Below are 227,535 nucleotides of genomic sequence, written 5' to 3'. Positions count from 1 at the left end.
CCTGTTCGTTGTCCGATGCCGAGTTGGAGCAGCAACTGTTCCCGCCGGCCCCGGCGGTTGCCAGCGAGAAGCGGCCTTTACCCGATTGGGCATGGGTGCATGCCGAACTGCGCCGCCCCGGGGTGACCCTGGCGCTGCTCTGGCAGGAGTACCGCCTGAGCCAGCCGCAGGGCTTTCAGTACAGCTGGTTCTGTGAGCATTACCGAGCCTGGCAGGGCAAGTTGGACGTGGTGATGCGTCAGGAGCACCGCGTCGGCGAGAAGCTGTTCGTCGACTATGCCGGCCAGACGGTGCCGGTTATCGATCGCCACAGCGGCGAGATCCGCCAGGCGCAGGTGTTCATCGCAGTGCTCGGCGCGTCCAGCTACACCTTCGCCGAAGCCACCTGGTCGCAGCAGCTGCCGGACTGGCTAGGCTCCCATGCCCGCTGCTTTGCCTTCCTCGGCGGCGTGCCGGAGATCGTGGTGCCGGACAACCTGCGCAGCGCGGTAAGCAAGGCCCATCGTTACGAGCCGGACATCAACCCCAGCTACCGCGACCTGGCCGAGCACTACGGAGTGGCGGTGGTGCCGGCGCGGGCACGCAAACCGCGCGACAAGGCCAAGGCCGAAGTCGGCGTGCAGGTGGTCGAGCGTTGGATCCTCGCGGCCCTGCGCAACCGTCAGTTCTTCTCCTTGGACGAACTCAACAGCGCCATCTCCGTGTTGCTGGAGCGGCTCAACCAACGCCCGTTCAAGAAGCTGCCGGGCTCGCGCCAGACGGCCTTCGACAGCCTGGATCGTCCGGCGCTGCGCCCCTGCCGGTGCAACCCTACGTCTACGCCGAGTGGAAGAAGGCGCGGGTGCACATCGACTACCACGTCGAGGTCGATGGGCATTACTACTCGGTGCCGTATCAACTGGTGAAGAAGCAGCTGGAGGTGCGCCTGACGGCGCGCACCGTCGAGTGTTTCCACGCCAACCAGCGAGTGGCCAGCCACCTGCGCTCAATGCACAAGGGCAGGCACAGCACGCAGGCCGAGCACATGCCCAAGAGCCATCGCGAGCATGCCGAGTGGACGCCGCAGCGGCTGATCCGCTGGGCCGAGCAGACCGGGCCGAACACCGCCGGCGTGATCCGGCACATCCTCGAACGGCGCATCCATCCGCAGCAGGGCTACCGGGCCTGCCTGGGCATCCTGCGCCTGGGCAAGACTCATGGCGAAGTGCGCTTGGAGCTGGCCTGCCGACGCGCCCTCAGCCTCGGCGCGTGCAGCTACAAGAGCCTCGAATCGATCCTGTGCCAGGGCCTGGAAAGCCTGCCGCTGGCTCAAGCCAACCTGCCGCTGCTGCCGGACGACCACGCCAACCTGCGCGGCCCCGGCTACTACCACTGAACCCAAGGAAACTCACCATGCTGCCCCATCCGACCCTGGACAAGCTGCAAACCCTGCGCCTGCACGGCATGCTCAAGGCGCTGAACGAACAACTGAAAACCCCGGACATCGACAGCCTGAGCTTCGAGGAACGCCTCGGCCTGCTGGTCGACCGCGAGCTGACTGAACGCGACGATAAGCGCCTGAGCAGCCGCCTGCGCCAGGCCCGGCTCAAGCACAACGCCTGCCTCGAAGACATCGACTACCGCAGCCCGCGCGGGCTGGATAAGGCGCTGATCCTGCAACTGAGCGGCGGCCAGTGGCTACGCGACGGCCTCAACCTGATCATCGGCGGCCCCACCGGCGTGGGCAAAACCTGGCTGGCCTGCGCCCTGGCCCACCAGGCCTGCCGGGACGGCTACAGCGTGCGCTACCTGCGTCTGCCGCGCCTACTGGAAGAGTTGGGCTTGGCCCATGGCGACGGGCGCTTCGCCAAGCTGATGAGCAGCTACGCCAAGACCGACCTGCTGATCCTCGACGACTGGGGCCTGGCGCCGTTCACCGCCGAACAGCGCCGCGACATGCTGGAGCTACTGGACGACCGCTACGGCCAGCGCTCGACCCTCGTGACCAGCCAAATGCCCGTGGACAACTGGCACGAACTGATCGGCGATCCAACCCTGGCCGATGCCATCCTCGACCGCCTGGTGCACAACGCTTATCGGATCAATCTGAAGGGTGAATCAATGCGCAAACGGACGCAGAAATTGACGACGCCAGCCAACCCAGACTAACAATGCCACCCCTGCGTCGCTGCGCTCCGACTGCCCGGCCGGATGGCCGTGGAACAGGTGGCCAGATGGCCCTGGAATGCCTGGCCAGATGAGAGCGGACTGGGTGGCCGGATGGCGTGGAATCCGCAGTGATGACGCGTTTGATGGCTTGCCCGCCGACTTGCGGTGCTGCAGCGGCCATTCTCTGCTCTGAGGCATTTGCCAGAAAGCACGGTTTGAGCACCGAGATTCAAATTCGTGCGCAAGCGATGACGACTGACTACAGCGCAGCCTTTGCTGCCAAGGATATGCGCGAGTTGGTTGGTGCCAGCATGGCAAAGTCCGCTGCCTATCAAGTCTATGAAAAGGCAGGTGTCGGAACCGAAGACATTCAGGTCATCGAGCTGCACGACTGCTTCGCCCATAACGAACTCATCACCTACGAGGCACTCGGTCTTTGCGCAGAAGGCGAAGCGGAGAGGTTCGTCGAGGACGGCGATAACACCTACGGAGGGCAATACGTCACCAACCCTTCGGGAGGTCTTCTCTCCAAGGGGCATCCACTCGGCGCCACCGGACTGGCGCAGTGCTTTGAACTGGTAGAGCAGCTTCGCGGTGTGGCAGGCGCCCGTCAGGTGGAGGGCGCTCGCTTTGCTCTTCAGCACAATCTCGGATTGGGCGGAGCGTGCGTTGTGAGCCTCTTCGAGCGGGTCGGCGCAAGTGTGGCGTGATCGATCGAAATTGGATCGGCCAGACCTATGTGCGATCACAGCCCCATTCATGTTGATAGCGACTTTGCCCGTGCGGCTGGCCTGCCTGACGTCATCGGGCACGGAACGCTCAGCATGGCCTGGCTCGGCATGTTGCTCACGCAGTGGGTTCCTCTGTCTTGGATTCAGAAACCGGATGTCCGCTTCAGTGGCATCTGCGGGCTTGCAACCGTGGCGACTTGCTCTGGGGGAGCCCGCGTCGATGCCTACGGCGTGCATCTAGCGCCGAAAGCGGTGGATCAGCGCAGCGAAGAAAAACTCGTTGGTGAGGCACTGATTGCCAAGCCTCAATCACTCGAAAAAGGTGAAGCATGAGCAACGCACTGCAAGGAAAAGTGGCACTTATTACCGGCTCTGGCCGTGGCATTGGCCGGGCTGTCGCCCTGAAGTTCGCCTCTCAAGGGGCTCGGGTGGTCATCAACGATCTGGATGCCGAAGTCGCAGACAGCGTTGTTCAGGAGATCATCGCGCTGGGTGGTGAAGCCGTCAGTTGCAACGGCAGTGTCACTGCCGAAGGGTTTGCCGAGCGCTTTATCAAGACAGCGGTCGACTGCTTTGGTGGCCTCGACATCATCGTTAACAACGCGGGTTACACCTGGGACAACGTCATTCAGAAGATGAGTGACGAGCAGTGGCACGACATCATCGATTGCCACCTGACTGCGCCGTTCAAGATCCTTCGTGCTGCCCAGCCCGTGATCCGTGAATCGGTCAAATCGGAGTCTGCTCGAGGCGAGCGGGTACTCCGGCGCGTCATCAACATCTCCTCCCTGGCTGGTGTGTTTGGGAACGCTGGCCAAATCAATTACTCCGCAGGCAAGGCCGGCATCATCGGCATGACCCAGGCGCTGGCCAAGGAGTGGGGACGACTCAACACGACCGTCAACTGTGTCGCCTTCGGTTTGATTCAGACGCGTCTCACCGTGAAGGCCTCCGATAACCAGACCATGAATATCGATGGCCGGGAAATCAAAGTGGGTATCAGCGACGAGATTGCGGCTGCTTCCAAGCACATCATTCCCCTGGGCCGCTTCGGCACCACTGAAGAGGCTGCGGGGGCCGTCTACCTGTTCGCCATCCCGGAAGCCGACTATGTGAGCGGCCAGACCCTTGTCTGCGCTGGCGGTATCACTGGCGTTTAACCTCCCGAGGATTCAAAGATGCAGAATGGACATAGCCATCATCCCTGGATGACTGAGGAGCTATCGGCGACTCGTGAGCAGGCTCGCCGCTTCGCAGAGAAAGAGGTGGCGCCTCGGGTAGAGTCCTGGAGAGAGGTAGGCCACAGCGACCCACAGGTATGGAAACAACTCGCCGACCTCGGGCTGCTACTCCCTGAGCTGCCGGAAGAGTATGGCGGCTCTGGCGGCTCGCTGGCCTACCAGTTGGTGGTGCAGGAAGAGCTGGCGCGCGTTGAGGCGGGGCTCGGCATCGTGACGGTGCACTCCATTGCCGCACACTACATCTTGAACTACGGCACAGATGAGCAGAAGCAGCGCTGGCTCCCTCGTTTGGCCAGCGGAGAGCTGCTGGCCGCTATCGCCATGTCCGAGCCTGGAGCAGGAAGCGATCTGCAAGGCGTTCGGACGCGAGCAACACGAGAGGGTGAGGAGTACGTGATCAATGGCTCCAAGATTTTCATATCTGGCGGTTACAACGCCGGGTTGATCATCGTGGTCTGCAAGACCGATCTGACCCAGGGAGCCAAAGGCATCTCGTTGATCGTTGTCGAAACGAAGGCGCTGGCAGGTTTCAAGGTGGGCCGGTTGCTCAACAAGATCGGACTAAAGGCCTCCGATACGGCGGAGCTGTTCTTCGATGAAGTCCGGGTTCCGGCGGGTAATCTCCTAGGCGGTGTGGAGGGCCGTGGTTTCTATCAACTGATGCAGGAGCTGCCATTTGAACGGATGCAAATTGCTGCGGGAGCCGTTGCGGTGGTGGAGCGTGCGGTAGAGCTCACGGTTCAATACACCAAGGAGCGCAAAGCTTTTGGCCAAAGCATTTTCGACTTCCAGAACACTCGGATGAAACTGGCGGAATGCAAGACCTTAGCTCAGGTCATGCGCAGTTACATGAACGACTGCACCCAGCAACTGGTCGACGGCAAACTCAGCGTAGAAGCGGCTTGTATGGCCAAATGGTGGTGCACCGAGCAGCAATGCAAAGTGCTGGATGAGTGTTTGCAGTTCTTCGGTGGCTACGGCTTCATGCATGAACAGCCGATAGCCAGGTTCTATGCCGATTCTCGTGCGCAGAAAATCTATGGCGGGGCCAACGAAGTGATGAAGGAAGTGATCGCCAAATCGCTGTAAGCAGAGGCTGAGCCCTTCCCTCGCTTTAGAGGTGCCCTTTAGTCCAGTGCCAGGGCCTTCATCCAGATCTCACGGGCATTCACCTGGTAGGCAGTCATTCGCTCAATGAGCTGCTGCCGCTTTGCGCTGTTGAACATCTCATCTGGCAGCAATGGATCCAGGATGATCATGCGGATCACTCGACGCCCTTCAATCAGCGTATGCGCGGCAGCCTGCTCCAAGCTCATCGAGAGCAGTTGCCGTTCACTGGCTTCAAGGCGCTTCAGGCAATCGTCGTAGGATTGATCCAGTGCCTGGGTATCCCAGAGCGCCCATACAGCTCGCTCATCTCCTTGCGCAAGGCCAGTCACTCCTAGGACGGTGGCGGTCGGCGCAAGGCCCAGCAACATCAGCTCTTGCCTAACCTGCTGGACGCCGCCCTGGATATTGTCGGGGCGCACGCTCAGGCCATTAGGCAGTGACTTGAAACCACGTAGCTCCAGTGCTTTGGCATGGCGCTTCAGCGCAGCGCGGTCGGTACGCGATAAGTCCGAATCAAGCACGCCTACCCAATCACCTCTCCATGGGGCCATTTGCCGCTCCTTGTGGAGCCAGTTGCGGACATCCTGAAACAGGCTGTGCCCTGCTGGGTTCCAGGCATAGCAACCTCTGGATGGGGCGGTGACTTTGCCTTGTTGAACCAAACGCGTGAGAGCCACGCGCAGAGTCTGCTCTCCGATCCCCACAAAGCTGCCAGCTCGGCACAGCGCCGCTACAGGAAGCTCATGCGCTTCGTGTGAGGACAAAAGATCGAGGACGAGCTCATTAGCCGTAATGCTATCACTCAAAATATTGCTCTCTCATACGCTATTTGTATTTCAATGTAATATTACAAGAATTTGCGTACTGTTTGTCCTTATGAAACATGCCTTGCCTGGAGACCTGTATGAGCGATCAGCTCGTGATCACCGAAACTCATGAGAACGTGTGCACCATTATCCTCAACCGCCCAGAGCGGCGGAATGCTGTGGATCGAAAAACGGCGGATGCGCTGCGAGAGGCCTTTGAGCATTTCGAGTCTGATGCCAATTTGCGGGTAGCGGTGCTTTACGGCGCGGGGGGGAATTTTTGTGCCGGTGCCGATCTGAAAGCCATGAGCTCTCCTGATACTCGCAATGAGGTTGATGAGGTCGGTGCAGGCCCAGGGCCAATGGGGCCAACGCGTATGCATCTGAGCAAGCCGGTGATCGCGGCTGTATCAGGTTATGCAGTTGCTGGGGGGCTAGAGCTCGCTGCCTGGTGTGACATGCGAGTCATAGAGGAATCGGCAATCTTCGGCGTCTTCTGTCGCCGTTGGGGTGTCCCACTAATCGACGGTGGCACTGTTCGTTTACCTCGTCTCATTGGGCACGGACGAGCCATGGATCTCATTCTTACGGGGCGCCCGGTGGACGCCCAGGAAGCGCTGGCGATTGGTCTAGCCAATCGAGTCGTCGCGGACGGCCAAGCGCGTGAGGCGGCCGAGGCCCTGGCAAAAGAGATCGCCGCGTTCCCCCAGCAGTGCCTGGTTGCGGATCGCCAGTCTGCACATCGCCAATGGGATATTCCGCTGACCGACGCGCTTCGCGAAGAGGGGGCAGGCGGCTACCCAATCGTTTTCAAAGAAGCCATTCAAGGCGCAGGTCGCTTCTCTGAAGGAGCAGGGCGCCACGGCAGCTTCAAGAACTGAAATGCCTCATCGAACTGAATCGGAGGGAACAACAATGACAACAAGTTACCTTGATTTGATCAATCGCGGTGCACAGCACCATCGAGACAGAACGGCGATTGTGTTTGGTGATGCCACGTTGACCTTCACTGAGGTGGACGAGCTGAGCAGCCAGCTTGCACATGCATTGGCCTCGCTGGGAGCCAACAGAGGTTCCACTGTCGCACTGCTCATGAACAATGGGCTTTACAGCGTGCCGATGGATTTTGCGTGCGTGAAGGGCGGTATCAACAGGGTTCCGATCAACTCCCGGCTGTCACTTTCCGAGCATGTCCGAATGCTGATGGACACACACTGCCAGACCCTGGTATTCGCTCCTGATCTGATTGAGCGCGCCACCGCTCTGCAAGAGCAGATTCCCGGACTCGTCACTCATGGCTTGGGTGTTTCCATGGAGGGCGGCGTTGACCTTCTTGATGAGGCAAGTCGGCATAGCAAGAAATGCCCGAAAGTTGGCGTTCAGCCAACGGACTATGCAGTGACCCTTTTTACTTCCGGTACCACGGGAACTCTAAAAGCCGCTCAGCACACCCAGGCATCCTATGCGGCAGTTTGCCAGAATATCTTTCAGAATTTCATCGACATTGCCCCTGATGACTCAATGCTACATGCGGCCTCCCTGATTCATGCGAGCGGAGTATTTGTCCTGCCGTTCTGGCTGCGTGGCGCTCGTACTGTGATCATGCCTGGCTTCGACCCGCAGGCTTACTTGCAGCTCATCCAGAAGGAAAAAATCACGTCGGTGAACATGGTGCCGACCATGCTGCAAATGCTCTTGGATCACCCGTCTTTCCAGGGCGCGGATCTATCGTCGCTGCGTCACATCATCTACGGCGCCTCTCCGATGCCTCGACCAGTCATAGAGAAGGCCATTTCGCTGCTTGGGCAGCATCGGTTCTGGCAATACTTCGGACAGACCGAATTTCCCCTGGCGATTGCTGCCTTGCGACCTGAGGATCATGTACCCGAGCTGCTTGGTGCATGTGGTCGACCCTCGATAGATGTTGAAATTCGTTTGGTCGATGAGGCCGGGAATGATGTTCCTGACGGCAAAGAGGGGGAAATTGCCGTGCGTGGCCCCTCGATGATGGCCGGTTACTTCAATGCGCCCGCTCTTAACCAGGAGATGTTCTTCGGTGAAGGTTGGCTGCGTACTCGAGACGTGGGCATCTTCGATGAGCGAGGCTTTCTGCATCTTAAAGACCGCACCTCGGACATGATCATCTCCGGTGGCTACAACGTGTATCCGCGAGAGGTGGAGGACGTCCTTCTCGCTCACCCTGCAGTGGCGGAATGTGCTGTGGTAGGGCTAAAGGATCCCAAGTGGGTTGAAGTCGTAACGGCTGTTGTCGTGCTCAAACCGGGTCAAGTGAGCACGGAGTCTGAGCTGATCAACTTTGTCGCCGCCCAAGTGGCCTCCTACAAGAAGCCTCAGAAGGTCATCTTCGTCTCAGCGCTACCGAAGACGCTAATTGGCAAGATCAATCGGCGTATGCTCCGAGAGGAGCTAGCAGCTTCCTAGGGAAGGTCTGAAATAGGCCACCATTTCTGGCCGACTTCGGGCGCTATCGATTTTGAAAGAGTCCATCTGATCAGAAAATGCTCAGATTACCCGCTTGTTTCTCCGTCTCTGACCTCCGCACGCAGCCTGCGGAGGTCATTTTCCACATTACAGACGCACCTCTCCTGCACCCACCAACAAATATCGGCGTGCCATCCACAGGTTCGACAGAGCGAATAACGTCACCATCTGGACGGTGTTCTTCGCCAAGCCACGAAACCGCACCTTGGTGTAACCAAACTGGCGCTTGATCACCCGGAACGGGTGCTCAACCTTCGAGCGGGTCTGCGCTTTGGCTTTCTCGAGGCTGCGGTATGCCTTGTACAGTGCGCTTTTCTTGCCGTGCTTTTCGTACGTGCTGCGCCGAGCCGCGATCTGCCAGATTACCTGGCGCCCCTTATGCTCCTCGCGCTTCTCGACGCCCGTATAACCAGCGTCAGCCGCCACCATGTTCTCTTCGCCATGCAGCAGCTTGTCCACCTGGGTGACGTCCGCAACATTGGCGGCTGTGACATGGACGTGGTGCACCAACCCCGACTCCACATCGACCCCGATATGCGCCTTGGCACCGAAGTAGTACTGGTTGCCTTTCTTGGTCTGGTGCATTTCGGGGTCGCGCTTGCCTTCCTTGTTCTTGGTCGAACTGGGTGCATGAATCAGCGTGGCATCGACGATGGTGCCTTGACGCAAGGACAGGCCACGGTCGCCCAGGTAGCCATTGATGACACCGAGAATGCCGGCAGCCAGGTCATGCTTCTCCAGCAGTCGACGGAAATTGAGGATGGTCGTTTCGTCCGGGATACGCTCCAGGCTCAAGCCTGCGAATTGGCGCAGGATGGTCGTTTCATACAGGGCCTCTTCCATTGCAGGATCGCTGTAGCCGAACCAGTTTTGCATCAGGTGTACCCGCAGCATGGCCATCAACGGGTAGGCCGGCCGACCGCCTTCACCTTTGGGATAATGCGGCTCGATCAATGCCACCAACCCCTTCCATTCCAGGGCACAACCTGATCCATCTCGATCAGGAACAGCTCCTTGCGGGTCTGCTTACGTTTACCGGCGTATTCGGCGTCAGCGAAGGTCATCTGCTTCATTGAGAAACTCGGGCAACGGGATTGGCCTATTTCACCAGAAACGGGAGGTCTTCTTCAGACTTTCCCTAGGGATTGTACAGTCGTCGAGCGAAGGTCAGGCGACATGTGTTGAGCGGGTGGCGATCCTTTCTTACCAACCAAAGATTGGTCATGCTGCAAAAGCGGATTTTCCATTGATTGTGAGATTGACGGCGAGTTTTTGGCAGACTATCTAGCTATCGAATCATCTCACCAAAGAATCCCCTCTCTGCTATGGAAGGCAAGTGTCATGTCGTTTCGCTCGATTGCGGCTTTCATTATTTCGTCCCTGACAGTCTTGTGCGCGCCAGTCAATGCGAGTGAATGGCGTGTCGAAAACCTGCAGGCCTATATCGGCGACTACAACGCCGACGGGCAGGTCGATATCTATCTCAAGGCAGTGGATATCAGCGTACCCGGAGTACCCAGTCCCACTATCGAGAAGGCGCCATTCAGAAGCCGCATGCTCTTGCGTGAGGGTACCGGTTATATCGCCATTTATAAATTCGACGATGTTCGGCTCGCCAATACTGAATGGCAGCCCGCGCCTTATAAATTCGAGACAGTCGATGTCGATGGTGATCAATTACTCGATCTGATCATGCAGCCCAATGAGTCCAGCGGCGAGTTGCTGGTAGTCAGTGCCATCGAATCCAAACAAAGCATTATCTATCAAGGCACCGGACAGTCCATGGGTGCGGATATTGCTGCCAGCTCCGGAGCGAAGATCGAATTTCTCGGCATGAGCCGCAGCGGTAAATTGTCCATACGCATTACTCATCCGTTGCATGGAACCAGTACTCTGCTAGTTGATAGCAATACCGCTAGCAGTTCTACGCTTCTGGCCGCCAAGTCCTCAGCCAGCGCGAACATTGGTGAAGCCCCTGAAAATCATAAAGCTCTCAACCTGGCGTTACCCGAGGTCGGCGTAGGGCTGGGTGGCGACGCTCAGTACAGCTTTCCCATCGCTGTACCGGCTGGCATCAATGGCATGCAGCCCGCACTATCGGTGACTTACGTCGGTCTCGGAAGAAATGGTGTGCTGGGCCGCGGCTGGGAACTGGCAGGCCTGTCCAGCATTCAGCGTTGTGCTTCTACCATCGTTCAGGACGGTGCCAATGTCCCTGTGGCTCTGGCAGCGACAGACAAACTCTGTCTGGATGGCATGCACCTGAAGTTGGTATCTGGGCAATATCTGCAAGCGGGTAGCGTTTATCGAACCGAGCTGGATGGTTTCAATCGGATAACGTTGAAGGGCTCGGCCAATGCTCTGACCTTCGAGGTAAAAACCAAAGCTGGCGAAACCTTGCAGTATGGCGGCGGTGACGCGACGATCAGCAGCAAGGGCAAGGTCACCGAACATATCTGGGCGATAAAGTCCAGAACCGATGGTTTTGGCAATGCTGTGCAATACCGCTATGAGTCAGGCGCTAGCTCCGTCATCCCGACGCAAATCAGTTATTCCGATATCGTCGTGAATTTCGTTTATCAGGGCCAGCCTTACAACCTTCGCCAGTATCGCGGCGGCGGTTACAGTGAAACAGGTAAGGTCATCTCAGCGCTGGAAGTGCGCGCGGCAGGCACGCAGGCGATGCGTTATCAACTGAACTACAACTCGGCACTGGATAACCCGCTCTATAGCGTTCTTTCCAGCATACAAGCCTGCCGCTGGGGGAGTGAGGGTAAAGCCTGCCAGCAATCGGTTGCTTTCAGTTACCTGGCGCAAGCACTGCAATGGATGCCCAGCCTAAAAATCGCCCAGGATTTCTACGTGACTCGCACCATGGGGCCGAGTTTTGTGCCGGTGGACTGGGATGGTGATGGCGCAAAAGAATTTGCACGTACCTATTTTTCTATGGCCAAGAAGGTCGCGCGTATCGCTCTGATCAAATCGAATGGCTCCACTCTGACCGAGCAAGTGCTATTTGAGGGCAATCAATTTCCTGTTTCGCTAGGCCGTTTCGATTTCGATGGCGACGGTACCGAAGAACTCTATTACTTCAAGATAATCGCCTCGTCGAATAATAATGCAGTTAAGACACTGCGCTGGTTCGCGCTGACCAAAAATGGCGAGGTTCCCATTGGCGATGCCTGGCAAACCGATGGTAATGGTGTTATCACCAGTTATGCGCCGGGATTGTTCACGATTTCAATGATTTCAGGCAGCACCCTCGACGCCAATAATGATGGTAAAGATGATTTGTTGTTGCCGGTGAACGGCCAATGGAGCGTATTTTTAAATAGCGGTAATACGCAAACGCCGACCTTTACCAAGGTGAACTGGTTGCCGGGGTTCACTCTGGCACGATACCCCTGGTTGGTGCCCTTGGGGCTTGACCCGTCCGGCGGGGTGCAACTGATCACCCAGAAAGCCGGGGTGCTGCATGGTGCGGTATTGAAGAATGGTGTCGCACTCAGTGACAGCTCGCTGGTTTCGATGGGCGTCAACGCGGATCGTGCGGTCAGCGCCGATGTTAACGGCGATGGGCTGCTCGACTACGTGGTACAAGGGGCGAATACCACCTTGTCGGTATTGTTGAATACCGGTGCTTCGCCTTCCGGCTCGATGTTCCAGCGGGTAGACACGCCGTACTCGTCTGCCGAAGTGCTACCGTTCTATAGAATTCGCAGTGCTGCGGCAGACTATCCGGCCAAAGCACTGGATCACGATGGTGATGGCGCTCAGGAGATCATTTACCCCGGCCAGGACGCCCTGTTTTATTTGCTGCGTTTTACCGGTGCGACCTTTGAAAAGGTCGCGACCGGCATTCCAGTAAGCCGAGCGTTCTATTCCGATGTTTCCAAGCTCACCCCCTCTTGTCAGAAACAGGTCAATGAGTCCCGAGCCTTGATTGCCGATCATCGTCGGCGGGGTAACACGGCGACGGCCGACGCTTTGGAATTCCTGTTTTACGTAGGTACAGCCATCACCTGTGCCTACAACTATGAAGGCGTCAAGATCGACCCATTCGAGATGTTTCCCGCTGACTACACCGGCAAGGGCGTGGATGAAGTGCTTTTGGGAACACCGGTGGTCGAGGTTTCATATGGTACGACCAGGCTGGCCGGTCAGCAGTGGCAACATTTTGCGCAGGTTCGGCAGTATCCCGAACTACTCAGCAAAGTGGATAACGGGGCTGGCAACACTGTTGAAATCAACTATGGAAAACTGAACGACACCGCCATTCATACGCCGGCCACCAATGTTGCATTCCCCAATATGGCTGTGCGTTCGCCCAAACCTGTGGTCAGCAAACTGCTGATGGCCAATGGTGTGGGTGGCCAGACCATCCATGAATACAAATATCGCGGTGCACGCCTGAACCGATTGGGGCGTGGTTTTCTTGGCTTTGCTTCGATCGAAGCGAAAGATCTGGCTCGTAGCCAAACAAGAACTCGCACCCTGCGTCAGGACTTCCCGTTCATTGGTGCCGTTAGCAAGGATGAAACCCAGCAGGGCAGCCAGCTAATTTCACGCACTACACAGCAGTGGGAAAAGCTCGAACCAATTACGGGAAAAACCTATTACCCCTACGTTGCAGTCAGCACGCAGGAGCAATTTGAGGGTGGGGCGGTGGTGGCCGCCAGCCAGTCTACGCAAACGCTCGACGTTTACGGCAATGCTCAAAGCACCATTACACGTACGGCGGCGACCGTTGCAGGGCTAAGCACGCCTCTGCATACCGTTTCCAAGACGCGTAAGTTCAGCAACGATGAAAGCCAATGGCTGCTGGGCTTCGTGACGAGTGAAACCACACAAAGCAGCAGTGGCGGACAAAGTCGTTCGCGTACTCACACCTATACCGCCGTACCCGGGACGCTCGCTGTTGCCAGCGAAGTACGCTATGCCGGGGCTGGGGCCGTGCAGCTTTCGGTCAGTTATGGGCGTGATTCCGCCGGCCGTATCCTAAGCACCACTGAGACGACTGCTGGGCAGGAAGCACGAACCTCCAAACAGAGTGCATTCCAGGGGCCTTGGCCGACCTCGCAACAGAATGCCCTTGGGCATACGCAATCCACCACTTACGACCGTGTTACCGGCAACCCATTGACGGTAACGGACGCCAATGGGCTCATAACCACCTACAGCTACGACGCCTTTGGGCGTGAAACCCAGGTTAGCCGACCAGGTGGCGCCACCGAGCTAACGACCTACAGCCTATGTGGCGGGGCTGTGTCCTGCCCTGCCGGGGCGGTTGCTGCCATAAGAAAACGCACCGTTTCCGGCTCCGGTTTACAAGGTGCCCCAGAGCAATGGATCTATCTGGATCAGCTCGCTCGTGCAGTGCGCGAGCGTCACCAGGGATACGACGGCGGCTGGATCAATACCGACAGCCAATTCGACGGCCTGGGGCGTTTGATCAAACAGAGTGAGCCCTACAGTGGCACTACGCCGAACTATCTGCTGTCGACCTGGGATAACCGTGACCGACCTTTGACCCGGCAGCTCAGTGGCGGTGCAGCGCTGTCATTCAGTTACGGTTCGCGAACGGAAGGCGGTACCTGGCGGCAGTACACCCTGACCTATGAGGCAGGTGGCACCCAGAGTCGTACTGAGCGACGGGAAAGCAATGCCCTGGGGCAGTTGGCAGTCAGTGTCAATGCTGTGGGCAGCTCAGTCGCCACCAATGTTCGTTACCTCTACGACCCTGATGGCAACCTGGCTGCAACCCGCGTCAACGGAGCGCAAGCGACCGACGTGCTCATGACCTATGACGTGGCCGGTAACCGCATCTCGCTTCAGGATCCGAACAGTGGCCTGCAGACCATGAGCGTCGATGGGTTTGGCCAGATCGGCGAGGTGACCGCCAGCGATGGCAGCAAGATCCGCCAGCGCTACGACCGCTTGGGGCGTATGGTTCGCCGCTTGGATATCAATCCACAAGGGGTGACGGTCGATGAATCCATTTGGACATACGACGGTGACCCGAATGCCATTGGCTCCCTGAGCGGGATGGGTAAAGCCAATCAGAGCTTTATGCAGGTCTATGGATACGACAGTCTGGCCCGTTTGTCCCAGCGCCAAACCGATATCAAAGCCAATGGCCTGAGCCGCAGCTACACCGATACCTATAGCTACGACAGCTTCAATCGCCCCGTGCAGCTACTGGATGCCTCGGGTCTGCGTTTGCAGTACCGCTATAACGGTCATGGCTATGCCAGTGGTGAAAGCGATCTGGTCAGCGGGCAGTCCTTACGTACCATCAACAGCCAGAACGAACTGGGCCAGGTCACTCAGGTCACTTATGGCAATGGTGTAGTGAGTAAATACACCTATAAGCCCGGTGCTGGTTGGCTAACAGGCCTGCAAAGTACGGGCGCTTCCGGCTCACTGCAGAACCTGACCTACACCTACGGGCAGAACGGTGTACTGCTCGCTCGTGAGGATGCCCGAGGTTACAAAGAGGTATTCACCTACGACCCGCTGCAACGCTTGTTGAGCAGCACCCGAACCCTTGGAGGGCAGACACTCAAGGACGTCTATGCCTACGACGGCCTTGGTAATCTGCTGCAGAACCCGCGCAATAGCTCCTTGCAGTACGGTCAGTACGACAGTGCTGGGCAAACTACCTGTGCGAATGTCGGGGTCAGTAAGCCTGGGCCTCACGCTGTGTTACGCAGCTCGGCTGGTAGTTATTGCTATGACGCAAGGGGCAATCAGATCAGCGGCCCTGGCCGTCAGATCACCTATAGCCTGTACGACAAACCCTTGAAAATCATCGCGGGAGGTGATGTCAGCGAGTTCCAATACGACCCGCAGCGCAAGCGCTTCTTCCAGCAGAATGGCACCAGCACCACCTTCTATCTCGACGAAGGGCAGTTCGAGGAGGTGCTACAAGGCGGTTCTCTTGTGCAAAACCGCTATGTCGGCGACTACCTGCAATATCAGCGGAATCTTGCTGATGGCAAAGGCCGTTTCATCTACCAGCTAAGGGATCAACTGGGTTCGATCGACACCGTCGTCAATGCAAGCGGCACCCTCATCGAGCGCATGGCCTATGCCCCCTTCGGTGGCGTGCGGGGAGGGGACTGGTCAAATACCCCAGCTCTGATGCAAACCTCGAAGCGCGGCTTTACCGGCCACGAGCATCTGCCGGCCAGTGCGCTTATTCATATGAATGGCCGGATCTACGATCCAGGGTTGGGTCGTTTCCTGAGTGCCGATATCGTCTATCAGGACACGGCCAATGGGCAGGCGTTCAATCGGTATTCGTATGGATTTAACTCGCCGTTCAGTGGGGTGGATCCGACGGGGTATGCACAAGAGAGCATCAATGGAGGATTCTGGCGCGGGGTGGGAGGTGTGATCGGTAAAATATGGACATTGCCTAACACGATTACTGGACTTGCGTATGGAGGGATTGGCTATGTATTAGGAAATCTGGGTTACGCTATTGATTTGATAGATAATCGACCGACATGGAGCGTGGGAAACAATGCCATACAGTTTCATGATAATCCGCTCACGCTTTCCAGAACTGCGATTACGATTGGCAATACAATTTCTTATGGAAGAGGTATCGCTCCAGTCGACTATAATGCTTATGGAGACCGCAGTGTTCAGGTAGGGTTACATGAAAAAGCGCACACTCTTCAATATCAGGCGCTTGGACTGATGTTCTTACCCGCCTACTTAATTAGCGGCGGCTTTTCTGGGCCGACTGGAAATCCATTTGAGAGTGCTGCTCAAAACTACGCGAAGGGTGCGGGAGGTTGGTCGCCATGGTAAGAGTATTATTATTGCTATTTTTTCTTGCGATTCTTTCCGGGTGTGACCGATATTCGGGGCCACTTTTGCAGAATGGTTTTCCATTCGACGTAGAAGTGACCGTTATGTATGAAGATGGGTCAGAGTATTCTGAGGTCTGGCCACCATGTCGACGGGTTTTTATAGATGCCTCTGAAGTCGGTCTGTTAGGGATGGAAAGGAAAGACACTAGTGTTGATGAAATTCTTGTCAAGCACAAAGGTGATGTCGCTCTCCACTTCGATAAGGAGCAGATGGAGTCATTAGTGGCGCAAGCGAAGAAAAAGAATGGAATTTTGATCTGGCAATTCGATGCTGCTGGAATCAGTTTCATTAAGGCATCTGATGATAAGTGTCCAGCTAATCCAGACAAGCGCTGATTCATATGCACAAAAGTGAAAAGGTAACTGTGAAAAGGCGACACCCATTAGGGAAACTCTGAATTTAACTTCCAGAATCTGGTGAAATAGTCGGCCTGGCAGCCCCTGGATGATAGCCCGATAAAGCACATGAGCTTCGCGGACGCCGAGTACGCTGGCAAGCGCAAGCAGACCCGCCGGGAATTATTCCTGATCGAGATGGATCAGGTGGTTCCTTGGAAGGGCCTGGTGGCGCTGATCTAGCCGAGGGGGCTTCAGGGACAGACCACGATTTTGTGGGTAGTCCTGTCCACTATCGTTCACCGTTGCTGTTGAGGGCGCTGGTGGGTCAGAGGAACCTTGGCCAATTCAGTCTGCGTCTATGCCGCGACCATCATGATCGCACACCTTGAGGCCCTCCTTGAAAATGAGGTAGACCCCTGCCCAGGGATCAAGTGATGTTTTTTATGCCACGTGTATTATGTTGACAGTGATAACAATCCCAACATGGTAGGTGGGTGGGCATGAGCATAATTGATAAATTGAAGTTCAATACCGTTTATTATCGAGCAATCAAGATTTCAGTTGTTTCAATTGTAAGTGGGGTGGTTTTCTTTCCAATCATCTGGCTGGGGATTTGGCTAGAGATAGACTGGGTTAGAAGTGGAGGGACGATTTTATTTGCAATCTCTTTTACAGTGGCATTTGTTAGTTGCTTATTCTTGTTGTTGTATGTGCTCTACTTTGCATTGAAAGAAATATTTGATTTTAAATAAATGTAACTGCGGGCAAGCAGGTGAAATGAAGAAGAAACTTATAAGATTCTTTTTGGTGGTTTGTCCCTGAGGAATCCCCACAAAAATCCCATTTTTATCAATGGGATAGCTTGAAGAAGCCTGCATGAGTCGGGCAGTTTGGTAGTCGCCAAACAAACCAACCCCCGAGACTCATGCAGGCAGTACGATTCTTACACAAGGCATTTTCCCAAGCACTCCCCACGATCCACAGCAAGCGGCTGAACGCCTTGATGAGCAGCGTCAGTGCCTTGCTGCATGGGCATCGCCTGACCCTGACCGACCTTGGCAGGGCCATGCCCAGCGAGGCTTACACCAAGCATTCGATCAAGCGCGTGGATCGCCTGCTTGGCAACGCTCACCTGCAATACGAACGCACGCTGTTCTACTGGAAAATGCTGACTGCGCTGATTGGCTCCCTGCGTCATCCATTGATCCTGGTGGATTGGTCGCCGATCAATGCGGCCTCTGACCTTTACTTGCTGCGAGCTTCAATCCCGCTGGCTGGTCGAGCGTTTCCTGTGTACGAGAGCGTGCATGACCGTGAAGGCTGCCCTCAGCGTCAGAGACAACTGCTCGATGCACTGGAAGCCATGCTTCCCAACCAATGCGTGCCGATCTTGGTAACGGATGCCGGATTTCGCCGCCCCTGGTTCCAGGCTGTCGAAGCCAAGGGGTGGTATTACGTGGGACGCGTCCGCAATCGTGATCTTTATCGCGACGAGCAAGGTCAATGGCAGCCGATCAAGCAGCTCTACCAGCAGACGACATCTCGTGCGCGGTCACTCGGCCAAGTCGAGATGACGCGCAGTGCACCGCACAAAGTTGCGTTGTACGGCATTCACCAACCGCCCAAGGGCAGAAAACATCGACGCGTGACGGGCAGCATCGCACGCAGCAAGCTCAGCCGGCAGAATGCGCGTCGTGAACAGGAGCCCTGGCTGCTCGCCAGCAACCTGCCACAAGCCAACTGGACGGCACGTCAAGTCGTGGGTATCTACCGAAAACGGATGCAGATTGAGGAAGGTTTTCGGGATGTGAAAAGCCTACGTTTCGGCTTTGCTTTCGACCTACACCGGACGCGCTGCCCACGGCGTATCGAGATCCTACTGCTGATCGCAGCACTGGCGTGTTACGTGCTGTACTTGGCTGGCCTCCAGGCTCACATGACAGGCAAGTCGCGCCGCTTTCAGAGCAACAGCGTCAGGCATAAAACCGTACTGTCGCTCTGGCGTATCGGTCTTGAATACCTCAGGCGCTCGGCCAGCGATTTATCCTACTCGGCACTCACAAAGATGGAGCTATTGCTGCGTGACGAGGTGCACCGGCAAGCTCGGGCGCTGGAGTAGATTTGTGGGGATTCCTCAGGGTTTGTCCTGTTTCGCTATTTTTATCGTTTCTCTGTTATTGTATGCTCTCGGCACTGAAAATAATGGGCTCTGAAGTTTTGAGTGTGGCGGTATTTTGGGCTTTTAGTATGAGCTGGCTGTTTTCTCCGAAAAATAATATGTTTCTTGGTTTGAAGAATTTATATTGGTTTGACTGGCTTGCCGCTATTGTGTTTTCAGTGGTGATGGCGGACTCTTTCATGCAAAATTTTTATCAAGGCGCGGCAATATTCTTGTGTTTGCTATTCCTTACCGTGACTTTTGCATTACGGGTACGGTGTCGGTCGAAAAAAAGGAGGCACGTTAAGTTCTGAGTGTGAAAGAAATGGGGCGATTATCTATTGTCTTTTTCAAACTTCTTCCAGCTTGAAAAGCTGTCGCCTTTTCGTAGGTGAAGCCGATTGTTATAGCTTTACGACGCGGCCGCTACCAACTTCCCTTCCACCTTCTTTAATAACAAAGCTCGCTCCTACTTTAAGCGGAGAATAATCGACTTGCTCATAAGGCAAGCGGACTGTAACGAGAACCTCCACGCCAAACTCTGGCGCAACACTGCACCCCATGAACAGCACACCCAGGTACTCATCCCTGGGGCGACCATCAACAACAATATGAGGTCGATACAGTCCATTCCTCAAGTCTGGCGGATGCTCCCTGCCTCCGTTGCCCGGCGAGGTAAATGTAATTGCCAGATCCATGGTACCTACTCTCTCTCAGCTATAACGCCCCAATAACAGGAGCCGAACCGAGAACGCAGTGTAGCGCGAAAAATGGGCGCAGCCCATGCGCGAAACGAAGTGAAGGTTTGGTTTTCTATTGATTGGTTTGTTAAGTATTTTAGTCGCCGATGCGGCTCCATGACTCAAACGGTATATTATGGTTTTGCATGAACTCATATAGGTTGGCCGCCTTGTCATTACTGAATTTTTCTCCAAGGAGGTTGAGGATATTTCCGTTACCTCCAATTGCCTCTTTAAATCTTGGAATATCTTGTTTTTTTATTGTCCAATACCACTCATATTCCGAACAACCAAAGGCACCTTCAACACCGCCACCCAAGTCTTGCCCCTCAAAAACTAGATTCCCATTCTCTTTAATTTCAGCACCGAGGAATCTATAGCCTTCAGCATTCCGCTCCTCTCTTAGGATGATCTTCTTTTTCATAAACAGATTAAACATGCCAGGTTCCTGTGACACTTAACGATAAGCTAAGTGGCTGCAAGCCACCACTAAACTCAAAATAACTACCGTCAACACACTAGCCAGTTTTAATCAAGATCGCCACAGGTTTGCAGTCCGCCTTAAGCGCCTTGTGATGTGCGCACTTATTACTTATCCAAAATAACGTCAAAACCGCCATAAATAATGCGCTTACCATCAAATGGCATTGGGTTGTTTTCAGGATTAATTCGAGGGTCATCCATTATTCGCTGCCAAGCAGAATCTCGGATTTCTTTTGAGGGCCAAACAACCCATGAGAACACTACTGTTTCATTGTCTTGAGCTTTAACAGCCATTGGAAATGAAGTTACTTCACCATCTGGTACTTCACTTCCCCACGTTTCCACAACATTTAACGCGCCAAAATCTTTGAACATTTCGGCTGCTATTTTGATGTGTGTAATGTACTGCTCTTTATTCGCTGTTGGGACAGCGGCTACAAAACCATCGACGTATGACATAAATAAACTCCTCTCAGTGGAGTTATAACCATAGCCCAGCGACGCAAGAGCACATAACAGTGATTAGATAGTCTTCCGTGCTAATCCATTCGTGAGGAAGGTGGTATAACTCCGGGAAAAGGCAGTCTCAAAGTCAAAAAAATGCCGTCTTTCAATGGCTTAGAAAACGCAACATAGACAAAGGCGTATTCGCTTGACCTCCACATTCCACGCTTTCATGACTACCGGATCGGTATACACAAAGCTACTGGCAGCGTGCAAGGCAGGCGAGAGGCCGTGCCGAGATCAACGAGCGACAAAGGGGCGCAGTGAGCATACGGCATAACGCGAAAGCCCCGATTTTTCTGGCTTTGGGCAACAACGGGCACCCGTCAAAGCGGGTTCAAGATCCCCATCTTCCCGCCATACAGAAAAGCCCCGAACTGCATTGCAGGTCGGGGCTTGGTTTTTCTGCTTTCCCGGAAAGTCCCGGCTTTCGCCAGGAGCCTTCTCGCTTCAGACCTTGTCCAGGTCGGAGGCCTGGTGTCGTTCGGGTACTTGTTCCGATTCGTCGCCCCAGGTGCGGTTGACGCGGCGGCCGCGTTGTACGGCTTCGCGTTTGGCGATTTCTTCGGCCCAGCGCAGTACGTGCGGATATTCGTGAACGGAGAGGAATTCGGCGGCCGAGTAGACGTTGTTGCGCACCAGTTCGCCATACCAGGGCCATACGGCGATATCGGCGATGGTGTAGGTGTCGCCGGCCAGGTAGCGGTTGTCGGCGAGGCGTTGGTTGAGGACGTCCAGTTGGCGCTTGGTTTCCATGGTGAAGCGGTTGATGGCGTATTCGAACTTTTCCGGGGCGTAGACGTAGAAGTGGCCGAAGCCGCCGCCCAGGTAGGGCGCCGAGCCCATCTGCCAGAACAGCCAATTGAGGGTTTCGGTACGGCCTGCCGGATCCTTGGGCAGGAAGGCGCCGAATTTTTCTGCCAGGTAGAGCAGGATCGAGCCGGACTCGAACACGCGGATGGGCGGCGTGGTGCTGCGGTCGAGCAGGGCGGGGATTTTCGAGTTCGGGTTGACGCCGACGAAACCGCTGGAGAACTGGTCGCCCTCGCCGATGCGAATGAGCCAGGCGTCGTATTCGGCGCCGGCGTGGCCCTGGGCAAGCAGTTCTTCCAGCAGGATGGTCACCTTCACGCCGTTGGGGGTGGCCAGGGAGTAGAGCTGCAGCGGGTGCTGGCCGACCGGCAGTTCCTTCTCGTGAGTCGCCCCTGCAACCGGGCGGTTGATCTTGGAGAACTGGCCACCGGATGCTGCCAGGTGTTGCCAGACCTTCGGCGGTACGTAGGTGGATTGGGTCATCGATGCCTCGCTTGTCGAAGTGTGACGGGTGCAGTTGCAGCCAAGGCTATCTGGATTGCGCCCGAAATTTGAATGCATAGCGTGCATTTGGATTATCGGCTTGGATGATAGTGCCTGCCGATGATTGCGTTCGTCAGGTGTCGTGGTGGGTGGCAGGGGGAGGGGGATGTTTCGCCCGTTTGCACGTCGTTGGGATTTTCCGGCGTAGCGAAGCCCCAGTCGCCGTCCAGGTACCAGTCGTCACCGAGCATTTCCACCGGGTGCATGGTGCGATCCGCGCCGTTGCCGCAGGCCAGGTCAGTGGCCGGGCAGTAGCGGTCGCAGCCCCAGCAGACGCGCTCGGGGTGCTTTGGGAGGAGGGGAAATTTCTTGCTCATGGCGCCACCTTGCGGCAGGTCGTGTCGTCAGGCTAAGGGCGTAGGGTTCGACCCATCTTGATCGAGGTCAAGGTGGGTCTGCCTGACGAACATCGAGGTGGCGCTATCGACTCTGCTGTCGAGGCATCAGCCCCGGTAAAGCTTGCGCAGCAGGTGCAGCAGTTGTTCGCGTTCTTCACCATCCAGAGCGCTGGTGGAGTCCTGGTCGCTTTGCGCGGCGATCTGTTTGAGCTCCTTCAACTGGGTTTCCCCGGCCTTGCTGAGGAAGATGCCGTAGGAGCGTTTGTCCGGCTTGCAGCGCAGGCGCATGGCCAGGCCGAGCTTCTCCAGTTTGTTGACCAGCACCACGGCCTGTGGGGGCTCGATGGCCAGGGCACGGGCGAGTTCGGCCTGCATCAGGCCCGGGTGCTGTTCGATGATCATCAGGGCGGTGAACTGCGCGGGGCGCAGGTCGAAGGCTTCCAGGCGGGTGGAGAGGTGCTGGAAGACTTTCATCTGCGCGCGGCGCAGCACGTAGCCGAGGTAGCGTTCGAGCGCCTGGTCGAGAATGGCGGGGTCGGGGATCTTTTCGCTCAGGTCGGGTGTTCTGGCCATAGTGCCTGCGTTGATGAATTTTCCAGTTAAGCAAGTTAATCATTCTGCTGGCTGGGCTGCCATGACGCCAGCATTAATTGCCGCTGGCGTCCTGGCTGGCGTGCTTCTTCAGACGGTAGGCGAACTGCGCGCGGGTCAGGCCGAGCAGGCGTGCGGCGGCGGCCAGGTTGCCTTCAGCCTTGCTCAGGGCGTCGTCGAGCAGGCGCCGTTCCAGACGCTCGATGTCCGGCTCGATCTGCAGTTGCTGCAAGCGTTCGAGCAGGTTGTCCTCGCCGTTTTCCGGGCTTTGCATGCCGCTGGAGAGGGTGCCGCTCTGGCTCAGCGAGTAGAGCTGCGGTGGCAGGGGCTCGTTGTGGAACAGGTGCAGGATGTCGATGGGCCGGCCTTCGTCGCTGGCGATCAGGCCGCGCTCGATCAGGTTCTGCAGTTCGCGCACGTTGCCGGGAAAGTCGTACAGCAGCAGCGCCTTGAGCGCCCGCATGGTCAGCCCGGCAGGTGTGCGCTGGTATTCGCGGCAATAGCGGCTGAGAAAGGCATCCACCAGCAGGGGGATGTCGTCGCGCCGTTCGCGCAGCGGCGGCAGGCTGATGGGGTAGACGTTGAGGCGGTAGAACAGGTCTTCGCGGAAGCGCCCGGCCTGTACTTCCTGGCGCAGGTCGACGTTGGTGGCGGCGACCACACGCACGTCCACCTTGATCGGCTGGCTACCGCCTACGCGCTCCACTTCGCGCTCCTGCAGGGCGCGCAGCAGCTTGCCCTGGCCAGGCAGGCTGAGGCAGGCGATTTCGTCGAGGAACAAGGTGCCGCCATGGGCGCGCTCGAAGCGCCCAGGGCGTGAATGGCTGGCGCCGGTGAAGGCGCCACGCTCGACGCCGAACAGCTCGGCCTCGATCAGGTTCTCCGGGATGGCAGCACAGTTGAGCGCGACGAAGGGCTGTTCGCGCCGAGGGCTGAGGCGGTGCAGCTCGCGGGCGAACAGCTCCTTGCCTGCGCCGGATTCACCGCCGATCAGTACGGTCGCCGGGGTTGGCGCGACGCGCTGCAGGGCGTGGCGGGCGGCTGTGAACGCGGCGCTGGCGCCAATCGGGATCAACTCGCCCGGCTCGCTCGCGCTGCTGTGCAGAGGCGCCGTGGCCTGGCTGGTGGCCGGCGCCGGGGCAGCGTTGGCGTAGAGCAGGGCGAGGTCGGCGCTGACGTCGCCCCATTGCTCGGCGGTCTTGCCGATCACCCGGCACACCTTGTGGCCCATGGCCCGGCACTCCACTTCGCGGAAGATCACCAGGCGCCCGAACAGGCCGCTGACGTAGCCGGTGGCGTAGCCGATCTCGGTCCAGCAGGCCGAGTCCTGGCCAATGCCATAGGCGGCGATGTGTTCGTCCGCTTCGCAGGAGTGATGCCAGAGAAATTCGCCTTCGTAGAGGCCGGTGTCGGCATCGAACTTGAAGTGCAGCGGCTCCACCTTGGTCATGCCTTCGAGGGTGTGCAGGCGCGTGCCAGCGAAGAACACGGCAGTGCGGTCGGCCTGCGGCCAGCGCGTGCGGATCAGGTGCGCGTCGCGCGCGCCGGACTGGTAGCCAGTGCGGGTGAACAGCCCACGCGCGCGTTCCAGGCCGAGGTTGTCGATGAACTCGCGGCGCAGCGCGCCGAACGAGGAACCATGCATCAGCAGCATGCGCTGGTCGTTGAGCCAGATGCGCCCGTCACTGGGGGAGAAGAACAGGCATTCGGCCAGCTCTGCCGTGGTCGGCGACTGATCCTGCTGCAACTGCGAACTGTCGCCGCGCAACGGGCTGGGATCCTTGCCTTGGGCGAAGTCGCTGAACAGGTGCTTGGGCATCTCCATGGTCGCCGCCTCGTTTCATCAAATGATCAATGGATAAAAGGTTAATTAGCATAACTTTGATCATTTGCGTAATTTCAGTTTGGCAAGAAAAGCCCGTCGGCTGCTCGAAAGCTGGACGAAAGTACCGGATTAGAGCCTCCGCATGAGTTTCCTCGGCGAGTGGGCACAGCGCTTGCTCTAGTGCTTGCAAGGCCAGGCTCGCAACCGATATCGCGAGCGGTGCCCTCACAAGTACAAGAACATCGGAGTGCGATATGTCCGCAGTCAAAGAGGCTGGTTTCCTGCGCGAAGAGCAGTGGCGCGAGAAGATTTTCAATGGCGCCTGGGTCACCCCGCTGGGCGGTGTGAACACCGTGCGCGAACCTGCGACCAATACCCCGCTGACCAGTACCGGCCTGGCCAACGCCGAGGACGTGCGCATCGCCTGCGCCGCGGCTAGCAAGGCGCAGCTAGCTTGGCAGGCGCTGGGGCCGCGGGACAAGGCGCTGATCTTCCGCCGTGCCGCTGGTTATGCCGAGACGCATTTTGCCGAGCTGGCGCTGTTCGTGGCGCGGGAAACCGGCGGCAGCATCCTCAAGGGCAGCCATGAGGTGCGTGAAACCATCGTGCTGCTGCATCAGGCAGCCGGGCTGCTGTCGCAGGGCCATGGTCTGGTGCTGCCCAGCGAGGCCGGGCGTCTGTCCTATGCGCGGCGTGTGCCGCATGGCGTGGTCGGGGTGATCTCGCCGTTCAACTTCCCCCTGGTGCTGTCGCTGCGCTCGGTGGCGCCGGCGCTGGCCGCCGGCAATGCGGTGGTGCTCAAGCCCGATCCGCAAACGCCGGTCAGCGGCGGTTTTCTTATCGCGCGCCTGTTCGAGGCTGCCGGGCTGCCGCAGGGCTTGCTGCAGGTATTGCCGGGCCATGCCGAGGCCGGTGTGGCGCTGTGCGAGAACCCGCAGGTGAAGATGATCGCCTTCACCGGTTCCACCGCTGCCGGGCGCAAGGTGGCCGAGACGGCCGGGCGCACGCTGAAGAAGGTGGCGCTGGAGCTGGGCGGCAAGAATTCGCTGATCGTGCTGGAGGACGCCGACCTGGAATTGGCCGCCAGCAACGCCGCCTGGGGCGCCTGGCTGCACCAGGGGCAGATCTGCATGGCCACTGGGCGCATCCTCGCTCACGCCTCGATTGCCGATGAACTGACCCGCCTGCTGGTGGAGAAGGCCCGTGCCATGACGGTGGGCAACGCCGCCCGTGGCGAGGCGCACATTGGCCCGTTGATCAACGAACGCCAGCACGCGCGGGTCTGCCAGATCGTCGAGGCCAGCGTCGCCGCGGGTGCGCGCCTGGAGGTGGGGGGGCCTGCTGACGGCCTGTTCTACAAGCCCAGCGTGCTTTCCGGCGTGCGCCCCGGCATGTCGGCTTTCGACGAGGAAATCTTTGGCCCGGTCGCCTGCGTGGTGGCGTTCGATGACGACGACGAGGCGGTGGAGCTGGCCAACGCCACCGAATACGGCCTGTCCGCAGCGGTGATCTCGCCCTCGGTCGGGCGCGCCATGGCCATCGGCGAGCGCCTGCACTGTGGCCTGCTGCACATCAACGACCAGACCGTGGCCGACGAGTGCATCAACCCCTTCGGCGGGCGCGGCAATTCCGGCAATGGCGGCAGCGTCGGCGGCCCGGCGGACTGGGACGAATACACCCAGTGGCAGTGGGTGACCATCAAGGATACGCCGCCGCGTTATCCCTTCTGAGCCCAAGCCAACAGAACAATAACAAGAGGAAACCAAGATGAATCTGCAAGGCAAGACCCTGGCGGTGACCGGCGTCGCCTCCGGTATCGGCGCCGAGACCGCACGCCTGCTGCGTTTTCACGGCGCGCGGGTGATTGGCCTGGATCGCAGCGAACCGCACATGAGCCTCGACGGCTTCGTCGAGATCGACCTGGAGCACCCGGCCAGCATCGACCAGGCCGTGGCCCAGCTACCGGCGCAGCTCGACGGGCTGTGCAATATCGCCGGCGTACCCGGCACGGCCAACCCGCACCTGCTGGCGCGGGTCAACTACCTCGGCCTGCGTCACCTGACCGAGGCCGTGCTGCCGCGCATCAACGCGGGCGGCAGCATCGTCAACGTCGCCTCGATTCTCGGCGCGCAGTGGCCCGAGCGCCTGGAGCAGCACAAGGCACTGGCGGCCACCGCAGGCTTCGCCGCTGGAGAGGCCTGGCTGGCGGCCAACCCGGTGCCGCCGCAGACCTGCTACCAGTACTTCAAGGAGGCGCTGATCGTCTGGAGCATCACTCAGGCGCAACCCTGGTTCATGGCCCATTCGGTGCGCATGAACAGCGTGGCACCGGGGCCGGTGTTCACGCCGATCCTCGGCGACTTCGTGGCCATGCTCGGTAGCCAGCGCACCGAGGCCGACGCCCACCGCATGAAGCGCCCGGCCTATGCCGACGAGGTGGCGGCGGTGATCGCCTTCCTCTGCGCCGACGAGTCGCGCTGGATCAACGGCATCAACCTGCCGGTCGATGGCGGCCTGGCCTCCACCTATCTCTGAACCCACGAGGTCGTAGCACCCCTGTAACACGGCTGTCTCTGCCGACAGCCGTTGCCTCTGCACAACAAGAACAATGAGGAACGACATGAAGCACACACAAGCGAATACCAGCGTTCGCTCGCTGGCCCTGGCCGTCAGTCTTGCCAGCAGCGTGCCGGCCATGGCGGCGCAGATCGATCTGGGCGACAGCGAGTGGCAACTGCGCTGGGACAACACCCTCAAGTACAGCCAGGCTTGGCGCCTCAACCGTGCCGATGACCGGCTCACCAACGCGCCCACGGCGGGTGGCCTGTTCCCCTCGATCCAGAGCCAGGGCGACAAGAATTTCAGCCGTGGGCTGGTTTCCAATCGCCTCGACATTCTCTCGGAAATGGATCTGAGCCACCGCAACTACGGCCTGCGCCTCAGCGGCGCGGCCTGGTACGACCGCGTCTACAACGAGGACACCGACAGCAGCGAGCAGCCGCACTTCCTGCCCAAGACCCGCGACCTGCACGGGCGCGATGCCGAGCTGCTGGACGCCTTCGTCTATCTGCGCGGTGAGTTGGGCGACACCTCCCAGGGCGTGCTGCGCCTGGGCCGGCACAGCCTGGTCTACGGTGAAAGCCTGTTCTATGGTGGCAACGGTATCGGCGCCGCGCAGGGGCCGACCGACGTGGTCAAGCTGCTCAGCGTGCCGGGCACCCAGTTCAAGGAGATCCTGCGCCCGGTCAACCAGATTTCCGGGCAGTTGCAGATCAACCCGCAGCTCTCGGTGGGGGCCTACTACCAGTTCGAGTGGGAACGCTCCAACCTGCCGGGCGCTGGCAGCTACCTGAGTGACCTCGACGGTATCGGCGACGGCTCCGGTGCGCTGACCGATGTGACCGGCGGGCGCACCCTGCACGCCAGTGACATCGAGGCGAAGAACAGTGGCCAGGGTGGCGTGCAACTGCGCTTCAAGCCCGAGGGCACCGAACTGGAGCTGGGCCTGTATGCCGCCCAGTACCACGACAAGGCGCCCAGCGGCCTGTATGGCTACGTCAACGCTACCGGGGCGTCGCCCGTGCTTTCGTCCTACCGCCAGGTGTTCGCCGAGGACATCAAGACCGTCGGCGCCAGCTTCTCCACCGCCTATGGCGACTTCAACTTCGCCGGTGAGGCCTCGCTGCGCTGGAACGCGCCGCTGGTCAGCAACCTGCAGGTGATCGCACCCGGCCAGGTGGCGGACAACGAAGACGATGCGCGCTATGCCAAGGGCCGTACCGCGCACGTCAACCTGTCGACCATCTACCTGCTGTCGCCGTCGGCGCTGTGGGACGGCGGCTCGATCCTTGCCGAGCTGGCGTGGAACCGCACCTTGAGCGTCACCGACAACCGCGCCGCGCTGGACAGCAACACCACCCGCGATGCCACCGCGCTGCGCGTGCTGGCCGAACCGGCGTACTTCCAGATTGCAGATGGCCTCGACCTGAGCGTACCGATCGGCGTCGGCGTGGTGCTCGACGGGCGTTCCTCGGCGGTGAGCAAGTCCGGCTTCGGCAACAGTCATGCCGGTGACTGGAGCGTGGGCCTCAAGGCCACCTACCTGCAGCGCTGGGAGATGGGCCTGAACTACGTGAACTTCTTCGGCGCCCCGGAGGCCGGGCTGCGCGAGGACGGCAACTTCAGCTACGCGCAATCGCTGGCTGACCGCGATTTCGTCTCGCTGTACGTGAAGACCACTTTCTAAGAACAACAACAGGTGTAATGACCATGCCTAACAAGACACTGATTTCCACCCTCTGCAGCTTGGCCCTGCTCACTGGCAGCCTGGCACACGCGGCAGTCTCTCCCGATCAGGCCGCGCGCCTGAAGACCGACCTCACCCCCATGGGTGCCGAGCGTGCCGGCAATGCCGATGGCAGCATCCCGGCATGGGACGGTGGCTACACCCAGGTACCGGCTGGCTTCAAAAGCGGTGACAAGCGCGCCGACCCCTTCGCCGGTGAAAAACCGCTCTACAGCATCAGCGCCGCCAACATGAGCCAGTACGGCGAGCAACTGGCCGAAGGTACCAAGCTGCTGATGAGCAAGTACCCGGACTATCGCCTGGACGTCTACCCGACCCATCGCAGCGCCGCCGCACCGCAGTGGGTGTATGACAACACCTTCGCCAACGCCACCCGTGCCCAGCTCGACGTGGCCAGCGAGAAGGTCAGCAATGCCTATGGCGGCATCCCATTCCCGATCCCGCAGAACGGCGCCGAGGTGTTGTGGAACTATCGCCTGTCCTGGCAGGGCGGCGACACCATCAGCTCGCCCTTCGACACCTGGCTGATGACCGCCGGCGGCAAGAAGGTGCAGGCCACCCGCGCGCAGTATTCCTATCAGTTTCCCTACTACTTCGAGGAGGGCAATCTGGAGAGCTTCAGCGGCAAGTACCTGCTGGGCAAGCTGTACACCGAGCTGCCGTCGTCCAAGGCCGGCGAAGGGCTGATGACCCACTGGGACCTCGACCCCGCCGCCCGCGCCGCCTGGCAGTACCTGGTGGGCCAGCGCCGCGTGCGCCGCGCGCCGAACATTGCCTACGACACGCCTGACTTCGTCACCTCCGGCGTCGGCCTGTTCGACGAGGCCTTCATGGTGTTCGGCCCGACCGACCGCTACGACCTCAAGTTGGTGGGCAAGAAGGAGCTGCTGGTGCCCTACAACAACAACCGCGCCGCCCTGGCCAAGAGTGATGACCTGGTACAGCCGCGCTTCCTCAACCCGGATCTGGTGCGCTGGGAGAAACACCGCGTATGGGTGGTCGAGGCCACGCTCAAGGCCGGCAAGCGCCATGTGGTGCCGCGCCGCACCTACTACGTGGACGAGGACTCCTGGCAGGTGCTGCTGGTGGACGGCTACGACGCCCAGGGCCGCCTGGGCCGGCAGATGTATAGCCTGACCCTGCTGGCACCAGACATGCCGGCCCTCACCGCGCAGGTGATGTGGGGTAGCTACAACCTCGACACCGGTGCCTACTTCCTCAACTCCTCGAGCAACGACCTGAAGGTGCAGTACCAGAAGATCCCACGGCCTTCTGCCTCCTTCTTCACCCCCGATGCCATGGCCAACTCCAGCATCCGTTGAGTCGAGCAACCGGGGCGGCGTTGCTGCCCCGGCCTTCGAGGAGGTTTCGATGAAAGTCTTAGCGAAAGGGCTCGGCGGGCTCGTCCTGCTGCTGGCCGGTGTTTTCGCCCTGGCCGTGCAAGCGGCCCCCGCCGTGCTGGAGCGCCCGGCGCTGCATAGCGTCAAGGCCGAGCGCAGCGTGATGCTGGGCCTGGCTCGTGCCGGGCAGCGCCTGGTGGCGGTGGGCGAGCGCGGCATCATCCTGCTGTCGGATGACGATGGCACGCACTGGCGTCAGGCCGAGGTGCCGGTCAGCGTCAACCTCACCGCCGTGCAGTTCGTCGATGCCCAGCAGGGCTGGTCGGTTGGCCATCTCGGCGTGGTGCTGCACAGCAGCGATGGCGGCGAAACCTGGCACAAGCAGCTCGATGGCATCCAGGCCGCCAGGCTGATCCTGCAGGCTGCCGAAGCCGCGGGTGATGAAACCGCCATCGCGCAGGCCCAGGCGATGGTCGCCGACGGCCCGGACAAACCCTTTCTCGACCTGTATTTCCAGAACGATCAGGTCGGCTATCTGGTCGGTGCCTACAACCTGATCCTGCGCACCGAGGACGGTGGCCAGAGCTGGCAGAGCTGGATGCAGCACCTGGACAACCCGCAGGGGCTCAACCTCTATGCCATTCGCGCCTGGCGCGGCGACCTCTACATCGCCGGCGAGCGCGGCCTGCTGCTGCGTTCCAGCGATGGCGGCAAGCATTTCGCCGCCTTGCCATCGCCCTACGAGGGCAGCTTCTTCGGCCTGCTTGCCGCCCGGGAGGGGCTGTTGGCTTATGGCCTGCGTGGCAATGCCTGGTGGTCGGCCGATGGCGGCGAGACCTGGCAGGCGTTGGACACCGGCGTGGAATCGGCCCTGGCCGCCGCGCTGGAACTGGTCGACGGGCGCTTGCTGCTGGCCGGGCAGGGCGGGGAGCTGCTGGTCGCACGGCCGGGCAGCCGCAGCGCGCACAGCCTGCCGCTGCGCCTGGCACCGGGCCTGGCCAGTGTCGTCCAGGCCGCTAATGGCAGCCTCGCCAGCGCCGGCCTGAGTGGCGTCGCCACCGAGCAAATCCCTGAACAGTCGGCCCAGCGCTGAGTGATCCCCTGTCTGCGTGGCGGGTGCCACGCCTGAGGAGTGCGTAGTGAAATTCGAGAGTCCTGCCGATGCCGAGCCGACCGTTGCCGCGCATCTGGATACCTTCGATCCGCGTTCGGGCAATGTCGTCGAGCGCGCCATCTTCAATCACCGCCTGCTGGTGATCCTGCTGTGCCTGGCGTTGACCCTGCTGCTCGGCTGGCAGGCACGCGGTATCGGCATCAATGCCAGTTTCGAGAAAACCATCCCCACCCAGCACCCTTACATCGCCAACTTCCTTGCCCAGCGCAGCGAGCTGAGCGGCGTCGGCAACGTGCTGCGCATCGCTGTGGCCACCAAGGAGGGCGACATCTTCAACGCCGCCTACCTCGACACCCTGGCGCGGCTCAACGACGAGCTGTACCTGCTGCCGGGCGTCGACCGGCCCTACATGAAGTCGCTATGGACGCCGACTACGCGCTGGACGGCGGTGACCGAAGAAGGCCTGGACGGCGGTACGGTGATTCCCGATGGCTACGACGGCTCGCCCGCCAGCCTCGACGAGGTGCGCGCCAACGTCGCCCGTTCCGGCGAGATCGGCCAACTGGTGGCCAGTGACATGCATTCGAGCGTGATCTTCCTGCCGCTGCTCGACCGTAACCCGCAGACCGGCGAACCACTGGATTACGCCGCGCTGTCGCTGCAACTGGAAGGCTTGCGCGCCAAGTACCAGGCCGAGGGCGTGAGCATCCACATCACCGGCTTCTCCAAGATCGTCGGCGATCTGCTGGAAGGCCTGGGCCAGGTGGCGCTGTTCTTCGTTATCGCCGTGCTGGTCAGCGTGGCCATGCTGCTGGCCTACACCCGCTGCCTGCGCAGCACCTTCGCCGTGGTCGCCTGCTCGCTGGTGGGTGTGCTCTGGCAGGTGGGCTTGCTGGCGTCGCTGGGCTACGCACTCGATCCCTATTCGATCCTGGTGCCCTTTCTGGTGTTCGCCATCGGCATGAGCCATGGCTCGCAGAAGATGAACGGCATCATGCAGGACATCGGCCGTGGCCTGTCGCGCCTGGTCGCGGCACGCATGACCTTCCGCCGCCTGTTCCTTGCCGGGCTCACCGCATTGATCAGCGATGCGGTGGGTTTTGCCGTGCTCTGGGTGATCGACATTCAGGTCATCCGCGACCTGGCCATCACCGCCAGCATTGGCGTGGCGGTGCTGGTGCTGACCAACCTGGTGCTGCTGCCGGTGCTGCTCAGCTACACCGGGGTCAGCGCCAAGGCCGCGCAGCGCAGCCTGCGCGACCAGCAGGGCGGGCACGAGCGGCATCCGTTGTGGACTGGCCTGTCGCGCTTCGCCACGCCGCGCCGGGCGGTGGCGGCGCTGTTGGTCGGCGCCGCGCTGGCAGTTGGCGGCAAGCTGATCGGCAGCCAGTTGCAGATCGGCGACCTCGACCCTGGTGCGCCGGAGCTGCGCGCCGATTCGCGTTACAACCGCGACGCCGCCTTCATGACCACGCACTATGCCGCCAGCTCGGACATCTTCGTGATCATGGTGCGCACCCCCGAGGATCAGTGCACGCGCTACAACACCCTGGCTGCGGTGGACGAACTGGCCTGGCGCCTGGAGCAATTGCCGGGGGTGGAGGCGACCAACTCCATGGCCAGCCTGAGCAAGATGGCCAGCGCCGGCTACAACGAGGGCAACCTCAAGTGGTACGAGCTGATCCCCAACGAAGGCGCGCTCGGCGCCGTGCAGACCCGCGCACCGCGCGAGCTTTTCAACCAGGGCTGCTCGCTGCTGTCGCTGTACGTCTACCTGGCCGACCACAAGGCGGCGACGCTGGCGCGGGTGGTGGCCGAGAGCGAGGCCTTCATCGCCCAGCAGTCGCTGCCGGAGGTGAAGTTCATGCTCGCCGCCGGCAGTGCCGGCATCGAGGCGGCCACCAATATCGTGGTCGAGAAGGCCATGCACGAGATGCTCTACTGGGTCTACGGCGCGGTGATCCTGCTGTGCTGGATCACCTTCCGCAACTGGCGCGCGGTGCTCGCGGCGATCCTGCCGCTGATGCTCACCTCGGTGCTGGCCGAGGCGTTGATGGTGGCCCTGGGCATGGGGGTGAAGGTGGCCACGCTACCGGTGATCGCCCTTGGCGTGGGCATCGGCATCGACTACGCGCTGTACGTGCTCAGCGTGCTGCTGGCGCGGATGAAGGCCGGCGACAGCCTGGTCGAGGCCTACTACAGCGCGCTGCTGGCCACCGGCAAGGTGGTGCTGCTCACCGGCCTGACCCTGGCCATCGCCGTGGCCACCTGGGTGTTCTCGCCGATCAAGTTCCAGGCCGACATGGGCATCCTGCTGGCCTTCATGTTCCTGGTGAACATGCTCGGCGCGCTGATCCTGCTGCCGGCGCTGGCCTGGTTGCTGTTACCGCGTGGCGGCAAGCAGGTGGCGAGATAGGGCACCTGTCGATCTACCCGTAGCCCGGATGCAATCCGGGAACTGGCTGGCCCGCAAATCCTCGGATTGTATCCGGGCTACGAACACCCGCTTCCGCAGGTGTGATAGGGGGAGTCAAAACAGGCGAGCGCCCAAGCCTCCAGCCACGCCAAACCATTCCCTCTCCCCTCGGGGAGAGGGTTAGGGATAGGGGGCTACACGACGTCTCAATCAATAGGCGCCGTTCCGTGCAGCCGTAGGGTGCGCTGCGCGCACCAGCCCTTACAGATCCACCACCAGGCAAGCACTGCGCGAGCGCGAACAGCAAGGAGTGAACTGGTCGTTGCGAGCCTTTTCCTCCTCGCTGAGAAACAGGTCGCGATGCTCCGGCTGGCCATCCACCACGCGAGTCAGGCAGGTGCCGCAAATGCCCTGGCCGCACGACACCGGAATGTCGAAACCGGCATCCTCCAGTACCTCCAGCGCGGTGCGATCTTCCGGCACGTGCAGCTCCAGACCTGAGCTGGCGATGCGCAGGGTAAAGGCGCCACCGCCGCTCTCAGCCGCCGGCGCGGCGAAGTATTCGCGGTGCAGGCGCTCTTCCGCCCAGCCCTGGGCGCGGGCGGTGTCCAGCACGTAGTCCATGAAGCCATTGGGCCCGCACACATAAAGCTGGCTGCCGGCTGGTTCAGCGGCTAGTAGGGCGGGCAGATCAAGCTTCTGCTCGCTGGCGCCGTCGTCGCAGTGCAGATGCGTGCACGCAGCAAATGGCGCGCTTGCAAGGCGTTCGGCAAAGGCGGCGAGCTTGCCCGAGCGCACGCACTGGTGCAGCGCGAAGTCGGCGCCGAGGGCGTGCAGGCGCCAGGCCATGGACAGCAGCGGCGTGATGCCGATGCCGCCAGCCAGCAGCAGGCTGCGAGGCGCCTGCTCGTCGAGGGCGAACAGATTGCGCGGCGCGCTGATGCTCAGGCGCTGGCCGATACGCAGCAACTCGTGCACGGCTTGCGAGCCGCCGCGCGAGGCCGCGTCACGCAACACCGCGATGCGGTAGCGATGGCGTTCGCGCGGGTCGTTGCACAGCGAATACTGTCGGATCAGCCCGTTGGGCAGGTGCAGGTCGATATGCGCGCCGGCCTCGAAAGGTGGAAGCGGCGTGCCATCGGCCGCCACCAGTTCCAGGCCGAGGATGCCCTCGGCCTCCAGGCGCATGGCGCGGATGATGACCTCGATCATGATGCGCTCCTGGCCAGAATCTGCCCGTCGCCCTGAGCCTGCTCGGCCTTGACCAGACGCTCGATGATGCGCCGCGCCTGCACGCCGCCGGCATCGATATTGAGCTTGAGCAGGTTGCGTTCGGGGTAACGCAGCAGGTTGCGTTGCTGACGTTCGAGCATCTCCAGATCTTCGCTGAAAATCTTGCCCTGGCCCTCGCGGATGCGATCGGTGAGTTCGGCGTCATCCACCTTGAAGCGCCGCGCCATGCCCCAGAAGTACCAGATGGAGGTGTCGTTTTCCGGGGTGATGAAGTCGACCACGATGCTGCTGGCCTTGTACTGATCGGGCGCTTCATAACCGCCATGCCCGGCAATGGCCACGCCCACCTCGATCAGTACGTGGCTAGGCGGGGTGAAGCGGCAGATCTGCCAGCGATCCACCGGCGCGTTCTCGTCCAGGCCATTGGCGCGCAGCGCCGCGCGCCAGAAGGGCGGGGCGGAAATGTTCTCCATGAAGCGGCTGGTGATCACCTCGCTGCCCTCGACGCGGGTATTGACCGGCGCCTCGTCGATTTCCTTCTGGCCGATGCTGCTGGCGTGCACGTAGGTTTCGTGGGTCAGATCCATCAGGTTGTCGACCATCAGGCGGTAGTCGCAGCCGATGTGATATAGGCCGCCGCCATAGGCCCACTCGGGGCTCTCCGCCCATTCCAGATGTGGCAGTTGCGCCGGGTCGGCCAGCGCCTGGTCACCGGGCCAGACCCAGATGAACCCGTAGCGCTCGATCACCGCGAAGCGTTTGATGCAGGGGAAATGCTGCACGCGCTGGTTGGGCATGGCGGCGGTCTTGCCGTCGCAGCCCATGGCCAGGCCGTGGTAACCGCAGACCAGCAGGCCATCCTCGACATAACCCAGCGACAGCGGCGCGCCGCGGTGCGGGCAGAAGTCTTCCAGGGCTACGGCGCGGTTTTCCGGGCCACGGTAGAACACCATCGACTCGCCGCAGATGGTGCGGCCCAGTGGCTTGCTATCGATCTCGTCCGGCGTGCAGGCAACATACCAGGCATTCTTCGGGAACATGACAACCTCCTCGAGGCTATTGTTGTTATTGGATCCAATAGTCTGCTTGAGAGGGTTAAATGGCCAGCGTAAACCTTGTTTATGGATCCATTAATGGGCGTTAATCGCACAAAATGCCGAATTGACCTGGCCATTGGCTGCCGTAGACTGGCGCCATTGGATCCAATAAGGGGAAGTCATGAGCGGACCGGGACAACGGGTGCTGGCGCTGCTGCGACAGATGATCGCTGAAGGCAGCCTGGCGGCGGGCGAGCGCATCGCCGAGATCCCCACGGCCGAGCGCCTGGGCGTATCGCGCATGCCGGTACGCATGGCGTTTCGCGTGCTGGAGCAGGAAGGCCTGCTGATTCGCCATGGCGCGCGCGGCTACGCGGTGCGCCAACTGGGCGAAGAGGAACTGGCCGGCGCGGTGGAAGTGCGCGGTGTGCTGGAAGGACTGGCTGCGCGCCAGGCCGCCGAGCGCGGCGTATCCGAGGCGGTGCGAGCGGTGCTGCTGGAATGCCTGGCGCAGGGCGACCAGTTGTTCGACAAGGGCTACCTGAGCGAAGAAGACCTGACCCGTTACCACGACATCAACCTGCGCTTTCACCAGGCGCTGGTGGAAGCCAGCGGCAACCCGGCCATCGCCACCGCCCTGGCGCGCAACGACCACCTGCCGTTCGCCTCGGTCAGCGCCCTGGCGGTGGATCGCGCCCACCTGGATCGCGAATACCGCCGCTTCAATTTCGCCCACCTGCAACACCACGCTGCAGTCGACGCCGTACTCGCCGGCCAGGGCGCCCGCGCTGAAGGCATCATGCGTGAACACGCCAACGCCACTTTGCGCTACGCCCGGTTGTTCGGCACGGAGGAGGGCGCTAGCAGTGGGCGGACGGTGATACAGCGGGGCGCTCAAAAGGCGGAGTAGCAAGAGCCTCTTCTACAACGGCCTAGCCATCCAACTGCTTCGAGCTGCGTAGCCCGGATGCAATCCGGGAGCCGTGCAGACCTCCTATTCGGTGAGCGCTATGGTGGAAAGCGTTTGAGAGCTGCTGATAAAGCTATGATTTGGAAGGCTTTTCAGTGCCAGGCGTAACGGCATGGTGCGGAGTTAGATGGAACGTTCTACTATCGTGTTAGTACCGCTTTCTATCTAACTACTATTATGACTAGACGCATGGAAAGAATATCCAAATCCCCCAGTGCTTGCAGTAAAGCAGAGCTTAAGACATTTGAACGATTGGTTCTTGCAGGTGGTGAGGTTTCGCAAGAGGGATTGCGCCATCGTATTAAATGTGCAGAAAAACTTATCTTTATAAATGACGATGAGTGTGTTGCTGTTGGGGCGATAAAAAATCCTAATGCAGCATATAAAGCTGGCGTCTTTAAAAAATCTAACGCTGCAGAACAAAACAAATATAGATATGAGCTAGGATGGCTGTATGTCTCCAATGCGGCAAGAGGGAAAGGCTACGGCCGAGCTTTAATGGAGGTGATCAAAGAATTACTCGCTGAAAAACCGTGTTTTGCCACCACGCGGGAAGATAATGCATCTATGCATTACTTATTCAGCCAATTTGGCTTCTCAAGGCTCGGGCAGCCTTACAAAAGCGAGCACGGAGATTACCTCCTGACCCTATATGTAAGGTCATAAAAATTGGTTCAAGCCACCATTCGCTTCGCTTACTTTGGATCGTCTAAAGTCGGATTCTTAGCTAAAAAATAGCTGCTATTAGTCGTGTGTGAATATTGAGGTGATAATGGAAACTCTGCTGCTATTTTTAGCTAATGCATTGGCAAGTGGTGCTATTGGGCACTATGTAGGAAAAGGACTCTCAAAAATAGACAGCAGCCTTCCGAGGCTATTGGGGGAGAGTCAGGATATTGAAAAGGCTTGTGAGGTTATTCGTAGGAATGGACTTGAGTTGGAAATTTTGAAATTTTTCGATGATGTGAAGGAAAAGGTTGATAACTCAAGCAATGGTAACGTGTTGAATTTTAATGGTACTAATGATGGTGGTGTCGTTGCTAATGTTGTTCATGTCAGGACGCTAAAGAGAAGTGTAATAGTGTCAGCTCCTCAAGGAACCGTCTCGTCAAGTGTTAATCATAGAAATTATGCAAAGTACTTGATAGATCGTTATCATGAGTTTAAGGCTGCCGATGTTGGGAGGGAGAACGTTAAGTATCCAGTATTTTATAGTAGTATAAAAAGAGAGTTTGGCGCGAAATGGGATATGGTGCCGCTAGATAGGTTTTATAGTTTGTGCTTTTTTATACAGAATAGAATTGATAAAACGATTCTTGGTAGAAATAGAAAGGCAAAGGGTGTTAAAAATTACTTGCCTTATGAAGAGTACCTCGCGGAACATTGCAGCTAACAAAAAACAGTCAGAAGGCAGTGCCGCACTGCTGAGCCTTGGCTGCCCTTATAAACCATACGGAGGCTCAATGTCATTCCGAGCAGTAGATCCTGATAGCGGAGCAATACAAGAAGCGGATTGGTTTCATGAACGTAGAAAAAAAGTAGGGCTATGTGAGGTCTGTAACTCTGAGATAGAGCTCCGGGCTGAAACTTCTATCGGAACCTCTATCCATTTCTGGCATGGAAAAGGCTCATCTTGTCCAACCATAAAGAAAAATAGGAAGAAATATGAAGACCTTCCGGCGACCCAGGTTGATAAAGAATCAGGGAAAGCTCTGCGTCAAAAGGTAAAAGATAACGCATATTTAATTTATGCTTGCTGCAGTGCAATAGTTGATGGATTAAAATACCCAGAGTTCAAGGAGCTTGTTGCGAAGGCGACTGATAAAGGGATTTGGGATTATAAAGGGTTGGCGCTGAATTATGTGCCATATCTACTTGTGACTTTTCATGATATGTTTTACGCAAAGGGCAGTAAGCTTAGGGATGATCGTTTTTATGTGATTCTTGAACCTGGCATAAATCACCTAGATGATTTGTGGAATCAACCAGGTTTTATCAAGCAGAAAATATGGAAAGTATCGCCGGAAAAGGGCGTTCTAGAAGAGGTGGATATTTTAGATTATTTAGACCCGGAGCCTAATTGGTTTAAAAGTGCGAAGAGATGGTTGAAAATATAGTTTCTAATAACGGTATGCTGTTGAGCTGCCTTTTAGTTCCGCTCCAGGTCAGCGCGTAAATGCGAGTTTTATGCATAGGGGGCATGAATGATCACAACTAACGCTATTCAAAGAACATTTCATATCAAAATCGGCGATTCTACCGGTACATGCTTCACAATTGACGTTAAGAATAAGCAGTATATTGTTACCGCTCGTCATGTTGCGTCCGGCCTTACTGAAGGGTCGAGTATCGAAATATTTCATCAAAACGCATGGAAAAATATGCCGGTGACTGTTGTTGGTCATTGCGCAGGGGAAGTGGATGTATCGGTATTGGCAGCGAATCAACAAATTTCGCCAGTGTATGTGCTTGAGCCAACATCTGCCGGCATGATGTATGGTCAAGATGTGTACTTTTTAGGGTTTCCGTATGGTATGGCTGCTGATGTAGGCCCAATGAATAGAGATTTTCCTATTCCATTTGTAAAGAAGGGGATCGTTTCGTGTATGCTTTTTGAAGAGGGTGTCCAGATATACTATCTTGATGGAATAAATAATCCGGGCTTCTCCGGAGGGCCTGTTATTTTCAAAAAAAGCAATGTTGGCGATTACAAAGTTTGCTCTATTATTTCAGGATATAGATACGCAGAAGAACCTGTGTATCAGAATGGGTACCCTGTTCCGTTAGAACTCAGGGCAAACACGGGCATCGTAATAACCTATGGCATAAAGCACGCCGTCGATTTAATTGAAGCCAATCCAATTGGGTACGAATTGCCGGTATAACGAGGTCGAGCACACGACAAGCGCGTGTCGGCAGCGTTATTTGTAAAAAACGTCGTCATTCGAGTCAATGATGAGTCAATCGAAAAGGATTTACGTCAATGCAGACTGGCGCGCTTTCTCTGAGAGGGTAAAGCGAAGGGATGATTATAAGTGCCTTCAGTGCGGTAGAGGGCCTAGGGATGCCATACTGCAGGTTCATCACGAAATTTACGTGATTGGAAAGGAACCTTGGGAATATGCCCTTAGCGATTGCTTAACCTTGTGCCAGGGGTGCCACGCCAAGGAACACGGGCTTATTGAGCCCGATAGAGGATGGACTCTTCTATCAATCTATGATCTAGGTGGACTTGAGGGCACTTGCGAAAGGAAAGGATGCGGCGCTGAGATTCGGTACGAGCACTTAACCTACCATCCAAAATGGGGTTACATGGTGGTTGGAAGCACATGTATCGAACACCTTACTCGAGAGGATCGGCTTCTGAGTAGTAGTGTCATTCACTTGTATCAGGCAATAAGCAAATTCGTTCATAAGTCCGAATGGGAAAGAGGAATTACGAAGAGTTTTAAGTCATATATTTTTTCTTCTTACAAGCATCATCAGATCCGAATTTACGGAGAAGATCATGCTCATTCTTTCCAGTTTGTGTTCAAAGAAAAAGGAATCAGGTGGCATCGGTATGGTGATTTAATCTCTGTAATAGGGAAAAGTACCCTTGCTGTGAAAGAGTTGGCGTATACCGCGTTGCGAGGAACGCTATCTGATAGTGAAGAAGAAAAGAAAATTTTGCGTAATCTTTACCGAGAGTTGAAGGCGCACACATGACAAGTGTGTCCATCATAACCCGAAACCGCTGCGCGCTTTTCAGCAATTAGGGAAAGTCTGAAGAAGACCTCCCGTTTCTGGTGAAATAGGCCAATCCCGTTGCCCGAGTTTCTCAATGAAGCAAATGACTTTCGCCGACGCCGAATACGCCGGTAAACGTAAGCAGACCCGCAAGGAGCTGTTCCTGATCGAGATGGATCAGGTTGTGCCCTGGAAGGGGTTGGTGGCACTGATCGAGCCGCATTATCCCAAAGGTGAAGGCGGTCGGCCGGCCTACCCGTTGATGGCTATGCTGCGGGTACACCTGATGCAGAACTGGTTCGGCTACAGCGATCCTGCAATGGAAGAGGCCCTGTATGAAACGACCATTCTGCGCCAATTCGCAGGCTTGAGCCTGGAGCGTATCCCGGACGAAACGACCATCCTCAATTTCCGTCGACTGCTGGAGAAGCATGACCTGGCTGTCGGCATTCTCGGTGTCATCAATGGCTACCTGGGCGACCGTGGCCTGTCCTTGCGTCAAGGCACCATCGTCGATGCCACGCTGATTCATGCACCCAGTTCGACCAAGAACAAGGAAGGCAAACGCGATCCCGACATGCACCAGACCAAGAAAGGCAACCAGTACTACTTCGGTGCCAAGGCACATATCGGGGTCGATGTGGAGTCGGGGTTGGTGCACCACGTCCATGTCACAGCCGCCAATGTTGCGGACGTCACCCAGGTGGACAAGCTGCTGCATGGCGAAGAGAACATGGTGGCGGCTGACGCCGGTTATACGGGCGTCGAGAAGCGCGAGGAGCATGAGGGGCGCCAGGTCATCTGGCAGATCGCGGCTCGGCGCAGCACGTACGAAAAGCACGGCAAGAAAAGTGCACTGTACAAGGCATACCGCAGCCTCGAGAAAGCCAAAGCGCAGACCCGCTCGAAGGTTGAGCACCCGTTCCGGGTGATCAAACGCCAGTTTGGTTACACCAAGGTGCGGTTTCGTGGCTTGGCGAAGAACACCGTCCAGATGGTGACGTTATTCGCTCTGTCGAACCTGTGGATGGCACGCCGATATTTGTTGGTGGGTGCAGGAGAGGTGCGTCTGTAATGTGGAAAATGGCCTCCGCAGGTTGATTGCGGAGGTCAGAAACGGAGAAACAAGCGGGTTATCTGAGCATTTTCGATCAGATGGACTCTTTCAAAATCGGCAGTGGCCGAAGTCGGCCAGAAATAGCGGCCTATTTCAGACCTTCCCTAGGCGCAGGGGGAAAGCCTATCCAACCAGCCTTGGCCAAACGCAGGTGTAATTCACAAATTCGTATTAAGTCCGGATGGCCAGCATCAATGGTGAGTGAAAAGGGTTCCTAGCTTTACGTGACATGCCATCCTTGACCGCTTCCGCCCATTTCCCTACGCTGGTGTCGGCGCCTAAGAAACGCTTACCAGAGCGGTATTCCGCACCCGATAGCTTTGCGGCTTTTTTGCGTTCGCGGCTTTGCTTCGTCCGCAGAAAAACTCCGTGCTGTCGGGAGTGGGCTAATACAAGACCCGAAAGGGGAATACGTCCGGCCCGTCTCTGGTGGGTTTCTTAGCTCCCGACTCCAATCAAGCCCTAAGAAAGCTTCCAGAGGTAATGGATATGCCTACTCAATCTACATCTCTCGCGATACCTACCCTTTGCGGCGAAACCTTGATTCCACAGACCTTCACCCGGCACCGTAGGCAACTGCGTGCCCTGCTGATCGAGCAGCAATGCTGGTTTTGCGCAGCGGATCTTGGTCGGCTGATTGGCCAGCCGCATCTGGACGAGCGTGTCATGCGCTCGCTCGATACCGACCAGCTACTCGACGCGGTGGTGCTCAACACCCATGGTCAGCCGGAAACTACGCGCCTCATCAGCGAGTCCGGCATTTACGCCGTGCTGATCCACTACTACCACCCGGAGAATCGCTGTATCCGTCGTTGGATCACCACCGACGTGGTGCCCATGCTGCGTGACGCCCAACAGCCCGGTGAGCGCCGACCCAGGCGCGAAAACCGCCAAGGCTTGTCGCTGCTGCATTGGCAAGGTGATACCTGGATGCCTTACCGGCCTGCATGAGCGGCCGTCCCCTTTGAAAAGGCAGCGGATTTATTTCGGCCTGACAAACAACCAGCCCGCCAATTGGCGGGCCGGTCATTTATAGGCACCTCACCTGCGCTTCACCAGATCGGCAGGGTATAGGTGGCCATCAGGCGTGTCTGGTTTTCGTCGCGGAAGGCGGCGCCGGCGGGGAAGTCGTTGTGGTAGAAGGACTGCCGCACGCGCAGGCCGACGCCGCGCAGCGGGCCGCTCTGGATCACGTAGCCCATCTCCCATTGCGCCTCGCGCTCCTTGCGCTCATCGATGTTGAAGGCAGCCAGTTCGATATTGTCGCCGCGCACGTAGCGCAGGCGTGCGGTCAGGCCGGGGATGCCGGCGGTGGCGAAGTCGTAGTCCCAGATGGCCTGCCACATGCGCTCCCTGGCGTTTAGGTAGTCGGAGCTCATGGTCATTTCGCTGATGCCCATGAGTTCGGTGCCGGAGATGTAGGGCGTGGCGGTGTCGCCGCCCTGGTGGGCGTAACCGAGCGTCCAGCGGTGCCCGCTCAGGGCGTAGGCGAATTGCAGCGACAGGTGGCGGTTGTCCACCTTGCCGGCATCGGCGCTGCCGTTCTCGCCGCTGAAGAAGGCGCGCAGGTCGGTGCTCAGGGTGCCGGGGCCGACCGGAACCTTGTGCAGGGCGCCGAGGTAGCTCTGGTCGTAGAGGTCGGCCACTTCCAGGTAATGAGCCTTGAGCGTCAGTTCCGGGCTCAGGGCGTAGTCGCCGCCGACGAAGGCCATGTGCGAGGTGGTGGCGCGGCCATTGAAACGGCCGTTGGGCGAAGCGACTGTCATGGCCTCGTAGTCGGTGGAGTTGCGCTTGGCGATGCGATCCACGTAGCCGCCGTGCAGGGTCAGGCCGTCGATCTGCGCGGAGGTCAGGTAGCCACCGCGAAAGGTCTGCGGCAGCAGGCGCGACGGGCTGGACAGGGCCGAGGGCAGCGCCAGGTTGAGGTCGCCGGCCTGCAGTAGGGTCTTGTCGAACTTCATCTTGCCGGTCAGGCCCAGGCGCGAGTAGTCGTCAGCGGCACGGCCACTGCTGGGCGATACCGGCAACAGCTCGGTGCCGCTGCGCGATGGCGAGGAGTCGAGCTTGAGGCCCAGCAAGCCGGTGGCGTCCAGGCCGAAACCGAGCGGGCCTTCGGTGAAACCGGACTGGAACTTGAGGATGAAGCCCTGCGCCCATTCGCGTGCCTCGGACTTGGCGCCGTCATCCTGGTAGTCGCGATCCATGTAGTAGTTACGCAGGGTCAGGCTGGCGTGGCTGTCCTCGATGAAGCCTTGTGCCTGTGCACCCGTGGCCAAGGCAACCGTGCTCAGGGCGATGAATCTTGAGAACAGACGCGCGGTGGCACCGATGGAAGCTCTGGACATGCTCGAAATCCTTTCTTGTTGTTGTTTTGCGGGTGGCCGAGAGGCGGCCGTTTTTCGGGAGCATGGGATTGATTAGAGGTCTTATCAAATTGTAGTGGTCGATTACCGCCCATAAAACGCCGCTATCTTTTCTCACTTCATGCCTTGGTATTAATTTATCTACATGTTTTTTAAGGATTTATAAGATTTTTTCGTGGGTTTTTCGTGGGGGTGTCTTTTTAGTTTTCTTTGTTAATCTCTTTCTTGTCGAGGCTGCCAATGCCTCATTGCGACTCCCTTACAAGAACAACAAGAGCGAGGCCCCTCATGACAACCTCATCGAGCCGATCCCGGCTAACCATCGTCATCTGCTTCATCGTCGCCCTGATCGAGGGGCTCGATCTGCAATCGGCTGGCATTGCCGCCGCCGGCATCCGCGCTGCCTTCAATCTGGAGCCGGGGATGATGGGCTGGATGTTCAGTGCCAGTATCATCGGCCTGCTGCCTGGCGCCTTTCTTGGCGGTTATGTCGCCGACCGCATCGGGCGCAAGAAGGTGCTGGTCGCCGCCGTGGTGCTGTTCGGTATCTTCTCCCTGTGGACGGCCTATACCAGCAGCCTGTCCGGCCTGCTGGCGGCGCGCTTTTTCACCGGCTTGGGCCTGGGCGCGGCGCTGCCGAACCTGATCGCGCTGTGCGCGGAAGCCGTGGAGGAACGTCAGCGCAGCACGGCCATCAGCATCATGTATTGCGGCGTACCGCTGGGTGGTGCAGGTGCGGCGGTGATCGGCATGTTGGCCGGAGAGGCCTGGCAGTGGGTGTTCATCGTCGGTGGGGTGGCGCCCTTGGCCATCGCACCGCTGATGCTCTGGCTGCTGCCGGAGTCCTCGGCCTTCAACCGTGAGCAGGGCAATCTCTCGCAGGCACGGCCTTCGACCCTGGAGGCCCTCTGCGGCGAAGGGCGCACGCGCATCACTCTGTCGCTGTGGATCAGTTACTTCTTCACCCTGACTGTGATGTACATGCTGCTCAACTGGCTGCCGTCGCTGCTGTTGGAGTTGGGTTTCAGCAAGCCGCAGGCTGGCCTGGTGCAGATGGCCTTCAATATCGGCGGGGCGCTGGGTTCGCTGCTCGGCGGGGTGCTGCTCGACCGCTTCCAGCGTACTCCGGTGGTGCTGTCGATCTACCTGGGCCTGCTGTTGGCGCTGGCCGGTATCGGCTTGTCCAGCAATCTGGCCAGCATGGTCTCGGCAGGCTTTGCCGCTGGCGTGTTCGTCATGGCGGCGCAACTGGTGCTCTACGCCCTGGCACCGGCCTATTACCCCACTCAGGTGCGCGCCACGGGCGTTGGTGCGGCGGTAGCCATCGGGCGCCTGGGCTCGGTGAGCGGGCCGTTGGCTGCCGGGCACATTCTGGCCGCAGGTGCCGGTACGGCAGGGGTGCTGATGGCGGCTGCACCTGGCCTGTTGGTGGCGGCGCTGGTGGTGGTGGCCATGGGCAGCCGAGAGCGCCGCACCTTGGCTGCGACCTGAGCAGACGGAAGGGCGCCCTGGCGGCGCCCGTGCTCCAAGTGGCCGAGTCATTGATTTTGTTAGCCAGATAACCTTTATCTTCGGTGGCTCACCATTTATTCGGGCGATGATCGAACATTTCGCGAAAATAGTTAATTGACATAACTATATGCTCAGCCTACCTTGAGCACATCTACCCCACACATGCAGGACACCCCAAATGAGCAAGTACGAATCGCGCTGGCAAACCGTCAAGGTCGACGTCGAAGAGGGCATCGGCTGGGTCACCCTCAACCGCCCGGAAAAACGCAACGCCATGAGCCCGACCCTCAACCGCGAGATGGTCGATGTGCTGGAAACCCTGGAGCAGGATGCCGACGTCGGCGTGCTGGTGCTGACCGGCGCAGGCGAGTCCTGGACGGCGGGCATGGATCTCAAGGAATACTTCCGTGAAGTCGACGCCGGCCCGGAAATCCTTCAGGAGAAGATTCGCCGCGAGGCCTCGACCTGGCAGTGGAAGCTGCTGCGCATGTACGCCAAGCCGACCATCGCCATGGTCAACGGCTGGTGCTTCGGCGGTGGCTTCAGCCCGCTGGTAGCCTGCGACCTGGCCATCTGCGCCGACGAAGCGACCTTCGGCCTGTCGGAAATCAACTGGGGCATCCCGCCGGGCAACCTGGTGAGCAAAGCCATGGCCGACACCGTTGGCCATCGTCAGTCGCTGTACTACATCATGACCGGCAAGACCTTCGGCGGGCAGAAAGCCGCCGAGATGGGCCTGGTCAACGAAAGCGTGCCGCTGGCGCAACTGCGCGAGACCACCATCGAACTGGCGCGTAACCTGCTGGAGAAGAACCCGGTGGTGATGCGTGCGGCGAAGATCGGCTTCAAGCGTTGCCGCGAGCTGACCTGGGAGCAGAACGAAGACTACCTGTACGCCAAGCTCGACCAGTCGCGCCTGCTGGACAAGGAAGGTGGTCGCGAGCAGGGCATGAAGCAGTTCCTCGACGACAAGAGCATCAAGCCGGGCCTGCAAGCCTACAAGCGCTGAACTGTGCCAGGGGCGGTCGTGCCCGCCCCTGAATAACAATCACAAGATGGAGCCAGACCATGTTCGATGTGCCTTTGCTGATTGCCGGGCAGTCGCGCCCGGCCACGGGCGGCGCAGTGTTCGAGCGCCGTAGTCCCTTTACCGGCGAGGTCGTCAGCCGCGTCGCCGCCGCGACCCTCGAAGACGCCGATGCTGCCGTCGCTGCCGCGCAGGCCGCTTTCCCGGCGTGGGCCGCGCTGGGGCCGGGCGAGCGCCGTGCGCGCCTGCTGGAGGCTGCCCGTTTGCTGGAGGCCAACCGCGAGCGCTTCATGGCCATGGCTGTGGAGACCGGTGCCACCGCCGACTGGTACGGCTTCAACGTCAAGCTGGCGGCCAACATGCTGCGCGATGCCGCCGGCATGACCACCCAGATCAAGGGCGAGGTGATTCCCTCCGACGTACCGGGCAGCTTCGCCATGGCGCTGCGCCAGCCCTGTGGCGTGGTGCTGGGCATCGCCCCGTGGAACGCGCCGATCATTCTCGGCACCCGCGCCCTGGCCATGCCCCTGGCCTGCGGCAATACCGTGGTGCTCAAGGCGTCGGAAAACAGCCCGGCGGTGCACGCGCTGATCGGCGAGGTGCTGCAGCAGGCCGGCCTCGGCGATGGCGTGGTCAACGTCATCAGCAACGCCCCGGCCGATGCCGCTGCCATCGTCGAGCGCCTGGTGGCCAACCCGGCGGTGCGCCGCGTCAACTTCACCGGCTCCACCCATGTCGGGCGCATCATCGGCCAGCTCGCCGCGAAACACCTGAAACCGGCAGTGCTGGAGCTGGGCGGCAAGGCACCGTTGCTGGTGCTGGATGACGCCGACCTGGATCAGGCCGTGGCCGCCTCGGCTTTCGGTGCCTACTTCAACCAGGGGCAGATCTGCATGTCCACCGAGCGCCTGGTGGTCGACGAGCGCATCGCCGACGACTTCGCCGCGCGCCTGGCTGCCAAGGTCGGCACCCTCACTGCCGGCCTGCCGGGTGAGGCCGTGCTCGGTTCGCTGATCGACGCCGCCGCTGGTGAGCGCATCATGGCCCTGGTGCAGGATGCCGTGGACAAGGGCGCCGTGCTGCTGGCCGGTGGGCAGATCGACGGCAGTGTGATGCAGCCGGTGCTGCTCGACCGCGTGACCCCGGCCATGCGCCTGTACCGCGAGGAGTCCTTCGGCCCGGTGGCGGTGATCCTGCGCGGGGAGGGCGACGAGGAGCTGCTGCGCCTGGCCAACGATTCGGAGTTCGGCCTGTCCTCGGCGATCTTCAGCCGTGACGTGTCGCGTGCGCTTAATCTGGCGCAGCGGGTCGAGTCGGGCATCTGCCACATCAACGGACCGACCGTGCACGACGAGGCGCCGATGCCCTTCGGTGGGGTGAAATCCAGCGGTTACGGCAGCTTCGGCTCCAGCGCGAGCATCGAGCACTTCACCCAGTTGCGTTGGGTGACGATGCAGAACGGCCCGCGCCATTACCCGATTTGAACAATCGGAACAGCCTTGCATAGCTCCAGCCCGTGAGTCTTTGAGCGGGCTGTGAGCGCCCCGAATTGAGTTTGCCGGGAAGCCCCGGCGTCGCGTCGTGCCCGAACCGGCACGACCGGAGGTGATAACAAGTGAACAATGCATCCTCCCAACCGCTCGCTGCCCGCTATCGCCCGGTGGCCCTGGGCTCGCCGGACGTGCACATCGAGGAGCGTACCGGCAACGTCTATCTCAAGGCCCGCGAGCCACTGGCCGAACTGCCGCCACGCCTGCTCGACCGCCTGCTGCACTGGGCCGAGGTGCGCGGCGAGCACACTTTCGTCGCCCGCCGTGGTGGCGATGGCCAGTGGCAGTGCATCAGCTATCGAGACATGCTGGCGCGTGTGCGCTGCATCTCCGCGCACCTGCTCGATCATGACCTGAGCCCCGAGCGCCCGCTGGTGATCCTCTCCGGCAACGACTTGGAGCACCTGCAACTGGCCCTGGCCGCGATGTACATCGGCGTGCCGTACTGCCCGGTGTCGCCGGCCTATGCCACCGTGGCCCGCGACTACGCCAAGCTGCAGCACATCTTCGACCTGCTGCGCCCGGGGCTGGTGATGGCCGCCGATGGCGCCGCCTTCAGCCGTGCCATCGAGGCCGTGGTGCCCGCTGACATGCCCTTGCTGCTGGTACAGGGCGAGGTAGCGGGGCGCCAGGCCCTGCGCTTCGACGAGCTGCTGGCGCCGCGCGAGCTGGCCGCCGCCGATGCTGCATTCGCCCGCACCGGGCCGGACAGCATCGCCAAGTTCCTCTTCACCAGTGGTTCGACCAAGCTGCCCAAGGCGGTGGTCACCACCCAGCGCATGCTCTGCGCCAACCAGCAGATGCTGCTGCAGACCTTCCCGGTATTCGGTGAGGAGCCGCCGGTGCTGGTGGACTGGCTACCGTGGAACCACACCTTCGGCGGCAGCCACAATGTTGGCATCGTGCTGTACAACGGCGGCAGCCTGTACCTCGACGACGGCCGGCCAACGCCGCATTTGTTCGGCGAAACCCTGCGCAACCTCAAGGACATCTCGCCCACCGCCTACCTCACCGTGCCCAAGGGCTGGGAGGAACTGGTGGCCGCGCTGGAGCAGGATGGCGAGCTGCGCGAGCGCTTCTTCGCGCGCATGAAGCTGTTCTTCTTCGCCGGCGCCGGCCTCAGTCAGCCGGTCTGGGATCGCCTGGATCGCGTGGCCGAGCAGCATTGCGGCGAGCGCATCCGCATGATGGCCGGCCTGGGCATGACCGAAACGGCGCCGTCCTGCACCTTCACCACCGGGCCGCTGTCGGTGGCTGGCTATGTCGGCCTGCCGGCGCCCGGTTGCGAGGTCAAGCTGACGCCGGTGGACGGCAAGCTGGAAGCACGCTTCCGTGGCCCGCACGTGATGCCCGGCTACTGGCGCCAGGCCGAACTCAATACCGAGGCCTTCGACGAGGAGGGCTTCTACCGCTCCGGCGATGCCCTGCGTTTCGCCGATGCCGCCAACCCGCACTGGGGCCTGATGTTCGATGGCCGCATCGCCGAGGACTTCAAGCTCAGCACCGGCGTGTTCGTCAGCGTCGGCCCGCTGCGTACCCGCGTCATCCTGCAGGGCGCGCCCTATGTGCAGGACGTGGTGGTCACCGGGCCGGATCGTCAGCGTATCGGCCTACTGGTATTCCCCAGCGTGCCGGCCTGCCGCGCACTGGCTGGTTTGCCGAGTGATGCCAGTGTCGAAGCGGTGCTGGCGGCCGAGCCCGTGCGCCAATGGTTGGCCGGGTTGCTGGAAGAGCTCAACCGCGAAGCCACCGGGCTGGCCTCGCATATCGCCTGGGCCTGCCTGATGAGCGAGGCGCCGAGCCTGGACGCCGGCGAGATCACCGACAAGGGCTCGCTCAACCAGCGCGCCGTGCTCAGCCGCCGTGCCGAGCTGATCGAGCGTCTGTACGCCGACCCGGCTGCGCATTGCGTGCTGGCCCAGGCGCGGCCATGAAGGGCCAGTTCGAGGCCTTCGAGCAGGTCGCGCTGCTGACTGCCGCGCGCACCCCCTGGATCGATTACTGCGGGCCGCTGGCTCAGGTGTCGCCCATCGACCTCGGCATCCATGTCGCCCGCGCCGTGCTGGCACGGGCCGGCATCGATGGCGAGCGGGTCGACAGCGTGCTGGCCGGCAGCATGGCCCAGGCCAGTTTCGACGCCTACATGCTACCCCGGCATATCGGCCTGTACGCCGGCGTGCCGATCGAGGTGCCGGCGCTGGCGGTACAGCGCATCTGCGGCACCGGCCTGGAGCTGCTGCGCCAGGCCGGCAACCAGCTCGAACGCGGCACTGCCAGCCTGGCGCTGTGCGTGGCGGCCGAATCCATGTCGCGCAATCCCATCGCCAGCTACGAGCACCGCGGTGGTTTTCGCCTCGGCGCGCCGGTGGGCTTCAAGGATTTTCTCTGGGAGGCGCTGCTCGACCCTGCCATCGCCCAGACCATGATCGACACCGCGCAGAACCTGGCCCAGCGCTATGGCTTGCGCCGTGAAGAGGTGGACGCCTTCGCCCTGGGCAGCTTCGACAAGGCATTGGCGGCGCAGGCCGAAGGCTGGTTCGACGACGAGATCGCATCAGTGAGCAGTACCCATTTCGAGCTGCCGGGCTATCAGCCTCGCCACCTGAGCCTGCCGCGCAAGGTCACCCAGCTAGATCGCGACAGCCATCCCCGGCAGACCAGTGCCGAGGCCTTGGCGGCGCTGTCGCCGGTCAGCCCCGGTTCGGTGCAGACCGCCGGCAACAGTTGCGCCCTGGTCGATGGCGCTGCAGCCGTGCTGGTGGGCGATGCCCGCAGCGTCCGTTCGCCCTTGGCCTTGCTGCGCGCCAGTGCGGTGGTTGGTGTGCCACCGGAGATCATGGGCATCGGCCCGGCACCGGCGATCCGCTTGCTGCTCGACGGTACCGGGCTGAGCCTGGATGCCATCGACAGCCTGGAAATCAACGAGGCTCAGGGCGCTCAGGTACTGGCCGTGCAGCGCGAGCTGGAGCTGGATCCAGCGCGCCTGAACCGCCATGGCGGCGCCATCGCCCTCGGCCACCCACTGGCCGCCACCGGCTTGCGCCTGGCGCACAGTGTCGCCCGCCAATTGCAGGCGCGCGGCGCTCGCTATGGCATCGCTGCCGCCTGCATCGGTGGCGGGCAGGGGATGGCGCTGCTGTTGGAAAATCCGACCTGTCGGTAATGCACTGCGCCCTCGTTGGCAGGGCTTGTGCGTGGCGCGAGCCAGAATCGCGGATAAATCCGCTCCTGCCGGCCGTGCGACCCGATGCCTGGGGCGCAGGGAAAACCGCTTTTGTAGGAATTCATTCGCGATCATTGCGCGCTCGGTGCCGACAATGATCGCAGGTGAAGCCCTCGGGAGGAGGGGGGCGATGATCCCCCCATGCACTCATTCCACCGCTTCGTAGGGCAGGCCGACATAGTTCTCGGCAATGGTGCGGCGCCCGGCTTCGGAGCCGACGAAGTAATCCAGCTCAGTCTGCTGCATGCGCTGGCTAAAGGCGTCGGTGTCGGGGAAGCGGTGCAGCATCGAGGTCATCCACCAGGAAAAGCGTTCGGCCTTCCAGATGCGCCGCAGGCAGATTTCCGAGTACTTCTCCAGCAACTCCGTGCGGCCTTCCCGGTGCACCTTGAGCAGGATGCGGTACAGCGTGCTGACGTCGCTGGCGGCCAGGTTAAGGCCCTTGGCGCCGGTGGGCGGGACGATGTGCGCAGCGTCGCCGACGAGGAACAGATGGCCGTACTGCATGGGCTCGACCACGAAGCTGCGCAGCGGGGCGATGCTCTTCTCGATGGACGGGCCGGTGACCAGCTTGGCGGCGGTTTGCGTCGGCAGGCGGCGCTTGAGTTCGTCCCAGAAACGCTCATCCGACCAGTCCTCCACCTTCTCCTCGCTGCTGACCTGCACGTAGTAACGGGTGCGGGTCGGCGAGCGCATGCTGCACAGGGCGAAGCCGCGTTCGTGGTTGGCATAGATCAGTTCGTCATGCACTGGCGGGGTGTCGGCCAGCACGCCGAGCCAGCCGAAGGGGTAGACCCGCTCGAACTCCTTGAGCACGCCATCGGGAATGGATTGGCGCGATACGCCATGGAAGCCGTCGCAGCCGGCAATGTGCTGGCAGTCCAGACGGATATGCTGGCCGTCGTGGACGAAGGTGACATAGGGCTGTTGCCCCTTGAGCTCGTGCAACTGGACATCACTGGCGCCATAGAAGCTTGGCGCGGCGCAGGCGCTGCGGGCCTCCATCAGGTCGCGGGTGACTTCGGTCTGGCCGTAGACCATGACCGTCTTGCCGCCGGTCAGGCCACGCAGGTCGATGCGCTCCAGGCGATCATCGAAGGCCAGCTCGAAGCCATCGTGCACCAGGCCTTCGCGATCCATGCGCTGGCTGACGCCGGCTTCGCGCAGCAGGTCGACCATGCCTTGTTCGAGCACGCCGGCACGGATGCGACCGAGCACGTAGTCGGGGCTCTGGCGTTCGATGATGACGTTGTCGATACCGGCCTTGTGCAGCAATTGGCCGAGCAACAGGCCGGACGGACCGGCGCCGATGATTGCAACTTGGGTTTTCATTGTTGTTGTCCCTTGGGGTAACTGCCGCTTGCAAGGCAGGAATACTGGAAGCTGTATTTTTGAGGTATCCAGGCGGCTCATGAAGGCACTATTTGTACTGATACTTGGATATTTCGATGATTTTGCGTGAGGCGGGGATGGGGATTCATGGCCTGGCCGGGGCAGATGTCCGGGCAGGCAACCGAGGCGGTACCTCACCGAGCCATGAGGGGACTGGTAGCCAAGGGCGTTCTGATCTAAACCTTGCGTAGGGTCGTTGCCGTTTCGATGCGTGGTCGTGCGTGAAACGGCAACAGAACCTAGGTCGCATGAATGACGACGACCTCAATGCCCGTCGGCGAGGCTTCGGGGAGGGAGAATCTGCTTGCAGGCACAGGGGCTGCGTTTGTTCGCAGCTCTCAAGCGTGTCGAGAAAATGCCGATAGCCTATTGAATCCATTCGCCAATGCTTTCATGCAGAGGGCGGATTTTCCTTACATGAGAGAAAAACTCCAATGAACATCAAGCAGAAGCTGACCTGGGCATTTGCCGCTATCGCCTGCGTGCCCATCCTCCTGGTGGCCGCGGTGGTCATCTACAATCTGCGCGTGCAGGCACAGGCGGATTTTCTCGACGGCAGCAAGAGGGAGATTCGCCAGGTCGACAACGCCATGGCCATGTTCTTCAAGGGCGTCAGCGAGAACGTCGACTACATCGCCAGCCTGCCGCAGGTGGTGGCGGCACCGACCTTGAAGAACTACTCCTCGGCCGATGCGCCGAGCATGCCGCTGCCACAGACCAATCAGGACATGGAAAGCTTCTTCGATCGCTTCGCCAAGGCCCACCCGACCACGGCCTATCTGTCCTATGGCCGGGTCGATGGCGGCTATGCCATCTGGCCGAGTGACCCAGGCCTGAAGAGCTATGACCCGCGCGTGCGGCCCTGGTACAAGACCGCCATGGCCTCTCCTGGCAAGACGCTGCGCACCGCCGCCTACTACTGGGCGCCGGACGATGCGGTGCTGATCGGCACCGTGCGCACCGTCAACGATGCCCAGGGCAACCTGGCCGGCGTGGTGGGGCTGGACGTGTCGCTCAAGCAGCTTACCGATCTGATCAAGCAGATCAAACTCGGTGAAACCGGCTACCTGATGCTGGTTGAGGACAGTGGCAACGTGCTGGTCGATCCACGCAATGCCGATAACAATTTCAAATCGCTCAACGATCTGGGCGGCGAGTATGCGCGCATGGCCGGCGCCGACGGGCTGCTGGAGGTGGAGCTCGACGGCACAAGCTACATGGCCAATATCTGGACGTCGCCGACCCTCGGCTGGCGCTTCATCGGCCTGATCGAACGCAGCGAGGTGATGGCCAAGGCCAACGCCCTGACCTGGCAGATCGGTGTCATCGTGCTGCTGCTGGCCGTGGTCTTCGCCGTGGTCGGCGCGGTGTTCGCCAAGCTCATCGTCACCCCGATCCGCAGCGTGGCAAACGGCCTGGAGAACATCGCCCAGGGCGAAGGCGATCTGACCCGTAGCCTGGCCGTACAGGGCAAGGACGAAACGGCGCTGCTGGCGCGCTGGTTCAACCAGTTCCTCGGCAGCATTCGACAATTGGTGCAGAACGTCATCGAGGCGTCTGCGGCACTGCGCCATACCTCCGAGGGTTCGACCCGTGTCGCCCATGACATGAACGATGTGGCCGAACGGCAGCGCGGTGCGGTGGAGATGGTTTCCACTGCCTTCAACGAGATGGTCGCCACGGCCAACGAAGTGGCGCGCTCGTGCAGCGAGGCGGCCAACTCCGCCGACAATGGCCAGCGCCAGGTGCATGCCGGGCAGGCGCAGATCGAGGATGCCACCGACAGCGTCACGCGCCTGAGCGACAACCTCAAGCAATCGGCGCTGGCGCTGCAGGCGCTGGAGCAGGACAGCCAGAACATCAACGCCATTCTCGGCACCATTCGCTCCATCGCCGAGCAGACCAACCTGCTGGCGCTCAACGCCGCCATCGAGGCCGCCCGCGCCGGCGACCAGGGCCGTGGTTTCGCCGTGGTGGCCGATGAGGTACGGGCTCTGGCTCAGCGCACGGCCGACTCCACCGGCGAGATCGACAGCCTGTTGGGCGGCCTGGCTCGGCGCACGCAAGAGGTGACCCGGCAGATGCAGAGCAGCCTGGAAATGTCCCAGGCCAGCGTCGAGCGCATCGGCATGGCCAGTCAGAGCTTCGAGCAGATTCGCGGCGCGGTGGATCACATTCGCGACCAGAACACCCAGATCGCCACGGCGGCCGAAGAGCAGCATCAGGTGGCCGAGGACATCAACCGCCACATCGCCCAGATCCAGGAGGATGCGCTGCTGGTGGAAAACCTCGCGCAGTCGGCACACCGCGATTCGCAGGAGCTGGCGCAACTGTCCGAGCAGTTGCATGGCTTGGTGGGGCGCTTCCGCACCTAGAGCCTAACGCCAGACGCACCGCCGAACCCGGGTTCGGCGCTTGCCTTTGCGCTCCTGAGTGTGGCCAGAGTTGCATTTTCCGCTGCAACTCTTTGGCGCTTGCAGGCATCATTGGCCGCGATACCTGCACGTTTCGAGGATTGCCATGACCGGCCAGGTGCCCGTATTCAAACTCTATGGCGAAGAGCGCGCCTGGCCGACGCCGGATCTGATCCATTGCGAGTCGATCGCCGAGCGTAGCCGCCTGCACGGCTGGGAGATCCGTGCCCATCTACACAGCGATCTGCTGCAGGTGCTGTACATCCAGAGTGGCCATGCCGAGGTGGAAATCGACGGTCAGGTGCGGGTACTCGAGCAGGCGGCGGTGCAGGTGGTGCCGGCGCTGTGCGTGCATGCCTTTCGCTTTTCCGAGGACATCCAGGGCCATGTGCTGACCCTGGCACAGCCGTTGGTCGAACATATGGGGGAGGCTCTGGAGCGGCCGCCGCTGAGCCAGGCCGCCTGCTATCCGGCCGAGGGGCATGAAGGTCGCCTGGACGTGCTGTTCGCCACCCTGGCACAGGAGTACGGGCGACACGAGACGGGGCGTGAGTTGATGCTGCAGTCGTTGATCAGCGCGCTACTGGTCTGGCTGGCGCGCCAGGCCCTGGCCGACGAGCGTGCCGAGGCCTTGCCGAGCGACCGCGGGCGCAATCACCTGCGGCGTTTCCAGGCCTTGGTGGAGCAGCACTACCGCGAACATCGCCCGCTGGACTGGTACGCCTCGCAACTGGGCCTTAGCGTGGCGCACCTCAACAGCCTGTGCCGGCGCCTGGCCGGGCAGTCGGGGCTGCAACTGCTGCACCAGCGCCTGCTGCTCGAAGCCAAGCGCAACCTGGTGTACACCTCGATGACCATTGCCCAGGTGGCCGACAGCCTGGGCTTTTCCGAGGCCGCGTATTTTTCGCGCTTCTTCCGCCGTGGTACGGGTTGCACACCCAAGGACTTCCGGAGCCAGCGATGAACTTCGACACCCGTATCAAGTTTCGCCATCTGCTGAGCTTTCTCGAGATCGCCCGCCAGCGCAGCTTCGCCAAGGCCGCCGATGCGTTGGCCGTGAGCCAGCCGGCAATCTCCAAGACGCTCAAGGAGCTGGAAGACATCCTCGACGCCAGCCTGTTCGAGCGCGGCCGCCAGGGTGTGACCCTGACCAGTGCCGGGATCGCCTTCATGCGTTATGCCGGGCCCTGCGTGCAGGCTCTGCGCGACGGGGTGAGCAGCTTGCGCGCTGGCGAGCACGAGGCCGGGCAGGTGCGTGTCGGTGTGCTGTCAACGGTGGAGAGCCTGCTGATGCCCGAGGTGGTGCGGCGCCTGCACGCAGGCCATGAGGCCCTGGTGGTCAGCGTCGCCACCGGGCCTGGGGCCTACCTGCTCGGGCAGTTGCGCGTCGGTGAGCTGGATCTGGTGATCGGCCGCATGACCGACAGCCCGGATATCCAGGGGCTGACCTTCGAGCACCTGTATAGCGAGTCCCTGACCCTGGTGGTGCGCCCCGGCCATCCGCTGCTGGCTATTGGCGAGACGCTGGCGCACCTCGGGGATTACCCCCTGGTTTTGCCGACGCAGGGCACCACCATCCGCAAGCATGCCGATAGCCTGTTCGTGCAGTGTGGCGTGAGTCCTTCGCGGCAGCGCCTGGAAACCCTGTCGCCAGCGCTGAGCCGACGCTACGTGCTGTGCAGCGATGCGTTGTGGGTGGCGCCGCAGGACGCGGTGCGCCTGGACGTGCAGCGTGGTGAACTGGCCGAGCTGCACCTGCCGGTGCGCGAGCCGGGTGGTTCGGTGGGCATCTGCCGTAACGGGGCACTGGGGCTGTCATTGGCTGCCGAGCGCTTCTGCGATGTGTTGCGCGAGGTGGCGCAGGCCTATCGGGAGGGGGATTTTCCATAACCTTTTGGTTATGAATTGGCGGCTTCTTTTCAATGTTCGTGGTGCGCGTTGTGCCAGACACTGTGGCGACAACAACCCATAACAGGAGCGCGCCATGCCTGCCGAGGACAATCGCCGTTTCGTCATTCGCGACCGTAACTGGCACCCCAAAGCCTTCACCCCGGACTACAAGACCTCCATTGCCCGCTCGCCGCGCCAGGCGCTGGTGAGCATCCCGCAGTCGATATCCGAAACCAGCGGTCCGGATTTCTCGCACCTGAAGTTCGCCGAGCACGACAACGACCTGCTGCTCAACTTCAACAACGGTGGCCTGCCCATCGGCGAGCGCATCATCGTTTCCGGCCGAGTGATGGATCAGTACGGCAAACCGATCCCGCATACCCTGGTGGAAATGTGGCAAGCCAATGCCGGTGGTCGCTACCGGCACAAGAACGACCGTTACCTGGCACCGCTCGACCCCAACTTCGGTGGCGTTGGCCGTGCCCTGACCGACAGTGAAGGGCGCTACAGCTTCCGCACCATCAAGCCCGGCCCCTATCCGTGGCGCAATGGCCCCAACGACTGGCGCCCGGCGCACATCCACTTCTCCATCAGCGGCCCGTCGATCGCCACACGGCTGATCACCCAACTGTACTTCGAGGGCGATCCGCTGATTCCGCTGTGCCCCATCGTCAAGTCCATCGCCAACCCGGACGCGGTGCAGACACTGATCGCCAAGCTGGACATGGGCACCGCCAATCCGATGGATTGCCTGGCTTATCGCTTCGATATCGTGCTGCGTGGCCAACGCCGAACCCATTTCGAGAACAAGTAAGGAGGGATGACCATGCCTGTTGAACTACTGCCGGAAACCCCCTCGCAAACCGCCGGCCCCTACGTGCATATCGGCCTGGCCCTGGCCGCCGCCGGCAACCCGACCCGCGAGCAGGAAATCTGGAACCAGATGGCCAGGCCCGACGCGCCGGGCGAACATATCGTGCTGCTCGGTCACGTTTACGATGGCAACGGCCATCTGGTGCGCGATGCCTTTCTCGAACTGTGGCAGGCCGACCATCAGGGCCAGTACGACGAGGATTACGACCCGTCCAAAGCGTTCAATGGTTTCGGCCGCACCGCCACCACCTTCGATGCCGGTAGCGAATGGTTCGCCTACACGGTCAAGCCGGGCGTGGTACACAACGCCGCCGGCGTGCCGATGGCGCCGCACATCAACGTCGCGCTGTTCGCCCGTGGCATCAACATTCACCTCGCCACCCGCTTGTATTTCGAGGACGAAGCCGAGGCCAACGCCAAGGATCCGGTGCTCAACCTGATCGAGCAGCCCGAGCGCCGCGAGACGCTGATCGCCAGGCGCTGCGAAGTGGACGGCAAGCCGGCCTATCGCTTCGATATCCGCATCCAGGGGGAGGGCGAGACGGTCTTCTTCGACTTCTGAGTCGTGCGCCGGTGCGTGCTTCTGCGAGGTACGCGCCGGCCTCTGGATAAGAGTGTGCGCCCGGCGGCGGCGTGCTGCTTCTGGCAAGGCTTTACGATTACCGCACGCTAGTTCGATAATCGCCAGGTGCTGTCCATCCAGACTCGGAGGCCCCATGAGCGAAAATCGCCCGCCCCTTGCCAGCCTGGCGCCGCCACCCTATGTGTCGCCGGCCAAGCGCATCGAAGAGTTCGCCGGTGACCCCAACTTCATGACCTCCCTGGCCCGAGGCCTGGCGGTGATCAATGCCTTTCAGGAGCGTAAACGCCACCTGACCATCGCGCAGATCAGCCATCGCACCGAGATTCCCCGTGCCGCCGTGCGCCGCTGCCTCTATACGCTGATGAAGCTGGGCTACGTGACCACCGACGGGCGCACCTACTCGCTGCTGCCCAAGGTGCTCACCCTGGGTCATGCCTACCTGTCGTCGACACCGCTGGCGGTGTCCGCGCAGCCCTTTCTCGACCGCCTCAGCGAGCAACTGCACGAGGCCTGCAACCTGGCCACGCTGGAAGGCGAGCAGGTGCTGTACCTGGCGCGCTCGGCGATTCCGCAGCGGCTGATCTCGGTAGACCTGAGCGTCGGCAGCCGCCTGCCGGCCTACTGCACGTCCATGGGCCGCATCCTCCTGGCCGCGCTGGACGATGACCAGCTACAAGACTACCTGGCCCATGCCGAACTGCAGCCCAAGACCAGCCGCACCCTGCACAGCCCCGAGGCGTTGTGGGAGTGCCTGCAGCGCGTGCGCCAGCAGGGCTGGTGCATCGTCGACCAGGAACTGGAGCAGGGCCTGCGCTCGCTGGCCGTGCCGGTATATGACTCCGCCGGCCACGTGCTGGCCGCCATGAACATCAGCACCCATGCCAGCCGTGTGCCGGTGGCCGAGCTGGAGAAGCGCTTCCTGCCGCTGATGCTCAGTGCCAGCCGTGAACTGAGCGGGCAGCTCTTTCGTCCTGCCTGATCCGGCAAAATGGGGCGATTATCGAACGCCGTGATATTCGCTGAAGGCCCGATTGCCTAAGCTGGGCAGGCCATCGTTCTGCCAATGTTGCAATCGGTTACGCCTGACTGCTGGGCAGAACGAACAGCAAGCCTGTATCTATGGCATGAGAGTCTGTTCAAAGTCTCGCGAGCTAGAGCCAAACAAGGCGAAAAGACCTGAGGAAGCGGAGTTTACGAGTGGTAAATGAGCATCCGAAGGGCTTTTCAACGCCGTTTGGCCGACGCGCAGCAGGCTTTGAATAGGCTCTGAGCGAGGAGGGCAGCCTTGGCCCGTTAGCACTCGCCATCTTTATAACAATGATAAGAGTGCCGTGAGTTATGGACTGTCATCTGCTCAATGAGAAGAGTCGGCTGTTTGCCAATGCCGATCCTTATGCGGTGTCCGATTACGTCAACCAGCATGTCGGCGCGCATTGCATTCGCCTGCCCAGCAGCGGCCGTCCGGCGGCCAGCCTGAGCCATCGCAGCTTCGGCAGCCTCGACCTGTGCCGCATCAGCTATGGCGGCAGCGTGCGGGTCACCTCGCCGGCGCTGGAAACCATCTACCACCTGCAGGTGCTGTTGCAGGGCCATTGCCTGTGGCGTGGCCATGGCCAGGAGCACTACTTCACCCCTGGCGAGCTGCTGTTGATCAACCCGGACGATCCGGTCGACCTGACCTATTCCGACGACTGCGAGAAGTTCATCGTCAAGCTGCCGGCCCATCTGATCGAGCGGGCCTGCGTCGACAACCACTGGCAGCGCCCTGGCGATGGCGTGCGCTTCGCCTCGCGTCACCAGTTGCAGCAACTCGAGGGCTTCGCCAACCTGCTCGGCCTGGTCTGCGCCGAAGCCGAGAGCGCGCAGTCGCTGCCCTCGGTGCAGGAGCACTACACGCGCATCATCGCCAGCAAGCTGCTGGGGCTGTTGAGCAATAACGTGCAGCGCCAGGAGCTGTCGCAGAGCAGCCCGTCGTTCGAGCGCCTGGTGCAGTTCATCGAGGACAACCTCAAACAGGACATCAGCGTCGAGCAACTGGCCCAGCTCGCGCACATGAGCCCGCGTTCGCTCTATGCCCTGTTCGACAAGCACCTGCAGACCACGCCCAAGCACTACATCCGCCAGCGCAAGCTGGAGCGTGTGCATGCCTGCCTGAAGGACCCGACGGCCAAGGTGCGCAACGTCACCGAGGTGGCGCTGGACTACGGCTTCCTGCACCTGGGGCGCTTCTCCGAGAGCTACAAGAGCGCCTTCGGTGAATTGCCATCGGATACCCTGCGGCGGCGCGAGGGGTAGGCCCCGGATTGCATCCGGGCTACGGGGGTAGGTGTTTGCGGATGGTCCCTCTCCCGCCCTTCGGGCACCCTCTCCCGCAAGCGGGAGAGGGTCATCAGAAGGCCGCATAGCGGCCGTTTATTGGTGCTGCAGAAAACGGATAAAGACCTGCAAGAACTGGATATTGGCCCCGGCAGCGAACCCCTAGCCTTGGCGCCGTTGAAACAATAACAACGGAGCCATGGCCATGACCCTGGGACTCGACTACCTCAACAGCCTGCTTGAAGAAGACAAGGACAAGGGCATCTTCCGCTGCAAGCGGGAGATGTTCACCGATCCGCGCCTGTTCGACCTGGAGATGCAGCACATCTTCGAGGGCAACTGGCTGTATCTGGCCCACGAGAGCCAGATCCCCAACGTCAACGACTACTACACCACCTACATGGGGCGTCAGCCGATCTTCATCGCGCGCAACAAGGACGGTGAACTCAACGCCTTCATCAACGCCTGCAGCCACCGTGGCGCCATGCTCTGCCGCTTCAAGAGCGGCAACAAGGCCAGCTACACCTGCCCGTTCCATGGCTGGACCTTCAACAACAGCGGCAAGCTGCTCAAGGTCAAGGATCCCAAGGACGCCGGCTACCCGGACAGCTTCAACTGCGACGGCTCCCACGACCTGAAGAAGGTCGCCCGCTTCGAGTCCTACCGAGGCTTTTTGTTCGGTAGCCTGCGCGAGGACGTGGCGCCGCTGGAGGACTTCCTCGGCGAGTCGAAGAAGATCATCGACATGGTCTGCGACCAGTCCACCGAGGGTTTGGAAGTGCTGCGCGGCTCCAGTACCTACGTCTACGAGGGCAACTGGAAGCTGCAGGCGGAGAACGGCGCCGACGGCTACCACGTCACCGCCGTGCACTGGAACTACGCCGCCACCCAGCAGCAGCGCAAGCTCAAGGAAGCCGGCGACGACATCCGCGCCATGAGCGCCGGCGGCTGGGGCAAGAAGGGCGGCGGTTTCTACTCCTTCGAGAACGGCCACCTGCTGCTCTGGACGCGCTGGGACAACCCCGAGGATCGCCCGCTGTTCGCCGACCGCGAACGCCTGGCCGCCGAGTTCGGCGAGGCGCGTGCCGACTGGATGATCGGCCACTCGCGCAACCTCTGCCTGTACCCCAACCTGTACCTGATGGATCAGTTCGGCTCGCAGCTACGCATCGCTCGCCCGCTGTCGGTGGACAAGACCGAAGTGACCATCTACTGCATCGCGCCCAAGGGCGAGAGTGCCGAAGCGCGCGCTCGGCGCATCCGCCAATACGAAGACTTCTTCAACGTCTCCGGCATGGCCACGCCGGATGACCTGGAAGAATTCCGCGCCTGCCAGCAGGGCTTCGCCGGTCGCGCCATGGCCTGGAACGACATGTCGCGCGGGGCCAAGCACTGGATCGACGGCGCCGACGACTCGGCCAGGGAGATCGACCTGCAGCCGTTGCTGTCCGGTGCGCGCACCGAGGACGAAGGCCTGTTCGTGCTGCAGCATCACTACTGGCAACAGCAGATGATCGAGGCGGTGAAGAACGAACAGAAACACCTGATCCACGTGGAGGGTGCGTGAATGAGCCTTTCCTATGATGCCGTGCGCGATTTTCTCTACCGCGAGGCGCGCTACCTGGACGACAAGCAGTGGGACCAATGGCTGGAACTGTACGCCCCGGACGCCGAGTTCTGGATGCCGGCCTGGGACGACCGTGACCAGTTGGTGGAGAACCCGCAGACCGAGATCTCGCTGATCTGGTACGGCAACCGCAGCGGCCTGGAGGATCGGGTGTTCCGCATCCGCACCGAGCGTTCCAGTGCCACCATCCCGGATACCCGTACCTCGCACAACATCAACAACATCGAGATAGTCGAGCAGGGCGACGGGGTGGCCAAGGTGCGCTTCAACTGGCACACCCTGAGCTTTCGCTACAAGACCGTCGACCACTTCTACGGCACCAGCTTCTACACCCTCGACACGCGTGGGCCGAACCCGCTGATCAAGGCCAAGAAGGTGGTGCTGAAGAACGACTACGTCAGGCAGATCATCGACGTTTACCACATCTGAATCCGCTGCAGCCTTGCCGGCGGGGCCATTGGCTCCCGCCTCGGGTCGCTGCACGCCAAAAACTGCATAGCGAGGTGCGCCATGAGCCACAAGATCGCACTGAATTTCGAGGACGGGGTCACCCGCTTCATCGACGCCAACCAGGGGGAGACGGTGGCCGATGCCGCCTATCGCCAGGGCATCAACATTCCGCTGGACTGCCGCGACGGTGCCTGCGGTGCCTGCAAGTGCTTCGCCGAGGCGGGGCAGTACGACCTCGGCGAGGAATATATCGAGGATGCCCTGAGCGAGGCCGAAGCCGAGCAGGGCTACGTGCTGACCTGCCAGATGCGCGCCGAGAGCGACTGCGTGATCCGCGTGCCGGCGTCGTCGCAACTGTGCAAGACCCAGCAGGCCAGTTTCGAGGCCGCCATCAGTGCCGTGCGCAAGCTCTCCGACAGCACCATCGCGCTGTCGATCAAGGGCGAGGCGCTCAACCAACTGGCGTTCCTGCCGGGGCAGTACGTCAACCTCAAGGTGCCGGGCAGCGAGCAGACGCGCGCCTACTCCTTCAGCAGCCTGCCGAAGGACGGCGAAGTCAGCTTCCTGATCCGCAACGTGCCGGGCGGGCTGATGAGCAGCTTCCTGACCAACCTGGCCAAGGCCGGCGACAGCATCAGCCTGGCCGGCCCGCTGGGCAGCTTCTACCTGCGCGAGATCAAGCGCCCGCTGCTGTTGCTGGCCGGCGGCACCGGCCTGGCGCCGTTCACCGCGATGCTGGAGAAGATCGCCGCCGAAGGCTGCGCGCACCCGCTGCACCTGATCTACGGGGTGACCCACGACCATGACCTGGTCGAGCTGGACAAGCTGGAAGCCTTCGCCGCGCGCATTCCCGGTTTCACCTTCAGCGCCTGTGTGGCCAGCGAAGGCAGCAGCTACCCGCACAAGGGCTACGTGACCCAGCACATCGAACCCAGGCACCTCAACGATGGCGAGGTGGACATCTACCTGTGCGGCCCGCCGCCGATGGTCGAGGCGGTCAGCGCCTACATCCGCGAGCAGGGCATCGCTCCGGCGAATTTCTACTACGAGAAATTCGCCGCCAGCGCCTAGGTGCGAGCGGGCATTCGTAGCCCGGATGCAATCCGGGAAGGCCCACGCACCAGTCCCGGATTGCATCCGGGCTACAGGCTGAGTCACCCCTCTGCCAATCATGGGAGAGGGGGGAGATAGCGGATACCCCGGATTGAGGTGAGCAAGATGAACAAGCGTTTCCAAGACAAGGTCGCCGTGGTCACCGGCGCCGCCCAGGGCATTGGTCGCCGTGTGGCCGAGCGGCTGTTGGAGGAGGGCGCGCAGGTGGTGGCGGTGGACCGCTCCGAGCTGGTGTTCGAGCTGGCCGAGCGCGAGGCGGTGCTGTGCCTGACCGCCGACCTGGAACAGGCCGACGACTGCCAGCGCGTGATGCAGGCGGCGGTCGAGCGCTTCGGCCGGCTCGACATCCTGATCAACAACGTCGGCGGCACCATCTGGGCCAAGCCGTTCGAGCACTACGAAACGGCGCAGATCGAGGCCGAAGTACGTCGCTCGCTGTTTCCCACCCTGTGGTGCTGCCATGCGGCGCTGCCGCAGATGCTGGCGCAGGGCAGCGGCGCCATCGTCAACGTCTCGTCCATCGCCACCCGTAGCCTCAACCGGGTGCCCTACGGCGCGGCCAAGGGCGGCGTCAACGCACTGACCGCCTGCCTGGCCTTCGAGACCGCCGAGCGCGGCATCCGCGTCAACGCCACCGCCCCCGGCGGTACCGAGGCGCCGCCGCGGCGCATCCCGCGCAACAGCGCCGAGCAGAGCGAGCAGGAGAAGGTCTGGTACCAGCAGATCGTCGACCAGACCGTGCAGAGCAGCCTGATGAAGCGCTACGGCACGCTCGACGAGCAGGTCGGCGCGATCCTCTTCCTCGCCTCGGACGAAGCCTCCTACATCACCGGCGTGACCCTGCCGGTAGGCGGTGGCGACCTGGGCTGAACCAGCTTCCCGGCCGCTGCTACGGCCGTGGAACACAACGCAGTTTCGACAACAAAAACAAGAGAACCGATGCCATGCGACAGATCGACGTTCACGCCGTCATAGACGGTGCCCGCTTCACCCGTTTCCACTGGATGGTCATGGCGCTGTGCGCGCTGTTGCTGATCTTCGATGGGTACGACCTGTTCATCTACGGCGTGGTGCTGCCCTCGATCATGCAGCAGTGGAGCCTGACGCCACTGCAAGCCGGTGCGCTGGGCAGCTACGCGCTGTTCGGCATGATGTTCGGCGCCCTGGCGTTCGGCACCCTGGCCGACCGGATCGGGCGCAAGAAGGGCATCGCCATCTGCTTCGTGCTGTTCTCCTCGGCGACCATCCTCAACGGCTTCGCCAGCAGCCCTAGCGAGTTCGGCATCTTCCGCTTCCTCGCCGGCCTCGGTTGCGGCGGCCTGATGCCCAATGCCGTGGCACTGATGAACGAGTACGCGCCCAAGCGCCTGCGCAGCACGCTGGTGGCGGTGATGTTCAGCGGCTACTCGCTGGGCGGCATGCTCGCTGCCGGGGTGGGCATCTACATGCTGCCGCGCTTCGGCTGGGAGTCGATGTTCTTCGCCGCTGCGGTGCCGCTGCTGCTGTTGCCTCTGATTCTCTGGAAGCTGCCGGAGTCGGTGGGTTTTCTGATGCGCCAGGGCCGTCATGAGCAGGCCCGCGCGATATTGGCCAAGGTCGAGCCGGAGCTGCGTATCGACGCGGCCGATCAGTTGCATATGAACGATGCCAAGGGCCAGGGCGTGGCGGTATTCGAGCTGTTCCGCGAAGGCCGCGCACTGCGCACCTTGTGCCTGTGGCTGGCGTTCTTCTGCTGCCTGCTGATGGTCTACGCACTCAGCTCCTGGCTGCCCAAGCTGATGGCCGGCGCCGGCTACAGCCTGGGTTCGAGCCTGTCGTTCCTGCTGGCGCTGAACTTCGGCGGCATGGCCGGGGCCATCCTCGGTGGCTGGCTGGGCGACCGCTTCAACCTGGGCAAGGTGATGGTGGCGTTCTTCGTCGCCGCCGCCCTGTCCATCAGCCTGCTTGGCTTCAAGAGCCCGACGCCGCTGCTCTACTGCCTGATCTTCATTGCCGGGGCCACCACCATCGGCACGCAGATCCTGCTGTACGCCGGCGCCGCGCAGTTCTACGGCCTGTCGATCCGCTCCACCGGCCTGGGCTGGGCCTCCGGCATCGGCCGCAATGGCGCCATCGTTGGCCCGCTGCTCGGCGGTGCACTAATGGCCATCAACCTGCCGCTGCAACTGAACTTCATCGCCTTCGCCGTACCGGGCGCCATCGCTGCGCTGGCCATGGCGGTGTTCACCCTCAGTGGCCAGCGGCGCCAGGCCGCCGACGCCGCGTTGCTCGCCGCCAAGGCCTGATCCGCACGCCGTGCGCCTGCCCGCTGCCGGGCAGGGCCGGCCGTTCCGACACCGAGCGCCTTCCGCTGCGGAAGGCCACACTGACTTGCGAGGCTGACATGCACGCTTTGCTGCGCGACTGTTCGCTGCCTGCCCTGGTGGCCGGTCTGCTCGCCACCACCATTTCCTACGCCGGGCCGCTGGTGCTGATCTTCCATGCGGCGGAAAGCGCCGGCCTGTCACAGGCGCTGCTGTCGTCCTGGGTCTGGGCCATCTCCATCGGCAGCGGCGTGCTGGGCATGGTGCTCAGCCTGCGCTATCGCACGCCGGTGGTGATCGCCTGGTCGATCCCCGGCAGCGCGCTGCTGGTGGGGGCGCTGCCCACGCTGGGGCTGAACCAGGCCATCGGTGCCTACCTGGTGGCCAACCTGATCCTGCTGCTGATCGCCCTCAGCGGCAGCTTCGACCGCCTGCTGGCGCGCCTGCCGGGCTCCATCGCGGCGGGGTTGCAGGCCGGCATCCTGTTCGCCTTCGGCATCGAGGTGTTCAAGGCGCTGCCCGAGCAGCCGCTGCTGATCGCCAGCATGTTCGTCACCTACCTGCTGCTGCGCCGCTCGGCGCCGCGCTATGCGGTGGCTGGAGTGCTGCTGGTGGGCGCGGCGCTGACCCTGTTCGGTGGGCAACTGCGCAGCGAGGCACTGGTGCTGGAACTGGCCACGCCGCAGTGGATCGCCCCCGAGTTCAGCCTGGCCGCCACCCTCAACCTGGCGCTGCCGCTGGTGCTGGTGGCGCTGACCGGGCAGTTCATGCCGGGCATGGCGGTGCTGCGCAACGCCGGCTACGACACCCCGGCCAGCCCGATCATCGGCGCCAGCGCCATCGGTGGGGCGCTGCTGGCACCCTTCGGCTGCCATGGCCTGAACCTGGCGGCGGTCACGGCCAGCCTGTGCACCGGGCGCGAGGCCCATGAAGACCCACGGCGGCGCTATATCGCCGCACTATCGGGCAGCCTTGCCTACCTGGTGTTCGGCATTGCCGGGGCCACGCTGGTGTCGTTGTTCGCCGCCTTTCCTGCCGCGCTGATCGCCGCCCTGGCCGGGCTGGCGCTGTACGGCGCGTTCAGCGAGGCCCTGGCGCGCAGCCTGAGCGAGCCGCAGGAGCGTGATGCCGGGCTGTTCACCTTTCTGGTGACGGCTTCCGGGGTGACCTTCCTCGGCCTGTCGGCCGCCTTCTGGGGGCTGCTGTTCGGCCTGGCCGCGCACCTGCTGCTGCGGGCAAGGCGGCAAGCGCCAAGTGCCGCGAATGCCCCACGGGCCGCGCCGCTGCGCGAATGAAACGCCGCGTCACCTGACAGGCGCCGTGCGTATCGCTGCGCGCGGCAATGCCTGGTGCGCACAGCGCACCCTACAAGCTGAAACCTCGGCCTTCGTCGGGTGCGCTGCGCGCACCCCATCCAGACCCGATTCATCCTCCCAACCGGCTGCCCCCTGGCTGCCGGGCGGGTTTCTGCAACCACGATAACAACAAGAGCATGATCACCATGAACCACACCCCACGCCTTTGCCTGCTGTCCACCGCCATCGCCGCCTGCCTGCCGAGCCTGAGCCAGGCCGGCGAGGGCGGTTTCATCGAGGACACCACTGCCACCCTCACGGCGCGCAACTATTACTTCAGCCGCGATTTCTCCGACATCGTCGGGCCGAACCAGCAGTCCAAGGCCGAGGAATGGGCGCAGGGCTTCATCCTCAACGTCAAATCCGGCTACACGCCGGGGCCGGTGGGCTTCGGTGTCGATGCCATCGGCCTGCTCGGCATCAAGCTCGACAGCAGCCCGGATCGGGTCAACACCGGCCTGTTGCCCACTCGCGAGAGCGGCAAGGCGGCAGACGACTACAGCCGCCTGGGCGTGGCGGCCAAGGTGCGGGTGTCCAAGACCGAGCTGAAGGTGGGCGAACTGCAACCCAACCTGCCGCTGCTGACCTTCTCCGACATCCGCCTGCTGCCGCCCAGCTATCAGGGCATGAGCCTGGTTTCCAACGAGTTCGCCGGCCTCACCCTGCAGGCGGGCCACCTCAATTCCACCAGCCTGCGCAACGAGGCCGGCGACGACAAGATGCTCGCCATGCTCGGGCACCTGCCGCAGCGCGGCGCGACCAGCGATGCCTTCAACTATGCCGGCGGCGACTATGCCTTCAATACCGCGCGCAGCTCGCTGAGCGCCTGGTACGGCCAGCTCGAGGACATCTACCAGCAGCGTTTCCTCGGCTTCAAGCACAGCGAGCCACTCGGTGCCTGGACGCTGGGCGCCAACCTCGGCTTCTACGGCTCCAGCGAGGATGGCAAGGGCCTGCTCGGCGACATCGACAACCAGGCGCTGTTCGCCCTGCTCTCGGCCAGGCATGGCGGGCATACCCTCTATGTCGGTTACCAGGCGATGTTCGGTGACACGGCCTTTCCCCGCGTGTTCGCCAACGTCACGCCGCTGGGCAACGAGGTGCCCACCTTCGAGTTCGCCTCCGCCGACGAGCGCTCCTGGCAACTGCGCTACGACTACGACTTCGCTGCCATGGGCGTACCGGGGCTGGTGGCCGGGGTGCGCTACATCCGTGGCGACAACGTCGATGTGCAGGCCACCAATCGCGGCGGCCCGCGCTACGAGGGCAAGGACTGGGAACGTGACCTGGACATCGGCTACGTAGTGCAGAGCGGTTCGCTCAAGGGCCTCGGCGTGCGTGTGCGCAACGTCGTCGCGCGCTCCAACTACCGCAGCGATATCGACGAGAACCGGCTGATCCTCAGCTACACCTGGAACCTGCTGTAAGGCGGTGTTGGCACGATCAAACAGGAATTGTTCGATAATCGCCCTATAAGGCGATTATCGGATTGTTCGGCAGAATGCTCCGCCCTAATCTGGGCTCACTCGCCACCTCGGGTCGGTGGCATCTGCAACCTGAAGAGAACTCAACGATGGCCGACATCATCACCCTGCGCGAGGCCATTTCGCGCCATGTCCACGACGGCGATTGCATCGCCCTCGAAGGCTTCACTCATCTGATTCCCACTGCCGCCGCCCATGAGCTGATCCGCCAGGGTAAGAAAGACCTGCACCTGGTGCGCATGACCCCGGATCTGGTCTATGACCTGCTGATCGGTGCCGGCTGCGCGCGCAAGCTGACCTTCTCCTGGGGCGGCAACCCCGGCGTCGGTTCGCTGCACCGCCTGCGCGATGCAGTGGAGAAGCACTGGCCGCACAAGCTGGAAATCAGCGAGCACAGCCACGCGGCCATGGCCAACGCCTACGTGGCCGGTGCCTCCAATCTGCCGTTCGCCGTGCTGCGCGGCTACCAGGGTTCCGATCTGGTCAAGGTCAACCCGGACATCAGGTTCATCGACTGCCCCTTCACCGGCGAGAAGCTGGCGGCGATTCCCAGTGTGCGCCCGGACGTCACCGTGATCCACGCGCAGAAGGCCGACCGCAAGGGCAACGTGCTGATCCAGGGCATCCTCGGCGTGCAGAAGGAAGCCGCCCTGGCCGCCAAGCGTTGCATCGTCACGGTCGAAGAAATCGTCGACGACCTTGAGGCGCCGATGAACGCCTGCGTGCTGCCGACCTGGGCCATCAGCGCCGTCTGCGTGGTACCCGGTGGCGCCCATCCGTCCTACGCCCATGGCTACTACGAGCGTGACAACCGCTTCTACCAGGACTGGGATCCGATTGCCCGCAACCGCGACACCTTCACCGCCTGGATCGACGAATACATCCGCGACACCGAGGATTTTGCGCACTACCAGGCGAAAGTGAAGGGGGAGGCCAAGTGATGAGCGAGTTCAACACCAATGAAATGATGACCGTGGCCGCCGCTCGCCGCCTCGGCAATGGCAGCGTCTGCTTCGTCGGCATCGGCCTGCCGTCCAAGGCCGCCAACCTGGCGCGCCTGACTCATGCGCCGGAAGTGGTGCTGATCTATGAATCTGGCCCGATTGGCGCCAAGCCGAGCGTGCTGCCGCTGTCCATCGGTGACGGCGAACTGGCAGAAACCGCCGACACCGTGGTGCCCACCGGCGAAATCTTCCGCTACTGGCTGCAGGGCGGGCGCATCGACGTCGGCTTCCTCGGCGCCGCCCAGGTCGACAAGTACGGCAACATCAACACCACCGTGATCGGCGACTACCACGCGCCGAAAGTGCGCCTGCCGGGCGCCGGTGGCGCGCCGGAAATCGCAGGCTCGGCGAAGAAGGTGCTGATCATCCTCAAGCAGGGCCATCGCACCTTCGTCGACAAGCTGGCCTTCATCACCTCGGTCGGCCATGGCGAAGGCGGCGATCATCGCAAGCGCCTGGGGCTGCCGGGCGACGGCCCGGTGGCGATCATCACCGACCTGTGCATCATGGAGCCGGAAGCCGGCACCAACGAATTCATCGTCACCTCGCTGCATCCAGGCGTGACCCGCGAGCAGGTGATCGAGAACACCGGCTGGCAGATTCGCTTCGCCGACAACGTGACCACCACCGAGGCGCCGACCGCCGAAGAGCTGGCCGCATTGCGTGACCTGGAAGCGCGCACCGCCGCCGCCCACGGTCAGGCCGGAGGTGAAGAATGAGCCGCGAAGTCTTTATCTGCGACGCCGTGCGCACGCCGATTGGCCGCCTCAATGGCGCGCTGTCGGCGGTGCGTGCCGACGACCTGGCGGCGATTCCGCTCAAGGCGTTGGTCGAGCGCAACCCGCAGGTCGACTGGTCTGCCGTCGATGAGGTGTTCATGGGCTGCGCCAACCAGTCCGGCGAAGACAACCGCAACGTCGCCCGCATGGCGCTGTTGCTGGCCGGCCTGCCGGAAACGGTGCCGGGCGTGACCCTCAATCGCCTGTGCGCCTCGGGCATGGAGGCGGTCGGTGCCGCCTTCCGCGCCATCGCCACGGGTGAGATGGAGCTGGCCATCGCTGCTGGCGTCGAGTCGATGACCCGCGCGCCCTACGTGATGGGCAAGGCCGACAGCGCCTTTGGCCGTGGCCAGAAACTGGAAGACACCACCCTGGGCTGGCGCTTCGTCAACCCGCTGATGAAAGCGCAGTACGGCGTCGACCCGATGCCGGTCACCGGTGACAACGTCGCCGAGGACTATGGCATCAGCCGTGCCGATCAGGATGCCTTCGGCCTGCGCAGCCAACAGCGTGCGGCGGCGGCTCAGGAGAGCGGTTACTATGCCGAGGAAATCGTCCCGGTGGTGATCAAGAGCAAGAAGGGCGAGATCGTCGTCGACCGTGACGAACACCCGCGTGCCGACACCACCGCCGAGGGGCTGGCCAAGCTCAAGCCGGTCAACGGCGAAGGCAAGACCGTCACCGCTGGCAACGCCTCGGGCCTCAACGATGGCGCCTCGGCGATGATCCTGGCCTCGGCTGAAGCCGTGCAGAAGTACGGCTTGAAACCGCGCGCCAAGGTGCTGGGCATGGCCAGCGGCGGCGTGGCCCCGCGCATCATGGGCGTCGGCCCGGTGCCGGCGGTGCGCAAGCTGCTGGCGCGGCTGAACCTGAGCATCGAGCAGTTCGACGTGATCGAGCTGAACGAGGCCTTCGCGGCCCAGGGCCTGGCTGTCACCCGCGATCTCGGCCTGCCGGACGACAGTCCCAAGGTCAACCCGAACGGCGGCGCCATTGCCCTCGGTCACCCGCTGGGCATGAGCGGCAACCGCCTGGTACTGACTGCCGTGCATCACTTGGAGAAGACCGGCGGTAAGCTGGGCCTGGCGACCATGTGCGTGGGTGTGGGGCAGGGGCTGGCGCTGGCCATCGAGCGGGTTTGAGGTTTATTGGTGCGCACAGCGCACCCTACGGTTTGGCATATGACGTGCCTCGTAGGGTGCGCCGTGCGCACCATAGCTTAGGGTGCCCGCCGTGCCAGTTCCTTCTCCCCTCTGGGGAGAGGGGCCGTGCGAGCGCTTGCAGGTTGATGCCACACTAGCCGTACATTTTTCCCAGGAGCGTTTCGCTCGTGAGCAACCAACTCTTCGATGCCTACTTCACCGCGCCGGCCATGCGCGCGATCTTCTGCGATGCGGGGCGGGTGCAGGGCATGCTCGACTTCGAGGCCGCCCTGGCGCGGGCCGAGGCGCGCGTGGGGCTGATCCCCGCCGAGGCCGTGGCGCCCATCGAGGCTGCCTGCAAGGCCGAACTCTACGATTACCCGGCGCTGGCTCAGGCCATCGCCACGGCGGGCAATTCCGCCATCCCGCTGGTCAAGGCACTGGGCAAGCGCATCGCCGCCACTGACCCAGAGGCCGAGCGCTACGTGCACCTCGGCGCCACCAGCCAGGACGCCATGGACAGCGGCCTGGTGCTGCAACTGCGCGCCGCCATCGGTCTGCTGGAAAACGATCTGGCGAAGCTGGCCAATGCCCTGGCGACGCAGGCCGAGCGCCATATCGACACGCCCCTGGCCGGCCGTACCTGGCTGCAACAGGCCACGCCGGTGACCCTCGGCATGAAGCTGGCCGGCGTGCTCGGCGCGGTCACCCGTCATCGCCAGCGCCTGGCCGAACTCAAACCGCGCCTGCTGTGCCTGCAGTTCGGCGGTGCATCTGGCAGCCTGGCGGCGCTGGGCGACGCCGGCTGGGCCGTCAGCGGTGCGCTGGCGCAGGAGCTGCAACTGACCCTGCCCGAGCAGCCCTGGCACACCCAGCGTGATCGCCTGGTGGAATTCGCCAGCCTGCTGGGAATGATCGCCGGCAGCCTGGGCAAGCTGGGCCGCGACCTCAGCCTGTTGATGCAGACCGAGGCCGGCGAAGTTTTCGAGCCATCGGCGCCGGGCAAGGGCGGTTCGTCCACCATGCCGCACAAGCGTAATCCGGTCAGTGCGGCGGTACTGATCGGCGCCGCCACCCGCGCGCCGGGCCTGATGGCGACGATGCTGGCCGCCATGCCGCAAGAGCACGAGCGCAGTCTCGGCCTGTGGCACGCCGAGTGGGAGACCCTGCCGGAGCTATGCTGCCTGGTCTCCGGTGCCTTGCAGCAGGCGCTGGTCGTGGTGCCGGGGCTGGAGGTGGATGCCGCGCGCATGCGCGCCAATCTGGAACTGACCCAGGGCCTGGTGCTGGCCGAGGCGGTAAGCATCGCCCTGGCGCAGAAGATCGGCCGCGATGCGGCTCATCACCTGATCGAACAGTGCTGCAAACAGGCGGTGCGCGAGGGCGCCCACCTGCGTGCCGTGCTCGGCGCCAGCGCCGAGGTCAGCGCACAACTTTCCGCTGCCGAGCTGGATCGCTTGCTCGATGCCGCGCATTACCTGGGCCAGGCCCGCCGTTGGGTCGAGCGGGCCGTCGCCGAACACAAGCAATTTTCGCCTTAGGAGTCACTCATGCCTGCCTTACGTCTCGCCGATGGCGATTTGAACTACCTGCTCGAAGGCCCTGCCGCTGCGCCGGTGCTGGTGCTGTCCAACTCGCTGGGCACCGACCTGCACATGTGGGATGCGCAGATCCCGGCTTTCACCCAGCACTTCCAGGTGCTGCGCTACGACACCCGTGGCCATGGCGACTCGCTGGTGACCGACGGCCCGTACAGCATCGAGCAGAACGGCCGCGACGTGCTGGCCCTGCTCGATGCCCTGGGCATCGCCAAGGCGCATTTCTGCGGCCTGTCCATGGGCGGTCTGATCGGCCAGTGGCTGGGCATCAACGCGCCCGAACGCATCGAGCGCCTGGTGCTATGCAACACCGCCGCCAAGATCGGTACGCCCGAGGTGTGGAACCCGCGCATCGAAACCGTGCTCGCTGGTGGCGCGCAGGCCATGCGCGATTTGCGCGATGCGTCGATCTCGCGCTGGTTCACCGCCGATTTCGCCGAGGCCAACCCAGGCAAGGTCGAGCCCATCGTCGGCATGCTGGCGCAAACCTCGCCCGAAGGCTATGCGGCCAACTGCGCGGCAGTGCGCGATGCCGATTTCCGCGAGCAGCTTGGCAGCATCGTCGCTCCGACGCTGATCGTCTGTGGCAGCGGCGACCCGGTGACCACCCCCGAACATGGCCGCTTCATGCAGGAGCGCATCGCGGGTGCCGAGCTGGTGGAGTTCCACGCCGCGCACCTGTCCAACGTGCAGGCCGGTGATGAATTCAGCCAGCGCGTGCTGGATTTTCTGCGTGCCTGAACCTGCCATGGTGCGCACGGCGCACCCTACGGTTCCACGCACACCGTAGGGTGCGCTATGCGCACCGCTTCTTTTTGGAGTGATGCTATGGACGAGAAACAACGCTACGAAGCCGGCATGCAGGTACGCCGCGCGGTACTGGGCGATGCCCACGTCGACCGCAGTCTGCAGAACCTGACGCCGTTCAACCAAGAGTTCCAGGAGATGATCACCCGGCATGCCTGGGGCGATATCTGGACCCGACCGGGCCTGCCACGCCATACCCGCAGCCTGATCACCATTGCCATGCTGATCGGCATGAACCGAGAGGGCGAGCTCAAGCTGCACCTGCGTGCGGCAAAGAACAATGGGGTGAGCCGCGAAGAGATCAAGGAAGTGATCATGCAGAGCGCCATCTACTGCGGCATCCCGGCGGCCAACGCCACTTTCCACCTGGCCGAAGCGGTATGGGACGAGCTGGGTGTGGAGTCGCTGGAGAAGTGAGAGCATCAAGCGCTTTCAAGCGGCTAACGTCGCTCAATGCGTTGCCTTCATCTGCATTCGGGGGATTTGTGCTTGGCAGTGCGCAATGACATGCACTACTCTCCGGTGACCGGGCTAACGAAGTGGAACAGGCAGGACGCCGACCCCATGCACTTCGTTAGCTCGGTTTTAATTCTCCGCTCGAAGCCCTCCTAATGGAGGGCTTCGTCGTTTCAGCGCGCCACGCTGACCCCTTCCAGGCTGGCGAAGGAAGTGTCCTTGGCGGTGAGCAGGAAGTCACGCATGAAGGGCGCATCGAGCATGTCGGTGCGGATCGCCGCATAGAGCGTGGCGAAGAGGCCTTTCTCTCCCAGACGCTTGGCGCTGACATAGCCACGCGAGCTGTACTCGTGCAGCGCCCAGTTGGGCAGGCCGCACACACCACGACCGCTGGCCACCAGTTGCATCATCATCACCGTCAGCTCGGAGGTGCGTACCTGCGCCGGCTCCACGTCGGCCGGTTCGAGAAAGCGGGTGAAGATATCCAGGCGGTCGCGCTCCACCGGGTAGGTGATCAGGATTTCCGTGAGCAGGTCATGTGGCTGGATGAAGGCCTTGTGTGCCAGGCGATGCTGGTTGGCCACGGCGAGCATGGCCTCGTAGGTGAACAGCGGCACGTAGGTGATGCCGGCCAGCTCTACGGGGTCGGAGGTCACCACCAGGTCGAGGTCGCCACGGGCCAGGGCTGGCAGCGGGGCGAAGGAGAAACCCGAGGCCAGATCCAGCTCCACTTCCGGCCAGGCGTCGCGGAACTGGTCGATGGTCGGCATCAGCCACTGGAAACAGCTATGGCATTCGATGGCCATGTGCAGGCGGCCCGCCGTGCCGCCGGCCAGGCGCGCCAGGTCACGCTCGGCGGCGCGCAGCAAGGGCAGGGTGGCGTCGGCCAGTTGCAGCAGGCGCAGCCCCGCACTGGTGAAGCGCACCGGCTTGGTCTTGCGCACGAAGAGCTGCAGGCCGAGGCGTTCCTCCAGTTCCTTGAACTGGTGCGACAGCGCCGACTGGGTCAGGTGCAGGCGCTCGGCGGCCTCCACCAGGCTGTCGGTTTCGCGCAGGGCATGCAGGGTTTTCAGGTGGCGTAGCTCGAGCATGGCGGGTCTCTGGAAAGGTTTCACTCATCCAATATCGGGGTTGGATGAAAGTGGCTCATACAGCCTACATGAGTAATTTTGTAGATCAAGACGAAAATCTTGAGTTTGTCTCACTCGCTACCGCTGCCGAGAATGGCGCCATCTCGATTGATTCTGGAGTTGCTCGTCATGGCCCTGACCCATTCCCTCGGTTTCCCGCGCATCGGTCGCGACCGCGAACTGAAGAAAGCCCTTGAAGCCCACTGGAAAGGTGAGCTGGACGAAGCCGGCCTGCGCGCTGTCGGCCAGCGCCTGCGTGCCGAGCATTGGCAAGTGCAGAAGAATGCCGGCATCGACCTGCTGCCGGTGGGCGACTTCGCCTGGTATGACCAGGTGCTTGGTCATTCCCTGGCCTTCGGTGTGATCCCCGAGCGCTTCCGTTCGGCCGCTGGCAAGCCGACGCTGGATACCCTGTTCGCCATGGCGCGCGGCGTCAGCAATGACTGCTGTGGCGGCGCCCATGCACAAGAGATGACCAAGTGGTTCGATACCAACTACCACTATCTGGTGCCGGAATTCAGCGCCGATCAGCACTTCGCCCTGAGCTGGGAGCAACTGTTCGAGGAAGTGGCTGAGGCGTATGCCCTCGGTCACAGCGTCAAACCGGTGCTGATCGGCCCGCTGACCTATCTGTGGCTGGGCAAGGAAAAGGGCAGCGACTTCGATCGTCTCGATCTGCTGGAGCGGTTGCTGCCGGTGTATGGCGAGATCTTCCAGCGGTTGGCGGCGCAGGGCGTGGAATGGGTACAGATCGACGAGCCGATCCTGGTGCTGGACTTGCCGCAGGACTGGAAGAACGCCTTCGAGCGCGCCTATAACCTGATCCAGCGCGAGCCGTGCAAGAAGCTGATCGCCACCTATTTCGGCGGCCTGGAAGACAACCTCGGGCTGGCCGCCAACCTACCGGTCGATGGCCTGCATATCGACCTGGTGCGGGCGCCGGAGCAGTACCCGACCATCCTCGACCGTCTGCCGGCTTACAAGGTGTTGTCGCTGGGCCTGGTCAACGGCCGCAACGTCTGGCGCTGCGACCTGGAAAAGGCCCTCGACCTGCTGCGGCACGCTCACGAGCGCCTGGGCGAGCGATTGTGGGTAGCGCCATCCTGCTCGCTGCTGCATAGCCCGGTGGATCTGGCCCGTGAAGACCAGCTCGATGCCGAGCTGAAAAGCTGGCTGGCTTTCGCCGTGCAGAAGTGCCAGGAGGTGGCGCTGCTCGGCAAGGCGCTGGAGACGCCGGAGGCTGCCGAGGTGCAGGCTGCACTGCAGGCGAGCCGCGCGGTGCAGGCCGCACGTAATGCCTCGACGCGCATTCACAAGCCCGAGGTGCAGGCGCGCCTGGCCGCGATTCGTCCGCGTCATACCCAGCGCCAGTCGCCGTTCGCCGAACGCATTGGCAAGCAGCGCGAGCGCCTGCAATTGCCCGTGCTGCCTACCACCAGCATCGGCTCCTTCCCGCAGACCTCGGCCATTCGCCTGGCACGCCAGGCATTCAGGCAAGGCAAGCTGAGCCAGGCCGACTACACCGAGGCCATGCATGCCGAAATCCGCCATGCCGTGCAGGTGCAGGAGCGCCTCGGCCTGGACGTGCTGGTGCATGGCGAGGCCGAGCGTAACGACATGGTCGAGTACTTCGCCGAGCAGCTCGACGGCTACGCCTTCACCCGCTTCGGCTGGGTACAGAGCTACGGTTCGCGCTGCGTCAAGCCGGCACTGATCGTCGGTGACCTGAGCCGGCCCAAGGCCATGACGGTGGAGTGGATCCGGTACGCCCAGGGCCTGACCGACAAGGTAATGAAAGGCATGCTGACCGGCCCCGTGACCATGCTGATGTGGTCGTTCCCGCGCGAGGACGTGTCCCGTGAGGTGCAGGCCAGGCAACTGGCGCTGGCCATTCGCGACGAGGTGCTGGATCTGGAGGCGGCCGGTATCCGGATCATCCAGATCGACGAGGCGGCGTTCCGCGAAGGCCTGCCGCTGCGCCAGGCGGCCTGGCCGCAGTATCTGGACTGGGCCACCGAGGCCTTCCGCCTGTCCGCCAGCGGTGTGCGCGACGAAACGCAGATTCACACCCACATGTGCTACAGCGAATTCAATGACGTGATCGAGTCCATCGCGGCGATGGATGCCGATGTCATCACCATCGAAACCTCGCGTTCGGACATGGAGCTGCTGGAGGCCTTCGAGCGCTTCGCCTACCCCAACGAGATCGGCCCTGGTGTGTACGACATTCACTCACCGCGTGTGCCCGATAGCGCCGAGATGGCCGGGCTGCTGCGCAAGGCGGCGCGGCGCATCCCGCTGGAACGGCTGTGGGTCAATCCCGATTGTGGGCTGAAGACCCGCGCCTGGCCGGAAACCGAAGCGGCGTTGGTGAACATGGTGGCAGCGGCCAGAAAACTGCGTGCCGAGCTGGCCTGATTTTAGGGGCTTCGCGGAATCTCGAGAAAGTCAGTCCGGTGTCAACCAAGCACTCCCCCTAAGATGTGACTCACCATGAAAAAGGCCGCCCGAGTGGGCGGCCCTGTTCGTGGGTGTCGTGGTCAGTTGGTATACACCGGGCCAACCCCCAGCCCCCAGAGGATCACCGAGCTGGCGATCATCGCCACCAGCACCACCAGACCTACCGCCAGCACTGAGCTGGAGAACATGAAACCCTCGTCCTCGGGGATGTTCATGAAGGTGGGGATGCCGACATACAGCAGGTACACCGTGTAGCAGATCGCCACCGTGCCGACGATCATGCCCAGCCACAGGTGCGGGTACAGCGCCGCCAGGCCACCGATGAACAGCGGCGTCGCGGTGTAGGCGGCGAACACCACGCATTGCGTCAGGTTGGGATTGGCGTCGTAGGTGCGCGCCATCCAGTGGATGAAGGCACCCATTACCGCCACGCCGGCGAGCATCGCCAGATAGGACATGAACGCCATGCTCATCGCGCTGGCTTCGGTGAGCATGACGGGTGGTCGGTCGCCGATGGCCCAGCCGACCTGAGTGGTACCAATGAAGGCCGAAATGGCCGGGATGGCTGCAAGCAGCAGTACGTGGGTCAGGTACATGTGGCTGATGCTTTCTTCCTCGCCACGGATTTCCTGCCACTCCTGATCGGGATGGGTGAAGAGCCCCCAGACGTGATGGATCATGCCAAACACCTCCTCTTGTAATGACGGTCGCTCCCATAGCGCCCGGCGCGCATGACCAGCGCCACCGGGTACCCAGGTCGAGTCTATGCGACCTTATGTCGCAGTATAGGATGGGTCTGCAGGGGGCGTAGTGCCTGGCTTTAGAGTGAATCGCTCTCTACAGCTCAGTTGTAATAGCGGGTCAGAATTTCCATGGCCTTGTTGATCGACTGCAGGCGCTGCGTACTGCCGCCTCGATCCGGATGGTGCAGGCTGACCAATTGCCGATAGCGCTGCTTGATCCGGGGCAGGTCGAGCGGCTGGTGATCATCGAGCTCGAACAGTTGCAGGGCGGCGAGCTTTTCCTCGCCACCTTGCATGCGCGTCCAGAAACTGGTCAGCAGGCGTTCGACGTCCTGCTCGTCGGTTTCGCGCAGGTGGCCCATATCCAGGTAGTAGTCGCGCAGCGCATCGCGTTCGCTCAGGGCCGCGTCGCCCGCGTGGTAGGGCAGCAGGCGAATGCACAGCGGACTGATCTCGAGCAGGTGGCTCTGCTGCTGCCAGAGCGTATCGCGCAGGCGGTAGAGGGCGTTGAACAGCAGGAAGTGGGTGCGAAACAGCACCAGCTTGTCGGTCAGCGGCAGGTTGGGCAGGTGGCCACTGTGGCGGGCCTTGAGCTGCTGGATCAGGGCGTATTCGGCCAGGCCGTCTGGCGCGGCCTGGAGCAGTTGCAGCACCTGTTCGGCGAGATCCTGGCTGGGGTCTAGGTCGTCATTCATCGGCCCAGACTAGCATTTCATTGCGGGCGGGGTAGGGGCGCGGCGCCATTGTGCGTAAAATGTCGCGCTTTCGTTCCCACCCCTCGGATTTCGACGCACCATGGGCACCCTTTCGGTCAACCAGAACAAACTGCAGAAGCGCATTCGCCGCCTGGCCGGCGAAGCCATCACCGACTTCAACATGATCGAGGATGGCGACAAGGTAATGGTCTGCCTGTCCGGCGGCAAGGACAGCTACACCATGCTCGACGTGCTGCTGTATCTGCAGAAGGTGGCGCCGATCAAGTTCGAGATCGTCGCGGTGAACATGGATCAGAAGCAGCCGGGCTTCCCCGAGCACGTGCTGCCGGCCTATCTGGAATCCATCGGCGTGGCCTACCACATCATCGAGAAGGACACCTACTCGGTGGTCAAGGAGAAGATCCCCGAGGGCAAGACCACCTGCTCGCTGTGCTCGCGCCTGCGTCGCGGCACCCTGTACACCTACGCCGACGAGATCGGCGCGACCAAGATGGCCCTGGGGCACCACCGCGATGACATCCTGGAAACCTTCTTCCTCAACATGTTCTACGGCGGCACGCTCAAGGCCATGCCGCCCAAGCTGCTGTCCGACGACGGTCGCAACGTGGTGATCCGCCCGCTGGCCTACTGTGCCGAGGCCGATATCGAGGCCTACAGCCAGCTCAAGGAATTCCCCATCATCCCGTGCAACCTCTGTGGCTCGCAGGAAAACCTGCAGCGCCAGGTGGTCAAGGAGATGTTGCAGGAGTGGGAGCGCAAGAGCCCGGGCCGCGTCGAAATCATGTTCCGCGCCCTGCAGAACGTGCACCCCTCGCAACTGGCCGACCGCAACCTGTTCGACTTCAAGAGCCTGAAGATCGACGACAGCGCCACGCCGCGCTTTCTCGATGTGATGAGCCTGTAGGGTGGATCACGCTTTACCGATCCACCGTGCAGCGGATTGGTGGATGTAAAAGGCGCCATCCACCCTACGCCCCACTCACGGGTTCGAGCCACTCGTGGGAGGGGCTTTAGCCGCGACGCTTGCCAGGCCACAAACGCCTGGAGTAAGGTTCGGCCATCGCTTTGGAGAATTCCATGTCCGCCAGCCTCAACCTCCTGTCCATGCTGCAAGCCGGTGCCACGCGCGCCGCGTTGTCGCGTGCGCAGTTGCTCGTGGCTGCAGCGTATTACTTCTTTGGGTATTGGTTTAGCCACAGGCGCGCCTGATACCCCACAGGCGGCCTGAGATGACAGGGTCGCCACCAGAGACGTTTTGCAGAAAACCCCCGGTCGGCAACCCGACCGGGGGTTTTGTTTTTTCCGGCCGAAAACGGCCACAGATCGAGGACTTACAGATGAACCGTTATTACCGCAACTACCGCTACGACTGGCGATTTAGCAGCGTCACCACCGCCCTGACACCTTTGCCACGAACACTCAGCTAGCGCCGCCGCGGCAACGACCGCGCCGGCCAAGGAACCGCCAGATCATGAATGCATCCGTCTCCGCTCAACTCGCTTCCAGCATCACCCCCATTACCCGCCGCAGCGCCCAGCCGCTGCCCAGCCCGGCCGTATTGCGCCAGCGCCTGCCGTTGCCCACCGCACTGGCCGAACGCATCGCCGTCGACCGTGACGCCATCCGCGCCGTGCTCGATGGCACCGATTCGCGCCTGCTGGTGGTGGTCGGCCCCTGTTCCCTGCACGACCGCGCCAGCGCCCTCGAATACGCCGAACGCCTGGCGGAACTGGCGCCGCAGGTGAGCGACCAACTGTTGCTGGTAATGCGTGCCTACGTGGAAAAACCGCGCACCACCGTGGGTTGGAAGGGGCTGCTGTACGACCCGCATCTCGATGGCAGCGGTGACATGGCCGAAGGCCTGCGCCAGTCGCGGCAACTGATGCTGGACATTCTCGAGCGCGGCCTGCCGCTGGCCACCGAGTTGCTGCAACCCATGGCCGCCGGTTACTTCGACGATCTGCTTGGCTGGGCCGCCATCGGTGCGCGTACCAGCGAGTCGCAGGTGCATCGCGAGATGGTCAGTGGCCTGGATCTGCCGGTGGGCTTCAAGAACGGCACCGATGGCAGCGTCGGCATCGCCTGCGACGCCATGCGCTCGGCGGCGCACCCGCACCAGCACTTCGGCATCGACGACCTCGGTCATCCGGCGTTGCTGCACACCGCTGGCAACCCGGACACCCATCTGGTGCTGCGCGGTGGCCACGGCGCACCGAACCATGACGCCGCCAGCGTCGCGGCTGCGCGCGAGGCGTTGCAGCGCCAGGGCATCGCGCCGCGCATCATGGTCGACTGCAGCCACGCCAACAGCGGCAAGGATCCGCTGCGTCAGCCGGCGGTGCTGGAAAGCGTGATCGACCAGCGCCTGGCCGGCGACACGAGTCTGCGCGGGGTGATGCTGGAGAGCCACCTGTTCGAGGGTTGCCAGGCGCTGTCCGGCGAGCTGCGTTACGGCGTCTCGATCACCGATGGCTGCCTGGGCTGGAGTGGCACCGAGCTGGCGCTGCGTCAGGCGGCCGAGCGTTTGCGCTCTTGAGTCTTGCGAGAGGTGAGCATCTGCGTGCAGGCTTCGTCGTCCGTTCCATGAAGGATTCGATTCATGCGTGATTACAAGTGGCTGCACGCGTTCTGCCTCAATCGCTTCGGCTCTGCCAAGGCCCTGGAAGCCATGCTGCCGCAGCCGCGCAGCGAGGCCGAGCTGCGCGCGCTGAGCGATGACCGCTACCTGTCCCTGATCAGCTTGCGCATCTTCCGCGCCGGCCTCAAGCACAGCCTGGTGGACGCCAAGTGGCCGGCGTTCGAGGAGGTGTTCTTCGGCTTCGACCCGGAAAAGGTGGTGCTGATGGGCGCCGAGCGTCTGGAGAACCTGATGCAGGATGCGCGTTTGATCCGTCATCTGGGCAAGCTCAAGAGCGTGCCGCGCAATGCCCAGTTCATCCTCGATGTGCGCCGCGAGAAAGGCAGCTTTGGCGCCCTGATCGCCGACTGGCCGGTGAGCGATATCGTCGGACTGTGGAAGTACCTGGCCAAGCACGGCAACCAGCTCGGCGGGCTGTCGGCGCCGCGCTTTCTGCGCATGGTGGGCAAGGACACCTTCATCCCCACCGATGACATGGTCGCCGCGCTCAAGGCGCAGAACATCATCGACAAGGCGCCGACCAGCCAGAAGGATCTCGCTGCGGTGCAGGCCGCCTTCAACCAGTGGCAGGCCGAGAGTGGCCGGCCGCTGTGTCAGCTATCGGTGATGCTGGCGCATACGGTCAATCACTGAGTCGTTTGCCTGCGTAGCCCGGATGCAATCCGGGGCAGCTCGCGCAAGGGTTACCGGATTGCATCCGGGCTACGGCAGCAGGCCTTCGCGGCCGCGGCGCGCCTCGCGAAACTCGCCTGGCGTCTGTCCGGTCCAGCCCTTGAAGCTGCGGTGGAAGGAGCGCGCCTCGGTGAAGCCCAGGTAGCTGGCGATGTCCTGCACGGCTAGATCGCTGTGCAGCAGATAGTGCTCGGCCAGTTCCTGGCGCAACTCGTCGAGAATCTGCTGGTAGCTGGTGCCGGCCTGTTGCAGGTGGCGTTGCAGGGTGCGCACGGTCATGGCGAACCTTTCCGCCACCCGTTCCTTGCGTGGCAGACCATCCTTGAGCAGCAGGCGCAGGGCGTTCTTCACCCGCTGCGGCAGCGGCTCGTCGTCACCCAGTTCGGCCATCAGTGCCAGGGCATGTTCCTCCAGGGTGCGCAGCAGGTTGGCATCGGCCTGGCGCAGGGGCAGTTCGAGGACGTCCAGCGGCACCAGCAGGGCGTTGCAGGGTTGGCCGAAGCGCACCGGGCAGCCGAACAGTTGCTGGTACTCCTCGAGGGCCGTTGATTCAGGTTGCGGGTGCTCGAACCAGACCGCGTGCGGTGCGCGTTCGCTGTTGCTGAGCCAGCGCGCATACAGCAGCCAGGATGCCAGCACGTTTTCCACCAGGTGTCGGCGCACCTCAGCCTGGGTCTGCTGGCAGCTCCAGATCAGGCGCAGATGGTCGCCGGCCATTTCCAGGCGGCTGCTGCCCATCTCGCCGACCAGCTTCTCGTAAGGCACGATGCGACTCATGGCTTCGCCGAGGGTGGCGCAGTTCATGGTGATGTAGCCGAGTACGCTCCATGACCCAGGCTGCACGAAGCGTGCGGCGTGAAGGCCGAACAGCGGGTCGACGGACTGGGCGAGCAGATGGGCCAGCAGACGTTCATGCTGGCTGCAGGGGATGCGTTGGCTGTGGTCATGGAGCAGGGCAGCGTCGAGCCCGGCCGCGTTCAGCGCCGCCTGGATGTCCAGGTCGAGATGCTGGGCCTGGCGCAGGTAGGTGCTCAGGCTGGCGATGGAGGTGGAGCCTGGGGTGTGCATGTGATCTTGTCGTTGTCGGCTGCCTGCTGCCAGGCATGTGCCGACGAACCCTAGCATGAATGCCTGGGCACGGGCAGCGCAGGATGGGCGGCTACCATCCTGCACTTCGCTCAGCGCAGATCCACCAGCACGATTTCGCTGTCTTCCTCGGCTTCGATGCGGATCGAAGTCTCATCGGCAATGGCCACGCCATCGCGCGCCTTGGCGGCGACGCCGTTGACCGCGAAACGCCCCGTGGCCCCCACCAGATAAGCCTTGTGCCCGGGTTGCAGGCTGTATTCGGCGCTTTGCCCGGCCTCGATCGTGGCAGCCACCAGACGGGCATCGGTGCGGATGGGCAGGGCATCGTTGTCGCCCGCGAAGCCGCTGGCCAGGGTGATGAAGGCGCCGGCGCGATCCCCCTTGGGAAAGGGCTTGGCGCCCCAGGAAGGCGGCAGGCCTGTCTGGGTGGGCTGAATCCAGATCTGGAAGATCCGGGTGGTTTCGTGCTCCAGGTTGTATTCACTGTGGGCGATGCCGCTGCCGGCGCTCATCACCTGCACGTCGCCGGCTTCGGTGCGGCCTTTGTTGCCCAGGTTGTCCTGGTGGGTGATGGCGCCTTCGCGTACATAGGTGATGATCTCCATGTCACGGTGCGGGTGCGGCGGGAAGCCTGATTGCGGGGCGATTTCGTCATCGTTCCAGACGCGTAGGCGGCCCCAGTTCATGCGCTGTGGGTCGTGATAGTCGGCGAAGGAAAAATGATGGCGGGCGTTCAGCCAGCCGTGATGGGCTGCGCCGAGTTGCTCGAACGGACGTACTTCGATCATGGTCAATCCTCTTGGCTTGCCAGGGAGAAGCCCCTTGGCAAGGGGCGATGACGCCATGATGATTTCGCTTGAATCGATTTAATAGAGCAAATTCTGCGCTATAAGAATCTATTGATTCGATATGTTGGTCACTGCAGCGCGCTACGGGGGAATGGCGATGAGCAAACGCAAGGCCTGGTTGATCTTGCATGGCAAGCAGGCGCTGAACGAGGAAGTCAGGGCGGCGGTGCATGGTATGCGCGAGCAGGGCTGGGAGATCGCCGTGCGCCTGACCTGGGAAGCAGGCGATGCCCAGCGGCTGGTCGGCGAAGGCTTGGCGGCCGGCTACCCGATACTGATCGCTGGCGGTGGTGACGGCACCTTGCGCGATGTCACCGAGGCTTTGATCGAGCACGGCGGCCAGGCCAGCCTGGCGCTATTGCCGTTGGGCACCGCCAACGACTTCGCCCGCTCGGCCGGAATAACCCCGACACCCGCCGCGGCACTGGCGCTGCTCGACGTGGAGCCGGTGGCGGTGGATGTCGGCCTGGCCGGGGAGCGCGTGTTCCTCAACATGGCCACCGGTGGTTTCGGCTCCAACGTCACGGCCCATACGTCGGAGGAGCTGAAGAAAGTGCTCGGTGGCGCCGCCTATCTGCTCACCGGGCTCAGCCGTTTTTCCGAGGTGCGCGCAGCGGCCGGGCATTTTCGTGGGCCGGATTTCGAGTGGCAGGGTGAGTTCCTCGCCCTGGGCATCGGCAACGGCCGCCAGGCCGGTGGCGGGCATGTGCTATGCCCGGAGGCTGTGGTCGATGATGGTCTATTGGATGTCTGCATCCTGCCCGCCGCCTCCGATGTGATCGGCACCTTCGGCACGCTGTTGTCCGGTGGCATTCTCGGTTTGCAGAGCGTAGCCATCAGCGCTCGACTACCCTGGCTGGAGGTGGATGCGCCAGAGGGGCTCGACCTCAACCTCGATGGCGAGCCCATGGTCAGCCGTGAGCTGCGTTTCGCCGCCAAGCCGAGTGCACTGAGTTTGCACCTGCCACTGCACTCGCCGTTGCTGCACGCTGGTCAGGCGCAAGGTGCTAAGGCATGATGGCTGGGCGCCAGCGATCTTCAGTCTGCCGGCTGCCTGCCGATATGCCGAAGGCAGGCTCGCAGGTCGCTGAAAAACTGCCTGCGTTGGCAATACTGCGGTAAAGCCGACCTGAAAATGCTCATTTACAGCAGGTAAACTGCGCTTTTTCGGTCGTCTTTGCCTTGTCTTGCCTGCCTCGTCTACGTTTTTCAACGGCCTGCTAGACTCAATAAACACCATGGGAGCGCGTGATGGCCGGCATTCTTGATTCAGTGGATCAACGTACACAGCTAGTCGGTGAAAACCGTCTGGAAATCCTCATGTTCCGTCTGGCCGGGCGTCAGCTCTTCGCGATCAACGTGTTCAAGGTGCAGGAAGTCCTGCAACTGCCCAAGCTGACGCTGATGCCACAGCGCCATCGCTTCGTCTGCGGGGTAGTCAACCTGCGCGGCCACACCCTGCCGGTGATCGACCTGTCCCAGGCCATCGGCATGCGCCCGCTGGTGCCGGACGAGCACAGCACCATCATCGTCACCGAATACAACCGCTCCGTGCAGGCCTTCCTGGTGGGCAGCGTCGACCGCATTCTCAACCTCAACTGGGAATCGATCCAGCCACCGCCCGGTGGTGCCGGGCGTCAGCACTACCTCACCGCCATCACCAAGGTCGACGACCAGATCGTCGAGGTGATCGACGTGGAGAAGGTGCTGGCCGAGATCGTGCCGATGAGCACCAAGGTGTCCGCCGAAAAACTCGCCGACCCCTTGCTGGAGAAGGCTCGTGGCCGCGAAGTGCTGCTGGTGGACGACTCCAGCGTGGCGCTGAGCCAGTTACGCGACACCCTCACTCAGTTGGGCATGCGTCTGCACATGGCCAGCGATGGCCTCAAGGCGCTCAATATGCTCAAGGCCTGGGCCGACAGCGGCGAGCTGATGACCGACAAGCTGCTGATGGTCTTCACCGACGCCGAGATGCCGGAAATGGACGGCTACCGCCTGACCAGCGAAATCCGCAACGACCCGCGCCTCAAGGATCTCTACGTGGTGCTGCACACCTCCCTGTCCGGCAGCTTCAACGAAGCCATGGTGAAGAAGGTCGGCTGCGACGGTTTCCTCTCCAAGTTCCAGCCGGACAAGCTGGTGGATGTGGTGCGCGCCCGTCTCGCCCTCGACGAGCCTGCCTGAGCGCTTGTGATCCCTGCCGGCAATTCGTATAAGGACGTTTTGCCGGCCGAGGGTCTGTTGCCGTTTCGACGCGAGCCGCGTTGCTGCATCAAATTGCGCCATGGCCGGGCGGCGTTCCGCGAGGCGCGGGATGCAGGTAATGGTCGTTCCCTTGCCAAATCCCGCAACGACGCATGGCGCAATTTGCCGCGCAACCCGAAGGGACGGGCCTGTTTTTGCGCGATGCCGCGTTACTCGTCGCTTATTTGGAATGACCAAACTTCGCTCCTCGCGCCTTGCCTCGCGCAAAAACAGGCTCCGTCGCGGCCGTGCGCGAAACGTCAACAGACCCTGGAGAACCCGATCATGTTGAGCCTTTCCGAGTTGTATCGCTATCCGCTCAAGTCCGGGCGGGGCGAGGCATTGCAGCGCAGTGCCGTCGATGGCCTGGGGCTCAATGGCGACCGCCGCTGGATGCTGGTCGAGGCCGCCACCGGCCGTTTCATCACTCAACGCCTGTTGCCGCAGATGAGCCAGCTCTCGGCGCTGTATGACGCGCGCGGCGGCCTGACCCTGAGCGCCGCCGGGCATGGCGAGCTCAGCGTCGCGCTGCCCGACCCCGAGCAGGACCTGCGTGGTGTGACCGTCTGGCAGGACAGCCTGCGCGTACCCGATGCCGGTGACGAGGCTGCCGCCTGGCTCAGCGACCTGCTGGGCCGCCCTTGTCGCCTGGTGCAGGTGCCCGAAGCACGCACCCGCCAGGTGGATACCGCCTATGCTCAGCCGGGCGACCGCGTGGCCTTCGCCGATGGTTTTCCCCTGCTGCTGATCGGCCAGGCCTCGCTGGACGATCTGGCGCAGCGTGTCGGCCGGCCGCTGTCGATGCTGCGCTTTCGCCCCAACCTGGTGGTAACGGGCAGCGAACCTTACGCCGAGGATGGCTGGAAACGCATTCGTATCGGCGCGGTGGAGTTCGAGGTGGCCAAGGGCTGCACCCGTTGCATCCTGACCACGGTCGATCCGCAGAGCGGCGAGCGCAGCGCCGACCGCGAGCCGCTGACCACCCTCAAAACCTACCGCGAGCGTGAAGGTGGCGTGTACTTCGGGCAAAACCTGCTGCCCCGTGGCGTCGGCGAACTGCAGGTGGGCATGCCGGTGGAAGTGCTCGAATAAGGCCTGGCCCCCTTCGCTCCTACAGGATCAGGCGCGCTCCACGCTGGCCGGCGTGCGGCGCATCAGCACCTTGCTGTGGCGCACCGACACCAGCGTGTGGCCCTGGCTGCGCACCATCTCGTAATCGTCCGGCGCCGAGAGGATCAGCAGGTTGGCCGGGCGACCCACTTCCAACCCATAACGATCACCCAACGCCAGCGCACGCGCCGAGTTGTCGGTGATCAGATCCAGGCTGCGCTTGAGGTCTTCGTAGCCGAGCATGTGGCAGATATGCAGGCCGGCTTCGAGGATACGCAGGATGTTGCCGTTGCCCAGCGGGTACCAGGGGTCGACGATGGAGTCCTGGCCGAAGCAGACGTTCATCCCGGCGCGGTCGATCTCCGCCACGCGGGTCAGGCCGCGGCGTTTCGGGTAGCTGTCGAAGCGCCCCTGCAGGTGGATGCTCTCGGTGGGGCAGGAGATGAAGCTGATGCCGCTCATCTTCAGTAGGCGGAACAGTTTGGAGCAGTAGGCGTTGTCGTAGGAACCCATGGCCGTGGTGTGGCTGGCGGTGACCCGCGCGCCCATGCCACGCACGCGGGCTTCTTCGGCCAGCACTTCGAGAAAGCGCGATTGCGGGTCGTCGGTCTCGTCGCAATGCACGTCCACCAGGCAGCCGCTGCGCTCGGCCAGATCCATGAGGAACTTGATCGACGCCACGCCCTGGTCGCGGGTGTTCTCGAAGTGCGGGATGCCGCCGACCACATCAGCGCCCAGTTCGATGGCCTGCTCCATCAGCGCGCGACCATTGGCATAGGACTCGATGCCCTCCTGCGGAAAGGCGACGATCTGCAGGTCGATCAGATGGCGGGTTTCCTCGCGCACTTCGAGCATGGCCTTGAGCGCGGCCAGTGTGGGGTCTGTGACGTCGACATGGGTGCGCACGTGCTGAATACCATGGTCGACCAGCATGTCGATGGTCTTCTTGGCGCGGGTCTTGGTGTCTTCATGGGTGACCAGTGCCTTGCGCTCGGCCCAGCGCTCGATGCCCTCGAACAGCGTGCCGCTCATGTTCCAGGATGGCTCGCCGGCGGTGAGGGTGGCGTCGAGGTGGATGTGCGGCTCGACGAAGGGCGGCACCACCAGGTTGCCGGCGGCGTCCAGGTCGCCCTCGGCCATGGGATGCAGGGCGTGTTGGGCTTCGATGGCGGCGATGCGCTCGCCATTCAGGGTGATGCGGTGCAGGCCATCGCGGCCGCGCAGGCGGGCATTGTGGATGATCATGGAAGTTCCTCTCAGGCAGGCGCCGACAGGCGCCGGATCAACAGCGCGACGCTGATGTTCAGGCGGTCGTGCGGATCGTCGAACGAGCAGCCGCTCAGCGCTTCGATGCGCTGTAGACGGTAGCTCAGGGTATTGCGGTGAACGTTCAGGCGCTGCGCGGCCAGGGCCAGGTTGCCGTTCTCGGCGAACCAGGCTTCTAGGGTCGGCATCAGCACCGGTTGGTGGCGCGAGTCGTCGCCGATCAGCGGGCCGAGCACGCGCTCGACGAAGCGATCGAGCAGGCTGCGATCACGAATCGCGCCGAGCAGTTCCAGCACGCCCAATTCATTGAAACTGCACAGGCCCAGGCGCTCCGGGAAGCGCTGTGCCACGCCCAGGGCCTGGCGTGCCTCGCCCAGGCCCTGAGCGAAACGCGGCGCCGCGCAGCCGGCGCTGCCTAGACCGAGGAACAGACGTAGCGGGCCGAGCTGCGGGCGCAGTTCGTCGAGCAGCATGGTCATGGCCTGGCGATTACGGGCTTCGGCCTGGCCGTCGGGGCAGGGCAGCAGGGCGATCCAGTGACGGCCCTGGCTGACCAGTGGCAGCGCGTCACCGAGTTCGCCGAGGCTCTGTTCCAGGCGCCGTTGCAGCAGTTGCTGACGGCTCTGCAACTGGCGCTCGGCGTCTTCATCCGGCAAGTCGCCGAACAGTTGCTCGCTGCCGTCGAGACGCAACAGCGCCACTTGACGCGGTACGTGCAGCGCCAGTCCCAGGCTGTCGCCGCGTTGCAGCAAAACGTCGAGCGACTGGTAGTCACCGTCCAGCACCTGTTCCAACACATGCTGGCGCGAGCGGCCGAGCTGCTGCGCCTGCACCAGCGCGGTGCCGATGGCCTGGGTGACCACCACCATCTTCAGCGCGTAGGGCTGTTCGATCAGCGGCAGGTTCAGGCGCTCGGCTTCGGCGATGACACTTGGCGGGATGGCTTGGATGAACTCGGCGCCGGTAAGGATGACCATGCCGGCGACCACACGCTCATGACCCTCACGCACCAGGCGCAGCAGGTTGGCTTCGTCGCGCGGGTGGTTGATGCCGGTGACGAAGATCAGCTCGCCGCCCATCACCCAGTCGGCGATGCCTTCGTTCTCGGCCACGTAGGGCCAGCGCACGGCATTATCGCGCCCGGCCTGGCCGGCACGCAGGCGCATGCTGGCCAGATCGGGCAGGGCGAGTACGTCGGCGACGGTCAGGCTCACGCGCCCGCTACCTGCTGACGGCCGACCAGGGCCTTGTTCGCCTCGAACAGCACCACGTAGGCCACGGCAGCCACGGCAATACCCACCAGCGGCGCGACCCAGGGCGAGAAGTAGGCGCTCAGTGAACCGATCAGGTAGGCGCCCAGGCCGACCCAGTTGAACGCCGGCAGGTGTGCCTCGGCCAGTTTCGGATAACGCGCGCGGTGGCCGTAGAAGAAGTCGGCCATGATCACGCCGCCGATTGGCGGGATGATCGAGCCGAGCAGAATCAGGAAGGGAATCAGCATCTCGTACATGCCGCCGATGGCAAGCCCGGTGCCGATACCGGCGCCGACCAGGGTCACGGTCTTGCGCTTGCCGGTGCGCAGCAGGTTGCAGCCGGCGGCGGCGAAGTTGTAGATGGTGTTGTCCTGGGTGGTCCACAGGTTGAGGAACAGCATGATCACGGCGGCCATGGACAGCCCCTGCAGCACCAGCACCTCGACCACGTCCGGCTGCTGATAGACGATGGCGCCGTAGGCGCCGGCAACGATCATCAGGCCGTTGCCGATGAAGAAGCCAAACAGGCTGGCCAGCACCGCGACGCGGCCGCTCCTGGCGAAGCGCGTCCAGTTGGTGGCCTGGGTGGCGCCGCTGACGAAGGTGCCGAACACCAGGGTGATGGCCACGCTCAGGCTCATGCTCTCCTTGGGCTCCACCGCCAGCAGGCCGGCGAGGCCGCCGATATCACGGGTGGCGATCCACAGCGAGACCACCAGCAGCACCAGCATGGCCGGCACGGCGACGCGCGAAAGCAGATCCAGGCCCTTGTAGCCGACGAAGGCGGTGAGGCAGAAGCCGAAGCCGAACAGCACCATCAGCGGGATGGTCAGGCCTTCGGGCAGGCCGAGTATCTTCACCAGCACTATGGCGATGGTCGCCGTGCCCCAGGCGTACCAGCCGATCTGGGTGAAGCCCAGCAGCATGTCGGACAGTTTGCTGCCCACCTCGCCGAAGCAGAAACGGCCCATCAGCACCGAGTTCAGCCCGCTGCGGCAGGCGATCAGGCCCAGTACGGCGGCATACAGGCCGAGCAGCAGGTTACCGATCACTGCGGCCCAGAGCAGGGTGGTGAAGTCGAAGGCCATGCCGATCTTGCCGCCGGCGAACATGGTGGCGGTGAAGAAGGTGAAACCGAACAGCAGGATGGCGGTGGAAAACAGCCCCTTGCGCGCGCCGTTGGGCACCTCGCTCAAGGGGTAATCGCTATCGGGGGTGACGTTGCTCATGGACCTGGCTCCGGTGTGGGTGTTGAAGCCTTGGCGATAGCAGGGGGCGTGCCAGAAATCAGCGCAGCGGCTGGCTTGGCAAGGTTGTCAAAGAGATTTGTGCGAAGCGCACAAAGAAAAGCACTTATGCAGTGCCAGGTCGCTCAAGGTTTGTGAGTGTAGAACAAAAGTGGTGCGCGACGCTGCGGTCGCGCACCAGCTTGCAGCGGATTTTGGTTGGCTGTAGGCGCTGCGCCAACTTGAACACAGTGCAGGTACAACCTGACGCCTTAAACCGAAAAGCTCTGAACGAGCTGCTGGGTAAATTGATACAGAACGTAGATTAGGTTAGCTACAGGTATAACTCGTCGAGTGATGCTCTGACCTTCACCCAAACCATCTGTGGGCGTGCCAGTCGGCACGATGGATTGGTGAGAACCGAGGACGGATCAATGACCCGCCCTAGAAGGCTTAGCTCCAGACAACAAATTGACCATCGGGCAGTATTAGCTCCACTGCCTCCGGTCCGACCCAAGAGTCGCTGTCCAGGAATATCTCTAAGAGTATTCCGTTATGAAGCTCTATATTTATTTTCTCCTCACTCTCATTGATCGACTTTACTTTGCTTCCAGTCAGTTGATTGATATCTCTTGATGAAAATCGATGCCTGTTAAAGATGGAGAGCTTAGATTTGTCTTCAAAGATCATTCCAGCGCTTTCGTCGTCCATATGCAGGGTTATTATTTTTTGACCAATTAGCGAGGTTAGATAGGATTTCATTTAATAACTCCTAGTCGATTGGGTAGTGGCCGCTACTGTTTGGTACGGTTTTCCCTGTTGTAGGGTCGACCCCTTGAGGGCGTGGGCTAGATGAGTTGGTGTATCGCATATATCCATTGGGGTATCCGGGGCTGCTGCCCTTAGGCTGAGTGGCGTTCATTATTCTTAGGGAAGGTCTGAAATAGGCCGCTATTTCTGGCCGACTTCGGCCACTGCCGATTTTGAAAGAGTCCATCTGATCGAAAATGCTCAGATAACCCGCTTGTTTCTCCGTTTCTGACCTCCGCAATCAACCTGCGGAGGCCATTTTCCACATTACAGACGCACCTCTCCTGCACCCACCAACAAATATCGGCGTGCCATCCACAGGTTCGACAGAGCGAATAACGTCACCATCTGGACGGTGTTCTTCGCCAAGCCACGAAACCGCACCTTGGTGTAACCAAACTGGCGTTTGATCACCCGGAACGGGTGCTCAACCTTCGAGCGGGTCTGCGCTTTGGCTTTCTCGAGGCTGCGGTATGCCTTGTACAGTGCACTTTTCTTGCCGTGCTTTTCGTACGTGCTGCGCCGAGCCGCGATCTGCCAGATGACCTGGCGCCCCTCATGCTCCTCGCGCTTCTCGACGCCCGTATAACCGGCGTCAGCCGCCACCATGTTCTCTTCGCCATGCAGCAGCTTGTCCACCTGGGTGACGTCCGCAACATTGGCGGCTGTGACATGGATGTGGTGCACCAACCCCGACTCCACATCGACCCCGATATGTGCCTTGGCACCGAAGTAGTACTGGTTGCCTTTCTTGGTCTGGTGCATTTCGGGGTCGCGTTTGCCTTCCCTGTTCTTGGTCGAACTGGGTGCATGAATCAGCGTGGCATCGACGATGGTGCCTTGACGCAAGGACAGGCCTCGGTCGCCCAGGTAGCCATTGATGACACCAAGAATGCCGGCAGCCAGATCGTTCTTCTCCAGCAGTCGACGGAAATTGAGGATGGTCGTTTCGTCCGGTATACGCTCCAGGCTCAAGCCTGCGAACTGGCGCAGGATCGTCGTCTCGTACAGCGCTTCTTCCATCGCCGGATCGCTGTAGCCGAACCAGTTTTGCATCAAGTGCACACGCAGCATCGCCATCAGCGGGTAGGCAGGACGACCACCTTTCGGGTAGTGCGGCTCAATCAAGGCAAGCAACCCCTTCCACGGCACCACCTGATCCATCTCGATCAGGAACAATTCCTTGCGGGTCTGCTTGCGCTTGCCAGCGTACTCGGCATCGGCGAAGGTCATCTGCTTCATCGGGAAGCTCGGCGAGTAGAACTCGGGCATTCTGCCAAAATCAGGAAGTCTTCTTCAGGGTTTCCTTAGGGCTTTTACTAAGCAGCGCCTCAGTCGACGGTGACTTGCGGCATCGGCGGCATGGTCACGGTCTGCTCGGCGCTGGGGGCCAGCACTTCGGCTTCGCCGTCCACTACCTGCTTGCCGTCCTGGTTGAACACGCGGGTGGCGATGCGCACGCGGTTCTTCGGCAGTTTTTCCAGCACTTCCAGCTTCACGGTGAGGGTGTCGCCGAGCTTCACCGGGCGGGTGAACTTGAGTTGCTGGCCGAGGTAGATGGTGCCCGGGCCGGGCAGGTTGCAGGCGATGGCGGCGCTGATCAGGGCGCCGGTGAACATGCCGTGGGCGATGCGCTCCTTGAACATGGTCTCGGCGGCGAAGGCGGCGTCCAGGTGCACCGGGTTGTTGTCACCGGACACGGCGGCGAAGAGTTGCACGTCGCGTTCCTCCACCTGCTTCTCGAAACTGGCCTGCTGGCCGACTTCGAGGGCCTCGTAGGGGATGTTGGTTACCTGGGTCATGCTTTGCTCCTTTCATCGCTAATAGGGTGTCGGTCGTGGCCCAGTACCTGCTCGAGCCAAGCGACCAAGTGTTCGCTGACCTCGTCACGGTTGAGCTCGTTGAACAGCTCGTGACGGGCCTCGGGGTAGATCTTCAACTGCACGTCACGCACGCCAGCAGCGTTCAGGGCCTCGGCCAGGTGCTGCAGGCGCTGGCCGTCGCTGACCGGGTCGCGGCTGCCGCCGATCACCAGCAGTGGCAGGTCGGCGTCGATCTGCGCCAGGTTGTCCACCGGGGTGATCTGTTGCAGGCCCTCGAGCAGGTCGCACCACAGTTGCGTGGTGCAGACGAAGCCGCATAGCGGGTCGGTCACGTATTTGTCCACTTCTTGCGCATCGCGGCTGAGCCAGTCGAAGGCCGTGCGGTTGGGCTTGAAGGCCTTGTTGAACGAGCCGAAGGAGAGAAAGTCGATGACCTTGCTGCGCCCCTTCGGCCCCAGGCGCCAGCGCTCGAAGCGGGCGATCAGCCGCGCGGCCTTGTACAGCGCCACCGGCTGGTAGTTGGAGCCGGAGAGGACAGCGCCCTGCAGGCTGCAGCTATGGCCCAACAGGTAGGCCATGCCGATGTAGCTGCCCATGCTGTGGCCGAGCAGGAAGATCGGCACCTGTGGATGCTGCTGGCGAATATGATGGTTAAGGGTGGCCAGGTCTTCGACCACCTTGTGCCAGCCATCCTCGTCGGCATAGTGGCCCAGGGTGCCCTGTTCGGCGCTGCGGCCATGGCCGCGCTGGTCATGGGCATAGAGGTCGAAGCCGGCGCTCACCAGGCGCTCGGCCAGGCGCGCATAGCGCAGGCTGTGCTCGGCCATGCCGTGAGCGAGCATGACGATGGCGCGCGGTGGCGTGTCGCCATGCCAGTGGTTGACGTGCAGGTGCACGCCGTCGCGGGTGGCCATGGGGAAGGCAGTGTGGCGCATGGCGAATCCTTGTGCCGGGGACTGGCGGCATTGTGCACGCTGCAGCCGATCCGGCATAGCGGCAAGGTATCGCCCATCCGGTAAAGATCGGTAACGAATCGCTGCGTTTATATCGAGATTCAGGCCATCAATGACGCTTTCGAGCTATAGGCGCAGGGGCTCTGAACTGCTACTTTCCGGGCAGTCAGATCATTTCAGGGGAAGAGGACAACAACAATGCAGCCTGATTTCTGGAACGACAAACGCGCCGCTGGGGTACCCAACGACATCGACCTGTCCAGCTACAAGTCGGTGATCGAGGTGTTCGAGCGTTCCTGCAAGCGCTTCGCCGACCGTCCGGCGTTCAGCAATCTGGGCGTCACACTGAACTATGCCGAGCTGGATCGCCTGTCGGCGGCCTTCGCCGGCTATCTGCAGAAGCACACCGACCTCAAGCCGGGCGACCGCATCGCCGTGCAGATGCCCAACGTGCTGCAGTATCCCATCGCCGTGTTCGGCGCCATGCGTGCCGGGCTGATCGTGGTCAACACCAATCCGCTGTACACCGCCCGCGAGATGCGTCACCAGTTCAAGGACGCCGGCGTGCGTGCGCTGGTGTACCTGAACATGTTCGGCAAGCTGGTGCAGGAGGTGCTGCCGGACACCGAGATCGAGTACCTGATCGAAGCCCGGATGGGTGATCTGCTGCCGAGCCTCAAGGGCTGGTTGGTCAACACCGTGGTGAAGAAGGTCAAGAAGATGGTGCCGGATTACCACCTGCCGCAGGCTGTTCCCTTCAAGCAGGTGCTCAAGCAGGGTCATGGCCAGGCGCTGACGCCGGTCAAGACTGGCCATGACGACATCGCCGTGCTGCAGTACACCGGCGGCACCACCGGGGTGGCCAAGGGCGCCATGCTCACCCACGGCAACCTGGTGGCCAACATGCTGCAGGTCGATGCCTGCCTGTCGCAGCTCGGCGCGGATGGCACGCCGCTGATGAAGCCGGGCCAGGAAATCATGATCGCGCCGCTGCCGCTGTACCACATCTATGCCTTCACCGTGAACTGCATGTGCATGATGGTCAACGGCAACCACAACGTGCTGATCACCAATCCGCGTGATATTCCCGGTTTCGTTAAGGAACTGGGCAAGTGGAAGTTCTCCGCGTTGCTGGGGCTCAACACCCTGTTCGTCGCGCTGATGGACAACCCCGAGTTCAAGAACCTCGACTTCTCTGCCCTCAAGGTCACCAACTCCGGCGGCACCGCGCTGGTCAAGGCCACCGCCGAGCGCTGGAAGCAGATGACCGGCTGCACAGTGGTGGAAGGCTATGGCCTTACCGAGACTTCCCCCGTGGCCAGCACCAATCCCTATGGTGAGAAGGCGCGCCTGGGCACCGTCGGCATTCCGATTCCCGGCACTGCGTTCAAGGTGATCGACGACGACGGCAACGAGCTGCCGCTGGGCGAGCGCGGCGAGCTGTGCATCAAAGGGCCACAGGTGATGAAGGGCTACTGGCAGCGCGAGGAGGCCACCGCTGAGGTGCTCGACGCCGAAGGCTGGTTCAAGACCGGCGATATCGCGGTGATCGACCCGGACGGCTACGTGCGCATCGTCGACCGCAAGAAGGACATGATCATCGTCTCCGGCTTCAACGTGTATCCCAACGAGATCGAGGATGTGGTCATGGCCCACCCGAAGGTGGCCAGTTGCGCGGCCATCGGCGTGCCGGACGAGAAGTCCGGCGAGGTGGTCAAGCTGTTCGTGGTGCCGCGCGAAGGGGGCGTCACCGTGGACGAGCTCAAGGCCTACTGCAAGGAGAACTTCACCGGCTACAAGGTACCCAAGCACATCGTGCTGCGCGATTCCCTGCCGATGACGCCGGTCGGCAAGATCCTGCGTCGCGAGCTGCGCGACATCGCCTGATCGCCCAGGCCCCTCCGTGCAATTCGGAGGGGCTTGCCTCACTTGCTGGTCATTTGTTGTGTTTTGGTAACGGCCAACCGGCCGTGCCAAGCGTCATTCCCGCCTCGACCCCCTCGTCCTATCCATCATTCACCTGCTCGTCTGCGTTGTAATACGCAGGCTAGAGAGCTCTGTCAGGGTTTTAGGTGGATGTGCAGTATGTGACTTTTATTTATGTTCTGGTCATTTTATTGACCGGGAAGGCCATCCTTGGTGCTGGTGAGCCTCTGGTAAAGCTGCTACTCTCGGCGCGCTTCCGGCCTGAGGGGCAGTGGGCTGGTAGGCCAAATACACAACAAATAGCCGCCTGTGCGCGGTGAAGATTAGCTGTTGCTTAGGAGTGGGCTTCCATGACCGAAAATTTCTGGAAGGACAAGTATCCCGTTGGGGTGGCTGCCGAAATCGATCCCGACCAGTACCCGAACATACTCGCGGTGCTGAAGGAGTCCTGCCAACGCTTCGCCGACAAGCCTGCTTTCAGCAACCTGGGCAAGACCCTCACCTACGGCGAGATCTACAAACTCTCCGGTGACTTCGCCGCCTATCTGCAGAAGCACACCGATCTCAAGCCTGGCGACCGCATCGCCGTGCAACTGCCCAACGTGCTGCAGTACCCCATCGTGGTATTCGGTGCCATGCGCGCCGGCCTGGTGGTGGTCAATACCAACCCGCTGTACACCGTGCGGGAAATGGAGCACCAGTTCAACGACTCCGGTGCCAAGGCGCTGATCTGCCTGGCCAACATGGCCCACCTGGCCGAACAGGTGGTGCCCAAGACTGGCGTGAAGACGGTGATCGTCACCGAAGTCGGCGACATGCTGCCGACCTTCAAGCGTCTGTTGGTCAACTTCGTGATCAAGCATGTGAAAAAAATGGTGCCGGCCTACAATCTGCCGCAGGCGGTAAGGCTCAACGACGTTCTGGCCAAGGGTCGTGGCCAGAGCTTCAGCGAAGCCAGCCCGAGCAATGGCGATATCGCCGTGCTGCAATACACCGGCGGCACCACTGGGGTGGCCAAGGGCGCCATGCTCACCCATCGCAACCTGGTGGCCAACATGCTGCAGGTCAAGGAACTGATGGGCGCCAACCTCGATGAAGGCTGCGAGGTGCTGATTGCGCCGTTGCCGCTGTACCACATCTACGCCTTCACCTTCCATTGCATGGCGATGATGCTGATTGGCGGCCACAACATCCTGCTGACCAACCCGCGCGACCTGCCGGCGGTGGTCAAGGATCTGGCCAAGTATCGCTTCACCGGCTTCGTTGGCCTCAACACCCTGTTCGTCGCCCTGTGCAACAACGAGGACTTCCGCAAGTTGGACTTCTCCGCGCTAAAGCTCACCGTCTCCGGCGGCATGGCCCTGCAACTGGCCACCGCCGAGCGTTGGAAGCAAGTCACCGGCTGCGCCATCTGCGAAGGTTTCGGCATGACCGAGACCAGCCCGGTGGCCTCGGTCAACCCGTTCAGCGCCATCCAGCTCGGCACCATCGGCATTCCGGTGCCCTCGACCCAATGCAAGATCATCAGCGACGAGGGCCAGGAGCTACCCATCGGCGAGATCGGCGAGCTGTGCGTGAAGGGCCCACAGGTGATGAAGGGCTACTGGCAGCGCCAGGAAGCCACCGATGAAATCCTCGACGCCGACGGCTGGCTGAAGACCGGCGATATCGGTCTGATCCAGGAAGACGGCTACATGCGCATCGTCGACCGCAAGAAGGACATGATTCTGGTGTCCGGCTTCAACGTCTACCCGAACGAGCTGGAAGACGTGCTGGCGACCCTGCCGGGCGTGCTGCAGTGCGCCGCCATCGGCGTGCCGGACGAGAAGTCCGGTGAGGCGATCAAGGTGTTCGTGGTGGTCAAGCCGGGCGAGAGCCTGACCAAGGAACAGGTGATGGAGCACATGCGCGCCAACCTCACCGGCTACAAGGTGCCCAAGGCCGTGGAGTTTCGCGATGTGCTGCCGACCACCAACGTCGGCAAGATCCTGCGCCGCGAACTGCGCGACGAAGAGCTGAAGAAGCTGGGCAAGAAGTGATTCGAGCCTGCTGATGAAAACGCCACCTCCGGGTGGCGTTTTCATTGGTGCCACCTTTCTCGTAGGGTGCGCTGTGCGCACCGCGTTCTTGCTGGGGCGAATCGGTGCGCACGGTGCACCCTACGGCTCAGCACCATGGGCATGCCGGCAAGTCGTGTTGCCAGGCATGGCATGGTGGACTACTCGCCACGCTCGTGAGGCCGCCCTACAGGCCATGAATGGGGCGGGTGTGGAATTGCCCGCTACCCGGAGCGAAGCGGGCGGCCATGGCCATCAGCACCAGGGTGGCCACGGCCATCGCCAGCCAGCTCAGGCGCAGGTCGGCGGTGTACTGGCGTAGCAGGCCTGCCAGGAATGGAGCCGTGGCGGCGATCAGGTAGCCGCCGCCCTGCACGAAGGCCAGCAGGTCGCCGGTCTGCCTTGGGTCGTCCAGGTGATCCTGGGCCACCACCAGCGACAGCGGGAACAGCGCGCCGATGCCGATGCCCAGCAGCAAACAGATCGGCACCGCCAATTGCAGAGGCGCGAAGATCAGACCCAGCAGGCCAGCCAGCAGCGATAGCAGTACCACGCCCAGCAACACGCGACGATCCGGGTAACGTGGCAGCAGGCTCGATGCCAGCAGACCGGCGAACACCTCGCATAGCGTCAGTGCCGCCAGCAGCAGGCCGCTCGACTGCGCGCTCCAGCCCAGTGCCGTGTAGTAAGGCGGCAGCCAGGCCAGCACCAGGGTATAACCTGCCGTACCGACCCCGAAGAAGCTCATCAGCAGCCAGGCTCTGGGTGAGCGCCAGACGTTCAGGTGAGCCACGTTGCCCGATGCCGCCACAGCTTGTCTCGGTGCGGCGCGTAGCCAGAGCGCGGCCGCCAGCAGAGCGGGCAGTGCCCAGCCAGCCAACGCCCATGACCAGCCCAGCGACTGCGCCAGCCAGGGCGTCAGCGCCGCACCGAAGGCCGCACCGCCCATGATCGCGCAACTGTAGAAGCCGATCAGGCGGCCACTGTCGGCCGCGAAGCGTGACTTGATCAGGCCCGGCAACAAGGCCTGGATGAAGGCGATACCGGCACCGGCCAGCAACGCCGTGGTGATCAAGGTGGTGGCGTCGGGCAGCAGGCCACGCAGCAGACAGGCGACGGCGATCAGCAGCACGCCGAGCAGAATGCCGTTGCCTTCTCCCAGGCGCTCGCGCAACGCCGCGGCGGTCAGGGCGCCGAGCCCCATGATCACCACCGGCAGGCTGGTCAGCAGGCTGGCACCGATATGATCCAGGCCGGTATCGAGCTGGATGCGGTCGAGCAACGGGCCGATGGCGGCCAGCACCGGGCGCAGGTTCAGGCCAAGCAGAACGATGGCGATCAGCAGCAGGCTCTGACGCTTCATGCCTGGGCCTCCTTCGCGCCACGCCAGGCCACCAGCAGCACGCCGCCGACGATGCACAGTGCCGCCAGCAACAGGCTCAGGCTGCCTTGTTCGCCGAGCAGGCCGATGGCGATAGCGGCGCCGGTGATCGCTGCCACCGAACCAATCTGGCTGAGGAATACCGTGCCGGCCAGGTTCTGCAGGATGAAGAACAGCGCGTAGACCGCTGCGAACAGCACCATCTGCGCTGCCAGCAGAGCTACCGCCAGTGTGCTGTCCAGGCGTGGCGAGAAATCTACGCCGAACAGCGTCGTGACGATCAGCAGCAAGGCTCCGCCCAGCAACATGCCGGGCGCCAGCGACAGGGGCGTGGCGCCGCTCGGCCAGTAGCGGGCCCGGTAGATGTTGCCCAGCGCCAGGAACAGCGGCACGCTCAGCGCAGCGAGCACCCACAAGATCGGGCCATCACCGCCATGCAATTTGCCCAACGCCAGTATCAGACTACCCGACAAGCCGATGCAGATGCCCAGCAGGCGGATGCGGCTGAGCCCCTCCATGCGCAGCGCCAGGGCCAGCAGGTAGGTGAACAAGGGCGGGAAGGCCAGGCACATCGAGGCGAAACCAGCCCCGACATGGCCGATGGAGCTGAACAACAGAGCATTCGGCACGGCGATGCTGAGCAGCCCTGACGCCAGGTAATAACGCTGTTGCGGCAGGCTCATGCCGGGCCGCTCGCCGCGCCACCAGGCGAACAGCAACAGCAGCAGACCACCGCCGGACAAGCTCCACAGCAGATAGGCTATCGGCTGCCAGCCGATGCTGCCAGCCACCTTGACCAGATTGCTGGTCAGCCCCATCAGCGTGCCGATGCTGAACAGCAGGGCCAGGGCCAGAAGGGGTCGATTGGGGTTGCCGGACATGCAGATGCCTCCTTGGTGTAGATACGCTACGATGGCAACATTCTTTTTGAAAAGTATCTTGATGGCAAGATAAATTGAGGGCGACATGCAAGACCGCGCACAACTGGCCGCTGAACAGTGGCAACGACAGCGGCCCGACCTGGATGGCTTTTCCATGGCCGTGATCGGGCGTTTGGGTGAGCTCAGCCAGGTGATCAGCCGTGATCACCTGCTGCCGTTCTTCGCCGAATACGGCCTGCAGGCCGGCGAATTCGACCTGCTTGCCACCCTGCGCCGCGCGGGCGAGCCCTATGCCCTGATGCCCACTGCCTTGTACGAGAGCGCGATGATCTCCTCGGGCGGCATGACCAGCCGCATCGACCGCCTGGAAAAGGCCGGGTTGATCGAGCGGCGCAAGCACCCCAGTGACCGCCGTGGCGTGCTGGTGGCGCTGACCCCGGCCGGTTTCGAGCTGATCGACGGCATGCTCGCAGCCCATGTGGCCAACCTGCAGCGCGTGCTCTCAGGATTGACCGCCGACGAGCAGCGTGCGTTGCATGAATTGCAGGGCAAGTTGCTGGCGGGGTTGGCTGAGCGGGAAGGGGAGTAGTTCGATGGCGCACGCGCACTCGTGTGGGAGTGATCTGCGGGTTCAACTGAGCAAGTGCGGCTAGGCGCAGGCATGGCGCCATTGCCTAGGCTAGCGCTTACCGTATTCCTGGAGACCCTGCCCCGTGTCTGCTCAAGCGTCTGCCTCGACTTACACTCAGCGCTTCAACGCTGTGCTCGCCTATATCGATGCCAACCTCGATGGCGATCTGTCGGTCAAGGTGTTGAGTCAGGTGGCGAGCTTTTCGCCCTTTCACTTCCATCGGCAATTCGGCGCGTTCGTTGGCGTACCGGTTTCACGCTATGTGCAACTGATGCGACTGCGGCGCGCTGCCCATGGTCTGGTGGCCCGAGCGGAACTCTCGGTATTGGGCGCTGCACTTCAAGCAGGGTTTGAAAGCCCTGAAGCGTTCAGTAGGGCATTCAGGCGAGCGTTTGGCATGCCGCCCAGCGAATTCAGAAAGGCCCCCAATTGGCAGGTATGGAATACGGTATTCGCCATCCCTCACTTTTCAAGGACTGTCGCCATGCACGTACAAATCGTCGATTTCTCACCCGTCCGCGTCGCCGCATTGGAGCATTGCGGCCCACCTGAGCGGGTCGATGAAAGCGTCAACACCTTCATCCAATGGCGCAAGCAAAGCGGGCAGTCGCCGGTAGCATCGAGCCGCTCCTTCGGCATTCCATACGGCAACCCCGATACCACGCCAGCCGAGGAGTTTCGCTTCGCCATTTGTGGCGAGATTCGAGAGACCGTGGCGGCAAACGAATTCAACATTCGCGAGCTGATCATACCGGGCGGGCGTTATGCCGTGGTTCGGCATATGGGCTCCCCGGATCATATCGGTGAAACGATCTATCCGATCTATCGTGATTGGCTGCCGAACAGCGGCGAAGAGCTGCGCGACCAGCCGTTGTTCTTTGAATACCTGAGCATTTACCCCGAGACGCCCAAGGATCAATGGCAAACGGATATCTATGTGCCGCTGCGTTAGGGGCAATGAGGGCACGTCAGTGTTTGGCTAGGCTGCGTGCAGGCCGAAAGATCGATGGCTCCCACGCTCCGGTGTGGGAGCAGGCCCGTGACGCTCTGCGTCACAGCACGGCACGCCATTGCTTGTGGCGGACGCTGGAGCGTCGAGGCTCCATGCCACTTGTTCAGTTTTCGTTAAGACTCGTTGGCGATACTCCTCTTAATGCAAGCCAGGGAGGGATGCCATGACGCAGTCCGTTGCAATAGCCGTTTCGCGGTGCGGTCGCTGATGTCCGCTGGCGAATTGGCACGCCCACCGAAAGATGACAGTTGATTGACCATGGTCAATCCATTGAGCTGCGAGCGTCTCAGAATTGATCTAGGCCTAATCCGCAAAGGGCAGGAGAGCTGCAATGACTCATGCAAGCGCTGAATCCAGCCGGACGGTGCCTGCGGCAGTTGTCAGGAAACGCCGTTCCTTTCTGTACCAGGCGTTTCTGGCGCTTTTCTTGGGATTTGCTGCGTTGTCGAGCCTGGCTGATGACGACTGTGACGTCCCGATATCGCTGTGGCAATCGCGCGAAGCTGTACGCGAGATGGCCGCTTCACAAGGCTGGCACTTGCGCCGCCTGAAAATCGACGACGGCTGCTATGAGATTAAGGGCACTGATGCTCAGGGGCGCGCCTTCAAGGCCAAACTCGATCCGCAGACCCTGGCCATTGTGAAGTTCAAGTACAAGGATCACGACGGCAAGCATTCTCACCGATCCGCCGAGGCCCCTATGGACGCCTCGCACGCCCATCGTTCAGGCAATCCCCCGCCCGAGTCCATGCCGGCCACGCCGCGCGATCCAATCGATTGATTAAAGGAGAAGTCGATGACCCGTTTCCTAAACACATTGGCTGCGACTTGTGCGCTGGTGGCTGTCCCCGCCCTGTCGCAAGCCAGCTCGGTGACCATTACCACCCAGATGAAAGGCTACGATGGCGAGGGCGCCTATCTGGCTATTTACCTCACCGATGCCAATGGTGCTTATGTCCGCACCTTGTGGGTAGCAGGTGGCAAGGCCAAGTACTACAAGCATCTGTCAGAGTGGAACCGTCTGTCCGCCAGTGATACCTCGCGCTTGGCCGGCGTCACCGGCGCCAGTGTTGGCGCAGGGCGTTCACTGAAAGTGACGGCCGAGCTGGCCGATGCGCTGATCGATGCTGGCTACGAGCTGCGTATCGACGCCGCAGTGGAAGACATGCGTGATAGCCCTTCCGACGTCCGCATACCCTTGACTCGCCAGGAGGCCGGCAAGGCCCATCGAGGCAAACAGTACGTTCAGTCGCTGAGCTACGAGATCGAATAGCCCGTGATCATGGGCTGGAAGGAGCTACACCGCTGGTTGGGTTTGATCGCAGGCAGCCTGGCGGTTGTGTTGGGGCTGACCGGTGCGCTGCTGGCGGTCGATCCTCTGCTGCAAGCCTGGCAGGCGCCAGCAACCGGGAGCGGAACCTCCGTAGGCGAGCTGGCCGAGCACGTGCAGAAGCGCATGCCTGATGTCGAGGAGCTTCGCCGCCTGCCATCCGGCGCCATCGTTGCCTTCGGCTTCGATGGTGAACAGCCGCAAGCAAACTATGTAGATCCGCTCGACGGCCATACCCTGGCCGCCTACGAGCCCTCGACCATGCCGCGCTGGGTGAAGAAGCTGCACCGTTCGCTACTGTTGGGTGATGCGGGGCGCTGGGGGGCGGCTGGCACAGCACTGACCATGGCATTGCTCTCGCTGTCTGGTCTGGTGTTGCTGCTGCGACGCATGGGGGGGTGGCGTCAACTGGCGGGCCCGGTTCGCGGTTCATTTGCGCAGCGCCTGCACGTGCTGGTAGGACGCGTGGCTCTGCCTGTTCTGTGTCTGAGCTCAGTCACCGCTCTCTTCATGAGCGCGACGACGCTGGAGGTGGTGACGCTCGATGCCGGCTCCGAACCAGATGTGGTGTCCGCCGTAGCTGAAAATCAGAACGACCTGCCAGCCTCGCAATCGTCCCTGCTTCTGGCCACGCCCGTGGAGGCCCTGCTCAAGCTGAACTTCCCCCATGCTACGGATCCGGAGGACGTCTGGACGCTGACTACCCACCAGGGGCAAGGCTGGGTTGATCGCTACAGCGGGCAGACGCTAGCCTGGCAAGCCACCACACCGGCGCAGCGCCTGTACGACTGGGCAACGGTGCTGCACACCGGCGAAAGCGCCTGGCCCTGGGCGATTGTCCTGGGGCTGATGGGCGCGAGTGTGCCGCTCTTCTGGATCACCGGTCTGCTGGTTTGGTGGCAGGCACGCTGCGAGGCTGTCCGTATCACTGATAACAGCCCGCTGAGTCAGGCTGACACGCTGGTATTTGTCGCCAGTGAGAGTGGCAGCACCTGGGGATTCGCCCAGGCGCTGCACAATGCGCTGGTACAAGGTGGCCATCGGGTGCATACCAGTGGGCTGGAACACTTCCAGATTTCAGCCGCGACACGGCGGGTATTGATACTGGCCGCCACCCATGGTGAGGGGCAGCCCCCAACGCACGCCCGCAATGCCCTGGCGCGCATCGGCCGTGAGAAACACAAAGTGCCGGTTGCTGTGCTGGGCTTCGGCGACCGGCAGTTCCCGGCCTTCTGTGGATTTGCCTTGAAGCTGGATCAAACGCTGCGTGACGCAGGCTGGCTGGAATTGCTGCCACTGGAATGCATCCACCAGCAATCGGGCCAGCAGTTCGTAGCCTGGGGCGAAGCACTGGGCAAGGTGCTGAACGAGCCGTTGGTGCTGGAGTATGTGCCGCACCTGCCTTCTACCACTTCACTCACCCTGACCTCGTGTCGGGACTACACCGGCCAAGGGGATCGACCGGTGAAAATCCTGCGTTTCACCTGGCCACACAGCAATTGGTGTGATCGGCTGCGCGGTCGAGGCCTGGCACACTTTGCTGCCGGTGACTTGCTTGGCATCCTGGCGCCGGGCACTAGCGTGCCACGCTTCTACTCGTTGGCCTCGGGTAGCGAGGACGGCTTCCTTGAAATCTGTGTGCGGCGCTTGCCTGGCGGCCTGTGCTCGACCTACCTGCACGGCCTGAATTCGGGAGACAAGGTACAGGCATTCATCCGACCTAACCCCACCTTCACGCTACACGACACGAAACGGCCGGTAGTGCTCATCGGCGCAGGCACGGGTGTGGCGCCCCTGGCAGGATTCATTCGCCGCAACGACAGGCAAACGCCTATGCACCTGTACTACGGTGGCCGCAGCCCGGATCAGGACTTTCTCTTCGACACCGACATCAACCATTGGCTGGACGAACATCGCCTGGCGAGCTTGCGGACCGCCTTCTCGCGTGTAACGGACGGCGGTGGCTATGTTCAGGACGCCCTGCGTCGCGACGCCACACGACTGCGCGAGCTGCTGGCTAGCGGTGCGATGGTACGCGTTTGCGGTAGCCGTCCGATGGGGCTCGGCGTAGCCGAGGTGCTGGACGAGATCCTGGCACCCATACAGTTGAGCGTGCGGCAGCTCAAGGATAAGGGACGCTATGCTGAAGACCTGTTCTGAAGTAGCGCTCACGCGGCTGAACCTGCACGGCTCGACTATGGGGACGCGCTGGGCAGTCACCTGCGACAGCGCGCCCGACCTGGATCACGTAGGACTGGAGGCCGCGTTGCAGGCCACTGTGGATCTGGTGGATGCGCAGATGTCGCCCTGGAAGCCCGACAGCAATTTGATGCGGCTGAATCGCGCGGAGGTCGGCTGCTGGGTTGCGCTGTTTCCGGACATGTTGGAAGTGCTGAAACGGGCTCTGGAGATCAACCGCCTGAGTGACGGCGCCTTCGATCCTTGTGTGGGCGATCTAGTGGATGCCTGGGGTTTCGGCCCGGTGCGCGGCGAGCCTGATGCTGCGGCCATCCGTGCCACGCGCCAGCGGCGCCGTAATCCCTGCCTGCAGCAACTGGAACTGGACGTTAGCGCCGGTTGTGCCCGCAAGCTTGTGCCGGCGCAGATCGACCTGTGTGGCATTGCCAAGGGCTACGCCGTGGATCGTATGGTGGCCGTGCTTCAGCAGCACGGTGTTCGTCATGCGCTGGTCGCGCTCGACGGTGAGCTGCGGGCGCTGGGTACCCAGGCCAACGACCAGCCCTGGTCTGTCGCATTGGAAAGCCCCCAGGTCGGGCGTCGTGCAGTGCATGGCGTGATCGAAATGGCAGGCCTGGCGGTGGCGACCTCGGGTGACTATCGCCGTTACGTGCTGGTCGGTGATGCTCATCTGGCGCATAGCATGGACGGTCGACGTGCTGGCCCCGTCAACAATGGCATGGCCTCGGTCACTGTGCTCGCCTCGACCTGCATGGATGCCGACGCCTGGGCCACTGCCTTGCTGGTGGCCGGGCCTGACGAAGGGGCAATCCTCGCCAAGCGCTATAGCCTAGAGGCCCTCATGTTGCTACGTCGTGAGAATGGCTTGGTAGAAGTGGGATTTGGTCGCTTCCAACATTCATAGCCACCAGACCTACAGCTTCATCCAATGGCGCATGCAAAATGGGCAATCGCCGGTAGCCTCGAGCCGCTCCTTTGGCATTCCATACGGCAACCCTGGTACCACGCCCGAATTTCGCTTCGCCATTTGTGGCGAGATCCGCCAGGCCGTAGCGGCAAACGAATTCAACATTCGCGAACTGACCATATCGGGCGGGCGTTATGCCGTGGTTCGGCATGCGGGTTCCCCGGATCATATCGGCGAAACGATCGGCCCGATTTACCGCGATTGACTGCCGAACAGCGGCGAAGAGCTGCACGACCAGCCGTTGTTCTTTGAATACCTGAGCCTTTACCCCGAGACGCCCAAGGAGCAATGGCAAACGGATATCTATGTGCCGTTGCGTTAGCGGCAACGAGGGCACGTCGGTGTTTGGTTGGGTTGCGTGCTGGCCGAAAGATCGATGGCACCCACGCTCCGGCGTGGGAACCAGTCCGTGACGCTCTGCGTCACAGCGCAGCACACAACTGCGCGTGGCGGACGCTGCATCCCCTTGCAGAACGCGGGAACGATCAACCAGTCTCCGAGCTAACGGTGTAGAGCCTTCTAAACCGTCGGTACCGTCCCGCCATCGATGACAAACTCACTGCCGGTGATGGCCGCGGCGCGTGGGGAGGCGAGGAAGGCGATGAGGTCAGCTACTTCGTCCGGTCTGGATGGACGGCCGAGCGGGATGCCGCCCAGGGCCTGCATGATGATTCGCTTGCCGCCTTCGTAGTCGGTGCCGGCCTCCTGCGCCAGCCGCTCGGCCAGGGCGACCGAGGCTTCGGTTTCGACCCAGCCTGGCGACACCCGCACCACCCGGACGCCCTGGGGTGAAACCTCTTTCGACAGGCTCTTGCTGTAGGTGGCCAGTGCCGCTTTGGCTGCAGCGTAAGCGGTGGTGGCTTCTGCCAGGGGCAGGCGGCTCTGGATGGAGGTCACATGGATGATGACGCCCGCCTGGCGTGCCAGCATCGCCGGGAGCAGAGCGCGATCCAGGCGCACGGCCGGCAGCAGGTTGAGATCGAACTCGCGCTGCCACTGGGCATCGTCCAGCACCGCGAAGCCGCCCGCAGGGGCCGATGAGCCGCCCAGCACATGGACGATGATGTCCACCTCGCCCAGACGTGTGCGGGCACCCTCGATCAGGGCATCGCAGCCTTCGCGCGTCGACAGGTCGGCCTGAACGAACAACTCGTCCGGCAGATCCGTGTTCGCCTGGCGCGCCGAGGTCAGCACCCTGGCGCCTTCCTGAAGGAAGCGGCTCACTACCGCGCGGCCGACGCCCTTGGTACCGCCTGTGACCAACACATGCTTGCCGCTCAGCTCGAGGTTCATCACGGTGCGATCTCCAGCGAGCTGATCCGGTCATCCATTAGCGCGAATAGATGCTTGAGCAGCACCGGGCTGCCGGGGAAGTCGCCCGTTACGCGCGCGGTGACGGTCAATGCATCGTCTCGTTGTGAGGCATCCACGGGCTCGACGCGGTAGCTGAAGGCCTGTCGTGCCTCCCGTTGCCAGGCCACGATGGCATCGATGCCCTGGTGCGTGCGTTTCTCGTCAGTCACCCTGGCATGCGCATGGAAGCAGGTGGCAAGGCGCGTCGCGTCGCCGCCATTGCTGATGGCGAAGTAGGCGTTCACGGCTTCGGGCAGATGCAGCTTCATGGCCTGATTTCCTCTCGTAGTGGGTAGGGCGCTACGGGAGTGATCTTGCTGCTCGATGGATAATTTGCTCAACTGGGACAAAGTTAATGACCTGTCCCCGATTTCAGGATAATCCAATGGCAGACCCGCGCCTGGGCCTCAACGAGTTGGAAGCGGTGCTGGCCGTGGCGCGGCGGGCCTCGTTCCGCCAGGCCGCCGTCGATCTCGATGTGTCCACCACCGCCTTGAGCAACACCATCGCCAAGCTGGAGGCCAGCCTGGAAACCCGCCTGTTCAACCGCACCACGCGCAGCGTGTCGCTGACCGAGGCAGGTGCGCTGTACCTGGAACAGGTCGGGCCGGCGCTGCAGGACGTGCGTGCGGCGCTTGATGCGGTGCGTTCGCACAACGCCGGGCCGGCGGGCGCACTGCGCATCAACGCGTTCGCCAGTGCGGCCCGCTCAATCCTGATGCCGCTGGTGCTGGAGTTTCTGCAGCGTTATCCGAAAGTGCACATCGACCTGGTGACCGAAGGCCGTCTGGTCGACATCGTCGCTGGCGGGTTCGACCTCGGGGTGCGCGCGGCGAACCTCGTGCCCAGCGACATGATCGTGATCCCTCTCGGGGCACCGCAACGCTACGCCGTGGTCGGCACACCGGGGTACTTCGAGCAACACGGCCGACCGCGCACCCCGGCGGATCTGCTGCGCCATGCCTGCATCCGCATCCGCCTGCCGAACGGAGCGATCTACCCCTGGCAATTCGAGCGGGCAGGGGAAGTGACGAGGTTCGATATCAGCGGGCCGCTCACGCTCGACGAGCCCGGCGTGGCCAAGGCGGCGGTGCAGGCGGGGATAGGGCTCGGCTTCTTCATGGAGCATGACGTGCAGGATGAAATCCAGGCTGGTCAGTTCGAGCGAGTGCTGGAGGGTTGGACACCACCTCGCGAGCGGCTGTGCCTGTACTACCCGAACCGCCGTAACCCGTCTGCCGCACTCAAGGCTTTCACGGCCCTGGCGCGGGAGAACTTGGCCGGCAAGGGCGAATGGGGCTGAGTGCCAGACGATAGAAGCAACCTGTCTTGCCAAGGGCTATCGATGGCTCTTGGCCTGCGTCTTCGGGTGTGAAGCGAGGTGGACAAGCTTCGCGTTGTCCACCCTGCCCGAGACTTCGCCGTAGGGTGGATGGCGCCTTTTTCATCCACCGTTGCGGCGGATGGCCGAACGACTTCAGTCTTGACCGATTAGGATGAGTGTCCTAATCTCGCTTCATGATTAGGTCGTTTGTCCTATTGGCGCGAGGCAGATACTGAATGACAGGCATGACTACCCGCGAGCGCATCGTCAACGAGGCGGACAGGCTGTTCTATGAGCGGGGCTATGAACACACCTCCTTCGCCGATATCGCCGATGCCGTGGGCATATCCCGTGGCAACTTCTACTACCACCTCAAGAGCAAGGACGAGATTCTGGATGCTGTCATCGAAAAGCGCATGACAGCCATATCAGAGATGCTTCGGGCATGGGAGAACGAGAGCAGTTCTCCCTCCGAGCGCATCAAGCGCTTCATCCTCATCGTGATCACGAATCGGCCGCAGATCATTCGCCATGGTTGCCCAGTCGGCACGCTCTGTAGCGAGCTGGCCAAGCTTGGCCATCCAGCACAACCGCAATCCAACCAGATATTTGCCCTGTTCCGCTCCTGGTTATGCCAGCAGTTCGCTCAACTGGGGCATGAGGCTGACGCCGATTCGCTCGCGATGCATGTGTTGGCATTCAGTCAGGGCGTTGCAGTGCTCGCCCATGCTTTTCAAGACGAGTGTTTCGTCGAGCGAGAGGCCGAGCGCATGTGCGCATGGCTGGACGCTGTCGCCGGCGAAGCAATGACCAAGACCGAGTGATCACTTCAAGGAGAACAGCCCCATGTTCATCGTGTTCCTAAGGTTTTCAGCCAGGCGTGATCAGGCTGGTCAGTTGATGCAGGCTCACAAGGAGTGGCTGGCGCGCGGATTCGAGGACGGCGTTTTTCTCATGGCCGGCAGCCTGCAGCCACAAGCTGGTGGGGTGATTCTGGCCAGTGGGATTACGCTAGCTCAGCTCGAAGAGCGGCTCAGCAGCGATCCGTTCGTGGTGGAAGACGTCGTGCAGACGGAAATCGTAGCGATGACCCCCTCCAAGGCAGATCCTCGACTGCAGTTCTTGCTGATGGGGAGCTGAAGCCATGAACCAGACCATCATTGGCGCCGACGGGCTGCATCGCTGCCGCTGGTGCGCTGCAGCACCTGAGTTTCTCAGGTATCACGACACGGAATGGGGCTTCCCTGTTGGCGATGACAGGCGCTTGTTCGAGAAGGTCAGCCTCGAGGCCTTCCAGTCGGGCCTTAGCTGGCGCACGATCCTGGCCAAGCGCGATAGTTTCCGCGCTGCATTCCATGGCTTCGATTTCAAGCGAATCGCCCAGTTCGATGACCGCGACGTGCAGCGGCTACTGCAAGACCCGGGTATTGTCCGCCATCGAGGCAAGATCGAGGCGGTCATCAACAACGCGCGCCGTGCCTGTGACCTCGTTGCAGCGGAAGGGTCGTTAGCCTCCTTCTTTTGGCAATACGAGCCTCGTACTGTCGGCTTGACTGAGCCTCAGAGCGCCTCGTCATCTGCCGAATCGGTGGCGTTATCCAAGGAGCTGAAGCGACGAGGCTGGAAGTTCGTGGGGCCTACGACCGTCTATGCATTCATGCAGGCCATGGGACTGATCAACGACCATGCAACTGACTGTGCGATCAGGGCAGAAGTTGAGCGTGCGCGGCAATCCTTCAGCAGGCCCTAGCAGACCGTTGAAAAACCAGGCGAGGGAGCGAGCGGCGTTCCGATCCACTCTACTGGCTTCCTGTCGACATGGTCGGATATCTCCAGAAAACCTTGCTCTGATGCCGGCTCACGCCTTCGCCGCAGGGCTCAAGCGAAAGCTGACACCCATGCGGTTGAACGCGTTCATGGCTGCGATAGCTGCCGTGAGGTCGACCAGATCTTTCGGGGTGAATGCGGACGATGCTGCCGCATAGGCCTCGTCAGAAACATGCGTTTCGCTGACCATGGTCACCTCTTCCGTCCAGGCTGCGGATTCCACGCCATCCGGCCACCCAGTCCGCTCTCATCTGGCCAGGCATTCCAGGGCCATCTGGCCACCTGTTCCACGGCCATCCGGCCGGGCAGTCGGAGCGCAGCGACGCAGGGGTGGCATTGTTAGTCTGGGTTGGCTGGCGTCGTCAATTTCTGCGTCCGTTTGCGCATTGATTCACCCTTCAGATTGATCCGATAAGCGTTGTGCACCAGGCGGTCGAGGATGGCATCGGCCAGGGTTGGATCGCCGATCAGTTCGTGCCAGTTGTCCACGGGCATTTGGCTGGTCACGAGGGTCGAGCGCTGGCCGTAGCGGTCGTCCAGTAGCTCCAGCATGTCGCGGCGCTGTTCGGCGGTGAACGGCGCCAGGCCCCAGTCGTCGAGGATCAGCAGGTCGGTCTTGGCGTAGCTGCTCATCAGCTTGGCGAAGCGCCCGTCGCCATGGGCCAAGCCCAACTCTTCCAGTAGGCGCGGCAGACGCAGGTAGCGCACGCTGTAGCCGTCCCGGCAGGCCTGGTGGGCCAGGGCGCAGGCCAGCCAGGTTTTGCCCACGCCGGTGGGGCCGCCGATGATCAGGTTGAGGCCGTCGCGTAGCCACTGGCCGCCGCTCAGTTGCAGGATCAGCGCCTTATCCAGCCCGCGCGGGCTGCGGTAGTCGATGTCTTCGAGGCAGGCGTTGTGCTTGAGCCGGGCCTGGCGCAGGCGGCTGCTCAGGCGCTTATCGTCGCGTTCAGTCAGCTCGCGGTCGACCAGCAGGCCGAGGCGTTCCTCGAAGCTCAGGCTGTCGATGTCCGGGGTTTTCAGTTGTTCGTTCAGCGCCTTGAGCATGCCGTGCAGGCGCAGGGTTTGCAGCTTGTCCAGGGTCGGATGGGGCAGCATGGTGAGTTTCCTTGGGTTCAGTGGTAGTAGCCGGGGCCGCGCAGGTTGGCGTGGTCGTCCGGCAGCAGCGGCAGGTTGGCTTGAGCCAGCGGCAGGCTTTCCAGGCCCTGGCACAGGATCGATTCGAGGCTCTTGTAGCTGCACGCGCCGAGGCTGAGGGCGCGTCGGCAGGCCAGCTCCAAGCGCACTTCGCCATGAGTCTTGCCCAGGCGCAGGATGCCCAGGCAGGCCCGGTAGCCCTGCTGCGGATGGATGCGCCGTTCGAGGATGTGCCGGATCACGCCGGCGGTGTTCGGCCCGGTCTGCTCGGCCCAGCGGATCAGCCGCTGCGGCGTCCACTCGGCATGCTCGCGATGGCTCTTGGGCATGTGCTCGGCCTGCGTGCTGTGCCTGCCCTTGTGCATTGAGCGCAGGTGGCTGGCCACTCGCTGGTTGGCGTGGAAACACTCGACGGTGCGCGCCGTCAGGCGCACCTCCAGCTGCTTCTTCACCAGTTGATACGGCACCGAGTAGTAATGCCCATCGACCTCGACGTGGTAGTCGATGTGCACCCGCGCCTTCTTCCACTCGGCGTAGACGTAGGGTTGCACCGGCAGGGGCGCAGCGCCGGACGATCCAGGCTGTCGAAGGCCGTCTGGCGCGAGCCCGGCAGCTTCTTGAACGGGCGTTGGTTGAGCCGCTCCAGCAACACGGAGATGGCGCTGTTGAGTTCGTCCAAGGAGAAGAACTGACGGTTGCGCAGGGCCGCGAGGATCCAACGCTCGACCACCTGCACGCCGACTTCGGCCTTGGCCTTGTCGCGCGGTTTGCGTGCCCGCGCCGGCACCACCGCCACTCCGTAGTGCTCGGCCAGGTCGCGGTAGCTGGGGTTGATGTCCGGCTCGTAACGATGGGCCTTGCTTACCGCGCTGCGCAGGTTGTCCGGCACCACGATCTCCGGCACGCCGCCGAGGAAGGCAAAGCAGCGGGCATGGGAGCCTAGCCAGTCCGGCAGCTGCTGCGACCAGGTGGCTTCGGCGAAGGTGTAGCTGGACGCGCCGAGCACTGCGATGAACACCTGCGCCTGGCGGATCTCGCCGCTGTGGCGATCGATAACCGGCACCGTCTGGCCGGCATAGTCGACGAACAGCTTCTCGCCGACGCGGTGCTCCTGACGCATCACCACGTCCAACTTGCCCTGCCAGGCTCGGTAATGCTCACAGAACCAGGCTGTACTGAAAGCCCTGCGGCTGGCTCAGGCGGTACTCCTGCCAGAGCAGCGCCAGGGTCACCCCGGGGCGGCGCAGTTCGGCATGCACCCATGCCCAATCGGGTAAAGGCCGCTTCTCGCTGGCAACCGCCGGGGCCGGCGGGAACAGTTGCTGCTCCAACTCGGCATCGGACAACGAACAGGGCCAACTGAGACCACTGGCGGCAAAACGATTGAGGTAGTCGCCGACGGTGACACGACCGACCTGCACGCTGACCGCAATCTGGCGAGCTGATAGTCCGACCTCGAACTTGAGACGTAGTACTTCGCGAATCTTACGCATGGATAAACGCTCCACGACGACCTCTCTGCTTCGAAAAAGAGGTCGATGGTAGTGAAGAAATCCTGCGTAGCTGCCTGCCCGGTTGAGTGGCCGGATGGCCGTGGAATCAGTGGCCGGATGCGCGTGGAATGGGTGGCCGGATCAGCGTGGAATCGGTGGTCAGATGTTCATGGAATGGGTGGCCAGATGACCGTGGAATCCGCATCCAGGCCAAGGCGGAACGTTCCTGGTAGGAAAACAGGTGCGCGGCCTCATGCCAGACTGGCACTAGCATCAGTTTTTCTACCGACATACCTCCCTTGATCAAGTCTCGTGAATGGATATCGATGCAGTGCGCGCATCCATTGATCTGCGATGCCCGCAAGAACACGAGATGTATGAGCTGAGGCGGCAGGTTCGTTCCGGTGGTGACGTAATGGTGCAGTCCTCCCAGCGCTCTAGCAGCACCGGGTGAAGCCTCAAACCAGTTAAGACGAGCCATAGAGCAGTACCTTTTGAAGATGGAGAAGTCAGTAAGGTCTGCTCCTATTAAGACAACTAAGAGGCTCAAGGTATTGATCCAAGCAAAGACTTAATGAGTGGTCCACTTTGCGGAGTTCCCCTTGTGCGTGTTCTGATGATGCAGCGTGGAGCGGCTGCTCTTCTGTTCGGCGTCCATCGATCAGCCATCGGCTTAGGGTGAACGCCGTGATACTCGGGCTTGCGGCTGTAAGAAACGTCTTGCGCGTCGCCCGGTGCTTGCCCAGTCGTTGTGAGCGGTGCATGCAAAAAACGATGGCTCCCACGCTCCTGCATGGGAGCAATCCCGTGGCGCTCTGCGTCACAGCACAGCACGCAACTGCCCGTGGCGGACGCTGGAGCGTCGAGGGCGGAGCGTGGAGCGATCAATGGCTCTTGGGCCGTGTCTTCAAGTGAGGCGAGGTGGACAAGCTCCGCGTTGTCCACCCTACGCCTTGGTTTCACCGTAGGGTGGATGACGCTTTTTCATCCACCGTTGCGGCGAGTTTCTGGGCTAATTGTTCAGCTTTGTGAGCGGTGCACACAAAATTCGTTGCTAAATGAAGAGGCGAGGGCATGCCCTCGCCTGAGTCGTTACAGCCGCAACTCCGTCCGCAAGGCCTGATGCTCGCCGCCCAATGGCGAGCACAGGCGCTGGTGGATGCGGCTGAGAAAACCCAGCTCGAAGGCATGGCGCTGCGCACCTGGCGGGTATAGCTGCCGCTCCATTAACAGATTGGCCCACAGCCAGCCGCTATTCGGGTTGTCCAGCCAGGCCTGCGCGGTCTGCACACCGTGGTCGAAGCTCACCTGGCAATCTGCGTTCCAGCCGAAGCTGGCAGGCGGTTGCTCATCATGGCTGGGCAAGTGAGTGAGATAGCGTTGCAGCTCAATCATGCTCGGCCCTCCCGGCTGCCTGAGCGATGGCTCGGCGGTAGAGCACGATCAACTCGCTCAGCAGTGCGCTGGTGGTACTTGCCAGCTCCGGCTCCGGCACGCGCCGCAACAGCTTGGTCAGCAATGCCGCGCGGTACTCGGCTGCTGCCTGCAAGAGGCACTCGTCGGCCACATGGCTATGCAGCGGATTGCGTGGTGTAGGGAAGGGGATAACGACGGATTCAGACTTGGTCATGTAGCACCTCCAAAACGGAAGTCGACACGACAGCCAGCAGCCCAGGGCGGAGCCCTTGGGTAAAAGGGGGATAGTGCATTTTCCTTATGCTCCTTCGTGGATTTAAGGAGCCGCGTTCCATTCGCTACCACACGATATGGAGGCGGACCGTGCAAGGGTGGTAGACCGACCCACGAAGGACGCCGGCCAGGCCGAAGCCTGCCTCACACGGCCCGCCATAAATGCGCGAGAAAACAGCAGGCACAAAAAAAGCGCCTGCTCTCGACTATGGCGCTACCGCGCCTTCGTGTGAATCGGGCTACCACACCCGGTCACGGGATTGACCGTGACGGGGCGGACTGTAGCGCGGGGTGAGGGGAGAGGGCAAGGTGTGGATGTGGCAGGCGTGGTGAGCGTACTGGACAGCGATTTGTTCGCGCAGTCGTACTCTTTATGCCATGGCAGGAGGACTATTCGCTCACGCTCCTGAGTTCCCTCTACGCGCTGTCTCCGATTTTTCTCGGTGTTTAAATTAGCGACTTGAAAAACACTCCTAGCGGATGTAGAACTGCACAGGCTGAGTGTTACCGCTCAGGTGCTCTTTAAACATGGTTATGAATCGGGCTTGCAGTTGGTGGTCAGGAAACTGGCCAGCTCTGGTGTTCTCCAGGGCTACCTTCGCTCCACAACCTGTCGTCACCCCGATGTGCTTAGCGCTGAGGGTCACGTGGCAAACGTCACGTGGTTATCAGCGAGGTCTCATCGGCTAAACGACAGTAAGGCGGCGGACGGCTTATCAATTCTTGATAAGCAGAACTGTGGTTTGTAGCGGCATCTTCAAAGTTCCATTCGGCCCGAAGTGCTTGGCGGCGGGGTAATTTCGCCCGTCTGGAGCAGTAACCATGAAACGTTTGAAGAACGCTGTCGGTCGTACCGATCAGCACATGCACAACATTGAAGATGCCCGCGTCAAAGTTGGAACCGAGCCTCGCCAAGAGCCTGAGCGTAAAGGAGTCAAATGGCTGAAGAAGGTTGCAAAAATTGCTACCAAAATTGGCCTTCAGCGCCTTGCGGCATGGATACTGGAAGACCCGGAATCCGCTTGGGATGACTTTCTCCTGAAGGTGGAGGAAATCCTTGAGGTAATCACTTCATGACGCAACAAACCACATCATTCGAATTCCAGTGAGGCCGATCTAGGTGATCGGCCTCATGTCATTTAGGGATAGGAAATGGATGCCCCGCGTTACCCCTTTAAACCCATTCACAGCCTGAAGGCCCTCTCCTTGGCGCTGGGGGAACCTGTCGAGTTGCTTCAGAGTTTGGCTAAGCGCAGCTCAAATCTTTACCGCCATGTCCCACAAACCAAGAAAGATGGCAGCGTGCGTGACACCTACGACGCCTACGAGCCGCTGAAAGCGATCCAGCGCAAAATCGTTGACCGATTCTTGGTTCGGGTTCGCTACCCCGACTACCTCCATGGCGGGATCAAAGATCCTAATGTACGCCGGAGCATCTACTCCAATGCCCGGATACACGGGAGGGCTAAAACCATCCTGCTTCAGGACATCAAGGACTTCTTTCCCTCTATCAGCGTGCGGTATGTGCAGCAGATTTTTTCCGGGCTGTTCGGTTTTTCTGAAGAGGTTGCTCAGGTTCTGGCGTTACTCACCACCCGGCATGGTGTCGTTCCACAGGGTGCGAGCACCAGTGGTTACCTGGCTAACTTGATATTTTGGGATGTGGAGCCCGCTCTAGTTGCTCGCCTGCACGCACGAGGCTTTAAGTATTCCCGTTTTGCCGACGACATTACGATTTCCGCTATGACGTCTCTGGAGCGTACAACTCTGACTGAGTTGGTTGGGGCCGTAACCGATCTGCTAGCGAAGAAGGGATGTCAGCAAAAGCGCTCCAAACTGCACATTCGTAAACGAGGCCAAACAATCTTGGCGAAAGCGGGGTTTGAGCCACTTACGGTAACTGGTCTTTCGGTCTTCAATGAGAAACCAAGCCTGTCTAAGGCTGAGCGTAAGGCTATTCGTGCAGCAGTCAAACATACTGAGGATCAAGCAGCCCAAGTGTCTGGCTGGACTGAGTTAGAGCCAATGTTTCGTAGTGTGATGGGGCGTGTCGGACGACTGATTGCTTGTGGTCATCCAGATGGGGAGCGTTACAAGCAACGCCTCAAGTCCTTGAAGGCACGTTGTCAGGTTCCGCTCTTGGAACGCTATGCAGATCAGGGGGCGAGTCAGAGTAGCCTAGATTGAGCGCTTTAGGGCGTACTCGCGAAGCAGTACGCCTTTTGTTCTGGCTGGTGGGCTGTTCGCTGGCGCTCCTGAGTCCGTCCGCGCTATTACCTAATGTAATGACATATAGCCATCTGGGAGTTGTCTCGGTACATTAGCCTTGTGAACCGCAAGGATTTGGCCAATGAGAAGGAAAGCTCGCATACTCATTTTGTGTAAGACCTATCCCTCGCCCAGCGCGACATACATGGAGACATCCTGTGTCGCGGGTATGGACGCCAGTGGAAACCTTATTCGACTCTATCCTGTACCTTTTCGGTTGGTCACAGAAGACCAGCAGTTCTCAAAATGGCAATGGATAGAAGCATCTATTGAAAAGAACTCTAGCGATCATCGGCCAGAAAGCCACAAGATTGGTGTCGATACGATTCGGCTGCAGGAGATCCTCCCACCGTCTAAAGAATGGAGCCTCCGGCGAGAGATGCTGGACAAGCTGACGGTTTTTAAGAGCTTCGAGGCTCTGGATCAGGCCCGTCTGGATTCTAACGTGACCTTGGGGTTAATCAGGCCCGAGCGGATCACGGCTCTCAATATTCGGAAAGCTTCCTCGGAAAGCTGGACTGATGAGGAGTTAGAAAAGCTCGAAAAGCTACAACGCCAGCCAGGACTATTTGAGCAAGATGAGGTTAAGTCCAGCTTGAGGCGATTAGAGAAGGTACCCTACGATTTCTACTACACATACGAATGCACGGTCGATGGAGAGGTAAAAACCCACAATCACAAGATTGTAGATTGGGAAGCGAGTCAGCTTTATAGAAATTTAAGACGCACCCATGGGGCTCACGGATGGGAGAAGCCCTTTAGGCATAAGCTTGAAGTCGAGCTGCCTGGGAAAGACTTGATGCTTCTGATGGGTACTATCCACCGTTTCCCACACCAATGGTTGATCATCAGTCTGATCTATCCTCCTAAGCGACAGCCCGGAGTAGATCAGCAAATGTCTCTATTTTGAGAGGCAGGTGTTGGGTTTCGAGTGAGGCGTCTATTTTATGTGCTGCTTCGGCAATCAGGCTGCGGTGGCAGAAGTTTGGGTCTGCTTCGTAGCAGACCATACAGATGCGCTGTTTGGCTGCTTCAGTTGTTAGGTTCTGAAGCAGGCTTTCCTGAGTTTGAATGTATGCTCGGAAATCACGGGCGTAGGTGCTCCAGTCACCATCGACCTTATAGCGATTTCGAATTGGTTTGGGGCAGCCTAACGGGGGGCAATGCTCGTAAGCAATTCCAGCTGTCGCCAGGCATTCGGCAAACGCCTTCTTGGAGAAACCAGGCTTCCGGGACAGTGGATACTCTCGAACATCCAGAACTTTATCGATCTGGGCCTGCTGTAGACGCTTGATGAAGACATCGATATTCAGGCCTTCGTAGCCCGCTGTGTAGATCGCCATGTGATTGCCCCCTTACGCTTCCCTGCAGAATTCCAGAAAAATTAACCTGAAACTATAACACCATGATCTCTATCTGAGGCTGGAGATTGGTAGGTGGTGGAGGAAGAGGTTCTGCAAGTGGGCGACTGGCTCATCGCAAAACAGCCCGGCCATCCCGAGTAGACACGGAATCTGCGACAATCCCGCCTTTGCCCTGATTGCCCCGATCCAGATGACTGACCTCGCCACCCTGCAGAACAACCTCGACCACGTCATGATAGCTGAGCGCCATCGCTTGCGCCGGCAGTTGCATGAGCTGCAGAAGCATCCTGACGAGGCCAAGCTGGCGCAGTGGCTGGAGCGTTTTCAGGCGTCCAGCGACAAGGTGGCGGCACGGCGTAGCAGCATCCCGGCGATGCGCTATGACGATGCGCTGCCGATTGCCGCCAAGCGTGACGAGATCAAGGCCGCGCTGGAGAAGAGCCAGGTGGTGGTGATCGCCGGTGAGACCGGTTCGGGCAAGACCACGCAGTTGCCGAAGATCTGCCTGGAAATCGGTCGGGGCGTGCATGGCCTGATTGGTCATACCCAGCCGCGCCGGCTAGCGGCGCGCAGTGTGGCGACACGGGTGGCCGAGGAAATCGGCACACCGCTGGGCGAGCTGGTGGGCTATCAGGTGCGTTTCGAGGATCAGAGCAAGGATGGCACGCTGATCAAGCTGATGACCGACGGCATTCTGCTCGCCGAAACCCAGCACGACCGCTTTCTGGAAAAGTACGACACCATCATTGTCGACGAGGCGCACGAGCGTAGCCTCAACATCGACTTCCTGCTCGGCTACCTGAAGACCCTGTTGCCGCGTCGCCCGGATCTGAAGCTGATCATCACGTCGGCGACCATCGATCTGGAGCGGTTCAGTAAGCACTTCAATGACGCGCCGATCATCGAGGTGTCCGGCCGCACCTACCCGGTGGAAACCTGGTATCGCCCGTTGGCGGCCGAGGTGGACGAGGAGGGCGAGCGTCTGCTCGATGACTTGTCCATCGACCAGGGCATTCTCGCTGCGCTGGACGAGATCGCCGAGCACGAGCGCAGCGTGGGCAAGCGCCCCGGCGACGTGCTGGTATTCCTGCCCGGTGAGCGCGAGATTCGCGAGGCGGCCGAGGTGCTGCGCAAGGCCAACCTGCGCTTTACCGAGGTGTTGCCGCTGTATGCGCGGCTGACGCCGGCCGAGCAGCAGAAGATTTTCGCGCCCATGCCGGGGCGCAAGATCGTGCTGGCCACCAACGTGGCGGAAACCTCGCTGACCGTGCCGGGCATCCGCTACGTGATCGACAGCGGCACGGCGCGCATCAGCCGCTATAGCTACCGCGCCAAGGTGCAGCGCCTGCCCATCGAGCCGGTGTCGCAGGCCAGCGCCAACCAGCGCAAGGGCCGCTGTGGCCGGGTCGAGCCGGGCATCTGCATTCGTTTGTACAGCGAGGAGGATTTCCTCGGGCGCCCGGAATTTACCGACCCGGAGATTCTGCGCACCAACCTGGCGGCGGTGATCCTGCAGATGCTGCACCTGCGCCTGGGCAGCATCGAGGACTTCCCCTTTATCGAGCCGCCAGACGGCAAGGCCATCAGCGACGGCTTCAACCTGTTGCAGGAGCTGTCGGCGGTCAACCGCGAAAGCCAGCTCACGCCCATCGGCCGGCAACTGGCGCGCCTGCCCATCGACCCGCGCCTGGGGCGCATGGTGCTGGAGGGCGCCAGGCAGGGCAGTCTGGAGGAAATCCTTATCGTCGCCGCCGCGTTGTCGGTGCAGGATCCGCGCGAGCGGCCGATGGATCGCCAGCAGGCCGCCGACCAGGCCCATGCGCAGTGGAAGGATGTGGACTCGGACTTCGCCGCGCTGATCAACCTGTGGCGCGGCTTCGAGGAGAAACGCCAGGAACTGGGCAGCAACCCGCTGCGCACCTGGTGCAAGAAGAACTTCCTCAACTATATGCGCCTGCGTGAATGGCGCGACGCGCACCGGCAACTGGTGCTGATCGCCCGTGATCTGCAACTGATGGGCAAGGGCAGCCAGAACCGCTCGGAGGCGCAGGGCGAGCAAACGGCGAACACGCCGCAGCCGACCAAGGACACCCGCGTCAACGCCATCGCCCGTCAGCAGGCCGAGGCCAGCGAGGCGGCGGTGCGGGCGAAGAACTACGCTGCCGTGCACAAGGCGATTCTCGCCGGTTTGCTCAGCCAGATCGGCCAGAAGACCGAGGAGGGCGACTACCTCGGCGCGCGCCAGCGGCGTTTCTGGATTCACCCCTCCAGCGTGATCGGGCGCAAGAAGCCCAACTGGATCATGGCCGCCGAACTGGTGGAAACCACCAAGCTGTTCGCCCGTATGGTGGCCAGAATCGAGCCGGACTGGATCGAGCCACTGGCGGCGCATCTGGTGAAGAAGAACCATCTGGAACCGCACTGGGAGAAGAAGCGCGGCCAGGTGGTGGCGTTCGAGCAGGTCACCCTGTACGGCATGATCATCGTCGGTCGCCGCCCGGTGCATTACGGCCCCATCGACCCGCCGGTGGCGCGCGAGATGTTCATTCGCGAGGGCCTGGTGCGTGGCGAGATCAACAGCCGCGCACGTTGCCTGACCGCCAACCGCCAGTTGCTGGAACGCCTCGACGAGCTGGAGGCCAAGTCGCGCCGCCGTGACATTCTCGCCGACGAGGAAACCCTGTTCGGCTACTACGACGCGCGCATCCCGCAGGACATCTACCAGGCCGCCAGTTTCGAGAGCTGGTACAAGAAGGGCAGCGCGGCCGATCCGCAACTGCTGATCATGCGTGAGGAGGACGCCCTGGCCCGTGATGCTAGGGAAGTCACCGCCGCGCAGTACCCGGACACCTTGCGCATCGGCGAGCTGCAACTGCCGCTGTCCTATCACTTCGAGCCCAACCACCCGCGTGACGGCGTGACCCTGCGCGTGCCGGCGCCGCTGTTGCCGCAACTGCAGCCCGAGCGCTTGGAATGGCTGGTGCCGGGCCTGCTGGAAGCCAAGTGCGTGGCACTGGTGCGTGGCCTGCCCAAGGCGCTGCGCAAGAACTTCGTGCCGGTACCGGACTTTGTCGGCGCGGCGTTGGACAAGCTGGTATTCGGCCAGGGTTCGTTGCCGCAGGCGCTCGGCCAGGAGCTGCTGCGCATGACCGGCGCGCGAGTGTCCGACGAGGCCTGGGCGGAGGCGGCTGAAAGCATCGAAAACCATCTGAAGATGAATATCGAGGTGGTGGATGCGCGGGGCAAGTTCCTCGGTGAAGGCCGCGACCTGGCCGAACTGACCGCACGTTTCGCCGAGGCCAGCCAGGCCGCGTTGGCCATCCCGCAGCAGAGTGACAAGCCGAAAGCGGTGGAGGCCAAGGCCTTCGCCCAGGTGGCCGAGAAGGCGCAGCAGAAGATCGCCGGGCTTTCCATGACCGTTTACCCGGCGTTGGTAGAGGAGGGTGGGGTGGTCAAGGAAGGGCGCTTCCCGACCCAGGCCGAGGCCGACTTCCAGCATCGCCGTGCGCTGCAACGCCTGCTGCTGCAGCAACTGGCCGAGCAGGCCAAGTTCCTGCGCGGCAAGCTGCCGGGGCTGACCGAGCTGGGTTTGCTGTATCGCGATATCGGCCGCGTCGAGGCGCTGGTGGAGGACATTCTGCTGGCCAGCCTGGATGCCTGCATCCTCGACGGCGAAGCCACGCTGCCACGCGATGGCGCGGCCCTGGCGCAACTGGCCGAGCGCAAGCGCGGCGACTGGACGGCGCATGCCGAGCGTATCGCTCGCCTGGTGCTGGAAATTTTCAAGCTCAACCATGGCCTGCAAAAACGCTTCAAGGGCAAGATCGACCTGGCCCAGGCCATGGCGCTCAACGATATCAAGCAGCAACTGGCCAATCTGGTCTATGCCGGCTTCGTGCGCGAGACGCCGGGCGAATGGCTCAAGGAGATTCCGCGTTATCTGAAGGCCATCGAGCAGCGCCTGGATAAGGTCGGTGCGCAGGTGCAGCGCGACCGCGCGTGGACGGGCGAGCTGACTGGCTACTGGGAACAGTACCAGGCACGTGCTGCCAAACATGCCCAGGAAGGCAAGCGTGACCCGCAGCTCACGCTGTATCGCTGGATGCTGGAGGAATACCGTGTGTCGCTGTTCGCCCAGCAACTGGGGACGAAGATGGCGGTATCGGACAAGCGCCTGAACAAGCAGTGGACGCTGGTTGAAGGTTGATGATCGGCGCTCGTCCCGGCGCTGGGGCGAGCCAACCACTGATGAATGCGGAAACCGAGAAAGATGAGTGCAAGTGAAGAAAAATCGGGGCTGGGGCGCCGTGGCTGCCTGGGCCTGTTTTTGGCTGGCCTGGCCTTTGTCGTGCTGATATTCGCCGGGCTCATCTACATCATGACCCGCCCGCAGGATGGCGAGATAGAGGCAGGCGAGCGCGCCGCCATCGAGGCCTGCTGGAAGAGCGCGCAGGCCACCGAGCGCAGCTTCACCGAGGAAAGTTGCCAGGAGATGGAGAAGCAGTTCCTGCGCAAGTTCGGCCATCAGCCATGAAGCTGCTCGAACGCTTGAATCTCAAGCATCTGGTGGTGGGTTTCTGCGTGCTGGCGCTGGGGATCGTGGTGCTGATCTGGTGGCTCAGCGGCGCCGCCTACCTACGGCCCTATGGTGAGAAGACGGTGATCTTCGGCCAGGGAAGCCTGCAACTGCCGCCTGAGCTGGCCGGCCCCGGGCCGATTCGGGTGGTGCATTTCTGGGATCCGGACTGCCCCTGCAACGCGGAAACCGATGCGCATCTGCGCTACCTGATCGGCCTGCACCGCAATGCCGATGTGGCGTTCTACAGCGTGCAGAAGCCGGGCAGCAAAGGTGAGCTCGCGCCCTTCCTGCGTGGGCGGATGCAGCCCTTGCCGGGCATAAAGGGCATGGAGTCGCTGCCGGCCAGCCCATCGCTGGCCATCTGGGATCGCGACGGCAAGCTGGCCTATGCCGGCCCTTACAGCGAGGGGCTGGTGTGCAACTCCAGCAACAGCTTCGTCGAGCCGGTGCTCGATGCCTTGACCCAGGGGCGCCATGTGTCCCTGGCCAGCGGCCTGGCGGTGGGCTGTTACTGCGCCTGGCAGTAGCTGGGGCTGCCTGCACCTCGGGTGGTGGATGTTGTGGCCCGGATGCAATCCGGGGCGCTTTCAGGTGTGCTCCTCGGAGGCCAAAGCCTATCGCGAACGAATTCGCGCCTACACAAGCGCAACGCTTGCATCTGGTAAATTTCGATTCCCATATTTCTTGTAATGTCAAGAGGCGTGGCTGTTCTCGACGGCGGCAAATTACATGTCATTGATTCCTGTCAATTCGCTGACAAAAGGCTCTAAATCAAGGGTGTGATCATTTGTCGCACCCTTGGCTTGTTTGCGGGGTACTTGCCGGTAAGTGTTTCAAAACTTTGCGCATATGTTGCGAAATATGTATTCCAGGAGCCGGCAGCAGCCTCATGAATAGGCTGCTAATCAATTGTGCGAGGGATTCACAGCCTTCAACATCGGTCTATCCCACGGTTCTACCGCTTCGCTTGCACGGATGCTCGAGTTCTTGAGCATCCGTTGGCGGCCTTTTGCTCGATGGGCCGCACGGCGTTGGCGCCGAAAGTGGGCATCACTCAGTTGAAGGTCGTGACATGAAAGAAGAGAAGTACCATCGTTTGGTGCGCTGGTTGGCGATGGCGATTGCCTGCTCAGCGCTCGGTGGATGTGACTGGGCACTGTTCAACTCGAAAGGGCAGATCGGTGTCGAGCAGGGCAACCTCATCCTGATCTCCATTGGGCTCATGCTGATCGTGGTCATTCCCGTGATCGTCATGACCTTCTGGTTTGGCTGGCGCTATCGCGAGTCGAACGAGAAGGCCACCTACATGCCCGACTGGGCGCACTCGCACAAGATCGAACTGATCGTCTGGGGTGTTCCGCTGATCATCGTCGCGGTTCTGGCGGTCATCATCTGGAAAACCTCGCATTCGCTCGATCCCTATCGCCCGATCGATTCGGACAAGCCGGCGCTGAACATCGAGGTGGTCTCGCTCGATTGGAAGTGGCTGTTCATCTACCCGGATCAGGGCATCGCCGTGGTCAATGAACTGGTCATCCCAGAGAAGACCCCGGTGACCTTCCACATCACCTCCGACACGGTGATGAACGCGCTGTCGATCCCGCAACTGGGCGGCATGATCTACGCCATGGGCGGCCAGCGCACCCAGCTCAACCTGATCGCCAACGAGCAGGGCGAGTTCTTCGGCCAGTCCGGCAACTTCAGCGGCGAAGGCTTCTCGGCCATGCGCTTCACCACCCACTCGGTCAGCGACGATGCCTTCGCGCAGTGGGTCGACAAGGTCAAGCAATCCCCCGAGGTCATGGACTTCGCCACCTTCAAGCAGGTGGGGGAGCCCGGCGAGATGGTCAACCATCGCTATCCGATCTACCCGGTTCGTTACTTCGGCCAGGTCGAGCCGAACCTGTTCAACAAGGTGATCGGTCAGTACGTGGACCTGAAAGATTCTCACAGCACGGCCATGACTGATGGCGCTGCGGAGGTGCAGGAATGAATATCCTTGGAAAACTGACTCTGGATGCGGTGCCGTATCACGAGCCGATCATCATGATCACCCTGGCCGTGGTGGCACTGGGTGGTCTGGCGCTGTTCGCGGCGGTGACCTACTTCAAGAAGTGGGGCTACCTGTGGAAAGAGTGGCTCACCTCGGTGGACCACAAGAAGATCGGCGTGATGTACATCCTCGTCGGCCTGGTCATGCTGGTGCGGGGTTTCGCCGACGCCATCATGATGCGTACCCACCTGGCGATGGCCCACGGCGACGGCCAGGGCTACCTGCCGCCCGAGCACTACGACCAGATCTTCACCGCGCACGGCATCATCATGCTGATCTTCGTGGCCATGCCGCTGGTCACCGGCCTGATGAACATCGTCGTGCCGCTGCAGATCGGCGCGCGTGACGTGGCCTTCCCCTACCTGAACTCGCTGAGCTTCTGGCTGTTCGTCGGTGGCGCGCTGCTGATCAACCTGTCGCTGGGCCTGGGCGAGTTCGCCAAGACCGGCTGGGTGGCTTATCCGCCGTTATCGGGGATTCAGTACAGTCCAGGCGTGGGGATGGATTACTACATCTGGAGCATGCAGCTATCAGGCCTGGGGACGACCCTGACGGGGGTCAACTTCATCGCCACCATCCTCAAAATGCGTGCCCCAGGCATGAGCCTGATGAAGATGCCGATCTTCACCTGGACCATCCTGGTGACCTGCGTGCTGATCTGCGGCGCCTTCCCTCCGCTGACCGCGACCCTGGCGATGCTGTCGCTGGATCGCTACCTGGATTTCCACTTCTTCACCAATGAACTGGGCGGCAACCCGATGATGTATGCCAACCTGTTCTGGGTCTGGGGTCACCCGGAGGTGTACATCCTCATCCTGCCGGCGTTCGGCGTGTTCTCCGAAGTGGTGGCGACCTTCTCGCGTAAGACCCTGTTCGGCTATGCCTCGATGGTCTGGGCGACCGCGGCCATCGGCGTGCTGTCGTTCGTGGTGTGGCTGCACCACTTCTTCACCATGGGTTCGGGGGCCAGCGTCAACGCCTTCTTCGGCATCATGACCTCGATCATCGCCATCCCCACCGGGGTGAAGATCTTCACCTGGTTGTTCACCATCTTCCGTGGCCGTCTGCAACTGAACGCCATGACCTGGATGACCCTGGGCTTTCTGGTGACCTTCTCCATCGGCGGTATGACCGGCGTGCTGATGGCGGTGCCGGCGGCGGACTTCGTGCTGCACAACAGCCTGTTCCTGATCGCCCACTTCCACAACGTGATCATCGGCGGTGCGGTGTTCGGTTACCTGGCCGGCATCATCTACTGGTTCCCGAAAGCCTTCGGCTACAAGCTGATCGACCGCTTTGGCCGTTACTCCTTCTGGTGCTGGCTGATCGGCTTCTACTTCGCCTTCATGCCGCTGTACGTGCTGGGCTTCATGGGCATGACCCGTCGCCTGAACCACTTCGACAACCCGGCCTGGGTGCCGTGGATCGAGGTGGCCGTGGTCGGCGCCGTGCTGATCGGTATCGGCATCGTGTTCACCATCGTGCAGTTCGTCACCAGCTACCTCAAGCGCAAGGCAAACCGCGATGTGACCGGCGACCCCTGGGATGGCCGTACCCTGGAGTGGGCGACGTCCTCGCCGCCGCCGTTCTACAACTTCGCGGTCATCCCGACGGCGGACAAGATCGACGCCTTCTATGAAGCGAAGAAGAACGGTGTCGAGCTGATGCCGGTGCCGGAGCAGTACGAGCCGATCCACATGCCCAAGAACACCGGCAACGGTGTGGTGGTGGCCGGTTTCATCATCGCCTTCGGCTTCGCCATGATCTGGCACATCTGGTGGCTCGCCATCGTCGGCCTGGTCGGTGCCGTGGCCAGCTTCATCGTGCGTTCCTACGACGAGGACATCGACTACTACGTGCAGCCCGAGGAAATCGCGCGCATCGAGCAGGCGCATCGTCAAACCAAAGCAAACGCAGTCGTACAGGCATAACCATGAGCGCTTACGAACCCCATTATTCACACGACGCTCATGGCCACGATGGTCATGAGCACCACCACGACACCAGTGGCATCAAGCTGTTCGGCTTCTGGGTCTACCTGATGACCGACCTGCTGATCTTCGCCACGGTGTTCGCCACCTTCGCGGTGCTCAGCAATGCCTTCGCCGGTGGCCCCACCGCCAAGGAGATGCTGCGCCCCGGCCTGCACCTGGTGCTGGTGGAAACCTTCGCCCTGCTGTTCTCCAGTATCACCTACGGCATGGCCATGCTAGCCACCTACCGCGGTGACAAGGGCGCGGTGCTGCGCTGGCTGGCGGTCACCTTCCTGTTCGGTGTGAGCTTCATCAGCATCGAGCTGTACGAGTTCCGTCACCTGATCCATGAAGGGGCAGGGCCGCAGGTCAGCGCCTACTGGTCGGCGTTCTTCACCCTGGTCGGCACCCACGGCCTGCACGTCAGTGCCGGCCTGCTGTGGATGCTGGTGCTGATGTTCCAGGTCGGCACTCGCGGCCTGACTGACACCAACAAGACCCGCGTGGGGCTGCTCAGCCTGTTCTGGCACTTCCTCGACGTGGTGTGGATCTGCGTGTTTACCGTCGTCTACCTGATGGGGGTGCTGTAAATGGCTCACCAAGACAATCACGCCGCCCACGCCGTGGGCTTCAAGGATTACCTGACCGGCTTCATCCTCTCGGTGATCCTCACGGTGATTCCCTTCGCCCTGGTCATGCACCCTGAGCTGCTGGGCCTGAGCCGTGGCGTCACCCTGATCACCGTGGTGCTGTTCGGCCTGGTGCAGGTGCTCGTCCACCTCGTGTACTTCCTGCACATGAAGACCGACGCTGAAGGCCGCTGGAACGTGATTTCGATGATCTTCACTGTGCTGATCATCGCGTTCGTGGTCGGCCTGTCGGTGTGGATCATGTGGAGCATGCACTATCACATGATGATCAACTGATGCGTGCGCTCCTGAAGCAGTACCTCAACCTCGCCAAGCCGGGCATCGTCTTCGGTAATCTGATTTCCGTGACGGGCGGTTTCTTCCTGGCTTCGCGCGGCGATGCGAATCTGGCGCTGTACCTTGCGACAGCGCTGGGGGTTTCCCTGGTGATCGCCTCAGGCTGCGTGTTCAACAACTACATCGACCGCGACATCGACCAGAAGATGGAGCGCACCCGCAACCGGGTGCTGGCGCAGGGGCTGATTTCCCCTGTGCACGCCATCGTCTATGCCTGCGTGCTCGGGGTGGCGGGGGTGGCGTTGCTGTACACCGCCACCAACACCCTGGCGGTGATGCTGGTGCTGATGGGCTTTGTGGTCTACGTCGGCCTCTACAGCCTGTGGCTCAAGCGTGGCTCGGTGTACGGCACCCTGGTCGGCAGCCTGTCCGGGGCGGCGCCGCCCGTGGTCGGCTACTGCGCGGTGAGCAACGAGTTCGATGCCGGCGCCGCCATCTTGTTGTTGATCTTCAGCCTGTGGCAGATGCCGCATTCCTATGCCATCGCCATCTTCCGTTTCAATGACTACCAGGCCGCGAACATTCCGGTGCTGCCGGTGATCAAGGGCATCTCGGCTGCCAAGCGGCAGATCGTGCTGTACATCGCCGCCTTCGTGGTGGCGACCCTGATGCTGACGCTCAGCGGCTACGCCGGCTACAGCTACTTCGTGGTCGCCGCGCTGAGTGGTGCCTACTGGCTGTGGATGGGCGTGTCGGGCTACAAGGCCGCCGATGATCGCGTGTGGGCGCGCAAGCTGTTCATGTTCTCCATCGTCACCATCACCATGCTTAGCGTGATGATGTCGGTGGACTTCGCCGCCACCCCCGACCAGGTGCTGATGACCTCCATCAACCACCTGTGCAGCCAGTTCGCCAGCAGCGCGCAGGGCATCTGCGCGGTGGTCGCCGGTATCTGAGAGCGTAGGGTGGATGTCGCTCTTTACATCCACCACGCGGTGGATCGGTGAAGCGTGATCCACCCTACGGTTGCACTGTCATGGCCGTCGTAGCCGCGACAATCGCCGCTGAAGCGCCTACCACGGTGTTTGGGGTCGCGCTTTACATCCCCCGTCGGTGGACATGTAGCCTGGGTAGAGCACTGCGAAACCCGGGTAATTCGCTCCCGGGTTTCGCTTCGCTCTACCCAGGCTACGTGCTGGCGCTCGGCTGGCACAGCGCCTCGACCATTCCTACCAGCGTCTCGATCACCTCTTCCTGAGCGAGCAGTGAGTGTTCCTCGCTCAGGTAACGCGCGGTGGTGTATTGCACCGCATTGATCAGCACGAACAGCAGCGCTGGCAGGTTGTCGATGCGGTATTCGTCGATATGCCGCATCAGGTATTGCCGGCACAGCTCGGTCATCTGTCGCTCCAGGGTCTGGAACACGGGCGCCGCGTTGAGTGTGTGCCAGTGGCGCAACAGCTCGCGCTGCGCCTTGTCCTCGGCCACCTGCTCGAAGATGCCGAGCAGGATGGCGCGGGTGACGGTGGCGATGTCCTGACCCAGTAGCGGGCTCAGGCGCTCCTGCACCCCCTTCAACAGTTGCTCGGCCTTCTGCATCAGCAGCGCTTCGACGAGCATTTCCTTGTTGGCGAAGTACTGATAAAGCGAGCCGATGCTGACGCCGGCCCGTTGCGCGACGTGGTTGGTGGTGAGCCGATCCAGGCCACGGTCGGCGATTTCCAGGGCCGTGGCCTCCAGCAGCAGGGCGATCATCTGGTTGGCGCGTTGTTGCTTGGGCTGCTTTCTCATGCACTGGGCATCCGCGAGTTGTTTGCGAGCAATTAGTCGCAATAGCGTAGAGCGACTTCCTGAGCAGACAGCCAACCAAGGTATGAAAATGTCCAACAAGCCCATGTTCGTGCCGGGGCGCCATGGCGCCGACCTGCAGCGTGCCCGTCAGGTGGCGGCGCCAGTGCGACGCTTCATCCAGGGGCCGGCCGAGCCCAGCCCTGCGCAGTGGCAGGCCATCGGCGAGTCGCTCATGCAGGGCGACGCTGCCATGGATGCACTGCTGGACTGGATGAGCGAAACCGGCCTGGCAAAGGCCATGCCGCTCTACAACCGGGCGCTGGAGCAGGGCATCGCGGCCATCGACGAGGCTCCGCAGCCGTTGCAGCGCTTCTTCGCCCAGGTCGAGGCCACACCGGATTGGCTCGATGCCGAGCTGCTCGACGAGGGCGCGCGGGTCTGCTGCCTGTCCGGGCTTACCGGCATGCGTGTGCTGCGTGACCTGGGATTGCTGGCGGGCTATCAGGCCTCGGCCATCAACCGCACCCTGGTGCTTACCGGCGCCCTGGAGAAGGGCGCGCAGCGGCGCATTGCCGAAACCAGCAAATGGTGGATCGATTGCACCCGGCCCGGCGGCATGGCCCGTGGCGCCGCCGGTTACCGGGGCACGCTGCACGTGCGGCTGGTGCATGCGCTGGTGCGCCGACGTGTGTCGAGCATGCCCGAGTGGGATGCGAGCTACTTCGGCCTGCCAGTCAACCAGGGCGACATGCACGCCACCTACCTGGCGTTCTCGGTGATCTTCCTGATCGGTCAGCGTCTGCTCGGCGTGCCCTTGAGCAAGGACGAGCGCCGGGCGGTGCTGCACCTGTGGCGCTATATCGCCTGGCTGATGGGCGTGGATGAGCGCTGGTTGCATGCCGAGGAGAACGCCGCCATCTGCGCGCTCTATCACAACCTGCTGTCTCAGGCGCCGGCCGATGCCAGCAGCCAGCAACTGGGCAGGGCGCTGATCGATGAGCCGTTGCAGCGCCATTACCCGAATCTGCAATGGCTACGCGGAAGACTCAATCGAGCCATTCATCTGAGCATCGCGCGCACATTCCTCGATGCCCAAGGGCGCCGCGCACTGGGATTGCCAGGTGGGATACTGCCCTGGTATCCGTTGCTGACGGCGCCGCCACGCTACCTGCTGCAGCGCCTGGTGCGCTGCCTGCCGGGTGGCCGGCAGTGGCTGAGCGAACGCGGCGACCGGCAACAGCAGGCGTACCTGCTGACGCTGTTCGGTGAAGATCATCCGCGTCTGCTTGCGGCCATGCCCGTGGCGTCGGCTGATCCCCAAGGCCACTGAGGCAGGTGGCCCTGGGGTCAGGCTCTCCCGGGTTTCACGTTGCTCAGCCCAGGCTACGGGGTTACAGGCGGAAGCGCGCCACCAGGCTGTCCAGCTGCGTGGACAGCGCCTGCAGGTCGCTGCTGGCCTGGTTGAGCTGATCAGCGATATGGGTGGTGCCGACGGTCAGTTCGTTGATGTCGACGATGTTGCGGTTGATGTCTTCCACCACGCTGGACTGCTCTTCGGTGGCGGTGGCGACCTGGATGTTCTGGTCGCTGATCTGGCCGATATGGCTGTTGATCTGTTCCAGCGCCGCCGACGCCTTGCTCGCGTACTCCACCACCAGGGCGCTTTGCCGCTGCCCCTTGGCCATGGCCTCGACGGCCGAGCGCGATTCGTTCTGCAGGCGGTCGATGACCTGCTGGATTTCCTCGGTGGAGGCGCCGGAGCGGCTGGCCAGGGTGCGCACCTCGTCGGCCACCACGGCGAAGCCGCGACCCTGTTCGCCAGCACGCGCGGCCTCGATGGCGGCGTTGAGGGCGAGCAGGTTGGTCTGCTCGGAAATGCTGCGGATGGTATTGAGCGTGGTGCTGATGGCTTCGGTCTGCGCGGCCAGCGCGCCGATTACCTTGGCGGCCTGCTCCAGCTCGCCGTTGAGGGCATCGACCTGCTGCTGCGCCTGGCTGACCACCGCGCCGCCTTCGCTGGCATGTTGGGTCGCTTCGCGGGCGACATCGGCGGCGTTCTCGGCATTGCGGGCGATCTCGTTGACCGTCGAGCCCAGCTCGTTGATGGCGGTGGCCACCTGTACCGTGCGATCGCTCTGCGACGCGCAGTTGCTCTGGGTCAGACGGGCGCGTTCAGCCACCTCACGGGCCATGCCGGAGAGTTGCCGTGAGTTGTCGGCGAGCTGGCGCATGGCGCCATGCACCTTGTCGATGAACTGGTTGAAGCTGCTGGCGATATCGCTCAGTTCATCCTTGCCGGGTAGCTCGATGCGGGTGTTCAGCGCCAGGTTGTCGGCAGCCTGGCCCAGGCTGTTCTGCAGCACGCTGACGCGGCGTCGTAGCTGTACCACGATCAACCAGGACATGACGATCGAGACCAGCAGACCAACGGCGATGATGGCGAGTTGGCGGGTCAGGCCCTTGTCGTAGCTTTCTTCGCTGTGCAGGTAACGCTGTTCGGCTTGCTGCAACAGGACATCGAGCAGGTCGTTGGCGCCCTGGCGCATCACGCCGTAGCTCTTGGCGTACTGGTCGCGGTAGATCTGCTGGGCCTTGGTCATGTCGCCGGCATCCAGGGCGTTGAGCATCGGCTCCAGTTCGTTGCTGACCATGGCCTCGAACTGATCGAGCAGCTTTTGCGCCTGCGCCTTGCGCTCCGGGTCGACCTGCGCGGCCACAGCCTGGCGCATGGCATCGCGCATGCCGGGCACATCCTCGTTACGTGCGTCCTGCACGCGCGATTTCACCCCACGCTCGTCACGCAGCGGTGTTTCCTGCAGCAGCATCATGTCGATGCCCACCCGCATGCGCGGAATGCGCGACGCCGCCTCGGCCATGGCACGCATGGGCTCGGCTGTATTCAGATAGAGTGATTGGGTGTCCCTGTGCATGCTGCTCAGGCTGCTCAGACTGGCCAGAGCCACCAAAAGCAGGGCGATACAAGGTATGGCCACTGCAACTACAAGGCGTGTTTTCAAGGAGAGAGCGTCTAGACGCATGGTAGGGCTCCGATTTATTAGAATAAGGCGCAGCACATCGGCGAGTATAGTGAGCGGGAGCGAACGGTACTGTGCTGCTTCTCCTATCGGCAGCGATGGCCTGGAGCATTAGGCCATCGTTTTGATTTAAGCGAAACTCCACTCAGGTTTCACAAATATGTCAGCGGGAAGCGGGCTGGTTGCCCCTTGCTGATGCCGAATGAAGCAATGGCCGACCCGAGGGCCGGCCATCCGGTTTCAGGCCTGCAACAAGGCGTCCAGTTGTCCACCGCGTTCCAGCGCGGCCAGGTCATCGAAGCCGCCGATATGCCGTTCGCCGATGAAGATCTGTGGCACGCTGCGGCGATGGCTGCGTTGCAGCATTTGCGCCAGCCGCTCGGGCGAGTGGCTGACGTCTATCTCCTCGTAGGCCACGCCCTTGTGCGCTAGCAGAGCCTTGGCGTTGATGCAGTAAGGGCAGTGTGCGGTGGTGTAGAGCGTAACGGCTTGCATGATGAACCTCCGGCGGCGTCAGACGGTTACTGATGGAAAGTCGACATCGGTTTCGGCCAGATTGTTGAGGTAATTGGTCAGTGTCATCAGGGCGACATTGGCCACCACTTCGACGATGGCTGCATCGCTCAGCCCGGCATCGCGTGCAGCCTGCAGTTGCGCATCCTCAAGGCGGCCACGGCTGTCGATGATCTGCCGGGTCAGGCGTGCCACGGCGTCGAGCTCGCCGTCGCGGGCACTGCGGATCTCTGCCTCGCTCAGCCCGGCTTTGCCGGCGAACAGGCTGTGCGCGGCCAGGCAGTAGTCGCAGCCGTTGATCTGCGAGCTGGCCAGCGCCACCACTTCACGTGCCCTGACATCGAGCGTGCCCTTGCCGAGGGCTTGGGACAGCGCCAGGTAGCCGCTCAGTGCGGCCGGTGCATGGGCCAGGGTGGCGAAGGTGTTGGGGATGAAACCGAGGCTCTTGCCGATGCCGGCCAGTTGCGCCTGGGCGCTGGCAGCGGTTCGTTCGAGCGGCAGTGCGGTAATACGGGGCATGGCGATTCTCCAGTCTTGGGTGGGGGCTTGTCGTTCAAGCCTGGAGCCATGCTAAGGATTCGATCTGGCTTTTCGGCGGCAGATCGTCGATGTTATGCGACAGATCGTCCAAGATTGCGAGATGCCCATGGATCGCCTGACCAGCCTGCTGCATCACTTCAACCTGCACGCCAGCACCTTTCACCGTGGCGGCTTCTGCGGCGCCAGCAGCCATGGTGAGCAAGAGCCACATGGCTACATCCACCTGCTGCGTGCCGGTCGCCTGTATTTTCGCGAAGGCGATGGTCGCGAGCTGCGCCTGGAGGAGCCGAGCCTGATGCTGGTGCCCCGGCCACGTCAGCACTGGATGAGCGCCAGCGAGGCCGACGGTGCCGAACTGGTGTGCGCCACCCTGGCCTTCGACGGCGGCACCGACAACCCGCTGTCGCGCGCGCTGCCTGGCGTCATCGTCAGACCCCTGCGCGAGCTGCCGAGCCTGAGCGGCTGCCTGGACTGGCTGTTCGCCGAGGCGACGGCCGATGACTGCGGACGCGAGCTGGTACTCAACCGCCTGTTCGAGCTGATGGTGATCCAGTTGCTGCGCCATCTGCTGAGCAACCGCGAACTGGCCTCGGGCATGCTCGCCGGGCTGGCCGAGCCGCGCCTGGCACGGGCGCTCAATCAGCTCCACGAGAAGCCACAGCATGGCTGGTCGGTGGCCGAGCTGGCGGCGCTGGCCGGTATGTCGCGGGCCAGTTTCGCCGCTCACTTTCATCAGGTGGTCGGTGCTACTCCGGGCGATTATCTGGTGGGCTGGCGCGTCAGCCTGGCGCAGAAGCGCCTGCGTGAGGGCCGGCCCATGGCGTTGATCGCCGACGAGGTCGGCTACGAAAGCCCCTCGGCTCTGGCGCGAGCCTTTCGCCGCAAGGTCGGCGCCAGCCCCAGCGAGTGGCTGCGCCAGGTCGCTGGATAGAGGGTACTTTGGCCGACCGTGGCGGTCGGCCGCAGCGAGGAATTCGTGCTGCGCCGGCGAGCTGTCGTACCATCACGCCTCGCCCCGTTGGAGAGCCCGCGCGCATGTTCGAGATCACCCCCGTCAACCCCGAAAAGTACCGCCAGCAGACCCGCCGCATCACCGCGTTGGTGGCGGCCATCTTCGTCACCCTGGCCATGGCTCTGGCGATGCTCAGCGTGCATCTGTTCGGCGAACCCGGCAGCGACGGCAACTTCCGCTGGAATCTGCTGGGCGTTCTGAGCGCGCTGGGCCTGACGGTAGCGCTGGTGCGCCTGCATCTCTGGCAGCGCCAGTGGATGGCGCCAGCGGTGTACGGCTGGCGCCTCAAGCGCAGCCTGATGCGCGTGACCAACGTCATGCATCACGTCAAGGCCGGGGTGGCCCAGGGCGATGAAACGGCGATGAAGCTGCTGCGCTTCTATCACCTGGGGGTGACCCAGATGCATCAGCTCGACGGCAACTCCAGCGAACTGAGCCAGATGGTGCGGGAGATCGACGAGCATCGCCAGGCCATGCAGCAGCAAGGGCTGGAGCTGGAGCAGACCCGGCTCCAGCCAGATTGGCTGGAGCGGGTCAGGGCGTTCAAGGCGGCATGACCCTCCGGCTCAATGGCCGGCTGAGACGCCCTGATCGATGGCCAGGTCGGCGCCGGTGATCGAACGGGCGCCGGGCTGGCAGAGGAAGAACGCCAGCTCCGCCACTTCCTGCGGTTGGATGAAACGTGCCTGCTCGCCCTGCGGATACTTGGCCAGCAGTTCTCGGTAGTAGGCCGCCGGGTCGCCATTGCCATAGCGCTCGGCCTGGAAGCTGAGCATGGGCGTTTCGATATCGCCGGGCGACACGGCATTGCAGCGCACGCCATGGGGCGCCAGATCCAGTGCCAACGCCTTGGTGAACAGGGTCAGGCCGCCCTTGCTGGCGCAATAGGCCGCCGCATTCGGATTGCCCTGGCGCCCGGCATCGCTGGAGATGTTGACGATGGCGCCACGGGTTTCACGCAGGTAAGGGATGGCCGCGGCACAGATGAAGAAGCTGGCCTTGAGGTTGACGTCCAGCACCAGGTCGAAGTCCTCCTCGCTGAAGTCCTCCACCGGCCCTTCGCGCCATACCCCCGCCGCATTGATCACCGCGTCGAGTCGCCCGGCCGCCTCGATCGCCGCACTCACCACCGCCTTGCACGCTGCTGGGGTGCGAATATCCGCTGCCAGGCTGCCGATGAGCGCATGGCGTTGGCCCAGTTCGGCCAGGCCGCTGGCATTGGCATCAGTGGCGAACACCTGCCAGCCACCGGCCAGGAAACGTGCCAGCAAAGCACTGCCCACGCCACCGGCAGCGCCGGTGATCAGCACCACGGGGTTTTTGTTCATGGCGCCTTGTCCTCGATCAGGCAGTTGCCGCCATCGACCACCAGCAGCTCGCCGGTGATATAGCTGGCCTCCGGTGAGGCGAGGAAGGCCACGGCCGCTGCCACTTCCTCGGGGCGACCGGCGCGGCCTATCGGCACGTAGGCCGCAGCGCGCTGTTCATGCGGTGTGCTCGATGCCGTGGCGATCCAGCCCGGTGCCACCGAGTTGACCGTGATGCCCTGGCGCGCCACTTCCAGCGCCAGGCCCATGTTCATCCCCACCATGCCCGCCTTGGCCGCGCTGTAGGCCGCCTCGCTGGGGTGGCCGGCCTTGGTGCCGGTGGTGGAGCTGATATGGACGATGCGCCCGTAGCTGCGCTTCTGCATGCCCGGCAGCACGGCACGGGTCAGCAGGAAGGCGCTGGTCAGGTTGCGCGCGATCGTCAGGTTCCAGGTCTCCAGGCTCATGCTGGACACCTCCTCTAGTTTCTCGGGGCTACCTTGCATGGTCATGCCGGCGTTGTTCACCAGAATGTCGACGCGCCCCCACAGCCCCTCGGCCCAGGCGACAAAGGCCTTCACGCCAGCTTCGTCGGTGAGATCCACTGGCTGGCCTTGCACCTCGTAGCCCTCGGCACGCAATTCGGCCACGCGCTCGGCAATGCGCGCGCTACTGGCGGTGACGATCAGCTTCGCGCCAGCCTGGCCCAGACGCCGGGCGATGGCCATGCCGATGCCCTCTGCGCTACCCGCGCCGCTTACCAGCGCGACCTGATCCTTCCATTCCTGTTGCATGACAGGCACTCCATCCGGTTTTCGATGGCTGCAAACTAGGTTAGTTTTGCTGATATAAAAAGACGACAGTCATCAGGAAAATTGACGATAGCCATGGCCTTCAACAGCGAAACCCTGCGTGTCTTTCTCGCCGTGCTGGATGCCGGCTCCTTTTCCGCAGCCGCCCGGCGTCTGGGGCGTGTGCCTTCGGCGGTGAGCATGGCCATCGCTCAGCTCGAGGCCGAGCTGGATCTGCAACTGTTCGATCGCCGCACGCGCAAGGCGCTGCCCACCCAAGCCGCGCTGGCCCTGGAGCCGCAGGCACGGCAGGCGGCCAGCCAGCTCAATCGGCTCGATGCCCAGGCGCTGCAATTGCATCAGGGCCTGGAGCGGCGTCTGGTCATCGCCATGGCGTCCGAGCTGCAAAGCGGCATGTGGAGCCAGCCGCTGATCGCCCTGGCCGAGGCGTTTCCCCTGCTAGAGGTGGAGGTGCGCACGGCCTCGCAGGCCGAGGCCGTGCGCCTGTTGCACGAGGGCAGCGTGCACCTGGCCCTGGTGTTCGAGCGCCCAGGCATCGACGAACGGGAAAGCTTCCTCGAAGCCGGCAGTCAATTGCTGGTGGCGGTGGCGACGCCGGGCTACCTCAGGCAGATGGCCGCGCAGGGAATGGTCGAGGCGCGGCAGATCCTGGTCGCTGCCGGCTCGCCTTCGACGACCGATCCGCAAATGATCCTGTCCCACCGCCTGTGGCTCACCGACAGCGACCTGGCCACCCTCAACCTGGTGCAGGCCGGGCTCGGTTGGGCCTACCTGCCGCAGCCGCTGGTGGCCACGCTGATCGAGGCGGGCAGCTTGCAGACGGTGATGTTCGACAACATGGCCAGCCAGTTGCGCCTGTGGGTGGACATCGTCTGGAGCAGTAATCGGCCACTCGGGCTCGGCGCCCGACGCTACCTGGAGCTGATCCGTGAGCGGCTCAAGGCCGAGCGACCCAGGGCCTAGTGCTGTGGTTCATTAGTGGGGGGAGCGGTTGCCGAGCAGGGCTCAATTCAAACCCAAGCGCTCATCTCGGCATTCATGAGAGCCCATCTCGAACGCTCTACAGATCCAGGGCCGGTTTTCATAGATGGTGCACATGAAGGTGTCGCGATCCAACGCCGAGCACCAGCCATCAGCCAGGCGCAGCATGGTTTCGCCACCCCAGTCGTCGAACGCGATGTGCCGATCGGGGACACCGGTATCGCTGATGAGCATGACCTCCAAACGACAGCAACAGGCCTGGCAATTTGAGCAGGAAACGTCTGTGTAGGTGAGATTCTTGGCAGGAATGTTCATGAGGGCTTCAGGTGGCATAAGTGCGCTAGGGTACTCCAATTCGAGCCGAAGATCGGAGCTGATTGACCTTGTCCGGCAGTTGTGGGCACGGGTTTGAGCACATATCCGGGCCTTGAGGGCTTTTGGTTAAATCACGCCTGTAGGGCACCTCTAAAAACTACCTGCGTTGCCATCGCTGCGTTAAAAACAGCCTCGCGTGCGAGCCCAGTCAAAATGCTCATTTACAACACGTAAACTGCGCTTTTTCGCCTGTTTTGTCTTGCGCTGGTTGCCTCGCCTACGTTTTTAGAGGTGCCCTGTAGGGCTGCATCAACTTGAACTCCGTGCCGGTACAACTTGACACCCTGAACCGAAAAGGTATGAACGGGCTGCTGGGGAAATTGATACGGCAGTGATGAGGACGCGAAACAAGAAGGTTAGGTGCGAAGTGCCACAGGTCAGTTAACCTATGGCACTCGCCAGTAGAAGGCTGTCGGGACTAGGAAGCTAGCTTTTTGGCTCTCTGGATGTTTTTCTGAGCCATCTCATATATGTCCTCATGCTGAGGAAGTACTCTTTCGTAATGTCTAATAGCCTTTTTGTGATCGCCCATATCAAAATAGGCATTCCCCAGGTTGTAATTTAATATTGAGCTATCAGGCTTGTACTTGAGGTCCGCAATTAAACATACAACTGATTTGTCAGGCATATTCATTGCCGAATAAGCATTAGCCAAAGCGCAGCAGGCCTCAATGTCATCCTCTCGGCTTTCTAGCGATTTCTTAAATGAGTGTGCTGCCATTTCGTAGTTGGACTGCTTGAAGAATATATCCCCAACAATGTACCAGGCATGATTTCCATCACTCTGAAAATCTCTTTTTATGGTGCCCCTAGCTTTGTCATATATCTTTCCAAGAGCATCTTCATGCCTTTTGTCGCGTAATAAGTCATGAATTTCTATGAACGGGTCATTCATCGTTATCACCTGCTAGCAGCTTAGGTCGCCACCGTATGGCCAATTCGGGTTGCAGAGGGTGGGAATTACCAAGCATGGATCAAGCATAAATGGTATTGGCATTCTAAATCTAATACCGCCTTTAGGACGCCTCGAGTGCTCTTCACCATCGGGATGGCCAATATTTCGCTCTCGTTCGCCGCTGGGTTTTCGTTCATCCGCACCTTTTCTTTTGTTTGGGTTCTCGGGCTTCTGATACTTATCTTTTGCAAGCCCCGCAAGATCATAGAAGTTGATCGGGTTATTTTCTGTATACAGATACAGCTTGTTCAAGCCGCTCTGTTGGGGGGAGTCGTCAACTAATCCTAGCTCTACTGCTAGCGCCAGCTCCGGATCATCGAAATCATAGGTCAGGCCAACAGGGTCACTTTCGACGTAGCGCCCGGTCTCCGGGTCGTAATCGCGGAAGTAGTTGTAAACTAATTCTTGGTACGCCCCCTGGCTCTTGAGCTACCTGTCGGCTATTCCGCCCTGAACGAAGCCTACTGCTGGGGATTCAGAGTCACCTCAGGCTCTGGTGTTTCCGGCGCATGTAGATCGGCGTAGATGCTCTCTGCTAGTGCAATATCTTCATCCGTCAGATGCTGGAACAAGCCAGCCCGCTTACGCTTGGAGACACGCCCGCTGTTCTCGTAAATCACCGCAATAAGTAACTCAAGATCCCGGTTCGACAGATCCAATTCGCGATTCATTTGCTCTTTGAATCTATCGCGGCGGACGAGATGGTTGACCTCATCACGCATGAGTCCATCAAGAACTCGTGCAGCGCTTTTATTGACCTCGCCCTGCAGATCAGTGAGGTCCAGGTGGGCGAACAGATGGGCATGCGCCTCATCCAGTTCAGGGTCGCTGGCCAAGTCCCTCCGGTGGTACTGCGTAGCGCTAAGTAGCCGCCGTGACAGTGCGTCGAGGGTGCCGATATAACTTTCCAGGTTGACTAGAAGGCCAGCAGAGATAGGCAGGATGATGCCCTGCAGTTTGAGACCTTCGTTGGCCAGGATGTCCTGCATGATGAAGCGGGACAACCTGCCATTTCCGTCCATGAAAGGATGGATATAGATGAAGCTGTGCGCGATCGCGTTTAGCTTCACTAGCGCTGGGGCATCACTGCGCATGACGCGTTCACGCATGACAAACCATTCCTCCATCATCTCAGGCACTGTTTCCGGCGCCGGCGGGATCAGATGGATCAGATCGCCGCGGCCGAGCCAGTTCTGCAGATACCTGTATGCGCCAATGGACGGATCGGGACGCCCGGTACCGAGGGCTATCCGGTGGATGTCGAACAAAAATTCCTCATCCAGCGGGCGTTGCCCCGCTTGTTCCAGCACTCTCACAAATCGCAAGATTCGATCGGGAGCTGGCCGCTCGTGCTCGATCTCGTAGGAACTGCGAGTCTCGGTCGTCAGCAGGTATTGCGCCGCTCTAGCAATCTCGGTGACCGAGAAATCAACCATCTGGTCATGCATGCGCTCGACTATTTGCGCATTCAACAGACTGTCGTCTGTCCAGCCCTGGCGGGAAATCAGGGCTGAAAGCTGAGGTGTTCCCAGGAGATTCATCCGCACTCGATGCCTGCGCGACATCTCTTCTGGGCCGGTGAAATATTTCTCCGGTGGGAGCAGGTGCTCATAGGGAATGTTCTGAGCTGTGTCGGGCAGAGGCAACGGGTGGCCTGCAATGTTCTCGCAGATATACCAGAGCCGGCGCAGATAGCCGCTGGCTGGCTTCTCAGCGATCGCAGCAGCCAGGTCATCCCGGACTGCGGGAATCTGGAAGGCGCGCTCCAGGACACCCAGATTTACCCCTTCGTACGAGAGCGCAAATAGCATCTGGTCGATGGGGCGCTGCTCTCTGGCGTATCCCTTGGTGAAGACCTCTACTTTCACGCCACTGGCGGACTGAGAGAGCGCTTGGCGTGAGCCTATGACACACTCATGATCAAGCGGCACACAGCGAAGATCGAGGGCGTTGATCAGCCAGCTGTATCCGGCTCGCTCAATGGGTTGCCGCATGGCGAATTTCCTATAGGAAGCGCGAGAAAACTATAATTTACACGTATTTCTGTAAAAAACTTATATCTGATTACTCGGGCCATAAGAATGACAGAGCTGCCAAGGAGGCAGACCAGACCGCCGGCACTGCCTCAAGGTTGACTGAACACCCAGCCACCATTAGCCTTGGCATCAAGAATAACCCCCACGCCTCGGGCGGGACTCGTCCCGTACTGCGCACCAGGGGGTTAGTTTTTTTTGCCCTCCTAGCGCGCCCTTCCGTGATCGCGCTGCTCGCAATTCATCAGTGCCCCCAAACCGACCTCAGCGGCCTGAGCCCCGAGCTGCAGGGTGCGTTCTACTGTAAACGCCTTGCAGATCCGTGATGGTCACGCGGGTGTAGATCTGGGTGCTCTCGATGCACAGGTGTCCGAGCATTTCCTGCACATAGCGAATGTCCGCTCCATTTCGCAGCATGTGCGTCGCAGTGGCGTGGCGAAGAGCGTGACAGGAGCCGCTCTTGCCGATGCCGGAACGGCGAATGCATCGGCCAACAAGCTCAGTCAGTTTGCTGTTCTGGATGCGCTTACCTGTTTCACCGAGAAAGAGCGCTTCACCGCTGGCTACTGTCGCCAGCTTGCCGCGGAGTTCACTGAGATACTGCTCAACCGAATCAAGGGCTCGTTGCGCAATGGGAATCCGCCGATCCTGCCTGCCTTTACCTTTGCGAACAGTGACGATCTGGTGCTTGAAATCCACGTCCCGGATATCCAACCCAGCCAGCTCGGCCCGGCGTATACCGGTCGCATAGTAGACCTCAACAATGGCTCGATCCCTCAACTCCATCCGACCGTTGATCATCGTCTGATGCAGGATGGGTTCGATCTCGTCTTCATCGGGAATCTGCTTAGGTATCTGCGGCGGCACACTGGGCAACGGAAAATGAGCGTAGGGCTCCGACTGCACGATGCCATAGACGTGTAAGCGTTTGAGCAGACCAGTCACCGCCATCAATCGCATACGTTGGGTCGAGAGCTTCAAGGGCTCATGATCGCGACGCTTGCGGTAGCGATAAAGGTGTTTGCGGTAGCGCTCCAACACGTCCAGATCGATCTCCGAGACCTCGCAAATACCCTGCGCTTGGCACCAGAGCACGAACATCTTCAGCAACGCTGTCTTGGTGCTGGCCGTCGCATCGCTTTGCCCGAGCGCCAAGCAGTCATCGATGTAGAAGGACACACCGCCCTACGTCGACGTAATTACCATCTCGTGAGACAACCGAAACTTCTGCCTCGATTGTCGGTGCGTGCCCGGCTTCTTCACGGCGTGCGAGGGTCAGCGCCGTCTCCTGCTCGACATCAATGAACACACCTAGACGGTCGCTCACCATGCCAATGCTAAGCACCGTGGTCTGTGTCATCAAGAACGTCCGCAGCTTCGAGAAGTTTTGACCAGATAGGAAGCTCGTCGGGGTCACCACTGCACAGACGCCTCCGGGGGCCAAGAGCTTGACGCACAAGGCAATAAAGAGTGCGTACAGGTTCGGCTGCGCCTCAATGACATGAGTGAACTCGTCGAAGTACTCCTTTACTTCCGCCGCAGGCATCTTCCTATACGGGGGGTTACAGAGCACCACATCAAGGGTTCCCAACAGGTGCTTTGCCTGCAGGAGAGAGTCACCATGGTGTATCTGGAAATTCGGACGTTTACACGTCGCGATAACCTCATCATGCAACGCCATTAGCAGGAAGTGCTTCGACAGTTCGCATAGCGCAGCATCCTTGTCAAACCCCAGCAAGTGCTTTTGCACGTGTTCGAGTATCTGCGCCGCGCTTGCTCCCTGGTGAAGAAGCCTATCGCGCATACGCATCGCAATAGGCGCTAAGAACGCAGCACCGCCGCACGCGGGATCGCAGAAGTTTCGAGTGGCAAAGTCCACGCCGCTTGTTGACAAGTCGTCGAGCAGGCGTCTTGTCAGAGACGGTGGCGTAAAGAACATCGCCAGCCGCTTGCGGTGCTCTTCTCCTAGAAGTTGGGCGTATGCCGAGGAGAACCAGTAGGTAGACTCGAGCAGATCTTGGCCCTTCACGAAGTCTACAAATGCGCACACCGCTGGCTCGTCCTTCAACGCAGCTAACACGGGCAGGCCGGATCCCGGCAGACCGGGGAAGGAATATTCGCACCACTTCGCCAGTGCACTGCCGATGATCAAATCAGGCCCGTGCTGCGCCTCCTGCATGACTATTCTCAGGCTACGGACAAGGCGATTGAAGCGGGTCTTATATGGTAGAGCCATTGGCGGGTACGAATTAGGTCAGCGAGTAAATTTCCGGAATGTCCGGTATTGGTCCCCATGCAGGGCTGCTTTATATCTGAGAAAGCTAGGTTCGCTCTGTGAGCCGTAGCCAGTAGACTCCCCATCGTCAAAAAATCGATTTGCCAAGTCAATGTTACCTGAAATGTAAGCTCGAAGGAGCACCGCTCTAGGTAAATTGAAATATCACCGCTAGCGGCCGCTCCTGATCGAAAGCGTACCAGCCTTGGTTATTTACTATGAGGCCAGCGGATATGGACGCATGAGGATGAGTGTTATGAAGTGCTAGCAGCAGAGCGTTCGTACTTTTTCGGTTCAAGGTGTCAACTAAAATCAGCAGGTCGTATTAAATCTCCCGGCCCCCACATTTGTAGGGGCTGCGCCAACTTGAACGCGGTGCCGGTACAACCTGACACCTTGAACCGAAAAACTCTGAACGGGCTGCTGGTGAAATTGATACACCTGGCACGGGCTGGCTTTTAGGATTCAGCGGACTCCATGACGCTGAACGCGCCGACCGCCATCACTCTTGCTGGTAGAATTTTCGCTCGGTGGCGCTATAGTCGAGACGTTTAAGCGCGGGGTGTTGACGGAGCGCTACGGCCTAGATGTAAATCGTAGCGCTTTTTTCCGCGTGAGTAAATGGCCCGCCTTACAAGGCCTTACTCGAAGTATGGCTCACCGGTGCACCAGTAGAAGTTGTATTTACTCTGCATTCCTTTCAAGTATGGATCTATATCCACTGCCATTTGAAGAGCATGAAGTAAATCAATTCCATGCACTTCTATGCTCCTTTCATGCAAGCCGTCGAACTCAATGGTGCAACTGGCCGCGCCAGGATCAAAGTTAAAACTTACCGACTCCTTTTCTAAAGGGTATGGCGCACCAATATTAACGGTAAATTCTCTCTGAGTGGGCTCTCCCTTTATGGAGTAAAGAAGCTTTCTTTTAGCAATTACGTTCATTATGCCCATGTAAATTATTCCCACCCCATGCACTGGCGATATGCTGTATTAGCAGCCTCATAACACTTCATTCTTTTCCTAGGCTCCAAGCCATAGCAAGTGTTTAGAATGCTATCTTTGAGAGCCTGACAGCTTTTTCTATCCCCTTCTTCAGGCTCGCACATATTGTCGCTACCGGTTGCAGGCATCGGCGGCGCAAGTGGAGGAAGAGTCAGCCCTTGGCCCGGATTCCAAGCCAGTCCTCTAGGCGGCAGGAACGTAGGATTGGGCGGGCCTGAAAAAGCGCCACCCCTTCCAGCAATACCTAGCCCCCTGGCAGCCCAGCCAAGTGCCGGCAGAGCATATTCGCCGGTAGGGTCGACATAAATTAATGGATTCCCCTCCACATACCCATAGGTATTGAGGCCGCCGTCGAGCCCAATCGGATCACTTTCCACGTACCGCCCGGTCTCGGGGTCGTAATCGCGGAAGTAGTTGTAGTGCAGCCCACTCTCCTGATCGTAATACTGCCCTGGAAATCGCAGGTTGAGGGTGAGGCTGCCGGCGGTCTGGCCTACGCCGAAGGCGTCGGAGACCCAGCTCCAGATGGGCTGCTGGTTTTGGTCAGTTGCGACGCGAGGTGTGCCGAGGTGATCGGTATGCAGGTAGAACGGGGTGCCCGATGCCACGCTGCCGTCAGGGGCGTAGCTGACGCTGATGCCCGCTATCGGCATCTCGTCCAGCCAGATATAGAACTGGCTACCTTGCCGTTGGCCGGCTGTGGTGAGCAAGCGTTCTTCCAACAGTTGGCCGTCAGGGTCATAGAGGAAGAGGGTCATACCGCTCGCGGTGAGTTTGTGCGTGCGTTGGCCCAGGGCGTTGTAGCGGTATTCGGCCACTGGGGTGCCGCCGATCTTGACCTGTACGAGGCGGTTCTGCTGGTCGTATTCCAGTTGCCGATCCGGGCGATCCTGAGTCAGGTTGCCGGTGGCATCGCTGGTGACCGGCGTGCCGTCCCTTTCAGCAAGTCGGTTGCTGTTGGTCGCATAGCCGAGTTCGGTGATGGTGCTCGCTTGCAGGCTGCCATCGACGATGGGCGTGGTCGTTTTGCTCAGCCGGTTGCCAACCGCGTCGTAGGCATAGCTCTGCTGCAGGTCGGCGCGTTGTTCCGAGGTGAGGCGGTCGAGGGCGTCGTAGCCGTAGTTGAGGTTGCCGAGCAGGCTGCTCTGCAGGGTTTCGATATTGCTGTTGGCGTCGTAGCCGTAGGCGCTTGTCCAGGTAGCAACCTGCTGTTGAGTCAGGCGGTAATCCTGGTCATAGCTTCTCGACAGGCTCAGGCCGTTGGCCCAGGTGAGGCTTTTCAAGGGGCCGAAGGGCAGGTACTGGATCTGGCTGGCCAGGGCCGTGGGCGTACCTTCGCCGACTTGCAGTTGCACCTGGCTGACTTGCCCAGCGCCATTGCGGGCGTAGTGGATGCTGAAACCCAGCGGGTAGTCGATCCGTGTGAGTTGGTTGGCGCCGTCGTAGGTGTAGCCCAGGCTGTCGTATTGATCGCCGCCTGCGACGGCGATCGAGCGCAACTGGCCGGTCAGGTTGCCACGGGCATCGTAGTGGTAACCGATAACGCCGCTGGCATCCTGAATGGCTGTCAGCCGGCCCACACCATGGTTGCCGTCAGCCGTCATGTCGTAATGGTACTGGACGTTAAGAGCCGGATTGGCGGGGTACTGACGACCCGTCAGGCGGTTGAGCGCATCATAGGTGTAGGTGGTGACCACACCACGCGCGTCGGTCTTGCTGATGACATTGCCAGCGGCATCGTGGGCGTAGGTGGTGGTGCCGCTGTCAGGGCTGATCAGTTGGGTCAGGTTGCCCAGGCCGTCATAGACGTACTGCGTGGTGACGCCGCGCGGATCCTGCACCTGGGTCAGGTTGTCCTGTGCGTCATAGCCGAGTTGCGTCACCCCATTGAGTGGATCGGTGCTCGCGACCAGGCGGTCGAGGGCATCGAAGCTGCTGGTGGTGCTGTGCTGCTTGGGCGTCTGGCTCAGGGTCGGGTTGTCATTGAGGTCATAGCCGTAGCGATGGACTTGCCCGCCTGCCCCGACGCTACGCAGCAAACGCCCCAGCTCATCGTAGACCCAACTCTGCTGCTGGGTGAGGCTGTTGCTGGCATCGCGCAGGCGCTGGGCCGTGCGATTGCCCATGGTGTCGTAGTCGTACTCGACCTTTTCCCCGAGGTTATTGCTGATCGCGAGCAGACGCCGGGCGGCACTCCAGGTGTAGGCCAGCCAACTGCCATCGCCGCGGGTGACCTGGGTGATCTGGCCGTGGCATCGTGCTCGAAGCTGGTGGTGCTGCCAGCAGTACTGATGGAGGCCAGCCAGCCCTGCGGCGTATAGCTCAGTGTGGTGGTGACGCCATTGACGTCCACCAGGGTCTGGGGATTGCCGTAGGTGTCGAAATTCGAGAGCTGGGTGACATGACCGAGGGCATTGGTCACCGTGGTCAGATGGCCCTGGGCGTCATAGGCGTAGGTGGTGATGTCCGCGACATCCGTGCGCGGGCCGTCGGCGCTTTCCACCAGGCCCAAGTTGTTGTAGCTGTAGCTCCAGGTGCGTGCCGCCGCCTGAGTGCCCGTGGCGACCAGAGCGGTAGCCAGGGCCAGTGACAGCAGGCTGACGCTATGCGAAATCTTCATGGTGCAGTTCCTTCTGGTTTCAGCGCTGAGTCACGGACTGGCTGATTTGTCGTCCTTGGGCGTCGTAGGTGTACTGGGTGATGCGATCCGGCTCGGTGACCTTCACCGGCAGGAAGAAGTCGGCATGCCAGTCGGTGGTGATGGTGCGCGCCTGCGGCGTACCGCTGGCTTCGGTGCGGGAAATCTCCAGACCACGGGCGTTGTAGGTGTAGGTGGTGAGATTGCTCTTGTTGTCGGTCTTGGTCTTGAGCAGGCCGCGATCGTCGTAGGTGAAGGTGGAGTTGCTGTTGGGGCAGTTCGCTGAGGCTTCCCCATCGATGGCAGTAATTTTCTTGACGCCTTGAATTACTGCGAAATGGTAGGTGGTATTTTTGCCAAGCGGGTTGGTAACGGTCGAGGTGCCGTCAGCATTGTATGAGACGGTGGTTTTCTCTACATCGCCTGACCTGGCGCTGGATGTCGCCCTGCCAAATTGGTCATACGTCCAGGTGACATAACGATCTCCATTTTCATCGGTAATACCTGTCAGGAAGCGCGGGAAGGACAGGTTTTCATAATGGAATGTTCGATTCGTAGTGGAACCGTTGATTGTTCTGGATACTGTTTGCAGCCGTCCTTGGGCATCATGGTTGTAAACGATCGATACGTTGCTGGCAGTCAGTGTCAAAGGTTGTAGTTTCGCGTCTGACGTGAAAGTAAGCGTTTCGCCTGTGTCGGACGTGACAACTGTTTCCGACGCGCTGTGATTGAGCGATATCGAACGGCCGTTGGCGTCTTGTTGAGAAACCATTTTGCCCAGGTTGTCGAAGGTATAAGTCATCTGGCTTGTTGAGGTGTAGCGCCATCCCGTTCCTTCGGCTGCAAATGTTCCAAGTTCATCGCTAGAGGGGGTGATGGCTGTCCCTGATCGAGCGAATAACGTTTCTCTGCCATCGGCTTCCACCAGCCGTATTTCAGAGCTTGTGATGACCAGCCTTGTAGACAGGCTATGGCGCCAATAACCATCCAGGCTGTTGTAAATCCTATCGAAGCGCAGCAGGGGGGAGGAGGAACTGGAGAAGTCGGTTTCGCGCTGGAACTTGTTGCCGATGGCGAGGTTTATCGGGTTTCCAGTGCAGGTATTCGGTGGAGGAGTGCCTTTGTTCTTGGAAAGCGTCACTTCAGGGTCATACATGATGGTCATCGAGTCACTGGCCGAGCATGACCCAACGCTACCTGTGACCGCGAGAACGTTAATGCCGGGGCGCAGTGTGACCGGTACGCCTCGGGATTGCAGAAAGGTCACGGCAGCCGTGAATGAACCGGAATAATTATAGAAAGGGGTACCGTTCAATGTGGCGGTAACGGTGCCGAAGTTTCCGAACTGGGCACTTGCCCCGCCCTGACCATAAACAGTGATATTGGCGGTTCGTGTGGTCGCCCCATCACTTGGAGAGGTGAAATTGAGGGTACAGGCTAGCGCTGTACAGGGTGAGATAGCCAATGCCAGAAAAGTGGCTGGAAGTCGCATGCGTCCTTTCTCCGTGCGAGTAAGAGTCCAGTTTTACAAGCGGCTATTTATAGCCGATGCCAGTGCTATTTGCGCTTCTTGAAACGTTTGGTAATGAAGCCTCTCCCAGAGGCCTGTTGGCACGGACTATTGAGGTGGCTCATATCTGGCAGAGGCGCTGCATTACTACCGTCATCACTTCATTGTGCGATCGATAAAGCGCAGCCAGCGAACACCTCAGGCTCACCCACTCACCCATCTCTGCCTGGCCCAGCCACTCAAGCCATCCACCGCCAGCACCAGCAGGAGCATGGCCAGGATCACCGTGGCTGCCTGGGCTTCCTGGAACAGGCTGAGGCTCATGTAGAGCATCTGCCCCAGGCCGCCGGCCCCGACGAAGCCGAGCACGCTGGCCATGCGGATGTTGTTTTCCCAGCGGTACAGGCTATAGGCGATCAGTTGCGGCCAGACGCCGGGCAGGGTGCCGTAGCAGAAGGCGGCCAGGCGGCCGCCGCCGCTCTCGCAGATGGCGTCGGCGGGCTCGCGCGGGGTGTTTTCCAGCGCCTCGGCGAACAGGCGGCCGAGCACGCCTGCGGTGTGCAGGGCCAGGGCCAGAGTACCGGCGTTGGGGCCGAGGCCGGCGGCCAGCACCATCAGCGCCGCCCAGACCAGTTCCGGGATGGCGCGCAGGGCGTTGAGCAGTAGCCGCGTGACATGCAGGGCGAGGCTGCCGAAGCGCCCGGAGGCTGGCAGCGCCAAGGCCAGGCCGAGGATCGCCGCGAGCAGGGTGCCGATGGCGGACATGGCCAGGGTTTCCAGCGCGCCACGGCCGATGGCCTGCAGGTGCGCGGCGGAGAAATCCGGCTGCAGAAAACCTTTGGCGTACTGGCCCATCTGCGCCAGGCTGTCGCCGGCCAGCAGAGAACCGAGGTCGATGTCCAGATAGAGGAACGAGGCGATCACCGCGCCGAGGAGGGCGGCGAGCAGGATCAGGTTGCCGACTCTCATGTCAGCCTCGCGCGCAGCAGGCGGCTGAACTGGTCGGCCAGCAGCACCAGCAACAGGAAGGTGAGCAGCATGCTGGCCACTTCGCCACCGGCAAACATGCGCAGCGACAGATCGATCTGCTGGCCCAGGCCCCCGGCGCCGACGAAGCCCATTACCACCGAGGCACGGATGGCGCATTCCCAGCGGTACACGGTGTAGGAGAGCATTTCCCCGGCGGCATTGGGCAGCACGCCATAGGCGAAGGCGGCCAGGCGACTGCTGCCGGCACCCAGTAGTGCGCGGGCGGGGCGGGCATCCACCGACTCGAAGATTTCCGCATAGACCTTGCCGAGCATGCCGGCGTAGGTGATGGCGATGGCCAGCACCCCGGCGGTGGGGCCGAGGCCGACGGCACGGACGAACAGCAGCGCCCAGACGATTTCCGGCACGCTGCGCAGGAAGATCAGCAGGCCGCGCACCGGCCAGCGCGCCAGATTCGCCCACCAGGCCGGGCGGCCACCGCGGTGCACGGCCGAGAGCGACAGCGCACGGCTGGCCAGCAGTGCGCTGGGCATGGCGATCAGCAGCGCCAGGCTCATGCCAGCGGTGGCGATGGCCAGGGTTTCCAGGGTGGCGCGGCCGAGCAGGGCGAGGAATTCGCCATCATGCGCGGGCGGCCAGAAACCGGCGAGGAAGTTGCCCATGGCGCGGGTATTGTCACCGTCCACCAGCACCGACAGATCCAGCTCGCTCAGGCGCAGGCCCGGCCACAACAGCAGCAGGGCCAGCACCGTGATCAGCAGGCGTGGCAGGGCGGCGGGGTCGCGTGGGGCGGCGCTCAGCATCGCGGGATATGTACCGGCTGAGGCTGTACGGGCGAGCTGGGCGCGGCCTGCAGTTGCTCGTTGGCGTACAGCGCATCCAATTGGGCGGGCTGCACGTAACTGGCTGGCAGGTCGAAGGCGATACGCCCGTCGCGAATGCCGATCACCCGGGGAAAATGCGCCAGGGCCAGGTCGACCGCATGCAGGCTGGCCAGCAGGGTCATGCCGCGCTCGGCGGCTTCGCGGTTGAGCACGGCCAGGGTGTGCCCGGCCAGCACCGGATCCATGGCCGAGACGGGTTCGTCGGCGAGGATCAGTTCTGGCGCCTGGTACAGAACGCGGGCGATCCCCACGCGCTGCAATTGGCCACCGGAGAGCTGGTCGCAGCGTTGGTAGAGCTTGTCGGCGATATCCAGCCGCGCCAGGGCGGCTTGAGCGCCGGCGGTGTCCAATGGATAGAGCAGATTGAACAACCCCTTGGCCACTGACCACTGGCCAAGCTTGCCGGCCAGCACGGCGGTGACCACGCGCTGACGCGGCGGCAGCGGCGGTGCCTGGTGGATCAGGCCGATACGTGCGCGCAGACGCTGGCGCTGGCGGGCAGCCAGGCGCCAGGGGTCGTGCTGCAGCAGGTCGAGCTCGCCGTGCGTGGGTGGCAGGCTGGTGGCCAGCAGGCGCAGCAGGGTGGTCTTGCCGGCACCCGAGGGGCCGATAATGGCCACCCGTTCGCCGGGGTTGACCTGCAGATCGATGTTTTCCAGCGCGACCTTGCCATTGGCGTGGGCCAGGCCCACGCCACGCAGGGTGATGCTCACTTCAACAGGCCAGCGGCGCGAGCGGCTTCTTCGATGCCTGCGTAGTTTTCAGGCTGGGTCTCGATGAAGCGGCTGGCGGCCTGCAGGTCGAGAATCGCCTTCTGCTCCGGCTTGGCCGGATCGAGGGCAAGGAAGGCGGCCTTGATTTTCGCTTGCAGCGCTGGGTCGAGGTTGCCGCGCACCGTCCAGTTGTAGTCGTAGTAGGTGGGGGTGGTGGCGAAGACCTTGACCTTGTCGGTATCGACTTTCTTGGTATCGACCAGCTTCTGCCAAACCGAGGCGTTGAGCACACCGGCATCGGCCTTGCCGGCCTGCACCCAGGCGGCGGTGGCGTCATGAGCACCGGAGTAGGCCACGCGGCTGAAGAATTCCTCGGGCTTGATGCCGTCCTGCAGCATGAAGTAGCGCGGCATCAGGCTGCCGGAGGTGGAAGACACCGAACCGAAGGCGAAGGTCTTGCCCTTGAGATCCTGCAGGGATTTCACCGCCGGATCGGAAGTGATGAACTTGCTGGTGAACTCGGCATCCTGCTCGCGCTGCACCAGCGGCACGGCGTTGCCGGTTTTCAGGCGTGCCTGGACGAAGGTGAAGCCGCCCAGCCAGGCCATGTCGATACGGTCGGCGGCCAGTGCTTCGACCACCGCGGCGTAGTCGGCCACCGGCACGAACTCCACCTTCATGCCCAGTTCCTGTTCCAGATAGGCACCCAGCGGCTTGAACTTGCGCAGCAGCTCGGTGGGGGCTTCGTCGGGAATGGCCGAGACCTTGAGGACATCGGCGGCTTGCGCGAATACGGCGGATACGGACAGGGCGATACCGGCGGCGAGCGCCAGGGTGTTCTTGAACATGTCGGATTCTCCGGTTCAATAGCGGGGAAGGCGTGCGGAGTATAGTGGCCCAGCGCCGTCGCTGCAGCACGTAGATCGTGGGGTTAAGATGTCGCCTCGATGCCAACTGCCTGGAGCCGTTCGATGACCGCTACGCTGCCCGCCCTGGCCTTCGCCGGGATCGGCCTGATGGGCCTGCCGATGACCCGCCGTCTGCTCGCCGCCGGCTACCCGCTGACTGTCTGGAACCGCACGCCGGACAAGTGCGCGCCACTGCTGGCGCAGGGCGCACAGCGGGTGGAAAACCCTGCCGAGCTGTGCCGTGATGCCAATGTGGTGATGCTCTGCCTGGCCAATACCGAGGTGGTGCGCGAAGTGGTGTTCGGCTCCGGCGGGATAGTCGAGGGCGCGCGGCCGGGGCAGTTGCTGGTGGATTTCTCCAGCCTGGAGCCGGCGGCCACCCGGGAGATGGCCGCCGAGCTGGAGGCACGTACTGGCATGCGCTGGGTGGATGCGCCGGTGTCCGGCGGCACGCCGGGCGCCGAGGCCGGTACCCTGGCGATCATGGCGGGTGGCCGTGAAGAGGACGTGGAGCGCGTGCGGCCGATACTGGCGCACCTGGGCCAGCGCCTGACGCGCATGGGCGAGGTGGGCGCCGGGCAGGTGACCAAGGTGTGCAACCAGATGATCGTCGCCTGCAATGCGCTGGTGATCGCCGAGGTGGTGGCACTGGCCGAGCGCTCCGGCGTCGATGCCAGCCAGATCGCCTCGGCATTGGCCGGTGGTTTCGCCGATTCCAAACCCCTGCAGATCCTGGCACCACAGATGGCTGCCAGCCAGTTCGAGCCGGTCAAATGGCATGTGCGCACGCTGCTCAAGGATCTCGACACTGCAGTGAAGCTGGCGCGCGAGCAGGGCGGCGCCACGCCCATGAGTGGCCTGGCCGCGCAACTGATGCGCCTGCACGGCAGTCAGGGTTTTCTCGAGCGCGACCCGGCCACGCTGGTGGAACTGCTGCGGGAGCAGTGCCCATGAGGATTGCTGCCAACCTGTCCATGCTGTTCACCGAGCTGCCGCTACGCGAGCGCGTGCTGGCGGCGATGCGTGCGGGCTTCGCGGGCGTGGAGATTCAATTCCCCTACGAGCTGCCGGCCATCGCCCTGAAAGAGGTGCTGGAGCTCAGTGGTCTGCCGCTGGTGCTGATCAACGTTCCGGCGGGCGACCTGATGAGTGGTGGCCCCGGCCTGGCCAGCGTGCCGGCCAGGCAGGCGAAGTTCGACGCTGCGCTGCAGGAGGCGCTGAGCTATGCGGCCATGGTGCGCCCGACCTGCGCCAACGTGTTGCCGGGGCGCCTGGCCGAGGGCGTGAGCCGCGAGCAGGCGCTGGATTGCCTGGCCGCCAACCTGCGCAAGAGCGCCGAGGCCTTCGCTGTGCTGGGCATCCGCGTGTTGGTGGAGGCGATCAATCCCCTCGACATGCCGGGCTTTCTGATCAACACGCCGGAGCATCTGGACGAGCTACTGCGGCGAGTGGATCACCCTAATCTGGCGGCGCAGTACGACCTCTACCACATGGCGCGCCAGGGGTTGGACGTGGCAGCCGGCCTGCGCCTGCTGGCCGGGCGTATCGGCCATGTGCAGTTCGCCGACGTACCGGGGCGCGGCGCGCCGGGTACGGGTGAGTTGGCCTTCCCCGCGCTGCTGAGCGCATTGCATGAGAGCGGTTACGACGCCTGGCTGGGCGCCGAGTACAAACCAGGGGAGGCGGGCACCCAGGCCAGCCTGGGCTGGTTGGCGCAATGGCAGCAGCAAGACACCTAGAGCTGTATGCGCGTCCGTAGCCCGGATGCAATCCGGGAACCAAGTGCTAGCCAGCCCCGGATTGCATCCGGGCTACGGGGAAGCGAGGGCAGAATGCTAGAACCTGGCCCCAAGCCGTTCCAGTGGTAGCACGTGTGGTGGGAATTGGGCGACGATTTCGGCCAGTGGCAGCGGTTTGCTGAACAGGTAGCCCTGCACCTGATCACAGCCGCGTTCCCTGAGGAAGGCCAGTTGCTCGGTGGTTTCCACACCTTCGGCCACCACCTTGAGGTGCAGCGCCTGGGCCATGGCGATGATGGCGTGGACGATCTCGCGATCCTGGTTCGAGGTGACGACGTCCTGAATGAAGCAGCGGTCGATCTTCAGCGTATCCAGCGGTAGCCGGCGCAGGTAGGCCAGCGAGGAGTAGCCGGTGCCGAAGTCGTCGATGGACAGGCTGACGCCCAGTCCTCGAATCCTTTCCAGCAGGTTGATGGCCCGGTTGATGTTGCTCAGCAGCGCGCTTTCGGTCACTTCCATTTCCAGTCGCTGGCCTGGGCAGTGGGTGTCGCGCAGGATTTGCTCGATGCGATCCGGGAGATGGTCGTTGGCCAGGTTCAGTGCCGAGCAGTTCACCGCCACTTTCAACTGTGGGTAGCCCATCTGGTTGAGGTAGTTCAGGTCATGACAGGCCTGCTGCATCACCCAGTCGTCGAGCTGGGCGATGAAACCGTTGGCCTCGGCGATGGAGATGAAACGATCCGGCGTCAGCAGGCCATGCTGGGGATGCTTCCAGCGCACCAGGGCTTCGAGCTTGGCCAGTTCGCCACTGTTCAGGTCGACGATCGGTTGGTAGTAGAGCAGCAGCTCGTTGCCCTGTTGCAGGCATTGTCGAAGGTCTTCCTCTAGCTGCAGCTCGAAGGAGGCCTTCTGCCGCAGGTGCGGGTTGAAGAAGTGCATCGCATTGCGCCCGCTGCCCTTGGACTGGTAGAGCGCCAGGTCGGCATGCTTGAGCAACTCGTCGGGGCTATTGCCGTCCTGGGGGAACAGGCTGATGCCGATGCTGGTGGTCATCACCAGCTTGCGCCCGCTGAGAAAGATCGGCTCTTTCATCTGCTCCAGCAGGCGCGTGGCGAGCACCCGTGGTGCGATGTCGCTGTCGAGGCTGGCGACCACGCAGAATTCATCGCCGCCAAAGCGGGCGATGATGTCGCGCTCGCGCAACGCGCCACGAATGCGCAGGGCGACCACCCGCAGGAGTTCGTCGCCGGAGTCATGGCCAAGAGTGTCGTTGATGCGCTTGAAGTGATCGATGTCGAGGAACATCACTGCCAGATTTCGGCCGGTGACTGCGTGTTCTTCCAGGGCGGCGGCGAACACCCGGTTGAAGCCGCGTCGGTTGAGCAGTTCGGTCAGCGGATCGAAGTGGGCCACCTGTTCCAGCGAGGCGCGGGCATTGTCCAGTTGGGCCAGCAGCGCATTGACGCGCTGCAGGTCGCGCTCCTTGTCGTCGAGCTTGCGCCCGATCCAGGTGGCGATCAGGCTCAGGCTGAGAATCAGCAAGGTGATCGAGGCGACGCTCAGTACCAGTTGCAGGCTGTTGTCGGCGCGGCGCATCAGCAGGGGCGTGCCGTCCGGCACCACCAGGTGCATGCTGGCCATGCCGGTGTAGTGCATGGAGGTGATGGCCGCGCCCATGACCAGCGCTGCCGAGTATTTCAACCAACGCTGATGGCGCTGCATGCTGGAGCGGAAATACTCGGCGAGCAGCAAGGCGGCGAAGCTGGCGGCAATGGCGATGACGATGGAAAGGGCAAACAGGCCGCCGTGGTAGTAAGTCTCTGCGGGTGAGCGGATGGCGGCCATGCCGCTGTAGTGCATGGCGGCGATACCGCTGCCGATGATGCAAGCCGCCAGTACTTGGCGGTGCAGGCCCGGACGGGCCTGGGCCATGCAGGTCAGCGCCAGTAATGCCGCTGCCAGGGCGACCAGCAGGGAGAACAGGGTGGTGGGCAGGTCGTAGCGGATGGCCACTGGCGCCTGGAACGCCAACATACCGATGAAATGCATGCTCCAGATGCCGCCGGCCAGGCACAGGGCGCCGACCAGCACCCAGGTCACTCGCATGCTGCGGCGCTGCATGTAGTCGAGTTGCTTGGTGATGTTCAGCGTACACAGGCTGCCGATCGTGGCGATCACGTAGGACAGCAGCACCAGCCAGGGATCATGACGGCATTCGAGCAATAGCTGGCCGGTGGCAGGTAAATCTCCAAGAAAACGAATAGACAACCCTTCCATAGTCACCCTTGCCTTGTAGAACCCCCTGCGCTGTCAGCGCTTTCTGGCGCTGGCGGGGCAATGCGGTATCCGCACCTGGGTTATGGGTCATAGCGCTATTCATTGGGTTTAGCATGCAAATCCATGCTTTGCTCAATATCTGAGCGGTTTTTGCCGCCGCAACATCGCATGACATAAATCAAGCGAATGTTCGCAGACAGTTTGAGGAAAACTGCCTAGATTGCCGGCTCCGGTGGTTGGCCGGTGCTGCCAGGGGGGCGGCACCACACAGGCCTGGCACTGACACAAGGAGATGGCAAGCCATGCAACCTGACCAGCAAGCCCCGAATGCCTGGCGCATTCTGTTCCTGCTCTTTCTCGCCAATCTGTTCAACTTCTTCGACCGCACCATCCCGGCCATCATCATTGAGCCGATACGTCTGGAGTGGAGCCTGAGCGATCTGCAGCTAGGGCTGATTGGCACTGCCTTCACCATCGTCTATGCCATCGCCGGCGTGCCGCTGGGGCGCATGGCCGACACGGGCGCACGGCGCAAGATCATGGGCTGGGGCCTGGCCGTCTGGAGCGGGCTGACGGCGCTCAATGGCATGGCCTGGAATTTCTGGAGCTTCTTGCTGATTCGCATGGGAGTGGGTATCGGCGAGGCCAGTTATGCTCCGGCGGCCAACTCGTTGATCGGTGATTTGTTCCCAGCGCACAAGCGAGCGCGCGCCATGGGCATCTTCATGCTCGGCTTGCCCCTGGGGCTGCTGTTGGCCTTTTTCAGCATCGGCGCCATGGTGCAGGCCTTCGGTAGCTGGCGGGCGCCCTTTCTCATCGCGGCGGTTCCGGGGCTGATCCTGGCGCTGTTCCTGTTCTTCATCCGCGAGCCGCAGCGCGGCGCGGCGGAGAGCACGCCGATGAGTCAGGAGCCGGTGGCCAATCCGCTGCGCAAGGTGTTGGCGATCCGCACCTTCTGGTGGCTGGTGCTGGCCGGGTTGGCCTTCAATTTCGCCACCTACGCCTGCAATGCCTTCATGGTGCCGATGCTGCAGCGCTACTTCGGCCTGGGCCTGCAGCAGGCGGCGATGGCCACTGGGATGATCGTCGGCCTGACCGGGCTGGTCGGCCTGACTCTGGGCGGCTGGGTCGCGGACAAGGTGCACCAGCGCTGGGCCAACGGGCGTCTGTTGTTTGCCGCCCTGAGCATGCTTATCGGCACCCTCTGCACGGGCTGGTCGCTGAGCGCGGGGCGTATCGACATCAGCCTGTTCGTTGGCGTGTTCAGTCTGGGTTGGCTGTTCTCCTACAACTTCTATACCTGCGTCTACACCGCGATTCAGGACGTGGTCGAGCCGCGCCTGCGGGCCACGGCGATGGCGCTGTTCTTCGCAGGTTTGTATCTGCTCGGCGGTGGCCTCGGCCCGTTGGTGGTGGGCGGGCTGTCGGATCATTACGCCAGAACGGCGATGCAGGCAGCCGGTGCCAGTGAGATGAGCGAAGCCTTCAAGGCCGCTGGCCTGCATGATGCGATGCTGCTGATTCCGGTGGCCTTGTTCTGCACTCTGCTGGCCTTGCTCCAGGCGTCACGCAGCTTCCAGCGCGATGCCCAGCGCATGCGCGAGGGATTGGAGCAGGCCGTGCCGGTTTGAGAGTGGGAAGGGTGGTGATCCGTTCGCGAAGCAGTACGCCGTGGGCGTTTCAGCGGAGCGTTGTGGGGCCAGGTTTGGCATGGCCCGGCGGACTGTTCGCTTAGGCTCCTGAGTCCGCCGGCCCTACGCTCCTTCGTCCGCCCTCCGCCTACGCGGCCGGTGTCTGGTACGCCCGGCCGCTGTCTGCTGTCGGTTCAGGGCACCAGCAGGATCTTGCCGTCGCGCTCGCCGCTGGCGGCGGCTGCCACGGCGTCCTTGATATGCGCCAGGTCGTAAGTGGCGGCGATGCGGGTCTTGAGCTTGCCGCTGGCGATCAGTTGCACCAGTTCGCCGAACACCTTCATCTGCTGCGCCTGGCTGGCCTGCTGGAACCATTTGGCCAGCCAGAAGCCACGCAGGGTCACGTCGCGGAACACGAAGGAGGCTGGCGAGACCTGGCAGGGCTGGCCACTCATCATGCCGTAGTTGACCAGCACGCCACCGTTGCTCAGCGCGGCCGCCAGGTGGTCGGTGCTGGCGCCGCCGACCGCGTCTATCCCCAAGCGCACATCGGCCCCGCCGGTTATCGCGCGCACGCGCTTGGCCAGGTCGGGGCCGTCGACCAACACCACATCGCCGCCTTCGGCCTCGACGCCGGCAATCGCCGATTCGCGACGCACCACGTTGAGGGTCTTGAAGCCGCGCAGCTTGGCCAGTTGGATCAGGTAGCTGCCGACGCCGGAGTTGGCTGCGTTCTGGATCACCCAGTCGCCCGGTTTGAGGTCGACGAACTCGCTCAGCAGCAGCGAGGCGGTCGGCGGGTTGACGGTGAGCATGGCCAGTTGCAGCGGGTCACTGTCCGGCAGCGCGATGAGCTTGTCCGCCGGCGCGTTCATGGCGCTCACCCAGGTGCCGCAACCCACCGGCAGCAGCACGGTCTGGCCGACCTTGAACTGGCTGACGCCTTCGCCGAGGGCTTCGACGCGGCCCACGCCCTCGTTGCCACCGACCGCTGGTAGCGGCGGCAGCATGCCGTAGGCGCCGGTCAGGGTGAGTACGTCGGAGGGGTTGATCGGCGCGGCCAGCACCTTTACCCGCACCTGGCCGGCGGCCGGCTCGGGGAGTGTCAGGGCAACGGCTTCGATCACGTCTTGCGGCACCGGGCCGCGGTGTTGGTATTCGGCTTTGAGCATGATGTTCTCCAGGCAGTGCAAGTCAGTCGAGCCAGTCTAGCTGGCATGGCGCAAAGCGGAGTGAATCCTCTGGCATCCATTGTGGTGATGAGCGTGGAGCCGTCTATGCTCTGCCTTGTCGACAAGTGGAGCGTTGCATGGGTAGCGGGTGGTGGTGGGTTGGATTGCTATGGTTGGCCTCGTTGGCGCAGGCTGAAACCCTGCATGTCGGTTTCGGTACGCACAAACCGCCTTATGTGTTCGAGGGGGAACCACGTGGGCTCGAATATGATCTGGTGAACCAGGCGGCGCGTCAGGTCGGCTTCGAGGTGGATGCCTACTATGCGCCCATGGAGCGCCTGCATCTGATGCTGCGCCGCGGCGAGATCGATGCCATCGCCACCACCCATGAACGCAGTGGCGTCGAGGCCTACTATTCGGATGTCTACATCCATTACCACAATGCCGTTGTGGCCCTGACCAGGCGCGGCTATCGCATAGAGCGCATCGCCGATCTCCAGGGGCATTCGATCAGCGCTTTCCAGCGCGCGCGCTGGCTGCTGGGCGAAGAGTTCCAGCGCATGGCCGAGCGCAATCCCGACTACCGTGAGGAAGCCCACCAGATCAATCGCAACCGCCTGCTCTATAGTGGTCGGGTCGATGTGGTGGTGGGCGACAGACGCATCATTCGTTATTTCGACGCCGAAGTGGCCGACCAGGTCGATGTGACCCAGCCCCTGACCTGGTACGACATCTTCGCGCCCACGCCTTATCGCCTGGGCTTTCGCCTCGATGCCCAGCGCCAGCGTTTCAACCAGGGCTTGCGCCAGCTTCGGGAGAGCGGTGAGTACGCCGTCATTACCCGGCGCTATCAGGCTGACTGAAACCTGAGGAAACCTTTGCACGGCTGCCGGGTTCTCGGTGCTGTAGCACTATGGACAGCCGTTCTCTCGCGCAGGAGGTTCCGATGCCACGCTCCAAGACCCTCGCCAGCTTCGCGCTGCTCGCTATGCTCGGCAGCCCATTCGGTCTTGCCGAAGATCGGCAATTGCCCAGTGAACTCGGCACCCTGCAGGTGCATACCGTCGCCGATGGGCTGGCCAACCCCTGGGCGGTCGCCTTCCTCCCGGATGGGCAGGGCTTTCTGGTCAGTGAACGACCGGGCAATCTGCGCCGCATCAGCCCGGAGGGGGCTATTTCCGCACCATTGGTCGGCGTGCCCAAGGTCTATGCCACGGGGCAGGGCGGTTTGCTGGACGTGGTGCTGTCGCCGGACTTCGCCACGGATCGCCTGGTCTACCTGTCCTACGCCGAAGCCGGTGACGGTGCGGCCGGCACCACGGTCGGGCGCGGACGTCTGTCGGCTGATACCACGGCGCTGGAGGGCTTCGAGGTGATCTTCCGTCAGCAGCCCAAGCTGTCCAACGGTGTGCACTTCGGCTCGCGCCTGGTGTTCGACCGCGACGGCCACCTGTTCATCGCCCTGGGCGACAATAACGACCGGCCCACCGCGCAGGCACTCGACAAGTTGCAGGGCAAGCTGGTGCGCCTCTACCCGGACGGAAGCATTCCGCAGGACAACCCCTTCGTCGGCCAGACTGGCGCGCGTGCAGAGATCTGGTCATACGGCCATCGCAACCAACAGGGGGCAGCGCTCAATCCCTGGACGGGACGGCTGTGGACCCACGAGCACGGCCCGCGCGGTGGCGATGAAATCAACATCCCCGAGGCCGGCAAGAACTACGGTTGGCCGCTGGCCACCCATGGCATCAACTACTCGATGCTGCCGATTCCCGAAGCGAAGGGGGAGGTGGTGGAAGGCACCGAGGCGCCGCACCATGTCTGGGAAAAATCCCCGGCGATCAGCGGCATGGCCTTCTACGATGCAGAGCGCTTTCCGGCCTGGCAACACAACTTGTTTATCGGCGCGCTGGCGGGCCAGGCGTTGATTCGCCTGCAACTGCAAGGGGATGAAGTGGTGCACGAGGAGCGTCTGTTGCAGTCGCTCGATGTCCGGATTCGCGATGTGCGGCAGGGGCCGGACGGCTACCTCTACCTGCTGACGGATGCCCCGAACGGGAAGTTGCTGCGCTTGGGGCTGTAGCAGGCCGCTGAAAGACAGCACAGGGGGCTTTCAGCGGCCAGTGGGGCTTACTTGCGGCTGATGGTGATTTGCCGCGTGCCGCCGTACTGCTGGCCGCTCACGCCCTTGGCAATCTGCTGAATCTCGCCGCCGCCATTGAGGAAGGCGGCAATCTGCGCCTCCAGCGACTCGCGAGTGGCCACGGCCGCTTCAGGTTTGCTGGATTTACTGTTGGAGGATTTGACGCGCAGGGTAGCCATGAGCTTTCTCTGTCTTTCAGTGGGCGGTCGGTGATTATGCCTCAAAGGGCGCCTCCCTGCTCGATCTATTGCCCCAGGGCTCTGCGCTACGAGCCTTGCTCAGGCCGAAAAGCGCTTGCCACTCAGCGGCTTGCACACTCGTGACCGGCTGTCGAATAAGCTCGGATGCGGCCCGGTGGCGGCCGAACTGGGGTAGAATCCTCGGCTGTTTCAGCGAGGTGAAAACGCAATGGCCTTGATCGGGCGGATGAATTCTTTACAGGTGGTCAAGCACACCGACTTCGGGCTGTACCTCGATGGTGGGGCCGACGGCGAGATCCTCCTGCCCAAGCGCTACATTCCCAAGGACACGCCCTGCGAGGTCGAGGACTGGCTCAACGTGTTCCTCTACCTCGACAGCGAAGACAAGCTGATCGCCACCACGCAGAAGCCCAAGATTCAGCTTGGCGAGTTCGCCAGCCTCAAGGTGGTCGACATCAACCGCATCGGCCTGTTTCTCGACTGGGGCCTGGCCAAGGATCTGCTGCTGCCGCACTCCGAAGAGAAGCGCCCGCTGCAGCTCGGCGATTACTGCGTGGTCTACCTCTATCTGGACAAGCGCACCCGCCGCCTGACCGCTACCGCACGTCTGGATCGTTATCTCGACCAGACGCCGGCACACTACCAGGTGGGGCAGGAGGTCGACCTGCTCATCGTCGAGCGCACCGACCTTGGCTTCAAGGCCGTCATCGATGGCAAGCACTGGGGCTTGATCCACAAGAACGAACTGTTCAAGTTCGTGCGCAGCGGCATGTGTGAGAAGGGCTACATCAAGGAACTGCGTGCCGACGGCAAGATCAGCCTCAGCCTGCAACCCATCGGCCGCGAAGCCGCCACCGGCCTGGCCGAGCAGATACTCGAACGCCTGCGCGAGCAGGGCGGGGTGCTGGCGCTGAGCGACAAGAGCCCACCGGAAGCCATCACCACAGCGTTTCGCGTAAGCAAGGGCAACTTCAAGAAAGCCATTGGCGGCCTGTACAAGGAAGGGCGAATCCGTATCTACGATGACCGCATCGAACTGCTCTAACAGGCTGCTGAAAAACTACCTCGGCTTTGGCTTCCTGCGTCGCTCTACCTCCTGCATCCATGCAGTCGTGCGTTGGCAATACTGCGTTAAAAACAGCCTCGCGTGCGAGCCCAGTCAAAATGCTCATTTACAACACGTAAACTGCGCTTTTTCGGCTTTTTTTGCCTTGTCTTGCCTGCCTCGCCTACGTTTTTCAACGGCCTGCTAAGGTTGATGCAGCCATGGCTTGAGTCCAACCGCGGCAACTCGCATAATGCGCCGGTCTTCTCGCCGGTGTAGCTCAGTTGGTAGAGCAGCGCATTCGTAATGCGAAGGTCGCAGGTTCGACTCCTGTTTCCGGCACCATAAAAATCAAAGGGTTAGCTTCGGCTAGCCCTTTGTCGTTTCTGGCGGTGTCCCTGCTAGGCGATTTGGCTAGCCGGTGCGACAGATACCATCCTGATCGAAGCCGTATTTATAGATCATCAAGACTGTCGGGCGCGTAAAGCGCTCAGGGCTTCTTCGCGCGTTGGGAGTTTGCGCTTGGCATCTTCTGGTGTGGTAGCGAAGCCTTCCAGGCGCAGGCTGGCGGCATAGTTCGACTGGCGAATCTTGGCGTAGTAAGCCTTCTTGGCTTCCAGGGTCAGATTGGGCATGGCTCAAGCCTTGAGCGCGACAGGATGATCATGGGGCAGAGTACCGTCTTCTACTCACTCTGCCACTTAAGGGCACCTCTAAAAACTGCCTGCGTTGCCATCGCGGCGTTAAAAACAGGCTCGTGCGTGAGTCCGATCAGAATGCTCATTTACAACACGTAAACCCGAATGCGGGCCAGGTGCTTTCTTCTCCTGTTTTTGTGGGGCCGCCATCGGTATTGCGCTGACTGCCTCGCCTACGTTTTAGAGGCGCCCTTAATCGGCCCGGATGCCGTTGGTCAAACGCACTGCCATCAGTGATTGTTGCTGGTGGCAGACCGTGGCGACAGATATCAAAACCAAGACCAGGCTGGAAGACCTGTCCGCGCTGCTGGCGGCATACCCTGAGTACATTCATGCAAACGCCAGCTTTCCAACCTGCTGCAGATCTACATGCTGACGGGCATTCCATAAGTCGTAAGCATCTTGCATAGCTAGCCAGCTCTCAGGCGAGCGACCAAGTGCTACCGAGAGGCGCAGAGCCATTTCCGGCGTTACGCGGCTGGTGCCCTTGAGCACACGGCTCAGGGTCGAGGGTGCTACGCGCAGCTTTTCGGCCAGCTCACGACCGCTGATGCCGTTCGGCTCCAGGTAGATATCGGTGATGAATTCACCAGGATGGGGCGGGTTGTGCATGTTCATCAGTGGTAATCCTCATAGTCCAGGACATAAGCGTTTCCGTCGCGAAACTCGAACGTCAGCCGCCAGTTGCCGTTCACCATGATCGACCAGCGCCCACGCATTTCTCCCTTGAGCGGGTGCAGGCGGAAGCCAGGGATGTCCATGTCGTCTACCGTCATGGCTGTATCCAGGGCTGCTAGCTGCATTCGTAGCCGCTTGGCATGGGCGGGTTGTACGCCTGCTGTGCTGCCCGTTTCAAATAGCTTGCGCAGCCCTTTGTGCTGGAAAGATTTGATCATTGGCGAAGCGTAGCATGTTGCGCAACGCGCAACAACTTGAGGTGTCCCTGGTTGAGCCTCGGGGGCAGCTTAGTGAAGGAGTATCACATCGAAGACGCTCTAGAAGCCTCGGTTTTACTGACTTTCAGCTTTTACCGAGTGAGGTGCCGTATTTCGTAATGCGAAGGTCGCAGGTTCGACTCCTGTCTCCGCACCATAAAAATCAAAGGGTTAGCTTCGGCTAGCCCTTTGTCGTTTCTGTGCTTGGTTTTCCCTACATCAGGTTATAGCTGACGTAAGCCAGCATGCCGAAGGCGAACAGGAAGATGGCATAGATCGGCCACAGACTGCCTGGCTCCAGAGGTGTGGATGCTTCGTGGCGGTGAGTCTGGGTGAAAGGTGCCAGGGTGTCTTTCTGTGGGGTGGCGACCTTTCTAACGGGGTTTGTGCCGCTGCGTCGGGGGGCGGTGTTGAAGTTTTCCCAGGATGCCTTGCGGCCGTTGCGGCGCAGGTTGTCTCGATGCAGCTCAGGTTCTTCCATGTTCGTTACGGCCTCCTGGCCTAGTGCTATCACTGGTGTGGCGCATGCTACACAAGGCTGCAGGAAAGGCCAGTGAAATGTGACGTGGTCGTGGTTTTGCGGGCTGGGTCGAGACTGCACCCTTCTTCACATCCATTGTCAAAAGAGCACTATGGTGCTGTTTTGTCGACTCTGCAGGCGGTCATGATCAGGGAGTGGAGGGTTCAGCGATGCTGCGTTTGATATCAATGGTGCTGGTTTGCATCTGTGCCGCTACGGCCTTTGCCGATGAGCCGCAGACGATCAGGGTCATTCCCAAGAGTTACGTCAGCCCGGGCGCCAGTGGCAGCGTGTCTGGTTCGGCGAATTATCAGCAGTACGACCTCTATGGTGGTCAGCGCCTGCCGCAAGGCAGCATACGGCAAGAGAGCCGCTACGGCAGTCATTCCACTGAGACACGCGGCGGCATTCGGCAGAGCACCGAATACCCGGGTGGGCTGATCATCGAGCGGCAGCCGGGGGCGGGTAGTTATCAGCAGCAGCGCAGCCGTTAGTCCTTGTGGGTGCGCGTTGGCTCCCCAGGGTGGATGATGGCGCGGTTGCGTCCCGCGCTCTTGGCCTCATAGAGGCAGGTATCGGCACGCTGCATCCAGCTTTCCCAGTGCTCGCCGCTCTGCAGGACGGCGCCGCCGATGGAGACGGTGACCGGGCCCACCGGGCTGTACAGCTCGGCAGAGACGCGCGTGAGCAGGTTCTGCGCGACGCTGTGCAAGCCGCTCAGGTCGGTATTGGGCAGCAGCAACAGGAACTCCTCGCCGCCGAAGCGAAACAGGCGGTCTTCGCTGCGTGAGACGCGCTGCATGATTTCGACGAAGGCGATCAGCACCTGGTCGCCTGCATGGTGGCCGCAGCGATCATTGACCTGCTTGAAGTGATCCAGATCCATGATCAACACGCCGTAGCTGTGCTTGTGGCGACGATGGCTGGCCACGGCGATCTTCAGTTCTTCGTTCATGGCGCGCCGGTTGCGCGCGCCGGTGAGTGGATCCTGTGAGGCCATCACCTGCAACTGATCACGCTGGACACCGGTGCGGTAGGCGAAGATGAAGCTCAAGGTGCTGGCCATCATGCTGGTGACCAGGAACGACACCATCTGATAGTTGCTCTCGAATACGCTGCCGGGAAACACCAGGGCATGGGTGACGAGGCTCACGAGCACCAGCAGGGTCGCGAGCAAGGCCTTGCCAGGCGGAACCATGAAGAAGTTGAAGAGGATCAGTGGGTAGATCCAGAACAGGCCGTTGACCCCCAGGTTGATGGCGATGAGGGTGGCGCCGACGGAAAATACGGCGGCCAGATAGATGCCAGGGGTGTTCGTGTCGCGCTTTACCCAGGCGTACGTCACAGCGGCCAGGGTCGAGAGCACGATGATGGTGTCGGCGATGCCGACCAGGTAGTTGCCAGTCAGCAGGCGGTAGACGGCATAGGGGGCAATGCCGATCACGCCGAATAAGCCCATGAGGGAGACGATCGACAGTTGAAAGTCGTTACGCAGGCGCTTGAGCAAGCGAGTCTTGAGGGTCTTCATGGCGTTTTTCATTGTTGTGTAGACAAGCATGCAGAGCTTTGTCGATGCCTGGCAAGGCCTTTTCTGGGCGAAGTGCCATCAGGTTCTGTTGTTGTTTCGCTCTGAAGGGCCAACGGAACCTGGACGGGCGTTCAGTGAGCGCGTAGCGCTATTAGAGACTTGCTGCGCCGATAACGTGCCAGCCGTTGGTCGAGTTCATCCGGCAGTCGCAGGGATGGCTGAAAGCCCTGGCGTCGATAGAACCCAAGGAGATCGGGGTGGCAGAACAGCCATGCTGGTTCGGGGTGTGCCTGCAGGCTCTGTGTCAGGAGCCCGCTTGCCAGGCCCTGGCCACGCTGCGCTGGTGCCACGAACAGGCCGGTGAGCCATTGCCCATCGGCCACCGGGCGCAGACTCAAGGCGGCGACGATGTCGTTGCCCTGCTGGGCCACCCACAGTTCGTCGCCGGCCTGGCTGCGCATGGCGGAGCGATGCTGGCGGTAGAACTTGTCCACCAGCGGGCGCAGGTGGCTGGGCAGTTGGCGGTAGTCAGGCATGTAGGTATGCACAGGCACGACACGCAGGGCTGCGCGTCGTGCCTGTATGCGGCTTACAGGTGGCGGTGGAGTTCGGCGATATGCTCCGGGCCGATGCCACAGCAGCCACCGAGCATGCTCGCGCCACGCTGGCGCCAGTCCCTGGCCCAGGCCAGGTAGCCCGGCGGGTCGAGGTCGTCGCGCAACTCGTCCAGGCCATCGTTGGCCTTGGCGTCCTTGGGCTGTGGCGGGAAGGCGTTGGCATAAGCGCCGAGAGTGACGTCCACGCCCAGGCGGGCGTAAGTGTCGCGGGCCACATCGATGGCCGCGCCTATCACTTCCGGCTGGCTGCAATTGAACAGCAGGTGCTGCACGCCCAGGCTGGCCATGGCCTCGGCGGCCTCGCTCAGTGGTTCGCCGGAGCGCAGGCGCGGTATTTCATCGACGCCATCGTCCTGCAGGGTGAAGGATACCCAGAACGGCTTGCCGTCTTGTGGCAGCAGCGCATGGATGGCGCGTACCTCGGCGATCGAACTCTGGGTTTCCGCCAGCCACAGGTCGACATGCGGCGCCAGCCCCTGCAGCAGCGGGCTGAGCAATTCGCTGACGCGCTGCGGCTGGAACAGATCCGGCCGGTAGGAGCCGAACAGCGGCGGCAGCGAACCGGCTACGCGCACCGGCTGAGCGCTGGCATCGGCTGCGCTGCGCGCCAGGCGACCAGCCGTATCGGCCAGGCTCAGACCCTCGGCGGCGAAACGCTGTTCACCGATATGAAAGGGCACGACGGCGTAGCTGTTGCTGGTGATGACCCGTGCACCGGCCTCGATGAAGGCTGCATGAACGGCAATCACGGCCTCCGGCGCTTCGGTCAGGGCCAGGGCCGACCATTCCGGCTGGCGAAAAGGGGCGCCGCGGCGCTGCAGTTCTCTTCCCATGCCGCCATCGAGAATAAGCAAAGGCTTGTCGTGCATATGACTTCCGACTATATCAATATGAATAGAATTCACTTCTTGGATGCCGCTTATAACTATTTAATACGCCATCCTTTTGCCCATCTATTGTTCAGGTATTTCCATGCGTTTGCCACCCTTGCTCGGCGCGAGCCTGCTCGCTGCCACCCTCACCACCCAGGCCCTTGCCGGGGAAACCCTCGATCGCGTGCAGGCGAAGCAGGAAATGGTCAACGTGCTGATGGAGAGTTATCCGCCGTTCTCCTTCCTCAACGAGCAGAACCAGCTCGATGGCTTCGACGTGGACGTGGCCAAGGCCGTGGCCGACAAGCTGGGGGTCAAGGTGCGTTTCGAGACGCCGTCCTGGGACGTGATCGCTGCAGGCCGCTGGAACGGTCGCTATGACATCTGCATCTGCTCGATGACGCCGAGCAAGGCGCGCGCCGAGGTGTTCGATTTCCCGGTGGAGTACTACGCCTCGCCGGCGGTGATCGTGGTCAATGCCAAGGATGATCGCATCCACTCGGCCAAGGATCTCGATGGCATGAAGGTCGGCTTGACCAGCGCCTCCAGCTACGAGAGCTACCTGAATAAGAACCTGGTGATCGAGGGCGACGAAGAGCGCCAGATCGACTATCCGTTCGATTTCGTGCAGATCGCCCCTTACGACACCGACAACGTCGCCTTCCAGGATCTCGCCCTGGGCGCTGGCGTACGCCTGGACGCGGTGCTCACCAACCTGGTCACCGCACAGCCGCGTCTGCAGCAGGATGCGCGCTTCAAGCTGGCCGGCGCGCCGCTGTACGAAGAGCCGAACTCGGTGGCTATCGAGAAGGGCGACGCCGAATGGAACGCCAAGGTGCGCGAAGCATTCGCCGAGTTGAAGGCCGACGGCACCCTGGCGCGCTTGTCGCAGAAGTGGATCGGCGCCGATATCAGTAAATGAGCGATCAGCCATCCTCCCGAGCGCCCGCCCGCAGCGGTGCGAGTGCTGGCCTGTTCGGTTTCCGCACGCGCCTGTACCTGACCTGGTTGGCGCTGCTGATCCTGTTCGTTGGCTTCTTTCTCAGCTTCGACCTGAAGTTCTCCATCATCGTGGAGAAGTTTCCCTACCTGGCCGGCTTCAAGCTCGGCCCCAACGGCTTCCTGCAGGGCGCGGCGTTGACGCTGTTCCTGTGTCTGTGCTCGATGCTGGTGTCGTTGCTGCTGGGCTTCGCCGCCGCGCTGGCGCGGCTGTCGAACAGCGCGGTGCTGCTCGGCGTGGCCAGCTTCTACACCTCGTTCTTCCGTGGCACACCGCTGCTGATCCAGATACTGCTGATCTACCTCGGCCTGCCGCAGATCGGCCTGGTGCCGGGGGCGATCAGCGCCGGCATCATCGCCCTGTCGTTGAACTATGGCGCCTACCTCAGCGAGATCTTTCGCGCCGGCATCATGGCCGTGCCCACCGGGCAGCGCGAGGCCGCCGTGGCCATGGGCATGGGCCCAGGGCAGATCTTCTTCTACATCGTCCTGCCGCAGGCCATGCGCACCATCATCCCGCCCACGGCCAACCAGTTCATCTCCATGCTCAAGGATTCGTCGCTGATCTCGGTGATGGGGGTGTGGGAGGTGATGTTCCTGGCTCAGTCCTATGGCCGTTCCAGCTATCGCTACCTGGAAATGCTGACCACCGCAGCGCTGATCTACTGGGTGCTGTCGATCCTCCTGGAGCTGGTGCAGGCGCGCCTGGAGCGGCGTTTTTCCCGGGGTTATCAGCGCTGATCAGGCGCAGTTGAGCGGGCGGCGCTCGGCGCGGATTTCCGGCAGGTCACTGCGCCGCAGATAAACCCGCAGCGGCTCGCCGAGGTTGACCCGATCATCGATGCGCTGCGCCTGCAGCCAGGCCAGGCGCTGGCGATCCAGGCGCATCAGGCCGACGTCATAGGCCTGCCAGACGTATTCGCTGGTGGGGGTGATGGTTTCGGCCGGCACATCGAGGCCGAAGCTGTCTTCGGAAAAACGCAGCAGGTACTGGCCGGTCTTGGCGTTGAAGCCGACGAAGCCCTGCAACTGGTCGGCGGCCTGGCAGATCTGGGCGGACGTGATACTCATGGCAAACCTCGCTTCCTATGGGTTTGCACGCAAAGAGAATGGTTCTGGTTATCGGCGCAGCCTAACGACTGGCGTTGTCGCCTGCGTTGCCGTGGATCAAAAAATGGTTCATCGCATTTTCAGGAGGAATGCCTGGGTGACACCGGACTGGCAATACGGTGTTAGTTGTTCTTGTGTCTGTTCCGAATTGCCGCGTTTTTGCTGATGTTTTTGGTTTCGCCCTCCCGGGCGAGTCACTTTTGCCCCGGATGGCCGGCCCGACAAAAGTAACCAAAACCCTCCGCCCGGTCATCCGGCCCTCGCTACGCGAGGGTTCGCTCACTCCATCGCCGTTCCAGAGGCCCGCCGCGGTGGGCCATCCCTGGCCCATCGTGGCTTTCGCGACATCCATGTCGCTCAACCTCTTCCACGACGATTGCGTTCGCCCTCCTGGGCGGGCTCTGCACGCGCCTGAACCCGAGGTAACCCCGCGTACTGTTTCGCGAGTACGCTCGACCGCACACGGCAGCCGTAGGGCGGACTCAGGAGCGCCAGCGAACAGTCCGCCGGGCCACGCCGAGTTCGGCACCTCGGCTCACGCTCAGTACTCCCAGCAGCGGCTTACTGTTTGCAAGCGGCCGGCGTACCGGTACCTCTTGTAAGTCGACCCTTAGGCATCGATGGGCGAAACGAGAGCTTTCAGCTAAACGCCCATAAACAGCTTGAACCCCGGCAACACACAAACTTGCCAGTGCGGTATCAAGACTGCTGATTCCGCGAACAGCCCTCAATGAAGGCGTTGCAAGGCCGGTAGCACTTGCTCGCGCAGCAGCGGCGCCAGGTCATCGGGTAGGGGGGCGGTGGTGTCGAGCCAGCGCAGTTCTTCCAGCTCGGCAGCCGCTTGCACGGCGTGGGGCAGGGCGGCGCGGTAGATATCCGCCTGCAGCCAGGTATCGGCTTCGTTGGCGGCAGGCGCCTGGAACTGGCCGAGCGGTTGCAGCGCGGTGGCGTCCAGTTGCAGTTCCAGCTCTTCGAGCAGCTCGCGCTCGAGCGCCGACAAGGCATCTTCGCCCGGTTCGCGTTTGCCACCAGGCAGCATGAAGAAGCGCGTATTGCGCTTGCGTACCAGCAGCAGGCGGCCGCGTTCGTCGAACAGGCAGGCAGCGGCGATATGCAGTGTGGTTTTCATAAGCTCAGCAATGGGCGCCCATCGGGCGCCCAACGGCATCAGCCGGCGAGGCCGACGTAAACGTTCTGCACGTCGTCATGGCCGTCGATGGCTTCGAGGAAGGCCTCGACTTCTTCCATCTGCTCCGGCGTCAGGCTGGTCACCGGGTTCTTCGGGCGGTAGCCGAGCTTGGCCGAGTTGACGGTGAAACCCTGCTCCGGCAGCGCCTTGCACACGGCGTCGAGGTCGGTCGGGTCGGTGATGAACAGGGTGGCGCCCTCGTCATCCGGTACGAAGTCCTGAGCACCGGCTTCGATGGCGGCCAGTTCCGGGTCGGCATCGCTGTCGCTGCTGGCTTCGATCAGGCCAACGTGGTCGAAATCCCAGCTCACCGAGCCGGACGCGCCGAGCTGGCCCTTGCGGAACAACACGCGGATCTCGGCCACGGTGCGGTTGACGTTGTCGGTCAGGCACTCGACGATCAACGGCACCTGATGGGGGGCGAAGCCCTCGTACAGGGTGCGTTCGTAGTTGATCACCTCACCGGACAGCCCGGCACCTTTCTTGATGGCGCGCTCCAGGGTGTCCTTGGGCATCGAGGCCTTCTTGGCCTGATGCACGGCCAGGCGCAGCTTGGGGTTCATGTCCGGGTCGGCGCCGTTGCGCGCGGCGATCATGATTTCCTTCACCAGCTTGCCGAAGATCTTGCCTCGGGCATTGGCGGCGGCTTCTTTGGGTTTGGCTTTCCACTGGGCGCCCATCTGGGGTCTCCTGGCCGATAGTGAAACGGCGTCGGCGCGCGAGAGCGGCCTGACGATCGGATAGGGTGCGGATTCTAGTGCCTTGCGCGGTTGTCGGCACCTGCAATTTCGGTGGAAGCTGCTGCAGAGCCCGGCACAGTAGGTCTGTGCCGGGCGGGGGAGGTCAGGCGTGGGACGAGTGGCTACCCAATAAGGTGGTCGAACCCTGTTTCTTCGCGCGCTTGGCTTCGCGTTTTTCGTGCGCGGTCTTCTGCGGCTTTTTCTTGCTTTCCTTGTGTGAATCCTGACTCTTGCTCATGGTGGTTACTCCGAAAAATGGATCATTGACTGGACGTATACGTTCTGGTCACTACCACCTCCTCGGCCACCGGGCCGTCTGCAAAGCGCGTGCGCTGTATGAAGCATAGTCGTCGAGAGTAACAGGTTTGCAGTCAGGCATCGGGTGATCTTCGGCCTGGTTTGCTTCACCCTCGGATCTAGTGGTTGCGAGCGCAGCCAGACAGAGGAGGGAAAACCGCCTTATCGATATGGGCTTCGCGCGATGGTGAACGTGCCGAGCGGCCGCGCACCCTGCAGAGAGCGCCAGATCAACTGCACCCCTGTCTGCAGAATAACCAGCCGAGCGAAGTGGTAGAACCACAGGTGGTTGACCCGCGATTGCAAGCACAGGCCGCTCCCCCAGCGGCACGATGGGGGAACATCAGGCTCTGGGGGGAACTGATCTCGCGTTGCATCGGAAAAGGGCTTAGCGCGGCTGTGTGGTCGCTTTGCTGGCCGACTGTGTCTGTCTGCGCAGGCCTGGTGGCTGGTCTAATGCCTGTTCATTCATCATGAGGCTTCTGCCATGACCCCCAAGGATCTATTGCTGGCACTGTTGGTGATCCTGGTCTGGGGGCTGAATTTCGTGGTCATCAAGGTGGGCCTGCACGGCATGCCGCCGATGCTGCTGGGGGCACTGCGCTTCATGTTGGCCGCCTTTCCGGCGATTCTCTTCGTGCGCCGGCCGCAGGTGCCACTGCGTTGGATGCTGGCCTATGGCGCGACCATCTCGCTGGGGCAGTTCGCCTGCCTGTTCTATGCCATGTACGTGGGCATGCCTGCCGGCCTGGCTTCGCTGGTGCTGCAGTCGCAGGCGTTCTTCACCCTGTTCTTCGCGGCGCTGTTCCTCGGCGAGCGGCTGCGCGGCAGCAATCTGTTCGGCCTGCTGGTGGCGGCCTCGGGTCTGGCCTTGATCGGCCTGCAGGGCGGGCAGGCGATGACCCTGGCCGGTTTCGCCCTGACCATCGCCGCCGCTTCGATGTGGGCGCTGGGCAACGTGGTGACGCGCAAGCTGGGCAAGGTCAATCTGGTCGGCCTGGTGGTCTGGGGCAGCCTGATTCCACCCTTGCCCTTCCTGGGGTTGTCGCTGTGGCTGGAGGGGCCGCAGGTGATCGGCGATTCGCTGCGTCATTTCAGTCTGGATTCGGCCCTGGTGCTGGCCTACCTGGCGTTTGGCGCCACCATTCTCGGCTACGGCCTGTGGAGCCGCCTGCTGTCGCGTTATCCGGCCAGCCAGGTGGCGCCGTTCTCGTTGCTGGTACCGGTGGTGGGCATCAGCTCGTCGGCCATGCTGCTGGGCGAGCGCCTTGGCGCTCTGCAGATGGCCGGCGCAGCGCTGGTGATGGTCGGCTTGCTGATCAACGTCTGGGGTGGGCGTCTGCTCGATGGCTGGCGCCAGAGGGCGGCGACGCTGCCGTAGGGTACGCTGCGCACCTGGCCTGATAATTCCTGGAGCTCTGGTGCGCACGGCGGCGCACCCTGCGGTGCAAATGCGATCCGTGTCGGCTCAATCTTGCAAGCGCTTTTCCGGCAGGCGTTCGAGGATCTGATCCAGACGCTGCTGGATGCGCTGATCGATCTTTTCGTGCAGGCGCATGATTTCCAGCTCGGCGCGCAGGTTCACCTCGAAGTCCAGGCTGGCGGCCAGGCGATCCTTCGCCGCTTGGCGGTTCTGGCTCATCATGATGATCGGCGCCTGCACCGCGGCCAGGGTCGAGAGCATCAGGTTGAGGAAGATGTAGGGGTAGGGATCGAAGGCCATGCCGAAGTGCGCGAGCACGTCGGTGTTGATCAGCATCCAGCCGAGCATGGTCAGCGAGAAGCAGATGATGAATGACCAGGAGCCGCCGACCGCCGCGACCTTGTCCGACAGGCGCTCGCCGAAGGTCGATTCTTCGTCCGAGACGTCGGCCACGTCGCGGCTGATGGGGCGACGCTGGCGAATCTTTTCGAGAACGTTGTTTTCTTCCGGTTCGAGTTCATGCACGGCCTTGCCGAGCAGGTTGTGGGCGAGCTGTTGCAGAGGGTGCGGGGCGTCGTTCATGGCGGTCCGTTCTTCGAGCCAGGGGCAGGCTGATGCTGCACGGCTTTGTGAGGATTGTCACCCCACCGAATCGGCCCGCTGCAGGCAGTCACGGCCGCCGCTCTTGGCCTGATAGAGCGCCTGGTCGGCGGCCTGGATCAGGCTGAGGGCCAGGTCATGGCTGTCTTCGCCCCTGTGTACCAGACTGGCGATACCGAGACTCACCGTCACCGTGCCGAAGGGGCTGGCCTGATGGGTCAGGTGGCGTTGCTGCAGTGCCGTCATGAAGGTGCGGGCAATGGCTTCGGCACCATCCGCATCGGTGTTCGGCAGGATCAGCGCCAGCTCCTCGCCACCGTAACGCGCGGCCAGATCCCCTGGGCGATGGATGCAGGACTTGAGGATCTCGGCGACCGTGCGCAGGCAGGTGTCGCCGGCTATGTGGCCGTAGCGGTCGTTGTAGCGCTTGAAATAGTCGATATCGAGCAGCACCAGCGACAGTGCCGACTGGCGGCGCAGGGCGCGGCGGATTTCCACTTCCAGGGTCTGGTCGAAACTGCGGCGGTTGGCCAGGCCGGTCAGGGCATCCTGCGAAGCCAGCACTTCCAGCCGGGCATTGGCATCGAGCAGTTCTTCCTGGGCGATGAGCAGTTTTCTCTCCGTGCGGGTGCGGCGGCGAATGTCCACGAGCAGACGCTGGCCGATGACACCCACGCTGACCAGCAGCATCAGGATCAGCGTGGCGAACAGTTGCGCGTCATGGCGCCAGGGCGCCAGGGCTTCGTCGCGGCCGAGTGCAACCACGGTGATCAGGGGCAGGCGGCCGTTGCGGCGGAAGGCATACAGGCGTTCGATGCCATCAATGCGTGAGACCAGCTCGGCGGTGCCTTCGTCGCGTTCTTGCAATACCTTCAGGATCGGCGAGTTGGACCAGTTCAGGCCGACATCCTGTTCACGGAAGGGGTGACGAAACAGCAGGGTGCCATCGCTGCTGGAGAGGCTGGCCGAGCCCTGCTCGCCCAGCTTGATGCTGCCGAACAGTTGCAGGAAGTGCTCGATACCCAGGCTCACCACGCTGACTCCGGCGAACTGGCCATTGGCATCGTCGAGCCGGCGGCTGATGGTGAAGACCCAATCGCCGGTGACACGGCTCTTGACCGTGGGGCCGATGAAGATGGCAGGGGACGGATCGTCGCGGTGATGAATGAAATAGGCCCGGTCGGTAGCGCCCGGCGCATCTTTGAGGGTACTGACGGAGGAGAACAGGCGTTTGCCGTGAGCGTCGTAGACGGTGATGGCGCTGGCGATACCGAGTATCTCGCTCTGCTGGCGCATCAGCGCTTCGAGCTGGTGTCGCGAGGCAGGCGTGTTGCCCTCGTGCTGCAGGTGCTCGATGAGATCGAGCAGCACCAGCTCCGACTGGCGAATCACCCCTTCGCTGTAGTTGTCCAGCGCCTGAGCCAGATTCAAGCTGGACAGGTTCAGATCATGCAGCGCGCGTTCGCGTGAGAACCAGATCTGCCAGGCGGCGAGGGAGGCCAGCGACAGGCAGATGAACAGCAGCAGGGCGGACGTGAGCCGGGTGCCTTTTCTCATGGCGGAGCTCAGCCTCCTCCGAGGCGGGATTGAATGACTCTTGAGAGGATGACGAGCTGCCGTGGCAGCTCGTCACTGCTAGGGCCTGTTGACGTTTCGCTCGTGGCCGCGACGGAGCCCGTTTTTTGCGTGGAGCTAGGCGCGAGACGCGAAGTTTGGTCGCCCAAATGAGCCGTCGAGCAACGACGCACCACGCAAAAACAGGCCCGTCCCTTCGGGTTGCGCGGCAAATTGCGCCATGCGTCGTTGCGGGATTTGGCAAGGGAACGACCATTACCTGCATCCCGCGCCTAGCCTGGCGCATGTTGGCGCAGCAACGCGGCTCACGTCGAAACGTCAACAGGCCCTAGTATCAGTCCTGACGGCTGGTGACTTCCAGCAGGTGATAGCCGAACTGGGTCTTGACCGGGCCTTGCACCACGCCGACCGGCGCGCTGAACACCACAGTGTCGAATTCCTTGACCATCTGGCCGGGGCCGAACGAACCCAGGTCGCCACCGTTACGGCCGGACGGGCAGGTGGAGTTGTCCTTGGCCAGTTGGGCGAAATCGGCGCCGCCTTCGATGGCGCTTTTCAGTTCGTTGCACTTGTCTTCGCTGGCAACCAGGATGTGGCGGGCAGTGGCGCGAGCCATGGGCGTATCTCCTCTGGATAAAGGCGCAGAGCCTAGCGCAATCGCCCTGACAAGCAAATGACCGTTGGCGTGTCTTGGCAGCTCCGCGCTTGCCGGCGACATGGGCAAGGCCTTGCCGCTGGCTGGCAAAGCGCTGCCGTAGGTGGTTGTCCAAGCCGCGTGCTGCAAGGCACGCAGCCCCTGGCCCGGAATCTGCTTCGTAGCCTGCGAATGCTTTTTGCGGAGGCCCCATGACATCTATCAACAACAGCATGCCGGCGATGCTCAGTTACTACGGCAGCCAGCTCAACAACCGCACGAGCACTGGCAGTAGCGAGGCGGGTGGCCAGAGCAAACAGGATCCTTTGGATGAGCTGCGCCGTTTTGCCAAACAGGTGGTGGCGCGTAACGAGGGTGGCTTGCTGCGTGCCATGCAGGGCGGCGCGGCGTCTGCCACTAGCGGCGTTGCACCTACCCCCGAAAGCAAGGCAAGCGTACCGGCCGTCATACAACTGCCGGACGTGATGGCGCTGGATCGCGACGACGCCGCCACGCTGCTGGCGCAGGTGCAGAAGATGGTGGATGCCGGCATGGACGGCAGCGTACGCATCGCCGGGCACAACGGTGACCAGCAGACCGACTCGCTGGAAACCTATCGCCAGTGGCTGCAGGACAAGGGCGGGCTCAGCGTTTACGCCTGATGTCCGACCTCTATCTCGGGCGATTCGTCCCGGGCGATCACCCGATTGCGCCCGGCGCGTTTGGCCGCATAGGTGCGCTTGTCAGCCGCCAGCATCAGCGCGCTGAGGATCAGCCCATCTTCGCCGAAGTGAGCGAGGCCCGCGCTGAGGGTCATCTGCAGCGGCTTACCATCGATTTCCAGGGATGTACTGGCCAGGCGTTCGCGCAGGCTCTCGGCTACCTCCAGGGCATCGGTCGGGGTGCTGCCGGGTAGCAGCACGGCGAACTCCTCGCCGCCGAGCCGACACAGCAGGTCACTCTGGCGCAGACGTTGTTGCAGCACCTCGGCGAAGTGCTGCAGGGCGCGATCACCGCCCTCATGGCCGAAGCGGTCATTGATCTGCTTGAAATGGTCGATGTCGAGAAACACCAGCGCCAAGGGTGTGCCATTGCGTAGCGCCTGCGCACGCTCGCGCTCGAACACCTCGGCCAGCTTCAGGCGGTTGGGCAGGCCGGTCAGCGCATCGGTGGTGGCCTTCTCCGTCAGGCGCTGCTCGTTGATCAGCCGGCTGCGCTCGTAGATATGCGCGAAGATCATCACGGTGAGGCTGGCCAGGCCGAGATTGGTGACGATCTCCAGGTTATGCAGCAGGGATTCGGAGGAGAAGCGCCAGGTGAAGACGTACAGCCCGATGCCGACGAACAGCAGCGAGCCGCACATACCCAGGCGCAGGCCAAGCAGCATGTAGCAGATGATCGGGATGGTCTGGATCCAGGCGAAGATGGCGAAGATGGTATGCGTCTGCGCCAGCCCCACCATCATGATGCTGAAGAACGGCAACAGGTAGATGGTGGTCCACAGGGGCAGGCGCGGCGTGGTGTTGATGATGGTCAGCATGAACAGCGATACGCTGGCGTAGGCGATTTCCAAGCCGGCCAGCAGCCAGTTGTCGTGCAGCAGGTTGAACACCGAGAAGAACGAACCGCCACAGACGGTGATCCATAGCAAGGCCCTGAGAACCTTGCGGCGGTGTTCGTCGGTCTGGATGAGTCGGCCGGGCATCGGATGTTCCATTTCATCGGAGTAGCATGGCCTGTGACGGAACAGGCGTGCTGAGCATCATGCACGAAGTTTGCCGCCTGCTGGGAAGACTTGTCCTGCCTGGGCCCGGCAGATCCGTTAGAGGCCGGTTATGCTGCGAGGCCTTATTGTCTGTCAATTCCACGACAGTTGCTGGGAGTTCGAGCGCTATGACGAAATGCGTTACAAGGTGTGGCCTGCTGATCGCGCTGACATTGCTCTGCGCCTGGGGCGCGCAGGCGGCTCAGCAGGAGCCGCTGATCGCGGCAATCAACGAATACCGTGGCCAGGTGCAGCGTTGTGCCGGCAAGGTGTTCGAGCCGCTGCCCGGCTTGAGCGCTGATCAGCGCCTGGAGTTGCCGGTGAACGGCAGTGGCGATTTGCAGCAGGAGCTGACGGCGACGGCTTACCCCATGGTCACCGTGCAGGCCATCAGCCTGTCCGGGCCGCGTGATGCGCAAGCTGCCATGCAGGCGTTGCGCGAGAGTTTCTGCCAGATCCTGCTCGATCCGCAGTTCGTCGACATCGGCATCAACCAGGTGGGGCGCGACTGGCGCGTGGTGCTGGCGCGGCCGTTGCTCAGTGCCAAGCTGGCGGATGCCAAGGTGGAGGGACAGCACCTGCTCGAGCAGGTCAACGCGGCCCGTGGGCAGGCACGCCAGTGCGGCGAGCAGCGCTTCGCCGCCGCGCCGCCTCTGGCCTGGAACGAGGCGTTGGGCGAGGCGGCATTAGGGCACAGCCGGGCCATGGCCAATGGCAATTTCTTCGACCACCTCGACCCGGATGGACGTACACCGGGTGATCGTGCCGAACTGGCCGGCTACCCGGGTGGCACGGTGGGCGAGAACATCGCCGCCGGGCAGGACTCGGCGCAGCGCGTGCTGCAGGGCTGGCTGACCAGCCCGGATCATTGTGCCAACCTGATGAATCCCGCCTTCAGCGACTTTGGCGGCGCCTACGCCAGCGACCCGAAGAGCGACGCCGGCATCTACTGGACGGCGCTGTTCGGCGGCCGATGAGCGCTTGCCTCAGACCACGGCGAACACGTCTGCCAGGTGCTGCTGATAGCGTGCCACGTCGCGTTCGATGTTCGGCACCTTCATCACGTCGTTGCAGATGAAGGTGGGCAGGGCGTTCATGCCGAGGAACTGGTTGGCCTTGTGGAAGGGGAAGTACACCGCGTCCACCCCCTTGCCCTCGAAGAAGTCCGCCGGATCCTCGAAGGCCTGCAGCGGGGCGTTCCAGGTCAGTGACAGCATGTACTGCTTGCCTTGGATCAGCCCGCCGCTGCCGTACTTCTGCGAGGCATCGGCGCGGGTACGGCCATCGTTGGCGTAGAGGCTGCCGTGGCCGGCGGTGAACACCTCGTCGAGGTACTGTTTCACCGTCCAGGGCGCGCCCATCCACCAGCCAGGCATCTGGTAGATGACCACGTCGGCCCAGAGGAATTTCTGCACTTCTTCTTCGATGTCGTAGCCGCCATCGATGAAGGTGGTCTTGAGGTCGAATCCGGCACGGTCGAGAAAGGCCACGGCGGCTTCGTGCAGGGTGGCGTTGTATTGGCCGTTGGAATGAGCGAACGCTTTGCCGCCATCGAGCAGGAGGATCTTTTTCATCGGGGTTCTCCAGAAAAACAGGGCCGCAGGTTATCCAGACCTGCGCGTGTGAAATACCCCGAGGCGGTCAAATCATTGTTGACTGAAAGTCACGAAATCAAGTGTTAACCCTGCAGTAATCTGAGGGCTCCGTTCACCCATGGAGCCTCCATGTACGCCTTCATCCTTCACGCCCACACCCGGCCCGAGCGGGCCGACGCCTTCGAGTGCCTGTTCCGCGACTACATCGAGCCCAGCCGCGGCGAGCCTGGCTGCCTCGAATATCACATGCTGCGCGACGCGCAGGATCCGACCCTGTTCATCTTCTACGAGGTATGGGCCTCGCAGGCCGCGCTGGACGCGCACATGGCCCTGCCGCACATGCGCGCCTTCCATGAGCGGCGTATGGACTACCTGCGCGCTGAACTGCAGGTGCGGGCGGTCGAGGTGCTGGGGCCTGCCATCTGAAACTTCTGGTACGCGCGTGTCACGCTGCACGATCAACCTTCTATGCTTGATGCAGGCTGGCCTCAACAAATGCCGAGGCCTGCCGATCATCTGGTTGGGATCGCTTGCGGAGAAAGTCATGTTCGGTAACCGTTTGAAAAAGGAATTGCAGGAAAGGGACGCTGAGCTGTCTCTCTACAAGCAGCTCTATCAGGGCATCCAGGCGCAGATGATCATGCTCTCCATCGACCCTGCATGGCATATCGTCGAGGTCAACGACAACTTCGCCCGTTTCGTCGGCTATACCCCCGAGCAACTCAAGGGTCGCCCGCTCAGCGATATCGTGCCGAGCTACGTCAAGGATCTGCCGTGCTTCAAGAACCTCAGTGCAGCCATAGGCTCCGGTCGTTCGGTGAGCGATCGCTACCGTTTCCTGCGCAATGACGGTGCGCTGGTGTGGATTCAGGCCTGCTGGCAACCCGTGGCGGACGAGCGTGGCGCGGTGCGCCACGTTCAGTGCGTGGGCAGTGACGTGACCGAGAGCATGAACAAGGCGCGCGAGAACGAGGATTTCATTAACGCTCTGATGCGTTCCACGGCGGTGATCGAGTTCGACCTCAAGGGGCATGTGCTCAAGGCCAACCAGGCGTTCCTCGACACCATGGGCTATAGCCTGCAACAGATCCAGGGCAAGCATCACCGCATATTCTGCGAGCCGCAGGAGTCCTCCTCCGCGGAGTACGCCCAGTTCTGGGAGCGGCTCAACCGTGGTGAGTTCGTCGCCGGGCGCTTCAAGCGCGTGGACAGCCATGGCCGGGTGGTCTGGTTGGAGGCCACCTACAATCCGGTGCACGATACGCAGAATCGCTTGTACAAGATGGTCAAGTTCGCCACGGTGATCACCGACCAGGTCAACCGCGAGCAGGAGGTCAACGACGCCGCCGAGACCGCTTACGGCATTTCCCAGCAGACCGACAGCAATGCCCAGCGCGGTGCCCAGGTGGTGACCGAGACGGTGCAGACCATGCAGCGCATTTCCCAGGAAATGACCGCGGCCAGCGAGGGCATCGAGGCGCTGGGCAAGCAGTCGATCCTCATCAGCACCATGGTGCAGACCATCGGCGGTATCGCCCAGCAGACCAACCTGCTGGCGCTCAACGCGGCCATCGAGGCGGCGCGGGCGGGCGAACAGGGCCGTGGCTTCGCCGTGGTGGCCGACGAGGTGCGCCAACTCGCCAGCCGCACCAGCAAGGCCACCGAAGAAATCGTCGGCGTGGTGCAGGACAACCAGAAGCTGGTGGACGCCGCCGTGAGCAACATGGTCAGCAGCCGCGCCCAGGCCGAAGCGGGCCTGGAACTGGCCAACCAGGCCGGTGACGTGATCGTGGAAATCCGCCAGGGCGCCAAGCAAGTGCTGGGTGCCGTGGAGCGCTTCGCCAGCCAGTTGAAATAGCCTGCCTTTCAAGGACAAGTCATGAAGTACTGTGCGTTTCTGCGCGGCGTCAATGTAAGGGGCACCACCATGAAAATGGCGGATGTCTGTCAGGTATTCGTCGACGCCGGGATGGAGGCGGTCAGTTCCGTACTGGCTTCTGGAAACATCGTCTTCACGTCGGCTGAACAGGCTGAAGCATCGAGGCGGGTTCTTGAAAACGCCATGGCGCAGCGGTTTGCCTATGAGGCCTTCCTGTTCGTCAAGTCTCGGCAGGAAATAGAAAGCCTCCGTGACAGCAATCCTTTTGTGCAGAAGGATGAGCTTCATGTCTATGCCTTTGTCGGCAATGCGGACATAGCACAAGTGCTGATGCAGGAATTCGACGCGGCCTCCAAAGCGGAGCACGAGGAGGCTGCCATCGTGAACAATGTCTTCTATTGGCAGGTGCCGAAAGGCAATACCCTGGATTCTGCTTTCGGCAAAATCCTGGGCAGAAAAAGTCTCAAGGACCGCTTCACCAGCCGCAACATCAATACCTTCGAGAAGGTCCTCAAGAAGATGGGGAAATAGAAAAAGGCTTCTGGAGCCAGAGGCTTTATCCCGGCACTCTTCTGAGCGGCTCTCAGCCGTCGCCGACCGATACCCCATATTGGGTGCTTGACCTCGAGTCGACTTCAACCGGCAGTCTTGGCCTGACACTTTTGGAGGTAAGGACTGCCTCATCGTGCTGGGGGCGCAATGCAGACACTGCTGAGGCCATCTGGCCTTTGGCCTGGGTCTGTACCCGGGTGTCATTATTTTGTCTTTTTGCCTGAGGGGAAGGCCGTACCTGGCCAGCTCCGGCAAAAAGTTGGCGAAATGGTGGCTATGCTACATCCGTCGCGGTCAGGGTATGGGTCTGTATGACTGCATGGAAAGCGGGGAGGGGATAGATCATGGAGCCGTTTCGTATCGGTATCACGATGGCTGGGGCCATCTCGGCAGGGGCTTACAGCGCCGGTGTGCTGGATTTTCTGCTGTATGCGCTGGACGAGTGGCAGCAGGCCAAGGACAAGGGCGAAGCGGTGCCCGAGCATGAGGTCGTGGTAACGGTCATCTCCGGCGCCTCGGCCGGCGCAATGACCGGGGCACTGGCCCTGCCGGCACTGGCTGAGGGCTTCAAGCCCGGCTGGCAGAATTACCCCGAGCTGGGCCGGGTCGACTACAGCCTGCCGCGCCTCTACCAGGCCTGGGTGCGCTTGCCCAGTTTCGTCGCGCCGAAGGGTGGGCCGGATCTGCTGGGGCTCGCTGACCTGAAACGTATTGGCCCGGACAAGAAACCCGTGCCAGTGCAATCGCTGCTCGACAGCAGCGTGCTCGATGGCATCGTCGACAAGACCTTCCTCGGGCTCGGCCAGCTCGCCGAGCCACGGCCCTATATCGCCCAGGGGCTGCATCTGTTCATGACCCATACCAACCTGCGCGGTGTGCCCTATGAAGCGCACTTCCAGGGGGGCGCACAGGGGCAGCCGGGCTACCCGATGCGGTTGCACGCGGATCGGGTGCACTACCGGCTCGAGGGCCTGGGCAGTACGCCGGTAGCGAGCCCCTGGGCCGACAATGAGTGCCTCGAGCGCTTCACCCTGTCCGTGCATCAGTTGCAGGGTATGCAAGGCAGGCTGCCGGGTGAGTGGCAGAGGTATGCCGCTGCGGCACTGGGCTCTGGCGCCTTCCCTGTTGGCCTCAGTGCCCGCAGTATCAGCGGGCAGACCTATCATGAGCACGCAAAGCGCAGTTGGCCGCTGGTCAGCTTGTACAGGCCGGGGGCTTCGCCGCGCCTGGAGCCGAGCTTCCCCGAGCAATTGAAGGGGCCGGACAACCCGCCCATCTCCTATGTCACGGTCGACGGCGGAGTGCTGAACAACGAGCCCTTCGAGCTGGCCCGCTGGACCCTGATGGAGAACCCACCTCGTTCCAACCCACGCACCGAGGATGGGGGCGAGTGCGTCGATCGTGCGGTGATCATGATTGACCCCTTTCCCGAAGCCGATCCGTACCCGCTGACCGATGCGCTGGATCTGAGCCTCATGTCAGTCATCGGCAAGATCCTGCCGGCCATGAAGAGTCAGGCGCGCTGCAAGCTGGATGAGATCGTCGCGGCCATGGAGCTGTCCTACAGCCGTTTCCTCATTGCTCCGCGTCGCTATGACGAACAGGGCAACGCGCAACGCTACGGCATTGCCTGTGGCCTGCTGGGGGGCTTCGGCGGGTTTCTCAGCGAACGCTTTCGCGCCCACGATTACCAACTCGGTCGGCTCAATTGTCAGCGCTTTCTGATGGAGTATTTCGCTCTGCCCGAGTCTTATCAGGTCGTGCAGCAAGGTTACGACTGCCTGAAGGCGTCGCACCTCAAAGGCTTTAGCTGCAGCCCAGGCGGGGTGGCCTCGCGGCCGCTGATTCCGCTGGTGGGCGCGGCGGTATCGCCGATCCAGCCACTGCCCTGGCCCAGGGTGCTGCGCAGCGAGGTCGAGGAAGTGGTGGCCAAGGCCATGGTGCGCGCCAATGTGCTGGTGCCGCAGCTATTGCGCCAGCAGGTGAGCAAACCGTTGGTAAAAGGGCTGATGCGGCTGGCCTGGTCCATCTGGGGCAAGGGCGGCGTCGAGGACATGATCCGCTTCACCCTGCTCAGCGAACTGCTGACACGCGATCAACTGATGAGCCTCAGGGGCAGCGTGCCGCACAAGCTCAACGAAGAAGAGCGCACGCTGCTGGCGGCACTCTGCTCGCCGGCCCATGACCTGCGTACCGTCGATGGCCTGGTGGCGGAGACCCGGCTGGACAGGCAGCAGGTGCTGCTGTTTCTCGAGCGCCGTGCCGACATGCTCTGGCGCGGGCCCAAGACCCAGGGCGGGCGCCGAACCTACACCATCGACGAGCGGCGGCCAGGCTTGCAGCGCAGGCTGGTGATCCTGCGCAAGTTGACGGAGCTGACCAACGGCAAGCTGGAGATCGATCTGCCCAACGATGAGCTTTAAGCCCGGGCTCAGTGGCTGTAGCCCGGCTTCTGGCGGATGGTCTTGAGCAGGTCGTCCGGGCTGATATGGCCGACCACCTGAGTGGCGGCGCTGCCCGGTTGCGGCAGGTCGAGGATGTGCCCCTTCATCTTGCCGATCACGTGCATCTCGCAGGGCTTGCAGTCGAACTTCAGGGTCAGCACCTCATCGCCGTGCACCAACTGCATCGGCGCCACCTTGGTGCGCACGCCGGTCACACCCTTGGCCTGCTTCGGGCACAGGTTGAAGGAGAAGCGCAGGCAGTGCTTGGTGATCATCACCGGTACTTCGCCGGCTTCCTCGTGCGCTTCGTAGGCCGCGTCGATCAGTTGCACGCCATGGCGATGGTAGAAGTCGCGGGCCTTCTGGTTGTAGACGTTGTAGAGGAACGACAGGTGCGATTCCGGGTACACCGGCGCCGGGTCGCTCTCGGCCTTGCGGCGGCCACGCGGGTGCGCGGCGACGCGGGCCTCGGTGAGCTTGTCGATGGCCTCGCGGCGCAGCGCCTTGAGTTGCGAGTTGGGCACGAAGAACGCCTGCGGTGCATCGAGGGTCACACCCTGGGCGTGGTAGATGGTGGTGCCGAGCTGGGTGAGCAGGTCGCGCAGGCCATCGAGCGCCTGTTCCGGCTTGTTGGCCGCGCCGAACGGGCCGTGCAGGGCGACCTCGACGCTGATGCCTTCTTCGCTGGTGGCGGTAAGCGTCAGGGCGTCCTCACGTAGCACGGCCTTCCAGCTCAGGCCGATGCGGCGCTCTGCGCTGGTGCGTTGCAGCGCCTGTTGCCAGTTGTGGTCGAGGTTGCGGCTCAGCGGGTGATTCGGGCGCAGGCGCAGCAGCCCTTCGGGCATCTCGTTGGGCTCGACGCGGTAGCGGTAGCGCTTCTCGCCGTCTTCCTCGAACTCACCCTTGAGTTCGCAGATGTTGGCGCGAAAGCCCACCACCTCGCGCTTGACCAGCACGTTGAGGCCGTCGCCGTTGGACAGCGGCTCATGGGTGACGGCGATCAGGTCGTGCTTGTTGACCTTCTCCACATGCCCGACCGGCAGGCCGGTAAAGGTGGGTGAGTCGAAGGCGCCGATGTCCACCTTGCGCTCGGTGACGAAATAGTCGGTGCTGCCGCGGTGGAAGGTCTTGTCCGGGTCGGGCACGAAGAAGTGCGCGGTGCGGCCGCTGGAGGCGCGGGCCAGGTCCGGGCGATCCTCGAGGATGGCGTCGAGTTCGCGGCGGTAGTGGGCGGTGATGTTCTTCACGTAGGCCACGTCCTTGTAGCGCCCCTCGATCTTGAACGAGCGCACGCCGGCCTCCACCAGGGCGCGCAGGTTGGCGCTCTGGTTGTTGTCCTTCATCGACAGCAGGTGTTTTTCGTAGGCGATCACCCCGCCTTTCTCGTCCTTGAGGGTGTAGGGCAGGCGGCAGGCCTGGGAGCAGTCGCCACGGTTGGCGCTGCGTCCGGTCTGGGCGTGGGAGATGTTGCATTGGCCGGAGAAGGCCACGCACAGCGCGCCGTGGATGAAGAACTCGATGGCGGCATCGGTGGCGTCACTGATGGCGCGGATTTCCTGCAGATTCAGCTCGCGCGCCAGCACTAGCTGGGAGAAACCGGCCTGGTCGAGGAATTTCGCCCGTGCCAGGGTGCGGATATCGGTCTGGGTGCTGGCATGCAGCTCGATGGGCGGAATGTCCAGCTCCATCACCCCCATGTCCTGCACGATCAGCGCATCCACCCCCGCGTCGTAAAGCTGGTGGATCAGCGCGCGTGCCGGCTCCAGCTCGTCGTCATGCAGGATGGTGTTGAGGGTGGTGAAAATGCGCGCGTGGTAGCGGCGGGCGAATTCCACCAGCCTGGCGATATCGCTCACCTCGTTGCAGGCATTGTGCCGTGCGCCGAAGCTGGGGCCGCCGATATAGACGGCGTCGGCGCCATGCAGGATGGCCTCGCGGGCGATCTCGACATCGCGGGCAGGGCTGAGCAGTTCCAGGTGGTGCTTGGGCAAGGACATGGTGTTTTTTCTTTATCAGGCGACACGGGCAAGGGGCGCATTGTAGCGGGCGGCGGCGGTGAGGGCACTCGCCAGATGCCGGGCGGCTGGCAATACGCGCCGATGCAGTTACAGTAGCGACTTTTTTTCAGACGGAGGTGTGGCGATGGACAACAGAGGCTTGGAGACGCTCGATCAATGGCTGCTCAAATACGGCAACGATCACTCGATCCTGTCCGCCAGTGAGCTGGATGGCTTCTTTGCCGCCATCGTCTCAGCGCCGCGCCAGGTCGCGCCGGCCGTATGGTATGCGGCGATCTGGGCCGACCAGCCGCCGCAATGGCCGAGCGACAAGGATGGCGAGCGCTTCATGAAGCTGGCGGTCGAGCTGATGAGCGAGGCGGCCTACATGCTCGCCGAGGAGCCCGACGACTACGAGGCGATCTTCCTCGCCGACGACAACGGCAAGGGCGAGAAGCTGATCGTTTCCGAGTGGTGCGCGGGCTACCTGCGCGGTGCCGCGGTGGCCGGTTGGCTGGAGGCGGCGCTGCCCGACTCGGTTGCCGTGGCCTTGAATCTGATCATCCTGCACGGCGACGAAAGTGGCAGCGAGACGCTCAAGGCCATGTCGGATGCCGAATACGACGCCTGCACGGCGATGATCGAACCCGCCGCCGTCGAGCTCTACCAGTACTGGCAGCAGAACCTGGATCCCTTGCTGCCGGTACGCCGCGAAGAGGCCAAGGTCGGCCGCAACGACCCCTGCACCTGCGGCAGTGGCAAGAAATACAAGCAGTGCTGCATGCCTTGAGTCGAGGGCGGTTGCTCAGTGATTGCCGAGTCGAACCTGCGCCGTAATCGCCTGCCTGCGTGATCGTTTGAAGCAGAGCGCGCAAAAGCTGGCCCTCTCCTTCGGGTTGCGCGGCAAGTTGCGCCATGCGTCGTTGCGGGATTTGGCAAGGGAACGACCATCCATCCCGCGCCTAGCCCGGCGCAATTTGGCGCAGCAACGCGGCTCGCGTCGGAACGGCAACAGACCCTAGCGATCCAGCGAAACCAGTTCATTGGCTGGCTGTACGTTCAGCAACTCCGGCCGGCTGCCGAATACCTGCATCACATCGTCCATCGACAACCACCAATCGTCGTGCCACTTGAGGGCGCGCAGGCGTTTCTCGGCCATGTCCAATTGGCGGTAGCTGGGCAGGTTGGCGCTACTGAACAGGTAGGGTAGCAGGCTCTGGCAGAGCCAGGCGAACAGGCGCCTGCTACGTGCGTTGTTGCCGTTGAGGCTCAGACGTAGCAGGTTTTCCAGGTCGATCATGGCCTGCGGCGTTTCCTCGTTGCCGAACAGGATGCCTTCCGGACGGCAGTGCAACAGCAGGGCGGCATCCTCGTCGCTCAGCTCCAGGGCCTGGCAGACGGGCTGCGCGGCGAACCAGAAGCGACCATCGGCCGCGCGCTGCACGGTGAAACGGATGTCTTCAAAAACCGGGTGGATCGGACTGGTCATGGCGCCCTCCCTAGTGCGTGGTACAACAGCCTGTCGAATGGCGATGAAACCATGAATTTCATTTAAAATACAACTGACTGTTCAATCAAGCATGGAAGCGGAATTTAACGTCCGCCTCCATGACCGAGAAAATCGAATTCGCCCAACGCCTGCGCAGTGCCATGCTCGCGGCCGGCTATCCTGATCGCCCAGCCGTGCTCGAACGTGAGTTCAACTCACGCTATTGGGGGCGCTCCGTGACCTTTCAGGCTGTGTCGCGCTGGTTGCGTGGCGAGTCCATTCCCTCTCAGGAGAAGTTGCAGGTGCTGGCCGAGTGGCTGCGCATCGAGCCGCAGGTGCTGCGCTTTGGTGAGCAGGCCGCGCTTGCCGTGCGCGAGCAGCGCGGCCGCTGGGAGGATCCCAAGCACTATCAGGAGCGTGAGGTCATCGAGGCCTTTCTGGCGCTGCCGCCCGTGCAACGCAAGGTGGCGCGCGAGGTGGTGATGGCCTTGGCCGTGGCGGCCAAGGTCGATAGCGGGAAGAAGCCCGGCGGCAAGGGCTGAGCGTTCCTCAAACCTGTGTAGGCGCGGATTTGTTCGCGATCATGGCCGGGCACCGAGCCAAAGCCTGTCGCGAATAAAGGCTAGGCGTCCCCTTCGCTCCTACAGTGGCAAAAAGCCTAGCCTCAGCCCAGCAGTTCGGCGAAGGCCTTGTCCGCTTCCAGCACGGCGGGCAGGGCGGTGAACAGGGCGGCGAGATCGACTTCCTCGAAAAGCGGGCCTTCCAGGCTCTTCTGGGCCTTTTCGCCGAGGCCATCGGCTTCCAGCGCTTCGCCGACCGCCACGGCCTGGGCCACCAGGCGTGCATAGCGGCCATCGTCCGGTGCGGCGTTGGGGCGGGCCTGGTAGGCGATGGCGTTCTGGATCAGTTTGGGCAGTTGCCAGCGGCGCGCCAGTTCGGCGCCTACCTCGGGGTAGCCGAAGCCCAGTTGCAGGGTTTCCTCAGCGGCATGGGCGGCAGCTTCACGCTGCGGCTGGCGGTTGAGCTTGCGGGCGAAGTCCGGTGCGCCGGCCTGGATCAGTAATTCACCGATGTTGTACATCATGCCGCAGGTGAATGCAGCGTCGGCATCGAGCTTGAGTTGCTTGGCCAGGGTGCGGGCGATGCTCGCCACGCGGAAGCTGTGGATCCAGAAGCTCTTGAGATCGAAGCCGGTGTCCACCTTGAAGGCGCCGGTGACCGCCGAGGCCATCACCAGGGTGCGCAGGGTGTTGAAGCCCAGGCGCATGGCGGCATCCTCGACGCTGGTAGCCTCGCGCGCACCGCGAAAGCGCGCCGAGTTGGCCAGGCGCAGCACCTTGGCGGCGATCACCGGGTCGCGCTCGATGTTGCGTGCCACGCTTTCCAGGCTGGAAGTGGGGTTGTCGAATTGCTGGATCAGCTCCTGCGCCACCTTGGGAATGCTGGGCAGGCTGTGCAGTTCGGCAAACAGGCTTTCGATGTTCATGAATGACTCCGCTCCGACGCGCTGTGGACAATGACTTGAGCATAGTCAGGCCATACACGCATGCCAGTCTCGAGGCGTCGTTCAGAGGGAGAGAAGGTTGCCGATCAGGCGGGGGGAGGTGGCAGTCCGCTGCCGTCCAGCGGGGCCGGGGCGATGGCCTCGGCGCCCGCCAGGGGGTCAGGCGAAGACGAAGTACTTGCGCACCGTTTCCACCACTTCCCAGGTGCCTTTCATGCCCGGTTCGACCACGAAGATGTCGCCGGCCTTGAGGTGGATCGGCTCCATGCCGTCCGGGGTGATGATGCAGTAGCCTTCCTGGAAGTGGCAGTACTCCCACTTCACGTACTCGACGCGCCACTTGCCGGGGGTGCAGATCCAGGTGCCCATGATCTTGCTGCCGTCATCAGAGGTGTAGGCGTTGAGGTTGACGGTGTGCGGGTCACCTTCGATGCGCTCCCATTTGCAGGCATCGACGACGGGCATCGGCTGGGTGTCGCGCAGGACGGTGATCGGTTTGTTGGCCATGTCTGGCTCCCGGTACGAATGAAAAAGGGCCTTCACCATAGGCTGCGTGGGCACGGGGAAATTGTCTGGGCTCGACCTCTGCCTAGCCGTTTGCGCTGTGCTCTCGCCTGTCAGCTTGCTCCGCTACGTGGTTTGAGCTCGGCGGGCAGGTGTTGCTGCAGATAGTCCATGAACAGGCGCACCTTGGGCGTCAGCTCGTAGCGGTCGCGCACGCACAGGTAGTAATCCAATGGGGCACTGGTTGCCCGGCCATGCGTGGGGGTGGACGAGGAGAACAGCTCCAGCAGTTCGCCGCGGGCCAGGTAGGGATCGGCGACGAAGGACGCCAGCCGGGTGATGCCGCCGCCGGCCGCGGCGCATTGGGCGAGGGCGTCGATGTCGTTGCTGCTCATGCTGACGCGCACCTGGGGCTCGAAGTGCACGCCTTCGCGGGCGAAGCCCCAGCGCAGGAAGCGCCCATCGTAGGGGATGCGAAACAGCAGGCAGTCGTGATCGCGCAGTTCCTCTGGCTCGCTGGGGCGCCCGGCGCGCTGCAGATAGGCCGGGGCCGCGCAGAAGCGTGTCTGCGCGGTGGCGATGCGCCGGGCCACCAGGCCGTCCTGTAGCTGCTGCTGGATATGAATGCTGAGATCCACGCCCTCCTGAATATGGTCGACGCTGCCATCGGTGGTCAGCAGTTCGCAGCGAATGCGCGGATGGCGCGCCATGAAACCCGGAATCAGCGGGGCCAGTACGTGGCGGCCGAAGGCGGCACTGGCTGCGATGCGCAGCAGGCCGCGCGGTTCGTCCTGCAGATCGGCGACGGCGGCGCGGGCCAGTTCCAGCTCCTGCAGCGCGCCCTGCACGCGCTCGAAGTACGACGCACCGGCATCGGTGAGCGCCAGGCGGCGCGTGGTACGAGTCAGCAGGCGCACGCCCAGACTCTGCTCCAGGCGGGCGATGTTCTGGCTCGCGGCCGCCGCGCTGATGCCCAGCAGGCGTGCACCCGCGGCGATGCTGCCGCTCTCCACGGCCTTCACGAAGCTTTCCAGACCGCGCAGGGTATCCGTGCTTTTGCTTTCCAATGGGGTGGCCATTCGTAAGTTGAACTTGATATTCAACTTACCTGGCGGCCTCTACCGTCGCAATTGCCTTCGTCGCTAGAGTGCCAACACCCTCAACTAACCGGGAGTTTCAACATGTCAGACCTCAACCTCACGCCAGCCGCCACGCGTAGCTGGAAGTTGCCCGCCCGCGCCATGCCGGTGGCCTTCGCCTTCTTCATGTCGGGCATCATGGCCATGCTCATGTCGCTGGTGATCACCGCTGCCAACCGTGGCCTGGGCCAGGGTTACCTGCAGGCGGTGCTCGGTGCCTACAGCCTGGCGATGCCGGTGGCCTTCGTTTGCGTGATGCTGGTGCGGCCCATCGTGATCAGGCTGGTGAGCCTGACCGTGCGTGCGCCCTGAGAGCGCATATCGCCTGTTGGGCTGCGGCATTCTTACGCCAAAAGAACGAGAGCATTGGCTTCACTTTGCTACTAGTCTGAGAGTAATGATCAGCCCAACGAGAGAGGCGCCCATGGGTCTCTTCCAGCGTGAAAGATTCACCCAATCCCCGCAGGGGGCTGCCGTCCCCATCGGCTGCCGAGCGGCCGAACTTGCCGCCGCGCTGGCGGCGGTGCGGATACGCCCCAGCTTCATCACCGGCTATGTTTCCCCCCATCTGGATATCGAACGCATCGCACGGCAGATCACTGAACGCTTTCCCGGCGTGCCCCTGAGCCTGACCAGCAGCGCCGGCGAGCTGTGCGGTGGTGAAGGCCGTCTGTATTGCGACACCGGCGAGCAGTGGGATCGGGTGGTGCTGGCGGTGTTCGACAGCCGGGTGGTGGCCAGTGCCGAGGTGGTCAGCGTGCCGCTGGAAAGCCAGGACATCCGCGCGGGCGGGGCGCACATGCCGCTGCGCGAGCGCATCGCCAAACTGACCCGTTCTCTGCAGGCGCTGCAGGTGAAGACGCCGATCGATGCCCGCGATACCCTGGCCTACGTGCTGTTCGACGGCCTGTCGGCCTCCGAGTCGTTCTTCATGGAGGCGCTGTACGAGTCGGGGCGCTTCCCCTGTCTGTTCGTTGGTGGCTCGGCCGGGGGCAAGGGCGACTTTCGTCAGACCTTCCTGCACGACGGCCAGCGCCGTTACGAGAACCATGCCCTGGTGGTCTTTCTCAAGAGCGCGCCCAACGTGCGCTTCGGCGTGTTCAAGAGCCAGAATTTCGAGCCCACCTCCATCAGCCTGAGCGTGCTCACCGCCTCGCTCGAGGCGCGCAGCATCCGCCAGGTGGTCGATGCGCGCGGCAATATTCTCAGCATGGTCGCGGCCCTGTGCGCCGAGTTGCACTGCCAGCCACATGAGTTGGAGAGCAAGCTGGCCAATTATTCCTTCGCCATTCGCGTCGGCGGCGAGCTGTTCGTGCGCTCCATCGCGCGCATCGACCTGCAGCAGGAGGTGGTGCACCTGTTCTGCGACGTGTCGCCGGGCGAGGAGCTGGTATTGGTCAAGCGCACGCCATTGGTGGAGAGCACGCGGCGTGACTTCGAGCAGTTCCTGCGCGGCAAGGGTGGTACACCGCTGATCGGCCTGCTCAACGACTGCATCCTGCGCCGGCTGAACAACACGGCGGAGCTGAGGAGCATGGAAGGGGTATTCGGTCGGGTGCCGGTCATCGGCTTTTCCACCTTCGGTGAAATCCTTGGCCTGAACCTCAACCAGACGCTGACGGCGATCTTTTTCTTCCAGGTACCGCCGGGCACCGCGTTCAGTGACGACTACATCGATCGTTTCCCCATCCATTACGGCGAGTTCAAGGCCTTCTTCCTGCGCCGACAGGTTAAGAAACTGGCTGGGCTCAGCCAGGTGGTGGTCAGTCAGATCGATGCGTTCAAACGCCATGACTACGGCATTTGCATCGACAGCGAGGGGCTCGACGAGCACATTCGCCCGGTATTCGAGGGGCTGGCCGACCTGGGCCGGGTGCTGCAGGCGGCCGAGGCCCGGCAGCGCGAGATCGGTGAGCAGTTGCATCTGCATGCCCATGAGCTGCACCAGAGCATGGATGCGCTGACCGACAACATCGCGCGCCAGGGCGAGGTCACCGGGCAGGCCGAGGGTGTGGTGCGCAGCCTGACCGAGCAGGGCGCGTCGGTGGTGCGCAGCGCGGACGAGCTGGCGAGCTCCAGCCTGCGTATCCAATCCATCGTCCAGGTCATCCAGCAGATTGCCGGGCAGACCAACCTGTTGGCGCTCAATGCCGCCATCGAGGCCGCGCGCGCCGGGGAGATGGGCCGTGGTTTCGCCGTGGTCGCCGACGAGGTGCGCAACCTGGCGCAGATCACCCACAAGAACGCCGCCGAGATCGGCTCCGACGTCGATCAGCTATCCCAGGCCATCAGCGCGGTGTCCGGGCATATTCAGCAGCAGGTGAGCGAGGTCTCGGCGCTGGGCGGGATGATCGATTCGCTGCGTGATTCCGCGCAACTGACCAAGCAGACCTCGCTGCGTACGCGCGAGCTGGCCGATACCCTGACGGGGCTGACCGGCACTGTCGGGTGAGGCTGTCGTTTCCATCCGTAGGAGCCCGTTTCCCGGTTCCTACGGGAGCGAATTCATTGGCAATCAGGGCCGGGCACTGGGCTAAACCCAATTGCGAATAAAAGGATCATCGCATTTTCAGGGGGAATGCCTGGTTGACACCGGACTGGCAAGTTTGTGTGAGTGTTTGGTTGATTCGGTGTTCTGGGCGCCGCTGCGGTGTGTGCTGGAACTCCCTGTTTCGCCCCCTCGGGCGACTCACTTTTCTTTGAAATCGGAATGCCGCCCAGCCCAAAGAAAAGTAAGCAAAAGAAACGCACCCCCGCCATCCGGAACTAGGCGTCCCCGTCATGCTGCGCTCGACTTCCCTCACTCCGGCACCGCTCCGGGGGTGGCGTACATGGGCCATCCCTGGCCCATTACGCCTCTCGTGGCATCCATGCCACTCGTCCCCTGCGCAATGCCTACGCTCGGCCTCCTGAAGGGGGCATTTGCGCGCCTGAACGAACGGGCACTCCATAGGTTGCTCGGCGTGTTCTAGTGGCCATGAAGTCGCGACTGGGGCGTCGAGTTAAACCAATACTTTCATTCGCGCAGTTTCATGCAGTGAACAGCTTGCCGGCTTGCAGCCGGCATTAAGGTCAGCCCTAAGGCTGACCCATGTTCAAGCACTCCGTGCTACTTCTGGGTTACCTCGGGTTCAGGCGCGTGCAGAGCCCGCCCAGGAGGGCGAACGGAATCGTCGTGGAAGAGGTTGAGCGACATGGATGTCGCGAGAGCCGCGATGGGCCAGGGATGGCCCACCGCGGCGGGCCTCTGGAGCGGCGATGGAGTGAGCGAACCCTGGCGAAGCCAGGGCCGGATGACCGGGCGGAGGGTTTTGGTTACTTTTGCCCTACAAAAGTGACTCGCCCGGGAGGGCGAAACCAGAAACATCAACAAAAACGCGGCAATTCGGAACAAGAACCCGAACAAGCAACAAGCAACAAGCAACAAGCACTCACACAAACTTGCCAGTCCGGCGTCAAGACTGACTTTCCTGAGATTCCGCGAAGAGCTGAATTTATTCGCGATCAGGGGCGGGCACTGGGCCAAACCCAATCGCGAATAAAAGCTAGGCGCCCCCTTCGTTCCTGCAGGGTTTGGGCGCATGGCCGCAGGCGCCGTTGTTCTGCAGCATCGCCTCACAGCTTGGTGGCGAAACTCTCCACGGCGGCGACCACGCGGCGTGCGCCATCCTGGATTTCCTCGATCACCTGGCCGGCCTGCTTGGACAGTTCCAGGCCCAGTTCGGCCTGGCTCTTGCCTCGGCCGATGATCTCCACGGCACGCTCGGCCAACTGCTGGTTCTGCCCGACCACCGAGGTGATCTCCACGGTGGCCGAGCTGGTGCGCGAGGCTAGCTGGCGCACTTCGTCGGCCACCACGGCGAACCCGCGCCCCTGATCGCCAGCACGTGCCGCCTCGATGGCGGCATTGAGCGCCAGCAGGTTGGTCTGATCGGCGATGCTGCTGATGTTCTTGACGATGGAGCCGATGAGCTGCGACTGCTTGTCCAGCGCCTCGATGCCCTGTGCCGCCTCCTGCATGCGCCCGGCCAGTTCGGCCATGGCGTCGAGCATCTGCTGCACCACCGAGGCTCCGTTGCGGGCGCTGGCATCGGTGCCCTTGGAGGTATCGAAGGCGATGCCGGCGGCCTGCGCCACCGCCTCTTCGCGCTGCACCTGGTCGGTGACCACCGTGGCGAACTTGACCACCTTGTACAGGCGGTCATGGGCATCGGTGATGGGGTTGTAGGAGGCCTCCAGCCAGACGTCGCGGCCATGGCTGTCGATGCGCTTGAAGCGGTCGACGACGAACTCGCCACGGCGCAGCTTTTCCCAGAACTGTTGATAGGCCGGCGAGTTGACCTCGCTGGCATCGCAGAACATGCGGTGATGCTTGCCCTTGATCTGCTCCAGGCTGTAGCCCATGGCGTCGAGGAAGCGCTGATTGGCGGTGAGCACTTCGCCGTCGAGGTTGAACTCGATCACGGCGGTGGAGCGCTGCAGTGCCTTGATCAGGTTCTCGTGCTCACGCGATGTTTCGATGGTACGGGTCAAATCGCTGGCATAGAGGGAGAAGAAACGGATATTGCCGGCGCTGTTGCGTACCGGCTGCAGGATCGAGCGAAGCCAGGCTTCGCGGCCATTACCCCGTAGCAGGCGGATGACGCCGGCCAGGTGCTCGCCGCGCTCCAGCGCCCGACGCACGCGGTGATGGAAGTCGAGATTGCGCACATGTTCGGGGATCAACTCCAGCAAGGAGTGGCCCTGCAAGCGTTCGGCCGTGTAGTGCATGTCCTTGAGAAAGTTGGCATTGGCATGCATGACTCGACCTTGTGGGTCGAGAATGAGGCCAAGCATTTCGCCATCCAGGCTGGCGCGTACCTGCTCTACCGAGGACAGATCCTCGCGTAGCGCCTGTATCTCTTGCTGCAAGCGGTTGTTGAACATGAGGGTGATCTCGCTGAAATGTCCCTAGCCATTGCTTCGGCCATCCGAGATCTGAGTTTAGTCACTCCTGTCTAAATTTCCGTGGGGGAGGCTAGGAAATTTGCACGATAGTACCTGCCCTGGGATTTGGCTTGCGGCAATGGGCCTGAGCCAGCGCTGAATGCCACAGGCCCGCAGGACAGGATCGTCTTCAGCCGATGGCCTGGGTGACCAGGGCGAACTGCTCGACTCCGCCACTGCTCTGGGGGGCATCGCCTTGGGCCATCTGCGCGACGCTGTCGACCTGGGCCAGGCCCTGGTTGCCCAGCCAGTCACCCAGGCCGCAGTCCGCCGGGATGTCGAGGCGCACGAACTGGCCCGCCAGTTGCGCCAACAGGGTACTGATCAGGTACTGGGCCTGTTCCCGGTTCTGCGCCACCACCGGGCCAATGACCCGGCCACGACCGAACGGCCGCTGCATGGCGAAGGCGCAGGGTTGTCCGTCTCGCTCGAGGAGCAAGGTGCATTCCAGTACATCGTGCAGATCGTCCAGCACGCGGGTGCGATCCAGGCCGCTGGCGGCATTGGCCAGGCTCAGCAATTCTGCCCAGTCGCGGTCGTCGGCCTGGCGGCAGGTGGTGCCGGCGGGCAGAGGTGGGCAGGGCAGCGGTGCCACTGTCCCCTGATGCTGGTGTACCCGACCGAATTCGACGAAGCCCAGGCTGATATACAGCGGCGTGCCTGCCAAGGTGGCGTTGAGCATGGCAGTGGCCGAGCCACAGGCCTGCAGGGTCAGCTCCATCAGTTTGCGGCCGATGCCCCGGCCCTGATAGGCGTCGCTGACGATGACCAGGCCGATGGTGGCGTAGTCGCCTTGCACGCAGGCGAAGGCGGTACCGACCAGACGCCCATCATCTTCGACGACCAAGCCTTCGGCGACGCGCTGCAGCATGGCCCAGTCTTCCAGGCGGTGCGGCCATTTGAGTTCGAGCGACAGGGCATGGGCCGCTGGCACGTCGGCGGCGGTCATCGGACGGTAGACGAGGGCAGGGGGCTGCGCAGCAGGCATGATGGCTCTCCGAAGTGGTGCCGCACGCGGTCACGGTGCGGTCGCTGGCGCCTGTATCCCATCTGTGGCCAGGTCTGACAATAGGCATCGGACATTTCGGTGGATTGCATCGGTTTGCCAGGCAAAGGCCGCAGCTAATGCTCGCGCGGGGGGCCAAGTCCGCAGCAAATTGCGCCTGTTTTTACCTAGCATGGAGGGCCTTGCCAGGCCATTTCTGGCATACCTGCGCCCTCGATTGGAGAACTCCGATGTCACATCCCAACGCCCTGTTGCTGGCACTGGCCGATGGCCGTCCCGCCGCTGATTTTACTCATGCCGCCCTTGGCTCCAGCGATCCTTTCGACGGCATGCGTCAGGTCGCTTATCGCAGCGATGACGGTCTGAGTGTCGGTATCGTCCAGGGGGCCGGCGAGCACCGGGTCGAGCACTATCCGCATGTCGAGATGTTGGTGGTGCACGCCGGGCATCTCAGCGTGCAGGACGAGCAGCACAGCCTCGAACTGGGCGTGGGTGACAGCTTGGTGATCGGTCGTGGCACGGCGTTGCGCATCCAGGCCTCGGCCGACAGCCTGTGGGCCTTCTGCGCCTACCAGCAGGCCAGTGCCGAGACCAGGCCGGGGCTGACGCCGTTGCAGGCCTACGCCCCGCTCAACCCGTCGCAGCCACCGGAGGCGCAGATCCTGCTGAGCCAGGCGCCGCAATGCCGCTCGCACAATGCCTATGCCGACGCGGCCAGCAACCTGCTGATCGGCGTGTGGGACTCCACGCCCTACGCCCGTCGCAGCCGCCCGCACAAGGTGCATGAGCTGATGCACCTGATCGAAGGCAGCGTCACCCTGACCCTCGAAGACGGCGCGCAGTTGAGGGTCAATTCCGGCGACACCGTATTCGTGGCGCAGGGCACGCCTTGTGCCTGGACCAGCACGGGCTATGTGCGCAAGCTTTACGTGGTCAAGTGAGGCGTTAGCGCTTGAAGCCCTCTCCCTGCCAGGGAGAGGGCGCTTCGGTGCGGTTCAGAACTCCGACACCTTGCCCCAGGCGCTCTTGTTCAGGCGCGCCAGGTTGTACTGGCGGTGGTCGACGAAGGGCGTTTGCCCTTGTGCCAGTTCGGAGATCAGGCGGCCGGCGCCGGGGCCGATGCCGAAGCCATGGCCGGAGAAGCCAGCGGCAAGGATGAAGCCTGGCAGGTTCTGCGCCTCGTCGATCACCGGCACGCCGTCCGGGGTGCTGTCGATGTAACCGGCCCAGCCGGCCTGCATGGGCACGCTGCCCAGCGCTGGCAGCAGACGGCGAGCGCGGGCGAGGGTATCGCGCAGGATGGCTTCCGATGGGCGTGGATCGAGGATGCGCACGCGCTCCATTGGCGTCGGTTTGTCCAGTGCCCACTTGCGCCAGGTTTCGTGGCCGGACAGCCAGCCCTGCAGGTCGCCCGGCGAGAGCATCTGCCAACGTTTGGCGAACATCGGCACGAAGTAGCTGGCGAAGCGCAGTTGTTGCGGCGTCGGGTCGACGCAGGCGCGCCCGGAAATGGCCAGGGTGTAGCCGCCATCGCCACGCCGGGTGACGGTCACCTCGCTGGTGTGCAGGGCATCGGGAATGCCCTGCACGCCGGGCATCACCGAGAGGATGCTGGAGCGTATCGAGGCCTGTGGAAAGCGAATGCCCAGTTGCGCGCAGAAGGACGACGCCCAGGCGCCGCCGGCCATCACCACCTGGCGTGTCTTGATCACGCCGTGTTCGGTAATCACCGCGCTGACACGCCCGGCCTCGGTTTCCACCCCGCGTGCTGCGCAGAACTGATGCACCGTGCCGCCATGCTTGAGCACGCCCTTGGCGATCAGCGGCGCGGCACGGGACGGGTCGGCGATGCCGTCGGAGGGGGAGAACACGCCGCCAAGCCAGGGTTTGCCGGTGGCGGCACCGCGTTGCGTGGCCTCGGCGCTACTGAGCATATGGGTGGTCACCCCCTGGGTGATGGCGAAGTCGCGCCACTTGGCCCAGCCATCCAGCTCGGCCTGGTTGTCGGAAAGATAGAACAGCCCGCAACGGCGAAAGCCCAGGTCTTCGCCCAGCTCGGCGCTGATTTCTTCCCACAGCTCGAGGCTTTTGGTGGACAGCGGCAGCTCGCGGGCATCGCGATTCTGCTGGCGGCACCAGCCCCAGTTGCGGCTGGACTGTTCGGCGCCGATGCGGCCCTTTTCCAGCAGTGCGACCTTGAGGCCATCGCGGGCCAGGAAATAGGCCGTGCAGACGCCGATGATGCCGCCGCCGATGACCACGATATCGGCGCTATCGGGCAATTGTGCCGTGGACTGCATGGTGATCAAGGGAGCCGGCATGTTGTTTCTCCTGGCCTGCAAGAGCGAAAGGGTTAAGGGGGATGCTGGATTGTCGTCCCTTGAACAGGGCGTTGGACAGCGTCAGCGGCACTGCCATTGTGCCGCTTATGGTAGGCAGCTCGACCCGATGCAGGCTGTCGTATTGATCCTGTGCAATCGCAGAATCAGGTGTTTTCGCCGGTGCGCTCGGAAGTTTATGCTGCGGCGCCTGTCATGACCCTCATGAGTTTTTCTGCCTTGCCTGTTCTGCCCGGCGTGCTGATGGCTGACCGATGCCGGCGCACCTCGCTCCAACGACATGCATTCGAGCCGCTTCACGCATGCCGTGCAGGCAATCGCTGCATGGGCAGGGCGCAGCGTCAGCTTTCGTCAACGGTGGCAAAAACAAGCGGAAGTTGCGCCTTGAGCCAATATCCGAAATTTTCTGCGGAGCGCCCGACGGCATACTGATTCGAGGCAAGCCGGCACTGCCCGTGAGCAGTGCCCTTTTTACCTGGCTGCCGGTTGATGGACGGTTGTCCAGGTCAGTCAGTAGTGAGGTCGTGCAGATGAAAACCCTGCTGCTCAACAAAGCAGAAGTCGGCAGCTTGATCACCATGCAGGAAGTCATTGGCACGGTGGAGGAGGCCTACAAGGCCTTCAGCGCCGGGCAGGTGGTGCAACCGGATTACATCGGCATCCACCTGCCGGCACCTCGCGGTGAGATCGACTTCAAGGTCGGTTACTGCACGAGCAATGAGATCATCTCGATGAAAGCCTCGTCCGGTGGTTTTCTCGATAACCCGGGCACACACGGCGTACCCAACGGCATGGGCTCCGTTCTGTTGTTCGATGCCCGCAGTTGCGCGCTGATCTGCGTGATGGACGGCAGCCTGCTCACCGGCCTCAGAACGGGGGCCTCGGGGGCTGTTTCGGTCAAGGCACTGGCGCGTGCGAACGCCACGAAGGTCACTTGCATCGGCACTGGCAATCAGGCACGCATGCAGATTCGCGCCATCAGCCTGGTCAGACCCATCGAAGTGATCCATGCCTGGAGCAGAACCCCCGAAACGCGCGAGCGCTTCAAGGTGGATATCGAAGGCGAACTCGGTATTCCGGTGATCCTGGCCGACTCGAAGAAGGAGGCGGTCGAGCAGGCCGATATCCTCATCACCACTACCCGCGGCAAGGGCCCGCTGGTGCAAGCGAGCTGGGTGAAGCCCGGCACCCATATCGTCGCCATCGGCACGGACATGAAAGGCAAGCAGGAATTCGAGCCCGAGATATTCCGCCACGCCAAGATCGTCAACGACTCGATCGCACAGTGCATCGACAAAGGGGAAACCTGGCATGCGCTGAACGAGAGGGTCATCGGCCTTGACGATATTCACGGCGAACTCGGCGAGATACTGCTGGGCACGAAACCAGGGCGGCAGAGCGATGAGGAGATCACCCTCTTCGACTCCACCGGCATGGCCATACAGGACAACACCACCGCCGAGAAAATCTATCGCAACGCACTGGAAAAACAGATCGGAACCTTCTTCGGCTTTCTTTGAGTGCGGGATCTTTCGGTAACAGGACAGAGGACATGACATGCTCGACCATCCCACCATCGCGGACATTCTAGAGGCCCGAAAACGGCTCGCACCGCATATCCGGCATACGCCCTTGTTGCGCGCCGAGAAGATAGAAAAGGCTGTCGCTTGCCAGCTCTACCTGAAGCCCGAAACCTTGCAGATCACCGGCGCATTCAAGATTCGCGGCGCGTTGAACAAGACGCTCTCGCTGCCGCGAGAGACGATCGCCAACGGCATCATCGCCACCTCGTCCGGTAACCATGCCCAGGGGCTTGCCTACGCCGCCCGCATGCTGGGAGTGAAAGCCATTCTGGTGCTGCCGGTAACCACCCCGAAGATCAAGATCGCCAACACCCAGGCGCTCGGTGCCGAGGTCATCCTCTTCGATGGCGACACTGCCGCGCGCTGGAAGCGGGTATACGAAATCGCCGAGGAAAACGGCTACGTGCCCGTCCATGCCTTCGAGGATCCGCTGGTGATGGCCGGCCAGGGCACCATCGGTTGCGAGATTCTGGAAGACCTGCAGGACGTGGACACCGTCATCGTTCCCATGGGCGGCGGCGGCCTGATTTCCGGCATCGCCACCGCCATCAAGGAAACCCGAGCGTCGGTGCGGGTCGTCGGTGCCGAGCCGGCATTGACTCCCAAGTACTACCACAGCCGCCTGAACAAGCAGCGCACCACGCTGCCCTTGCTCAACACCATTGCCGACGGCTTGCGCATCAGTGTGCCGGGGCAAAACCCTTACCCGATCATCGAACGTTATGTCGACGAGATCGTCCTGGTCGAGGACGAGCACATCGTCCAGGGCATGCGCGCCCTGGCCAAGGACGCCAAGCTGATCGCCGAACCCGCCGCCTCCATCGGCATTGGCGCGCTGCTGGCCGGTACGCTGAAGGTTCGCCCGGATGAAAAGGTCTGTGTGGTCCTGACCGGCGGCAACTGGGATCTGTGTGACCTGGCCGAGGTCTACCAGGATCGCGGCTAGCATGATCGCCAGGACATGGGCCTTGCACCTTGCGGTCGATTACATCGGGCCAGGCCTGAAAGTCCGCAGCTAATGCTTGGGCACGGCCGCAAGTCCGCAGCATGTATCGGGCAATGTTTTCTAGGATGGAGGTCTGGCTATGCCAGGCGCCGCGCAGGTGTCCTGGCGCTCTTACCTGGAGTCCTTTATGAACAGCTTCGACCCGAACGGTGTGTCCGTGCGCAGTGCCCATTTCATTGGCGGCCGTTACCGCAACGGCCTGCCGGGGCTGGAAGTGTCGCGCCCCTCCGATGGCCAACCCTACGCGCAACTGCCCATCGCCGATGCGGCGCTGGTGGACGAGGCGGTGGAGAACGCCTGGCAGGCGTTCCGCCAGAGTGACTGGGCCAGCCGCCCACCACGTGAGCGCTGCCGTGTGCTGCGCCGCTGGGCCGACCTGATCGAGGCCGATGCCGCGACCCTGGCGCCGCTGGAGGCGGTCGGCTCGACCCGTCCGCACAAGGATATATTGGCCTGGGACATCCCCTATGTGGCCGAGGTGCTGCGCTTTTTCGCCGAGCTGGCCGACAAGCACGGCGGCCAGGTGGCGGCCACCCAGCATGACCGCCTGGGCATGCAGATCGCCGAGCCTTACGGGGTGATCGGTGCCATCGCGCCGTGGAATTTCCCGTTGAGCATGGCCAACTGGAAGGTGGCGCCGGCCCTGGCGGCGGGCAACGCGGTGGTGCTCAAGCCCTCGGAACTCACCCCGTTCTCCATCCTGCGCTACGCCGAGCTGGGGGTGCAGGCGGGCCTGCCGCCAGGCATCTTCAACGTGGTGCAGGGCGACGGGCGCCTGACCGGCGATGCCCTGTGCCGCCACCCGCGCATCAGCAAGGTGACCTTCACCGGCTCCACGGCCACCGGCTCCAGCATCATGTCGACCTGCGCCAAGTACGGCCCCAAGCCGGTAACCCTGGAGCTGGGCGGCAAGAGCCCGCAACTGGTGTTCGCCGATATTGCCGATTTGCCCAAGACCGCGCGTAGCGTGGCCATGGCCGTCACCGGCAACGCCGGCCAGGTGTGCGTATCGGGCTCGCGGCTGATCATCGAGCGCAGCATTCTCGAACCTTTCGTCGAATGCCTGCAGCAGCATTTCCGCGAGTTGCGCCCTGGCCCGACCTGGTCGGCGCAGACCAGCCTGGCGCCGATCATTTCCCGGCAGCAGGCCGAGCGTATCGACGCCATCGTGCAGCGCTCGCGTCAGGCCGGTGCCGAGGTGCTCGCAGGTGGCGGGAGCATCGACGGCCTTGGCGGCGCCTATTATCAGCCCACCTTGCTCGGCGTGACGGCCAGCGACAACCCGGCCGTGCCGGAAGAGATCTTCGGCCCGGTGCTGACCATCCAGACCTTCGATGACGAGCAGCAGGCCCTGCAACTGGCCGAGCACCCCACCTACGGGTTGGCAGCGGGCGTGCACACCGCCGACCTCAACCGCGCCCTGCGCCTGATTCGTGGCCTGGAGGTGGGCACGGTGTGGGTCAACCGTTACGGGCGCAGCGACGACCACATTCTGCCCACCGGCGGCTACAAGCGTTCCGGCATCGGCAAGGATCTGGGCAGCGAGGCCTTCACGGCCAACCTGCGGCACAAGAGCGTGCTCATCGACATCGGTTGATTGTGCTGCGTTATCCCCCCAACGGGCGCCCTGCGAGGCGCCCGTTTTGCCTTGTTTGGCCCCCCAGGGGCGCATGCTCGCTGGCTTTGCTCGCTTTCGGGGCGCTCCGCAAAGTCTGCTGGCCCTGGCCTGAAAAACGGCCTTTTTGTGTCGATGCGTGCCTGCTTTTAACCTCATCTGCCGAGGGCCTGGTGCTGTAATGATCGGGCAGTTCAGCACGACGTCTGTGTTCCCGAGCGGAGTCGATGTCGACTGCACCATCCCCCAACAAGACTTCAGGACTGCGCCATGAGTTTTCTTCGCCCCAAGTACATCACCTTCGACTGCTACGGCACCTTGACCAACTTCCAGATGGGCCCGTTGACCCGCGAGCTGTTCGCTGACCGCGTCGCGCCTGAGCAGATGGATCAGTTCGTCAGGGATTTCGCTGCCTACCGCCTGGATCAGGTGATGGGTGACTGGCGGCCCTATGATGAAATTCTCGATACCGCGATCTCCCGCGTGTGCAAGCGCTGGGGCGTGGAATATCGTGGCGAGGGACGGCTCTACTACAACGCCGTGCCGACCTGGGGCCCGCATGCCGACGTGACCGCCGGCCTGGCGAAGATCGCCGACAAGATTCCGCTGGTGATCATCTCCAATGCCATGGACGAGCAGATCATGTCCAACGTCGACAAGCTGGGCGTGCCCTTCCACAAGGTCTACACCGCGCAGCAGGCGCAGGCCTACAAGCCGCGCCTGCAAGCCTTCGAGTACCTGCTCGACAACCTGGGCTGCGGGCCGCAAGACCTGCTGCACGTGTCCTCCAGCTTCCGCTACGACCTGATGCCGGCCGAAGACATGAAGATCAAGCACAAGGCCTTCGTCGCCCGCGGTCACGAGCAGCCGGGTAACGCCTGCTACAACTACCGGCAGATCACCGATATCGGCGGGTTGCCCGGCCTGGTCGGCCTTTGACTTGCAAGCCTCGCACAGCCTCTGCAAGTGGCGGTGCGAGGCGCTGCCGTATCCCTGGCAGCTTGCCACGCTGCCTCGACGAATTCTCCGAACCCAAGCCTGCAAGGTGATCTGATGAGCGATAACGAAACAAAAGAGGGTAGGCCGCTACGCAGCGCGCGCTGGTTTCGCAAGGATGACCTGCCGGGTTTCGTGCATCGCTCGACCTTGTCGGCCGCCGGCTGGAGCCGCGAAGACCTGATGACGCGGCCGGTCGTCGGCATCCTCAACACCTGGTCCGATATCAATCCGTGCAACCTCAATCTGCGCACCCTTGCCGAAGAGGTGCGGGTCGGGATTCTCGAGGCGGGAGGGATCCCGTTCGAGGTGCCGCTGATGTCGATCAGCGAGAACATCATCAAGCCGAGCTCCTTCCCGTTTCGCAACCTGCTGGCCATGGAAGCCGAAGAGACCATTCGCGGCTATCCCTTCGATGCGCTGGTGCTGCTCGGTGGCTGTGACAAGACGCAGCCGGCCCTGCTGATGGGGGCCGCCAGCGCAGGCGTGCCGTTCATCTTCCTGGCCAGCGGCCCGGCTACCCCCCGCTCGGCGACTGGCGGCAATCTGGCCAATGCCACCGGGGTCTGGCGCCTGGTTGACCAACTGCGTGCCGGCGAACTCTCCGACGGCGAGTTCGCCGCGTTCGAGCGCAGCGTGATGGGCACGGCCGGCCACTGCGCGGAAATGGGTACCGCTTCCTCGATGGCGGTGATCTGCGAAGCCCTGGGCGTATCGCTGCCTAGCAGCAGCCTGGTGCCGGCGGTCGACCGCGGGCGACAGCAGATCGCCCGCGAGGTGGGCCGTCGTAGCGTGCGCATGGCCGCCGATGGCAGCCCCTGCCCGAGCGAGGTGCTCGATGCGCGCGCCTTCGACAATGCCATCACCCTGCTGTGCGCGGTGGGCGGCTCGACCAACGTCATCATTCACCTGCTGGCGCTCGCCGGCCGCGTCGGCGTGCCGCTGAGCCTGGAGCGCTTCGACGAGATCGCCAGGCGTGTGCCGTTGATCGCCAACGTCCAGCCCGCCGGCGAACACCTGACCGAGCGGCTGATGGCCGCCGGTGGCGTACCGGCCCTGCTCAAGACCCTCGCGCCCTTGCTGCACCTCGATGCGCGCACCGTCGACGGGCGCACCCTCGGCGAGATTATCGACACGGCGCAGGTGTTCGACAGCGATGTGATCCGCCCGCTGGACAAACCGGTCAAGCCTGGCGAGACCATGGTCGTGGTCAAGGGCAACCTGGCCCCGGATGGGGCGGTGATGAAGACCTGTGCGGCCGATCCCAAGCTGTTCCGTCACCGCGGCCCGGCGGTGGTGTTCGAGGACGTGCAAACGATTGCCGACCAGATCGATAACCCCGAACTCGGCATCGACGAGAACAGCGTGCTGATCCTGCGCAATGCCGGCCCGGTGGGCGCGGCGATGCCGGAGTGGGGCATGCTGCCCCTGCCGCGTCATCTGATGGAGCGCGGTGTGCGCGACATGCTGCGCATCTCCGATGCGCGCATGAGCGGCACGGCCTATGGTGCCGCCGTGCTCCACGTTTCACCCGAGGCGGCGGTCGGCGGGCCGCTGGCCCTGGTGCGTAACGGCGACATCATCGAACTCGACGTCGCCGAGCGGCGACTGCAGCTTTGTGTCGAAGAGGAGGAACTGGAACGTCGGCTCCAGGCCTGGCAACCGCCGCTGTCGCGCCACGTGCGTGGCTACCGCAACCTGTACAACCAACATATCGAGCAGGCTCATCTGGGCTGCGATTTCGATTTTCTCCGTGGCGCCAACGAGGAAACCCTGCCTGAAGGGCTTTTCGATGGCTGGGTAGGGGGCTGGTAGGACTTCACCATGAGCATTCTTTATCGATCCGATGCCGCACGCGCCCCTGCCTGGGCGCGCTACTTCGCCGAACACGCCCCCGATCTCGACTTCCGGGTCTGGCCCGATGCCGGCGACCTCGACGAGGTCGAATACCTGATCGCCTGGCAGGCGCCGGCGGATTTCATCGCCCAACTGCCGCGGCTGAAGGTGTTCTTCTCCTCGGGGGCGGGCGTCGATCATGTCGATTTCTCCGCTATCCCCAGGCAGGTTCCCATCGTCAGGATGGTCGAGCCGGGGATCATCGATGGCATGGTGGAGTATGTGTCGCTCTGCGTGCTGGCCCTGCACCGCGACTTCTTCGACTATGTGCAGGCGAAGCAGTCGCGCACCTGGAATCCGCTCGAAGTGTCACCTGCCTCGGCTCGCACCATCGGCGTGATGGGCATGGGCTCGCTCGGCAGCGCCGTTCTACAGCGCCTGGCGAGCTACGGCTTCGACCTGCGTGGCTGGAACCGCTCGCCGCGTGAGCTGTCGGGCGTGGAGAGTTTCGCCGGCGCAGAGCAGTTGCAGCCCTTTCTCGCCGGCTGCGATGTGCTGATCTGCCTGTTGCCGCTCACCCCGGCCACCCGGGGCATCCTGAACCGCGAAGTGTTTTCCCTGCTGCCTGCCGGCGCGGCGCTGATCAATGTCGGGCGTGGCCAGCACCTGGTCGAGGCGGATCTGCTCGAGGCGCTGGATGCCGGGCGCCTATCGCGTGCCATTCTCGATGTGACCGAGCCTGAGCCCTTGCCTGTGGAACATCCATTCTGGGGCCATCCGCGGGTCTTTCTGACCCCCCATGTGGCGAGCATGACCCAGCCCGAATCGGCTGCGCCGATCCTGCTGGCGAACATTCGTCGACATCAACGCGGCGAGCCACTCGCGGATGCCATCGACCGTTCTCGCGGTTATTGAGGCGAGCGGCCCCATGGCGCTGCCGCGATGCGCCAGGGGCACTACGCAGGCATGGCAGCGGGTGCTCCCTGGGGCGCCCGTTGTGCATTCAGACCAGGCGCATTTTCTGCGGCCGCAGCCCCTGAGAGGGTTTTGCCAGGGAGGGAGGGGCGCCCCGCGAGGGTGCGTCAGGCCTGCCGTTGCCCAGTCGTGGAGCGCCCCGCAAAGTCTGCTGGGGGTGGTGGGCAAAACGGTGGTTTATGTCGGTTGGCTCGTGCTTTTAACGTCATCTGCTGGTTTCACGGTGCTGTAATGAAGCCGTGGTGCTGCGACCTATCGTCGCTTTCATCAACGAACTTCCAGGATTGCCCACATGAGTTTTCTTCGCCCCAAGTACATCACCTTTGACTGCTACGGCACCTTGACCAACTTCCAGATGGGCCCGTTGACCCGCGAGCTGTTCGCCGACCGCGTCGCGCCTGAGCAGATGGATCAGTTCGTCAGGGATTTCGCTGCCTACCGCCTGGATCAGGTGATGGGTGACTGGCGGCCCTATGATGAAATTCTCGATACCGCGATCTCCCGCGTGTGCAAGCGCTGGGGCGTGGAATATCGTGGTGAGGGGCGGCTTTACTACAACGCCGTGCCGACCTGGGGCCCGCATGCCGACGTGACCGCCGGCCTGGCGAAGATCGCCGACAAGATTCCGCTGGTGATCATCTCCAATGCCATGGACGAGCAGATCATGTCCAACGTCGACAAGCTGGGCGTGCCCTTCCACAAGGTCTACACCGCGCAGCAGGCGCAGGCCTACAAGCCGCGCCTGCAAGCCTTCGAGTACCTGCTCGACAACCTGGGCTGCGGGCCGCAAGACCTGCTGCACGTGTCCTCCAGCTTCCGCTACGACCTGATGCCGGCCGAAGACATGAAGATCAAGCACAAGGCCTTCGTCGCCCGCGGTCACGAGCAGCCGGGTAACGCCTGCTACAACTACCGGCAGATCACCGATATCGGCGGGTTGCCCGGCCTGGTCGGGCTCTGAGCCGCAACCGTCACTTTTACACGGGATAAGGGGTTAGCCATGCGCAGTGAGTCCTATTGGCTCGATACCGCACCGGCGTTCACCGGCGCTCAGACCGGCGCACTGCCGGCACGCGTCGATGTTGCCGTGGTCGGCGGCGGTTTCACCGGGCTGTCGGCGGCCCGTGCGCTGGCCCTGAAAGGGGCGAGCGTGGCGGTACTGGAGGCCGGCCGGGTGGTCGGCGAGGCCTCCGGGCGTAATGGCGGGCATTGCAATACCGGGGTGGCCCAGGACTACGCCAGCCTGGTCGCCAGCCTCGGCGCCGAGCGGGCCCGCGCTTATTACCGGGCCTATGAAAGTGCGGTGCAGAGCGTGGTCGCTTTGGTGGAGGCGGAAGGCATCGCTTGCGACCTCAAGCGCAGCGGCAAGCTCAAGCTGGCTGCCAAGCCCCAGCACTACGATGGCCTGGCGCGCACCTGCGAGCTGATCCGCCGCGAGGTCGACGCCGAGGTGGAGCTGTTGTCCGCCGAACAGGCCCGTGCCGAAGTCGACTCGGCCGAGTTCCACGGCGGCCTGCTGCAGCGCAACGGTGTGCAGATGCATGTCGGCCGCTTCGGTGTTGGTCTGGCCGAAGCGGCGGCGCGCCACGGTGCGCTGATCTACCAGCAGACCACCCTGCAGGGCTGGAAGGCCGAGGCCGGTGGCTATCGGCTCGAAACCAGTGGCGGCAGCCTGCAGGCCGGCCAGGTACTGATGGCGACCGGCGCCAGCCAGCACGGCGGGCTGGGTTGGTACCGGCGGCGGATCGTGCCGGTGGGCAGTTTCATCGTGGCCACCGAGGTATTGCCCCAGGCGCTGCTCGATCAGCTATTGCCGCAACGGCGTTCGTACGTCACCAGCCGCATGATCGGCAACTACTTCCGGGTGACCCCGGACAACCGCCTGCTGTTCGGTGGCCGGGCGCGCTTCGCCATGTCCGGAGGCAGCTCCGATGCCAAGAGCGGCAAGATCCTGCAGGCGGCGATGGCGCAAATGTTCCCGCCGTTGGCCCAGGTGAAAATCGACTATTGCTGGGGCGGTTTGGTGGATATGACCTCCGACCGCCTGCCACGCGCCGGCCAGCATGGCGGCGTGTATCACGCCATGGGCTACAGCGGCCATGGTGTGCAGATGTCGGTGCACATGGGCCAGGCGATGGCCGAGGTGATGGACGGCAAGGCCGAGGCCAACCCCTGGGGCGATCTGGATTGGCCGGCGATTCCCGGGCATTTCGGCAAGCCCTGGTTCCTCCCGGTGGTGGGGGTCTACTACCGCCTTCAGGACTACTTGCATTGAGCGTGTGACAAGAAAAGCAGTGGCACCACCGTCGTTTGCGTTACCCGGTCGCTCCGCTTAGCCGTGAGCATTCGAGCCTTCCATTTTCGACAGGTAGAACGATATGTCTGACAACAAGAACATCCCCGACACTCAACTGATCAGCGGCGAGCAGAGTCAGCGCATTTTCGAGGGGCTCAACCGGGGCATGTCGCGCCGTGACGCCCTGCGCATGCTGGGCCTGGCTGGTATCGCCGCGGCTGGCGCGGGTAGCCTGTTCGGCCCGGCAGGCCAGGTGCTGGCCGCTGGCGCCAGCGCAGGCAGCGTCAAGGGCAAACGTGGTGGGCGCATCAAGGTGGCCAGCGCCACCAGCTCCACCGCCGACACCCTCGACCCGGCCAAGGGCTCGAACTACACCGATTACTGTCGGCACAACATGTTCTACAACGGCCTGACCTCGCTGGACGAGCAACTGGTGCCGCGCATGGCCCTGGCCGAGTCGTTCGACACCAGCGATGCCTTGTCCTGGAACATCAAGCTGCGCAAGGACATCCTGTTCCACGATGGCAAGCCGATGACCTCGGCCGACGTGGTCTACTCGCTGACCCGGCACAAGCTGCCGCAGGTGGGCTCCAAGGCGCTGAGCATCGCCCAGCAGTTCGAGGAGGTGAAGGCCAACGGCCCGCACGAGGTGCAGGTGCGCCTGATCAGCCCCAATGCCGACCTGCCGGCGGTGCTCGGCACCACGCATTTTCTCATCGTGCGGGACGGCACCACCGACTTCACCACCGCCAACGGCACCGGGCCGTTCACCTGTGCCGAGTTCCAGCCGGGCGTGCGCTCCATCGCCAAGCGCAATGACAACTACTGGAAGCCGGGCCTGCCGTATCTCGACGAGATCGAGTTCTTCTCCATCCCCGATGAGTCGGCACGGATCAGCGCGTTGCTGGCCGGCGACGTGGATCTGATCAACCCGGTCAGCCCGCGCTCGGTTTCGCGCCTCGAGGGCAATGCCAACGTGGCGCTGATGGAGTCGCCCACTGGCGGCTACACCAACCTGGTGATGCGCGATGAGCTGGGCCCGGTGCAGAACCCGGATTTCGTTCTGGCCATGAAGTACCTGCTCGATCGCAAGCAGATCAACCGCGTGGCCTTTCGTGGCTACGGCAGGATCGCCAACGACCAGCCGATCGCCGCCAACAGCCGCTATTACTCCGCCGATGTCCCGCAGCGCGCGTTCGACCTGGACAAGGCCAAGTTTCACCTCCAGAAGTCCGGCATGGCCGGGCGCTCCTTGCCGCTGGTGGCGTCGGAGGCTGCTACCGGCTCGCTGGACATCGCCCAGCTCCTGCAGCTCTCCGGCCAGCAGATCGGCCTCAAGCTGGATATCAAACGGGTTCCAGCCGATGGCTACTGGTCCAATCACTGGATGAAGCACCCGCTGGGTTTCGGTGCCATCGGGGCGCGTCCGACCGCCGATCTGTTGTTCAGCCTGTTCTTCCAGTCCGATGCTGTGATGAACGAGTCGGGTTGGAAGAACGAGCGCTTCGATCAGTTGCTGCTCGCCGCGCGCGGGGAAACCGACGACGCCAAGCGCAAACAGATGTACGGTGAGATGCAGGCGCTGGTGCATGAGCACTGTGGGGTCGGCATCTCCCAGTTCAACAGCAGCCTCGATGGCCGTAATGCCAAGCTCAAGGGACTGGTGCCTCACCCACTGGGTGGGCTGATGGGCTACATGTTCGCCGAGTACGCCTGGTTGGATGCCTGAAGCGCAGCGCCGATAAGCACGGCGCCGCCGGCACTGTAAGGCAGGCGGCGACCCTATAACAAGAGGGGCTTGAATATGAACGGCACCATTGCGCGCCTTGTGGTGGGACGTCTGGGGATTGGCGTGATCACCTTGTTGATCGTCTCGCTGGTGGTATTTTTCCTCACCAGTTTGTTGCCCGGCGACGCCGTGCAGGAAATGCTCGGCCAGGAGGCCACCCCTGAAGCGGTGGCGGCCATGCGGGCGCAGCTTGGTCTGGATCAGCCGATCTACCTGCGCTACCTGCACTGGCTCGGCGGACTGCTCAGTGGCAGCCCTGGGGTATCGATGGTCAATGGCATGCCGGTGGGCGATCTGATCGCCAGCCGCCTGCCCAACACCCTGAGCCTGGCGGCAATCACCGCGCTGGTGTCGGTGCCGATAGCGCTGAGCATCGGCATTCTCTCGGCGATGTACCGTGGCTCGAAGTTTGACCGCTACAGCAACATGCTGACGGTGTTCGCGGTGTCCGTGCCGGAGTTTCTCATCGCCACCATCGCCGTGCTGATCTTCGCCGTGAAGCTGGGCTGGCTGTCGGCCTTGTCGCGCAGTGTCGAGGTGCACAGCTTCGGCGAGCTGTTGCGCGTCTATGCCATGCCAGTGCTGACCCTGTGCTGCGTGCTGATCGCCCAGATGGCGCGCATGACCCGCGCGGCGGTGGTCGATCAGCTCAGTTCGCCCTACGTGGAAATGGCCGTGCTCAAGGGCGCCCGGCCGATCCGCGTGGTGCTGCGCCACGCACTGCCCAACGCCATCGGGCCGATCGCCAATGCGGTGGCGTTGAGCCTGTCGTACCTGCTCGGCGGCGTGGTCATCGTCGAGTCGATCTTCAACTATCCGGGGATCGCGACGCTGATCGTCAATGGCGTGATCACCCGCGACATGCCCTTGGTGCAGGCCTGCGTAATGCTGTTCTGCCTGGGCTTCCTGACGCTGGTGCTGCTGGCCGACCTCTGTGCCATCCTGTCCAACCCGAGGCTGCGCAAATGAAAACGGACACCGTATCCACACGAGCGAGCGCCGCGCTGCGCGATATTCCCCTCGAGGCTCCGCTGCCCGCCGTGGCGCCGCGCAAGCGTCGTCTGAAGCTGTCCGGTGCCGGCATCGTCGGTTTGCTGCTGGTGCTGTTCTGGGCCGTGATGGCGGTGGCTGGCCCCTGGCTGGCACCGCACGACCCCAACGCTCTGGTCAGCGATGACTTCTTCGGCCCGCTGAGCCTGCAATTCCCGCTGGGCAGCGATTACCTGGGCCGCGACATGCTCAGCCGCCTGCTGCAGGGCGCGCCATACACCATCGGCGTGGCCCTGCTGGCCACCGTGCTGGCCTGCTCCGCCGGCGTACTGCTGGCGCTGGTGGCGGCGGCCTCCGGAGGCTGGCTGGATGCCCTGATCAGCCGCACCCAGGATGCTCTGATCGCCATTCCCAACAAGATCTTCGCCCTGTTGATGGTGGCTTCGTTCGGCTCCTCGGTGCCGTTGTTGCTGCTGATGGCGGCTTTCGCCTACATGCCCGGCTCGTTCCGTATCGCCCGTGCCGTGGCGGTGAACCTGATGGCCATGGACTTCGTGCGGGTCGCGCGTACCCGCGGTGAGGGCATGGCCTACATCATCTTCATCGAGGTGCTGCCGAACATGCTGCGCCCGGTGTTCACCGATTTCGGCCTGCGTTTCGTCTACGTGGTGCTGTTGCTCAGTGCCATGAGCTTCCTCGGCCTGGGCATCCAGCCGCCGGATGCCGACTGGGGTTCGCTGGTGCGCGAGAACATTCAGGGTCTGGGCCAGGGCGCCCCGGCCGTACTGGCCCCGGCGCTGGCCATCGCTAGCCTGACCATGGGCGTCAACCTGCTGATCGACAGCCTCGGCGGACGAACCCAGCGCGGCACGGAGAAGTGACATGAAGCAGATCGTCAAGGTAAGTGGCTTGCAGGTGGCCGCCCGCAATGACCAGGGCATCGACGTACCGATCGTGCAGGGGGCCGAATTCAGCCTGAACAAGGGCGAGGTGCTGGCGCTGATCGGTGAGTCCGGCTCGGGCAAGAGCACCATCGCCCTGTCACTGATGGGCTATGCCCGCGCCGGTTGCTGCATCGTCGGTGGCTCGGTGCGCATCGGCGAGGTCGATGTGCTGCAGCTCTCCAACAGCGAGCTGGCCAAGTTGCGCGGGCGCACCGTGGCCTATATCGCGCAGAGCGCGGCAGCGGCCTTCAACCCCTCGAAGACCATCATGGCGCAGGTGATCGAAGGCGCCCTGATCCATGGCCTGCTGTCACGCAAGCAGGCGCAGGACAAAGCCGTCGAGCTGTTCCGCGCCCTGGCCTTGCCGGAACCCGAGCGTATCGGCGCGCGTTATCCGCACCAGGTCTCGGGCGGGCAGTTGCAACGTCTGATGGCGGCCATGGCGCTGATCACCGACCCAGCCCTGGTGATCCTCGACGAGCCGACCACGGCGCTGGACGTGACCACCCAGATCGAAGTGCTGCGCGCCTTCAAGCAGGTGGTGCGCGAGCGCGATACCACCGCCATCTACGTGTCCCACGATCTGGCCGTGGTGGCGCAGATGGCCGACCGCATCATCGTGCTGCGTGATGGCCAGATTCAGGAGCACAACAGCACCGAACAGATCCTGCGCGAGCCGCAACATCCCTATACGCGCAGCCTGCTGGCGGCGATGAAGCCAACGGTGCAGGGCGGCGTCAGCGATCATCAGGTCACTCCGGAGGAGGAGGGCCTGCTGCTCGACGTGCGTGGCCTGGAAATCTGCTACGGCATCAAGAAGGTGCTGCACCAGGTCGACCTCAAGGTGCGGCGTGGCGAGGCAGTGGGGGTGATCGGCGAGTCCGGTTCGGGCAAGACCACCCTGGCGCAGGCCATCGCCGGCCTGGTCGAACCCTCGGCCGGACAGATCCTGCTCGATGCTCAGCCGCTGAGCCGCTCTCTGGATGGGCGCAGCCGCGAGCAGTTCCGGCGCATCCAGTACGTGTTCCAGAATGCCGACACGGCGCTCAACCCGCAGCACAGCATCGAAGACATCCTGGCCCGGCCACTGCGCTTCTACCACGGCATGAAGGGCGCGCAGCAGCAGCGGCGCATGGCCGAATTGCTGGAGCTGGTGCAGTTGCCGGCCGGCATCGCCCAGCGCCGCCCCAGCGAGCTGTCCGGTGGCCAGAAGCAACGCATCAACCTGGCACGGGCGCTGGCCGCCGAGCCGGATCTGATCCTCTGTGACGAAGTCACCTCGGCGCTGGATACCGTGGTCGGCGCGGCGATTCTCGAACTGCTGCGCGACCTGCGCCGCGAGCTGGGCTTGTCCTACCTGTTCATCAGCCACGACATCTCCACGGTGCGCGCGCTGTGCGACGACATCGTGGTGATGTACAGCGGCCACAAGGTGGAGGCCGGTGATCAGCAGGCCTTCGCCCAGGCGCCGTTCCACCCTTACACCGACCTGCTGATCAACTCGGTACCGGAGCTGCGCCAGGGCTGGCTGGAAAATTGCGGCGCCAGCTACGGCGCCTTGCCCGTGATCAGCGAGCCGGCCGTGGGCGCCAGGCTGTGCCCCTTCCTCGATCGTTGTTCGGTGCGTGTCGAGGGGCTGTGCAACCGCCGCGAGCCGCCGCGTGTCCTCATCGCCGGTGGCAGCGAGGTGCTCTGTCACCGCAGCAGCGCCGAACTGCAGCAGGCGCAGCAGGTGCGCTGCGAGCGCAAGCTTCTGGAAGCCTACGCATGAGAGCCCGGGCACTGGAGATCTGCAAACGTCTGATCGCCTTCGACAGCGTTTCCTCGGAGTCCAACCTGGCGCTGATCGACTACGTGCGCGAGCTGCTGGCGAGCCGGGGCATCGAGTCGCTGATCGTCAAGGACGAGAGCGGACGCAAGGCCAACCTGTTCGCCAGCGTCGGCCCGCGTGAGGTGCCGGGCATCCTGCTGTCCGGGCACACCGACGTGGTACCGGCGGCCGGCCAGGCCTGGACGCTGCCGGCCTTCGCGCTGACGCAGCGCGACGGGCGCCTGTATGGCCGCGGCAGTTGCGACATGAAGGGCTTCATCGCCCTGGCCATCGACGCCATGCTGAACGCCGCCGATGGCCCCCTGAATCGCCCGTTGCAACTGGCCCTGTCCCATGACGAGGAAATCGGCTGCGTTGGCGTGCGCCGCCTGCTCGACGTGCTGCACCTGGCGCCGGTTCGGCCCATGCTGTGCATCATCGGTGAGCCGACACGCATGCAGTTCGTCCTCGGCCACAAGGGCAAGGGCTCCTACCGCGCCCTGTGTCGTGGCCAGGAGGCGCATTCCTCGCTGGCGCCGCGTTCGGCCAATGCCATTCACCTGGCCTGCGACTTCATCGCCACGCTGCGCGAGGGCCAACGGCGTTTGCAACAGCAGGGCGCGCACGACGCCGCCTACGACGTGCCCTACAGCACCGTGCATGTCGGCCAGATCGCCGGCGGCAAGGCACTGAACATCGTGCCCAACCTGTGCAGCCTGGATTTCGAGGTGCGCAACCTGCCGGCCGATGACCTCGACGGCTTCATCGAGCAGATGCGTGAGCAGGCCGAGGCCATTGCCGCCGAGGCCAAGCGCCTGTCCAGCGTGGCGACCATCGAGATCGAGACGTTGAACGTCTACCCCGGCCTCGACACCCACCCCAGTGTGGAAGCCGTGCGCTTTCTGCAAGCGTTCGCCGAGCCGGGTACGGGCACTGCCAAGGTGTCGTTCGGCACCGAGGGTGGTCTGTTCACCCAGCGCCTGGACGTGCCGGTGGTGGTCTGCGGGCCGGGCTCCATCGAACAGGCGCACAAGCCCGACGAGTTCGTCGAGCTGAGCCAGATGGACGCTGGCGAGCGCTTTCTCGACGGCCTGCTGGGCTCGTTGCGTAGCTGACACGGGGCCCCGACAGGGCGCGGCAGAGCCTGCCGTGGCGGGGCGATTTTCAGCATCCGCCACTGTGCAACGGGCGCTTTCAGCATCCTCGCCTGCCGCCCCTCAATAGACTGAAGGTCATCTCGAAAGCGGAGTCCATCATGTTGAAGAATCGTTTGCAGGATCCCAGCCTTCTGGTCGAGCGTGCCTATATCGATGGGCAGTGGCAGGCGGCTGACAACGGTGCCACGCTGGAGGTGATCAACCCCGCCAGCGGCGAATGCATCGCCCGCGTACCGGCCCTGCAGGGCAGCGAAACCCGCCGCGCCATCGAGGCCGCCGAGCGCGCCTGGCCGGCCTGGCGGGCGCGCCCGGCTGCCGAACGCGCGGCGCTGCTGGAGCGCTGGTATCAGGCCATGCTCGACAACCTCGACGACCTGGCACTGATCATGACCTGCGAGCAGGGCAAGCCACTGGCCGAAGCCCAGGGCGAGATCCGCTATGGCGCCAGTTTCGTCAAATGGTTCGCCGAGGAGGCGCGCCGCGTCTATGGCGAAACCATTCCGGCGCCCAGCGGTGATCGGCGCCTGCTGACCCTCAAGCAGCCCGTGGGCGTGTGTGCGGCCATCACTCCATGGAACTTCCCCAATGCCATGATCACGCGCAAGTGCGCGCCGGCCCTGGCTGCCGGTTGCCCGATCGTGGTCAAGCCTTCCGAGCTGACCCCGCTGTCGGCCCTGGCCCTGGCGGTGCTGGCCGAGCGCGTGGGTATCCCTGCCGGGGTGTTCAACGTGCTGACCGGTATGCCGGCGGGCATCGGTGAAGAACTCACCGGCAACCCCACGGTGCGCAAGATTTCCTTCACCGGCTCCACCGCCGTCGGCCGCCTGCTGATGCGCCAGAGCGCCGAGCAGATCAAGCGCCTGAGCCTGGAGCTAGGGGGTAACGCGCCGTTCATCGTGTTCGATGACGCCGACCTGGAACAGGCGATTGCCGGGGTGATGCAGAGCAAGTTTCGCAACGCCGGGCAGACCTGCGTGTGCGCCAACCGCATCCTGGTGCAGGACGGCATCTACGCGCGCTTCGCCGTGCGCCTGGTGGAGGAGGTGGGCAAGCTCCAGGTCGGCGACGGCCTGCAGGCCGGCACCACCATCGGCCCGCTGATCAACGCTGCGGCCGTGAGCAAGGTCGCCCGGCATATCGACGATGCCCTGAGCCAGGGCGCGACGCTGCTCTGCGGCGGGATGCCGACGGGGGAGGGGCAGTTCGTCCAGCCCAGCGTGCTCGGCGATGCTCACCCCGGCATGTTGCTGGCCAATGAAGAAACCTTCGGCCCGGTCGCGCCGCTGATGCGCTTCAGTACCGAGGAACAGGCGCTGGAAATGGCCAACGCCACGCCCTATGGCCTCGGTGCCTACTTCTTCACCCAGGACATGCGTCGTTCCTGGCGCGTCGGCGAGGCGCTGGAGTTCGGCATGGTCGGCCTCAACACCGGGCTGATCTCGATGGAGGTGGCGCCCTTTGGCGGCGTCAAGCAATCGGGTCTGGGCCGCGAGGGCTCCCGATACGGCCTCGACGAATACCTGGAAATCAAGGCATTTCATATCGGCGGCCTGCTGGGCGCGTGAGGTGAGGCATGAGCAAAACCTACAGAATCGCTGCCATCGCCGGTGACGGCATCGGCCAGGAAGTGATGCCCGAGGGCCTGCGCGTGCTGCAGCAGGCCGCTGCCAAGTGGGAACTGCAACTGAGCATCGAAGTGTTCGAGTGGGCCAACTGCGACTATTACCTGCAGCACGGGCAGATGATGCCCGACGACTGGTTCGAGCAGCTCAAGGGCTTCGACGCCATCTACTTCGGCGCCGTTGGCTGGCCGGACAAGGTACCCGATCACATCTCGCTGTGGGGCTCGCTGCTCAGGTTCCGCCGCGACTTCGACCAGTACGTGAACATCCGCCCGGTGCGCCTGTTCCCTGGCGTACCTTGCCCGCTGGCCGGGCGCGAGCCGGGCGATATCGATTTCGTGGTGATCCGCGAGAACACCGAGGGCGAGTATTCCTCGGTGGGCGGCAAGATGTTCGAGGGCAGCGAGCACGAGTTCGTCTTGCAGGAGTCGGTGTTCACCCGCCGGGGCGTGGATCGCATCCTCAGGTTCGCCTTCGACTTGGCGCAGAGCCGGCCGCGCCAGCGTCTTACCGCCGCGACCAAGTCCAACGGCATCTCCATCAGCATGCCCTACTGGGACGAGCGCACCGAGCTGATGGCCGCCCAGTACCCCGAGGTGAGCTGGGACAAGCAGCACATCGACATCCTCTGCGCGCGCTTCGTGCTGCAGCCGGATCGCTTCGACGTGGTGGTGGCCTCCAACCTGTTCGGCGACATTCTCTCCGACCTCGGCCCGGCCTGCGCCGGCACCATCGGCATTGCGCCGTCGGCCAACCTCGACCCCGAGCGGCGCTTCCCCTCGCTGTTCGAGCCGGTGCACGGTTCGGCGCCGGACATCTTCGGGCGCAACATCGCCAACCCCATCGCGATGATCTGGTCCGGTGCGCTGATGCTGGATTTTCTCGGCGCCGGCGATGCCCGTTATCGCGCGGCCCACGATGGCATCCTCGCGGCCATCGAGCAGGTCATCGCCAGCGGAGCGGTGACTCCCGATCTCGGCGGCCAGGGTTCGACCCAGGACGTCGGCAAGGCCATCGCGGCAGCGCTGTGATGGCACGCGGCGCTCTACCTCAAGGGCTGGCCGATTCTGCCGTTTGCCGTGAGCAAAACAGTCGATCCGTATCGCTGGGCCGCCAAGTTCGGCTTAGAACGTTGCCCGCAAGGCTTAACCTGAACTGCATCGCAGCCCCCCAGGCTGCCCGCTCACCATGGGACCTGTCATGAACAGCAAATGCGAAGAAACCCCTTACCTGTTGCAACAGCGTGAACGCTTCGTGCCGCGCGGCCTGCTCACCGCCCATCCGTTGGTCATCGAGCGCGCCCAGGGCGCCGAAGTCTGGGACGTGGACGGCAAGCGCTACCTGGATTTCGTCGGTGGCATCGGCGTCATGAACATCGGCCACAACCACCCGCAGGTGCTCGCCGCCGTGCAGGCGCAACTGCAGAAGGTCACCCATGCCTGCTTCCAGGTGGTGGCCTACCGGCCTTACCTGGACCTGGTGCAGCGCCTGAGTGAACTGGTGGCCGGTGACAGCGGCATCGCCCACAAGGCGGCACTGTTCACCTCGGGCGCCGAGGCGGTGGAGAACGCGGTGAAGATCGCCCGTGCCCATACCCAGCGCCCGGCGGTGATCGCCTTCCGTGGCGGCTTCCATGGCCGTACCTTGCTCGGCACTACCCTGACCGGCATGAGTCAGCCCTACAAACAGAATTTCGGCCTGGCCCCCGAGGTGTTCCATACCCCGTACCCCAATGCCTATCGCGGCTTCACCAGCGACATGGCGCTGGCCGCCCTGCACGAGCTGTTCGCCACCCAGGTGACGCCGGATCGGGTGGCCGCCATTCTCATCGAGCCGGTGCAGGGCGATGGTGGCTTTCTTGCCGCGCCGCTGGAGTTCCTCCAGGCGCTACGCGAGCTGACCGAAAGACATGGCATCGTGCTGATTCTCGACGAAGTGCAGGCCGGCTTCGGACGTACCGGCACCTGGTTCGGCTTCCAGCATGCGGGCATCCAGCCCGATCTGGTCACCGTGGCCAAGAGCCTGGCTGCCGGCATGCCGATTTCCGGCGTGGTGGGGCGTGCCGAGATCATGGACGCCGCCGCGCCGGGCGGCCTTGGCGGCACCTACGGCGGTAACGCCCTGGCCTGCGCTGCCGCGCTGGCGGTGATCGACACCTATGAACGCGAGCATCTGCTGGCCCGTGGCGAGCAGTTGGGCCAGCGCCTGCGCCAGGGCCTACTGGCGTTGCAGGCGCGCTACCCGCAGATCGGCGACGTGCGTGGCAGCGGCTTCATGCTGGCCATGGAACTGGTCAAGGACGACGCCGCGCGCAGCCCGGATGCCGAGCTCAACCAGCGCATCATCGACGAGGCGCGCAAGGGTGGCCTGCTGGTGATCAAGTGCGGCATATACCGCAACGTGCTGCGCTTCCTCGCGCCGCTGGTCACCGAACCGGCGCAGATCGACGAAGCGTTGGTGATTCTCGACGGCGCCTTGCAGCGCGCGCTGCGCTGAGCCGCTTCGGGCCGTTGCCGCAGAGGTGCCCAGAGGTGGCAGCGGCCATTGAACCTGTGGAGGTTTTAAAGCCATGGAACTGACGGACTATCGTGCCCTGTTGATCGACTGCGACGAAGTGCTGATCGACCGTGATTCGGGGATCTGGACTGCGTTGCAAACGCTGCTGGCCCAACACCCACAACCGCCCGAGAAGGATGAGGTGCTGGAGCTGTTCCGGCAGATTTCCCAGGCGCTGGCGCCGCGCTTCGATGAGCTGGGGGTCGGCGGCTCGCTGTGTTTCGCCCATCGCCAATTGGCTCAGAAGCTGGGCCTGGAAGCCAGTTGGGAGGAGGGCATGGCCTTCGCCCGTTCGGCTTGTGACTGGCCATTGTTCGAGGATGCCCCCGGCGCGCTGCTGTACCTGCGCAAGTTCTACCGCGTGCTGGTCTATGCCGATCGCGACAGTGCCGACCGCGACCCATTATGCGAGCGCCTGGGCATCGCCAGCGAGGAGCTGTTCTCCCCGGCCGCCAGTCCCCTGAGCGACCCGGCCTGGTTGCAGGCCAACGACCTGCAGCGCAAGCATCTGCTGCTGATCACCAGCGCCGCCGCCCGCCCCATGGCGCCCGTGGACATGTGCCTGATCCGCCGCGCCGAGAGTGTCCATGCCCAGCCTTGCCAGGCGCATTTCTGTGCGAGCAGCATGGCGGACCTGGTCGCGCTGCATCAGTTGTCTTTACGGGGCTGAGTTTGCTAGAAAGACGCACGGCGTATTCGAGAGGTAAGTGATGGAAGGTGGATTGAAGCTGGATCGGATCGACATCAACATCCTGGTCGAATTGCAGAAGGATGGGCGCATCACCAACGTCAGCCTGGCCGACGCCGTGGGTCTTTCTGCCAGCCCATGCCTGCAACGGGTCAAACGCCTCGAAGCGGCTGGCTACATCTCCGGCTATAACGCCCACCTCAACCTGGCCAAGATCACCGAATCGGTGACGGTATTCACCGAAGTCACCCTCAGTGACCACAAGCGTGAAGACTTCGCCAAGTTCGAGTCCAACATCCGCCTGGTCGATGAAGTGCTCGAATGCCACCTGATCAGTGGTGGCTACGACTACCTGGTGCGCTTCATGACCCGCAGCATCCAGCACTACCAGGACGTGATGGAAGGCCTGCTGGACAAGAACATCGGCATCTCCAAGTACTTCAGCTACATCGTCATCAAATCTCCCGTGCACAAGGATGGCGTGCCCCTGCGCAAGCTGCTGAGCCAGCAATAGGCGAAACGGCATTTTCTCCTAGCGACAGGCTTGCCGCTCAGCGTGCCAGCAGTGCCGGGCGCGGGCGCAAGGTCAGGCCGGCATGCACCACCAGGGTGGCGATCACCAGCGCGCCGCCGTAGAGCGCCGAGTGAGTCGGCGTTTCCTGCAGGAAGTACCAGACCCACAACGTACCCAGCACGCTTTCCAGCAGGTAGAACAGCGCCACCTCGGCCGAGGGCAGATAGCGTGTGGCGTTGTTGATCAGCAGCGTAGCCAGCGGCATCTGTACCAGCCCCATGAGCGCCAGCACCCAGTAGCTTGAAGCCTCCAGGCCGAACGGCTGGGCTTTCGGCCAGGCGATCAGCGCGGCGGCCAGGCCACCGAGGGCGATCAGCGGCATGCGCTCCAGGGTAGGGTGGCGGCGCAGCAGCGTGAGGTTGGCGCCCACCGCTGCCGAGGACAACAAGGCATAGCCATTGCCGGCCAGATCGCCCGCCTGGAAGGCGCCGGCGAACACCACCAGGATGCCCAGAGCGGCCACGCCAATCGCCAGCCAGGTGTGCAGGGCCACCGGCTCGCCGAGGAAGAAGCGGGTGAACAGCGCGGCGAACAATGGCGCGGTGCAGAGGATGATCACCACGTTGGCGACCTGGGTATGCAGGATGGCCAGGACGAAGAAGATCGAGATCAACGCCAGCAACAGGGCCGAGGTGGCGCTGAGTAGCGGCTGTGCGCGAATGCTCGCGCGGCTTCTGGCCGACAGCGAAAACACCCCCAGCGCCAGGCACATCAGCAGGCCGCGCCAGAACAGAATGCTCCAGCCATCGGTATGCGCCAGGCGCACCAGCAGGCCATCGAAACTGAGTACCACGATGCCGCTGGTGACGAGCCATAAACCGCGTGCTGAGTCTTTCATCCCTGTGTCCTCGGGGCCTGTTGTCCTGGCTTGGGGCGAGCAGAGCGCCGCCAGATTTCAGGCCGATGATGGCCGCGCTGCTGACCGAGAACCTGCCCAGAAACGCCCCGAGCACTGCGGTTAGCGACCTGCTGCTCCAGGCAGAGGTGATGATGCGGCTGGGCTTGAGTGAAAGCTGTACGAAGCATCGGGTTGCAAGGGCCGCTACCTTAGCCTTGCTGAAGGGTGAGTTACTGATCGTCCCCACGTGCAGCCTGGGGACGATCACTTCGTCAGCATGGGGCCCTGAAGATGCCCGACCATCCGGAGGCCAGCCATGGCACCTGCCAAGCATCCGTGCCAAGATTTGTCGGTAGACAAGCGAGAGGTTATGCCATGGATCTGCAGAAGATCGAGGATGAAGCCCTGCACCTTTCCCGTGAGGAGCGCGCACAACTGATCCAGCGTCTGGTCTTGAGCCTCGAAGCCCCCTCGGAAGAAGAGCTACGAGCAGACTGGTTGCTTGAAGCACGACAGCGCATGGAAGAGCTCGACAGTGGCTCGGTTCAGGCGGTGCCAGGTGATGCAGTGATGAACAAGGCCAGAGCCTTGATTCGATGAAATATTCGTTCCACCCGGCAGCGGAGGCCGAGTTTCTGGAGTCGGTCGGTTATTACGAATCGAAGATTCCTGGCTTGGGTGGGGCACTCGTCGCGGAGTTCGAGGCTCTGGCCAAACTGATTGGCGAATCCCCCAGAGCCTGGCGCGTTGAACTCGAGCCGGACATTCGCAGTGCTCCGCTACGCCGTTTTCCCCTATCCATCCTCTACCGGGAAACGTCTGAAGGCTTTCAGGTGCTGGCCCTCGCTCATCACCGACGCCGCCCGCAATTCTGGCTGGGTAGGCGCTAAGGCAGCTCTGTTGCGCTATGGGCCTTGATCCATAGCAGATGGAGGTTGTCCGGGGGCGTTACTTACTCGCCCTGGCGGTAGTAGGCATCCCACAGCTTGTTGCGAAACTTGTTGGTTGGATCGACGTGCTTTTTCAGCGCGAAGAACTCTTGAGCGCGCGGATAGGCGGCCAGGAATTGTTCACGGCTGGCATGGATTTGATAAGGCAGGTAATAGCTGCCCTGATGGGCGATGGCCAGATCGATCAGTTGGCCAGTCCAGTCGGCGACGGCGGCGCGCGCTTCGAGCGAAACGCCCTGGCGGTAGTAGAGCACCAGCGCGAAGGTGTCGCTGCGTGCCCAGGCCAGCAGGGTGCCAGGGTCGGCCTTGGCATGGCGGATGGAGACATTGGCGACTTTCACCTGATGCCGCTTGAGGATCTCTTTCATACCCAGAACGAACCGCTCCAGCTCCGCCTCGGGGACGAAGTACTCCTGCAGCACGTAGCTATAGCCTGGGCCAGAGATGGGTTGCAGTTCGCGCACGTCCAGGCTGGCTTCGTGGTTGCGCCATTGCACCTGTGCCTCCCTTAGCAGTAGCGGGTCAACCAGGCGTTCTCGCACCTTGGTGCCGCCGTTGCTGCTGGCCATTGCCAGCGCTGCACGCATGGCCTTGTAGTCGCGATCTCGCGGTACCAGGCGCTCACTCACGGTCAGCGGAGCATCTGTACGCAGGTAGGAGACGGCGCGGACACTGTCGAAATCGTCGGTATAAAGAATGGCGTTGTGCATCACCATCTCTGGATTGCCGCGCACCTGGCTGGCGAAGAACTGCGCATATTCGCTGAGTGGCATCCGTTGCGCCTGGCGTATCAGCTTGCTGTTTTCCACCAGTGGCAGGGTGGCTTCGACGATGACGCCGAGCCCGCCATAGCCGCCGATGGCGCCATAGAACAGTTCGTGATTCTGCGTCGGGCTGGCTTCCACCACCTGGCCGTCCGCCAGCACCAGGCGCAACGAACGCACGCCGAGCACCAAGGGACCTTGTCCGACATATCGGCCATGGGCGTTGACGCTGAGTGCGCCGCCTACCGTGAAATTGGCGTAGGACTGCATGATCTGTGGCGACAGACCCTGTGGGTCGATGTACTCGAGCACGTCGCGCCAGGTGATGCCGGCTTGTACGCGAATCTCCCGACGCTCTGCGGAAAACTCCAGCACGCGGTTGAAACGTCGCATGTCCAGTTGCAGTGCGTGTTCAGTCGCGGTCTGACCGCCCATGCTGTAGCGCCCACCACCAATGGCGATGGGGCCTTGATGGTTGCGCACGGCTTCGACGATCTGCTT

General features: G+C 62.3%; 203 protein-coding genes, 1 tRNA gene and 8 pseudogenes (2 of these 212 cut by a window edge). 129 read left to right on the top strand and 83 right to left on the bottom strand.

Going from position 1 to position 227,535, the window contains the following annotated elements; all coding sequences use genetic code 11:
- The 6 genes and pseudogenes from istA (PVE35_RS15715) to PVE35_RS15690 all read left to right on the top strand — a co-directional run.
- Window positions 1-1,375: pseudogene (gene istA / locus PVE35_RS15715) on the top strand (IS21-like element IS1491 family transposase); it begins 139 nt to the left of the window's first position.
- Window positions 1,376-1,392: 17 nt separating this feature from the next.
- Window positions 1,393-2,148: an IS21-like element ISPpu7 family helper ATPase IstB gene (gene istB / locus PVE35_RS15710; protein WP_230927319.1), complete on the top strand. Its 756-nt coding sequence runs from the start codon at window positions 1,393-1,395 to the stop codon at window positions 2,146-2,148.
- A 128-nt stretch (window positions 2,149-2,276) separates the two neighbouring features.
- A pseudogene (locus PVE35_RS15705) lies at window positions 2,277-2,858 on the top strand (lipid-transfer protein); the annotation flags it as partial.
- 27 nt (window positions 2,859-2,885) lie between these two features.
- Entirely contained in the window at window positions 2,886-3,212 is a 327-nt protein-coding gene (locus PVE35_RS15700; RefSeq protein ID WP_277372355.1) for a MaoC/PaaZ C-terminal domain-containing protein, read from the top strand.
- Complete coding sequence (locus PVE35_RS15695) at window positions 3,209-4,039, top strand: SDR family NAD(P)-dependent oxidoreductase (RefSeq protein WP_268182641.1); 831 nt, start codon at window positions 3,209-3,211, stop codon at window positions 4,037-4,039. The genes PVE35_RS15700 and PVE35_RS15695 overlap by 4 nt, the downstream gene beginning before the upstream one ends.
- A gap of 18 nt (window positions 4,040-4,057) precedes the next feature.
- A complete protein-coding gene (locus PVE35_RS15690; RefSeq protein WP_277372354.1) occupies window positions 4,058-5,209 on the top strand; it encodes an acyl-CoA dehydrogenase family protein in 1,152 nt (383 codons plus the stop codon).
- 38 nt (window positions 5,210-5,247) lie between these two features.
- Here the strand turns inward: PVE35_RS15690 and PVE35_RS15685 are convergent, their stop codons facing one another.
- A complete protein-coding gene (locus PVE35_RS15685; RefSeq protein ID WP_277372353.1) occupies window positions 5,248-6,036 on the bottom strand; it encodes a hypothetical protein in 789 nt (262 codons plus the stop codon).
- Between the two features lie 98 nt (window positions 6,037-6,134).
- On the opposite strand from PVE35_RS15685, the gene PVE35_RS15680 reads away from it, so the two are divergent.
- Window positions 6,135-6,917 carry a crotonase/enoyl-CoA hydratase family protein gene (locus tag PVE35_RS15680; RefSeq protein ID WP_277372352.1) on the top strand — a complete coding sequence of 261 codons (783 nt, stop codon included), beginning with the start codon at window positions 6,135-6,137 and terminating at the stop codon, window positions 6,915-6,917.
- Between the two features lie 34 nt (window positions 6,918-6,951).
- On the top strand, window positions 6,952-8,478 hold the full coding sequence (locus PVE35_RS15675; RefSeq protein ID WP_277372351.1) for an AMP-binding protein: 1,527 nt from the start codon (window positions 6,952-6,954) through the stop codon (window positions 8,476-8,478).
- A gap of 147 nt (window positions 8,479-8,625) precedes the next feature.
- Here PVE35_RS15675 and PVE35_RS15670 read toward each other — a convergent pair.
- A pseudogene (locus PVE35_RS15670) lies at window positions 8,626-9,611 on the bottom strand (IS5 family transposase).
- 268 nt (window positions 9,612-9,879) lie between these two features.
- Here PVE35_RS15670 and PVE35_RS15665 point away from each other — a divergent pair.
- From PVE35_RS15665 to PVE35_RS15645, 5 genes and pseudogenes are all read left to right on the top strand, one after another.
- On the top strand, window positions 9,880-16,359 hold the full coding sequence (locus PVE35_RS15665; protein WP_277372350.1) for an RHS repeat-associated core domain-containing protein: 6,480 nt from the start codon (window positions 9,880-9,882) through the stop codon (window positions 16,357-16,359).
- Window positions 16,353-16,757: a hypothetical protein gene (locus PVE35_RS15660; protein ID WP_277372349.1), complete on the top strand. Its 405-nt coding sequence runs from the start codon at window positions 16,353-16,355 to the stop codon at window positions 16,755-16,757. The genes PVE35_RS15665 and PVE35_RS15660 overlap by 7 nt, the downstream gene beginning before the upstream one ends.
- Before the next feature lie 120 nt (window positions 16,758-16,877).
- Window positions 16,878-16,997: pseudogene (locus PVE35_RS15655) on the top strand (IS5/IS1182 family transposase); the annotation flags it as partial.
- 263 nt (window positions 16,998-17,260) lie between these two features.
- Window positions 17,261-17,512 (top strand): hypothetical protein, encoded by a 252-nt coding sequence (locus PVE35_RS15650; protein ID WP_277372348.1) that lies wholly within the window; start codon window positions 17,261-17,263, stop codon window positions 17,510-17,512.
- A gap of 173 nt (window positions 17,513-17,685) precedes the next feature.
- Entirely contained in the window at window positions 17,686-18,879 is a 1,194-nt protein-coding gene (locus PVE35_RS15645; protein WP_277372347.1) for an IS4 family transposase, read from the top strand.
- Between the two features lie 443 nt (window positions 18,880-19,322).
- Here the strand turns inward: PVE35_RS15645 and PVE35_RS15640 are convergent, their stop codons facing one another.
- From PVE35_RS15640 to PVE35_RS15610, 7 genes are all read right to left on the bottom strand, one after another.
- Complete coding sequence (locus PVE35_RS15640; protein ID WP_277372346.1) at window positions 19,323-19,616, bottom strand: hypothetical protein; 294 nt, start codon at window positions 19,614-19,616, stop codon at window positions 19,323-19,325.
- 139 nt (window positions 19,617-19,755) lie between these two features.
- Entirely contained in the window at window positions 19,756-20,097 is a 342-nt protein-coding gene (locus PVE35_RS15635) for a hypothetical protein (RefSeq protein ID WP_277372345.1), read from the bottom strand.
- A 149-nt stretch (window positions 20,098-20,246) separates the two neighbouring features.
- Window positions 20,247-20,600: a DUF1428 domain-containing protein gene (locus PVE35_RS15630; RefSeq protein ID WP_277372344.1), complete on the bottom strand. Its 354-nt coding sequence runs from the start codon at window positions 20,598-20,600 to the stop codon at window positions 20,247-20,249.
- A gap of 495 nt (window positions 20,601-21,095) precedes the next feature.
- Entirely contained in the window at window positions 21,096-21,941 is an 846-nt protein-coding gene (gene yghU / locus PVE35_RS15625) for a glutathione-dependent disulfide-bond oxidoreductase (RefSeq protein WP_277372343.1), read from the bottom strand.
- A gap of 92 nt (window positions 21,942-22,033) precedes the next feature.
- The gene (locus PVE35_RS15620; protein ID WP_277372342.1) at window positions 22,034-22,318 is read right to left on the bottom strand and encodes a DUF3079 domain-containing protein; all 285 of its coding nucleotides are present in this window, start codon (window positions 22,316-22,318) and stop codon (window positions 22,034-22,036) included.
- Between the two features lie 126 nt (window positions 22,319-22,444).
- The gene (locus PVE35_RS15615) at window positions 22,445-22,912 is read right to left on the bottom strand and encodes a MarR family transcriptional regulator (RefSeq protein WP_268182654.1); all 468 of its coding nucleotides are present in this window, start codon (window positions 22,910-22,912) and stop codon (window positions 22,445-22,447) included.
- A 73-nt stretch (window positions 22,913-22,985) separates the two neighbouring features.
- Window positions 22,986-24,755, bottom strand: a complete 1,770-nt coding sequence (locus PVE35_RS15610) for a sigma-54-dependent Fis family transcriptional regulator (protein WP_277372341.1) — start codon at window positions 24,753-24,755, stop codon at window positions 22,986-22,988.
- 254 nt (window positions 24,756-25,009) lie between these two features.
- Here PVE35_RS15610 and PVE35_RS15605 point away from each other — a divergent pair, with 254 nt between their 5' ends.
- The 6 genes from PVE35_RS15605 to PVE35_RS15580 all read left to right on the top strand — a co-directional run bounded on the left by PVE35_RS15605 (window position 25,010) and on the right by PVE35_RS15580 (window position 33,931).
- Window positions 25,010-26,485 (top strand): benzaldehyde dehydrogenase, encoded by a 1,476-nt coding sequence (locus PVE35_RS15605; RefSeq protein ID WP_268182656.1) that lies wholly within the window; start codon window positions 25,010-25,012, stop codon window positions 26,483-26,485.
- 37 nt (window positions 26,486-26,522) lie between these two features.
- Window positions 26,523-27,290, top strand: coding sequence for a coniferyl-alcohol dehydrogenase (locus PVE35_RS15600; protein ID WP_277372340.1), 768 nt, complete (start codon window positions 26,523-26,525; stop codon window positions 27,288-27,290).
- Between the two features lie 160 nt (window positions 27,291-27,450).
- Window positions 27,451-29,001 carry a DUF1302 domain-containing protein gene (locus PVE35_RS15595; RefSeq protein ID WP_277374897.1) on the top strand — a complete coding sequence of 517 codons (1,551 nt, stop codon included), beginning with the start codon at window positions 27,451-27,453 and terminating at the stop codon, window positions 28,999-29,001.
- Window positions 29,002-29,024: 23 nt separating this feature from the next.
- The gene (locus tag PVE35_RS15590) at window positions 29,025-30,383 is read left to right on the top strand and encodes a DUF1329 domain-containing protein (RefSeq protein ID WP_277372339.1); all 1,359 of its coding nucleotides are present in this window, start codon (window positions 29,025-29,027) and stop codon (window positions 30,381-30,383) included.
- Between the two features lie 49 nt (window positions 30,384-30,432).
- Window positions 30,433-31,494 carry a YCF48-related protein gene (locus PVE35_RS15585; RefSeq protein WP_277372338.1) on the top strand — a complete coding sequence of 354 codons (1,062 nt, stop codon included), beginning with the start codon at window positions 30,433-30,435 and terminating at the stop codon, window positions 31,492-31,494.
- Between the two features lie 46 nt (window positions 31,495-31,540).
- Window positions 31,541-33,931 carry an MMPL family transporter gene (locus PVE35_RS15580; RefSeq protein ID WP_277372337.1) on the top strand — a complete coding sequence of 797 codons (2,391 nt, stop codon included), beginning with the start codon at window positions 31,541-31,543 and terminating at the stop codon, window positions 33,929-33,931.
- Between the two features lie 261 nt (window positions 33,932-34,192).
- On the opposite strand, the gene PVE35_RS15575 is transcribed toward PVE35_RS15580, so the two are convergent.
- Complete coding sequence (locus PVE35_RS15575; protein WP_277372336.1) at window positions 34,193-35,143, bottom strand: PDR/VanB family oxidoreductase; 951 nt, start codon at window positions 35,141-35,143, stop codon at window positions 34,193-34,195.
- Complete coding sequence (locus PVE35_RS15570) at window positions 35,140-36,204, bottom strand: aromatic ring-hydroxylating dioxygenase subunit alpha (RefSeq protein ID WP_277372335.1); 1,065 nt, start codon at window positions 36,202-36,204, stop codon at window positions 35,140-35,142. The genes PVE35_RS15575 and PVE35_RS15570 overlap by 4 nt, the downstream gene beginning before the upstream one ends.
- A gap of 178 nt (window positions 36,205-36,382) precedes the next feature.
- Here PVE35_RS15570 and PVE35_RS15565 point away from each other — a divergent pair, with 178 nt between their 5' ends.
- From PVE35_RS15565 to PVE35_RS15535, 7 genes are all read left to right on the top strand, one after another.
- On the top strand, window positions 36,383-37,111 hold the full coding sequence (locus tag PVE35_RS15565) for a GntR family transcriptional regulator (RefSeq protein ID WP_277372334.1): 729 nt from the start codon (window positions 36,383-36,385) through the stop codon (window positions 37,109-37,111).
- Window positions 37,112-37,360: 249 nt separating this feature from the next.
- Window positions 37,361-37,837 (top strand): GNAT family N-acetyltransferase, encoded by a 477-nt coding sequence (locus PVE35_RS15560; protein WP_277372333.1) that lies wholly within the window; start codon window positions 37,361-37,363, stop codon window positions 37,835-37,837.
- Window positions 37,838-37,943: 106 nt separating this feature from the next.
- Entirely contained in the window at window positions 37,944-38,564 is a 621-nt protein-coding gene (locus PVE35_RS15555; protein WP_277372332.1) for a hypothetical protein, read from the top strand.
- 70 nt (window positions 38,565-38,634) lie between these two features.
- Window positions 38,635-39,288, top strand: coding sequence for a hypothetical protein (locus tag PVE35_RS15550; RefSeq protein ID WP_277372331.1), 654 nt, complete (start codon window positions 38,635-38,637; stop codon window positions 39,286-39,288).
- 87 nt (window positions 39,289-39,375) lie between these two features.
- Entirely contained in the window at window positions 39,376-40,056 is a 681-nt protein-coding gene (locus tag PVE35_RS15545; protein WP_277372330.1) for a serine protease, read from the top strand.
- A 938-nt stretch (window positions 40,057-40,994) separates the two neighbouring features.
- Entirely contained in the window at window positions 40,995-41,975 is a 981-nt protein-coding gene (locus PVE35_RS15540; RefSeq protein ID WP_277372100.1) for an IS5 family transposase, read from the top strand.
- Between the two features lie 582 nt (window positions 41,976-42,557).
- Entirely contained in the window at window positions 42,558-42,968 is a 411-nt protein-coding gene (locus tag PVE35_RS15535) for a Bro-N domain-containing protein (RefSeq protein WP_277372329.1), read from the top strand.
- Window positions 42,969-43,069: 101 nt separating this feature from the next.
- Here the strand turns inward: PVE35_RS15535 and PVE35_RS15530 are convergent, their stop codons facing one another.
- Window positions 43,070-44,371, bottom strand: coding sequence for an OprD family porin (locus PVE35_RS15530; RefSeq protein WP_277374896.1), 1,302 nt, complete (start codon window positions 44,369-44,371; stop codon window positions 43,070-43,072).
- A 297-nt stretch (window positions 44,372-44,668) separates the two neighbouring features.
- Here PVE35_RS15530 and mhpT point away from each other — a divergent pair, with 297 nt between their 5' ends.
- The 5 genes from mhpT (at window position 44,669) to PVE35_RS15505 (ending at window position 51,632) form a co-directional block, all read left to right on the top strand.
- Window positions 44,669-45,871, top strand: a complete 1,203-nt coding sequence (gene mhpT, locus PVE35_RS15525) for a 3-(3-hydroxy-phenyl)propionate transporter MhpT (RefSeq protein ID WP_268182687.1) — start codon at window positions 44,669-44,671, stop codon at window positions 45,869-45,871.
- A 199-nt stretch (window positions 45,872-46,070) separates the two neighbouring features.
- The gene (locus tag PVE35_RS15520; protein ID WP_024308460.1) at window positions 46,071-46,901 is read left to right on the top strand and encodes a p-hydroxycinnamoyl CoA hydratase/lyase; all 831 of its coding nucleotides are present in this window, start codon (window positions 46,071-46,073) and stop codon (window positions 46,899-46,901) included.
- A 59-nt stretch (window positions 46,902-46,960) separates the two neighbouring features.
- Window positions 46,961-48,403, top strand: coding sequence for an aldehyde dehydrogenase (locus PVE35_RS15515; protein ID WP_277372328.1), 1,443 nt, complete (start codon window positions 46,961-46,963; stop codon window positions 48,401-48,403).
- Between the two features lie 131 nt (window positions 48,404-48,534).
- Window positions 48,535-50,403 carry a feruloyl-CoA synthase gene (locus tag PVE35_RS15510; protein ID WP_277372327.1) on the top strand — a complete coding sequence of 623 codons (1,869 nt, stop codon included), beginning with the start codon at window positions 48,535-48,537 and terminating at the stop codon, window positions 50,401-50,403.
- A complete protein-coding gene (locus tag PVE35_RS15505; RefSeq protein ID WP_277372326.1) occupies window positions 50,400-51,632 on the top strand; it encodes a thiolase family protein in 1,233 nt (410 codons plus the stop codon). Before PVE35_RS15510 ends, PVE35_RS15505 begins: the two co-directional genes overlap by 4 nt.
- A 207-nt stretch (window positions 51,633-51,839) precedes the next feature.
- Here PVE35_RS15505 and pobA read toward each other — a convergent pair whose 3' ends face one another.
- Window positions 51,840-53,024, bottom strand: coding sequence for a 4-hydroxybenzoate 3-monooxygenase (pobA, locus tag PVE35_RS15500; RefSeq protein WP_277372325.1), 1,185 nt, complete (start codon window positions 53,022-53,024; stop codon window positions 51,840-51,842).
- A gap of 494 nt (window positions 53,025-53,518) precedes the next feature.
- Here pobA and PVE35_RS15495 point away from each other — a divergent pair, with 494 nt between their 5' ends.
- The 20 genes from PVE35_RS15495 to pcaC all read left to right on the top strand — a co-directional run bounded on the left by PVE35_RS15495 (window position 53,519) and on the right by pcaC (window position 75,239).
- Window positions 53,519-55,459, top strand: coding sequence for a methyl-accepting chemotaxis protein (locus tag PVE35_RS15495; protein WP_268182699.1), 1,941 nt, complete (start codon window positions 53,519-53,521; stop codon window positions 55,457-55,459).
- Window positions 55,460-55,604: 145 nt separating this feature from the next.
- The gene (locus PVE35_RS15490; RefSeq protein WP_268182702.1) at window positions 55,605-56,462 is read left to right on the top strand and encodes a helix-turn-helix domain-containing protein; all 858 of its coding nucleotides are present in this window, start codon (window positions 55,605-55,607) and stop codon (window positions 56,460-56,462) included.
- Window positions 56,459-57,388 carry a pca operon transcription factor PcaQ gene (gene pcaQ, locus PVE35_RS15485; RefSeq protein ID WP_268182703.1) on the top strand — a complete coding sequence of 310 codons (930 nt, stop codon included), beginning with the start codon at window positions 56,459-56,461 and terminating at the stop codon, window positions 57,386-57,388. Before PVE35_RS15490 ends, pcaQ begins: the two co-directional genes overlap by 4 nt.
- A gap of 94 nt (window positions 57,389-57,482) precedes the next feature.
- On the top strand, window positions 57,483-58,202 hold the full coding sequence (gene pcaH, locus PVE35_RS15480) for a protocatechuate 3,4-dioxygenase subunit beta (RefSeq protein ID WP_277372324.1): 720 nt from the start codon (window positions 57,483-57,485) through the stop codon (window positions 58,200-58,202).
- 12 nt (window positions 58,203-58,214) lie between these two features.
- Entirely contained in the window at window positions 58,215-58,823 is a 609-nt protein-coding gene (pcaG, locus tag PVE35_RS15475; RefSeq protein WP_277372323.1) for a protocatechuate 3,4-dioxygenase subunit alpha, read from the top strand.
- Window positions 58,824-58,977: 154 nt separating this feature from the next.
- Window positions 58,978-59,823 carry an IclR family transcriptional regulator gene (locus tag PVE35_RS15470; RefSeq protein ID WP_277372322.1) on the top strand — a complete coding sequence of 282 codons (846 nt, stop codon included), beginning with the start codon at window positions 58,978-58,980 and terminating at the stop codon, window positions 59,821-59,823.
- Between the two features lie 359 nt (window positions 59,824-60,182).
- Entirely contained in the window at window positions 60,183-61,139 is a 957-nt protein-coding gene (locus PVE35_RS15465) for an AraC family transcriptional regulator (RefSeq protein WP_277372321.1), read from the top strand.
- A 226-nt stretch (window positions 61,140-61,365) separates the two neighbouring features.
- Window positions 61,366-62,727 (top strand): benzoate 1,2-dioxygenase large subunit, encoded by a 1,362-nt coding sequence (gene benA / locus PVE35_RS15460; RefSeq protein WP_277372320.1) that lies wholly within the window; start codon window positions 61,366-61,368, stop codon window positions 62,725-62,727.
- Complete coding sequence (gene benB, locus PVE35_RS15455) at window positions 62,728-63,216, top strand: benzoate 1,2-dioxygenase small subunit (RefSeq protein WP_277372319.1); 489 nt, start codon at window positions 62,728-62,730, stop codon at window positions 63,214-63,216.
- Between the two features lie 81 nt (window positions 63,217-63,297).
- Entirely contained in the window at window positions 63,298-64,308 is a 1,011-nt protein-coding gene (gene benC, locus PVE35_RS15450; protein WP_268182713.1) for a benzoate 1,2-dioxygenase electron transfer component BenC, read from the top strand.
- Between the two features lie 147 nt (window positions 64,309-64,455).
- A complete protein-coding gene (locus PVE35_RS15445; RefSeq protein ID WP_277372318.1) occupies window positions 64,456-65,220 on the top strand; it encodes a 1,6-dihydroxycyclohexa-2,4-diene-1-carboxylate dehydrogenase in 765 nt (254 codons plus the stop codon).
- A 74-nt stretch (window positions 65,221-65,294) separates the two neighbouring features.
- Window positions 65,295-66,635, top strand: a complete 1,341-nt coding sequence (locus PVE35_RS15440) for an aromatic acid/H+ symport family MFS transporter (RefSeq protein WP_268182717.1) — start codon at window positions 65,295-65,297, stop codon at window positions 66,633-66,635.
- A gap of 98 nt (window positions 66,636-66,733) precedes the next feature.
- The gene (locus tag PVE35_RS15435; protein WP_277372317.1) at window positions 66,734-67,948 is read left to right on the top strand and encodes a benzoate/H(+) symporter BenE family transporter; all 1,215 of its coding nucleotides are present in this window, start codon (window positions 66,734-66,736) and stop codon (window positions 67,946-67,948) included.
- A gap of 206 nt (window positions 67,949-68,154) precedes the next feature.
- A complete protein-coding gene (locus PVE35_RS15430) occupies window positions 68,155-69,435 on the top strand; it encodes an OprD family porin (RefSeq protein ID WP_277372316.1) in 1,281 nt (426 codons plus the stop codon).
- 146 nt (window positions 69,436-69,581) lie between these two features.
- The gene (locus PVE35_RS15425) at window positions 69,582-70,433 is read left to right on the top strand and encodes a CoA transferase subunit A (RefSeq protein ID WP_277372315.1); all 852 of its coding nucleotides are present in this window, start codon (window positions 69,582-69,584) and stop codon (window positions 70,431-70,433) included.
- Window positions 70,433-71,215, top strand: coding sequence for a CoA-transferase subunit beta (locus tag PVE35_RS15420; protein WP_277372314.1), 783 nt, complete (start codon window positions 70,433-70,435; stop codon window positions 71,213-71,215). The genes PVE35_RS15425 and PVE35_RS15420 overlap by 1 nt, the downstream gene beginning before the upstream one ends.
- Window positions 71,212-72,417, top strand: coding sequence for a 3-oxoadipyl-CoA thiolase (pcaF, locus tag PVE35_RS15415; RefSeq protein ID WP_277372313.1), 1,206 nt, complete (start codon window positions 71,212-71,214; stop codon window positions 72,415-72,417). Before PVE35_RS15420 ends, pcaF begins: the two co-directional genes overlap by 4 nt.
- A gap of 230 nt (window positions 72,418-72,647) precedes the next feature.
- The gene (locus PVE35_RS15410) at window positions 72,648-73,958 is read left to right on the top strand and encodes a 3-carboxy-cis,cis-muconate cycloisomerase (RefSeq protein ID WP_277374895.1); all 1,311 of its coding nucleotides are present in this window, start codon (window positions 72,648-72,650) and stop codon (window positions 73,956-73,958) included.
- 9 nt (window positions 73,959-73,967) lie between these two features.
- Window positions 73,968-74,756: a 3-oxoadipate enol-lactonase gene (gene pcaD, locus PVE35_RS15405; protein ID WP_277372312.1), complete on the top strand. Its 789-nt coding sequence runs from the start codon at window positions 73,968-73,970 to the stop codon at window positions 74,754-74,756.
- An 87-nt stretch (window positions 74,757-74,843) separates the two neighbouring features.
- Window positions 74,844-75,239 (top strand): 4-carboxymuconolactone decarboxylase, encoded by a 396-nt coding sequence (pcaC, locus tag PVE35_RS15400; RefSeq protein WP_277372311.1) that lies wholly within the window; start codon window positions 74,844-74,846, stop codon window positions 75,237-75,239.
- Between the two features lie 212 nt (window positions 75,240-75,451).
- Here pcaC and metR read toward each other — a convergent pair whose 3' ends face one another.
- Window positions 75,452-76,369 (bottom strand): transcriptional regulator MetR, encoded by a 918-nt coding sequence (gene metR, locus PVE35_RS15395; RefSeq protein WP_277372310.1) that lies wholly within the window; start codon window positions 76,367-76,369, stop codon window positions 75,452-75,454.
- Between the two features lie 168 nt (window positions 76,370-76,537).
- Here metR and metE point away from each other — a divergent pair, with 168 nt between their 5' ends.
- The gene (metE, locus tag PVE35_RS15390; RefSeq protein ID WP_277372309.1) at window positions 76,538-78,826 is read left to right on the top strand and encodes a 5-methyltetrahydropteroyltriglutamate--homocysteine S-methyltransferase; all 2,289 of its coding nucleotides are present in this window, start codon (window positions 76,538-76,540) and stop codon (window positions 78,824-78,826) included.
- Window positions 78,827-78,948: 122 nt separating this feature from the next.
- Here the strand turns inward: metE and PVE35_RS15385 are convergent, their stop codons facing one another.
- Both PVE35_RS15385 and PVE35_RS15380 read right to left on the bottom strand, forming a co-directional pair.
- Window positions 78,949-79,548, bottom strand: a complete 600-nt coding sequence (locus PVE35_RS15385) for a Yip1 family protein (protein WP_268182734.1) — start codon at window positions 79,546-79,548, stop codon at window positions 78,949-78,951.
- A 164-nt stretch (window positions 79,549-79,712) separates the two neighbouring features.
- Entirely contained in the window at window positions 79,713-80,306 is a 594-nt protein-coding gene (locus PVE35_RS15380; protein ID WP_268182735.1) for a DNA-J related domain-containing protein, read from the bottom strand.
- 100 nt (window positions 80,307-80,406) lie between these two features.
- Here PVE35_RS15380 and ttcA point away from each other — a divergent pair, with 100 nt between their 5' ends.
- The 4 genes from ttcA (at window position 80,407) to PVE35_RS15360 (ending at window position 83,598) form a co-directional block, all read left to right on the top strand.
- Window positions 80,407-81,231 (top strand): tRNA 2-thiocytidine(32) synthetase TtcA, encoded by an 825-nt coding sequence (gene ttcA, locus PVE35_RS15375; protein ID WP_003244364.1) that lies wholly within the window; start codon window positions 80,407-80,409, stop codon window positions 81,229-81,231.
- A gap of 173 nt (window positions 81,232-81,404) precedes the next feature.
- Window positions 81,405-81,536, top strand: coding sequence for a hypothetical protein (locus tag PVE35_RS15370; protein WP_277372308.1), 132 nt, complete (start codon window positions 81,405-81,407; stop codon window positions 81,534-81,536).
- 262 nt (window positions 81,537-81,798) lie between these two features.
- The gene (locus PVE35_RS15365) at window positions 81,799-82,863 is read left to right on the top strand and encodes a 3-deoxy-7-phosphoheptulonate synthase (RefSeq protein WP_277372307.1); all 1,065 of its coding nucleotides are present in this window, start codon (window positions 81,799-81,801) and stop codon (window positions 82,861-82,863) included.
- Window positions 82,864-82,926: 63 nt separating this feature from the next.
- Window positions 82,927-83,598, top strand: coding sequence for a DNA-3-methyladenine glycosylase I (locus PVE35_RS15360; RefSeq protein ID WP_277372306.1), 672 nt, complete (start codon window positions 82,927-82,929; stop codon window positions 83,596-83,598).
- A 69-nt stretch (window positions 83,599-83,667) separates the two neighbouring features.
- On the opposite strand, the gene PVE35_RS15355 is transcribed toward PVE35_RS15360, so the two are convergent.
- A complete protein-coding gene (locus PVE35_RS15355) occupies window positions 83,668-84,705 on the bottom strand; it encodes an AraC family transcriptional regulator (RefSeq protein WP_277372305.1) in 1,038 nt (345 codons plus the stop codon).
- Between the two features lie 110 nt (window positions 84,706-84,815).
- Window positions 84,816-85,514, bottom strand: coding sequence for a pirin family protein (locus tag PVE35_RS15350; protein WP_268182746.1), 699 nt, complete (start codon window positions 85,512-85,514; stop codon window positions 84,816-84,818).
- A gap of 157 nt (window positions 85,515-85,671) precedes the next feature.
- On the opposite strand from PVE35_RS15350, the gene yegS reads away from it, so the two are divergent.
- The 3 genes from yegS (at window position 85,672) to PVE35_RS15335 (ending at window position 88,910) form a co-directional block, all read left to right on the top strand.
- Window positions 85,672-86,592 carry a lipid kinase YegS gene (yegS, locus tag PVE35_RS15345; protein ID WP_268182747.1) on the top strand — a complete coding sequence of 307 codons (921 nt, stop codon included), beginning with the start codon at window positions 85,672-85,674 and terminating at the stop codon, window positions 86,590-86,592.
- 233 nt (window positions 86,593-86,825) lie between these two features.
- Entirely contained in the window at window positions 86,826-87,758 is a 933-nt protein-coding gene (locus tag PVE35_RS15340) for a chemotaxis protein CheV (RefSeq protein ID WP_277372304.1), read from the top strand.
- Window positions 87,759-88,103: 345 nt separating this feature from the next.
- Window positions 88,104-88,910, top strand: coding sequence for an MOSC domain-containing protein (locus tag PVE35_RS15335; protein ID WP_277372303.1), 807 nt, complete (start codon window positions 88,104-88,106; stop codon window positions 88,908-88,910).
- A 27-nt stretch (window positions 88,911-88,937) separates the two neighbouring features.
- Here the strand turns inward: PVE35_RS15335 and codA are convergent, their stop codons facing one another.
- The 7 genes from codA to PVE35_RS15300 all read right to left on the bottom strand — a co-directional run bounded on the left by codA (window position 88,938) and on the right by PVE35_RS15300 (window position 96,241).
- Window positions 88,938-90,173 (bottom strand): cytosine deaminase, encoded by a 1,236-nt coding sequence (gene codA, locus PVE35_RS15330; RefSeq protein ID WP_277372302.1) that lies wholly within the window; start codon window positions 90,171-90,173, stop codon window positions 88,938-88,940.
- Between the two features lie 11 nt (window positions 90,174-90,184).
- A complete protein-coding gene (locus PVE35_RS15325; RefSeq protein WP_277372301.1) occupies window positions 90,185-91,408 on the bottom strand; it encodes a PucR family transcriptional regulator in 1,224 nt (407 codons plus the stop codon).
- Window positions 91,405-92,676 carry a cytosine permease gene (gene codB, locus PVE35_RS15320; protein WP_277372300.1) on the bottom strand — a complete coding sequence of 424 codons (1,272 nt, stop codon included), beginning with the start codon at window positions 92,674-92,676 and terminating at the stop codon, window positions 91,405-91,407. The genes PVE35_RS15325 and codB overlap by 4 nt, the downstream gene beginning before the upstream one ends.
- Window positions 92,677-93,126: 450 nt before the next feature.
- Window positions 93,127-93,435: a hypothetical protein gene (locus PVE35_RS15315; RefSeq protein WP_277372299.1), complete on the bottom strand. Its 309-nt coding sequence runs from the start codon at window positions 93,433-93,435 to the stop codon at window positions 93,127-93,129.
- Between the two features lie 315 nt (window positions 93,436-93,750).
- Window positions 93,751-94,725, bottom strand: a complete 975-nt coding sequence (locus tag PVE35_RS15310) for an IS5 family transposase (RefSeq protein ID WP_277374894.1) — start codon at window positions 94,723-94,725, stop codon at window positions 93,751-93,753.
- Window positions 94,726-94,814: 89 nt separating this feature from the next.
- Complete coding sequence (locus tag PVE35_RS15305; RefSeq protein ID WP_277372298.1) at window positions 94,815-95,285, bottom strand: MaoC family dehydratase; 471 nt, start codon at window positions 95,283-95,285, stop codon at window positions 94,815-94,817.
- Complete coding sequence (locus tag PVE35_RS15300; protein ID WP_268182762.1) at window positions 95,282-96,241, bottom strand: alpha/beta hydrolase; 960 nt, start codon at window positions 96,239-96,241, stop codon at window positions 95,282-95,284. The genes PVE35_RS15305 and PVE35_RS15300 overlap by 4 nt, the downstream gene beginning before the upstream one ends.
- 216 nt (window positions 96,242-96,457) lie before the next feature.
- Between PVE35_RS15300 and fadD2 the strand changes: the two genes are divergently transcribed.
- Together fadD2 and fadD1 are read left to right on the top strand one after the other, a co-directional pair.
- A complete protein-coding gene (gene fadD2, locus PVE35_RS15295) occupies window positions 96,458-98,146 on the top strand; it encodes a long-chain-fatty-acid--CoA ligase FadD2 (protein WP_277372297.1) in 1,689 nt (562 codons plus the stop codon).
- Window positions 98,147-98,535: 389 nt separating this feature from the next.
- Complete coding sequence (gene fadD1, locus PVE35_RS15290) at window positions 98,536-100,224, top strand: long-chain-fatty-acid--CoA ligase FadD1 (RefSeq protein WP_268182767.1); 1,689 nt, start codon at window positions 98,536-98,538, stop codon at window positions 100,222-100,224.
- Window positions 100,225-100,429: 205 nt separating this feature from the next.
- Here fadD1 and PVE35_RS15285 read toward each other — a convergent pair whose 3' ends face one another.
- The gene (locus PVE35_RS15285) at window positions 100,430-101,605 is read right to left on the bottom strand and encodes a cyanate transporter (protein ID WP_277372296.1); all 1,176 of its coding nucleotides are present in this window, start codon (window positions 101,603-101,605) and stop codon (window positions 100,430-100,432) included.
- On the bottom strand, window positions 101,602-102,504 hold the full coding sequence (locus PVE35_RS15280; protein WP_277372295.1) for a DMT family transporter: 903 nt from the start codon (window positions 102,502-102,504) through the stop codon (window positions 101,602-101,604). Before PVE35_RS15280 ends, PVE35_RS15285 begins: the two co-directional genes overlap by 4 nt.
- Window positions 102,505-102,589: 85 nt before the next feature.
- On the opposite strand from PVE35_RS15280, the gene PVE35_RS15275 reads away from it, so the two are divergent.
- From PVE35_RS15275 to PVE35_RS15245, 7 genes and pseudogenes are all read left to right on the top strand, one after another.
- Window positions 102,590-103,093, top strand: a complete 504-nt coding sequence (locus PVE35_RS15275; RefSeq protein WP_277372294.1) for a MarR family transcriptional regulator — start codon at window positions 102,590-102,592, stop codon at window positions 103,091-103,093.
- A 124-nt stretch (window positions 103,094-103,217) separates the two neighbouring features.
- Window positions 103,218-104,087, top strand: coding sequence for an AraC family transcriptional regulator (locus PVE35_RS15270; protein WP_277372293.1), 870 nt, complete (start codon window positions 103,218-103,220; stop codon window positions 104,085-104,087).
- A 391-nt stretch (window positions 104,088-104,478) separates the two neighbouring features.
- A complete protein-coding gene (locus tag PVE35_RS15265) occupies window positions 104,479-104,928 on the top strand; it encodes a PepSY domain-containing protein (RefSeq protein ID WP_277372292.1) in 450 nt (149 codons plus the stop codon).
- A 15-nt stretch (window positions 104,929-104,943) separates the two neighbouring features.
- On the top strand, window positions 104,944-105,420 hold the full coding sequence (locus PVE35_RS15260; protein ID WP_277372291.1) for a DUF2271 domain-containing protein: 477 nt from the start codon (window positions 104,944-104,946) through the stop codon (window positions 105,418-105,420).
- A gap of 9 nt (window positions 105,421-105,429) precedes the next feature.
- Window positions 105,430-107,637 (top strand): PepSY domain-containing protein, encoded by a 2,208-nt coding sequence (locus PVE35_RS15255; protein WP_277374893.1) that lies wholly within the window; start codon window positions 105,430-105,432, stop codon window positions 107,635-107,637.
- Window positions 107,618-108,580 (top strand): FAD:protein FMN transferase, encoded by a 963-nt coding sequence (locus PVE35_RS15250; RefSeq protein WP_277372290.1) that lies wholly within the window; start codon window positions 107,618-107,620, stop codon window positions 108,578-108,580. Before PVE35_RS15255 ends, PVE35_RS15250 begins: the two co-directional genes overlap by 20 nt.
- A gap of 16 nt (window positions 108,581-108,596) precedes the next feature.
- Window positions 108,597-108,965: pseudogene (locus tag PVE35_RS15245) on the top strand (GyrI-like domain-containing protein); the annotation flags it as partial.
- A gap of 197 nt (window positions 108,966-109,162) precedes the next feature.
- Here the strand turns inward: PVE35_RS15245 and PVE35_RS15240 are convergent.
- Both PVE35_RS15240 and PVE35_RS15235 read right to left on the bottom strand, forming a co-directional pair.
- Complete coding sequence (locus tag PVE35_RS15240) at window positions 109,163-109,936, bottom strand: SDR family oxidoreductase (RefSeq protein ID WP_277374892.1); 774 nt, start codon at window positions 109,934-109,936, stop codon at window positions 109,163-109,165.
- Complete coding sequence (locus PVE35_RS15235; protein ID WP_277372289.1) at window positions 109,936-110,265, bottom strand: nuclear transport factor 2 family protein; 330 nt, start codon at window positions 110,263-110,265, stop codon at window positions 109,936-109,938. Before PVE35_RS15235 ends, PVE35_RS15240 begins: the two co-directional genes overlap by 1 nt.
- 116 nt (window positions 110,266-110,381) lie before the next feature.
- Here PVE35_RS15235 and PVE35_RS15230 point away from each other — a divergent pair, with 116 nt between their 5' ends.
- The 4 genes from PVE35_RS15230 to PVE35_RS15215 all read left to right on the top strand — a co-directional run bounded on the left by PVE35_RS15230 (window position 110,382) and on the right by PVE35_RS15215 (window position 113,070).
- Window positions 110,382-111,299 (top strand): LysR family transcriptional regulator, encoded by a 918-nt coding sequence (locus PVE35_RS15230; RefSeq protein ID WP_277372288.1) that lies wholly within the window; start codon window positions 110,382-110,384, stop codon window positions 111,297-111,299.
- A gap of 266 nt (window positions 111,300-111,565) precedes the next feature.
- Entirely contained in the window at window positions 111,566-112,144 is a 579-nt protein-coding gene (locus PVE35_RS15225; RefSeq protein WP_277372287.1) for a TetR/AcrR family transcriptional regulator, read from the top strand.
- A 22-nt stretch (window positions 112,145-112,166) separates the two neighbouring features.
- The gene (locus PVE35_RS15220; RefSeq protein ID WP_277372286.1) at window positions 112,167-112,460 is read left to right on the top strand and encodes a hypothetical protein; all 294 of its coding nucleotides are present in this window, start codon (window positions 112,167-112,169) and stop codon (window positions 112,458-112,460) included.
- Between the two features lie 4 nt (window positions 112,461-112,464).
- Window positions 112,465-113,070 (top strand): DNA-3-methyladenine glycosylase I, encoded by a 606-nt coding sequence (locus PVE35_RS15215; RefSeq protein ID WP_277372285.1) that lies wholly within the window; start codon window positions 112,465-112,467, stop codon window positions 113,068-113,070.
- A gap of 108 nt (window positions 113,071-113,178) precedes the next feature.
- On the opposite strand, the pseudogene PVE35_RS15210 reads toward PVE35_RS15215, so the two are convergent.
- The 6 genes and pseudogenes from PVE35_RS15210 to PVE35_RS15185 form a co-directional block, all read right to left on the bottom strand.
- Window positions 113,179-113,364: pseudogene (locus tag PVE35_RS15210) on the bottom strand (carboxymuconolactone decarboxylase family protein); the annotation flags it as partial.
- Window positions 113,365-113,486: 122 nt separating this feature from the next.
- Window positions 113,487-114,242: an IS21-like element ISPpu7 family helper ATPase IstB gene (gene istB, locus PVE35_RS15205; protein WP_230927319.1), complete on the bottom strand. Its 756-nt coding sequence runs from the start codon at window positions 114,240-114,242 to the stop codon at window positions 113,487-113,489.
- 17 nt (window positions 114,243-114,259) lie between these two features.
- Window positions 114,260-115,774 (bottom strand): annotated as a pseudogene (istA, locus tag PVE35_RS15200) (IS21-like element IS1491 family transposase).
- A gap of 106 nt (window positions 115,775-115,880) precedes the next feature.
- Window positions 115,881-116,255 carry a carboxymuconolactone decarboxylase family protein gene (locus PVE35_RS15195; protein WP_277372284.1) on the bottom strand — a complete coding sequence of 125 codons (375 nt, stop codon included), beginning with the start codon at window positions 116,253-116,255 and terminating at the stop codon, window positions 115,881-115,883.
- Window positions 116,256-116,866: 611 nt separating this feature from the next.
- Complete coding sequence (locus PVE35_RS15190; protein ID WP_277372283.1) at window positions 116,867-117,169, bottom strand: LasR-specific antiactivator QslA; 303 nt, start codon at window positions 117,167-117,169, stop codon at window positions 116,867-116,869.
- A complete protein-coding gene (locus PVE35_RS15185; protein ID WP_277372282.1) occupies window positions 117,162-117,404 on the bottom strand; it encodes a hypothetical protein in 243 nt (80 codons plus the stop codon). Before PVE35_RS15185 ends, PVE35_RS15190 begins: the two co-directional genes overlap by 8 nt.
- Before the next feature lie 881 nt (window positions 117,405-118,285).
- Between PVE35_RS15185 and PVE35_RS15180 the strand changes: the two genes are divergently transcribed.
- The 3 genes from PVE35_RS15180 to PVE35_RS15170 all read left to right on the top strand — a co-directional run bounded on the left by PVE35_RS15180 (window position 118,286) and on the right by PVE35_RS15170 (window position 120,641).
- On the top strand, window positions 118,286-118,540 hold the full coding sequence (locus PVE35_RS15180; RefSeq protein WP_277372281.1) for a hypothetical protein: 255 nt from the start codon (window positions 118,286-118,288) through the stop codon (window positions 118,538-118,540).
- A 75-nt stretch (window positions 118,541-118,615) separates the two neighbouring features.
- Window positions 118,616-119,650, top strand: a complete 1,035-nt coding sequence (locus PVE35_RS15175; protein ID WP_277372280.1) for a reverse transcriptase family protein — start codon at window positions 118,616-118,618, stop codon at window positions 119,648-119,650.
- A gap of 250 nt (window positions 119,651-119,900) precedes the next feature.
- Window positions 119,901-120,641, top strand: coding sequence for a hypothetical protein (locus PVE35_RS15170; RefSeq protein WP_277372279.1), 741 nt, complete (start codon window positions 119,901-119,903; stop codon window positions 120,639-120,641).
- Here PVE35_RS15170 and PVE35_RS15165 read toward each other — a convergent pair.
- Window positions 120,598-121,074, bottom strand: a complete 477-nt coding sequence (locus PVE35_RS15165; protein ID WP_277372278.1) for a DUF488 domain-containing protein — start codon at window positions 121,072-121,074, stop codon at window positions 120,598-120,600. The genes PVE35_RS15170 and PVE35_RS15165 overlap by 44 nt on opposite strands.
- A gap of 211 nt (window positions 121,075-121,285) precedes the next feature.
- Between PVE35_RS15165 and hrpA the strand changes: the two genes are divergently transcribed.
- The 8 genes from hrpA (at window position 121,286) to cyoE (ending at window position 131,582) form a co-directional block, all read left to right on the top strand.
- The gene (gene hrpA, locus PVE35_RS15160) at window positions 121,286-125,302 is read left to right on the top strand and encodes an ATP-dependent RNA helicase HrpA (protein WP_277372277.1); all 4,017 of its coding nucleotides are present in this window, start codon (window positions 121,286-121,288) and stop codon (window positions 125,300-125,302) included.
- Window positions 125,303-125,365: 63 nt separating this feature from the next.
- On the top strand, window positions 125,366-125,629 hold the full coding sequence (locus PVE35_RS15155; protein ID WP_277372276.1) for a hypothetical protein: 264 nt from the start codon (window positions 125,366-125,368) through the stop codon (window positions 125,627-125,629).
- A complete protein-coding gene (locus tag PVE35_RS15150) occupies window positions 125,626-126,201 on the top strand; it encodes a DUF6436 domain-containing protein (protein ID WP_277372275.1) in 576 nt (191 codons plus the stop codon). Before PVE35_RS15155 ends, PVE35_RS15150 begins: the two co-directional genes overlap by 4 nt.
- Before the next feature lie 545 nt (window positions 126,202-126,746).
- Window positions 126,747-127,667, top strand: a complete 921-nt coding sequence (cyoA, locus tag PVE35_RS15145; RefSeq protein ID WP_268182808.1) for a ubiquinol oxidase subunit II — start codon at window positions 126,747-126,749, stop codon at window positions 127,665-127,667.
- 2 nt (window positions 127,668-127,669) lie between these two features.
- Entirely contained in the window at window positions 127,670-129,658 is a 1,989-nt protein-coding gene (gene cyoB, locus PVE35_RS15140) for a cytochrome o ubiquinol oxidase subunit I (RefSeq protein ID WP_277374891.1), read from the top strand.
- 2 nt (window positions 129,659-129,660) lie between these two features.
- Window positions 129,661-130,290 (top strand): cytochrome o ubiquinol oxidase subunit III, encoded by a 630-nt coding sequence (cyoC, locus tag PVE35_RS15135; RefSeq protein WP_268182810.1) that lies wholly within the window; start codon window positions 129,661-129,663, stop codon window positions 130,288-130,290.
- The gene (gene cyoD / locus PVE35_RS15130; RefSeq protein WP_268182813.1) at window positions 130,291-130,626 is read left to right on the top strand and encodes a cytochrome o ubiquinol oxidase subunit IV; all 336 of its coding nucleotides are present in this window, start codon (window positions 130,291-130,293) and stop codon (window positions 130,624-130,626) included.
- A complete protein-coding gene (cyoE, locus tag PVE35_RS15125) occupies window positions 130,626-131,582 on the top strand; it encodes a heme o synthase (RefSeq protein ID WP_277372274.1) in 957 nt (318 codons plus the stop codon). Before cyoD ends, cyoE begins: the two co-directional genes overlap by 1 nt.
- A 232-nt stretch (window positions 131,583-131,814) precedes the next feature.
- On the opposite strand, the gene PVE35_RS15120 is transcribed toward cyoE, so the two are convergent.
- Entirely contained in the window at window positions 131,815-132,417 is a 603-nt protein-coding gene (locus tag PVE35_RS15120) for a TetR/AcrR family transcriptional regulator (RefSeq protein ID WP_277372273.1), read from the bottom strand.
- 88 nt (window positions 132,418-132,505) lie between these two features.
- Here PVE35_RS15120 and PVE35_RS15115 point away from each other — a divergent pair, with 88 nt between their 5' ends.
- The gene (locus PVE35_RS15115) at window positions 132,506-133,747 is read left to right on the top strand and encodes an oxygenase MpaB family protein (RefSeq protein ID WP_277372272.1); all 1,242 of its coding nucleotides are present in this window, start codon (window positions 132,506-132,508) and stop codon (window positions 133,745-133,747) included.
- Window positions 133,748-133,808: 61 nt separating this feature from the next.
- On the opposite strand, the gene PVE35_RS15110 is transcribed toward PVE35_RS15115, so the two are convergent.
- The 3 genes from PVE35_RS15110 to PVE35_RS15100 all read right to left on the bottom strand — a co-directional run bounded on the left by PVE35_RS15110 (window position 133,809) and on the right by PVE35_RS15100 (window position 136,484).
- Window positions 133,809-135,455, bottom strand: a complete 1,647-nt coding sequence (locus PVE35_RS15110; RefSeq protein WP_277372271.1) for a methyl-accepting chemotaxis protein — start codon at window positions 135,453-135,455, stop codon at window positions 133,809-133,811.
- A gap of 237 nt (window positions 135,456-135,692) precedes the next feature.
- Window positions 135,693-135,947: a glutaredoxin 3 gene (grxC, locus tag PVE35_RS15105; protein WP_268182821.1), complete on the bottom strand. Its 255-nt coding sequence runs from the start codon at window positions 135,945-135,947 to the stop codon at window positions 135,693-135,695.
- A gap of 18 nt (window positions 135,948-135,965) precedes the next feature.
- Window positions 135,966-136,484, bottom strand: a complete 519-nt coding sequence (locus PVE35_RS15100) for a carboxymuconolactone decarboxylase family protein (RefSeq protein WP_268182822.1) — start codon at window positions 136,482-136,484, stop codon at window positions 135,966-135,968.
- A 121-nt stretch (window positions 136,485-136,605) separates the two neighbouring features.
- Here PVE35_RS15100 and PVE35_RS15095 point away from each other — a divergent pair, with 121 nt between their 5' ends.
- Window positions 136,606-137,436: an AraC family transcriptional regulator gene (locus PVE35_RS15095; protein ID WP_268182823.1), complete on the top strand. Its 831-nt coding sequence runs from the start codon at window positions 136,606-136,608 to the stop codon at window positions 137,434-137,436.
- Window positions 137,437-137,540: 104 nt separating this feature from the next.
- On the top strand, window positions 137,541-138,074 hold the full coding sequence (locus PVE35_RS15090) for a DUF3087 domain-containing protein (RefSeq protein WP_268182825.1): 534 nt from the start codon (window positions 137,541-137,543) through the stop codon (window positions 138,072-138,074).
- A 9-nt stretch (window positions 138,075-138,083) separates the two neighbouring features.
- On the opposite strand, the gene PVE35_RS15085 is transcribed toward PVE35_RS15090, so the two are convergent.
- Together PVE35_RS15085 and PVE35_RS15080 are read right to left on the bottom strand one after the other, a co-directional pair.
- Entirely contained in the window at window positions 138,084-138,845 is a 762-nt protein-coding gene (locus PVE35_RS15085) for an SDR family oxidoreductase (RefSeq protein WP_268182827.1), read from the bottom strand.
- Window positions 138,842-139,618 carry an SDR family oxidoreductase gene (locus PVE35_RS15080; protein WP_268182828.1) on the bottom strand — a complete coding sequence of 259 codons (777 nt, stop codon included), beginning with the start codon at window positions 139,616-139,618 and terminating at the stop codon, window positions 138,842-138,844. The genes PVE35_RS15085 and PVE35_RS15080 overlap by 4 nt, the downstream gene beginning before the upstream one ends.
- 93 nt (window positions 139,619-139,711) lie before the next feature.
- Here PVE35_RS15080 and PVE35_RS15075 point away from each other — a divergent pair, with 93 nt between their 5' ends.
- Window positions 139,712-140,599 carry a LysR family transcriptional regulator gene (locus PVE35_RS15075; RefSeq protein ID WP_277372270.1) on the top strand — a complete coding sequence of 296 codons (888 nt, stop codon included), beginning with the start codon at window positions 139,712-139,714 and terminating at the stop codon, window positions 140,597-140,599.
- A 42-nt stretch (window positions 140,600-140,641) separates the two neighbouring features.
- Here PVE35_RS15075 and PVE35_RS15070 read toward each other — a convergent pair whose 3' ends face one another.
- The 12 genes and pseudogenes from PVE35_RS15070 to PVE35_RS15015 all read right to left on the bottom strand — a co-directional run bounded on the left by PVE35_RS15070 (window position 140,642) and on the right by PVE35_RS15015 (window position 154,842).
- Entirely contained in the window at window positions 140,642-140,932 is a 291-nt protein-coding gene (locus PVE35_RS15070) for a YkgJ family cysteine cluster protein (RefSeq protein WP_268182830.1), read from the bottom strand.
- Window positions 140,933-141,410: 478 nt separating this feature from the next.
- Window positions 141,411-141,887, bottom strand: a complete 477-nt coding sequence (locus PVE35_RS15065; protein ID WP_277372269.1) for a tetratricopeptide repeat protein — start codon at window positions 141,885-141,887, stop codon at window positions 141,411-141,413.
- A gap of 521 nt (window positions 141,888-142,408) precedes the next feature.
- Complete coding sequence (locus tag PVE35_RS15060; RefSeq protein WP_277372268.1) at window positions 142,409-143,941, bottom strand: Fic family protein; 1,533 nt, start codon at window positions 143,939-143,941, stop codon at window positions 142,409-142,411.
- A 303-nt stretch (window positions 143,942-144,244) separates the two neighbouring features.
- Window positions 144,245-145,159, bottom strand: coding sequence for a tyrosine-type recombinase/integrase (locus PVE35_RS15055; RefSeq protein WP_277372267.1), 915 nt, complete (start codon window positions 145,157-145,159; stop codon window positions 144,245-144,247).
- Window positions 145,140-146,159 carry an N-6 DNA methylase gene (locus PVE35_RS15050; RefSeq protein ID WP_277372266.1) on the bottom strand — a complete coding sequence of 340 codons (1,020 nt, stop codon included), beginning with the start codon at window positions 146,157-146,159 and terminating at the stop codon, window positions 145,140-145,142. The genes PVE35_RS15055 and PVE35_RS15050 overlap by 20 nt, the downstream gene beginning before the upstream one ends.
- A gap of 737 nt (window positions 146,160-146,896) precedes the next feature.
- On the bottom strand, window positions 146,897-147,208 hold the full coding sequence (locus PVE35_RS15045) for a hypothetical protein (RefSeq protein ID WP_277372265.1): 312 nt from the start codon (window positions 147,206-147,208) through the stop codon (window positions 146,897-146,899).
- Between the two features lie 344 nt (window positions 147,209-147,552).
- A pseudogene (locus PVE35_RS15040) lies at window positions 147,553-149,879 on the bottom strand (RHS repeat-associated core domain-containing protein); the annotation flags it as partial.
- Between the two features lie 19 nt (window positions 149,880-149,898).
- Window positions 149,899-151,389 (bottom strand): DUF6531 domain-containing protein, encoded by a 1,491-nt coding sequence (locus PVE35_RS15035; RefSeq protein ID WP_277372264.1) that lies wholly within the window; start codon window positions 151,387-151,389, stop codon window positions 149,899-149,901.
- A 222-nt stretch (window positions 151,390-151,611) separates the two neighbouring features.
- Complete coding sequence (phnE, locus tag PVE35_RS15030) at window positions 151,612-152,376, bottom strand: phosphonate ABC transporter, permease protein PhnE (RefSeq protein WP_277372263.1); 765 nt, start codon at window positions 152,374-152,376, stop codon at window positions 151,612-151,614.
- Complete coding sequence (locus PVE35_RS15025; RefSeq protein ID WP_277372262.1) at window positions 152,373-153,200, bottom strand: ABC transporter permease; 828 nt, start codon at window positions 153,198-153,200, stop codon at window positions 152,373-152,375. Before PVE35_RS15025 ends, phnE begins: the two co-directional genes overlap by 4 nt.
- Window positions 153,194-153,994, bottom strand: a complete 801-nt coding sequence (locus PVE35_RS15020; protein WP_277372261.1) for a phosphonate ABC transporter ATP-binding protein — start codon at window positions 153,992-153,994, stop codon at window positions 153,194-153,196. The genes PVE35_RS15025 and PVE35_RS15020 overlap by 7 nt, the downstream gene beginning before the upstream one ends.
- On the bottom strand, window positions 153,991-154,842 hold the full coding sequence (locus PVE35_RS15015) for a putative selenate ABC transporter substrate-binding protein (RefSeq protein WP_277372260.1): 852 nt from the start codon (window positions 154,840-154,842) through the stop codon (window positions 153,991-153,993). The genes PVE35_RS15020 and PVE35_RS15015 overlap by 4 nt, the downstream gene beginning before the upstream one ends.
- Window positions 154,843-154,965: 123 nt before the next feature.
- Between PVE35_RS15015 and PVE35_RS15010 the strand changes: the two genes are divergently transcribed.
- The gene (locus PVE35_RS15010; RefSeq protein ID WP_277372259.1) at window positions 154,966-155,856 is read left to right on the top strand and encodes an NAD(P)-dependent oxidoreductase; all 891 of its coding nucleotides are present in this window, start codon (window positions 154,966-154,968) and stop codon (window positions 155,854-155,856) included.
- Window positions 155,853-156,641, top strand: a complete 789-nt coding sequence (locus tag PVE35_RS15005) for a TIM barrel protein (protein ID WP_268182851.1) — start codon at window positions 155,853-155,855, stop codon at window positions 156,639-156,641. The genes PVE35_RS15010 and PVE35_RS15005 overlap by 4 nt, the downstream gene beginning before the upstream one ends.
- A 96-nt stretch (window positions 156,642-156,737) precedes the next feature.
- On the opposite strand, the gene PVE35_RS15000 is transcribed toward PVE35_RS15005, so the two are convergent.
- Entirely contained in the window at window positions 156,738-158,918 is a 2,181-nt protein-coding gene (locus tag PVE35_RS15000) for an EAL domain-containing protein (RefSeq protein WP_277372258.1), read from the bottom strand.
- 302 nt (window positions 158,919-159,220) lie between these two features.
- Between PVE35_RS15000 and PVE35_RS14995 the strand changes: the two genes are divergently transcribed.
- On the top strand, window positions 159,221-160,549 hold the full coding sequence (locus PVE35_RS14995; RefSeq protein ID WP_268182854.1) for an MFS transporter: 1,329 nt from the start codon (window positions 159,221-159,223) through the stop codon (window positions 160,547-160,549).
- 194 nt (window positions 160,550-160,743) lie between these two features.
- On the opposite strand, the gene PVE35_RS14990 is transcribed toward PVE35_RS14995, so the two are convergent.
- Window positions 160,744-161,721: a zinc-dependent alcohol dehydrogenase family protein gene (locus PVE35_RS14990; protein ID WP_268182855.1), complete on the bottom strand. Its 978-nt coding sequence runs from the start codon at window positions 161,719-161,721 to the stop codon at window positions 160,744-160,746.
- A gap of 137 nt (window positions 161,722-161,858) precedes the next feature.
- Here PVE35_RS14990 and PVE35_RS14985 point away from each other — a divergent pair, with 137 nt between their 5' ends.
- Together PVE35_RS14985 and PVE35_RS14980 are read left to right on the top strand one after the other, a co-directional pair.
- Window positions 161,859-162,584, top strand: coding sequence for a transporter substrate-binding domain-containing protein (locus PVE35_RS14985; protein WP_277372257.1), 726 nt, complete (start codon window positions 161,859-161,861; stop codon window positions 162,582-162,584).
- Window positions 162,585-162,709: 125 nt separating this feature from the next.
- Entirely contained in the window at window positions 162,710-163,804 is a 1,095-nt protein-coding gene (locus PVE35_RS14980; RefSeq protein ID WP_277374890.1) for a PQQ-dependent sugar dehydrogenase, read from the top strand.
- A gap of 47 nt (window positions 163,805-163,851) precedes the next feature.
- Here the strand turns inward: PVE35_RS14980 and PVE35_RS14975 are convergent, their stop codons facing one another.
- A complete protein-coding gene (locus tag PVE35_RS14975; RefSeq protein ID WP_268182859.1) occupies window positions 163,852-164,043 on the bottom strand; it encodes a hypothetical protein in 192 nt (63 codons plus the stop codon).
- 229 nt (window positions 164,044-164,272) lie between these two features.
- Between PVE35_RS14975 and PVE35_RS14970 the strand changes: the two genes are divergently transcribed.
- Together PVE35_RS14970 and PVE35_RS14965 are read left to right on the top strand one after the other, a co-directional pair.
- Entirely contained in the window at window positions 164,273-165,109 is an 837-nt protein-coding gene (locus PVE35_RS14970) for a S1-like domain-containing RNA-binding protein (RefSeq protein WP_277372256.1), read from the top strand.
- Between the two features lie 269 nt (window positions 165,110-165,378).
- Window positions 165,379-165,454, top strand: a tRNA-Thr gene (locus PVE35_RS14965).
- A gap of 119 nt (window positions 165,455-165,573) precedes the next feature.
- Here the strand turns inward: PVE35_RS14965 and PVE35_RS14960 are convergent.
- The 4 genes from PVE35_RS14960 to PVE35_RS14945 all read right to left on the bottom strand — a co-directional run bounded on the left by PVE35_RS14960 (window position 165,574) and on the right by PVE35_RS14945 (window position 167,223).
- Window positions 165,574-165,744, bottom strand: a complete 171-nt coding sequence (locus tag PVE35_RS14960) for a YhfG family protein (RefSeq protein WP_268182863.1) — start codon at window positions 165,742-165,744, stop codon at window positions 165,574-165,576.
- Window positions 165,745-166,137: 393 nt separating this feature from the next.
- The gene (locus tag PVE35_RS14955) at window positions 166,138-166,425 is read right to left on the bottom strand and encodes a HigA family addiction module antitoxin (RefSeq protein WP_268182864.1); all 288 of its coding nucleotides are present in this window, start codon (window positions 166,423-166,425) and stop codon (window positions 166,138-166,140) included.
- Complete coding sequence (locus tag PVE35_RS14950) at window positions 166,425-166,703, bottom strand: type II toxin-antitoxin system RelE/ParE family toxin (RefSeq protein ID WP_037002684.1); 279 nt, start codon at window positions 166,701-166,703, stop codon at window positions 166,425-166,427. Before PVE35_RS14950 ends, PVE35_RS14955 begins: the two co-directional genes overlap by 1 nt.
- Before the next feature lie 253 nt (window positions 166,704-166,956).
- The gene (locus PVE35_RS14945) at window positions 166,957-167,223 is read right to left on the bottom strand and encodes a hypothetical protein (protein ID WP_268182866.1); all 267 of its coding nucleotides are present in this window, start codon (window positions 167,221-167,223) and stop codon (window positions 166,957-166,959) included.
- Window positions 167,224-167,432: 209 nt separating this feature from the next.
- On the opposite strand from PVE35_RS14945, the gene PVE35_RS14940 reads away from it, so the two are divergent.
- A complete protein-coding gene (locus PVE35_RS14940; RefSeq protein WP_277372255.1) occupies window positions 167,433-167,756 on the top strand; it encodes a hypothetical protein in 324 nt (107 codons plus the stop codon).
- On the opposite strand, the gene PVE35_RS14935 is transcribed toward PVE35_RS14940, so the two are convergent.
- The 3 genes from PVE35_RS14935 to PVE35_RS14925 form a co-directional block, all read right to left on the bottom strand.
- A complete protein-coding gene (locus tag PVE35_RS14935) occupies window positions 167,753-168,790 on the bottom strand; it encodes a GGDEF domain-containing protein (protein ID WP_277372254.1) in 1,038 nt (345 codons plus the stop codon). The two genes, PVE35_RS14940 and PVE35_RS14935, sit on opposite strands and share 4 nt — an antisense overlap.
- A gap of 131 nt (window positions 168,791-168,921) precedes the next feature.
- Window positions 168,922-169,326 (bottom strand): GNAT family N-acetyltransferase, encoded by a 405-nt coding sequence (locus tag PVE35_RS14930; protein WP_268182871.1) that lies wholly within the window; start codon window positions 169,324-169,326, stop codon window positions 168,922-168,924.
- Window positions 169,327-169,379: 53 nt separating this feature from the next.
- Window positions 169,380-170,276 (bottom strand): homocysteine S-methyltransferase family protein, encoded by an 897-nt coding sequence (locus PVE35_RS14925; RefSeq protein WP_277372253.1) that lies wholly within the window; start codon window positions 170,274-170,276, stop codon window positions 169,380-169,382.
- 103 nt (window positions 170,277-170,379) lie between these two features.
- Here PVE35_RS14925 and PVE35_RS14920 point away from each other — a divergent pair, with 103 nt between their 5' ends.
- The gene (locus PVE35_RS14920) at window positions 170,380-171,201 is read left to right on the top strand and encodes an ABC transporter substrate-binding protein (RefSeq protein ID WP_277372252.1); all 822 of its coding nucleotides are present in this window, start codon (window positions 170,380-170,382) and stop codon (window positions 171,199-171,201) included.
- The gene (locus PVE35_RS14915) at window positions 171,198-172,019 is read left to right on the top strand and encodes an amino acid ABC transporter permease (RefSeq protein ID WP_277372251.1); all 822 of its coding nucleotides are present in this window, start codon (window positions 171,198-171,200) and stop codon (window positions 172,017-172,019) included. Before PVE35_RS14920 ends, PVE35_RS14915 begins: the two co-directional genes overlap by 4 nt.
- Here PVE35_RS14915 and PVE35_RS14910 read toward each other — a convergent pair whose 3' ends face one another.
- The 4 genes from PVE35_RS14910 to PVE35_RS14895 all read right to left on the bottom strand — a co-directional run bounded on the left by PVE35_RS14910 (window position 172,020) and on the right by PVE35_RS14895 (window position 174,555).
- Entirely contained in the window at window positions 172,020-172,349 is a 330-nt protein-coding gene (locus PVE35_RS14910; RefSeq protein ID WP_268182879.1) for a DUF2025 family protein, read from the bottom strand.
- A gap of 766 nt (window positions 172,350-173,115) precedes the next feature.
- Window positions 173,116-173,517 carry an NUDIX domain-containing protein gene (locus PVE35_RS14905; RefSeq protein ID WP_277372250.1) on the bottom strand — a complete coding sequence of 134 codons (402 nt, stop codon included), beginning with the start codon at window positions 173,515-173,517 and terminating at the stop codon, window positions 173,116-173,118.
- A 38-nt stretch (window positions 173,518-173,555) separates the two neighbouring features.
- Entirely contained in the window at window positions 173,556-174,257 is a 702-nt protein-coding gene (locus PVE35_RS14900; protein WP_268182883.1) for a YebC/PmpR family DNA-binding transcriptional regulator, read from the bottom strand.
- Between the two features lie 163 nt (window positions 174,258-174,420).
- Window positions 174,421-174,555 carry a hypothetical protein gene (locus PVE35_RS14895; protein ID WP_268182885.1) on the bottom strand — a complete coding sequence of 45 codons (135 nt, stop codon included), beginning with the start codon at window positions 174,553-174,555 and terminating at the stop codon, window positions 174,421-174,423.
- A gap of 546 nt (window positions 174,556-175,101) precedes the next feature.
- Here PVE35_RS14895 and PVE35_RS14890 point away from each other — a divergent pair.
- Window positions 175,102-175,995, top strand: coding sequence for an EamA family transporter (locus tag PVE35_RS14890; RefSeq protein WP_277372249.1), 894 nt, complete (start codon window positions 175,102-175,104; stop codon window positions 175,993-175,995).
- Window positions 175,996-176,082: 87 nt separating this feature from the next.
- Here PVE35_RS14890 and PVE35_RS14885 read toward each other — a convergent pair whose 3' ends face one another.
- The 3 genes from PVE35_RS14885 to PVE35_RS14875 form a co-directional block, all read right to left on the bottom strand.
- On the bottom strand, window positions 176,083-176,619 hold the full coding sequence (locus tag PVE35_RS14885; RefSeq protein WP_268182889.1) for a DUF1003 domain-containing protein: 537 nt from the start codon (window positions 176,617-176,619) through the stop codon (window positions 176,083-176,085).
- Window positions 176,620-176,676: 57 nt separating this feature from the next.
- Entirely contained in the window at window positions 176,677-178,194 is a 1,518-nt protein-coding gene (locus tag PVE35_RS14880; RefSeq protein ID WP_277372248.1) for a sensor domain-containing diguanylate cyclase, read from the bottom strand.
- A gap of 352 nt (window positions 178,195-178,546) precedes the next feature.
- Complete coding sequence (locus PVE35_RS14875; RefSeq protein WP_268182893.1) at window positions 178,547-178,828, bottom strand: peptidylprolyl isomerase; 282 nt, start codon at window positions 178,826-178,828, stop codon at window positions 178,547-178,549.
- 230 nt (window positions 178,829-179,058) lie between these two features.
- Here PVE35_RS14875 and PVE35_RS14870 point away from each other — a divergent pair, with 230 nt between their 5' ends.
- Complete coding sequence (locus tag PVE35_RS14870; protein ID WP_277372247.1) at window positions 179,059-179,508, top strand: hypothetical protein; 450 nt, start codon at window positions 179,059-179,061, stop codon at window positions 179,506-179,508.
- Here PVE35_RS14870 and PVE35_RS14865 read toward each other — a convergent pair.
- Window positions 179,499-180,551 carry a GGDEF domain-containing protein gene (locus PVE35_RS14865; protein ID WP_277372246.1) on the bottom strand — a complete coding sequence of 351 codons (1,053 nt, stop codon included), beginning with the start codon at window positions 180,549-180,551 and terminating at the stop codon, window positions 179,499-179,501. The genes PVE35_RS14870 and PVE35_RS14865 overlap by 10 nt on opposite strands.
- A gap of 188 nt (window positions 180,552-180,739) precedes the next feature.
- Here PVE35_RS14865 and PVE35_RS14860 point away from each other — a divergent pair, with 188 nt between their 5' ends.
- Window positions 180,740-181,588 carry a CAP domain-containing protein gene (locus PVE35_RS14860; protein WP_268182899.1) on the top strand — a complete coding sequence of 283 codons (849 nt, stop codon included), beginning with the start codon at window positions 180,740-180,742 and terminating at the stop codon, window positions 181,586-181,588.
- A gap of 9 nt (window positions 181,589-181,597) precedes the next feature.
- Here the strand turns inward: PVE35_RS14860 and PVE35_RS14855 are convergent, their stop codons facing one another.
- Window positions 181,598-182,185 carry an NAD(P)H-dependent oxidoreductase gene (locus tag PVE35_RS14855; RefSeq protein ID WP_277372245.1) on the bottom strand — a complete coding sequence of 196 codons (588 nt, stop codon included), beginning with the start codon at window positions 182,183-182,185 and terminating at the stop codon, window positions 181,598-181,600.
- 150 nt (window positions 182,186-182,335) lie between these two features.
- Here PVE35_RS14855 and PVE35_RS14850 point away from each other — a divergent pair, with 150 nt between their 5' ends.
- The 4 genes from PVE35_RS14850 (at window position 182,336) to PVE35_RS14835 (ending at window position 187,060) form a co-directional block, all read left to right on the top strand.
- On the top strand, window positions 182,336-182,632 hold the full coding sequence (locus PVE35_RS14850; protein ID WP_277372244.1) for a putative quinol monooxygenase: 297 nt from the start codon (window positions 182,336-182,338) through the stop codon (window positions 182,630-182,632).
- Between the two features lie 118 nt (window positions 182,633-182,750).
- Window positions 182,751-184,064, top strand: a complete 1,314-nt coding sequence (locus tag PVE35_RS14845; RefSeq protein WP_268182905.1) for a PAS domain-containing methyl-accepting chemotaxis protein — start codon at window positions 182,751-182,753, stop codon at window positions 184,062-184,064.
- 21 nt (window positions 184,065-184,085) lie between these two features.
- The gene (locus PVE35_RS14840) at window positions 184,086-184,616 is read left to right on the top strand and encodes a DUF1697 domain-containing protein (RefSeq protein WP_277372243.1); all 531 of its coding nucleotides are present in this window, start codon (window positions 184,086-184,088) and stop codon (window positions 184,614-184,616) included.
- Between the two features lie 365 nt (window positions 184,617-184,981).
- Window positions 184,982-187,060: a patatin-like phospholipase family protein gene (locus tag PVE35_RS14835; protein ID WP_277372242.1), complete on the top strand. Its 2,079-nt coding sequence runs from the start codon at window positions 184,982-184,984 to the stop codon at window positions 187,058-187,060.
- Between the two features lie 8 nt (window positions 187,061-187,068).
- On the opposite strand, the gene PVE35_RS14830 is transcribed toward PVE35_RS14835, so the two are convergent.
- Window positions 187,069-189,078: a U32 family peptidase gene (locus tag PVE35_RS14830; RefSeq protein ID WP_277372241.1), complete on the bottom strand. Its 2,010-nt coding sequence runs from the start codon at window positions 189,076-189,078 to the stop codon at window positions 187,069-187,071.
- A gap of 145 nt (window positions 189,079-189,223) precedes the next feature.
- On the opposite strand from PVE35_RS14830, the gene PVE35_RS14825 reads away from it, so the two are divergent.
- Entirely contained in the window at window positions 189,224-189,868 is a 645-nt protein-coding gene (locus PVE35_RS14825; protein WP_277372240.1) for a YecA family protein, read from the top strand.
- Window positions 189,869-190,096: 228 nt separating this feature from the next.
- On the opposite strand, the gene PVE35_RS14820 is transcribed toward PVE35_RS14825, so the two are convergent.
- Window positions 190,097-190,567 (bottom strand): Bro-N domain-containing protein, encoded by a 471-nt coding sequence (locus PVE35_RS14820; RefSeq protein WP_268182915.1) that lies wholly within the window; start codon window positions 190,565-190,567, stop codon window positions 190,097-190,099.
- A gap of 119 nt (window positions 190,568-190,686) precedes the next feature.
- Here PVE35_RS14820 and PVE35_RS14815 point away from each other — a divergent pair, with 119 nt between their 5' ends.
- Window positions 190,687-191,109: a transcriptional regulator gene (locus PVE35_RS14815; protein ID WP_277372239.1), complete on the top strand. Its 423-nt coding sequence runs from the start codon at window positions 190,687-190,689 to the stop codon at window positions 191,107-191,109.
- Between the two features lie 122 nt (window positions 191,110-191,231).
- On the opposite strand, the gene PVE35_RS14810 is transcribed toward PVE35_RS14815, so the two are convergent.
- From PVE35_RS14810 to PVE35_RS14800, 3 genes are all read right to left on the bottom strand, one after another.
- Window positions 191,232-192,053 carry an HDOD domain-containing protein gene (locus PVE35_RS14810; RefSeq protein WP_277372238.1) on the bottom strand — a complete coding sequence of 274 codons (822 nt, stop codon included), beginning with the start codon at window positions 192,051-192,053 and terminating at the stop codon, window positions 191,232-191,234.
- Between the two features lie 177 nt (window positions 192,054-192,230).
- Window positions 192,231-192,578: a cupin domain-containing protein gene (locus tag PVE35_RS14805; protein WP_013716543.1), complete on the bottom strand. Its 348-nt coding sequence runs from the start codon at window positions 192,576-192,578 to the stop codon at window positions 192,231-192,233.
- 110 nt (window positions 192,579-192,688) lie between these two features.
- Complete coding sequence (locus PVE35_RS14800) at window positions 192,689-193,654, bottom strand: LysR family transcriptional regulator (protein WP_277372237.1); 966 nt, start codon at window positions 193,652-193,654, stop codon at window positions 192,689-192,691.
- Window positions 193,655-193,756: 102 nt separating this feature from the next.
- Between PVE35_RS14800 and PVE35_RS14795 the strand changes: the two genes are divergently transcribed.
- Window positions 193,757-194,026: a DUF2798 domain-containing protein gene (locus tag PVE35_RS14795; RefSeq protein ID WP_268182922.1), complete on the top strand. Its 270-nt coding sequence runs from the start codon at window positions 193,757-193,759 to the stop codon at window positions 194,024-194,026.
- Between the two features lie 112 nt (window positions 194,027-194,138).
- Entirely contained in the window at window positions 194,139-196,166 is a 2,028-nt protein-coding gene (locus PVE35_RS14790) for an FIST N-terminal domain-containing protein (RefSeq protein ID WP_277372236.1), read from the top strand.
- A gap of 1,163 nt (window positions 196,167-197,329) precedes the next feature.
- On the opposite strand, the gene PVE35_RS14785 is transcribed toward PVE35_RS14790, so the two are convergent.
- Together PVE35_RS14785 and PVE35_RS14780 are read right to left on the bottom strand one after the other, a co-directional pair.
- Window positions 197,330-198,640 carry a methyl-accepting chemotaxis protein gene (locus PVE35_RS14785; protein ID WP_277372235.1) on the bottom strand — a complete coding sequence of 437 codons (1,311 nt, stop codon included), beginning with the start codon at window positions 198,638-198,640 and terminating at the stop codon, window positions 197,330-197,332.
- Window positions 198,641-198,830: 190 nt separating this feature from the next.
- Window positions 198,831-199,688: a GNAT family N-acetyltransferase gene (locus PVE35_RS14780; RefSeq protein ID WP_268182929.1), complete on the bottom strand. Its 858-nt coding sequence runs from the start codon at window positions 199,686-199,688 to the stop codon at window positions 198,831-198,833.
- Window positions 199,689-199,936: 248 nt separating this feature from the next.
- Here PVE35_RS14780 and PVE35_RS14775 point away from each other — a divergent pair, with 248 nt between their 5' ends.
- Window positions 199,937-200,647 carry a cupin domain-containing protein gene (locus PVE35_RS14775; RefSeq protein WP_268182932.1) on the top strand — a complete coding sequence of 237 codons (711 nt, stop codon included), beginning with the start codon at window positions 199,937-199,939 and terminating at the stop codon, window positions 200,645-200,647.
- A 54-nt stretch (window positions 200,648-200,701) separates the two neighbouring features.
- Here PVE35_RS14775 and PVE35_RS14770 read toward each other — a convergent pair whose 3' ends face one another.
- Window positions 200,702-202,027, bottom strand: coding sequence for an FAD-binding oxidoreductase (locus PVE35_RS14770; RefSeq protein WP_277372234.1), 1,326 nt, complete (start codon window positions 202,025-202,027; stop codon window positions 200,702-200,704).
- A 272-nt stretch (window positions 202,028-202,299) separates the two neighbouring features.
- Between PVE35_RS14770 and PVE35_RS14765 the strand changes: the two genes are divergently transcribed.
- From PVE35_RS14765 to PVE35_RS14680, 18 genes are all read left to right on the top strand, one after another.
- Entirely contained in the window at window positions 202,300-203,565 is a 1,266-nt protein-coding gene (locus tag PVE35_RS14765) for an ornithine cyclodeaminase family protein (protein WP_277372233.1), read from the top strand.
- Between the two features lie 37 nt (window positions 203,566-203,602).
- Entirely contained in the window at window positions 203,603-204,574 is a 972-nt protein-coding gene (locus PVE35_RS14760; protein ID WP_277372232.1) for a threonine/serine dehydratase, read from the top strand.
- A gap of 187 nt (window positions 204,575-204,761) precedes the next feature.
- The gene (locus PVE35_RS14755) at window positions 204,762-206,231 is read left to right on the top strand and encodes an aldehyde dehydrogenase family protein (RefSeq protein WP_277372231.1); all 1,470 of its coding nucleotides are present in this window, start codon (window positions 204,762-204,764) and stop codon (window positions 206,229-206,231) included.
- 288 nt (window positions 206,232-206,519) lie between these two features.
- The gene (locus PVE35_RS14750) at window positions 206,520-207,188 is read left to right on the top strand and encodes a haloacid dehalogenase type II (protein ID WP_268182947.1); all 669 of its coding nucleotides are present in this window, start codon (window positions 206,520-206,522) and stop codon (window positions 207,186-207,188) included.
- A 114-nt stretch (window positions 207,189-207,302) separates the two neighbouring features.
- Window positions 207,303-209,060 carry a dihydroxy-acid dehydratase gene (locus PVE35_RS14745; RefSeq protein ID WP_277372230.1) on the top strand — a complete coding sequence of 586 codons (1,758 nt, stop codon included), beginning with the start codon at window positions 207,303-207,305 and terminating at the stop codon, window positions 209,058-209,060.
- A 9-nt stretch (window positions 209,061-209,069) separates the two neighbouring features.
- The gene (locus PVE35_RS14740) at window positions 209,070-209,996 is read left to right on the top strand and encodes a glyoxylate/hydroxypyruvate reductase A (RefSeq protein WP_277372229.1); all 927 of its coding nucleotides are present in this window, start codon (window positions 209,070-209,072) and stop codon (window positions 209,994-209,996) included.
- A gap of 352 nt (window positions 209,997-210,348) precedes the next feature.
- A complete protein-coding gene (locus PVE35_RS14735; RefSeq protein ID WP_268182947.1) occupies window positions 210,349-211,017 on the top strand; it encodes a haloacid dehalogenase type II in 669 nt (222 codons plus the stop codon).
- A gap of 39 nt (window positions 211,018-211,056) precedes the next feature.
- Window positions 211,057-212,331: an FAD-binding oxidoreductase gene (locus PVE35_RS14730; protein WP_277372228.1), complete on the top strand. Its 1,275-nt coding sequence runs from the start codon at window positions 211,057-211,059 to the stop codon at window positions 212,329-212,331.
- Between the two features lie 103 nt (window positions 212,332-212,434).
- On the top strand, window positions 212,435-214,081 hold the full coding sequence (locus PVE35_RS14725; protein WP_268182952.1) for an ABC transporter substrate-binding protein: 1,647 nt from the start codon (window positions 212,435-212,437) through the stop codon (window positions 214,079-214,081).
- Window positions 214,082-214,156: 75 nt separating this feature from the next.
- Window positions 214,157-215,110 (top strand): ABC transporter permease, encoded by a 954-nt coding sequence (locus PVE35_RS14720; protein ID WP_268182954.1) that lies wholly within the window; start codon window positions 214,157-214,159, stop codon window positions 215,108-215,110.
- Window positions 215,107-216,012, top strand: coding sequence for an ABC transporter permease (locus tag PVE35_RS14715; RefSeq protein ID WP_277372227.1), 906 nt, complete (start codon window positions 215,107-215,109; stop codon window positions 216,010-216,012). The genes PVE35_RS14720 and PVE35_RS14715 overlap by 4 nt, the downstream gene beginning before the upstream one ends.
- A 1-nt stretch (window position 216,013) precedes the next feature.
- Window positions 216,014-217,846: an ABC transporter ATP-binding protein gene (locus PVE35_RS14710; RefSeq protein WP_277372226.1), complete on the top strand. Its 1,833-nt coding sequence runs from the start codon at window positions 216,014-216,016 to the stop codon at window positions 217,844-217,846.
- Window positions 217,843-219,000 (top strand): acetylornithine deacetylase, encoded by a 1,158-nt coding sequence (gene argE / locus PVE35_RS14705; protein WP_277372225.1) that lies wholly within the window; start codon window positions 217,843-217,845, stop codon window positions 218,998-219,000. The genes PVE35_RS14710 and argE overlap by 4 nt, the downstream gene beginning before the upstream one ends.
- 140 nt (window positions 219,001-219,140) lie before the next feature.
- Window positions 219,141-220,607, top strand: a complete 1,467-nt coding sequence (locus tag PVE35_RS14700; RefSeq protein WP_277372224.1) for an NAD-dependent succinate-semialdehyde dehydrogenase — start codon at window positions 219,141-219,143, stop codon at window positions 220,605-220,607.
- Between the two features lie 8 nt (window positions 220,608-220,615).
- Entirely contained in the window at window positions 220,616-221,695 is a 1,080-nt protein-coding gene (locus PVE35_RS14695; protein WP_277372223.1) for a tartrate dehydrogenase, read from the top strand.
- 169 nt (window positions 221,696-221,864) lie between these two features.
- Window positions 221,865-223,160, top strand: coding sequence for a 4-aminobutyrate--2-oxoglutarate transaminase (gene gabT / locus PVE35_RS14690; protein WP_277372222.1), 1,296 nt, complete (start codon window positions 221,865-221,867; stop codon window positions 223,158-223,160).
- A 73-nt stretch (window positions 223,161-223,233) separates the two neighbouring features.
- On the top strand, window positions 223,234-223,890 hold the full coding sequence (locus PVE35_RS14685) for a 2-haloalkanoic acid dehalogenase (RefSeq protein WP_268182969.1): 657 nt from the start codon (window positions 223,234-223,236) through the stop codon (window positions 223,888-223,890).
- Window positions 223,891-223,930: 40 nt separating this feature from the next.
- Window positions 223,931-224,422 (top strand): Lrp/AsnC family transcriptional regulator, encoded by a 492-nt coding sequence (locus PVE35_RS14680; protein WP_268182970.1) that lies wholly within the window; start codon window positions 223,931-223,933, stop codon window positions 224,420-224,422.
- A gap of 37 nt (window positions 224,423-224,459) precedes the next feature.
- Here the strand turns inward: PVE35_RS14680 and PVE35_RS14675 are convergent, their stop codons facing one another.
- Window positions 224,460-225,320, bottom strand: coding sequence for a DMT family transporter (locus PVE35_RS14675; RefSeq protein WP_268182972.1), 861 nt, complete (start codon window positions 225,318-225,320; stop codon window positions 224,460-224,462).
- Window positions 225,321-225,695: 375 nt separating this feature from the next.
- Here PVE35_RS14675 and PVE35_RS14670 point away from each other — a divergent pair, with 375 nt between their 5' ends.
- Window positions 225,696-225,920, top strand: coding sequence for an addiction module protein (locus PVE35_RS14670; RefSeq protein ID WP_268182974.1), 225 nt, complete (start codon window positions 225,696-225,698; stop codon window positions 225,918-225,920).
- A complete protein-coding gene (locus PVE35_RS14665) occupies window positions 225,917-226,210 on the top strand; it encodes a type II toxin-antitoxin system RelE/ParE family toxin (RefSeq protein ID WP_277372221.1) in 294 nt (97 codons plus the stop codon). The genes PVE35_RS14670 and PVE35_RS14665 overlap by 4 nt, the downstream gene beginning before the upstream one ends.
- A gap of 62 nt (window positions 226,211-226,272) precedes the next feature.
- Here the strand turns inward: PVE35_RS14665 and PVE35_RS14660 are convergent, their stop codons facing one another.
- Window positions 226,273-227,535: the 3' portion of an FAD-binding oxidoreductase gene (locus tag PVE35_RS14660; protein WP_268182977.1), read on the bottom strand. It continues 123 nt past the right edge of the window; only the last 1,263 of its 1,386 coding nucleotides appear in the window; its start codon lies off the right edge, out of view; its stop codon occupies window positions 226,273-226,275.

The organism is Pseudomonas sp. AA-38 (assembly GCF_029457475.1).
Classification (GTDB): domain Bacteria; phylum Pseudomonadota; class Gammaproteobacteria; order Pseudomonadales; family Pseudomonadaceae; genus Aquipseudomonas.
This window is presented reverse-complemented; position numbering and strand designations above follow the sequence as displayed.

Bases quoted from the DNA above. Each gene is read 5' to 3' on its own strand.
- istB (WP_230927319.1), top strand. From the start codon at position 1,393: ATGCTGCCCCATCCGACCCTGGACAAGCTGCAAACCCTGCGCCTGCAC.
- PVE35_RS15700 (WP_277372355.1), top strand. From the start codon at position 2,886: ATGTGCGATCACAGCCCCATTCATGTTGATAGCGACTTTGCCCGTGCG.
- PVE35_RS15695 (WP_268182641.1), top strand. From the start codon at position 3,209: ATGAGCAACGCACTGCAAGGAAAAGTGGCACTTATTACCGGCTCTGGC.
- PVE35_RS15690 (WP_277372354.1), top strand. From the start codon at position 4,058: ATGCAGAATGGACATAGCCATCATCCCTGGATGACTGAGGAGCTATCG.
- PVE35_RS15680 (WP_277372352.1), top strand. From the start codon at position 6,135: ATGAGCGATCAGCTCGTGATCACCGAAACTCATGAGAACGTGTGCACC.
- PVE35_RS15675 (WP_277372351.1), top strand. From the start codon at position 6,952: ATGACAACAAGTTACCTTGATTTGATCAATCGCGGTGCACAGCACCAT.
- PVE35_RS15665 (WP_277372350.1), top strand. From the start codon at position 9,880: ATGTCGTTTCGCTCGATTGCGGCTTTCATTATTTCGTCCCTGACAGTC.
- PVE35_RS15660 (WP_277372349.1), top strand. From the start codon at position 16,353: ATGGTAAGAGTATTATTATTGCTATTTTTTCTTGCGATTCTTTCCGGG.
- PVE35_RS15650 (WP_277372348.1), top strand. From the start codon at position 17,261: ATGAGCATAATTGATAAATTGAAGTTCAATACCGTTTATTATCGAGCA.
- PVE35_RS15645 (WP_277372347.1), top strand. From the start codon at position 17,686: ATGCAGGCAGTACGATTCTTACACAAGGCATTTTCCCAAGCACTCCCC.
- PVE35_RS15640 (WP_277372346.1), bottom strand. From the start codon at position 19,616: ATGGATCTGGCAATTACATTTACCTCGCCGGGCAACGGAGGCAGGGAG.
- PVE35_RS15635 (WP_277372345.1), bottom strand. From the start codon at position 20,097: ATGTTTAATCTGTTTATGAAAAAGAAGATCATCCTAAGAGAGGAGCGG.
- PVE35_RS15630 (WP_277372344.1), bottom strand. From the start codon at position 20,600: ATGTCATACGTCGATGGTTTTGTAGCCGCTGTCCCAACAGCGAATAAA.
- yghU (WP_277372343.1), bottom strand. From the start codon at position 21,941: ATGACCCAATCCACCTACGTACCGCCGAAGGTCTGGCAACACCTGGCA.
- PVE35_RS15620 (WP_277372342.1), bottom strand. From the start codon at position 22,318: ATGAGCAAGAAATTTCCCCTCCTCCCAAAGCACCCCGAGCGCGTCTGC.
- PVE35_RS15615 (WP_268182654.1), bottom strand. From the start codon at position 22,912: ATGGCCAGAACACCCGACCTGAGCGAAAAGATCCCCGACCCCGCCATT.
- PVE35_RS15610 (WP_277372341.1), bottom strand. From the start codon at position 24,755: ATGGAGATGCCCAAGCACCTGTTCAGCGACTTCGCCCAAGGCAAGGAT.
- PVE35_RS15605 (WP_268182656.1), top strand. From the start codon at position 25,010: ATGTCCGCAGTCAAAGAGGCTGGTTTCCTGCGCGAAGAGCAGTGGCGC.
- PVE35_RS15600 (WP_277372340.1), top strand. From the start codon at position 26,523: ATGAATCTGCAAGGCAAGACCCTGGCGGTGACCGGCGTCGCCTCCGGT.
- PVE35_RS15595 (WP_277374897.1), top strand. From the start codon at position 27,451: ATGGCGGCGCAGATCGATCTGGGCGACAGCGAGTGGCAACTGCGCTGG.
- PVE35_RS15590 (WP_277372339.1), top strand. From the start codon at position 29,025: ATGCCTAACAAGACACTGATTTCCACCCTCTGCAGCTTGGCCCTGCTC.
- PVE35_RS15585 (WP_277372338.1), top strand. From the start codon at position 30,433: ATGAAAGTCTTAGCGAAAGGGCTCGGCGGGCTCGTCCTGCTGCTGGCC.
- PVE35_RS15575 (WP_277372336.1), bottom strand. From the start codon at position 35,143: ATGATCGAGGTCATCATCCGCGCCATGCGCCTGGAGGCCGAGGGCATC.
- PVE35_RS15570 (WP_277372335.1), bottom strand. From the start codon at position 36,204: ATGTTCCCGAAGAATGCCTGGTATGTTGCCTGCACGCCGGACGAGATC.
- PVE35_RS15565 (WP_277372334.1), top strand. From the start codon at position 36,383: ATGAGCGGACCGGGACAACGGGTGCTGGCGCTGCTGCGACAGATGATC.
- PVE35_RS15560 (WP_277372333.1), top strand. From the start codon at position 37,361: ATGGAAAGAATATCCAAATCCCCCAGTGCTTGCAGTAAAGCAGAGCTT.
- PVE35_RS15555 (WP_277372332.1), top strand. From the start codon at position 37,944: ATGGAAACTCTGCTGCTATTTTTAGCTAATGCATTGGCAAGTGGTGCT.
- PVE35_RS15550 (WP_277372331.1), top strand. From the start codon at position 38,635: ATGTCATTCCGAGCAGTAGATCCTGATAGCGGAGCAATACAAGAAGCG.
- PVE35_RS15545 (WP_277372330.1), top strand. From the start codon at position 39,376: ATGATCACAACTAACGCTATTCAAAGAACATTTCATATCAAAATCGGC.
- PVE35_RS15540 (WP_277372100.1), top strand. From the start codon at position 40,995: ATGAAGCAAATGACTTTCGCCGACGCCGAATACGCCGGTAAACGTAAG.
- mhpT (WP_268182687.1), top strand. From the start codon at position 44,669: ATGACAACCTCATCGAGCCGATCCCGGCTAACCATCGTCATCTGCTTC.
- PVE35_RS15520 (WP_024308460.1), top strand. From the start codon at position 46,071: ATGAGCAAGTACGAATCGCGCTGGCAAACCGTCAAGGTCGACGTCGAA.
- PVE35_RS15515 (WP_277372328.1), top strand. From the start codon at position 46,961: ATGTTCGATGTGCCTTTGCTGATTGCCGGGCAGTCGCGCCCGGCCACG.
- PVE35_RS15505 (WP_277372326.1), top strand. From the start codon at position 50,400: ATGAAGGGCCAGTTCGAGGCCTTCGAGCAGGTCGCGCTGCTGACTGCC.
- pobA (WP_277372325.1), bottom strand. From the start codon at position 53,024: ATGAAAACCCAAGTTGCAATCATCGGCGCCGGTCCGTCCGGCCTGTTG.
- PVE35_RS15495 (WP_268182699.1), top strand. From the start codon at position 53,519: ATGAACATCAAGCAGAAGCTGACCTGGGCATTTGCCGCTATCGCCTGC.
- PVE35_RS15490 (WP_268182702.1), top strand. From the start codon at position 55,605: ATGACCGGCCAGGTGCCCGTATTCAAACTCTATGGCGAAGAGCGCGCC.
- pcaQ (WP_268182703.1), top strand. From the start codon at position 56,459: ATGAACTTCGACACCCGTATCAAGTTTCGCCATCTGCTGAGCTTTCTC.
- pcaH (WP_277372324.1), top strand. From the start codon at position 57,483: ATGCCTGCCGAGGACAATCGCCGTTTCGTCATTCGCGACCGTAACTGG.
- pcaG (WP_277372323.1), top strand. From the start codon at position 58,215: ATGCCTGTTGAACTACTGCCGGAAACCCCCTCGCAAACCGCCGGCCCC.
- PVE35_RS15470 (WP_277372322.1), top strand. From the start codon at position 58,978: ATGAGCGAAAATCGCCCGCCCCTTGCCAGCCTGGCGCCGCCACCCTAT.
- PVE35_RS15465 (WP_277372321.1), top strand. From the start codon at position 60,183: ATGGACTGTCATCTGCTCAATGAGAAGAGTCGGCTGTTTGCCAATGCC.
- benA (WP_277372320.1), top strand. From the start codon at position 61,366: ATGACCCTGGGACTCGACTACCTCAACAGCCTGCTTGAAGAAGACAAG.
- benB (WP_277372319.1), top strand. From the start codon at position 62,728: ATGAGCCTTTCCTATGATGCCGTGCGCGATTTTCTCTACCGCGAGGCG.
- benC (WP_268182713.1), top strand. From the start codon at position 63,298: ATGAGCCACAAGATCGCACTGAATTTCGAGGACGGGGTCACCCGCTTC.
- PVE35_RS15445 (WP_277372318.1), top strand. From the start codon at position 64,456: ATGAACAAGCGTTTCCAAGACAAGGTCGCCGTGGTCACCGGCGCCGCC.
- PVE35_RS15440 (WP_268182717.1), top strand. From the start codon at position 65,295: ATGCGACAGATCGACGTTCACGCCGTCATAGACGGTGCCCGCTTCACC.
- PVE35_RS15435 (WP_277372317.1), top strand. From the start codon at position 66,734: ATGCACGCTTTGCTGCGCGACTGTTCGCTGCCTGCCCTGGTGGCCGGT.
- PVE35_RS15430 (WP_277372316.1), top strand. From the start codon at position 68,155: ATGAACCACACCCCACGCCTTTGCCTGCTGTCCACCGCCATCGCCGCC.
- PVE35_RS15425 (WP_277372315.1), top strand. From the start codon at position 69,582: ATGGCCGACATCATCACCCTGCGCGAGGCCATTTCGCGCCATGTCCAC.
- PVE35_RS15420 (WP_277372314.1), top strand. From the start codon at position 70,433: ATGAGCGAGTTCAACACCAATGAAATGATGACCGTGGCCGCCGCTCGC.
- pcaF (WP_277372313.1), top strand. From the start codon at position 71,212: ATGAGCCGCGAAGTCTTTATCTGCGACGCCGTGCGCACGCCGATTGGC.
- PVE35_RS15410 (WP_277374895.1), top strand. From the start codon at position 72,648: ATGCGCGCGATCTTCTGCGATGCGGGGCGGGTGCAGGGCATGCTCGAC.
- pcaD (WP_277372312.1), top strand. From the start codon at position 73,968: ATGCCTGCCTTACGTCTCGCCGATGGCGATTTGAACTACCTGCTCGAA.
- pcaC (WP_277372311.1), top strand. From the start codon at position 74,844: ATGGACGAGAAACAACGCTACGAAGCCGGCATGCAGGTACGCCGCGCG.
- metR (WP_277372310.1), bottom strand. From the start codon at position 76,369: ATGCTCGAGCTACGCCACCTGAAAACCCTGCATGCCCTGCGCGAAACC.
- metE (WP_277372309.1), top strand. From the start codon at position 76,538: ATGGCCCTGACCCATTCCCTCGGTTTCCCGCGCATCGGTCGCGACCGC.
- PVE35_RS15385 (WP_268182734.1), bottom strand. From the start codon at position 79,548: ATGATCCATCACGTCTGGGGGCTCTTCACCCATCCCGATCAGGAGTGG.
- PVE35_RS15380 (WP_268182735.1), bottom strand. From the start codon at position 80,306: ATGAATGACGACCTAGACCCCAGCCAGGATCTCGCCGAACAGGTGCTG.
- ttcA (WP_003244364.1), top strand. From the start codon at position 80,407: ATGGGCACCCTTTCGGTCAACCAGAACAAACTGCAGAAGCGCATTCGC.
- PVE35_RS15370 (WP_277372308.1), top strand. From the start codon at position 81,405: ATGTCCGCCAGCCTCAACCTCCTGTCCATGCTGCAAGCCGGTGCCACG.
- PVE35_RS15365 (WP_277372307.1), top strand. From the start codon at position 81,799: ATGAATGCATCCGTCTCCGCTCAACTCGCTTCCAGCATCACCCCCATT.
- PVE35_RS15360 (WP_277372306.1), top strand. From the start codon at position 82,927: ATGCGTGATTACAAGTGGCTGCACGCGTTCTGCCTCAATCGCTTCGGC.
- PVE35_RS15355 (WP_277372305.1), bottom strand. From the start codon at position 84,705: ATGCACACCCCAGGCTCCACCTCCATCGCCAGCCTGAGCACCTACCTG.
- PVE35_RS15350 (WP_268182746.1), bottom strand. From the start codon at position 85,514: ATGATCGAAGTACGTCCGTTCGAGCAACTCGGCGCAGCCCATCACGGC.
- yegS (WP_268182747.1), top strand. From the start codon at position 85,672: ATGAGCAAACGCAAGGCCTGGTTGATCTTGCATGGCAAGCAGGCGCTG.
- PVE35_RS15340 (WP_277372304.1), top strand. From the start codon at position 86,826: ATGGCCGGCATTCTTGATTCAGTGGATCAACGTACACAGCTAGTCGGT.
- PVE35_RS15335 (WP_277372303.1), top strand. From the start codon at position 88,104: ATGTTGAGCCTTTCCGAGTTGTATCGCTATCCGCTCAAGTCCGGGCGG.
- codA (WP_277372302.1), bottom strand. From the start codon at position 90,173: ATGATCATCCACAATGCCCGCCTGCGCGGCCGCGATGGCCTGCACCGC.
- codB (WP_277372300.1), bottom strand. From the start codon at position 92,676: ATGAGCAACGTCACCCCCGATAGCGATTACCCCTTGAGCGAGGTGCCC.
- PVE35_RS15315 (WP_277372299.1), bottom strand. From the start codon at position 93,435: ATGAAATCCTATCTAACCTCGCTAATTGGTCAAAAAATAATAACCCTG.
- PVE35_RS15310 (WP_277374894.1), bottom strand. From the start codon at position 94,725: ATGAAGCAGATGACCTTCGCCGATGCCGAGTACGCTGGCAAGCGCAAG.
- PVE35_RS15305 (WP_277372298.1), bottom strand. From the start codon at position 95,285: ATGACCCAGGTAACCAACATCCCCTACGAGGCCCTCGAAGTCGGCCAG.
- PVE35_RS15300 (WP_268182762.1), bottom strand. From the start codon at position 96,241: ATGCGCCACACTGCCTTCCCCATGGCCACCCGCGACGGCGTGCACCTG.
- fadD2 (WP_277372297.1), top strand. From the start codon at position 96,458: ATGCAGCCTGATTTCTGGAACGACAAACGCGCCGCTGGGGTACCCAAC.
- fadD1 (WP_268182767.1), top strand. From the start codon at position 98,536: ATGACCGAAAATTTCTGGAAGGACAAGTATCCCGTTGGGGTGGCTGCC.
- PVE35_RS15285 (WP_277372296.1), bottom strand. From the start codon at position 101,605: ATGAAGCGTCAGAGCCTGCTGCTGATCGCCATCGTTCTGCTTGGCCTG.
- PVE35_RS15280 (WP_277372295.1), bottom strand. From the start codon at position 102,504: ATGTCCGGCAACCCCAATCGACCCCTTCTGGCCCTGGCCCTGCTGTTC.
- PVE35_RS15275 (WP_277372294.1), top strand. From the start codon at position 102,590: ATGCAAGACCGCGCACAACTGGCCGCTGAACAGTGGCAACGACAGCGG.
- PVE35_RS15265 (WP_277372292.1), top strand. From the start codon at position 104,479: ATGACTCATGCAAGCGCTGAATCCAGCCGGACGGTGCCTGCGGCAGTT.
- PVE35_RS15260 (WP_277372291.1), top strand. From the start codon at position 104,944: ATGACCCGTTTCCTAAACACATTGGCTGCGACTTGTGCGCTGGTGGCT.
- PVE35_RS15255 (WP_277374893.1), top strand. From the start codon at position 105,430: ATGGGCTGGAAGGAGCTACACCGCTGGTTGGGTTTGATCGCAGGCAGC.
- PVE35_RS15250 (WP_277372290.1), top strand. From the start codon at position 107,618: ATGCTGAAGACCTGTTCTGAAGTAGCGCTCACGCGGCTGAACCTGCAC.
- PVE35_RS15240 (WP_277374892.1), bottom strand. From the start codon at position 109,936: ATGAACCTCGAGCTGAGCGGCAAGCATGTGTTGGTCACAGGCGGTACC.
- PVE35_RS15235 (WP_277372289.1), bottom strand. From the start codon at position 110,265: ATGAAGCTGCATCTGCCCGAAGCCGTGAACGCCTACTTCGCCATCAGC.
- PVE35_RS15230 (WP_277372288.1), top strand. From the start codon at position 110,382: ATGGCAGACCCGCGCCTGGGCCTCAACGAGTTGGAAGCGGTGCTGGCC.
- PVE35_RS15225 (WP_277372287.1), top strand. From the start codon at position 111,566: ATGACTACCCGCGAGCGCATCGTCAACGAGGCGGACAGGCTGTTCTAT.
- PVE35_RS15220 (WP_277372286.1), top strand. From the start codon at position 112,167: ATGTTCATCGTGTTCCTAAGGTTTTCAGCCAGGCGTGATCAGGCTGGT.
- PVE35_RS15215 (WP_277372285.1), top strand. From the start codon at position 112,465: ATGAACCAGACCATCATTGGCGCCGACGGGCTGCATCGCTGCCGCTGG.
- istB (WP_230927319.1), bottom strand. From the start codon at position 114,242: ATGCTGCCCCATCCGACCCTGGACAAGCTGCAAACCCTGCGCCTGCAC.
- PVE35_RS15195 (WP_277372284.1), bottom strand. From the start codon at position 116,255: ATGGCTCGTCTTAACTGGTTTGAGGCTTCACCCGGTGCTGCTAGAGCG.
- PVE35_RS15190 (WP_277372283.1), bottom strand. From the start codon at position 117,169: ATGATTGAGCTGCAACGCTATCTCACTCACTTGCCCAGCCATGATGAG.
- PVE35_RS15185 (WP_277372282.1), bottom strand. From the start codon at position 117,404: ATGACCAAGTCTGAATCCGTCGTTATCCCCTTCCCTACACCACGCAAT.
- PVE35_RS15180 (WP_277372281.1), top strand. From the start codon at position 118,286: ATGAAACGTTTGAAGAACGCTGTCGGTCGTACCGATCAGCACATGCAC.
- PVE35_RS15175 (WP_277372280.1), top strand. From the start codon at position 118,616: ATGGATGCCCCGCGTTACCCCTTTAAACCCATTCACAGCCTGAAGGCC.
- PVE35_RS15170 (WP_277372279.1), top strand. From the start codon at position 119,901: ATGGACGCCAGTGGAAACCTTATTCGACTCTATCCTGTACCTTTTCGG.
- PVE35_RS15165 (WP_277372278.1), bottom strand. From the start codon at position 121,074: ATGGCGATCTACACAGCGGGCTACGAAGGCCTGAATATCGATGTCTTC.
- hrpA (WP_277372277.1), top strand. From the start codon at position 121,286: ATGACTGACCTCGCCACCCTGCAGAACAACCTCGACCACGTCATGATA.
- PVE35_RS15155 (WP_277372276.1), top strand. From the start codon at position 125,366: ATGAGTGCAAGTGAAGAAAAATCGGGGCTGGGGCGCCGTGGCTGCCTG.
- PVE35_RS15150 (WP_277372275.1), top strand. From the start codon at position 125,626: ATGAAGCTGCTCGAACGCTTGAATCTCAAGCATCTGGTGGTGGGTTTC.
- cyoA (WP_268182808.1), top strand. From the start codon at position 126,747: ATGAAAGAAGAGAAGTACCATCGTTTGGTGCGCTGGTTGGCGATGGCG.
- cyoC (WP_268182810.1), top strand. From the start codon at position 129,661: ATGAGCGCTTACGAACCCCATTATTCACACGACGCTCATGGCCACGAT.
- cyoD (WP_268182813.1), top strand. From the start codon at position 130,291: ATGGCTCACCAAGACAATCACGCCGCCCACGCCGTGGGCTTCAAGGAT.
- cyoE (WP_277372274.1), top strand. From the start codon at position 130,626: ATGCGTGCGCTCCTGAAGCAGTACCTCAACCTCGCCAAGCCGGGCATC.
- PVE35_RS15120 (WP_277372273.1), bottom strand. From the start codon at position 132,417: ATGAGAAAGCAGCCCAAGCAACAACGCGCCAACCAGATGATCGCCCTG.
- PVE35_RS15115 (WP_277372272.1), top strand. From the start codon at position 132,506: ATGTCCAACAAGCCCATGTTCGTGCCGGGGCGCCATGGCGCCGACCTG.
- PVE35_RS15110 (WP_277372271.1), bottom strand. From the start codon at position 135,455: ATGCGTCTAGACGCTCTCTCCTTGAAAACACGCCTTGTAGTTGCAGTG.
- grxC (WP_268182821.1), bottom strand. From the start codon at position 135,947: ATGCAAGCCGTTACGCTCTACACCACCGCACACTGCCCTTACTGCATC.
- PVE35_RS15100 (WP_268182822.1), bottom strand. From the start codon at position 136,484: ATGCCCCGTATTACCGCACTGCCGCTCGAACGAACCGCTGCCAGCGCC.
- PVE35_RS15095 (WP_268182823.1), top strand. From the start codon at position 136,606: ATGCCCATGGATCGCCTGACCAGCCTGCTGCATCACTTCAACCTGCAC.
- PVE35_RS15090 (WP_268182825.1), top strand. From the start codon at position 137,541: ATGTTCGAGATCACCCCCGTCAACCCCGAAAAGTACCGCCAGCAGACC.
- PVE35_RS15085 (WP_268182827.1), bottom strand. From the start codon at position 138,845: ATGAACAAAAACCCCGTGGTGCTGATCACCGGCGCTGCCGGTGGCGTG.
- PVE35_RS15080 (WP_268182828.1), bottom strand. From the start codon at position 139,618: ATGCAACAGGAATGGAAGGATCAGGTCGCGCTGGTAAGCGGCGCGGGT.
- PVE35_RS15075 (WP_277372270.1), top strand. From the start codon at position 139,712: ATGGCCTTCAACAGCGAAACCCTGCGTGTCTTTCTCGCCGTGCTGGAT.
- PVE35_RS15070 (WP_268182830.1), bottom strand. From the start codon at position 140,932: ATGAACATTCCTGCCAAGAATCTCACCTACACAGACGTTTCCTGCTCA.
- PVE35_RS15065 (WP_277372269.1), bottom strand. From the start codon at position 141,887: ATGAATGACCCGTTCATAGAAATTCATGACTTATTACGCGACAAAAGG.
- PVE35_RS15060 (WP_277372268.1), bottom strand. From the start codon at position 143,941: ATGCGGCAACCCATTGAGCGAGCCGGATACAGCTGGCTGATCAACGCC.
- PVE35_RS15050 (WP_277372266.1), bottom strand. From the start codon at position 146,159: ATGCAGGAGGCGCAGCACGGGCCTGATTTGATCATCGGCAGTGCACTG.
- PVE35_RS15045 (WP_277372265.1), bottom strand. From the start codon at position 147,208: ATGGGCATAATGAACGTAATTGCTAAAAGAAAGCTTCTTTACTCCATA.
- PVE35_RS15035 (WP_277372264.1), bottom strand. From the start codon at position 151,389: ATGCGACTTCCAGCCACTTTTCTGGCATTGGCTATCTCACCCTGTACA.
- phnE (WP_277372263.1), bottom strand. From the start codon at position 152,376: ATGAGAGTCGGCAACCTGATCCTGCTCGCCGCCCTCCTCGGCGCGGTG.
- PVE35_RS15025 (WP_277372262.1), bottom strand. From the start codon at position 153,200: ATGCTGAGCGCCGCCCCACGCGACCCCGCCGCCCTGCCACGCCTGCTG.
- PVE35_RS15015 (WP_277372260.1), bottom strand. From the start codon at position 154,842: ATGTTCAAGAACACCCTGGCGCTCGCCGCCGGTATCGCCCTGTCCGTA.
- PVE35_RS15010 (WP_277372259.1), top strand. From the start codon at position 154,966: ATGACCGCTACGCTGCCCGCCCTGGCCTTCGCCGGGATCGGCCTGATG.
- PVE35_RS15005 (WP_268182851.1), top strand. From the start codon at position 155,853: ATGAGGATTGCTGCCAACCTGTCCATGCTGTTCACCGAGCTGCCGCTA.
- PVE35_RS15000 (WP_277372258.1), bottom strand. From the start codon at position 158,918: ATGGAAGGGTTGTCTATTCGTTTTCTTGGAGATTTACCTGCCACCGGC.
- PVE35_RS14995 (WP_268182854.1), top strand. From the start codon at position 159,221: ATGCAACCTGACCAGCAAGCCCCGAATGCCTGGCGCATTCTGTTCCTG.
- PVE35_RS14990 (WP_268182855.1), bottom strand. From the start codon at position 161,721: ATGCTCAAAGCCGAATACCAACACCGCGGCCCGGTGCCGCAAGACGTG.
- PVE35_RS14985 (WP_277372257.1), top strand. From the start codon at position 161,859: ATGGGTAGCGGGTGGTGGTGGGTTGGATTGCTATGGTTGGCCTCGTTG.
- PVE35_RS14980 (WP_277374890.1), top strand. From the start codon at position 162,710: ATGCTCGGCAGCCCATTCGGTCTTGCCGAAGATCGGCAATTGCCCAGT.
- PVE35_RS14975 (WP_268182859.1), bottom strand. From the start codon at position 164,043: ATGGCTACCCTGCGCGTCAAATCCTCCAACAGTAAATCCAGCAAACCT.
- PVE35_RS14970 (WP_277372256.1), top strand. From the start codon at position 164,273: ATGGCCTTGATCGGGCGGATGAATTCTTTACAGGTGGTCAAGCACACC.
- PVE35_RS14960 (WP_268182863.1), bottom strand. From the start codon at position 165,744: ATGCCCAATCTGACCCTGGAAGCCAAGAAGGCTTACTACGCCAAGATT.
- PVE35_RS14955 (WP_268182864.1), bottom strand. From the start codon at position 166,425: ATGAACATGCACAACCCGCCCCATCCTGGTGAATTCATCACCGATATC.
- PVE35_RS14950 (WP_037002684.1), bottom strand. From the start codon at position 166,703: ATGATCAAATCTTTCCAGCACAAAGGGCTGCGCAAGCTATTTGAAACG.
- PVE35_RS14945 (WP_268182866.1), bottom strand. From the start codon at position 167,223: ATGGAAGAACCTGAGCTGCATCGAGACAACCTGCGCCGCAACGGCCGC.
- PVE35_RS14940 (WP_277372255.1), top strand. From the start codon at position 167,433: ATGCTGCGTTTGATATCAATGGTGCTGGTTTGCATCTGTGCCGCTACG.
- PVE35_RS14935 (WP_277372254.1), bottom strand. From the start codon at position 168,790: ATGAAGACCCTCAAGACTCGCTTGCTCAAGCGCCTGCGTAACGACTTT.
- PVE35_RS14930 (WP_268182871.1), bottom strand. From the start codon at position 169,326: ATGCCTGACTACCGCCAACTGCCCAGCCACCTGCGCCCGCTGGTGGAC.
- PVE35_RS14925 (WP_277372253.1), bottom strand. From the start codon at position 170,276: ATGCACGACAAGCCTTTGCTTATTCTCGATGGCGGCATGGGAAGAGAA.
- PVE35_RS14920 (WP_277372252.1), top strand. From the start codon at position 170,380: ATGCGTTTGCCACCCTTGCTCGGCGCGAGCCTGCTCGCTGCCACCCTC.
- PVE35_RS14915 (WP_277372251.1), top strand. From the start codon at position 171,198: ATGAGCGATCAGCCATCCTCCCGAGCGCCCGCCCGCAGCGGTGCGAGT.
- PVE35_RS14910 (WP_268182879.1), bottom strand. From the start codon at position 172,349: ATGAGTATCACGTCCGCCCAGATCTGCCAGGCCGCCGACCAGTTGCAG.
- PVE35_RS14905 (WP_277372250.1), bottom strand. From the start codon at position 173,517: ATGAAAACCACACTGCATATCGCCGCTGCCTGCCTGTTCGACGAACGC.
- PVE35_RS14900 (WP_268182883.1), bottom strand. From the start codon at position 174,257: ATGGGCGCCCAGTGGAAAGCCAAACCCAAAGAAGCCGCCGCCAATGCC.
- PVE35_RS14895 (WP_268182885.1), bottom strand. From the start codon at position 174,555: ATGAGCAAGAGTCAGGATTCACACAAGGAAAGCAAGAAAAAGCCGCAG.
- PVE35_RS14890 (WP_277372249.1), top strand. From the start codon at position 175,102: ATGACCCCCAAGGATCTATTGCTGGCACTGTTGGTGATCCTGGTCTGG.
- PVE35_RS14885 (WP_268182889.1), bottom strand. From the start codon at position 176,619: ATGAACGACGCCCCGCACCCTCTGCAACAGCTCGCCCACAACCTGCTC.
- PVE35_RS14880 (WP_277372248.1), bottom strand. From the start codon at position 178,194: ATGAGAAAAGGCACCCGGCTCACGTCCGCCCTGCTGCTGTTCATCTGC.
- PVE35_RS14875 (WP_268182893.1), bottom strand. From the start codon at position 178,828: ATGGCTCGCGCCACTGCCCGCCACATCCTGGTTGCCAGCGAAGACAAG.
- PVE35_RS14870 (WP_277372247.1), top strand. From the start codon at position 179,059: ATGACATCTATCAACAACAGCATGCCGGCGATGCTCAGTTACTACGGC.
- PVE35_RS14865 (WP_277372246.1), bottom strand. From the start codon at position 180,551: ATGCCCGGCCGACTCATCCAGACCGACGAACACCGCCGCAAGGTTCTC.
- PVE35_RS14860 (WP_268182899.1), top strand. From the start codon at position 180,740: ATGACGAAATGCGTTACAAGGTGTGGCCTGCTGATCGCGCTGACATTG.
- PVE35_RS14855 (WP_277372245.1), bottom strand. From the start codon at position 182,185: ATGAAAAAGATCCTCCTGCTCGATGGCGGCAAAGCGTTCGCTCATTCC.
- PVE35_RS14850 (WP_277372244.1), top strand. From the start codon at position 182,336: ATGTACGCCTTCATCCTTCACGCCCACACCCGGCCCGAGCGGGCCGAC.
- PVE35_RS14845 (WP_268182905.1), top strand. From the start codon at position 182,751: ATGTTCGGTAACCGTTTGAAAAAGGAATTGCAGGAAAGGGACGCTGAG.
- PVE35_RS14840 (WP_277372243.1), top strand. From the start codon at position 184,086: ATGAAGTACTGTGCGTTTCTGCGCGGCGTCAATGTAAGGGGCACCACC.
- PVE35_RS14835 (WP_277372242.1), top strand. From the start codon at position 184,982: ATGGAGCCGTTTCGTATCGGTATCACGATGGCTGGGGCCATCTCGGCA.
- PVE35_RS14830 (WP_277372241.1), bottom strand. From the start codon at position 189,078: ATGTCCTTGCCCAAGCACCACCTGGAACTGCTCAGCCCTGCCCGCGAT.
- PVE35_RS14825 (WP_277372240.1), top strand. From the start codon at position 189,224: ATGGACAACAGAGGCTTGGAGACGCTCGATCAATGGCTGCTCAAATAC.
- PVE35_RS14820 (WP_268182915.1), bottom strand. From the start codon at position 190,567: ATGACCAGTCCGATCCACCCGGTTTTTGAAGACATCCGTTTCACCGTG.
- PVE35_RS14815 (WP_277372239.1), top strand. From the start codon at position 190,687: ATGACCGAGAAAATCGAATTCGCCCAACGCCTGCGCAGTGCCATGCTC.
- PVE35_RS14810 (WP_277372238.1), bottom strand. From the start codon at position 192,053: ATGAACATCGAAAGCCTGTTTGCCGAACTGCACAGCCTGCCCAGCATT.
- PVE35_RS14805 (WP_013716543.1), bottom strand. From the start codon at position 192,578: ATGGCCAACAAACCGATCACCGTCCTGCGCGACACCCAGCCGATGCCC.
- PVE35_RS14800 (WP_277372237.1), bottom strand. From the start codon at position 193,654: ATGGCCACCCCATTGGAAAGCAAAAGCACGGATACCCTGCGCGGTCTG.
- PVE35_RS14795 (WP_268182922.1), top strand. From the start codon at position 193,757: ATGTCAGACCTCAACCTCACGCCAGCCGCCACGCGTAGCTGGAAGTTG.
- PVE35_RS14790 (WP_277372236.1), top strand. From the start codon at position 194,139: ATGGGTCTCTTCCAGCGTGAAAGATTCACCCAATCCCCGCAGGGGGCT.
- PVE35_RS14785 (WP_277372235.1), bottom strand. From the start codon at position 198,640: ATGTTCAACAACCGCTTGCAGCAAGAGATACAGGCGCTACGCGAGGAT.
- PVE35_RS14780 (WP_268182929.1), bottom strand. From the start codon at position 199,688: ATGCCTGCTGCGCAGCCCCCTGCCCTCGTCTACCGTCCGATGACCGCC.
- PVE35_RS14775 (WP_268182932.1), top strand. From the start codon at position 199,937: ATGTCACATCCCAACGCCCTGTTGCTGGCACTGGCCGATGGCCGTCCC.
- PVE35_RS14770 (WP_277372234.1), bottom strand. From the start codon at position 202,027: ATGCCGGCTCCCTTGATCACCATGCAGTCCACGGCACAATTGCCCGAT.
- PVE35_RS14765 (WP_277372233.1), top strand. From the start codon at position 202,300: ATGCCGGCGCACCTCGCTCCAACGACATGCATTCGAGCCGCTTCACGC.
- PVE35_RS14760 (WP_277372232.1), top strand. From the start codon at position 203,603: ATGCTCGACCATCCCACCATCGCGGACATTCTAGAGGCCCGAAAACGG.
- PVE35_RS14755 (WP_277372231.1), top strand. From the start codon at position 204,762: ATGAACAGCTTCGACCCGAACGGTGTGTCCGTGCGCAGTGCCCATTTC.
- PVE35_RS14750 (WP_268182947.1), top strand. From the start codon at position 206,520: ATGAGTTTTCTTCGCCCCAAGTACATCACCTTCGACTGCTACGGCACC.
- PVE35_RS14745 (WP_277372230.1), top strand. From the start codon at position 207,303: ATGAGCGATAACGAAACAAAAGAGGGTAGGCCGCTACGCAGCGCGCGC.
- PVE35_RS14740 (WP_277372229.1), top strand. From the start codon at position 209,070: ATGAGCATTCTTTATCGATCCGATGCCGCACGCGCCCCTGCCTGGGCG.
- PVE35_RS14735 (WP_268182947.1), top strand. From the start codon at position 210,349: ATGAGTTTTCTTCGCCCCAAGTACATCACCTTTGACTGCTACGGCACC.
- PVE35_RS14730 (WP_277372228.1), top strand. From the start codon at position 211,057: ATGCGCAGTGAGTCCTATTGGCTCGATACCGCACCGGCGTTCACCGGC.
- PVE35_RS14725 (WP_268182952.1), top strand. From the start codon at position 212,435: ATGTCTGACAACAAGAACATCCCCGACACTCAACTGATCAGCGGCGAG.
- PVE35_RS14720 (WP_268182954.1), top strand. From the start codon at position 214,157: ATGAACGGCACCATTGCGCGCCTTGTGGTGGGACGTCTGGGGATTGGC.
- PVE35_RS14715 (WP_277372227.1), top strand. From the start codon at position 215,107: ATGAAAACGGACACCGTATCCACACGAGCGAGCGCCGCGCTGCGCGAT.
- PVE35_RS14710 (WP_277372226.1), top strand. From the start codon at position 216,014: ATGAAGCAGATCGTCAAGGTAAGTGGCTTGCAGGTGGCCGCCCGCAAT.
- argE (WP_277372225.1), top strand. From the start codon at position 217,843: ATGAGAGCCCGGGCACTGGAGATCTGCAAACGTCTGATCGCCTTCGAC.
- PVE35_RS14700 (WP_277372224.1), top strand. From the start codon at position 219,141: ATGTTGAAGAATCGTTTGCAGGATCCCAGCCTTCTGGTCGAGCGTGCC.
- PVE35_RS14695 (WP_277372223.1), top strand. From the start codon at position 220,616: ATGAGCAAAACCTACAGAATCGCTGCCATCGCCGGTGACGGCATCGGC.
- gabT (WP_277372222.1), top strand. From the start codon at position 221,865: ATGAACAGCAAATGCGAAGAAACCCCTTACCTGTTGCAACAGCGTGAA.
- PVE35_RS14685 (WP_268182969.1), top strand. From the start codon at position 223,234: ATGGAACTGACGGACTATCGTGCCCTGTTGATCGACTGCGACGAAGTG.
- PVE35_RS14680 (WP_268182970.1), top strand. From the start codon at position 223,931: ATGGAAGGTGGATTGAAGCTGGATCGGATCGACATCAACATCCTGGTC.
- PVE35_RS14675 (WP_268182972.1), bottom strand. From the start codon at position 225,320: ATGAAAGACTCAGCACGCGGTTTATGGCTCGTCACCAGCGGCATCGTG.
- PVE35_RS14670 (WP_268182974.1), top strand. From the start codon at position 225,696: ATGGATCTGCAGAAGATCGAGGATGAAGCCCTGCACCTTTCCCGTGAG.
- PVE35_RS14665 (WP_277372221.1), top strand. From the start codon at position 225,917: ATGAAATATTCGTTCCACCCGGCAGCGGAGGCCGAGTTTCTGGAGTCG.